This window comes from Aquimarina sp. AU474 (assembly GCF_900312815.1).
Lineage (GTDB): Bacteria > Bacteroidota > Bacteroidia > Flavobacteriales > Flavobacteriaceae > Aquimarina.
Genome location: NZ_OMPE01000005.1, coordinates 173014 through 401983, shown reverse-complemented (window position 1 = coordinate 401983; position 228970 = coordinate 173014). Strand labels below are relative to the sequence as shown.

Annotated in this window: 230 protein-coding genes, 1 tRNA gene, 1 rRNA gene and 1 pseudogene (1 of these 233 cut by a window edge); 127 read left to right on the top strand and 106 right to left on the bottom strand. The window is 33.0% G+C overall.

All coding sequences use genetic code 11. The features are described 5' to 3' along the window. Both rrf and DK508_RS04700 read left to right on the top strand, forming a co-directional pair. Nucleotides 1-85, top strand: a 5S ribosomal RNA gene (gene rrf / locus DK508_RS04705); the annotation flags it as partial. A 178-nt stretch (nt 86-263) separates the two neighbouring features. Further along, nucleotides 264-635, top strand: coding sequence for a TlpA disulfide reductase family protein (locus DK508_RS04700; RefSeq protein WP_109299578.1), 372 nt, complete (start codon nt 264-266; stop codon nt 633-635). Between the two features lie 629 nt (nt 636-1264). Here DK508_RS04700 and DK508_RS04695 read toward each other — a convergent pair. Beyond that, nucleotides 1265-1465: a hypothetical protein gene (locus tag DK508_RS04695; RefSeq protein ID WP_109299577.1), complete on the bottom strand. Its 201-nt coding sequence runs from the start codon at nt 1463-1465 to the stop codon at nt 1265-1267. Nucleotides 1466-1895: 430 nt separating this feature from the next. On the opposite strand from DK508_RS04695, the gene DK508_RS04690 reads away from it, so the two are divergent. Both DK508_RS04690 and DK508_RS04685 read left to right on the top strand, forming a co-directional pair. Further along, a complete protein-coding gene (locus DK508_RS04690; RefSeq protein ID WP_109299576.1) occupies nt 1896-3611 on the top strand; it encodes a helix-turn-helix domain-containing protein in 1716 nt (571 codons plus the stop codon). Between the two features lie 126 nt (nt 3612-3737). Then, nucleotides 3738-3932, top strand: a complete 195-nt coding sequence (locus DK508_RS04685; RefSeq protein ID WP_109299575.1) for a hypothetical protein — start codon at nt 3738-3740, stop codon at nt 3930-3932. Nucleotides 3933-4135: 203 nt separating this feature from the next. Here DK508_RS04685 and DK508_RS04680 read toward each other — a convergent pair whose 3' ends face one another. Further along, nucleotides 4136-5278: an acyl-CoA dehydrogenase gene (locus DK508_RS04680; protein ID WP_109299574.1), complete on the bottom strand. Its 1143-nt coding sequence runs from the start codon at nt 5276-5278 to the stop codon at nt 4136-4138. A 444-nt stretch (nt 5279-5722) separates the two neighbouring features. On the opposite strand from DK508_RS04680, the gene DK508_RS04675 reads away from it, so the two are divergent. From DK508_RS04675 to DK508_RS04610, 15 genes are all read left to right on the top strand, one after another. After that, nucleotides 5723-6949 carry a Glu/Leu/Phe/Val dehydrogenase dimerization domain-containing protein gene (locus DK508_RS04675; RefSeq protein WP_109299573.1) on the top strand — a complete coding sequence of 409 codons (1227 nt, stop codon included), beginning with the start codon at nt 5723-5725 and terminating at the stop codon, nt 6947-6949. 26 nt (nt 6950-6975) lie between these two features. After that, the gene (gene nhaB / locus DK508_RS04670) at nt 6976-8502 is read left to right on the top strand and encodes a sodium/proton antiporter NhaB (protein ID WP_109299572.1); all 1527 of its coding nucleotides are present in this window, start codon (nt 6976-6978) and stop codon (nt 8500-8502) included. A gap of 83 nt (nt 8503-8585) precedes the next feature. Then, on the top strand, nt 8586-9272 hold the full coding sequence (locus DK508_RS04665) for a MotA/TolQ/ExbB proton channel family protein (protein ID WP_235016288.1): 687 nt from the start codon (nt 8586-8588) through the stop codon (nt 9270-9272). A gap of 1 nt (nt 9273) precedes the next feature. Then, on the top strand, nt 9274-9666 hold the full coding sequence (locus DK508_RS04660) for a biopolymer transporter ExbD (RefSeq protein ID WP_109299570.1): 393 nt from the start codon (nt 9274-9276) through the stop codon (nt 9664-9666). Nucleotides 9667-9669: 3 nt separating this feature from the next. After that, the gene (locus DK508_RS04655; protein WP_109299569.1) at nt 9670-10566 is read left to right on the top strand and encodes a cell envelope integrity protein TolA; all 897 of its coding nucleotides are present in this window, start codon (nt 9670-9672) and stop codon (nt 10564-10566) included. 8 nt (nt 10567-10574) lie between these two features. After that, nucleotides 10575-11792: a folylpolyglutamate synthase/dihydrofolate synthase family protein gene (locus tag DK508_RS04650; protein WP_109299568.1), complete on the top strand. Its 1218-nt coding sequence runs from the start codon at nt 10575-10577 to the stop codon at nt 11790-11792. Nucleotides 11793-11861: 69 nt separating this feature from the next. Beyond that, nucleotides 11862-11936, top strand: a tRNA-Val gene (locus DK508_RS04645). 660 nt (nt 11937-12596) lie between these two features. Continuing rightward, nucleotides 12597-13121 (top strand): UpxY family transcription antiterminator, encoded by a 525-nt coding sequence (locus DK508_RS04640; RefSeq protein ID WP_109299567.1) that lies wholly within the window; start codon nt 12597-12599, stop codon nt 13119-13121. A 199-nt stretch (nt 13122-13320) separates the two neighbouring features. Beyond that, nucleotides 13321-13509, top strand: coding sequence for a hypothetical protein (locus tag DK508_RS04635; RefSeq protein WP_109299566.1), 189 nt, complete (start codon nt 13321-13323; stop codon nt 13507-13509). 163 nt (nt 13510-13672) lie between these two features. Continuing rightward, nucleotides 13673-13840 (top strand): hypothetical protein, encoded by a 168-nt coding sequence (locus tag DK508_RS21040; protein WP_160114563.1) that lies wholly within the window; start codon nt 13673-13675, stop codon nt 13838-13840. 374 nt (nt 13841-14214) lie between these two features. After that, complete coding sequence (gene modA, locus DK508_RS04630) at nt 14215-14985, top strand: molybdate ABC transporter substrate-binding protein (protein WP_109299565.1); 771 nt, start codon at nt 14215-14217, stop codon at nt 14983-14985. A gap of 3 nt (nt 14986-14988) precedes the next feature. Next, nucleotides 14989-15387 carry a molybdopterin-binding protein gene (locus DK508_RS04625; RefSeq protein WP_109299564.1) on the top strand — a complete coding sequence of 133 codons (399 nt, stop codon included), beginning with the start codon at nt 14989-14991 and terminating at the stop codon, nt 15385-15387. After that, nucleotides 15387-16058 (top strand): molybdate ABC transporter permease subunit, encoded by a 672-nt coding sequence (modB, locus tag DK508_RS04620; RefSeq protein WP_109299563.1) that lies wholly within the window; start codon nt 15387-15389, stop codon nt 16056-16058. Before DK508_RS04625 ends, modB begins: the two co-directional genes overlap by 1 nt. Next, a complete protein-coding gene (locus DK508_RS04615) occupies nt 16055-16930 on the top strand; it encodes an ATP-binding cassette domain-containing protein (RefSeq protein ID WP_109299562.1) in 876 nt (291 codons plus the stop codon). The genes modB and DK508_RS04615 overlap by 4 nt, the downstream gene beginning before the upstream one ends. 261 nt (nt 16931-17191) lie before the next feature. After that, a complete protein-coding gene (locus tag DK508_RS04610; RefSeq protein ID WP_109299561.1) occupies nt 17192-18271 on the top strand; it encodes a DUF2652 domain-containing protein in 1080 nt (359 codons plus the stop codon). A 2-nt stretch (nt 18272-18273) separates the two neighbouring features. Here the strand turns inward: DK508_RS04610 and murF are convergent, their stop codons facing one another. Then, nucleotides 18274-19551, bottom strand: coding sequence for a UDP-N-acetylmuramoyl-tripeptide--D-alanyl-D-alanine ligase (gene murF / locus DK508_RS04605; protein WP_109299560.1), 1278 nt, complete (start codon nt 19549-19551; stop codon nt 18274-18276). 80 nt (nt 19552-19631) lie between these two features. Further along, nucleotides 19632-21308 carry a gliding motility lipoprotein GldJ gene (gene gldJ / locus DK508_RS04600; protein ID WP_109299559.1) on the bottom strand — a complete coding sequence of 559 codons (1677 nt, stop codon included), beginning with the start codon at nt 21306-21308 and terminating at the stop codon, nt 19632-19634. Between the two features lie 615 nt (nt 21309-21923). On the opposite strand from gldJ, the gene porV reads away from it, so the two are divergent. The 6 genes from porV to DK508_RS04570 all read left to right on the top strand — a co-directional run bounded on the left by porV (nt 21924) and on the right by DK508_RS04570 (nt 28173). Continuing rightward, nucleotides 21924-23075: a type IX secretion system outer membrane channel protein PorV gene (gene porV, locus DK508_RS04595; RefSeq protein ID WP_109299558.1), complete on the top strand. Its 1152-nt coding sequence runs from the start codon at nt 21924-21926 to the stop codon at nt 23073-23075. 114 nt (nt 23076-23189) lie between these two features. Further along, on the top strand, nt 23190-23672 hold the full coding sequence (locus tag DK508_RS04590; protein WP_109299557.1) for a cytidine deaminase: 483 nt from the start codon (nt 23190-23192) through the stop codon (nt 23670-23672). Nucleotides 23673-23821: 149 nt separating this feature from the next. Further along, the gene (gene pdhA / locus DK508_RS04585; RefSeq protein WP_109299556.1) at nt 23822-24823 is read left to right on the top strand and encodes a pyruvate dehydrogenase (acetyl-transferring) E1 component subunit alpha; all 1002 of its coding nucleotides are present in this window, start codon (nt 23822-23824) and stop codon (nt 24821-24823) included. Between the two features lie 3 nt (nt 24824-24826). Then, nucleotides 24827-26434: a pyruvate dehydrogenase complex dihydrolipoamide acetyltransferase gene (locus DK508_RS04580; protein WP_109299555.1), complete on the top strand. Its 1608-nt coding sequence runs from the start codon at nt 24827-24829 to the stop codon at nt 26432-26434. Nucleotides 26435-26518: 84 nt separating this feature from the next. Beyond that, nucleotides 26519-27472: a M20/M25/M40 family metallo-hydrolase gene (locus DK508_RS04575; RefSeq protein ID WP_109299554.1), complete on the top strand. Its 954-nt coding sequence runs from the start codon at nt 26519-26521 to the stop codon at nt 27470-27472. A gap of 20 nt (nt 27473-27492) precedes the next feature. Beyond that, a complete protein-coding gene (locus DK508_RS04570) occupies nt 27493-28173 on the top strand; it encodes an SDR family oxidoreductase (protein ID WP_109299553.1) in 681 nt (226 codons plus the stop codon). Between the two features lie 6 nt (nt 28174-28179). On the opposite strand, the gene DK508_RS04565 is transcribed toward DK508_RS04570, so the two are convergent. Together DK508_RS04565 and DK508_RS04560 are read right to left on the bottom strand one after the other, a co-directional pair. Further along, complete coding sequence (locus DK508_RS04565; RefSeq protein ID WP_109299552.1) at nt 28180-29079, bottom strand: hypothetical protein; 900 nt, start codon at nt 29077-29079, stop codon at nt 28180-28182. After that, nucleotides 29076-29891 carry a hypothetical protein gene (locus DK508_RS04560; protein WP_109299551.1) on the bottom strand — a complete coding sequence of 272 codons (816 nt, stop codon included), beginning with the start codon at nt 29889-29891 and terminating at the stop codon, nt 29076-29078. Before DK508_RS04560 ends, DK508_RS04565 begins: the two co-directional genes overlap by 4 nt. Nucleotides 29892-30109: 218 nt before the next feature. On the opposite strand from DK508_RS04560, the gene DK508_RS04555 reads away from it, so the two are divergent. The 6 genes from DK508_RS04555 (at nt 30110) to DK508_RS04530 (ending at nt 35975) form a co-directional block, all read left to right on the top strand. After that, a complete protein-coding gene (locus tag DK508_RS04555; RefSeq protein ID WP_109299550.1) occupies nt 30110-30997 on the top strand; it encodes a DUF4349 domain-containing protein in 888 nt (295 codons plus the stop codon). Nucleotides 30998-31111: 114 nt separating this feature from the next. After that, nucleotides 31112-31708 (top strand): SprT-like domain-containing protein, encoded by a 597-nt coding sequence (locus tag DK508_RS04550; protein ID WP_109299549.1) that lies wholly within the window; start codon nt 31112-31114, stop codon nt 31706-31708. Between the two features lie 2 nt (nt 31709-31710). Continuing rightward, entirely contained in the window at nt 31711-32787 is a 1077-nt protein-coding gene (locus DK508_RS04545) for a mannose-1-phosphate guanylyltransferase (RefSeq protein WP_109299548.1), read from the top strand. A 5-nt stretch (nt 32788-32792) separates the two neighbouring features. Then, nucleotides 32793-34253: a DUF389 domain-containing protein gene (locus DK508_RS04540; protein WP_109299547.1), complete on the top strand. Its 1461-nt coding sequence runs from the start codon at nt 32793-32795 to the stop codon at nt 34251-34253. 50 nt (nt 34254-34303) lie between these two features. Further along, complete coding sequence (locus DK508_RS04535; protein ID WP_109299546.1) at nt 34304-34786, top strand: VOC family protein; 483 nt, start codon at nt 34304-34306, stop codon at nt 34784-34786. Between the two features lie 154 nt (nt 34787-34940). Then, a complete protein-coding gene (locus DK508_RS04530; protein ID WP_109299545.1) occupies nt 34941-35975 on the top strand; it encodes a hypothetical protein in 1035 nt (344 codons plus the stop codon). On the opposite strand, the gene DK508_RS04525 is transcribed toward DK508_RS04530, so the two are convergent. After that, entirely contained in the window at nt 35976-36740 is a 765-nt protein-coding gene (locus tag DK508_RS04525) for an ABC transporter ATP-binding protein (protein ID WP_109299544.1), read from the bottom strand. Beyond that, nucleotides 36740-37477, bottom strand: coding sequence for an ABC transporter permease (locus tag DK508_RS04520; protein ID WP_109299543.1), 738 nt, complete (start codon nt 37475-37477; stop codon nt 36740-36742). Before DK508_RS04520 ends, DK508_RS04525 begins: the two co-directional genes overlap by 1 nt. 114 nt (nt 37478-37591) lie before the next feature. On the opposite strand from DK508_RS04520, the gene pafA reads away from it, so the two are divergent. After that, entirely contained in the window at nt 37592-39232 is a 1641-nt protein-coding gene (gene pafA / locus DK508_RS04515) for an alkaline phosphatase PafA (protein WP_109299542.1), read from the top strand. A gap of 1 nt (nt 39233) precedes the next feature. Here the strand turns inward: pafA and DK508_RS04510 are convergent, their stop codons facing one another. The 9 genes from DK508_RS04510 to gcvP form a co-directional block, all read right to left on the bottom strand. After that, the gene (locus DK508_RS04510; protein ID WP_109299541.1) at nt 39234-40289 is read right to left on the bottom strand and encodes an FAD-dependent oxidoreductase; all 1056 of its coding nucleotides are present in this window, start codon (nt 40287-40289) and stop codon (nt 39234-39236) included. A 74-nt stretch (nt 40290-40363) separates the two neighbouring features. Further along, nucleotides 40364-40660, bottom strand: coding sequence for a carboxymuconolactone decarboxylase family protein (locus DK508_RS04505; protein WP_235016284.1), 297 nt, complete (start codon nt 40658-40660; stop codon nt 40364-40366). 28 nt (nt 40661-40688) lie between these two features. After that, on the bottom strand, nt 40689-41435 hold the full coding sequence (locus DK508_RS04500) for an SDR family NAD(P)-dependent oxidoreductase (RefSeq protein WP_109299539.1): 747 nt from the start codon (nt 41433-41435) through the stop codon (nt 40689-40691). 63 nt (nt 41436-41498) lie between these two features. After that, entirely contained in the window at nt 41499-42062 is a 564-nt protein-coding gene (locus tag DK508_RS04495) for a TetR/AcrR family transcriptional regulator (protein ID WP_109299538.1), read from the bottom strand. An 86-nt stretch (nt 42063-42148) separates the two neighbouring features. Then, the gene (locus tag DK508_RS04490) at nt 42149-42997 is read right to left on the bottom strand and encodes a glycosyltransferase family 2 protein (RefSeq protein ID WP_109299537.1); all 849 of its coding nucleotides are present in this window, start codon (nt 42995-42997) and stop codon (nt 42149-42151) included. Between the two features lie 48 nt (nt 42998-43045). Further along, complete coding sequence (locus DK508_RS04485; protein WP_109299536.1) at nt 43046-43576, bottom strand: methyltransferase; 531 nt, start codon at nt 43574-43576, stop codon at nt 43046-43048. A gap of 85 nt (nt 43577-43661) precedes the next feature. Beyond that, complete coding sequence (locus DK508_RS04480; RefSeq protein WP_109299535.1) at nt 43662-44720, bottom strand: 3-oxoacyl-ACP synthase III family protein; 1059 nt, start codon at nt 44718-44720, stop codon at nt 43662-43664. 128 nt (nt 44721-44848) lie between these two features. Beyond that, complete coding sequence (locus tag DK508_RS04475; RefSeq protein ID WP_109299534.1) at nt 44849-45214, bottom strand: group III truncated hemoglobin; 366 nt, start codon at nt 45212-45214, stop codon at nt 44849-44851. A gap of 67 nt (nt 45215-45281) precedes the next feature. After that, nucleotides 45282-48137, bottom strand: coding sequence for an aminomethyl-transferring glycine dehydrogenase (gene gcvP, locus DK508_RS04470; protein ID WP_109299533.1), 2856 nt, complete (start codon nt 48135-48137; stop codon nt 45282-45284). A gap of 135 nt (nt 48138-48272) precedes the next feature. Here gcvP and DK508_RS04465 point away from each other — a divergent pair, with 135 nt between their 5' ends. Next, nucleotides 48273-49100 carry a hypothetical protein gene (locus DK508_RS04465; RefSeq protein ID WP_109299532.1) on the top strand — a complete coding sequence of 276 codons (828 nt, stop codon included), beginning with the start codon at nt 48273-48275 and terminating at the stop codon, nt 49098-49100. Here the strand turns inward: DK508_RS04465 and DK508_RS04460 are convergent. The 7 genes from DK508_RS04460 to DK508_RS04430 all read right to left on the bottom strand — a co-directional run bounded on the left by DK508_RS04460 (nt 49089) and on the right by DK508_RS04430 (nt 52733). Beyond that, on the bottom strand, nt 49089-49343 hold the full coding sequence (locus DK508_RS04460) for a hypothetical protein (protein WP_109299531.1): 255 nt from the start codon (nt 49341-49343) through the stop codon (nt 49089-49091). The two genes, DK508_RS04465 and DK508_RS04460, sit on opposite strands and share 12 nt — an antisense overlap. Nucleotides 49344-49406: 63 nt before the next feature. After that, on the bottom strand, nt 49407-49661 hold the full coding sequence (locus DK508_RS04455; protein ID WP_109299597.1) for a hypothetical protein: 255 nt from the start codon (nt 49659-49661) through the stop codon (nt 49407-49409). Nucleotides 49662-49666: 5 nt separating this feature from the next. Then, nucleotides 49667-50221, bottom strand: coding sequence for a sigma-70 family RNA polymerase sigma factor (locus DK508_RS04450; protein WP_109299530.1), 555 nt, complete (start codon nt 50219-50221; stop codon nt 49667-49669). Nucleotides 50222-50340: 119 nt separating this feature from the next. After that, entirely contained in the window at nt 50341-50796 is a 456-nt protein-coding gene (locus DK508_RS04445; protein ID WP_109299529.1) for an SRPBCC family protein, read from the bottom strand. A 3-nt stretch (nt 50797-50799) separates the two neighbouring features. After that, complete coding sequence (locus DK508_RS04440) at nt 50800-51681, bottom strand: cyclopropane-fatty-acyl-phospholipid synthase family protein (protein ID WP_109299528.1); 882 nt, start codon at nt 51679-51681, stop codon at nt 50800-50802. 11 nt (nt 51682-51692) lie between these two features. Beyond that, nucleotides 51693-52136 (bottom strand): hypothetical protein, encoded by a 444-nt coding sequence (locus DK508_RS04435; protein WP_109299527.1) that lies wholly within the window; start codon nt 52134-52136, stop codon nt 51693-51695. Between the two features lie 93 nt (nt 52137-52229). Next, nucleotides 52230-52733, bottom strand: a complete 504-nt coding sequence (locus DK508_RS04430) for a GbsR/MarR family transcriptional regulator (RefSeq protein ID WP_109299526.1) — start codon at nt 52731-52733, stop codon at nt 52230-52232. Between the two features lie 164 nt (nt 52734-52897). Here DK508_RS04430 and DK508_RS04425 point away from each other — a divergent pair, with 164 nt between their 5' ends. Then, a complete protein-coding gene (locus DK508_RS04425) occupies nt 52898-55420 on the top strand; it encodes a M20/M25/M40 family metallo-hydrolase (protein WP_109299525.1) in 2523 nt (840 codons plus the stop codon). Between the two features lie 63 nt (nt 55421-55483). On the opposite strand, the gene DK508_RS04420 is transcribed toward DK508_RS04425, so the two are convergent. From DK508_RS04420 to DK508_RS04410, 3 genes are all read right to left on the bottom strand, one after another. After that, nucleotides 55484-57505 carry a M3 family metallopeptidase gene (locus DK508_RS04420; RefSeq protein ID WP_109299524.1) on the bottom strand — a complete coding sequence of 674 codons (2022 nt, stop codon included), beginning with the start codon at nt 57503-57505 and terminating at the stop codon, nt 55484-55486. A gap of 605 nt (nt 57506-58110) precedes the next feature. Next, complete coding sequence (gene purE / locus DK508_RS04415) at nt 58111-58596, bottom strand: 5-(carboxyamino)imidazole ribonucleotide mutase (protein ID WP_109299523.1); 486 nt, start codon at nt 58594-58596, stop codon at nt 58111-58113. A gap of 3 nt (nt 58597-58599) precedes the next feature. Then, a complete protein-coding gene (locus DK508_RS04410; RefSeq protein ID WP_109299522.1) occupies nt 58600-59760 on the bottom strand; it encodes a 5-(carboxyamino)imidazole ribonucleotide synthase in 1161 nt (386 codons plus the stop codon). A gap of 155 nt (nt 59761-59915) precedes the next feature. Here DK508_RS04410 and DK508_RS04405 point away from each other — a divergent pair, with 155 nt between their 5' ends. Then, nucleotides 59916-61022 (top strand): adenylate kinase, encoded by a 1107-nt coding sequence (locus tag DK508_RS04405; protein WP_109299521.1) that lies wholly within the window; start codon nt 59916-59918, stop codon nt 61020-61022. A 41-nt stretch (nt 61023-61063) separates the two neighbouring features. Then, nucleotides 61064-62062, top strand: coding sequence for a GTPase ObgE (gene obgE / locus DK508_RS04400; protein WP_109299520.1), 999 nt, complete (start codon nt 61064-61066; stop codon nt 62060-62062). Nucleotides 62063-62072: 10 nt separating this feature from the next. Here the strand turns inward: obgE and DK508_RS21570 are convergent. From DK508_RS21570 to DK508_RS04370, 6 genes and pseudogenes are all read right to left on the bottom strand, one after another. Beyond that, nucleotides 62073-62335 (bottom strand): annotated as a pseudogene (locus DK508_RS21570) (GNAT family N-acetyltransferase). A 150-nt stretch (nt 62336-62485) separates the two neighbouring features. Beyond that, nucleotides 62486-62902 carry a DoxX family protein gene (locus DK508_RS04390; protein WP_109299519.1) on the bottom strand — a complete coding sequence of 139 codons (417 nt, stop codon included), beginning with the start codon at nt 62900-62902 and terminating at the stop codon, nt 62486-62488. An 11-nt stretch (nt 62903-62913) separates the two neighbouring features. Further along, a complete protein-coding gene (locus tag DK508_RS04385) occupies nt 62914-63366 on the bottom strand; it encodes a carboxymuconolactone decarboxylase family protein (RefSeq protein WP_109299518.1) in 453 nt (150 codons plus the stop codon). A gap of 75 nt (nt 63367-63441) precedes the next feature. After that, nucleotides 63442-64017 (bottom strand): Crp/Fnr family transcriptional regulator, encoded by a 576-nt coding sequence (locus tag DK508_RS04380; RefSeq protein WP_109299517.1) that lies wholly within the window; start codon nt 64015-64017, stop codon nt 63442-63444. A 130-nt stretch (nt 64018-64147) separates the two neighbouring features. After that, complete coding sequence (locus tag DK508_RS04375) at nt 64148-65194, bottom strand: SMP-30/gluconolactonase/LRE family protein (protein WP_109299516.1); 1047 nt, start codon at nt 65192-65194, stop codon at nt 64148-64150. Nucleotides 65195-65224: 30 nt separating this feature from the next. Next, nucleotides 65225-65719 carry a nuclear transport factor 2 family protein gene (locus tag DK508_RS04370; protein ID WP_160114561.1) on the bottom strand — a complete coding sequence of 165 codons (495 nt, stop codon included), beginning with the start codon at nt 65717-65719 and terminating at the stop codon, nt 65225-65227. A 305-nt stretch (nt 65720-66024) separates the two neighbouring features. On the opposite strand from DK508_RS04370, the gene DK508_RS04365 reads away from it, so the two are divergent. Together DK508_RS04365 and DK508_RS04360 are read left to right on the top strand one after the other, a co-directional pair. After that, nucleotides 66025-66612 (top strand): fasciclin domain-containing protein, encoded by a 588-nt coding sequence (locus DK508_RS04365; RefSeq protein WP_109299514.1) that lies wholly within the window; start codon nt 66025-66027, stop codon nt 66610-66612. A gap of 143 nt (nt 66613-66755) precedes the next feature. Further along, nucleotides 66756-67466: a hypothetical protein gene (locus DK508_RS04360; RefSeq protein ID WP_109299513.1), complete on the top strand. Its 711-nt coding sequence runs from the start codon at nt 66756-66758 to the stop codon at nt 67464-67466. Between the two features lie 3 nt (nt 67467-67469). Here DK508_RS04360 and DK508_RS04355 read toward each other — a convergent pair whose 3' ends face one another. After that, entirely contained in the window at nt 67470-68120 is a 651-nt protein-coding gene (locus DK508_RS04355; protein ID WP_160114560.1) for a DUF2459 domain-containing protein, read from the bottom strand. A 120-nt stretch (nt 68121-68240) separates the two neighbouring features. Further along, complete coding sequence (locus DK508_RS04350) at nt 68241-74333, bottom strand: alpha-2-macroglobulin (protein WP_235016280.1); 6093 nt, start codon at nt 74331-74333, stop codon at nt 68241-68243. A 369-nt stretch (nt 74334-74702) separates the two neighbouring features. On the opposite strand from DK508_RS04350, the gene murC reads away from it, so the two are divergent. Then, nucleotides 74703-76055 carry a UDP-N-acetylmuramate--L-alanine ligase gene (gene murC / locus DK508_RS04345; protein WP_109299510.1) on the top strand — a complete coding sequence of 451 codons (1353 nt, stop codon included), beginning with the start codon at nt 74703-74705 and terminating at the stop codon, nt 76053-76055. 24 nt (nt 76056-76079) lie between these two features. On the opposite strand, the gene DK508_RS04340 is transcribed toward murC, so the two are convergent. The 3 genes from DK508_RS04340 to DK508_RS04330 all read right to left on the bottom strand — a co-directional run bounded on the left by DK508_RS04340 (nt 76080) and on the right by DK508_RS04330 (nt 77676). Continuing rightward, on the bottom strand, nt 76080-76679 hold the full coding sequence (locus DK508_RS04340) for an FMN-binding negative transcriptional regulator (protein WP_109299509.1): 600 nt from the start codon (nt 76677-76679) through the stop codon (nt 76080-76082). Nucleotides 76680-76684: 5 nt separating this feature from the next. Beyond that, on the bottom strand, nt 76685-77128 hold the full coding sequence (locus tag DK508_RS04335) for a DUF1569 domain-containing protein (protein WP_109299508.1): 444 nt from the start codon (nt 77126-77128) through the stop codon (nt 76685-76687). 104 nt (nt 77129-77232) lie between these two features. Further along, nucleotides 77233-77676: a hypothetical protein gene (locus DK508_RS04330; protein WP_109299507.1), complete on the bottom strand. Its 444-nt coding sequence runs from the start codon at nt 77674-77676 to the stop codon at nt 77233-77235. Nucleotides 77677-77905: 229 nt separating this feature from the next. Here DK508_RS04330 and radC point away from each other — a divergent pair, with 229 nt between their 5' ends. The 6 genes from radC to DK508_RS04300 are packed head-to-tail and all read left to right on the top strand — an operon-like array spanning nt 77906 to nt 83501. Beyond that, nucleotides 77906-78601 (top strand): DNA repair protein RadC, encoded by a 696-nt coding sequence (gene radC / locus DK508_RS04325; RefSeq protein ID WP_109299506.1) that lies wholly within the window; start codon nt 77906-77908, stop codon nt 78599-78601. 51 nt (nt 78602-78652) lie between these two features. Further along, nucleotides 78653-79957, top strand: a complete 1305-nt coding sequence (locus DK508_RS04320) for a polysaccharide deacetylase family protein (RefSeq protein ID WP_109299505.1) — start codon at nt 78653-78655, stop codon at nt 79955-79957. Beyond that, entirely contained in the window at nt 79950-80636 is a 687-nt protein-coding gene (locus DK508_RS04315; protein ID WP_109299504.1) for a YjjG family noncanonical pyrimidine nucleotidase, read from the top strand. Before DK508_RS04320 ends, DK508_RS04315 begins: the two co-directional genes overlap by 8 nt. 44 nt (nt 80637-80680) lie before the next feature. Further along, complete coding sequence (locus tag DK508_RS04310) at nt 80681-81259, top strand: hypothetical protein (RefSeq protein ID WP_160114559.1); 579 nt, start codon at nt 80681-80683, stop codon at nt 81257-81259. Continuing rightward, a complete protein-coding gene (locus DK508_RS04305; protein WP_109299502.1) occupies nt 81256-82662 on the top strand; it encodes a DUF5723 family protein in 1407 nt (468 codons plus the stop codon). Before DK508_RS04310 ends, DK508_RS04305 begins: the two co-directional genes overlap by 4 nt. 5 nt (nt 82663-82667) lie before the next feature. Further along, nucleotides 82668-83501, top strand: coding sequence for a hypothetical protein (locus DK508_RS04300; RefSeq protein WP_160114558.1), 834 nt, complete (start codon nt 82668-82670; stop codon nt 83499-83501). Between the two features lie 32 nt (nt 83502-83533). Here DK508_RS04300 and DK508_RS04295 read toward each other — a convergent pair whose 3' ends face one another. Beyond that, the gene (locus DK508_RS04295) at nt 83534-84817 is read right to left on the bottom strand and encodes a replication-associated recombination protein A (protein ID WP_109299500.1); all 1284 of its coding nucleotides are present in this window, start codon (nt 84815-84817) and stop codon (nt 83534-83536) included. A 145-nt stretch (nt 84818-84962) separates the two neighbouring features. Here DK508_RS04295 and DK508_RS04290 point away from each other — a divergent pair, with 145 nt between their 5' ends. Continuing rightward, nucleotides 84963-85691, top strand: coding sequence for a rhomboid family intramembrane serine protease (locus tag DK508_RS04290; RefSeq protein ID WP_109299499.1), 729 nt, complete (start codon nt 84963-84965; stop codon nt 85689-85691). A gap of 30 nt (nt 85692-85721) precedes the next feature. On the opposite strand, the gene rlmB is transcribed toward DK508_RS04290, so the two are convergent. The 12 genes from rlmB to DK508_RS21515 form a co-directional block, all read right to left on the bottom strand. Beyond that, nucleotides 85722-86456, bottom strand: a complete 735-nt coding sequence (gene rlmB / locus DK508_RS04285; RefSeq protein WP_109299498.1) for a 23S rRNA (guanosine(2251)-2'-O)-methyltransferase RlmB — start codon at nt 86454-86456, stop codon at nt 85722-85724. Nucleotides 86457-86630: 174 nt separating this feature from the next. Next, on the bottom strand, nt 86631-88088 hold the full coding sequence (locus tag DK508_RS04280) for a SusD/RagB family nutrient-binding outer membrane lipoprotein (RefSeq protein WP_160114557.1): 1458 nt from the start codon (nt 88086-88088) through the stop codon (nt 86631-86633). 10 nt (nt 88089-88098) lie between these two features. After that, the gene (locus DK508_RS04275; protein ID WP_109299496.1) at nt 88099-91275 is read right to left on the bottom strand and encodes a SusC/RagA family TonB-linked outer membrane protein; all 3177 of its coding nucleotides are present in this window, start codon (nt 91273-91275) and stop codon (nt 88099-88101) included. A gap of 270 nt (nt 91276-91545) precedes the next feature. After that, nucleotides 91546-94827: a VCBS repeat-containing protein gene (locus tag DK508_RS04270; RefSeq protein ID WP_109299495.1), complete on the bottom strand. Its 3282-nt coding sequence runs from the start codon at nt 94825-94827 to the stop codon at nt 91546-91548. A 66-nt stretch (nt 94828-94893) separates the two neighbouring features. Beyond that, nucleotides 94894-96468: a RagB/SusD family nutrient uptake outer membrane protein gene (locus DK508_RS04265; protein WP_109299494.1), complete on the bottom strand. Its 1575-nt coding sequence runs from the start codon at nt 96466-96468 to the stop codon at nt 94894-94896. 12 nt (nt 96469-96480) lie between these two features. After that, a complete protein-coding gene (locus DK508_RS04260) occupies nt 96481-99660 on the bottom strand; it encodes a SusC/RagA family TonB-linked outer membrane protein (protein WP_109299493.1) in 3180 nt (1059 codons plus the stop codon). A gap of 371 nt (nt 99661-100031) precedes the next feature. Then, a complete protein-coding gene (locus DK508_RS04255) occupies nt 100032-100778 on the bottom strand; it encodes a hypothetical protein (protein WP_109299492.1) in 747 nt (248 codons plus the stop codon). 92 nt (nt 100779-100870) lie between these two features. After that, nucleotides 100871-104230, bottom strand: a complete 3360-nt coding sequence (locus DK508_RS04250) for a VCBS repeat-containing protein (protein ID WP_109299491.1) — start codon at nt 104228-104230, stop codon at nt 100871-100873. 189 nt (nt 104231-104419) lie between these two features. Beyond that, complete coding sequence (locus tag DK508_RS04245; RefSeq protein WP_160114556.1) at nt 104420-105304, bottom strand: hypothetical protein; 885 nt, start codon at nt 105302-105304, stop codon at nt 104420-104422. A 19-nt stretch (nt 105305-105323) separates the two neighbouring features. Beyond that, entirely contained in the window at nt 105324-107051 is a 1728-nt protein-coding gene (locus DK508_RS04240; RefSeq protein WP_109299489.1) for a SusD/RagB family nutrient-binding outer membrane lipoprotein, read from the bottom strand. 17 nt (nt 107052-107068) lie between these two features. Continuing rightward, on the bottom strand, nt 107069-110305 hold the full coding sequence (locus tag DK508_RS04235; RefSeq protein WP_109299488.1) for a SusC/RagA family TonB-linked outer membrane protein: 3237 nt from the start codon (nt 110303-110305) through the stop codon (nt 107069-107071). Nucleotides 110306-110618: 313 nt separating this feature from the next. Then, on the bottom strand, nt 110619-110747 hold the full coding sequence (locus tag DK508_RS21515) for a hypothetical protein (protein WP_255411293.1): 129 nt from the start codon (nt 110745-110747) through the stop codon (nt 110619-110621). Nucleotides 110748-110869: 122 nt separating this feature from the next. Between DK508_RS21515 and rpsL the strand changes: the two genes are divergently transcribed. The 38 genes from rpsL (at nt 110870) to DK508_RS04045 (ending at nt 134859) form a co-directional block, all read left to right on the top strand. Beyond that, entirely contained in the window at nt 110870-111244 is a 375-nt protein-coding gene (gene rpsL / locus DK508_RS04230) for a 30S ribosomal protein S12 (protein ID WP_024770883.1), read from the top strand. A gap of 22 nt (nt 111245-111266) precedes the next feature. Then, entirely contained in the window at nt 111267-111743 is a 477-nt protein-coding gene (gene rpsG, locus DK508_RS04225) for a 30S ribosomal protein S7 (protein WP_109299487.1), read from the top strand. Between the two features lie 10 nt (nt 111744-111753). Beyond that, the gene (gene fusA / locus DK508_RS04220) at nt 111754-113880 is read left to right on the top strand and encodes an elongation factor G (RefSeq protein ID WP_109299486.1); all 2127 of its coding nucleotides are present in this window, start codon (nt 111754-111756) and stop codon (nt 113878-113880) included. A gap of 11 nt (nt 113881-113891) precedes the next feature. After that, a complete protein-coding gene (gene rpsJ / locus DK508_RS04215; RefSeq protein ID WP_010181931.1) occupies nt 113892-114197 on the top strand; it encodes a 30S ribosomal protein S10 in 306 nt (101 codons plus the stop codon). Nucleotides 114198-114382: 185 nt separating this feature from the next. After that, entirely contained in the window at nt 114383-115000 is a 618-nt protein-coding gene (rplC, locus tag DK508_RS04210) for a 50S ribosomal protein L3 (RefSeq protein WP_109299485.1), read from the top strand. Continuing rightward, the gene (rplD, locus tag DK508_RS04205; RefSeq protein WP_109299484.1) at nt 115000-115629 is read left to right on the top strand and encodes a 50S ribosomal protein L4; all 630 of its coding nucleotides are present in this window, start codon (nt 115000-115002) and stop codon (nt 115627-115629) included. The genes rplC and rplD overlap by 1 nt, the downstream gene beginning before the upstream one ends. Before the next feature lie 5 nt (nt 115630-115634). Next, on the top strand, nt 115635-115925 hold the full coding sequence (gene rplW / locus DK508_RS04200) for a 50S ribosomal protein L23 (protein WP_109299483.1): 291 nt from the start codon (nt 115635-115637) through the stop codon (nt 115923-115925). Nucleotides 115926-115934: 9 nt separating this feature from the next. Then, nucleotides 115935-116759, top strand: a complete 825-nt coding sequence (rplB, locus tag DK508_RS04195; protein WP_109299482.1) for a 50S ribosomal protein L2 — start codon at nt 115935-115937, stop codon at nt 116757-116759. A gap of 6 nt (nt 116760-116765) precedes the next feature. Continuing rightward, a complete protein-coding gene (gene rpsS / locus DK508_RS04190; RefSeq protein ID WP_019386271.1) occupies nt 116766-117044 on the top strand; it encodes a 30S ribosomal protein S19 in 279 nt (92 codons plus the stop codon). Between the two features lie 8 nt (nt 117045-117052). Beyond that, nucleotides 117053-117460, top strand: coding sequence for a 50S ribosomal protein L22 (gene rplV / locus DK508_RS04185; protein ID WP_109299481.1), 408 nt, complete (start codon nt 117053-117055; stop codon nt 117458-117460). A gap of 8 nt (nt 117461-117468) precedes the next feature. Continuing rightward, nucleotides 117469-118194 (top strand): 30S ribosomal protein S3, encoded by a 726-nt coding sequence (gene rpsC / locus DK508_RS04180; RefSeq protein ID WP_109299480.1) that lies wholly within the window; start codon nt 117469-117471, stop codon nt 118192-118194. 20 nt (nt 118195-118214) lie between these two features. Then, complete coding sequence (gene rplP, locus DK508_RS04175) at nt 118215-118634, top strand: 50S ribosomal protein L16 (protein WP_025666451.1); 420 nt, start codon at nt 118215-118217, stop codon at nt 118632-118634. Nucleotides 118635-118645: 11 nt separating this feature from the next. Next, the gene (gene rpmC, locus DK508_RS04170) at nt 118646-118840 is read left to right on the top strand and encodes a 50S ribosomal protein L29 (RefSeq protein WP_024770872.1); all 195 of its coding nucleotides are present in this window, start codon (nt 118646-118648) and stop codon (nt 118838-118840) included. A gap of 12 nt (nt 118841-118852) precedes the next feature. Then, the gene (gene rpsQ, locus DK508_RS04165; RefSeq protein ID WP_109299479.1) at nt 118853-119110 is read left to right on the top strand and encodes a 30S ribosomal protein S17; all 258 of its coding nucleotides are present in this window, start codon (nt 118853-118855) and stop codon (nt 119108-119110) included. Nucleotides 119111-119112: 2 nt separating this feature from the next. Continuing rightward, complete coding sequence (gene rplN / locus DK508_RS04160; RefSeq protein WP_027411971.1) at nt 119113-119481, top strand: 50S ribosomal protein L14; 369 nt, start codon at nt 119113-119115, stop codon at nt 119479-119481. Between the two features lie 12 nt (nt 119482-119493). Next, a complete protein-coding gene (gene rplX, locus DK508_RS04155; protein WP_109299478.1) occupies nt 119494-119820 on the top strand; it encodes a 50S ribosomal protein L24 in 327 nt (108 codons plus the stop codon). A 2-nt stretch (nt 119821-119822) separates the two neighbouring features. Next, nucleotides 119823-120374, top strand: coding sequence for a 50S ribosomal protein L5 (gene rplE, locus DK508_RS04150; protein WP_109299477.1), 552 nt, complete (start codon nt 119823-119825; stop codon nt 120372-120374). Between the two features lie 2 nt (nt 120375-120376). After that, the gene (rpsN, locus tag DK508_RS04145; RefSeq protein ID WP_025666456.1) at nt 120377-120646 is read left to right on the top strand and encodes a 30S ribosomal protein S14; all 270 of its coding nucleotides are present in this window, start codon (nt 120377-120379) and stop codon (nt 120644-120646) included. Nucleotides 120647-120714: 68 nt separating this feature from the next. Continuing rightward, nucleotides 120715-121113, top strand: coding sequence for a 30S ribosomal protein S8 (gene rpsH, locus DK508_RS04140; protein ID WP_109299476.1), 399 nt, complete (start codon nt 120715-120717; stop codon nt 121111-121113). A gap of 20 nt (nt 121114-121133) precedes the next feature. Further along, a complete protein-coding gene (rplF, locus tag DK508_RS04135; protein WP_109299475.1) occupies nt 121134-121676 on the top strand; it encodes a 50S ribosomal protein L6 in 543 nt (180 codons plus the stop codon). Nucleotides 121677-121687: 11 nt separating this feature from the next. Continuing rightward, nucleotides 121688-122044: a 50S ribosomal protein L18 gene (gene rplR, locus DK508_RS04130; protein ID WP_109299474.1), complete on the top strand. Its 357-nt coding sequence runs from the start codon at nt 121688-121690 to the stop codon at nt 122042-122044. Nucleotides 122045-122050: 6 nt separating this feature from the next. Next, nucleotides 122051-122575, top strand: coding sequence for a 30S ribosomal protein S5 (gene rpsE, locus DK508_RS04125; protein ID WP_109299473.1), 525 nt, complete (start codon nt 122051-122053; stop codon nt 122573-122575). An 11-nt stretch (nt 122576-122586) separates the two neighbouring features. Continuing rightward, complete coding sequence (gene rpmD / locus DK508_RS04120; RefSeq protein WP_109299472.1) at nt 122587-122766, top strand: 50S ribosomal protein L30; 180 nt, start codon at nt 122587-122589, stop codon at nt 122764-122766. 9 nt (nt 122767-122775) lie between these two features. Then, nucleotides 122776-123228 carry a 50S ribosomal protein L15 gene (rplO, locus tag DK508_RS04115; RefSeq protein WP_109299471.1) on the top strand — a complete coding sequence of 151 codons (453 nt, stop codon included), beginning with the start codon at nt 122776-122778 and terminating at the stop codon, nt 123226-123228. Between the two features lie 10 nt (nt 123229-123238). Then, nucleotides 123239-124579, top strand: a complete 1341-nt coding sequence (secY, locus tag DK508_RS04110; protein WP_109299470.1) for a preprotein translocase subunit SecY — start codon at nt 123239-123241, stop codon at nt 124577-124579. Next, complete coding sequence (gene infA, locus DK508_RS04105; protein ID WP_010181908.1) at nt 124579-124794, top strand: translation initiation factor IF-1; 216 nt, start codon at nt 124579-124581, stop codon at nt 124792-124794. Before secY ends, infA begins: the two co-directional genes overlap by 1 nt. 115 nt (nt 124795-124909) lie before the next feature. Next, nucleotides 124910-125026, top strand: a complete 117-nt coding sequence (gene ykgO / locus DK508_RS04100; protein ID WP_013621733.1) for a type B 50S ribosomal protein L36 — start codon at nt 124910-124912, stop codon at nt 125024-125026. Between the two features lie 2 nt (nt 125027-125028). Beyond that, nucleotides 125029-125403: a 30S ribosomal protein S13 gene (gene rpsM, locus DK508_RS04095; RefSeq protein WP_109299469.1), complete on the top strand. Its 375-nt coding sequence runs from the start codon at nt 125029-125031 to the stop codon at nt 125401-125403. A gap of 8 nt (nt 125404-125411) precedes the next feature. Continuing rightward, on the top strand, nt 125412-125795 hold the full coding sequence (gene rpsK, locus DK508_RS04090) for a 30S ribosomal protein S11 (RefSeq protein WP_027392532.1): 384 nt from the start codon (nt 125412-125414) through the stop codon (nt 125793-125795). A gap of 130 nt (nt 125796-125925) precedes the next feature. Beyond that, the gene (rpsD, locus tag DK508_RS04085; RefSeq protein WP_109299468.1) at nt 125926-126531 is read left to right on the top strand and encodes a 30S ribosomal protein S4; all 606 of its coding nucleotides are present in this window, start codon (nt 125926-125928) and stop codon (nt 126529-126531) included. Nucleotides 126532-126554: 23 nt separating this feature from the next. Continuing rightward, nucleotides 126555-127547: a DNA-directed RNA polymerase subunit alpha gene (locus DK508_RS04080; protein WP_024770856.1), complete on the top strand. Its 993-nt coding sequence runs from the start codon at nt 126555-126557 to the stop codon at nt 127545-127547. Between the two features lie 60 nt (nt 127548-127607). Further along, entirely contained in the window at nt 127608-128081 is a 474-nt protein-coding gene (rplQ, locus tag DK508_RS04075; protein ID WP_109299467.1) for a 50S ribosomal protein L17, read from the top strand. 211 nt (nt 128082-128292) lie between these two features. Beyond that, nucleotides 128293-129408, top strand: a complete 1116-nt coding sequence (gene carA / locus DK508_RS04070; protein WP_109299466.1) for a glutamine-hydrolyzing carbamoyl-phosphate synthase small subunit — start codon at nt 128293-128295, stop codon at nt 129406-129408. A gap of 184 nt (nt 129409-129592) precedes the next feature. Further along, nucleotides 129593-130882, top strand: a complete 1290-nt coding sequence (gene eno, locus DK508_RS04065) for a phosphopyruvate hydratase (protein ID WP_109299465.1) — start codon at nt 129593-129595, stop codon at nt 130880-130882. A gap of 174 nt (nt 130883-131056) precedes the next feature. Next, nucleotides 131057-132343: a citrate synthase gene (locus DK508_RS04060; protein WP_109299464.1), complete on the top strand. Its 1287-nt coding sequence runs from the start codon at nt 131057-131059 to the stop codon at nt 132341-132343. Nucleotides 132344-132561: 218 nt separating this feature from the next. Beyond that, nucleotides 132562-133476: a dimethylarginine dimethylaminohydrolase family protein gene (locus DK508_RS04055; protein WP_109299463.1), complete on the top strand. Its 915-nt coding sequence runs from the start codon at nt 132562-132564 to the stop codon at nt 133474-133476. A gap of 32 nt (nt 133477-133508) precedes the next feature. Next, nucleotides 133509-134441, top strand: coding sequence for a citrulline utilization hydrolase CtlX (ctlX, locus tag DK508_RS04050; RefSeq protein WP_109299462.1), 933 nt, complete (start codon nt 133509-133511; stop codon nt 134439-134441). 7 nt (nt 134442-134448) lie between these two features. Next, the gene (locus DK508_RS04045) at nt 134449-134859 is read left to right on the top strand and encodes an Rrf2 family transcriptional regulator (protein ID WP_109299461.1); all 411 of its coding nucleotides are present in this window, start codon (nt 134449-134451) and stop codon (nt 134857-134859) included. A 7-nt stretch (nt 134860-134866) separates the two neighbouring features. On the opposite strand, the gene DK508_RS04040 is transcribed toward DK508_RS04045, so the two are convergent. Together DK508_RS04040 and DK508_RS04035 are read right to left on the bottom strand one after the other, a co-directional pair. Next, nucleotides 134867-135490: a chromophore lyase CpcT/CpeT gene (locus DK508_RS04040; protein ID WP_109299460.1), complete on the bottom strand. Its 624-nt coding sequence runs from the start codon at nt 135488-135490 to the stop codon at nt 134867-134869. Nucleotides 135491-135569: 79 nt separating this feature from the next. Then, on the bottom strand, nt 135570-136997 hold the full coding sequence (locus DK508_RS04035) for an SDR family oxidoreductase (RefSeq protein WP_109299459.1): 1428 nt from the start codon (nt 136995-136997) through the stop codon (nt 135570-135572). Nucleotides 136998-137226: 229 nt separating this feature from the next. On the opposite strand from DK508_RS04035, the gene argS reads away from it, so the two are divergent. The 4 genes from argS to DK508_RS04015 all read left to right on the top strand — a co-directional run bounded on the left by argS (nt 137227) and on the right by DK508_RS04015 (nt 142033). Beyond that, entirely contained in the window at nt 137227-139005 is a 1779-nt protein-coding gene (argS, locus tag DK508_RS04030) for an arginine--tRNA ligase (protein WP_109299458.1), read from the top strand. A 137-nt stretch (nt 139006-139142) separates the two neighbouring features. Then, on the top strand, nt 139143-139610 hold the full coding sequence (locus DK508_RS04025) for a GNAT family N-acetyltransferase (RefSeq protein ID WP_109299457.1): 468 nt from the start codon (nt 139143-139145) through the stop codon (nt 139608-139610). 165 nt (nt 139611-139775) lie between these two features. Further along, nucleotides 139776-141104, top strand: a complete 1329-nt coding sequence (gene ffh / locus DK508_RS04020; protein WP_109299456.1) for a signal recognition particle protein — start codon at nt 139776-139778, stop codon at nt 141102-141104. A gap of 41 nt (nt 141105-141145) precedes the next feature. Beyond that, the gene (locus DK508_RS04015; RefSeq protein WP_109299455.1) at nt 141146-142033 is read left to right on the top strand and encodes a bifunctional 5,10-methylenetetrahydrofolate dehydrogenase/5,10-methenyltetrahydrofolate cyclohydrolase; all 888 of its coding nucleotides are present in this window, start codon (nt 141146-141148) and stop codon (nt 142031-142033) included. Nucleotides 142034-142271: 238 nt separating this feature from the next. On the opposite strand, the gene DK508_RS04010 is transcribed toward DK508_RS04015, so the two are convergent. The 3 genes from DK508_RS04010 to rho form a co-directional block, all read right to left on the bottom strand. Beyond that, nucleotides 142272-143429 (bottom strand): SH3 domain-containing protein, encoded by a 1158-nt coding sequence (locus DK508_RS04010; protein ID WP_160114555.1) that lies wholly within the window; start codon nt 143427-143429, stop codon nt 142272-142274. A gap of 573 nt (nt 143430-144002) precedes the next feature. Beyond that, nucleotides 144003-144674 carry a peptide-methionine (S)-S-oxide reductase MsrA gene (gene msrA, locus DK508_RS04005; RefSeq protein ID WP_109299453.1) on the bottom strand — a complete coding sequence of 224 codons (672 nt, stop codon included), beginning with the start codon at nt 144672-144674 and terminating at the stop codon, nt 144003-144005. Between the two features lie 167 nt (nt 144675-144841). Further along, on the bottom strand, nt 144842-146500 hold the full coding sequence (rho, locus tag DK508_RS04000) for a transcription termination factor Rho (RefSeq protein ID WP_109299452.1): 1659 nt from the start codon (nt 146498-146500) through the stop codon (nt 144842-144844). 198 nt (nt 146501-146698) lie between these two features. Here rho and DK508_RS03995 point away from each other — a divergent pair, with 198 nt between their 5' ends. Continuing rightward, the gene (locus DK508_RS03995; protein WP_109299451.1) at nt 146699-147106 is read left to right on the top strand and encodes a DUF4293 domain-containing protein; all 408 of its coding nucleotides are present in this window, start codon (nt 146699-146701) and stop codon (nt 147104-147106) included. 57 nt (nt 147107-147163) lie between these two features. Here the strand turns inward: DK508_RS03995 and DK508_RS03990 are convergent, their stop codons facing one another. Then, nucleotides 147164-147658 (bottom strand): metallophosphoesterase, encoded by a 495-nt coding sequence (locus DK508_RS03990; RefSeq protein WP_109299596.1) that lies wholly within the window; start codon nt 147656-147658, stop codon nt 147164-147166. Between the two features lie 115 nt (nt 147659-147773). On the opposite strand from DK508_RS03990, the gene truA reads away from it, so the two are divergent. Together truA and DK508_RS03980 are read left to right on the top strand one after the other, a co-directional pair. Further along, a complete protein-coding gene (gene truA / locus DK508_RS03985; RefSeq protein ID WP_109299450.1) occupies nt 147774-148520 on the top strand; it encodes a tRNA pseudouridine(38-40) synthase TruA in 747 nt (248 codons plus the stop codon). Beyond that, a complete protein-coding gene (locus tag DK508_RS03980; protein ID WP_109299449.1) occupies nt 148521-150287 on the top strand; it encodes an ABC transporter ATP-binding protein in 1767 nt (588 codons plus the stop codon). On the opposite strand, the gene DK508_RS03975 is transcribed toward DK508_RS03980, so the two are convergent. From DK508_RS03975 to folP, 4 genes are all read right to left on the bottom strand, one after another. Beyond that, nucleotides 150284-151060 carry a DUF3667 domain-containing protein gene (locus DK508_RS03975; protein WP_109299448.1) on the bottom strand — a complete coding sequence of 259 codons (777 nt, stop codon included), beginning with the start codon at nt 151058-151060 and terminating at the stop codon, nt 150284-150286. The two genes, DK508_RS03980 and DK508_RS03975, sit on opposite strands and share 4 nt — an antisense overlap. Before the next feature lie 60 nt (nt 151061-151120). Beyond that, a complete protein-coding gene (locus tag DK508_RS03970; RefSeq protein WP_109299447.1) occupies nt 151121-151930 on the bottom strand; it encodes a DUF3667 domain-containing protein in 810 nt (269 codons plus the stop codon). Continuing rightward, nucleotides 151930-152706: a diadenylate cyclase gene (locus DK508_RS03965; protein WP_109299446.1), complete on the bottom strand. Its 777-nt coding sequence runs from the start codon at nt 152704-152706 to the stop codon at nt 151930-151932. The genes DK508_RS03970 and DK508_RS03965 overlap by 1 nt, the downstream gene beginning before the upstream one ends. 117 nt (nt 152707-152823) lie before the next feature. Then, nucleotides 152824-153660, bottom strand: coding sequence for a dihydropteroate synthase (gene folP, locus DK508_RS03960; protein WP_109299445.1), 837 nt, complete (start codon nt 153658-153660; stop codon nt 152824-152826). 93 nt (nt 153661-153753) lie between these two features. Here folP and DK508_RS03955 point away from each other — a divergent pair, with 93 nt between their 5' ends. From DK508_RS03955 to DK508_RS03925, 7 genes are all read left to right on the top strand, one after another. Further along, the gene (locus DK508_RS03955) at nt 153754-154302 is read left to right on the top strand and encodes a DUF1599 domain-containing protein (RefSeq protein WP_109299444.1); all 549 of its coding nucleotides are present in this window, start codon (nt 153754-153756) and stop codon (nt 154300-154302) included. A gap of 86 nt (nt 154303-154388) precedes the next feature. Further along, the gene (locus DK508_RS03950) at nt 154389-155483 is read left to right on the top strand and encodes a BT_3928 family protein (protein ID WP_109299443.1); all 1095 of its coding nucleotides are present in this window, start codon (nt 154389-154391) and stop codon (nt 155481-155483) included. Nucleotides 155484-155504: 21 nt separating this feature from the next. Beyond that, nucleotides 155505-156578, top strand: a complete 1074-nt coding sequence (locus DK508_RS03945; RefSeq protein WP_109299442.1) for an ABC transporter permease — start codon at nt 155505-155507, stop codon at nt 156576-156578. A 63-nt stretch (nt 156579-156641) separates the two neighbouring features. Continuing rightward, complete coding sequence (gene tpiA, locus DK508_RS03940) at nt 156642-157394, top strand: triose-phosphate isomerase (protein WP_109299441.1); 753 nt, start codon at nt 156642-156644, stop codon at nt 157392-157394. Between the two features lie 95 nt (nt 157395-157489). Further along, nucleotides 157490-158329, top strand: a complete 840-nt coding sequence (gene prmA, locus DK508_RS03935) for a 50S ribosomal protein L11 methyltransferase (protein WP_109299440.1) — start codon at nt 157490-157492, stop codon at nt 158327-158329. 60 nt (nt 158330-158389) lie between these two features. After that, nucleotides 158390-158665: an ATP-dependent Clp protease adaptor ClpS gene (locus tag DK508_RS03930; RefSeq protein WP_109299439.1), complete on the top strand. Its 276-nt coding sequence runs from the start codon at nt 158390-158392 to the stop codon at nt 158663-158665. Between the two features lie 562 nt (nt 158666-159227). Next, nucleotides 159228-160094, top strand: a complete 867-nt coding sequence (locus tag DK508_RS03925) for a M57 family metalloprotease (protein ID WP_109299438.1) — start codon at nt 159228-159230, stop codon at nt 160092-160094. Nucleotides 160095-160190: 96 nt separating this feature from the next. Here DK508_RS03925 and DK508_RS03920 read toward each other — a convergent pair whose 3' ends face one another. After that, nucleotides 160191-160547 carry a hypothetical protein gene (locus tag DK508_RS03920; RefSeq protein WP_109299437.1) on the bottom strand — a complete coding sequence of 119 codons (357 nt, stop codon included), beginning with the start codon at nt 160545-160547 and terminating at the stop codon, nt 160191-160193. Between the two features lie 153 nt (nt 160548-160700). Here DK508_RS03920 and DK508_RS03915 point away from each other — a divergent pair, with 153 nt between their 5' ends. From DK508_RS03915 to DK508_RS03900, 4 genes are read left to right on the top strand one after another with little or no spacing between them, the layout of a single operon-like run. Further along, nucleotides 160701-161372 (top strand): TetR/AcrR family transcriptional regulator, encoded by a 672-nt coding sequence (locus DK508_RS03915; RefSeq protein WP_109299436.1) that lies wholly within the window; start codon nt 160701-160703, stop codon nt 161370-161372. A gap of 9 nt (nt 161373-161381) precedes the next feature. Continuing rightward, nucleotides 161382-163049, top strand: coding sequence for a peptidase domain-containing ABC transporter (locus DK508_RS03910; protein WP_109299435.1), 1668 nt, complete (start codon nt 161382-161384; stop codon nt 163047-163049). A gap of 6 nt (nt 163050-163055) precedes the next feature. Then, complete coding sequence (locus tag DK508_RS03905; RefSeq protein WP_109299434.1) at nt 163056-164408, top strand: HlyD family secretion protein; 1353 nt, start codon at nt 163056-163058, stop codon at nt 164406-164408. A 1-nt stretch (nt 164409) separates the two neighbouring features. Next, nucleotides 164410-165813 (top strand): TolC family protein, encoded by a 1404-nt coding sequence (locus DK508_RS03900; RefSeq protein WP_109299595.1) that lies wholly within the window; start codon nt 164410-164412, stop codon nt 165811-165813. 15 nt (nt 165814-165828) lie between these two features. Here the strand turns inward: DK508_RS03900 and DK508_RS03895 are convergent, their stop codons facing one another. The 10 genes from DK508_RS03895 to DK508_RS03850 form a co-directional block, all read right to left on the bottom strand. After that, a complete protein-coding gene (locus DK508_RS03895) occupies nt 165829-167034 on the bottom strand; it encodes a hypothetical protein (protein WP_109299433.1) in 1206 nt (401 codons plus the stop codon). Nucleotides 167035-167430: 396 nt separating this feature from the next. Further along, entirely contained in the window at nt 167431-168204 is a 774-nt protein-coding gene (locus DK508_RS03890; protein ID WP_200831837.1) for an outer membrane lipoprotein-sorting protein, read from the bottom strand. Between the two features lie 139 nt (nt 168205-168343). After that, nucleotides 168344-170719 carry an RND family transporter gene (locus DK508_RS03885; RefSeq protein WP_109299431.1) on the bottom strand — a complete coding sequence of 792 codons (2376 nt, stop codon included), beginning with the start codon at nt 170717-170719 and terminating at the stop codon, nt 168344-168346. Between the two features lie 281 nt (nt 170720-171000). Then, a complete protein-coding gene (locus DK508_RS03880) occupies nt 171001-171597 on the bottom strand; it encodes a TetR/AcrR family transcriptional regulator (protein ID WP_109299430.1) in 597 nt (198 codons plus the stop codon). A gap of 220 nt (nt 171598-171817) precedes the next feature. After that, nucleotides 171818-172288: a DinB family protein gene (locus DK508_RS03875; RefSeq protein WP_109299429.1), complete on the bottom strand. Its 471-nt coding sequence runs from the start codon at nt 172286-172288 to the stop codon at nt 171818-171820. A gap of 98 nt (nt 172289-172386) precedes the next feature. Continuing rightward, nucleotides 172387-172956, bottom strand: coding sequence for a helix-turn-helix domain-containing protein (locus DK508_RS03870; protein WP_109299428.1), 570 nt, complete (start codon nt 172954-172956; stop codon nt 172387-172389). Between the two features lie 19 nt (nt 172957-172975). Continuing rightward, nucleotides 172976-173596 (bottom strand): hypothetical protein, encoded by a 621-nt coding sequence (locus tag DK508_RS03865; protein WP_160114554.1) that lies wholly within the window; start codon nt 173594-173596, stop codon nt 172976-172978. A 1-nt stretch (nt 173597) separates the two neighbouring features. Beyond that, a complete protein-coding gene (locus tag DK508_RS03860; RefSeq protein WP_109299426.1) occupies nt 173598-173861 on the bottom strand; it encodes a DUF2024 family protein in 264 nt (87 codons plus the stop codon). Between the two features lie 24 nt (nt 173862-173885). After that, nucleotides 173886-174611: a hypothetical protein gene (locus tag DK508_RS03855; protein ID WP_235016278.1), complete on the bottom strand. Its 726-nt coding sequence runs from the start codon at nt 174609-174611 to the stop codon at nt 173886-173888. Between the two features lie 78 nt (nt 174612-174689). Further along, nucleotides 174690-174923 (bottom strand): thioredoxin family protein, encoded by a 234-nt coding sequence (locus tag DK508_RS03850; protein ID WP_109299425.1) that lies wholly within the window; start codon nt 174921-174923, stop codon nt 174690-174692. Between the two features lie 431 nt (nt 174924-175354). Between DK508_RS03850 and DK508_RS03845 the strand changes: the two genes are divergently transcribed. After that, nucleotides 175355-176518 (top strand): response regulator, encoded by a 1164-nt coding sequence (locus tag DK508_RS03845; protein ID WP_109299424.1) that lies wholly within the window; start codon nt 175355-175357, stop codon nt 176516-176518. Between the two features lie 20 nt (nt 176519-176538). Here DK508_RS03845 and DK508_RS03840 read toward each other — a convergent pair whose 3' ends face one another. Next, a complete protein-coding gene (locus tag DK508_RS03840; RefSeq protein WP_109299423.1) occupies nt 176539-176856 on the bottom strand; it encodes an Hpt domain-containing protein in 318 nt (105 codons plus the stop codon). A 510-nt stretch (nt 176857-177366) separates the two neighbouring features. Between DK508_RS03840 and hpf the strand changes: the two genes are divergently transcribed. Both hpf and DK508_RS03830 read left to right on the top strand, forming a co-directional pair. Continuing rightward, nucleotides 177367-177666, top strand: coding sequence for a ribosome hibernation-promoting factor, HPF/YfiA family (hpf, locus tag DK508_RS03835; RefSeq protein WP_109299422.1), 300 nt, complete (start codon nt 177367-177369; stop codon nt 177664-177666). 54 nt (nt 177667-177720) lie between these two features. Then, on the top strand, nt 177721-178557 hold the full coding sequence (locus DK508_RS03830) for a universal stress protein (RefSeq protein WP_109299421.1): 837 nt from the start codon (nt 177721-177723) through the stop codon (nt 178555-178557). A 57-nt stretch (nt 178558-178614) separates the two neighbouring features. Here DK508_RS03830 and deoC read toward each other — a convergent pair whose 3' ends face one another. The 5 genes from deoC to DK508_RS03805 all read right to left on the bottom strand — a co-directional run bounded on the left by deoC (nt 178615) and on the right by DK508_RS03805 (nt 181421). Beyond that, the gene (gene deoC, locus DK508_RS03825) at nt 178615-179256 is read right to left on the bottom strand and encodes a deoxyribose-phosphate aldolase (protein ID WP_109299420.1); all 642 of its coding nucleotides are present in this window, start codon (nt 179254-179256) and stop codon (nt 178615-178617) included. A 1-nt stretch (nt 179257) separates the two neighbouring features. After that, nucleotides 179258-179557 carry a thioredoxin gene (trxA, locus tag DK508_RS03820; protein ID WP_109299419.1) on the bottom strand — a complete coding sequence of 100 codons (300 nt, stop codon included), beginning with the start codon at nt 179555-179557 and terminating at the stop codon, nt 179258-179260. Between the two features lie 53 nt (nt 179558-179610). Next, nucleotides 179611-180495, bottom strand: coding sequence for an RsiV family protein (locus DK508_RS03815; RefSeq protein ID WP_109299418.1), 885 nt, complete (start codon nt 180493-180495; stop codon nt 179611-179613). Between the two features lie 141 nt (nt 180496-180636). Continuing rightward, nucleotides 180637-180921 carry a hypothetical protein gene (locus DK508_RS03810; RefSeq protein WP_109299417.1) on the bottom strand — a complete coding sequence of 95 codons (285 nt, stop codon included), beginning with the start codon at nt 180919-180921 and terminating at the stop codon, nt 180637-180639. Nucleotides 180922-181016: 95 nt separating this feature from the next. Then, nucleotides 181017-181421, bottom strand: coding sequence for a hypothetical protein (locus DK508_RS03805; protein WP_109299416.1), 405 nt, complete (start codon nt 181419-181421; stop codon nt 181017-181019). A gap of 105 nt (nt 181422-181526) precedes the next feature. On the opposite strand from DK508_RS03805, the gene DK508_RS03800 reads away from it, so the two are divergent. From DK508_RS03800 to hemN, 4 genes are all read left to right on the top strand, one after another. Beyond that, nucleotides 181527-182762: a PAS domain-containing sensor histidine kinase gene (locus tag DK508_RS03800; RefSeq protein WP_109299415.1), complete on the top strand. Its 1236-nt coding sequence runs from the start codon at nt 181527-181529 to the stop codon at nt 182760-182762. After that, nucleotides 182762-183817: a response regulator gene (locus DK508_RS03795; protein ID WP_109299414.1), complete on the top strand. Its 1056-nt coding sequence runs from the start codon at nt 182762-182764 to the stop codon at nt 183815-183817. Before DK508_RS03800 ends, DK508_RS03795 begins: the two co-directional genes overlap by 1 nt. A gap of 84 nt (nt 183818-183901) precedes the next feature. Further along, on the top strand, nt 183902-184741 hold the full coding sequence (locus DK508_RS03790; RefSeq protein ID WP_109299413.1) for a universal stress protein: 840 nt from the start codon (nt 183902-183904) through the stop codon (nt 184739-184741). A gap of 22 nt (nt 184742-184763) precedes the next feature. Further along, nucleotides 184764-186128: an oxygen-independent coproporphyrinogen III oxidase gene (gene hemN, locus DK508_RS03785; protein WP_109299412.1), complete on the top strand. Its 1365-nt coding sequence runs from the start codon at nt 184764-184766 to the stop codon at nt 186126-186128. Between the two features lie 11 nt (nt 186129-186139). Here the strand turns inward: hemN and DK508_RS03780 are convergent, their stop codons facing one another. The 7 genes from DK508_RS03780 to ccoS are packed head-to-tail and all read right to left on the bottom strand — an operon-like array spanning nt 186140 to nt 192330. Further along, nucleotides 186140-186844, bottom strand: a complete 705-nt coding sequence (locus tag DK508_RS03780) for a sulfite exporter TauE/SafE family protein (protein WP_109299411.1) — start codon at nt 186842-186844, stop codon at nt 186140-186142. Continuing rightward, nucleotides 186845-187291, bottom strand: a complete 447-nt coding sequence (locus tag DK508_RS03775; RefSeq protein WP_109299410.1) for a FixH family protein — start codon at nt 187289-187291, stop codon at nt 186845-186847. It lies immediately after the preceding gene. 53 nt (nt 187292-187344) lie between these two features. Beyond that, nucleotides 187345-188766, bottom strand: a complete 1422-nt coding sequence (gene ccoG / locus DK508_RS03770) for a cytochrome c oxidase accessory protein CcoG (RefSeq protein ID WP_109299409.1) — start codon at nt 188764-188766, stop codon at nt 187345-187347. A gap of 23 nt (nt 188767-188789) precedes the next feature. After that, nucleotides 188790-189746, bottom strand: coding sequence for a cbb3-type cytochrome c oxidase N-terminal domain-containing protein (locus DK508_RS03765; RefSeq protein ID WP_109299408.1), 957 nt, complete (start codon nt 189744-189746; stop codon nt 188790-188792). After that, nucleotides 189743-189928: a CcoQ/FixQ family Cbb3-type cytochrome c oxidase assembly chaperone gene (locus DK508_RS03760; RefSeq protein ID WP_109299407.1), complete on the bottom strand. Its 186-nt coding sequence runs from the start codon at nt 189926-189928 to the stop codon at nt 189743-189745. The genes DK508_RS03765 and DK508_RS03760 overlap by 4 nt, the downstream gene beginning before the upstream one ends. A gap of 10 nt (nt 189929-189938) precedes the next feature. Then, a complete protein-coding gene (ccoN, locus tag DK508_RS03755; protein WP_109299406.1) occupies nt 189939-192134 on the bottom strand; it encodes a cytochrome-c oxidase, cbb3-type subunit I in 2196 nt (731 codons plus the stop codon). A 1-nt stretch (nt 192135) separates the two neighbouring features. After that, a complete protein-coding gene (gene ccoS / locus DK508_RS03750; protein ID WP_109299405.1) occupies nt 192136-192330 on the bottom strand; it encodes a cbb3-type cytochrome oxidase assembly protein CcoS in 195 nt (64 codons plus the stop codon). A 129-nt stretch (nt 192331-192459) separates the two neighbouring features. Between ccoS and DK508_RS03745 the strand changes: the two genes are divergently transcribed. Then, nucleotides 192460-192684, top strand: a complete 225-nt coding sequence (locus DK508_RS03745) for a DUF2892 domain-containing protein (RefSeq protein WP_109299404.1) — start codon at nt 192460-192462, stop codon at nt 192682-192684. On the opposite strand, the gene pdxH is transcribed toward DK508_RS03745, so the two are convergent. Both pdxH and DK508_RS03735 read right to left on the bottom strand, forming a co-directional pair. Further along, nucleotides 192681-193295, bottom strand: coding sequence for a pyridoxamine 5'-phosphate oxidase (gene pdxH / locus DK508_RS03740; protein ID WP_109299403.1), 615 nt, complete (start codon nt 193293-193295; stop codon nt 192681-192683). The two genes, DK508_RS03745 and pdxH, sit on opposite strands and share 4 nt — an antisense overlap. A 9-nt stretch (nt 193296-193304) precedes the next feature. Beyond that, a complete protein-coding gene (locus tag DK508_RS03735) occupies nt 193305-195692 on the bottom strand; it encodes a heavy metal translocating P-type ATPase metal-binding domain-containing protein (RefSeq protein ID WP_235016276.1) in 2388 nt (795 codons plus the stop codon). 115 nt (nt 195693-195807) lie between these two features. Here DK508_RS03735 and DK508_RS03730 point away from each other — a divergent pair, with 115 nt between their 5' ends. From DK508_RS03730 to DK508_RS03685, 10 genes are all read left to right on the top strand, one after another. Next, the gene (locus DK508_RS03730; RefSeq protein WP_109299402.1) at nt 195808-196653 is read left to right on the top strand and encodes a universal stress protein; all 846 of its coding nucleotides are present in this window, start codon (nt 195808-195810) and stop codon (nt 196651-196653) included. A 17-nt stretch (nt 196654-196670) separates the two neighbouring features. Continuing rightward, nucleotides 196671-197525: a universal stress protein gene (locus DK508_RS03725; protein WP_109299401.1), complete on the top strand. Its 855-nt coding sequence runs from the start codon at nt 196671-196673 to the stop codon at nt 197523-197525. Nucleotides 197526-197542: 17 nt separating this feature from the next. Further along, on the top strand, nt 197543-198391 hold the full coding sequence (locus tag DK508_RS03720) for a universal stress protein (protein ID WP_109299400.1): 849 nt from the start codon (nt 197543-197545) through the stop codon (nt 198389-198391). A 66-nt stretch (nt 198392-198457) separates the two neighbouring features. Beyond that, the gene (locus DK508_RS03715; protein ID WP_160114553.1) at nt 198458-199306 is read left to right on the top strand and encodes a universal stress protein; all 849 of its coding nucleotides are present in this window, start codon (nt 198458-198460) and stop codon (nt 199304-199306) included. A 67-nt stretch (nt 199307-199373) separates the two neighbouring features. Then, complete coding sequence (locus tag DK508_RS03710; protein WP_109299398.1) at nt 199374-200225, top strand: universal stress protein; 852 nt, start codon at nt 199374-199376, stop codon at nt 200223-200225. A gap of 12 nt (nt 200226-200237) precedes the next feature. Continuing rightward, complete coding sequence (locus DK508_RS03705) at nt 200238-200660, top strand: hypothetical protein (protein ID WP_109299397.1); 423 nt, start codon at nt 200238-200240, stop codon at nt 200658-200660. 82 nt (nt 200661-200742) lie between these two features. Continuing rightward, nucleotides 200743-201159 (top strand): hypothetical protein, encoded by a 417-nt coding sequence (locus DK508_RS03700; protein ID WP_109299396.1) that lies wholly within the window; start codon nt 200743-200745, stop codon nt 201157-201159. Between the two features lie 101 nt (nt 201160-201260). After that, complete coding sequence (locus tag DK508_RS03695) at nt 201261-201704, top strand: Hsp20/alpha crystallin family protein (protein ID WP_109299395.1); 444 nt, start codon at nt 201261-201263, stop codon at nt 201702-201704. Nucleotides 201705-201847: 143 nt separating this feature from the next. Further along, complete coding sequence (locus tag DK508_RS03690) at nt 201848-202354, top strand: hypothetical protein (RefSeq protein ID WP_160114552.1); 507 nt, start codon at nt 201848-201850, stop codon at nt 202352-202354. After that, nucleotides 202351-203028 (top strand): hypothetical protein, encoded by a 678-nt coding sequence (locus DK508_RS03685; RefSeq protein ID WP_109299393.1) that lies wholly within the window; start codon nt 202351-202353, stop codon nt 203026-203028. The genes DK508_RS03690 and DK508_RS03685 overlap by 4 nt, the downstream gene beginning before the upstream one ends. 22 nt (nt 203029-203050) lie before the next feature. Here DK508_RS03685 and cls read toward each other — a convergent pair whose 3' ends face one another. Together cls and DK508_RS03675 are read right to left on the bottom strand one after the other, a co-directional pair. Beyond that, nucleotides 203051-204472, bottom strand: a complete 1422-nt coding sequence (gene cls, locus DK508_RS03680) for a cardiolipin synthase (RefSeq protein WP_109299392.1) — start codon at nt 204470-204472, stop codon at nt 203051-203053. 15 nt (nt 204473-204487) lie between these two features. Next, nucleotides 204488-205327 (bottom strand): universal stress protein, encoded by an 840-nt coding sequence (locus tag DK508_RS03675; protein ID WP_109299391.1) that lies wholly within the window; start codon nt 205325-205327, stop codon nt 204488-204490. Nucleotides 205328-205656: 329 nt separating this feature from the next. On the opposite strand from DK508_RS03675, the gene DK508_RS03670 reads away from it, so the two are divergent. After that, on the top strand, nt 205657-206652 hold the full coding sequence (locus DK508_RS03670) for a succinylglutamate desuccinylase/aspartoacylase family protein (protein WP_160114551.1): 996 nt from the start codon (nt 205657-205659) through the stop codon (nt 206650-206652). 19 nt (nt 206653-206671) lie between these two features. Here the strand turns inward: DK508_RS03670 and DK508_RS03665 are convergent, their stop codons facing one another. The 7 genes from DK508_RS03665 to DK508_RS03635 all read right to left on the bottom strand — a co-directional run bounded on the left by DK508_RS03665 (nt 206672) and on the right by DK508_RS03635 (nt 214464). Further along, nucleotides 206672-208018: a DUF3526 domain-containing protein gene (locus tag DK508_RS03665; protein ID WP_109299592.1), complete on the bottom strand. Its 1347-nt coding sequence runs from the start codon at nt 208016-208018 to the stop codon at nt 206672-206674. Continuing rightward, nucleotides 208015-209466 carry a DUF3526 domain-containing protein gene (locus DK508_RS03660; RefSeq protein WP_200831836.1) on the bottom strand — a complete coding sequence of 484 codons (1452 nt, stop codon included), beginning with the start codon at nt 209464-209466 and terminating at the stop codon, nt 208015-208017. The genes DK508_RS03665 and DK508_RS03660 overlap by 4 nt, the downstream gene beginning before the upstream one ends. 16 nt (nt 209467-209482) lie before the next feature. Continuing rightward, a complete protein-coding gene (locus tag DK508_RS03655) occupies nt 209483-211981 on the bottom strand; it encodes a TonB-dependent receptor (protein ID WP_109299388.1) in 2499 nt (832 codons plus the stop codon). Between the two features lie 21 nt (nt 211982-212002). Then, nucleotides 212003-212698 (bottom strand): ABC transporter ATP-binding protein, encoded by a 696-nt coding sequence (locus DK508_RS03650; protein WP_109299387.1) that lies wholly within the window; start codon nt 212696-212698, stop codon nt 212003-212005. 241 nt (nt 212699-212939) lie between these two features. Next, entirely contained in the window at nt 212940-213245 is a 306-nt protein-coding gene (locus DK508_RS03645; protein WP_235016274.1) for a hypothetical protein, read from the bottom strand. A 144-nt stretch (nt 213246-213389) separates the two neighbouring features. Continuing rightward, entirely contained in the window at nt 213390-214052 is a 663-nt protein-coding gene (gene folE, locus DK508_RS03640; RefSeq protein ID WP_109299386.1) for a GTP cyclohydrolase I FolE, read from the bottom strand. 7 nt (nt 214053-214059) lie between these two features. Continuing rightward, a complete protein-coding gene (locus tag DK508_RS03635; RefSeq protein ID WP_235016273.1) occupies nt 214060-214464 on the bottom strand; it encodes a MerC domain-containing protein in 405 nt (134 codons plus the stop codon). Between the two features lie 99 nt (nt 214465-214563). Here DK508_RS03635 and DK508_RS03630 point away from each other — a divergent pair, with 99 nt between their 5' ends. From DK508_RS03630 to DK508_RS03610, 5 genes are all read left to right on the top strand, one after another. After that, the gene (locus DK508_RS03630) at nt 214564-215196 is read left to right on the top strand and encodes an ABC transporter ATP-binding protein (RefSeq protein WP_109299385.1); all 633 of its coding nucleotides are present in this window, start codon (nt 214564-214566) and stop codon (nt 215194-215196) included. Nucleotides 215197-215238: 42 nt separating this feature from the next. Continuing rightward, nucleotides 215239-216399: an FtsX-like permease family protein gene (locus DK508_RS03625; RefSeq protein ID WP_160114550.1), complete on the top strand. Its 1161-nt coding sequence runs from the start codon at nt 215239-215241 to the stop codon at nt 216397-216399. Then, the gene (locus DK508_RS03620) at nt 216392-216835 is read left to right on the top strand and encodes a hypothetical protein (protein WP_109299383.1); all 444 of its coding nucleotides are present in this window, start codon (nt 216392-216394) and stop codon (nt 216833-216835) included. The genes DK508_RS03625 and DK508_RS03620 overlap by 8 nt, the downstream gene beginning before the upstream one ends. Nucleotides 216836-217019: 184 nt before the next feature. Then, nucleotides 217020-217688, top strand: coding sequence for a 5'-nucleotidase C-terminal domain-containing protein (locus DK508_RS03615; RefSeq protein WP_235016270.1), 669 nt, complete (start codon nt 217020-217022; stop codon nt 217686-217688). Between the two features lie 12 nt (nt 217689-217700). Then, complete coding sequence (locus DK508_RS03610; RefSeq protein ID WP_109299381.1) at nt 217701-218615, top strand: bifunctional UDP-sugar hydrolase/5'-nucleotidase; 915 nt, start codon at nt 217701-217703, stop codon at nt 218613-218615. Between the two features lie 283 nt (nt 218616-218898). On the opposite strand, the gene DK508_RS03605 is transcribed toward DK508_RS03610, so the two are convergent. The 10 genes from DK508_RS03605 to DK508_RS03560 all read right to left on the bottom strand — a co-directional run bounded on the left by DK508_RS03605 (nt 218899) and on the right by DK508_RS03560 (nt 227386). Next, complete coding sequence (locus DK508_RS03605) at nt 218899-220116, bottom strand: GTP-binding protein (protein WP_109299589.1); 1218 nt, start codon at nt 220114-220116, stop codon at nt 218899-218901. A gap of 26 nt (nt 220117-220142) precedes the next feature. Continuing rightward, nucleotides 220143-220970, bottom strand: a complete 828-nt coding sequence (locus DK508_RS03600; protein WP_109299380.1) for a hypothetical protein — start codon at nt 220968-220970, stop codon at nt 220143-220145. 32 nt (nt 220971-221002) lie between these two features. Further along, nucleotides 221003-221959: a DUF5829 family protein gene (locus tag DK508_RS03595; protein WP_109299379.1), complete on the bottom strand. Its 957-nt coding sequence runs from the start codon at nt 221957-221959 to the stop codon at nt 221003-221005. An 89-nt stretch (nt 221960-222048) separates the two neighbouring features. Continuing rightward, the gene (locus DK508_RS03590) at nt 222049-222633 is read right to left on the bottom strand and encodes a HupE/UreJ family protein (RefSeq protein WP_109299378.1); all 585 of its coding nucleotides are present in this window, start codon (nt 222631-222633) and stop codon (nt 222049-222051) included. Between the two features lie 13 nt (nt 222634-222646). Further along, entirely contained in the window at nt 222647-223165 is a 519-nt protein-coding gene (locus tag DK508_RS03585) for a DUF6702 family protein (protein WP_109299377.1), read from the bottom strand. A gap of 16 nt (nt 223166-223181) precedes the next feature. Further along, nucleotides 223182-223487: a cation transporter gene (locus tag DK508_RS03580; protein WP_109299376.1), complete on the bottom strand. Its 306-nt coding sequence runs from the start codon at nt 223485-223487 to the stop codon at nt 223182-223184. A 109-nt stretch (nt 223488-223596) separates the two neighbouring features. After that, entirely contained in the window at nt 223597-225804 is a 2208-nt protein-coding gene (locus DK508_RS03575; RefSeq protein ID WP_109299375.1) for a DUF5916 domain-containing protein, read from the bottom strand. A gap of 25 nt (nt 225805-225829) precedes the next feature. After that, complete coding sequence (locus DK508_RS03570; RefSeq protein ID WP_160114549.1) at nt 225830-226207, bottom strand: hypothetical protein; 378 nt, start codon at nt 226205-226207, stop codon at nt 225830-225832. Nucleotides 226208-226362: 155 nt separating this feature from the next. Beyond that, nucleotides 226363-226836: a hypothetical protein gene (locus tag DK508_RS03565; RefSeq protein ID WP_109299373.1), complete on the bottom strand. Its 474-nt coding sequence runs from the start codon at nt 226834-226836 to the stop codon at nt 226363-226365. A 229-nt stretch (nt 226837-227065) separates the two neighbouring features. After that, entirely contained in the window at nt 227066-227386 is a 321-nt protein-coding gene (locus tag DK508_RS03560; RefSeq protein WP_109299372.1) for a hypothetical protein, read from the bottom strand. A gap of 423 nt (nt 227387-227809) precedes the next feature. Here DK508_RS03560 and DK508_RS03555 point away from each other — a divergent pair, with 423 nt between their 5' ends. Then, nucleotides 227810-228970 carry the 5' portion of a S8 family serine peptidase gene (locus DK508_RS03555; RefSeq protein ID WP_160114548.1) on the top strand. 108 nt of this gene lie beyond the right edge of the window, so 1161 of the gene's 1269 nt are visible here — the first part of the coding sequence; it begins with the start codon at nt 227810-227812; its stop codon lies off the right edge, out of view.

Genomic DNA, 228970 nt, shown 5'->3' with positions numbered 1-228970 from the left:
TCACCTCTTACCATTCCGAACAGAGTAGTTAAGCCCGTTAGCGCCAATGGTACTACAATCGTGGGAGAGTAGGTCGCCGCCTTCTTTGAAAACCCTTCATTACTATAATGAAGGGTTTTTTTTATGCTCAAAAACTAAGTCTATAAGTAATGATGCTTTTTAAAACTTAGAATTACTGTTTCGGTGATCAACTGTTGCATAATCATTGTAAATAAAATCTTAAAGTAGCATCCTTGGGCTAATTTTGATTATTAGCCTATCTTGTGTATATAAAATATGCTACAGCAGAAGAAGGAGAACCAACTCCTGACTTCGAGGCAATACTAATTGATGGCACACCATTCAAATTATCTGATTTGAGAGGTGATTATGTGTTGTTTGATTTTTTGGGATCCTGGTGTGTACCCTGCTTGAAGGGTTATCCAAAATTGGTTGCGTTTCATGAGAAACATTCTGATAAAATTATAGTGGTAACCGTAGCGTTAGAGAAACATGCTAAATCGTGGGAGAAGGCTATTAAGAAATATGGTTTCTTATGGAAACATCAGATAGTAGACGAGAATTGTTTTGTGATGATGTCTTCAATTGCAAGAATAGAATGTACGGTGTTTCAGAAATACCGGCTAAATTTTTAATCTAACCAGAGGGGAGTTATTAGGAGAGTATTCTTTAGGACAAATAGACAGTTTGTTTGTAAGATGATGAGGGGGGTATGTTTTGGATAATTTTACTGTTTATTTGAGTTTCATTATACTAATGGAGTTTTTCTACAATGTCTTTCATATACCTTTAAAAAAATCTTCAGAAATCAGTTTTTCTTTGAGTATGGTAGACATTCCAGATTTGTTATAGACTTTTAAGATTTTTCGAGTATCTATTAAACTATGCTAGCGCATATCTAGTATTTTTATATCCCGTCTATCAGAAGGAATATAGCTTCGTACATTTCTACCCATGCATGCCTATACTTCATGTTTTCATTCATCTGGAGTTGCTTGAGTTTTACATGCAGACAATATCAATCTAGAATTAACTGGCAGATTAACTGTGATAATTCGGAACTGTAACGAATGTGCGAAGAATAGAAATTTGTAAACTGAGGTTAGTCAATTCTGTAGACGAGGTATTAGTAAATTGAATGTTTTATTGGTTGCTAAACGCTACAATTAGAAAGAAAAATGTTTAGAAACACGATTCATTAGGAGCTTGCAATTAACACCAAGCCCTACTTTATCTTTTCGTAGCGTTTAGCAAAAGTCTATTGTTATTGAAGATATACAGTAGCAGACACACCACCTTTATCTCGACACCAGCGGCCACCGCCTCGTTCTACTGAACTTTCTGATTCCGCAGATGCGCTAAATGATTCTCCATTACCACAAATTACTAAACCATGCCCACCTGCATTGATTTTTGATAATAATTTTTGGTCAATTCTATACTTAGAAAATTTTTTTAAATACATAAAATGTAATTTTAAAGTGTTATTGAATAGTTATCTAATTATAAGGGATTAACATAGAACTTTTTTTGCGATAATTTATATTAACTGTTTGTTTCCGGAATTTATAAGTTAATATAATTACTTTACTTATTTAAAGTTAAGAAATGCTAACGCCTAATGACTTTATAAATTAATTTGATTTAGTTTTTAGCGAATATACGATTAGGATTCGCTAATTATAAAAGTGTTTTAGTACGCATTTATGAATCTTACCCTGTTTATTTATAAATATTACCTTAGAGTATTTTAAAAGAAATGAAATATTTTTATTTAAATAAAAGTCATTTTTATTGTTTTCATTTTTTTAACGGTTATTTTTTTTATATACTTCAATAAAAATATTGAACGCAAGGGGTTTTGTACTTGGTTCATCCTTTATTTGCAGATATAGATGAAGAATATTTATAGGGTTTTTGTTTGGTGTGTTTGTTTGACTTTTTTTAATATACTATATGTAAATGCACAAGCTCAAAAGAAAATTAAACCACCAATACTGGATTCATTAGAAGACAAATCCTTTGGTGAACTATATATACTTTATCAGAAACATAATCAAGATTCAATAATTGTTCATGAAATATCTAATGCATACCTCTTTAAAGGGATGAAGCAGAAGGATACGATAGAAATGGCAAAAGCGTATCGATTAAAAAGCAAAATACATCAACAAAAAAATGCAGAGATAGCATTAAAATATACAGATTCTATCTTGTTTATTACAAAGAATATACGGCATGATACTTATCCAGCTGCAGGTTACCTCTTAAGAGGATATCTACTGTATAATATGGAACGGTATGATGAAGCTTTACAGTCTTATTTGTTAACTAAAAAGTATGCCGAATTAAATGAAAATGAAGAACAAGTTGTTGCTGTAAAACATAATATGGCCCTATTGAAAGCTACCCTAGGAAAGCATGATGAGGCTTTACAAGTATTTAAGGAAAACTATAATTTTTTGATACACCAAGATACTATAAAGCTTTACCCTAAAACGTATACGGCTACGTTATATAAACTAGCTGATACGTATAATCGTTTTCGCCAATATGATTCTGCATATTATTACATAAAGAAAGGAATTCGATTTAGTTTATCTCATACGAATCAATATTACTATAGAGGTTTTTTAGTTATTAATGGTGTTAATAGTTATTACAGACAAGAATATCAAAAAGCATTTGATAGTTTGCAAAAAATGCTCACTATATCCAAAGGAAACTTGTTAAGTTCTAATTCTAATGTTAGAATTAGTAGATTATTTATGGCAAAAACCTTGTATAAATTGGGGAAAGATGAAGAAGCATTACAGTATCTTCAAAAAATAGATTCGACCACGAATAAGGCAAATTACGTTTCGGAGTTACGCAATACTTTTACTTTACTAATAGAACATTACAAGAAAAACGAAGATTTAAAAAATCAATTACAAACAACCAATAAGTTACTGTCCTACGAAAGAGAATATAATCGAAAATATGCAACGCTTAATAATAACATCGTAAAAAAGTACGATATAGCAGAATTGATTAACGACAAAAATCAATTAATATATACCATTGATCATAATAATAAATTATCAAAATATAAATTATGGTTTTTGACTCTTGTGTTAATGATATTGATTGGATTCTTATATTTTTATTATAAAAAAGGAAAGCTAAAATATAAGGAAGTGTCCAATAAATATATGCAGCTTACCAAAACGATAGAGCAAAAAAAAGAAAAAAGAATAAATAGCGTAGAGGTGCCGATAGAGATTAAAAAGGAAATTTTAAAAAAATTGGAAGATTTTCAACATAATCATAAGTATTTAAAAAATGACTTATCTCTTAATAGCGTTTCGAAAACATTAAAAACCAATTCTTCGTATTTATCTAAAGTAATTAATATCGACAAACAAAAAAGTTTTAATAATTATATTAACGATTTACGAATTGAGTATTGTGTAGATCAAATCAAAAACAATAAACAATTTAAGCAATATTCTGTACGATCAATGGCCGGTGAAGTAGGATTTAATAACATACAATCATTTGCTAAGGCTTTTTATAAGAAAATGGGTTGTAAACCGGCAGAATACATTAAAAATGCTTGTAGTCAATAGTTTAAGTGTGTTTTTTTGTATCGATGTATTGGTGAATATTTATAAATATTCACCAATTTGAAAGTGATTTCAAGTATTTCTTAACTACTTTTGAGACAGATATTAATTGTAATTTTTGGAAAAATCATGAAAGAGCAAAATAGAAAAAAAATTTCTTTAAATAAGATACAGGTCGCTCAATTGGACAGGTTATCGAAAAACCAAATTAAAGGAGGGACTCATCTAATGAGAGAATCTGGAGAACCGGATGATCCTCTGTGTGGTAATGGAACCGGTCAAACTAGTGTAGATTCAAATCAAGCATGCGATTGTACAGCATAGACAACAAATAGGTTAAGTGACAGATATTTTTTAATATTATTCACAAAATAACATGTTAAACGCATAATTTAAGTTAGTGTCAAATATTGATTGAATGTTTAATTCTAATGGATAGTCATAATTTGTTTATACTAACAAAAAATAAAAGCCCAAATTATAAGAATTTATAATTTGGGCTTTTTGATTAGAGCATTTTTAACTAATTAATCTCTAAGAATGCTTCTTGATATTACGATTTTTTGGATTTCGCTAGTTCCTTCATATATCTGTGTGATTTTGGCGTCACGCATTAATCGCTCTACATGATATTCTTTTACAAAACCATTACCACCATGTATTTGTACGGCTTCTACACTTACCTCCATGGCTGCTTGAGAAGCTGCTAATTTTGCCATTGCACCCGATAAGTCATAGTTTTCATGGTTATCTTTGTCCATTGCTGCTTTGTAGACCAACATTCTTGCCGCTTCAATCTGCACATGCATATCTGCTAGCTTAAAAGCAATAGCTTGATGATTCATAATTTCGGTGCCAAATGCTTTACGTACCTTAGAATACTCTTTTGCTAATTCATACGCTCCTGCAGCAATACCCAAGGCTTGTGCAGCAATACCTATACGACCACCTGCCAAAGTCTTCATAGCAAACTTAAAACCGAAACCATCTTCGCCAATTCTATTTTCTTTAGGTACTTTTACATCATTAAAAATAAGAGAGTGCGTATCACTACCTCTAATTCCTAATTTATCTTCTTTTGGACCTACTTCAAAACCTTCCGATCCTTTTTCTACTATAAAGGCATTGATTCCACGATGTTTTTTTTCTTTATCCGTTTGTGCGATAACCAAGTAATAATCTGCAGTACCACCATTAGTAATCCAGTTTTTGGTACCATTTAAAATATAATGATCACCTTTATCAATAGCTGTCGTTTTTTGAGAAGTGGCGTCACTTCCAGCCTCTGGTTCTGACAAACAGAAAGCTCCTATAGATTCTCCAGTTGTTAGTTTTGATAAATATTTTTCTTTTTGTTCTGGGCTACCATAGGTATCAAGACCCCAACATACCAAAGAATTGTTTACAGATACTATAACAGAACATGAAGCATCTATTTTAGAGAGCTCTTCCATTACAAGAACATAAGAAAGAGTATCCATACCTCCTCCTCCGTATTCTGGAGAAGCCATCATTCCTAAAAATCCAAGGTTCCCCATTTTTTTTACCTCTTCGGCAGGAAATTCTTGTTTGTTATCTCGCTCTATTACACCAGGCAATAATTCTGCTTTGGCAAAATCACGAGCGGCATCGCGTATCATTAACTGTTCTTCGGATAATTTAAAGTCCATAATTGTATTATTATTTACTGTGCGCGCATAACACGCAATTCTTACTTTTTGATGAAAATAAATCGAGATAAACTCGATATTTTTAATAATTCTACAAATATAGTTGATAATATGATAGTTTTAATGTTTTTTTTGTTTTTTGATGTGCTACATTCTTGATTAAAAAGTCTAGAAGATTCCTTTTAATTTTTGCATAATCTTCACTAAAAAAAAAGACTTTTAAACTTGTATAATTTTACTTTTATTTATCCTTTATGGATATTTAGTTTTTTATATTTGCGAGGTAACTTTTTTAGATAGGTTCAATTTATTCTAATACATAGAAAATATGACTCAACGCTGACCTCCATTGGGAGGAGTTTTATTAAGATTAAGAATAACACCTTAAGTAGGTGTTATGTTTTGTCAAAAAGAGTTGAATACAGAATAAATTGAAAATAAACAATGAAAGAATTATTAAAAAAATACGAGAATAAAACGCCGGAGATCGTTTTTAATTGGAAAGATTCTGAAACAGAAGCCGAAGGGTGGACTGTTATAAATTCCTTAAGAGGTGGAGCAGCTGGTGGTGGTACCCGAATGAGAGATGGATTAGATATGAATGAAGTACTTTCATTAGCAAAAACCATGGAAGTAAAGTTTACGGTATCGGGACCTAATATTGGAGGTGCAAAATCAGGGATTAATTTTGATCCAAATGATCCAAGAAAAAAAGGAGTATTGCAGCGATGGTATAAAGCGGTATCACCTTTATTAAAAAGTTATTATGGTACAGGAGGAGATCTTAATGTAGATGAAATACATGAAGTGATACCAATTACAGAAGAATGTGGAGTTTGGCATCCTCAAGAAGGTGTGTTTAATGGTCATTTTCAGCCTACAGAAGCCGATAAGATTAATAGAATTGGCCAACTTAGACAAGGTGTAATTAAAGTATTAGAGAACACCACTTTTTCTCCTGATGTATATAAAAAATATACTGTTGCAGATATGATCACTGGATATGGTGTTGCTGAAGCAGTAAGACATTACTATACTATTTATGGAGGCGAAGTTGCAGGTAAAAGAGCAGTAGTCCAAGGGTTTGGTAATGTAGGGTCTGCAGCGGCTTATTATCTTTCAGAAATGGGAGCTAAGGTTGTTGGGATTATTGATCATGCAGGTGGTCTTATCAATGAAGATGGTTTTTCTTTTGAAGAAATAAAGGAATTATACCTAAACAAGAAAGGGAATAAATTGTACAGCGATGTATTAATTCCTTTTGATGAGTTAAATGAAAAAATATGGTCTCTAGAAACTGAAATTTTTGCCCCTTGTGCAGCTTCTCGATTAATAACCAAAGACCAAATTACTCAAATGATTAATTCGGGCTTAGAAGTAATATCCTGTGGTGCCAATGTTCCTTTTGCGGATCAGGAAATATTTTTTGGGCCTATAATGGAATACACAGATGAAAGAGTAAGCTTGATTCCAGATTTTGTTTCTAATTGCGGAATGGCTAGAGTTTTTGCGTATTTCATGGAACGTAAGGTGCAAATGACAGATGAGGCAATTTTTATGGATACATCGGAGACCATAAAGAAAGCAATTCAAAACACTTATAATAATAATCAAACAAAAATTAATATTAGTAAAACAGCTTTTGAGATAGCTCTTAAAGAGTTGCTTTAGTATTAATCGTATAACCCAATACAACTATGTTTAAATATTTTCTAGGTAATAGTCCGAAATGGTTTAAAGCCATCATGATCGGGTTTTTAGTATTTAATGTATTTTCTTACTTCGTTTTAGGACCCATGATTACAGCTTGGCTGTTTATTGCAGAGTTTATTTTTACGCTGGCAATGGCACTAAAGTGTTATCCTTTACAGTCCGGAGGAATATTAGCTATCGAAGCTTTGGCCTTAGGATTGACACACCCAATGTATAAATTAGATCACGGTAAAATTGTACGTGATGAATTAGGAAAGGGGATTAAAGGAGGAGTACTTTTTGAAGTCGAACAAAATTTAGAAGTGATTCTATTATTGGTATTCATGGTTGCGGGGATTTATTTTATGAAACCGTTATTGATGTACATTTTTAGTAAAGTGTTTACTAAGATTAAATCCAAAATGATATTGTCATTATTGTTTGTTTTTCTTTCGGCAGTACTTTCGGCATTTTTGGATGCTTTAACTGTAACAGCGGTTTTAATTAGTGTAGCTGTTGGATTTTATGGGGTGTATCATAAAATACATTCGGGTTCTGGTGATTATGATGATAGCGGCGTTTTGGATAGAAAAGAACTAAGTGGAGAGACATTAGAACAGTTTAGAAGTTTTTTAAGAAGTTTGGTGATGCACGGTGTTGTTGGTACTGCTCTTGGAGGTGTTTGTACTTTGGTTGGAGAACCACAAAACTTACTAATCGGAGAACGAATGGGGTGGGATTTTATACAATTCTTCCTTAAAATGGCACCAATTTCTCTACCAGTATTTGGTGCAGGGTTATTAACTACAATCCTCTTAGAATATACAGGATGGTTTGGTTTTGGGGCTAAACTACCCAGTGTTGCTAGGCATATTATCCAAAGTTATACCGACGAAGAAGACGCGAACAGATCTGATAAATCGAAATACGGATTAATCATTCAGGCCGTATCTGCAATCTTATTAATTGTTGGGTTGGCATTGCACATAGCACCTGTTGGGTTCATAGGATTGGCACTAATAATTGTACAAACTGCGTTTATGGGAATTACTGAAGAACACCAATTAGGTAAAGCTTTTGAAGAAGCGTTACCTTTTACAGGTTTATTGGTAGTTTTCTTTGTGATCGTAGCTATGATACATGATCAACATCTTTTTACTCCGATAATTGATTGGGCTTTACAATTAAAACCAGAAGACCAGCCAGCAATGTTTTATGCCGCTAATGGAATCTTATCTATGATAAGTGATAATGTATTTGTTGCGACTGTTTATATCGGTGAGGTTAGGCAAGCTTTTGATAATGGCGCCATATCAAGAGAGCAGTTTGAAAAATTGGCAGTAGCAATTAATACAGGAACTAATTTACCAAGTGTTGCAACACCTAATGGTCAAGCAGCGTTTTTATTTTTACTAACCTCTTCTTTAGCACCACTAATTGGATTGTCATATTCCAAAATGGTGAAAATGGCTTTTCCTTATACAATAGTACTTGGATTGGTAGGTTTATTAGGAATTATATATATATTATAGTAGAAAAGAGATATACTTAACCTACAGAAATAACGTTAGTATACTAACACTAAATTAACAAAATCGAAATGACGAATTTATTTATGCTCGGTGCTATAGCCCAAAACACCACACAAATTGACCCGGTAGTAGAAGAGAAGACTTTATCCATTATGGATCTACTTTTAAGTGGGGGAACAGGAGCAATTGTAATTATCGGAATTTTGTTCGTATTACTTTTTGTCGCGGTATACATATATTTTGAGAGACTTTTTGCTATTAAAGCGGCTTCGAAATATGACGAAAGTTTTATGAGTAAGATTAGAGATAATGTTGCCAGCGGAAAAATTGAAGCGGCCAAAATTCTTTGTGCTCAAACTGATAATCCTGTTGCTCGATTAACTGAAAAAGGAATTTCTAGAATAGGACATTCTTTAGAGGATATTAATAAAGCCATTGAAAATGCTGGTAGATTAGAAGTATATAAACTTGAAAAAAATGTAAGTATCCTGGCTACTGTAGCCGGAGCAGCACCAATGATAGGTTTCTTAGGAACAGTTATTGGTATGATTTTGGCATTCCATAATTTAGCATCAAGTTCTGGAACGGCAGATATGGGGGTTTTGGCAGAAGGGATATATACTGCTATGACAACAACTGTAGGAGGATTAGTTGTCGGGATTGTAGCGTATATTGGATATAATCATCTTGTAGTTCGTACAGATAAAGTAATTCATAGTATGGAAGCCAATGCAGTAGATTTTCTAGACTTGTTAAACGAACCTGCTTAATATGAATCTAAGAGGAAGAAATAAAGTAAGTCCTGAGTTTAGCATGTCATCCATGACAGATATTGTTTTTTTGTTATTGGTTTTCTTTTTGTTGACATCTCCAGCAATTACTCCAGAAGCATTGGATTTGATATTGCCAAAGGCTAAAGGTAAAAGTTCCAATGCACAAAATATATCAGTGAGTATTACAAACAAATTACAATACTATATTGATAATGAGCGTATAAGTCAAAGTAGTTTAGAATCGACTTTACTTGCTAAATTAAAAGGACAAAACGAGCCTACTATTATTTTAAGAGCTGAAGAAGGAGTACCGATAGAAAGAGCCGTAAGTGTAATGGATATCGCTAATAGGAATAAATTTAAAGTGATATTAGCAGTGAAACCTGATTAATAAATGATAAAATTAGATACAAAACATAAAAAGAAATCTTTTGTGCTCACTATACTGTTGCACTTAGGGATCATTTTTTTATTGTTTTATCTAAGTCTAAATTATATTGTTCCTGAAGAGGAAAGTGGAATAGCTGTAAATTTCGGAACAACCGCTACAGGGTCTGGAAAAATTCAACCTAATAAACCTATAAGGACTTCTCCAAAAAACACTACTCCAGAGGCTTCCTCTACCACTCCAGAACCTCAAGAAGAATCTCCAGAGATTCAAGAAAAAGTCGCAACTCAGGATATAACAGATGCTCCCCTTATAGATAAGAAACCAAAGAAGAAACCTGAAAAAAAGGTAGATAAACCTAAAGAAAAACCGAAAAAGATAACAGAGCAAAAACCTGTTAAAACTGCCGTAAAGGAAAAACCGGTTAAAAAGGTAGAGGAAAAGAAACCTGATCCTAAGCCAGATAAATCTACTTTAGATATTTTAAATAGCTTTTCTAATGGCCCAAAAAATGATGGGGCTGCAAAAGGTGGAGAAGGGAATGATAGATCTCCTGGTGATAAAGGAAGTCCAAATGGAGATCCTAATGCTAAATCTTATTACGGTACAGGAAAAGGATTAGATGGAGATGGGAATTATAGATTAGGAGGACGTAAGGCCCTTAATAAAGAAAAATTCGTTCAAGACTGTAATGAATCAGGTATTGTAGTAGTAAAAATTGAAGTTAATCAGAGTGGTAAAGTAATCCGGGCAACACCAGGAATGAAAGGAACCACCAATAGCGCTTCGTGTTTAATGGAACCAGCGAGAAGAGCTGCTTTAGCTACAAAATTCAATAGTGATTCTAAAGCCCCAGTTAAACAAGTGGGGACAATCGTTTATCAATTTAAACTTTCCGAATAATAGAAAAAATGGATTATAGGGAGACTCTGGATTGGATGTTTGCCCAATTACCGATGTATCAACGTCAGGGAGCTAGTGCCTATAAGGTGGATTTGCATAATACCATTGAGTTAGCCGCGTACCTGGGGAACCCTCATAACACTTTTAAAAGTATTCATGTTGCAGGAACCAATGGTAAAGGTTCTACAAGCCATATGTTAGCCTCTGTTTTGCAAGAAGTGGGTTATAAGGTTGGATTGTATACATCTCCTCATTTAAAAGATTTTAGAGAGCGTATTCGCGTTAATGGAGAAGTTGTGCCAAAACAATATGTTATTGATTTTATGCATGAGCATAAATGGTATTTTGAAAAACATCATTTATCCTTTTTTGAAATGACAGTTGGTATGGCATTTCAATATTTTTCTGAATCTGATATTGATATAGCAATAATCGAAGTAGGTTTGGGAGGTAGATTGGATTCTACTAATATTATCACTCCAGAAGTTTCAGTTATTACAAATATAGGTATAGACCATATTCAATTTTTAGGAGATACTTTAACAGAAATTGCATCAGAAAAAGCTGGGATTATTAAAGATAATATACCTGTTGTAGTAGGAGAGACTGTTCCAGAGACGAAAGATGTATTTAAGCAAAAAGCCAAATCTTGTGGTAGTGATTTGTATTGGGCAAATGATTATGAAGGAAAACAATACGTTTCTGATTTAAAAGGTCATTATCAAGAGAAAAATATCTTAACGGTATTAAAAACTATTGCTGTGCTACAAAAATTAGGATGGGATATAGGTACTAGTGCTGTAGAGATAGGGCTAAATAATGTAGTTCGCAATACAGGGTTATTGGGTAGATGGCAAATTCTACAAGAATCACCTAAAGTGATTTGTGATACGGCTCATAATGAAGATGGTCTTGGCGCCGTAATGAAACAATTAATAAAAGAGAATTATAAAAAATTACATATCGTTTTAGGAATGGTACGTGATAAAGATTTAGAAATGATATTGCCATTATTTCCAACAGTTGCTAAGTATTATTTTACAAAACCTGACATTTCTCGAGGATTAGGTGGAAAAGAATTAAAAGAAAAAGCATTAAAATATAATTTAATTGGAGAAAATTATGATTCGGTTTTGGAGGCATATAATGCTGCATTACAATGCGCTACAGATAAGGATGTAATATATGTTGGTGGAAGTACATTTGTAGTATCAGAAATAATTTAATTTTTCTTTGAAATTCTTTTGGTAGACTGTAAAACTGTCTTATATTTGCATCCGCAATCGCAAGATAGCGGGCGCGTAGCTCAGTTGGTTCAGAGCACTTGGTTTACACCCAAGGGGTCAGGGGTTCGAATCCCTTCGCGCCCACAACATATAAAAATCCATCCGTGAAAACGGATGGATTTTTTCGTTTTAAAGAAGTAAAAGAAGCGATGTCGATATGTCGAATGTTAAGCATCATTTTATAATAGCTATAAAAGCGAAGTACTATAGGATTTTTTAGTTTTTAAAATTGAATTTTTCTTATCCTTGATTCCATAATTTTCTCTTTAAGAATGTTACCAAATTCTTAAAGTACCGCCTTGTATTTACTCTAAATATTTATCTCATTAAGTATATACGATTATTTTTTAAAAATGGTTATAAATGATTGATAATCAATATTTTAAATAGATATTTAAATACTTAAAATTTATAAATTTTTCAGGTATAATTTATAAATCCTTACCGATGTGCCTTTATTTTTATCTCATTTACATTTAAATTTATGTTTGTATAGCGATACGGAAATGTTGAAGAAGTAGTTAAAATTCAACAGGCCTTCTTCTGTGTGTGTACAAGTTCTCTTATCAACTTATAGGCCTGATAAGAATTTTATCTAGAAAACATAAGCAAATAATGCTGTATTGGGCTTTTACAGTATGGTTGAAACTTGATTGTTAGATATATCTATTCCGAAATGGATATCTCACAAGTCAGGTAAGCGGAGCTATGGTTTCTATTCACCCGTCAAAATAATTACTCGCAATGAATCTTAAATTAAATAAATGGTATGTTCTTTATGTTAGATCACGACATGAAAAAAAAGTACATGACCTATTGGTCGAGAATGAAATCGAAGTATTTGTTCCCATGATAAAAACTATTAAGCAATGGAGTGATCGAAAAAAAAAGGTTGAGGAACCGCTATTTAAATCCTACGTTTTTGTTAAAATTAAATCAGCTAAAGATTTGCATCAATCTTTATCAATTGATGGTGCATCGGCTTTTATTCGTTTCGGACATGAATATGCAATAGTTAAAGAAAGTGAAATTAAAGCGATAAAATTTATCGTGAAAGATGAAGATTTGTCCGATTTAGAATTGCATAACAAACCTTATAAAATAGGAGAGATTTGTAAAATATTTTATGGCCCATTAAGAGGTTTGGAATGTGAAATTCTCAAGGTAAATAATCAAAGTAAAATATTAGTTCGGATTGATTCGATGATGCAAAGTATTGTAGCGACTATGCCTACTTGTTATTTACAAGAAACACTAGAGTCGGCCTAGAAAGCATTGAAAATAACTGAAGTGATTTTTTGCTTTAGCGCTTACAAAAGATTAATTAGATATCGAAGAGGGGGATTCTTTTTATGTCAATGATGTAAATAAGAATGGATGTACGATATTTTTATTTTAAAACATAGACTTTATTATACAATTGAAGTCTTAATAAACTTAGAAACTATTAATTATTAAACTTTTTAGAATGCAAAAAAAACAATTGAAGACTCTTAATTTTAAAAGAGAGGTAATTAGCAAATTAGGTCAGAATCAAATTAAAGCTGGCTATTTAGCATTTCAGAAAACTACCACTGATCAGGATACCGAAAAATATTGCACACAAGGTTGTTCCGTAGGAGGTACTTGTGGTGGTGGTTCTGCGGTAAATTGCTAATTTTTTAAACTTAGGAGAAGCTGTTTTATTAAGTTCTTATTTCCTGAAAATTATCAGAAATCTTAAAAGTTATTTTCAGTCAGAAAAGAAGCACTCTTATAAGTATTGTAAACTCATAAGACGTGAGGGTATCAAATATTAATTAACTCATATATGTAGTACCATGAAAAAAGTAAACAAAAACAAATTCGACATTAGAAAGCTAACAATTGCTAATTTGAATTATGCCAGAATCAAAGGAGGACATATTAAAGCTTTCGCAACTCAAAGTGATCAACAATTAACGGGCTGTAATACAAATTGTAGATCCGAGAATTGTGATGCCTATTAAATTTGAAAAGATTTAGAGATGATTAACCTTAGAGTTTCTTTGATAACTGGAGTTGCAGAAGTTAATAAGAGTCAAAAAATATCTAAAGTTTAGGGCAAAACATCAAGATTTAAAATAGATAATGTTAAAGAAAGTTTTATAAAGACCAACTTTTGTGTATCTAAAATTTACAATGGCGAGAATCATTGTGTGTCAATAGGTAATCAAAATTAGAGTAGAGTATTTTTTTGGATTTATTGACAAGGGGGGACTTAATTTTTTTAAGTCCCCTATTTTTTTTGCTACATTTAATATAATCAAAAGTATAAAAACAAAGTAAACGGGTTTGATAAAGTTATTTGTATAAAGAATAGCTTAGCTTTGAAATGTAGTTGATGACAAAAAATATATACGTAGTTTTTTTAGGCTTAGTACTTTTCTGTTCTTGTCAAAGAGAGGGAAAAGAAATTTTGCATATTGCTGTAGCGGCTAATATGCAATTTGCTATGAAAGATGTGTCCGAAGCATTTACCTTAAAAACGGGGATTAAATGTGAGTTAATTATAGGTTCATCAGGCAAACTTACTGCTCAAATTAAGGAAGGAGCACCTTATGATATATTTATTTCTGCAAATATGAAATATCCCCAAGAACTTTTTAAAAACGGTAATATTCTTGAGGAACCTAAAGTCTTTGTTTATGGAAAGTTAGTGCTATGGTCGGCGATAAAAAATATAAAACCATCTATAAAAATGCTAAAAAACCCTAGTATAAAACATATCGCATTGGCAAACCCAAAGATAGCGCCGTATGGAGCGGCTAGTGTTGAAGTGCTTGAAAATCGTAAGATTTACAAAGATGTAGAAGAGAAATTGGTGTATGGAGAGAGTATATTACAAACTAATCAATTTATTATTTCTGAATCTGCTCAAATAGGTTTTACATCAAAATCGGTAGTTTTATCTGGTAGAATGAAAAATAAAGGAAATTGGATTGATATAAGCGACGAAGATTATTCTCCTATTGCTCAAGGTGTTGTTGTTATCAAACAGAATAGCAGTAGTAATATTAAAAAGAAGAATGTAGAAAAATATTACCAGTTTTTATGGTCTAAAGAGGTAAGGGGAATTCTTCAAAATTATGGATATACAACAATTAAGAATTGAGCTATGAATACTTTAGAAGGTAAAATTGCATCCATAAAAACAAACGGTAGTTTATCTCTGGTCACAATAAATGTCAACGACATTTTGTTTCAGGCGATGATTATTGAAACACCTGATACCGTTTCTTACTTAAAAAAAACAAATCCAGTAAAAGTTGTTTTTAAAGAAACAGAAGTTATTATAAGCAAAGGTGATGGATGTGAACTTAGTATTCCGAACAAAGTAACGGGTAATATTTCTACGATAGAAAAAGGAGTACTTTTAAGCAAAATTATTATAAGTACGGCAGTGGGAGATATCTCAGCAATCATTACGTCTGATGCAATGAACGAAATGATATTACAAATCGAAGAAGAAGTAACGATATTGATAAAAACTACCGAAATAATGTTATCACAATGATGGATTGGCAACCTTTATTATTGACTTTTAAATTGGCTTTGATTACTACATTTTTGTTATTAATCATTTCTATTCCCTTGTCATACTGGTTGGCCTATACCAAATCTCGATTAAAACCTATTCTTGAAACTTTAGTGAGTATGCCTCTTGTTTTACCTCCCACGGTTTTGGGGTTTTATTTATTAGTAACCTTGAGTCCTTCTAGTTCATTAGGAGGATGGTTAAATGACCATCTTGGACTACAGTTTATTTTTTCTTTTCAAGGGTTGGTTCTAGCTTCAGTTATTTATAGTTTACCATTTATGGTTCATCCTATACAGGCTGGTTTTTCTAATCTTAATATTACAATAATGGAAGCTTCGTATGTATTGGGTAAATCCAAAATTGTTACACTTTTTAAAATACTTATTCCCAATATAAAGCCATCATTATTAACTGGGATTGTATTGGCTTTTGCGCATACAATTGGTGAGTTTGGCGTAGTATTAATGATAGGTGGTAATATACCGGGAGAAACAAAGGTGGCTTCTATTGCCATTTATGATGAAGTAGAGGCGCTAAATTATGATACAGCTAATATGTACTCACTGATCTTATTTGCAATTACATTTAGCATATTGTTAGTTGTTTACATTGTGAATGGAGGGTACTTAAAAAGATTTTGGAAATGATACATATAGCATTACAAAAGCAATTGATAGCTACCAATGGAGTTATGTTGTTGGATATTGATATAGAGATTAAAGAAGGCGATTTTGTTACTCTTTATGGAGATTCTGGAGCAGGTAAAACATCAATTCTAAGAATGATTGCTGGATTAATGACTGCAGATAAAGGCTATGTAAAAGTGAATGATAGAATTTGGCTTGATACCAAAAACAAAATTTATGTAAAACCACAACAGAGAAGAATTGGTTACGTATTCCAAGAATATGCTTTATTTCCTAACATGACTGTGAAAGAAAACCTTCTTTTCGCATTAGAAAAAGGACAGGATAAACAAATTGTAAATGAGCTCATTGAACTCGTAGAGCTTGGCGAACTAAAAAATCGAAAACCGGATAAGTTATCAGGAGGCCAAAAACAAAGGGTGGCTTTAGCTAGAGCTTTGGTGAGAAAACCAGAAATTTTAATGTTAGATGAACCGCTTTCGGCTTTAGATCATAGTATGAGATCAAGATTACAAGATTATATTCTTAAAATGCATAAACAATTCAATTTAACCACTATACTAATTAGTCATGAGATAGGGGAGGTTATAAAAATGTGTGATAACATTTTTGTAATCGAAAATGGCAGAATAATTAAACAAGGTAATCCAATTGATGTTTTTACAAGTAAACAAGTTAGTGGTAAATTTCAGTTCTCAGGAGAAATAGTAGAGGTAAAAAGAGAAGGTATTATTTATGTAGTTACCGTTCTGATAGGTGCAAATTTTGTCAAAATAGTAGCAGATAAATCTGATGTTAAAACAATGACGGTGGGAGATAAAATAATAGTAGCCTCTAAGGCATTTAATCCATTACTGCAAAAGATAAATTAATATTTTTCTTTCATGTTATATTATCAATACCATAAAACAAAATAATTAGATTCTTATAGCAATATACGAAACCCTAAAGACGAAATTGATCATAAAAGAGGTCATTTTGTAACTTTTATATCCTATTGATCGTTAAGGTTAAATAAAACTTAAGAGAGAATAATGATGATCAGGGATTTGTATATTGTTACACGATTAATGGTGTTTTGAACAGAATCCTAATATATTAGGATGATGAAACGCACATTACCTTTTTTATAAATGGCAATTTCATTACTTTTTATACCAGACATTTCGGGATTTACAAAATTTGTTCGAAATACCGAGGTTGAGCATAGTCAACATGTGATTTCCGAGTTGTTAGAAGTACTAATAAATGCAAACACCCAGGATCTTAAATTGGCAGAAGTAGAAGGTGATGCTTTGTTTTTTTATAAAGTAAATGAAATACCTTCTCAAGAAAAACTTCTGGCTCAGATAGAGACTATGTTCACTGCGTTTTATAGTCACCTTAAGCGTTTAGAAAAAAATCGAATTTGTCCTTGTAACGCTTGCGCAACAGCTCCCGATTTACAACTTAAGATTATTGTTCATTGTGGGGATGTGCAGTTTATTACTGTGCAAGAAAAACGTAAGCCTTTTGGTCAATTTGTAATTGAAGCCCATAGATTACTTAAAAATTCTATTGATAGTGACACGTATGCCCTTATAAGTAACGCAGTGTCAAACCGTATTGGTCTTCCAGATAATTATAATAGCTTACTCTATACTTTTGGTGTTGGTAGAGATGTATATGATGAGGTAGAAATAGGATATTTATTTTCTGAAATAGATAAAAATTTATTAAAATTAAATCCATTTGAAACCTCCGAAGTATATGATTTTAAATACCCGCCTGGTGTTGTTCATCATCAAGATTTCAAGATTCCTGCAGCAGAGTTATTAGAATATATTACTAATTACAGTTATAGACATTACTGGGTAAAGGGAGTAGAGAAATTTGAATATAACCCTGACGAGGTAACACGTTTAGGAACTGAACATGTATGTGTTATTGACGGAAAGAGGTTAAATTTTACTACGATTACTAAAAAGACATACGCCGATGAGATTGTGTATGGAGAACTTACACATGATATACCGATACATGCGATGTATCAATTTTTTATAATAAAACCTACATCAGATAATACATGTAAATTGACTTTGGAAATATATTTTGAGGCAAAATCACTATTCAAAAAACTTCTTTTATTTTTAATTATAAAACGATCTATTAGCAAAGGATCGAAAACATCTATTGATAACCTTGAAATGTTTGTTAGAGATAATAATGATTAGAACTAAAGAATATCTAAAATTCGTTCAAGTTTCATTCCTCTAGATCCTTTAATAAGAATTGCACCTTCTTTATTTTTTAGATTTAGGTGATCTTCAAAATCTTTATAGGATTCATATTGATGTATACGGTGGTCATTGGCTTTACAGTCAAAAAAAATATTTCCAATAAGATGAATCTCGTTTACTGCAGTACTGGATATGAGGTCTAAGATTCTTTGATGTTCTACAGAAGCTTCATCTCCCAATTCAAACATATCTCCTAAAAAAGCAATCTTAGTAGTGTGGTTTAATTGGTCAAAATTGTGAATTGCAGCCTCCATACTTGTTGGGTTGGCATTGTAGGCATCCAAAATAATCGTGTAATTTTCTTTTTTAATAATCTCAGATCTATTGTTAGAAGGAGTGTAGGATTGTATAGCCGTTTTGATTTGATTTGCAGAAAGATTGAAATATGAACCAATGGTAATTGCTGCAGCGATATTTGTAAAATTATATACGCCAATCAAATTACTTTGTATAGTTTGTTGGTCATAATTAACAATTACATTTGGATCTGCTTTAGATAACAAAACAGTGATATCGCTTTTATCGGATTGAGAAAAACTATAACTATTTAGGCCTGATGATGCGTTAAGAAGTTTTTCATCTTCGATATTTAAAAAGACTAGTTTGTTGCGTTTTTTTAGGTACGAATACAATTCGGTTTTTCCTTTTAAAACTCCTTCTAGACTGCCAAAACCTTCTAAATGTGCTTTGCCAATATTTGTAATGTATCCGTAATCCGGTTTAGCAATTGAGCATAAAGCATCAATTTCTCCGATATGATTAGCTCCCATTTCCACTATTCCGATTTGAGTAGCTTTGGTCATCGATAAAAGAGTTAATGGCACTCCTATGTGATTATTTAAATTGCCAACTGTCGCAGTAGTTTTATAACCAGAAGAAAGGACACTGTTTATTAACTCTTTGGTAGTAGTTTTTCCATTACTACCGGTAAGCCCTATAATAGGTATACCTAGATACTCTCGATGATATGATGCTAATTCCTGAAGAGTTTTTAGTACATCTTCAACGAGAATATGTTTTTCTGATACTTTAAATTCAATTTCATCAATAATGGCATATGAAGCTCCAAGCTCTAACGCTTTTTTAGCATAGGTGTTTCCATTAAAATTGTCACCCTTAAGTGCAAAGAAAATAGTGTTGTCTTTGATCTTTCGGGTATCTGTACAAACACCAGCACTATTAATGAATAATTGATGTAATTGAGAGGTAGTCATATAATATTATGATGTTAAAAAGCCCTGACAATACTGTACAGGGCTTTTTATTTATAACGAACTTTAATATATTTTCTAAATTATCCTCTTGGCTTTTGATGTCTAGGAGTCTTTTTCTTTTTGGCTTTAGTACCAACTCGAGACATTGCATTTCTGAAACCAATATAGTCTGTTGCCATATCCTGTGGCATAAACCTTCTTTGAGCAGGGTCTAACCAATATGCTCTATCTTTCCAAGAACCACCCTTGTATACACGAACTTTATCATCTACGATAGTAGTTCTTTTACTAGACTCATCATATCTCCTGTCTAATTTCGTGCTATCTTCAGCGCCAGGCCCTACATAATGTATTGGAGCATTATACATTCTTCTGTTAGGAGTAGTTTCATCTTGATATCCTTCATAATATCTAGAAGAACTTTTATCACCATCTCTGTAGTTTCTGTTATCACTATCTGTAAAGTTAGTTCTCATGTACGTCTCGTTTTCATCGATAGGTACCTGCAAAATTCCACCTGGTAATACTCTAGCAATAATTTTTCCATTACTAAGCGTATCATATACAATAGAATCCGTCATTACTATTTTTACTGTTCCATCCGGGTTAATTGCATTTTTAGTATATACATTACCTCTGTAGTAGTTAAAATCATTGTACTCATCATCTACAATAGGTCTGTATACATCAGCTACCCACTCGGCAACGTTTCCTGCCATGTCATATAATCCATAATCATTTGGATCGTAAGATTTTACAGGGGCAGTAATATCTGCACCATCATCACTCCATCCAGCGATACCACCATAATCACCATCTCCTTGCTTAAAGTTAGCTAATTGATCTCCTCTAGTTCTTCTTTTTCCTGAACGAGTATATTTCCCGCTCCATGGATATTTTTTTCTACCTCTATATATGTTGTAACTTCTAATCTCTACAAGACCTAGAGCGGCATATTCCCACTCCGCTTCTGTCGGAAGTCTATACTTTGGAAGTAATAATCCATCTTTACGTTGTATATATAAACCAGTAGAATCATTGGTTTTTTCATATTTTTCTGAAGCTCTTCCTCCTCGAATAGCTTCGTCGTTACCCCCATATGTTTGCGAAGGAGCATTAAGATAAGTTTCTGTATCAAATGTACTTTCTGCAGAAACATCTTCAAAAGGAGCATTTTCTTTAATTACATTTTCTTCTTCAAGAATTCTTTCATTAACGCGATTTGTTCTCCAATTACTAAATTCTACAGCTTGTATCCAGTTTACACCAACTACAGGATAATCTGCATAAGCGGGATGACGTAAATAGTTATTGGTCATCATTTCATTAAACCCTAAACGATTTCTCCATACTAATGTATCAGGAAGAGCACCGTAATAGATGTTTCTATATTTTGGTTCTGTAGGAGGATAAACACCTTTTAACCAATCTAAATATTCTAGATACATTACATTGGTTACTTCTGTTTCATCCATATAGAATGATTGTACATGTTGCTGGGTAGGGGTATTGTTCCAGTCATGCATTACATCATCTTGAACACGACCCATTGTAAAGGTACCACCTTCAATAAAAACTAAACCAGGACCGGTTTCTTGTTCTTTGTAATTTGTATTTACTTGAAATCCGCCGTCTTTGGAATTGTATTTCCAACCTGTGGCTCTTGAACTGCTCCCATAATCGTTCTTAGAACAACTAAAAAGTAGAACACTAATGGAGAGTGCCATTAGCGACTTAAAAATAAACGCGTTTTTCATAATCTTAAGTTCGTTAAAGTAGAAATTAGGGCTTGCAATATAACAATAAACGTTAAAAATAGCCTAAATTTTTTAAAATATTATCAATTCATGATTTTTTATGAATTTCCAACGACTTTGGTTTAACGCAATATTTTGTAGTTTATTATTTAATTTTAAATAAAAACCATAAAATTTTATCGGCCTTTGAAAAACGGTTTTTCTGTATTTAAGAACGCAATCATTCATATATAAGAGTTGATTTTTTTAGAATTTAAATTTTTTTTCACCATTTGTTTTAAATAATAAGTGCAGTATTTAAAATATTTATAATTAAATGTGTCGCTCTACATCACAATATACATTTTCATACTTGTATAGAGGTGATAGCAATGTAGTACTAATGATAGTAAGGGCAGGGCTTGATTATAGTTTTTAAAATGCTTCTGTACACATTTGTGTTTTTTTTAATATTTTGTGAAGAAACGTGCATTTCTTTAAATTACTATTAAGGTCGAATATAAGATATCAGCAAATTTTACGTTAAGAAAAGAGTGAGTTTGAAAAAAATTAAATGACTCACTATTTTTTAATCACTAAATAACTATATATTTGTCAAACTCAATTTTTGCAGGTATGAAAAAAACAATTATTCTTGGTCTTGTCTCTTTAATGTTTTGTAACGTCCATGTCAAAGCACAGGAAAATAGAGCAATCACAACAGCTACACCATTTTTATTAATCGCTGCTGATGCAAGAGCAGCAGGTCTAGCAGACCAGGGAGTCGCTACGTCACCGGATGTATTCTCACAACAGTGGAATCCAGCCAAATATGCATTTATCAAAAGCAAACAAGGAGTTGGTGTAAATTATACACCATATCTTAGTAATCTTGTAAATGATATATTTTTAGGTAATTTAAATTATTATAACCGTATTAATGAGCGAAGTGCTGTTGCAGCTAGTTTCAGATATTTCAGTCTTGGAGATATCGAATTTAGGCAAACTGCAGATGGGGCTGCAAATACACAGCGTCCTAATGAGTTTACATTAGATGTTTCTTATGCATTAAAGCTTAATGAGCGTTTTTCTATGGCAGTTGCAGGTAGATACTTAAGATCTGATCTTAGGTTGCAAACTGAAAATGCTGATGATGCTAGTGCGGCAGGAAGTTTTGGTGTTGATATTGCTGGTTTTTATCGAAGTGATGAGATAGCCTTTAATTCTTTTAATGGTAGATGGAGAGCTGGAGCAACAATTTCTAATATAGGTCCAAAAATCAAATATGATGATGCTGGTCAGGAAAATTTTATTCCTACTAACTTTAGATTAGGAGGTTCTTTTGATTTTATCTTTAATGAGGATAATAGAATTACACCAACTTTGGAAATTAGCAAATTACTGGTGCCTACACCTCAGGATTTTGACGGTGATGGGGACATAGATGCCGATGATAATAGAGAATATCAGGATATTAGCGAATTTGGCGCTATTTTCTCTTCATGGGGAGATGCCGATGGAGGATTTAGCGAAGAATTAAAAGAAATTACTTGGGCACTTGGTGCAGAGTATATGTATAAAGAAGTTTTTGCTTTTAGATCTGGATTCTTTCACGAAAGTGATGAAAAAGGAGCGCGTCAATTTCTTTCCATGGGAGCTGGTTTTAAATATAACATCGTTAATTTAGATGTTTCTTACCTGTTTTCTACGTCATCTGTGAGAAGTCCACTTGAAGGAACGCTTCGTTTTGGTCTTACATTTAACTTTGGAGATGAATACAATGATTAATACATAAGGTATTAATACTAGATATATAGAAAAAGTATCAAGCTTTAGGGTTTGATACTTTTTTTGTTTGTAGTACATTGTGCCCCCATTATTTATAATGAAAATTAAATAGTAATGAAGGAAATCAAAATAACATCTGTCTTGCAGGTATATGATTCATTAGATGAGTTGCCTCAAGATATTCAAGAATTGATGCATCAATCTATGGAGATTAGGGACAAGGCATATGCTCCTTATTCAGAATTTTGGGTGGGTGCAGCTTTACTAATGGAAAATGGAGAGGTCGTTTTGGGTAATAATCAGGAAAATGCTTGCTATCCTTCAGGATTATGTGCAGAACGTACGGCTATCTATTATGCAGGAGCCAATTTTCCGGGTATTCCAATTTTGAAAATGGCACTTTGTGCTAAATCATTGAAATATCAATTGGTCACTCCCACACCTCCTTGTGGAGCATGTAGACAGGCTATTGCAGAATATGAAGTAAAACAAGAAGCTCCTATTGAGATTTATTTTATGGGAGAAACAGGAAAAGTGGTGAAATCTTCGTCTTTATCTAATTTATTGCCACTTATTTTTGATAATTCATATTTATAACGTTTTCGTTGATTTTATGAGCAAACTGCTTTCCCCTTAATCTCGAATATGTTATTTTTGTTTTTCGTTCTTCCAAAACATTAATAGGAAGGTTAAGCGATTACTAGTTTCAGAACTAGTTTTTTATACATATCTCAGCACAATTGTAAATGAAAAAAATAACCAAAGAAGTTTACCTAAATTGGTACGAAGAAATGCTCTTCTGGCGAAAGTTCGAAGATAAATTAGCACAAGTATATATTCAGCAAAAAGTTAGAGGGTTTTTACATCTCTATAATGGCCAAGAGGCAATCCTTGCTGGAGCTTTGCATGCAATGGATCTTACAAAAGATAAAATGATCACGGCTTACCGTAATCATGTACAACCCATTGGTATGGGTGTTGATCCAAAACGTGTAATGGCAGAATTATTTGGAAAAGGTACAGGTACTTCTCAAGGTTTAGGAGGTTCTATGCATATTTTCTCTAAAGAACATCGCTTTTATGGAGGTCACGGTATTGTAGGGGGGCAGATTCCTTTAGGAGCGGGACTAGCTTTTGCAGATAAATATCACAAAAGAGATGCTGTAACACTTACCTTTATGGGAGACGGCGCTACGCGTCAAGGTTCATTACATGAAACATTCAATCTGGCGATGTTATGGAATTTGCCAGTCGTTTTTTGTGTAGAGAATAATGGATACGCAATGGGAACTTCTGTAGAAAGAACAGCAAACCATACGGATATATGGAAATTGGGATTAGGCTATGAAATGCCATGTGGTCCTGTAGATGCTATGAATCCGGTAAAAGTTGCTGAAGCAATGGATGAAGCTATTACTAGAGCTAGAACTGGCGGAGGACCAACTTTTCTTGAATTAAAAACATATAGATATAGAGGGCATTCTATGAGTGATGCACAAAAATATCGAACTAAGGCAGAAGTTGCCGAATACCAAAAGATAGATCCAATTACTCAAGTGTTGGATATTATAAAGGAAAAAAAGCATGCTACAGATGATGAGATTGCTGCTATTGATAAACGAGTAAAAGAACGCGTTGCAGAATGTCAAAAATTTGCCGAGGATTCACCATTCCCTGAAAAGAATGTGATGTATGATGTAGTATACGATCAAGATGATTATCCGTTTTTATCACACAAACCACAATAGATTATGGCTACAGTAATAAATATGCCGCGATTGAGCGACACTATGGAAGAAGGAGTTGTTGCAAAGTGGCTCGTCAAGAAAGGAGATAAAATCAGTGAAGGAGATATTCTTGCCGAAATCGAAACTGATAAGGCTACGATGGAATTCGAATCCTTTTATGATGGGATATTACTTCATATAGGTATCGAAGAAGGAGAAACTGCACCAGTAGATCAGCTGTTGGCAATTATTGGTGACGAGGGTGAAGATATTTCTAGTTTGTTAAATGGAGGAGGAGCTGCGCCTAAAATGGAGGAACCTAAAACAGAAAACGTTGAAGAGTCTACGTCAAATTCTTCTCAATCCGCAGAAATCCCCGAGGGAGTAGAGGTTATTACAATGCCTCGCCTTAGTGATACTATGGAAGAAGGAACAGTTGCTTCTTGGTTAAAAAAAGTTGGAGATACTGTTGAAGAAGGAGATATTCTTGCCGAAATCGAAACAGATAAGGCAACGATGGAATTCGAATCCTTTTACAACGGAACCTTGTTGCATATTGGTATCGAAGAAGGGCAAACGGCACCTGTAGATGTATTATTAGCTATTATTGGACCGGCAGGAACTGATGTTTCAGGTTTAAAAGATGGTGTTACTAATACTGCAACTACATCAAAACCGGATGCCACACCTGTAGCAGAAACAAAAACCGAATCAAAGGCAACTCCAGTTGCTAATGCAAATGGAGGAAGAATATTAGCATCTCCATTAGCAAAAAAAATAGCAAGTGATAAGGGGATAGATCTATCTCTAGTAAAAGGTACTGGAGAGAATGGGCGTATCGTAAAGAAAGATATAGAATCATACACACCAACTGCTGCTGCTGTTGCCACTCCTAAAGCTGAAAAAGAAACAGTTTCTACACCGGTACAGGCTTTTGTTCCTGCCGGGGAAGTAAGTTTCGAAGAAGTGAAAAACTCGCAAATGCGTAAAGCAATTGCAAGAAGTTTATCTGCTTCTAAGTTTAATGCACCACATTACTATCTTACGATAGAGGTAGATATGGACAATGCTATAACTTCTCGAAAAACAATCAACGCATTACCAGATACTAAGGTGTCTTTTAATGATATGGTTGTTAAAGCTTGTGCGATGGCTCTTAGAAGGCACCCTAAGGTAAATACTACCTGGAAAGACGATGTTACAGTCTATAATAAGCATATCAGTATTGGTGTTGCAGTAGCTGTTCCTGATGGATTAGTAGTACCTGTCTTACCATTTACGGATCATATGAATATTATGGATATAGATATAAAAGTACGTGATTTGGCTACTAGAGCGAGAGATAGAAAACTAACTCCTCAGGAGATGAGTGGTAGTACCTTTACAGTATCTAATTTAGGTATGTTTGGTATTCAGGAGTTTACTTCTATTATCAATCAACCTAACTCAGCTATTTTATCGGTAGGTGCGATTATTGAAAAACCTGTAGTTAAGGATGGTCAAATAGTGGTTGGTAATACCATGAAAGTTACTTTGGCCTGTGATCATAGAACTGTAGATGGAGCAACTGGAGCGCAGTTTTTACAAACATTGAGACAATATCTTGAAAACCCAGTTACCATGCTGGCTTAAATGATATAAACAAAATAGTATTTATTACTTATCCCACTTCGCTAGAAGTGGGATTTTTTTACCTTTATCAAAAAAGATAATTTTATGAAACGTTATATAGGTGTACTCTTGATTTCAATTATGTTTGTTAATTGTAAAGAGACAACTTCTGCTCAGCAACAAATTAAAATTAAAGAGACTCAAGCTTCAGAGATAAGAGATATTATGAGTTTGCTCGCTAGTGATGAATTAGAAGGTAGAGATACAGGAAGTGAAGGGTTAGAAAAAGCAGCATTATTTGTTGAAAAAGAATTTAAGAACTCTGGAATTAAGCCTTATTTTGAAACGTATAGAGACGTGTTTGATGCTAAAGGAACAGAGACTTTTAATGTGGTTGGCTATCTTAAAGGCACAGATGAGAAATTAGCTAATGAGTTTATAATTTTAGGCGCTCATCTTGATCATATAGGTACAGGAAAAGAGGTTGATGGCGATACTATTGCTAATGGAGCTAATGATAATGCTGCAGGAAGTACTGCGGTAATAACATTGGCCAAACAACTATCAGCGCTTAAGAGTAACAAAAGGAGTATACTTTTTGTTCTTTTTGGAGCCGAAGAGAAAGGTTTATTAGGCTCGAAGCATTTGGCAGGGATTTTAAAAGAAAAAAATATTGATTTGTATACTATGGTCAATTTTGAAATGATTGGGGTGCCCTTAAATAATAAATCGTATAAGGCATATATTACTGGGTATGAAAAGTCAAATATGGCTGCCAAAATCAATGAGTATTCTGGTAGTGAACTTATAGGTTTTTTGCCTAAAGCAAAAGAGTTTCAGTTATTTCAAAGAAGCGATAATTACCCATTTTACAAACAATTTAATGTTCCATGTCAAACCATTTCTACTTTTGATTTTACAAATTATCAATATTATCATCACGTAGATGATGAAGTGTCTGAGATGAATTTTGAGTTTATGGCTTCATTAATAGATGCATGCGTACCTTCGATATTAAAAATAAGTAATACAGCAACAAAAGAAATTAAACTAAATTAGTCCATAGTTTGAACTGTAATATGAAAAATGTAATCATTACTGGAGCGAGTAGAGGAATTGGATATGAATTGGCAAAAATTTTGGCTGATCAGGGGCATCAGGTTCTGGCTTTGTCAAGAAACGAGAAACCTATACAAGAGCTAAGTCATAAAAATATTAATACATTTTCTTTTGATATTTGTAAGGCGGTTGATCTAAAAAAAATGATTGATTATGTTTCTAAAGAATGGAAACAAGTTGATGTATTAATCAATAATGCTGGTAAATTATTGAATAAACCGTTTGGAGAAATTTCTTCGCAAGAATTTGAAGAAGTGTATAAGGTTAATGTTTTTGGAGTAGCCGAAATTACAAGAGTATTAATGCCTTTTATGAAATCAGGAAGTCATGTAGTTACGATAAGCAGTATGGGCGGGATTCAAGGGAGTATGAAATTCCCGGGACTCGCAGCATATAGTTCAAGTAAAGGAGCTGTGATTACATTAACCGAGCTGTTAGCCGAAGAATATAAAGAAAGTGGGATCGCATTCAACGTTTTGGCGCTAGGTGCAGTACAAACAGAAATGTTAGAAGAGGCTTTTCCTGGATATCAAGCACCACTTACGGCCATAGAAATGGCAACATATATTAAGAATTTCTCATTAACAGGTAATAAGTTCTATAACGGAAAAGTGCTTCAAGTATCAAGTAGTACACCATAAGTGATGTCAGGATTTACAGTTTGCTAGTATTTCTTTTTGGATTACTGTATTTGAGGTAGCATCTATAAAAGAGAAACCAATGTAGTAGGTGTATTTTCCTTTCACTTTGTTTTTGGTAGGTCTTGCGGTTATTCTTACTGTGTATTGATCATTTTGATATGTCTCACTCCACGAAGTGCCATTTTTTCTATGACTAGACCTAGATTTTGATATAGGGATTAAATATTTTTTGGTGTTTTTTCCTAACTGGATAATTGCAGCGGTATTATCTTTAAAGCGACCAAAATATAATTTTTTAAAAGAGGTGTTTTTAGCAGGTGTCATAAATAAGCAATCACAGGCATTGATTTCTTCCCAAGTAAAACTTAAATCACGAATAGAAAATCTTTCTACATGCAATGGTTCTGTAGTATTGGTTGGTTTGGGAGGAGCTACTTTAGGTAATTGCGGAACAAAAAATATCTTTGTAGTTTTCAGTTTTTCTCCATCGACTGTAATTTGAGATGTTTTTATATACGTGGTTATAGTATCAGTTTTGGATTCATAAATGACCTTTGTTTTTGCCAGTTTTACAGAGTCAGAAATAATTTCAAAAGGAGCAATAAGAAGAACTTCTTTTACTACTGTATCGGTTATTGTCGAAGAAATAATCTCTGTATCCAAATCAATATTAAAATTTGGATGGGAGTCTGCTAATGCCTTTTTATCGATTATTTCTTTTAATTTTTGTAAAATTAAACTCGAATACGCCTCTTCTTCAGAAATTAAAACAGTTTCAGAAATTAAAACAGTTTCTTCTGCGGTTTCAGAAACTTTAATGTTGTCCATCTCCATTTCTTTAGAGTTGTTTTTGGCGCATCCCAAAAACAGTAAAAACCAGGCGATATATAAAAATTGACTCCTCATGATTTTACTCTAAATTTTAGTTTAACAATTTTCCCACTAACTCTTTTAGATTCTATGATTTCAATATTTTTTAAACTTCGGGTAGGTGTTGTTAGCGTATTTATGAATTTGTTTTTATTGTATATTTCTATACCTAGTCCATGTGGTAATACCTGAAAAATGATAGCATCATTAGCGATCATATCGGATAATTCTTTTCTTCTGTTTTTCCAGTCTTCTATTTTGCCATTGGCATAATAATGAAGCATTAATGCATAATCATCTGTTTGTATCTGTAAACGTTCTTGATTCGAGGAAGAGGCAATTCTATAAATAGTATCGGTTTTGTGATAGGGAGACTGTATTACAAAATGAATAAAATCGTCTTTTGTTTTCCATACAAAGCATCCTGTACTATCACTTTTTGTATAAAAAGGAGATTGCTTATCGTTCAAAACAATAATATCAACGGGTATTTTTATTACAGGCTCATTCCTATCCTGATCAATAAAACAAAAACTAAACGTATTTTGTATTGGGATGACAAAGTAAACACATCCTAATACTCCAATCCCTACAACGGTAAAAAGTAGTTTTTTAAAAATATTAGAACCTTTTTTTCTTTTTGGTGCATGTTTAGCTTTAAAATCATACCAATTTTGATACTTGCAGTATTGGGATAGTATATTTAGAATATCTATTCTAGGTAGTTTTTCTGTATTGTTTTTAAAATGACTATAAAAAGACTTTTCACTAATTGATGCATTAACTTCATTTTGTAAATCCTCCTGAAACGAAACAATATCTTGTCCCTTCCATTTAGAAATATCCAAATTTGAGGCATTGTTTTTCTTTAAAAACTGTTGTGTTACAGCTTTTTTGAGAAGATCGAACAGTATTTTGTCTTCAAAGATGATAAACGTATAATTTTGATAATAAGGTTTTTATGATTTGTAAAATGATTTACAATTGGTTTGCAACGATTCTACAATACATAAACGAGTACTCCTAATAAGTTTGTTTTCAGTATAACAAGATAAAAAATATAAAAATGAATACGTTAAAATTGATTAAAGTATTAGGAGGAGTATTATTAATAACATTGATTAGCTTATCCTGCTCAAATAATGCAAGTAAATACGATGCCACGTCAGAGAGTATTTTACTACAGGAAACAGGAGAAACGGCAGATTTAAATTCATATGAACTAGAGAAACCAGGAGTTCAAAGTAATGAAAGATATACACAGACAAAGGATGTGGTAGATTTGCATACTAAGATCATTAAAAACGCTAATTGTAAAATTAAAGTACATCGTGTCGAAGAAGTTACGAAGAAAGCAAAGCAATTAGCTGTAAAATACAAGGGTTATGTTTCTGATGAGCGTTTTACAAATACCAATTACTCAAAAGAAAACAGGTTTACAATTAGGGTACCACAACATAAATTTGACGTTGTTTTGGATGAGATATGTGAGCTGGCAGAGTTTGTAGATTACAAAAATATTACAACTATAGACGTTAGTGAAGAGTACGTAGATGTTACATCTAGATTAAAAACAAAATTAGAAGTTAAAGAACGGTACGAAACGATACTAAGGAATAAAGCAAAAACAGTAGAGGATGTGTTAAAAACTGAAGATAAACTTAAGCAAATTCAGGAAGAGATAGAGTCGGCCAAAGGGAGGTTAAATTATTTGTCAAATAGAGTGGCGTATAGTACAATCCAATTGGATATATATGAAACTGTGGTGCCAGAATCGGAACCGTCTGAGTATAAACCAGGGTTCATTAATAGGGCCAAAAAGGGATTTTTGTTTGGTTGGTCTATTATAGAGAGTTTTATCTTATTGCTTTTTTATATATGGCCTTTTATCGTGTTGATAGCTTTTGTTTTTATGTATTTTAAATGGGGTAGGAAGATCAATTTAAAAAAATAGCAGATGTACTTAACTTGTTGAGGCAATTTGACGAAAAATAAGTAAAATATTTTTTTCGATTAAGACGGGTTAAATAATCTTTTAAGAACCCGTCTTATTTTGTATTTTACCCTCGTGAAAGAAATCCTTGCAAGATATATTCCAGAACGCGCATTAATACCTGCATTTGATTTGATTGTAAAATGCAATGTGCACCTTAAGATAGTTAATGAACGGGTAACGCGCCATGGCGATTATCGTAAAATGGCAGATGGAAGACATCAAATTACAGTAAATGCTTCACTTAATAAATATCGGTTTTTAATTACGTTAATACATGAGATAGCCCATTTAGTTGCTTTTGAAAAGTATGGGCGCTATATAAAGCCACATGGTATTGAATGGAAACAGGTTTTTCAGCAACTTATGTTACCTTATATACACCCCGAAGTTTTTCCTTCAAAATTATTACCCGTAATAGCACATCATTTCAAAAACCCTAGGGCAAGTAGTGATACTGATGAAAAACTATCATTAGCATTAAAACAATTTGACCCTGCAAATGATAAAAGTTATATATTTGAGTTACCTTTCGGTAGTACCTTTAGATTATACAACGGAAAAATCTTTAAAAAAGGAAATAAGAAAGTCAAACGTTATGAGTGCGTCGAAATTGCAACGGGTAGAATCTACCTATTTAACCCCAACGCTGAAGTAGAACTATTACATTAACTATGAACAAAAATTATTATGCCGTATTAATGGCAGGTGGAGTGGGATCGCGATTTTGGCCAGTAAGTACTACTGACTTCCCCAAGCAATTTCATGATATGTTAGGAACTGGAGAAACGTTGATCCAAAGAACATTTTCGCGTTTATCAAAAATAATTCCAACTCAAAATATCTACATATTAACCAATGAACGTTATAACGATTTGGTTCTAGAACAATTGCCAGAAGTGCAATCTAATCAAGTGGTTACAGAGCCTGCAATGCGTAATACAGCGCCTTGTATACTCTATGCATCTATGAAGATTCAAAAAGAAAATCCAGAAGCGGTAATGGTGGTGGCTCCTAGTGATCATTGGATTGAAGATGAGGGTGCTTTTATTTCAAACTTAGAGAGTTGTTTTGAAGCTTGCTCTAAGCAAGATATATTAATGACTTTAGGAATACAACCATCATTTCCGAATACGGGATATGGGTATATAAAATATCAAAAAGTAGAGGATCCAGTAAAGAAAGTAGATCAGTTTACAGAAAAACCGGATTACGAAACGGCTAAAAAGTTTCTGAATGACGGAAACTATTTGTGGAATGCAGGGATCTTTATCTGGAGTGCTCAAAGTATCATAAGTGCTTTTGCTACTTTTCAAAAAAAGATGACCACTTTGTTCGAAAAAGGATCACTTGTCTATAATACCAAGCAAGAGAACGATTTTATTAGTTTAAATTACCCTCTTGCAGAGAATATTTCTATAGATTATGCTATTTTGGAAAAAGCAGAAAATGTATACGTATTACCTGCAAATTTTGATTGGAATGATCTGGGTACTTGGGGATCACTTTATGATAAATTGGATAAAACTGATGATAAAAATGCTGTAGTTAATGCACGTGTATTATCTCAAGATTCGTCTGGTAATATGATTAGAACAGCCGTTGATAAAATTGTTGTGGTTGATGGGCTCGAAGATTACATTATTGTAGATAAGAAGGAAGTGTTGCTAATATATCCTAAGAAAAAAGAACAGGATATTAAAAAAGTACTCAAGAAGGTAAAAGATACATACGGAGAACAATACGGATAATTATAATGGAAGAAAATAAAGGAGAATTTGGCAATCAAACTCAAGATGAAAAAGTAGAGCAGCAAAAAGAAGCTGTAAAGAAAGATGCTAAAGGTTTATTTAGAAGTTTTACAACTTTCTTAAAAGAATTGCTTGATTTCCGTAATGATACCGATAGAGAAAGTACTATCGAATTAATAAAAGCAGACATCCCTTTTAAAGGGGCTACAGCTTGGATTTTGATTTGTTCGATATTTATCGCATCAATCGGTCTTAATGCTAACTCTATTCCAGTAGTGATTGGAGCCATGTTAATATCACCACTTATGGGACCAATACTGGGAATGGGTATGTCTATTGCCGTAAATGATATTGATACCCTACGAAAATCCTTAATAAACTTTGCTGTAATGGTAGTACTTAGTGTCATTACCGCATGGTTATTTTTCTGGCTATTTCCGCTTAAAGAAGAATCTTCAGAATTATTAGCAAGAACAAAACCAGATATAAGGGATGTGTTAATTGCCTTCTTTGGGGGTATGGCCCTGATTATTGCCCGTACAAAAAAAGGAACTATCGCAAGTGTGATTTTTGGTGTAGCTATTGCAACAGCTTTGATGCCACCTTTATGTACCGTTGGTTTTGGTTTAGCAATACAAAATTATGATTATGCTATAGGGGCGATGTACCTTTTTACTATTAATACTATTTTTATTGGATTGGCAACTTTTTTAGTGCTAAAACTATTAAGGTTTCCAATGATTCGGTACGCAAATTCTGCTAAAAGAAAGCTAACTGCTAGAATTGCATCTATTCTTGCTCTGGTGGTTATGATACCAGCAATGTATACTTTTTGGGTAACTCTTAATGAAAGTAAAGCTTTTGGTGATTATGAAAGTTATATAGCTAATGAGGTAGATGCTAATGAAAATTTGTATCTAAGAAAACCTATTTATGATTATAATAATAAAACATTAAAATTGTTTTTTGACGGCGAAATATCCGAGGCTACTGCAAGTGATCTGCATAATGAAATCTTGAAATATGAAAACATTAAGGATTTTACATTAACTGTTAGAGGTAATAAGGCAAGGGGGATTGATCAAGTTTCTAAAGCATATGATAGGTCTATCGAACAGATAAATCGCTTAGAGAAAGAGAATGGTAAATTGTTGGATGAGATAGAAGATCTAAAAATCCAAATTGCCGGATTAGAAACCAATTTAAGAGAAGCAAATAAGGTTATTCCGGTTAAAGTGTTGCCCTATGCTAGTATAGCCAAAGATGCCAAAATTAGGTTCCCTGATCTTCAAACTTTGGGATATGGAGAAGTATTACGCTCTAATTTCTTAAAAGTTGATACCGTTCAAGTGATTTTCCCGAAATGGAAGTTTCAAATATCGGATAGCCTAAATGCGATTAGAACAAACTCTCTACATAGGTGGATTACTAAAGAGATGAAAGCTGATACTTTGTATATCGAATAGAGCATTTTTTGATATTTGCAATTTCACTTCTTTTTTGATAGATTCATAAGATGAAAAATGTAACATTCATTCTTATATTCTTGTTATTACTTTCTTTTGTAGGGAATGCTCAGAAAGATCCAGTGCCACCAGAGCTCGAACCTTATTTTTCTGCATTATTGGTTAAGGATATAGATAGTTCTGTGTCATGGTATTCTAAAAACTTAGGGTTTACTATTGCAAATAAAAACGAAGTAAAATCTATAGGATTAAGACAGGCTAATCTAAAAAGAGGAAATATTTTGATCGAATTAATTCAATTAAGTTCGGCAGTTTCTCTAGAAGATGTAATTCCTGATTTTAATAATAAAACTAGAACGATTGGTTTTTTTAAAATTGGATTCATGGTTCCTGATTTTCAAAAATGGATGGATCACTTAAAAAAATCTAAAGTTACTTTTTACGGGGAAGAGGTTGTCGATCCTGTTTCTAGAAAGAAAATGATTATTATTCTTGATCCTGATGGAAACCGTATTCAGATTTTTGAAAAATAGTATGACAAAAACATTTTGTTCGAAAAAATATAATTGTGATCTTATATAAAAAATCTAATCTATATAGTATAAAATTACAATCAGTAATAGTGTATGCACTCTATTGTCGATTATGTGGTTATTCTAATTATAAACCATTACTCAATTTTAGTTCATGAGAATAAGTATTTTAAGAGAAAATCTAGTAAATAGGTATAAATCTAAATTTACCCCAAACCCAAAAGGACAGGGGTATATATACTATGCTTCAGAAACTGCTAATGGATATCTATGTACTGAACAAAAAGCTAAAGAATATATTGATAAATACGCTAAGGTTTTAAAAAAGTACTCCAGACTAATGATCTTATGGATTGTGTTGATGGCGATTGGCATGGGAGTGATTCAGGGTTTTGAAATTTATGTGTTTCGTAAATTTGAAATGGTCATGTATTTTATCCTTCCATTACCCATAGTGATTACTAAAGTTATGCAGGTTTATAATGCTCCTAAAGCGTTGCAGAGAGGAAAGCAAATATCAGGTGTTAGAGATCGAAAGGAGATTATGAATGCACGAATACAGTCTATAAATCCAAGTATGATCTACATGGGATTGGGTGTTTCTATTCTTGGGGTTTATTTTATTATTACAGGAGATGAGTTTGCCAACAAAATAGTTTACACTGTGGTTTTTTCCTTGCTCATATTATTTTTTCTGTATATTCTTTGGCGAAAAAATAAAATATCGAATGAAGAATTGAAAATTCTAAATGAACAGAAAAATCAAAACCTGATGAGTGGAATACAATATGTCTCTCTACAGGAGTTTAAGCAAGATGAAGAGTTGTTCTTTAGTAAGGCCACTAAATATATGCCCCGAAAAACAAGAATTGATTTTTGGAATAAGATTGAAAAACTTGATGAAAGTGATTTTAGGATTTTTGAAGTGCTACATTGTAATACTATAAATAAAGGCCACACCGCTTATCATGTAGATTGGAAAGATGCTGATACAATGTTTTATACAATTAATGAGATCAATAAAGTCTTGAAATTAGGAGAATATGAGCCTAGTCACTTACACATTAGAAACGACCTTATTCTTGAAAATTATAATGATTGGCTTTTAGAAAAAGAACATTGTCTATGGCAAATAGATCATGGTGGTGATTTCTTTATCGGTTTTGTGACTCATTCTAAGGATATTTAGTTATAACCCTTTAATTTGTGCGTCACGTACTTTTTTGAATAGATTAGATGAGTAAACAAAATCGGTAACTGCTTTGTTGTCGGTTTTAAATATTTGAGTTTTATCGCCTTCCCATTCTAAAAAACCATTTTTTAGAAAGACAATTTTCTCACCTATCTCCATCACCGAATTCATATCATGTGTATTGATTACTGTCGTAATATCATATTCCTCAGTAATTTCTTTAATAAGATTATCAATAACAATAGCGGTTCTTGGATCTAACCCCGAGTTTGGTTCATCACAAAAAAGATATTTTGGTCGAGTAACAATAGCGCGGGCTATAGCAACTCGTTTTTGCATACCACCACTAATCTCTGAAGGAAGTTTTTTTTCTGCATTTTCAAGATTTACCCTTTTTAATACTTCATGTACTCTTTCGAGCATTTCTTCTTTCTTTTGCTTGGTAAACATCATTAAAGGAAACATTACATTTTCTTCTACGGTCATAGAATCAAATAAAGCACTGCCTTGAAAAACCATTCCCATCCGTTCTCTAAGATCCCTTTGTTGTTGTTCATTAAGTTCAGAATAGGTAGCTCCATCGTAACAGATAGCACCTGTTTCAGGAGTAAAAAGTCCTAATAAACATTTTAAAAATACCGTTTTTCCACTACCACTGGTACCAATAATAAGATTGGTCATGCCACGATCAAAAGTTGTAGTGATTCCTTTCAGGATCTCTTCTCCATTAAAACCTTTATGTAAATTAGTAACTTCTATCATTAGCTTAGTAATAATTGAGTGAGTACATAATTTGATATAATAATCACTACTGTGGTCCAAACAAAGGCAGATGTACTAGCTTTACCTACCTCGAGGGCTCCACCTTTCATATAATAACCATGAAATGAAGGAATGGTTGCTAATAAAAACGCGAATAAAAAGGTTTTCATAAAAGCATATGTAAGATGATAAGGGATAAATTCTTCTCGTAAGCCAGTTAAAAAATCTGCACTCGATACAAAACCACCATACACACCGGCAGCATATGCTCCAAAAATACCTACAAACATAGCAATTGCTATTACGAATGGATACATGAACATTGCAATAACTTTAGGGAACACGAGGTAGTTTAATGAATTAATACCCATTACTTCTAAAGCATCAATTTGCTCTGTCACTCTCATGGTTCCAATACTGGAAGTGATAAATGATCCTACTTTACCTGCCATGATTACAGATAAAAATGTAGGAGCAAATTCTAATATAACAGACTGTCGAGAAGCAAAAGCGATTAACTTTTTAGGAATTAAAGGATTAGTAAGGTTAAGTGCCGTTTGGATGGCAACAACCGCTCCGATAAAGAACGCCAAAAATACAGTAATTCCTAATGAACCAATAATCAGGTCATCAATCTCCTTAAAAATTAAATTTCGTAATACCGAGCCTTTAGTCATTCTACTAAAAACCCCTTTTAACATTAAAAAGTAACGACCGATATCGTCGAGATAAAACATACGTTCTTTATTAGATAGGCTAAAATAGAAAAAAAAATATCTACAGCATTTAACCTTGTATTAAAGTTTTACATTTGTACAAATAGTACATTTGCTGTCTAAATTTAAAGAGTAATGATAAAAAGAATATTTCTGATAACCTTTTTAGTAATGTTATCGAATATAGGTACATCACAGACTAAAACCAAGATTAATACTTCTCCTAAACTTGTTGTTGGAATTGTAGTTGATCAAATGCGATATGATTATCTAACTCGATTTTATGATCGTTTTGGAGAAGGAGGGTTTAAAAGAATGATTAATGAAGGGTATAATTGTAAGAACAATCATTTTAATTATGTGCCAACGTATACAGGCCCCGGTCATGCATCGGTGTATACAGGAACCACACCCGAAAATCACGGAGTGATTTCTAATTATTGGTATGATAAATTTAGTAAGAAAACAGTGTATTGTGCTAGTGATCCTAGTGTAAAAGCTGTAGGCTCGGATAGTGAGCTCGAAAGAATGTCTCCGCATCGTATGAAAACTACTTCAGTTGCGGATCAAAATAGATTGCATACTCAGTTGCGAGGTAAAACAATAGGTATTGCTATTAAAGATCGTGGGGCTATTTTACCAGCAGGTCATACAGCTAATGGCGCGTATTGGTTTAGAGGAAAAGATGAAGGAAAATGGATTACCAGTACCTATTATCGAAATGAATTACCTGACTGGGTTAAAAAATTTAATGCATCAGGAAAAGCAACGTCGTATTTTAAAGAGTGGAATACATTACACGATATTAGTACATATACAGAAAGTGGAGCTGATAAAAACCAATTTGAAGGAGGGTATAAAGGAAAAGAAACCGCTACTTTTCCGTACGATTTGGCGAAACTAAAAGATCAAAATGAAGGATTTGATATTATAAAATCATCAGCTTACGGAAATAGTTTGACTGCAGATTTTGCAATTGAAGCTATAAAAGGAGAGAATTTGGGAGTAGATGATATTACAGATTTTCTGACTGTTAGTTTTTCTAGTACTGATTATGTGGGGCATAATTTTGGAGTAAACTCTAAAGAGATAGAGGATACTTATTTGAGATTAGATCAAGATTTAGAACGTGTTTTTAAGGTACTAGATACTAAAGTAGGGAAAGGACAATATACTGTTTTTCTTACTGCTGATCATGGAGCAGTACAAGTACCATCTTATTTAAAATCAGTTAAGATTCCTGCAGGTTATTTTGATACAGATGCGTTCAAAACCAAAGTAGAAGTTTTTGTGAAAGAAAAATTTAAGATCGATGGTTTGATAGAAAATATTTCTAATAATCAAGTGTTTTTTAATTACGATACCTTAAATAAAAGTAATGTGAAACATGAGGATCTCCAAAATGCTCTTTCACATTTTATTTTGCAAGAAAATCAGATTGACAAGGTGTATACAAGAAATCAACTGGTAGGAAGTAATTATACGGAGGGTATCGCAGCATTGTTACAAAAGGGATTCAATCAAAGAAGAAGCGGAGATTTGGTTATGGTATTAGATCCAGCGACTATAATGTATTCTAGAACAGGTTCTACTCACGGTAGTGGCCGAAATTATGATACGCATGCTCCTTTATTGTTTTTTGGACAAGGAATACAAAAAGGCAGTACAACCAAAGAAACCCATATTACTGATATAGCACCTACAATCTCGGCCTTATTAGGGATTACTTTTCCAAATGGAGCTACGGGTGATGTGTTGTCGTTTATTCTAGAATAATCTATTTTTTAAATTCTTGATATATGGATTGAGCGCTTTTTACTGCTCCTTCCATATATCCACCAAATTGAAGCGCTGTTTCAGCTCCCCCAATAAATAGGTTTTTATCATATATCGACGTTTGGTATATGGAGTGCCCATTATTTTGATGTGGCAACACAAAATGATCGGTGGGGACGAATGTTTCAGATTCCTCTCTCCATATAGATTCTTCATACTTTAAATATGCTGAAGCCCCTGTGCCAAATAATTTTTGAAGCTGATTAGTAACCTTAGATATTCTATTTTCTTTGGTTTCTAGATACATACCACTTTGTAAAAAACCTTTAAGCGCATATCGATCGTTTTCATAATTAGAATGATCATATAATTCGGTAATGGGTCCAACATTACTAAAAATCGTTCCAGAGTAGTTTTTTTCTTTCCAAAATGGGGTAGGATACGAAAGCCCGAATTTAATAGAATCTCCCATCCAGGTATGTGTTTTGTTGGCAATATTGATTAGTTCTTCTGGTAATGCAGGAGAGAATTGTATTGAGTTTACAAAAAGCATAGGAGGTAATGTTGATATTACTTTTTCTGAATGGTATTGCTTTTGTCTTGAATTAAGTGTAAAACCAACTTTTGTAGTATAGTGGATATCGGTTATTTTTTCATTTAAGATTAGTTCATCAGTCTCCAAATGTTTTGCGAGTGCATTTATAATTGCATGTGTACCACCTTTTATTCTATAACTTGGTTGCTGATTTCTTGGTAATTCAATTTGTTGAGGTGGAGCCGTAGATAAAGATTCGAAAAGAGCAATCCCATCCATGAATTGTTCGAATATTGGTAGTTTTAGCTCTTCGAGCAAAGCAAGTAATTCACAATGTTGTGTGCTTAACCATGTGGCCCCCATTTCTATTGGAGTTTCTTTCTCTGAGTATACGGTGTGTATTCTTCCACCAATGCGATTTCTAGCTTCAATAATTTTAAAAGAAATACCTTCTTTTTTTAGTCTATAGGCAAGTAATAACCCAGTTAAACCTGCGCCAATGATAAGTACTTTGGTTTTCATGATAATCTAAATATAAAGAGTAAAGCTCCAATTAATCGAAGCTTTACTAATTACTTTTTATAAATGCATAAATTTTATTTTTCCATTAAGTGAGTACCATGAACAACGGCTGCTCCTGCACGTAAAGCAGCTGCAATAAATGTTGTTTCGGCTAACTCCTCTTGGGTAGCTCCTGCCGTGATAGCATTTTTTTTGTGTATTTCGAGACAATAAGGGCATTGTGTGGTCAATGCCACAGCAACCGCCATCAGTTCTTTATACTTTACGGGAATTGCTCCTTCTTCTAAAGCAATACTATCAAATGCCTGAAACGCTTTCATCGCCTTTTCTGCATTTTTACCGAGTGCACCTAACTGTTTTAGGTTATTCATGTCATACATAATCAGTATCTTTTTTTGATTAGTTTCTACCAGCAGTTACTCCACCGTCGGTATCCCATATAGCTCCTGTTACCCAAGAAGCTTTGTCAGAAAGTAAAAAAGTAATACTATCTGCTATATCTGTTGGAGTCCCGTTTCTTCCTATTGGGTGAAAGTTGTTAAATCCAACTAATGCTTTCTTTGCTTCTTCAGCACTACCAAAAACGCTGTCATACACAGGCGTTTCTACTACTGCAGGAGATACTGCGTTTACTCTAATACCGTGATCAGCTAATTCCATTGCCAAATGCTGTGTAAGAGAATGTAAACCTGCTTTTTGCATAGAATAGGCAGAAGAGGGAGTTGCTTTTACGGCTTGTTTTGCCCACATAGAACCTACGTTTACAATAGATCCACTATTATTTTCTTTCATTTTTTTGGCGGCAGCCTGAGTAATAAAAAAGAATCCTCTGTTAAGATCTTGATAAGAATCATAATCTTCTACAGTATGGTCTAAGAATGCTTTGGGACCAAAAATACCAGAAGCATTTACCAAATAATCTAAACGATCTAAATTTGAAATTTCGTTTATAAGATTGTTTACACTACCAGTATTGGTAATATCCACTTGGTGTTTAACGACCTGGCTTGCATCAGAAATTTTGGAGACATTTCTACCAACTACATGAACTGTAGCTCCTCCTTCAATTAATGTTTCTACGGTTGCTCTACCGATTCCGCTTGTTCCGCCAATTACTAAGGCTGTTTTGTTTTTAAATTGAGTCATTTTGAATATATTTAAATGTTAATAAAATGAACAGACAAGTCTGTCTATTAATTGATAAAAAAATTAATGTATTATTGTTTTACACAGAGATAATCCGGCTTCAATAGGCCATGAGTTTTCGTGTAACTTGCTTTCAGAAATAGAACTTTCATATAATAAATAGATCTGTCTTGCAAGAATATCATTTTTTTGATCAGATTGCTGATCATAGTTTTTTTCGATTAACCCCTTAATGAAACGAATAAATTCTTCTTTTTGCTTTTGAATTTCTTTTTTGATTTTTTCGTTGTCATGAGGGAGTTCCGCAACAGTGTTTAGGCACCAGCAACCATTAAAATCTTTTTGACTAAAGAATTCTTTAAGAAAATCGAACAAAGCATATAATTGCTTTTTTCCTTCTTTGGCCTGGTTAACAAAATCATGTATATCTTTTGTGAATACACTATTTCGGTGTTGAAGATACGCTAAACAAATATCCTCTTTGGAGGCAAAGTGATTATATAAAGTGGCTTTTGCAATTGCTGCCTCTTTTATAATTTCATTAATCCCTGTAAGATTATATCCTTGTCGATAGAATAAATCCGAAGCCGTTTCGATAATATGTTGCCTTACTTGAGAGCGTTTCATAATGCAAATATAGATAAAATATTTAAAAGTAGACAGACTTGTCTATTTTTAAATGGCAATGTATAGTTAAATATTTGATAATCAATCTATAGTATTTTGTTTTTTATGTTCTTTATTCGAAGTTTTCTTATGAATTCACCTTCCGATTTAGAAACAAGAAAGGGTGTCCTCTCTCTTTTGGCTTTAAAAAAACCTTTTAAATAATCCATAATAAGCATTGGGCGTTTTTTAAGAAGCGCCAATTTAAATGATGCTATAAGTGTAATGAAAAAACCATACCTCATTCTATAAAAAGCTTCTCCTTGCTTATATCTTGCCTTTACATTATATTTTTGGCCAGTGGGTTTAAGATGTTTTACATGCAGTGAAGTATCTGTTTTTATCTCCCAATTATGATATTGGGCCAATAGCTCATCTACTGTATCCCATCCCATTGCTGGTTTTAGACCATTAATATCCAAAAAACAAGCTTTTCGATATGCTTTTAATGCACCTCGAATATGATCTTTATTGGTTAAGTTCTCTAGGATCCAGTCTTGATTTTTTTCGATATAACAAAACCCTCCGGTCATTCCTACATTTGGATTTTCATTAAAATGGTAAACAATTTTTTCTAAATAATTTGAAGGAAAGATAAGATCAGCATCAAATTTGCATATAATATCAAATTCACTATCGAGAACCGATAACCCTTTGGAGAAGGCACGTATTACCTTACTACCCGGCATATGGTCTTTTGAAGAATTTGTTTTTACTTGTGATATGAAATCAAATTCACTACAAAATTTAGTTACGATATTTTCTGTGTCATCTGTAGAATTGTCATTTACAACAATGATTTTTTTTGGAAGTAAGGTTTGAGAGGCTAAAGACGTTAGAGTTTTAGCGATAAAACGTTCTTCGTTATGAGCGGCTATGACTATATATATATTCAAAAGTTAAATTCAAAGTTATAGTTTCTAGGATAAAGTTAAAAAAACAAATTAGACGCTTTTAACTCGCTCGGCATATACTATATAATATCTTGGAGTGAAAAGTCGAAGTAATGGCCTTAATCCTATTTTTTTTACTGGATGAGTCCATTTATCTCTTGCTTTTATCTTCCAGCCCGCTTTTTCTAGTAGCCAATCAAATTGCCAATCTTCAAATTCGTGATAGTGCCGATCCCAAGGATCTGTTTTACTACGATATGCAGGAGAGAACCACAGTTTTAGTGGTATCGAAGCTACTAACTTATTAGCTTTAACATCTTTTAAAACATTAAAAGGAGCTATTAGATGTTCGAAAATTTCAAAAGCAGTTACAACATCTATATCTTCGGTCTTTACTGCTTCGGTATTGATATCAAGATCTTCTCCGGTAGTATTAGATACAGTATGGCCATCTTTTTCCATGAATTCTACGAAAGGGTTTCTCACTCCTAAATCAAGAATATTGGAAGGGGTAGGAATGCTGTTTCTAAGAAATTCTAAAGTTTTTTGATAGCGCTTATGAGGAAAAGTTCCTTCGTACATAATGATGATAGGTTATTGTAAATGGTAAAAATAGACAATTACAGAGACTACCGTAGCTTGAGTTTAGAGATTTTTTATTTAGTAATTAATGTTGATATAGAAAAGCATTGATATTCATACCCGCGCCAACACTTGCAAACAACAATATATCTCCTTTATGGATAGATTGATCCTCGATTTCTCCATTGAGAATAAGATCATATAGCGTTGGGATAGTCGCAACACTGCTATTACCTAATTTTTGAATACTCATAGGCATGATGTTTTCTGGGACTTGATGTTCAAATAGGTGATAGAAGCGTTTTACAATAGCTTCGTCCATTTTTTCATTAGCTTGATGTATCAGAATCTTTTTTACATCTTTGATATCGATGTTGGTTTTGTCTAAACACGCTTTCATAGCAAGTGGTACATGGTTAAGAGCAAATTCATATATTTTCCTGCCATGCATCTTAATGTATTTATGATTATTCTTAAGTGCATTGTTATAGGTTTTTCCGAAAAATAAGAAATTACTTTCCTCTAGAGTGTATGAAGCGCTTATACTTGAAATAATCCCACCAGGATCTTCTGTCGTTTCCAAAATTGTAGCACCAGCTCCATCAGAGTATATCATAGAATCTCTATCATGTTGATCAATAACCCGTGATAATGTTTCTGCTCCTATAATCAGACATTTTTTGGCCATATCACTTTTAATGAACGAATGTGCTTGGATAACTCCTTCTATCCAACCAGGACAACCAAACAATACATCATATGCTACACAATATGGATTTTGTATTTTTAATTTGTGTTTTACCCTCGCAGCAAGACTAGGTACCGTATCAGCCTGACAGGAGTTTTTGTCTACATCTCCAAAGTTATGAGCAATAATAATGTAATCAAGCGTTTCAGGATCAATTTTAGCATTTTTGATGGCTTTTTTTGCTGCAAGAAAAGCTAAGTCCGAAGCGTTTTGTTGGTTAGTGGCATATCTACGCTCTTCAATACCCGTAATTTTTTTGAATTTGTCAATAATAATGGTAGAGGGATGTTCTATTTGTGTTCCATTTCCATTAAAAAATTGATGATGAACAAAATCCTCATTTTTCTCAATCTCAGTTGGGATATAGCTTCCCGTGCCAGTTATCTTGATATTCATCGTATTTGATTATGGGTTATTAGGGTAAGATATACCTTCATGCATATCTATATTATGCATGCATAATATAATTACAATGCCTACCCATACTTTTTGCGAGTAATTTCATGCAAAAATAGCTTAGAAAACTAATTGATTTTAATCCTCATTACTGTAGCTATAGATAATGCTCTAGTTTTGATGAGATCTGCCTTTTGCCCTTTAAAATTTTGATCAACGGTAGTATTAAAAAGAGATAACCATGTTTCAAAATGAATATTTTCTAACCCTTTTTGATGGCTTAAATTTTCATGGATTTTAAGGACATTCTTTTGATAATTTCCTTTTCTAAATAATTGTTGTTCCCAAAAATCTATAATGTGTGGGAGATGTTCTTCAAGATTTATCTTAGCAATTTTTGTAAAAAAATCACCAATAATAGGGTTAGAAAATGCATCACTATAAAAAGATCTCATTAAAAATTCTATATCTTTTCTAGAAGTGATGTCTTTCATTTGATATTTGTTTTAAAAAAAGAGGCGATTTTGTAGTCGCCTCTTTTTTATTTTTAATTCAATATGATTATGCTTCAGCTTCCATATATTCTTCAATAGGAGCACAGGTGCAAATCAAGTTTCTATCTCCATATGCATCATCAACCCTACGAACTGAAGGCCAAAATTTATTTTCTGCAATATAAGATAAAGGATATGCTGCTTGTTCTCTAGAGTAAGGAAAGTCCCAACTATCTCCTGTAAGCATGGCTAAAGTGTGAGGAGCATTTTTCATTACATTGTTAGGGTTGTCAATATTAGCTTCGGCAATTTCTTGGCGTATAGATAATAATGCATCGCAAAAACGATCTAATTCTGCTTTACTTTCACTTTCTGTAGGTTCTATCATTATAGTCCCAGCCACAGGAAAAGAAACTGTTGGAGCATGAAAACCATAATCCATTAATCTTTTTGCAATATCTGTAACCTCTATACCATTAGCTTTAAAAGGTCTACAGTCTATAATCATTTCATGAGCTGCTCTTCCTCTTTCTCCAGTGTATAATACACTGTAATGACCATCTAGTCGTTCTTTAATATAATTGGCATTAAGAATCGCACTTTCTGTGGATTCTTTTAAACCATCTGCACCGAGCATAGAAATATATCCGTAGGATATTAAACACGCCAATGAAGATCCCCAAGGAGCTGCAGAAATTGCGGTAATAGCATGATCTCCTCCGGTCTGGATTATTGGATTTCCTGGTAAAAAAGGAACCAATTGTTTTGCTACGCATATAGGTCCCACTCCAGGGCCACCACCACCATGAGGTATAGCAAATGTTTTATGTAAATTAAGGTGGCAAACATCGGCACCAATTACCCCTGGGTTAGTCAAGCCAACTTGAGCATTCATATTGGCCCCATCCATATATACTTGACCGCCATTGTCATGAATAATCTTTGTGATTTCCTTAATGGCTGATTCGTATACCCCATGAGTAGAAGGATACGTAACCATTAGTGCTGCTAGATTATCTTTATATTTAAGTGCTTTTTCTCGTAAATCATCGACATCGATATTGCCTTCTTCGGTAGATTTAGTTACAACTACTTTCATCCCAGCCATAACAGCAGATGCAGGGTTAGTACCATGCGCCGATGATGGAATCAAACAAATATTTCTATGTTGATCTCCTCTAGATTCATGATACGCTCTTATTACCATAAGACCTGCAAATTCTCCTTGTGCTCCAGAGTTTGGTTGCAAAGATGTTGCTGCAAAACCAGTGATTTCTGTAAGCTGATCTTCTAGTTTTTTAAGTGCTTCTTGATATCCTTGAGCTTGTTCTATAGGCACAAAAGGATGGATATTACCCCATTGAGGATCACTAAGAGGCAACATTTCTGAAGCTGCATTGAGTTTCATAGTACAAGATCCAAGCGGAATCATAGAATGATTTAAAGAAAGATCTTTACGTTCTAATTTTTTAATATAACGCATTAACTCAGTTTCTGAGTGATACGTATTGAATACTTCGTTTGTTAAAAACTCTGTAGTACGCTTTACTTTTTGATCAATACTATTTGTATTATCAATAGTATCAAGTTTGATAGTATCTTTTCCTGCTACTTTGGCAAAAATTGAAAGTATGGCATTAAGATCTTCAAGTGTTGTAGCCTCATTTAAAGAAATTGAAATCGTTTCATTATCTAGATAATAGAAATTAACTTCTTGATTTTCAGCAACGATTTTTACTTCTTGAGCATTGGCATTAATACGAATAGTATCAAAAAACGAAGTGTTAAGTTGTTTGTAACCTAGTTTTTCTAGTGTCGTGCTTAGGGTTACTGCCGAACTATTTACTTTTTGAGCTATATATTGCAGCCCTTCTGGTCCATGATATACAGCATACATTCCGGCCATTACTGCTAGAAGCACTTGAGCCGTACAAATATTTGAAGTGGCTTTGTCACGTTTAATATGTTGTTCTCTGGTTTGTAATGCCATACGCAGAGCTCGATTACCATCTGTATCTTGCGTAACACCAATAATTCTACCAGGAATATTTCTTTTAAACTCTTCTCTTGTTGCAAAATATGCAGCGTGAGGACCACCATATCCTAAAGGAATCCCAAATCGTTGGGTAGTACCAACTACTACATCTGCTCCAAAACTTCCGGGTGATTTTAGAGAGACTAAGCTTAGAATATCAGCAGCTACTGCCACTTTAATATCGGCGTGATGTGCTTTTTCTACAAAGGTTGCATAATCATAAACTTGGCCAGATTTCCCAGGATATTGTAAAATTGCCCCATAAAAATCAGTAGAGAATTCAAATTGCTGATGATCTCCGATTACTAATTCTATCTCAAGAGGTATTGCACGTGTTTTAAGTAATGAAAGTGTCTGTGGTAAGATTTCTTCCGAAACGAAAAATTTACGTACTCCATTCTTCTTTTGATCTCTAGAACGTACGGCAAATAACATAGTCATAGACTCAGCAACCGCAGTACTTTCATCTAATAAAGAAGCATTTGCGAGTTCCATACCGGTAAGATCACAAACCATTGTTTGATAATTCAATAATGCTTCTAATCTTCCTTGAGCAATTTCTGCCTGATATGGAGTATAGGCGGTATACCAACCTGGGTTTTCCAGAATGTTACGTTGTATAACAGCTGGTAAGCAGGCCTCATGATATCCTAAACCTATATAAGATTTAAAAACTTTATTTTTTGAAGATAGCTTCTGCATATGACCAGAATATTCTTGTTCACTCATTGCTGGTGCCAAGTTTAATGGTTTTTTTAGAAGAATATCATCTGGTACGGTCTCATAGATTAGTTGATCTATAGAATCCGATTTAATAGTGCTTAACATGCTGTTTAAGTCCTTTGTCGAAGGACCAATATGACGCAATTTAAAAGAGTCAGTTTTCATTTTTGAAAAACAGTTGAGATTTAGACGGCAAAAGTACATATTTAATTGGTAAAAATTTCACAATTAATTAACCCTACTATAGTAAGTTTTTAACCAATTTCGGGTGTTATTAACAGATAACCCTAAATTAGTAGTGTGGAAACTTTAAAAAGTATATTTAAATTTTATATTAATAGTAGCATTCATGTGGCTTTGGCAATCTGCGCATTAGTACAAGTGACATTTATTAAGTTCGGAGTTAACGAAAAATATACTTTCCTTGCTTTTTGTTTTTTGGGTTCTATAGCTGCCTATAACTTTGTTAAATACTCTAAAGTTTCTAAGTTATATCATAGGCGATTAACACGCTCTATGAAGGGTATACAGGTGTTAACGGGGATTTCACTTATACTGTTCTTGTATTTTGCTTATTTAATGCCTTATGATACATTACTTTATATGGCTCCATTTATTGCATTAACTGTACTTTATGCAGTACCTGTTTTTCCTAAAAAAAGGAATTTAAGAAGCATAGCGGGGATTAAAATTTTTATTATTGGATTAGTTTGGGCAGGTATTACTGTTTTGGTTCCTGTAATATATATAGAAGGTGATCTTAATTTTGATTTTTTAATAGAGATGATTCAGCGATTTTTATTTATAGTGGTGATCATGTTACCTTTTGAAATAAGAGACCTTGAATATGATAATGAAGAACTGGAAACAGTACCTCAAATGATTGGAGTTACGCGAACAAAAGTTTTTGGAAGTGCTCTACTTGTTTTGTTTTTGTTGTTAACCGCGATTAAAGATGATTTATCGTCTGTTGAGATTTTAAGTACAATTTTGATTACAACACTTAGTCTTTTGTTTCTATGGGGTACCGATCGAAGACAATCTGAGTATTACTGTTCTTTTTGGGTAGAGAGCGTGCCATTTATGTGGCTCGCCATATTAATTATATTACAACAGTTATTTAGTTAATTCTTCTTGAAGTTGCCTTTTCATTTGTTCCTTTATAGAAGGGTTAATGGTTTGGACATCAGAATTTTTTATTGCCTTAGTAAGTTTGCCATTTCTTTTCGAATAGGCTCGAGTCACCTTACAATACAATAAACGAATGTTTAATTTTAAAATCTCTGCAATCGAAGCTTCTCCATACTGATTTTTATCACAGATATGTTTTGCTTCATCACAGGATACCAATAAGTTATTCCTAGTTTTCATTACAATTATAGCGTACTCTTTTTTAATGTTTTTGGGGTATAATCTTAATCTTTTTAAGATTGTCTATTCATTCATTTTTTGTTTTAGTCGTTCTTTCATAGCATTCTTTTCATATTCATTAATACTAATAACTTTAGGGTTCTTAACCAGTTTAGTTAGTTTATTGTTATTAGCCGAATATTTTCTACAAGCCTTACAATATATAAGATGAATATTCAACTTCACTTTTTCCCAAAATGAAGCTTCTTTATACTGATTCTTATCACAAAAGTGATTAGCATCAGAACAACTAACAAATATTTTATTTTCCTTACTCATTTTTCTTAAAACCAATTTTTTTCTAAACACTCAGCCATAGCTGTTCGTGCTCTATGGATAATAACCCATAGGTTAGACGCAGTAATATCAAATTCATTACAAATGGCTTCAGTATCGAAACCTTGTATAGTTTTCATTTTAAAAATCAACGCTTGTTTTTCGGGTAGTTTACCCATGCAATTATGTATTGCTAATCCAAGCTCTGTGTTTTCAATGTCACTCTCTGCTGTACGATCAAAAGGGTCAGCAACTCTTTCTTCTAACCAGTCACCTTCCGTTTCAGAATCACTCGAATAATTTATTCTAACTTCAGCTTTACCTTTATTACTATTAATTTTTCGATAGTGATCAATGATTTTTCTTTTCAGAATAGAAATTAACCAGGTACGCTCACTGGCTTCACCTTTAAAATTTTTCATTGATTTGAGACCTGCAAAGAAAGTTTCTTGCACAAGATCCTGTGCGATTTCTTTATTATCAACTCTTACAATAGTATAATTAAAAAGGTAATCACTGTATTTATCAACCCATGAAGTGGGGTCTATGGTGTTTGTTGACATTATCGTTTCTATTGTTGTATTCACCAAAAATAGGATAAAAAGTTGAATCTTGCATATCCTTTTATAGATGCTTTAACGATTGTGTAACAAGTTGTTGCTCTTATCTACTACTTAACTCCTTATTTTTTGGTTTCTAAATGTGATTTTATAGCCCTATTTCTTGTTATAAGAAATAAGGTTAAATGCTTTTTTAGAAATACATAATTAAAAACCTTACCAAATATTCCAAAGGGAACATCATATTCAAGGATATCAATCATTTGTGTTCCTGATATGGTATCTTGAAATAGATGTTGATGTTTAAACGATTTAAAATGCCCTTGTATCATTTCGTCTGTAAAATTGTGTGGGTATTTTAATGCTGTAATTGCACTTTGATGAGTAAGATATACACCAAAGTGCTTTCCTCTCCATGTTACTGTTTCATGAAGCTCAATTAACCCAGAAGCTTTTCCTGCAATAACGTTTTCATTCGTTTTTTTTGCAGAATGTGTATGGAAATCAATGTTTCTGGATAAATCAAAAACATCTTTAATAGGTGATTTTATATTTGTTTTAAGTTGAATAGTTGTCATTGTCTATTTTTCTGCTGTGATTATATAATACCCAAAGCTTTTCATGTGTAACCCTGATAGCAAAGCAAACAATGATCCTTTTAGATTTTTCCAACTTTGTGATTTTATCCCTTCTTTTTTAAATATTTTTTTTAACATAAAACCTGTAATAGCCCAGGGTACATGAAGAACAGAAGGAGCTACTTTATAAGAAACATCCTCTATAGTGATATTCTTGAAACCTATTTTTGTCAAATCCTCTTTTACTTTGTTAATGTTTCCGAGACCTTCAAGACTCCACCCTGTACACAATTGATCGTAACAATATTTACTCCCCTTGCATAATTGTTCTTGATCTTTTTTAAGAAAAGCATCGGCAATGACTAATCTCGATGACGGTTTTAATATTCTATATGCCTCTCGGAGTGCTTGCATACTGTGTCCCGAATGACAAAAACTTTCAATAGCGTATGCTCCATCTATAGTATCGTTTTGAAATGAAGTATTTGTATAATTTTCTTCTAAAATTAAACCATTTGTTTGCTGTAATCGTTTATTTCCTTCACGAACTTGAAATGAGGATAATGTAACGCCAATGATATGGAGTAAGGGATATTTTCTTAGACCATATCGTATTGTACCGCCAATACCGCAGCCTAAATCAGCAACTAATGAGTTTTGTTTAGGTATTTTTAATCTATTAAATATTTGTTGATTCATTTGATTGAGCATCGTATCTCTTTTAAAAAGACTGGTCTTAAAAGGAATGTAGTACCCAAAATGCATATTAAAATCTGTACTCCAGAATTCATAGTCTTCTGTAGCTTCGTCGTAAAATTGAATGATGTTACGTTTTGTAGCAGATTTTTTTAGTTTTAGTTTATGTAATATAGAAAGTGTGCTCATGTTTATAGATTTTAAATAGCATTTTGATAACCAAAGCAGTTGTGAATTAGTAATAAAGTATTAACTATCGCAAAAAGTATAAATAACCCATTCATAAAATAACTTCCAATTTTGAAAATTGTCTTTTTCGGGATTTCATACATCGGATAATATGCAATCTGAGTTGCAACTTTTCCTACCCAATATGCAGCAATAAGCCCTGTTATTGCTATAGCCAAAGGAGTTTGTGATTTTAACTCTGAAGCTAATAGAATTGCGATTAACCCGAATGAGAAATTAAGTCCTTGTATATATCTACCATAGGTTTTTGCTATTTCCTGATTAAGAGGCTTTAACTGTTTAACATCATTATACCAATCAAAAACTTGATGCCGTATGTAAGGGTATATTAGAGCAGTGAATATTTGACCAATTCCTCCTATAATAATTAACCAATTAGGGATGTTTAATTTCATGTTTCGTTTGTTTTAAAGTTTCAGAAAAAATTGAAATATAATTCAAAAATAAAAAGGAATATCATGTCCCTTCTCATTTTGCAGTATTTAAATTTATTTAACCAGCTTGACTAATGCTTTGGTTATCCAGTTGTTTCCTTGACCAACAACTTTATTCATCATTATGTCCAAGGTCTCTGCCATTTCATGTAAAGCTTTGGTCTGTTTGATTAATTCTTTTGTCTTATCACTTCCATCTTCATTAATATTAGAAACATCATTTAAAATTTTAATAGTGGGTTGCAATTCTCTTCTGCTTCTTTCTTTGGCAATTTGTTTTGCTAACTCTTGCACATCTTTTTCTGAAGTGAAATATTCTTTACGTTCACCTATTTTATTCTCTTTAAATACAATACCCCAATCCATTAATTGGCGTAAATTCATACTGGCATTACCTCTAGAAATATGTAATTCTTCCATTATATCTTCCATAGAGAGTGGTTCTGGTGATATTAATAATAAAGCATGTATTTGAGCCATAGCTTTGTTAATACCCCATAAACTACCTAAAGATCCCCAAGTAGAAATAAATTTGTTTTTTGCTTCTTCGTAATTCATAATACAAATATATGAAATTTTTTAAACTTTCAAAAAACATTGAAAGTTTAAAAAACAAGAAACATATAATTTTAAGTGTTCACAGTTATTATTTTGTGGGGAAGCCATTTTTGTTATGTATTGAATTTGTGTAAGTTATATGTTTAACACAAACTCACATAAAAATGAAAAAATTAAATTTAATTATTTCAGTAGTACTGTTATGCCTGTTATGTAGGTATAGCTACGCGCAACAACCGGATGATTCTATGTTTTTTGCCACGATGCAAACCAACGATGCTCAAGGGCTCAAGTTGAATCATCCAAATGATATCAAAATTTTAAAATCCGTAAATGGATACAGTGCAGTAATGCTCAGTGACAAAGCAGCCGAAGAATTACACCATAAAGTTTTGGTACATGGCCCTGGATTCGTTTATGAAAGTTCTCAAAAAAATGCAATTTCTGCGTTGCAAAATATTAATAAGAGCTCTCAAAAGAATCAGAAAGCCACTTTTTCAATTACTCAAGATGCTTTGGTAAGGCAAAGTCTTGATTTGGTAAATAATAACAATATTGCAAACCAAATTCAGGAGTTAGAAAACTATGGTACACGATATCATACCACGAATGCGGCTAGACAGTCGGTTTTGGATTTAAAAACCAAATGGGAAAGTATTGCCGGAAATCGGAGTGATGTTTCTGTTCGAATAGTCGAGCATACCAGTACTGCAATGCCGTCTGTAATTATGACTATTACAGGAACTGAAAAACCTGATGAATATGTGGTTCTTGGAGGACATATGGATTCGACTGCAGGAGGAAATAACTCAAATGCTCCAGGAGCCGATGATAATGCATCGGGTATTGCTACTATAACCGAAGCAGCAAGAGTATTATTTTCTATGAATTTCAAACCCAAAAGAACTGTTGAATTTATGGGATTTGCAGCGGAAGAAGTGGGGCTTAGAGGCTCAAAAGAGATTGCTCAAGATTATCGAAGTCGTAACGTAAATGTAGTAAGTTATATGCAATTGGATATGACTAATTACAAAGGATCTACTAATGATGTTTTTATTTCTACGGATTCGTATAATGATGATACTTTAAATGATTTTATGATTTCTCTATTGAATTATTATAATGCCTCGGGGACACATAGAATTACATATGGTACGTCACAATGTAACTACGGTTGTTCTGATCACTATAGTTGGGCGCAAGAAGGTTATGATGTTACTTTTCCGTTTGAAGCCAAATTTGGGGAACATAATCCTAACATCCATACTACAAGAGATACCTTTGATCGGTCACCAACGCCCAACGCTACACATGCAGCGAAATTTGCAAAATTGGCTTTGGAATATCTAATTGAAATTTCGAATGGGGTAACTGGAGGACCAACTCCTAATGAGTGTACAGGAAATGTGTCTACTTTTCCATATAACCAAAGTTTTGAAGGAAATCTAGGGGCGTGGGCACAGGCAACAAATGATGATGTAAATTGGACCATTGATGCTAATGGTACACCTTCAAATGGTACGGGCCCAAGTAGTGCTTCAGATGGATCTTCGTATATTTATGTTGAAGCTTCTGGCAATGGTACTGGGTATCCTAATAAAAGAGCAATACTTACTTCTCCTTGTTTTGATCTTAGTGGGGTGTCTACACCTAGTTTGGCATTTAAATATCATATGGAAGGAAGTGCAATTGGTACCTTATCTGTCGAGGCTAGTTTAGATAATGGTAGTACTTGGACAAGTATCTTTACGAAATCGGGAGCTCAAGGAAGCAATTGGAATACCGCTAATATTGATCTTTCTTCGTATACAGCATCTCCTGTGCTACTTCGATTTAATGCTATTACCGGAAATAGCTGGCAAGGAGACATCGCTATAGATGAGGTAAGTGTTGGGGGGTCAATAGTAGATCCAGGACCAGATAATTGTGATACTTTGGACTTTGATACTCTTGCAATTACTTCTTTCTCTAATCAAGATTCTGCAGGGGATTCATCTGTTGTAAATGGGGGCGCAGGATTGTCTTTACAAAATAACACATGGAAATATGTATTGTTAAATTATACAGTAACGTCTTCAACCGTTTTAGAGTTTGATTTTAGTAGTACTTCTCAAGGAGAGATTCACGCCATTGGTTTTGAAAATGATAATACATTAACTTCTAATAGGTATTTTAAAGTTCATGGAACTCAAAACTATGGTGTTACTAATTATGATAATTATGCAAGTGGTACTACTCGATATGTGATACCCGTAGGAGATTTTTATACAGGTACCATGGATCGATTAATATTTGCTAATGATAACGATGCTGGAAGCGGAAACAACTCTATTTTTTCTAATATTAAAATATATGAAGGCTCTTGTGGTAATTCGTTAAAAGGTAATGTTGATTTTGGATTTATTACCCCAACATTAGGTGATGAAAAAGAAGGAGTGTTATCGTCGATAGAGATTACTCCCAATCCAGCAAAAGAAAGTTTTGTTATTCAATTAGGAAGTAAAGGAACTACTGATGTAATGGTTACTTTTTATACCATTCAAGGAAGAAGAATATCACAGCTTGAGCTAGAGAGCGGAGTGAATAGAATTTCTACCAAACAACTATCTTTAAAATCAGGAATGTATTTGATCAAGATAGAAACTGACGGTGAAGAATCGATATCACAAAAAATTGTTATTCAATAGATTTACTATATGATCAATAAAAAAGGTGCTTCAGCTGAAGCACCTTTTCTTGTCTATAAATAATTATTTTATCAATCCAGCACGTTTTAATAAAGCTTCAGGTTTTGGTTCCTGGCCACGAAAACGTTTATACAGTATCATTGGATTTTCAGTTCCTCCTTTGGATAAGACATTTTCTTTAAACTTATCAGCAATATCCTTATTAAAGATCCCATTTTCTTTAAAATACTCAAAAGCGTCTGCATCTAGTACTTCTGCCCATTTGTAAGAGTAATACCCAGCAGAATAACCTCCTTGAAAAATATGTGAAAAAGCAGTACTCATACAGTTTTGCGCTACATCTGGAAATAAGGATGTTTCAGCAAATACTTTTTTCTCATGTTCTTTTACGTTATTAATAGTACTTGGATCTTGTGAGTGCCATGACATATCCAACAGTCCAAAACTTAGTTGGCGCATCGTAGACATCCCTTCCATAAAAGTTGCCGATTCTTTAATTTTTTTTACCAACTCCATCGGGATAACTTCTCCTGTTTCATAGTGCTTAGCAAAAAGCTCTAAAGCTTCTTTCTCATAACACCAGTTTTCTAATACCTGGCTTGGTAATTCTACAAAATCCCAATATACACTTGTTCCTGATAATCCAGAATAGGTTGTGTTGGCTAGCATACCATGTAATGCATGACCAAATTCATGAAATAGAGTAGTAACTTCGTTAAAAGTGAGTAAAGATGGTTTACTTGGTGTTGGTTTGGTGAAATTGCAAACTATAGAAACATGAGGTCTTATATTTTTATCGCTTTTTTTCATTTGCGATTTGTATGAAGTCATCCAAGCTCCATTACGTTTGCCCGGTCTAGGGTGAAAATCTGCATAAAATATAGCTACAAAATTATCGTCTAGATCTGAAACCTCATAGGTTTTAACTTCTTCGTGATATTTATCTACCTTATTAGTTTCCTTAAATTGAAGCCCAAATAATTTAGAAGCAACAGTAAATACTCCACCAATAACATTCTCAAGTTTGAAATATGGTTTTAGTTTTTCATCATCTAGATCAAAAAGTTTTTGTTTTAATTTTTCAGAGTAATAGGCGGCATCCCATTTTTGAAGTTGGTCAATACCATCTAATTCTTTGGCAAAAGATTCTAATTGAGTAAATTCTCTTTTGGCAGCGGGTTTTGCCTTTTTTAAAATTTCATTTAAGAAAGAAAATACTTTATCTGGAGTTTCTGCCATCCTTTCTTCTAAAACGTAATGTGCGTGGGAGGTATATCCTAATAAGTTAGCGCGTTGATGCCTTAGGTTGGCTATTTTTAGAACAATACTTTGGTTGTCATAATCATTATTATGAAAACCTTTTGATCCAAATGACATTGCCAGTTTTTTGCGAAGTTCCCTATTTTTTGCATAAGTAATAAAAGGTACATAACTAGGATAGTCTAAAGTGATTAACCATCCTTTTTTCTGTTTAGCTTCTGCCATTGCTTTAGCAGCTTCTTTTGCTCCATCAGGAAGTCCATCTAAATCTGATTCATTTGTGAGTAACATTTCGAAGGAGTTAGTCTCTGCTAGTATGTTCTCTCCAAAATTTAATCCTAACTTAGAAAGTTCTTTATCAATCTCTCGTAATTCTTTTTTTTGATTTTCGGCAAGGTTTGCACCATTTCTTGAGAATGATTTGTACTTTTTATCAAGTAAAGTATTTTGTTCGGCATTTAAGTTTAACTCTTCTTTTTGAAGGTAAACGGTTTCGATTCTTTTAAATAACTCTTGATTAAGAGCAATGTCATTACTAAACTCTGAAAGTAAAGGTGATGCTTCTTGGGCTATTTTTTGTATTTCTTCATTTGTTTCTGCACTATTTAAATTAAAAAATGCACTGGTTACTCTATCTAGTAACTCTCCTGTATAATCCAGAGCTTCAACCGTATTAGAAAATGTAGCCTTTTCAGAATTTGATACAATATTATCTATTTCTTTTTTTGCCAGTGATATTCCATTTTTAATTGCGGGAAGGAAATGTTCAGGTTTTATTTCTGAAAATGGAGCAGTATCAAATGTTTGTAATAATGGGTTATTCATTATGTTAAATATAATTTCTGTTTTAGTAATAAACTCCTTTATGTCGATAAAAGTAGCCTTTTATCGAAAAAAGAGCTTTTAATTAACCTGTTTTTTATCACACCAATCCTTAATCTAATAGATTTGATAAGGTTTATTAGTGAAGGTCTTGCTATGAAAACTACCACATTATTGTATCAGGGGTATGGATGTTAATAATTGTTTTCTAAGCGTAGACCAAATATATTGAAAGAGCTGCAATTATTGTGGCTCTTTTGATTTTTGTTCAAAATAAAAAGGTTTTAGACATACAGAACTTCTTCAATTTGTATGTCTTTTCGATCAAAAACGGGTTTTAAAAAATAGTTAACGCGTATTTTGGCGGCTAAAAATGCGTTTTATCGAAAATTGTTAATAAGTTTTTGCTACTTTTATTGTGTAATCGAAGTAAGGTTTTACCTTTGTTGTAGGTTTTAAGAGTATGGTCTTACGATGAATTTTTTGTGTAATATATTTAAGTTGGTTAATAAATATTGTTATATTCTTTTGTAAGACCTAATATTTAAAGAGTCACTGAAAAGTGACTCTTTTTTGTTTAAGGAAATATTCGAATGTTTTCTTGAAAATTATTTCTTTACTTTTTTAGCACCTTCAATTACTTTTTGCTTTAATCCTTCTTTATAGATCAATATTTTATCCAACACACATGTATCATTGGCTCCAATGATTTGGGCTGCTAATATTCCGGCATTTAATGCTCCATCTAAAGCTACGGTTGCTACGGGAACACCACCTGGCATTTGCAGAATAGATAATACAGAGTCCCATCCATCAATAGAATTTCTTGATTTGACCGGAACACCAATAACCGGTAAAGGAGATAAAGAGGCTACCATACCTGGTAAATGGGCAGCACCACCTGCGCCAGCAATAATAACACTTATACCTCGAGTATGGGCATTTTTGGCATAATCGAATAACTTTTCTGGAGTACGATGTGCAGATACTATATCTACTTCGATTTCAATATCAAAACCTTGTAAAACTTCTACAGCTTTTTCCATGACGGGCATATCACTTGTACTACCCATTATTATTCCCACCTTGCTCATAACTTAATCTTTGCTTATTACTTTTATAGTATTTTTTACCTTTTCGGCTATTTTTCTTGCTTCATCGATATCTTCATTAATGATGGTAACATGTCCCATTTTTCTAAAAGGTCGTGTTTGTTTTTTACCATAAATATGAGGTGTTACTCCTCTCATTTTCATGATTTCGTCTATATTTTTATAAACTACATCACCGGTATGTCCTTCTGCCCCTACTAGATTTACCATAATCCCAGCTACAATACTGGTAGTTTCACCTAATGGGAGGTCTAAAATGGCTCTTATGTGCTGCTCAAATTGGTTAGTGTAACTTGCCTCTATGCTGTAATGTCCACTATTATGAGGTCTTGGTGCTACTTCGTTTACCAAAATTTGATCATTTTGCGTTTGAAACATCTCTACGGCTAGTACCCCAACGTGTTCAAAAGCTTCTGATACTTTTTCTGCTACATTAATAGCTTTTTGGGCTATTTTATTATCAATTCGAGCAGGGCAGATTACATATTCTACTTGGTTAGCCTCTGGATGAAACTCCATTTCTACAACAGGATATGTTTTAATTTCTCCACTTGGATTACGGACAACTATAACGGCAAGCTCGTTTTTAAAATTAATCATTTCCTCTGCAATACACTCAACATCAGGTAATTTTGCGACATCTGCACCGGTTTTTACAACGGAAACTCCTTTTCCATCATATCCGCCTTGTGTACTTTTCCATACAAAGGGAAGTTTAATCTTATTACTAGTGATCCCTTCGGTAAGGTGTGCTTTGTTTGAAAATCGTAAAAATACAGCAGTAGGTATTTTATGTTCCTGATAAAATAATTTTTGCTGACCTTTATTTTGTATATTCTTTAATGTTTTAGAGCTTGGAAATACTTTTTTTCCTTCTTGCTCTAATTTGGCAATAGCCGCAATGTTAATGGTTTCTATTTCAAAAGTCAATACATCGACTTTTTTTCCAAAATTATAAACGGTATCATAATCCATTAAATTTCCTTGCTGGAAATAATCACAAGCTATTTTGCATGGAGCATCAGGATTTGGGTCTAGAACATGCGTTTGTATGTCATACTTTCTTGTTTCGTATAACATCATCTTGCCTAATTGTCCTCCGCCTAGTATTCCTAACTTAAATTTTGACGAGAAAAAATTTGTCATTATCGGGGTTTCAAATTTATCTTAGAAGGCAAAAATAATTTTTTCAAAAGGAATAACCGCAATAATACGCAGTAAATGCTACAGCCAAACTTTATTTATCACTATCTTTGCCGCTTTAATTTAAAAATCATAAAAGAATAAAGGATAAGAACAGTATGATTAAATTACATGATTTACATTTTGTTCCGTTTATTGCTGAGTCTAAGATTACAGCAGCAATAGATGACCTCGCCAAACAATTAAACCAAGATCTTAAGGATGAAAACCCCTTATTTATTGGAGTATTAAATGGTGCCTTTATGTTTTTTTCTGAGGTATTAAAACGTTTTAATCACGATTGTGAGGTAAGTTTTATAAAGCTATCTTCTTATCAGGGTACGCAATCAACACATCAGGTAAATGAATTAATAGGTCTGAATGAAGATGTGTCGGGACGAACAATTGTTGTTCTTGAAGATATTATAGATACTGGTAATACTATAGAAGTGTTATATGAAACCTTAAAAAATAAAGAATGTTCTGATATTAAAATAGCTACGTTATTCTTTAAATCAGAGGTATATAATAAACAAATCCATATAGACTATTTTGGGATAGAAATCCCAAATCGATTTATTGTAGGATATGGTCTGGATTACAATGGTCTAGGTCGAAATCTTACAGAAGTTTATCAACTAAAAAGAAGCAACATGACAAATTTGGTGTTATTCGGCCCTCCAGGAGCAGGGAAAGGAACACAAGCAGAAGTTTTAAAACAAAAATATAATCTAATACATATTTCTACAGGAGATGTGTTTAGATATAACATAAAGAATGCAACTGAATTAGGCACATTGGCGAAGTCTTATATAGATAAAGGACAATTGGTTCCTGATGAGGTAACAATTAATATGCTAAATGCAGAAGTTGATAAAAATCCAGAAGCGAAAGGGTTTATTTTTGATGGATTTCCTAGAACCGAAGCTCAAGCAGATTCATTAGGAGATTTATTAGCTTCAAAAGGATCAGAAGTTAGCGCTATGGTAGCTTTGGAGGTAGATGATGAGGTATTAGTCGAAAGATTATTAGAGAGAGGAAAAACATCTGGGCGTCCTGATGATGCTGATGAAGGGGTTATTCGTAATCGTATTAAAGTGTATTATGATGAAACAGCTATTTTAAAGAATTACTACCAAAAGGAAGAAAAATATTTTGGAGTAGATGGTGTTGGTGCTATCGGTGAAATTACAGATAGATTAAGTCAAGTTATTGACAAGTTTTAATAATTCATTGCGTTTAACGCAAGAAGAATGATTGAAGAGTTATGACAGAAGGGAATTTTGTAGATTATGTAAAGTTGCACGTAACCTCCGGAAATGGAGGGAAAGGATCTGTACACTTACATCGAGAGAAGTATATAACCAAAGGAGGACCTGATGGAGGAGATGGCGGTAGAGGAGGTCATATTATTTTGCGTGGAAACTCTAATATGTGGACACTTCACCATCTTAAGTTTAAAAGGCACTTAAGAGCTGAGCATGGTGGACATGGTAGTAAGAGTAGGAGCACAGGTGCAGATGGAACGGATATATACGTAGATGTACCCTTGGGAACTGTAATACGTGATACAGAATCACAAAATATCATTTTTGAAATTACCGAAACCGGACAAGAGTATATTGCCGCCGAAGGTGGAATGGGAGGTAGAGGTAATTGGCATTTTAAAAGCCCAACAAATCAAACTCCTCGCTATGCTCAACCAGGAGTTGAAGGGCAAGAGCATGATATTACTCTAGAACTTAAAATTTTGGCCGATGTTGGATTGGTAGGATTTCCTAATGCCGGAAAATCTACTTTATTGTCGGTGATTACATCGGCAAAACCAAAGATTGCAGATTACGAGTTTACTACATTAAAACCAAATTTGGGGATTGTAGAGTATCGGGATTTTCAAACGTTTGTGATGGCCGATATACCAGGTATTATTGAAGGAGCAGCAGAGGGCAAAGGTATAGGGCATCGTTTTTTACGTCATATAGAACGTAATTCGACACTTTTATTTTTAGTTCCTGCAGATGCACCCGATATTGCCGAACAATATGAAATCTTATTAGATGAGTTACGTCGTTATAACCCAGATTTACTAGATAAAGAACGACTGATTGCCATTTCTAAAAGTGATATGCTAGATGATGAATTAAAACAAGAGCTACAAGTTGAATTAGATGAACAATTGAACGTTTCGTATTTATTTATTTCCTCGGTAGCGCAACAAGGGCTTCAAGAGTTAAAGGATAAACTTTGGCAAATGCTAAATGCATAAGTTTTTTAAATCATTTTAAAATTCCTTTTCTTTCGAGTGGATGTCTTTTAAGGTAGGCAGCAACAAAAGGGCAAAGAGGAACCAGGAGATATTGTTTTTCTCGAATATAATCTAAAGTTTTTTAATAATAGCGCTTCCTAACCCTTTTCTTTCTAATGATTTTGGAACTTCGGTATGCGTTAAGTAGATTGAGTTTTCTTTTGCCAAAATATATTCGATAAATGCTATTGCATTTTCTACATGAAATTCAAACCTCTTTTTTGAGTGATCCATATTATTGGTTAATGGTAATAGTGACCAATCCTTCTTTGCCATAAGAATATTAATTAGAATATTTTCAAATTTAAAATTTTGGATCCAAATAAAGATATAAGATAAGGTTAAACCCAAGAGGGTGTATGACTTATTTTTATGATTTGATCGTTAAATTAGTTGATCTATTTCTAGATATTTTTCTTTAATAGTACTTAATCCAAATGCTCCTGCCGAAGCTATGAAAACCGAGTAATCTAGGGGAGCTTTAATTCCTATTGAAAAAGACATTGCTAATCCAAAAATTAAAAGCAAAAAACCGCTAAATTTTGCAACCAAAGAAGTTTTAAAACCAATACATAAAAGGATAGCAAAAATTATTTCTGTTATGGTAACAGTTATACCTATGGGGTTAATAAGACTTTTTGGAACAATAGGATTAAGTAGTTGGGTGTATTCTAAAAAACTACCCCAATTACCCCAAGCAGAGCTCTCTTCTGGCCAAAATCCAAATCTATCTGCTACAGCCGATAAGAAACCTAAAGAGATACTTATTCTAAGAAACAATTTAATATATATGATTTTCATAGTCTATGCGTTTAACTTTGTGATGGAGTAGGAGTTAATAATGTTGCACGCCCTATTCTATTCCAGATATTAATACTACCTATTGCCATTATGATATCTGCTACTTTTTGTTCGCCAAAAGCAGAAATGGATTTTTGATAAAGTTCTTCTTGTAAACCTAGATTAGAAATATGAGTAATTTCTTCTGTCATTTGTAATATTAACTTTTCTTCTTTACTAAAAAATGGTGATTCTTCCCAAAATGGTAAGGCATGTATACGATATTGCTTTTCTCCTTTTTCAATTGCTTCCTTAATATGCATTTGTACGCAATACGCGCACCCATTGATTTGTGATGCACGAATTTGTATTAATAAAAACTCTGTTGAGGATAAAGTGCTGTTTTTGATATTATTATGAAGATCGAATAAAGGTTTGTAGGCATTTGGATTAATTGCATTAATATTGATTCTTTCCGTTTTCATGTCTTTGCTTTTAAAATTTAAAACAAAATTCGGGAGATCGAATGATGAAAAAATTAATCTAGATTAAGAAATATATCAAACCTTTTTGTTAGCTCTAATTTTGCTTAAAAACTCGGGTGTAAAACCTAGGTAAGAGGCGAGCATGTATTGGGGTACACGTTGTACAAAATGAGGGTTATATTCTCGGAAAGTAGTATATAATTCTTCGCCAGAAAGACTGTACATATATTGTATTCTCTTTTGGTCAGCGATTCTAACTCTTTCGTGAATCATTCGAAAGTATTGATTTAACTCTAGAGAATTTGCTAGTATAGCGCTTAAGTCTTGCTTGTTGATTTTAAATACTACAGCGTCTTCAACGGCCTGTATGTTGTATTCTGATGGGCTTTTATTAATAAAGCTATCAAAATTACTAATCCACCAATCTTCGATGCCAAAATTGATGATCTTTTCGATTCCTTTTTGGTTTATAAAATAGAACCTGAAACAGCCTTTGGAAATAAAATATTGATGCGTGCAATATTGTTGCTCTTTTAAAAGATACTCTTTGTTGTTATATCTTTTTAACTGCATCTTATTTAAGAATTCTTGAAGTTCGCTTTTAGGAGGAGAAACAAATTTTAGAATATGATTTTTAAGAGTGTCTATCATAGTATGAGTTATGAACCAAAATACATAATTAAAATAGTATTTTTATATTATTTTGATTGCTTTCTTTTGCTTTTATAAAAATGATTTTTGAATAATTCAACGATCTTTTCTTACATAGAAACAAGCGACATTACTCTTTTTTTAAGATCAAAAACTTTTTATCCATTACATTTCCTGTTATAATGAAATTTTTAAAGGGTGAGGCTACTGATGAACCTGACATTTTGTTTCCATCGTCTATGAAGATTTTTTCAACAAAATAATCCTTTTTACCATTATAGATAACTTTTACAATTTCTGAAGGTGCGGCATCTTTTTTTCCTTTTGCATAAGCTTTAAATCTAAGTAAATTAGGATGCCCCGCTGCCCATAAATTTCCTTCGTTATCAATTTCGATATTATCTACCCCTGTACCGCAAGGAATGTCTTCGATAAAATCTAAAGAACCATCAGTATTTCTGGAATATACTTTGATTAGAAAACCACGAGGTGAAGCTACATAAAGTAAATTTCGTTTTGGATCAAAATTTATTCCATTAGCATAGGCAATACCGCTAGCAACTTCAATAAATTTAGTGCCGTCAAAATACATAACATTAGATACAGAAAGGCCTAGGTATTCTTCAGAGAATTTTCCAATTCCTTCGGTATATCCATGGTCATTGGTAAAGTAAAAACGATTTTCATCAATTAAAACAATATCATTAGGGCTTATTAATGAAGAGTCGGTAATAGTTTTTTTATGAAACAGGCTATCACCTTTTAGATCAAACGCTTCTATAGAGTGCCCTTTTAAAGTGTGATTAATGGCCATGATTTTATAATGACCATTTTTCTTATACATAGATATGCCATGAGGAGCAAATACCTTAGAAAAAGATTTGGAGAGGTGTATGAGACTAAAATCCTCATTGTTAAGATCCATTTTATACAAACCTCCTTGTTCTTCTTTAATGGGAGGATATACCATTCTACGAGTTGATGAGATCAATGCAAACTGATCGATGTGACTGATAGTGATGTCTTCTGCTCCTTGGATAGGTATTTCTTTAACGACTGTTCCTTCAAAGTGATTTTCTACGGTTCTAAAAAAGCCTGTAGAAATAAGTGTATAAAGCACAAAACTGATAATAAGTATTAAAATTGCTAAAGATATTCTTTTGATGAGTCGACGCATATATGGTTCGCTTTTATGAGTACTACAATGTTATTTGATTTTTCCGTCATGAAACCCAGCTCTTTTCCAAGAGTTTCCTTCTCTTACCCATATATTGGTAACCCTAAATGCGTTATCCTGTTGGATTCTGTTTTTAGTAGATGACACAAGTATTTTTGCAGTTACTATTGCGGTATTGTCATAAAACTGAACTTCCGTTTCAGTCATCTCATAGGTATGTACTTTAAGTGTTCCGGCTTCAATTTCCTTTTTACGCTTTGTTGCATATTCGAGCCAGGTATTTTTATGGATGGCTTTTGAATTACTATTCGTATGCCTGTAATTAGAAGTTAACATTGATTCAAGTTTTTGGATATCTCCAGTATGAAATGCTTGGTTAAATTCATCAATTCGAGCCATAAGCTCTGCTTCATATATAGAAGAATTTTCTTTTGCGTTATCTTGGTTCGTACATGCGGTAAAAATAAACTGAATACCTATTAAAAATAGCAGACAGCATTTTGAGATTTTTTTTATCAAAATCATTTTGCACATAGATAAACAGCTTGGTTTAATGTAATCTTCTAATTCGTTTAAATATAACAAAATAAATTCTCTCGAATATGATTTTTATTATACTAGTTCGAAAATCAATATACCAATAACAAGAAGATGTTATGTAATTAATGATTTGTATAAATTTAATACGTTTACTAATTCGAATCTTACGAATACTTGTTCATTAACAAACCTTAACTTTTGTTGAAATATATTTAACACATCAAATTATACTACAAGAGGTAGTAAATCAGTTGTTATTTTATTGTGTAATTTTTCACTAATTAAATTTTATGATGAATTTTAAAAACCCCGTTCACATTTTAATCATTTTTAGTTTTTTACTTTGTATTTCATGTGCAGAAACCAAAAAAGAAAACACAAATGATAAATTACTTGCGCAAGCAGATGTTTTATCTAAAGAAGAAAAAACTCCAACAATTATTGAGTTAATATCTACGGATATTGGGTTTGAGAAATTAAATGAATTGATACAAACTACTGATTTCACCACAAAATTCGAAAAAGAAGGTCCTTATACCATATTTGCACCTTTAAACGGAGCTATCAATAAATTATCTCCAAAAATGTTAGACGATTTAAAAAAACCTGAAAATGCAGCAGAATTAACCAAAATCATAAATTGCCACATTATTCCAGGATTGATTAACAAGCAAGATATTATCACGGCGATTAATGAAAATGGTGGAAGTGTGAAATTAAAAACTTTGGGAGGCACCAAGTTAATAGCCTCTATGAAAAGTGGAAGGATATATCTTATCGATAAAACGGGAAATGCTGGAAGATTAATGGTTAATGATATAGAAGCTACTAATGGTATTATTCATACTATAGAATCTGTAATGATGCCTAAAAACTAATAGTTTATTATATAGTTTTAATACATATAATGCAAAGAGGAAGCTACTGTAGCTTCCTCTTTTGTTTTTATTAATTTTCAATATACATCTGGTAGCATTTAATATTAATCCCTAATTTTATCCTTTCGAAGATTAAATAGGGGATGAAAATAATACGTTTTATAAAAAGAGGAATTCGATCTATATTAACTTTTGGTTTTAATATCGAGTGGAAATCAAAAATTATTGATTTATTGATAGTTATAATTGGAATTACACTGGCGTTTCGGTTAAATAGCTGGAGTGAATCGAAAAAACAAGATAGTTTATTAAAAAATTATGTAACAAGTTTTAGCCTTGAAAATGAAGCTAATATAGAAAGCTTGATAAATACGTTGAATTATTCAGAGTTGCAGCTGTCAAAAATCGATACGCTTCAAGAAATAATGCGTAATGAGGCATATAACGATATGCGACTTAGAAAGTTGTCTCCAAGTTTATTGAATACTGTTAATTATAAGTCTTCTACTATTACCTTAGAAAATATAAAAGAATCTGGAGATTTTGAATTGATTAAAAATTATAAACTCAGAAAAAAAATTATTACAGTATATGAATCCTTAAGTGAATTAAAAGAAAAAGAAAAAGTTTTAAATGATTATGTGAAAACGATCACCAGACCTTATTTTTTCGAAAAAATTAGATACAGAGATTTTTACCCTGTAGATGATGAGGGTATGGTAAAGGATCATAGATATGAGAATATGATCATTGGATATGGTATTATATTAACTCGACAAATACAGACGTACCATACGACAAGGGCCGAATTAGAAGATTTAAAAGAAGAACTTGCCTTGTCTCTTAACAATTAATCGCTAACCTTTATGTAAAGATAGTAGTCTAAAATCAAAAGGAGTCCATAAACAAGCTTTTGCTTTACTTTGTTTTAGAGCGGTATTTACCCAAGTATTGCAGGTGTTAAAACAATTATAGTTACCAGTAGCCTCATAGAAATCATCATTTTTATAATATCCTAATCCTGGCAAAATGATCTTTTGGTTATTAGCATCTAGACGAAATGTGTCATGAATATAAGAGTTCATTTTTTTGATCTGGGTCGAACTCATTTTTATCTCAACCCAATCGTTTTTTATACTAGGGTATCGTATGACATGTAATAACGCAGGTGTGTTTATAAATGCTGCTTTACACTTATTTATAACAGTGAAGTTTCCCCAAGTAGAAGTTTTTATATAAAAAGCTTTATCTCCCCATCCAAATGAGAAAAATTTTTCTTGTTCAGTATAGGTTATTCCTTTTAAAATAGAAGAATTCAACTCAGTTTTTGGAATGATGATTTCTAAATGAATCCCATTAGAAGCTATATAAATACTATGTTTTTTCTCAGAAAGATCATCGTTTTTATTAACAGTGATATAAGAAAACCCTAAGGAAACGATAAGATACGCAATTGGAATTATTAAGACGACCCCAATCGATTTTAAAATTTTCTTTGTTAATCTCATGGCGCTAATTACAAACATTTGCCTATAAATAGCAAACAAATAGAAATGATCTTTTTGTTGATTTTTTAAGAAAATAACCCTGCTGATCTTTTATATCAGGCAGGGTACTATTAGTTTTTATTATTTGATGAGTACTCGTATTCCTTCAGAATGACTTGAAAACTCAGGAGCATACATACTTTGTATTGTAGTGATCCCGTTAGAAAAGTCTCCTTTATTATTAACTCTTAGGTCATATTCAAACACAAATACTCCCTTGGGTAAATAGTCGAAGAAAAAGTTTGTAGCGGCATCTTTGGTACTTTCATAGTACCCTAATCCATCTTGCCATTTGTATTGTGAAATTACATTTATGGGCTCAAGTCCTGAAGCCCGCATATCTTTCATATGTACAAACTCCATAGCACGATCAGATCGTAACTCTATACGTACACGTACCAAATCTCCTAATTGTAAATTGGTGGTGTTAGTAATCTCGGTAATCTCTTCTCCTGTATCTGTATTTTTTTTCAAAAACAATTTTTTCTTAAGTGATAAAGGAGTTTTTGCTGGTGTTATTTTATCTAAATTCTCGAAATATTGCCAGTATAGAGCTCCCCAGGCAATACCTTTTCCTTTTTTAGAGATTGTAGCAGTTCCCATATTAGGTTTTATTTCATTCCCCATCCATGAGGTTTTAAAATATCCTGTTCCAGCTTCTACTTTCACATCTTCCATAGTATTAGGGTCAATTTTTTGATCACCCAAAACGATATCTACCATATCTGTAACAGATAGCCAATCACTACCTTGTAGCAGTAAGGCATATATAGCATCAGAGGTGGCCTTTGTTGTTTTCCAACGATTGGTTTGTTTGTTTTTGAGTAACCAAACCTTAAGGTTATCTACAATCTCTGTTCGTTTTGGTTCTTGTTCAATTTCAGAAAATACTTCGATCATTAATGATTGAGTTTCGATTGGTGCTTGGTACCAATACCAGCTAGCTCTATTTGATTTCCAATACATCCCTAATTCTTCACTAGTTATACTTTTTTCATCTAATGATCGGATTATTTTATTGGCAGTACTATTGTCATTATTACGATTTAATATTAGGGCTAGCATACCTTGGGCATATAAACTTTGACTTAGCCAATATTTTTTTGATTGCCCTAAATAATAGTTCCAAGCTTCATTTGTTTTTTTAGGGCGCTTAATATCAGTATAAAAACTACGCATATACATATAATGAATCTGTGTATAACTCAGGTGGTTTTTATTGATATCAATGTTGTTTTTATCACAGTATCTTTTTAAGTCATTATATTCCTTTAAAAAGGCTTGATCAAGAAAACGAATAGCATTTTGAAGCATATTAGTTGTACTGCTATCAAATGTAGTTACGCCAAGTTTTTTAAGGTGTCCAAATCCAGTCGCAATGTGTTGAGTAATAAAACGATTTTCTCTACCACCATGAAACCACGGGAACCCTCCTGAACCAGATTGCATTTTTTTCAATTTGTTTATAGCGGATTGCAACTCATTGTTCATTTTATTGAGATCAAAAAGTAAAGCAATGCGTTTCTTTTGTTCTGTTTCACTTTGTGCATCTCTTAACCATGGTGTTTCTTGAATGATTAACGATTTTAATTCCTGATTTTTTTCGAGGTTACTTAATAATGCATCCGTAGATTTCCATTGATTAAATACTTCTTGTATCCTTGGATTAGAATTTGCTATATTACTTGCTAGTGCATTGGCATAATATCTTGAAAATGTTTGCTCAGAACATTCGTAAGGATACTCCATAAGATAAGGTAGTGCTTGTACAGCATACCAGGCCGGATTAGAGGTCATCTCTAATGTTAGTTTGTGATGCTTTAATGTAGTAGAATTATGATCTTTTAATTTATCAAGTGTAAATGTTTTGGTTTGATTAGATCGGATCCACATCGGTAATGTTTCGGTTACTAACATTCGATTGCTTAATACTGGTAATGCATTTTGTTCTCCATCAGAGTAATCTCCTGCTTTGGCTATGATTTTATATAATACCGTTTGTATATTATCAGGAATTTGTAACTCCCAAGAAACATTTGTGTTTCCTTTGGTTTTTACTGTAAAATTCTGTTGTGCATTAGTATTTTTTAAATCTGTGTTAATCACTGTATTGGTCAAAGCATCAAATAATTGTAATTCGATAATACCACTAAGGTCTTTATCAGCAAGGTTTGATACTTTAGAGCTTAATACTATTTTGTCACCCTCTCTTAAAAACCTAGGTGGATTAGGGAGAATCATTAATTCTTTTTGAGTAACTGTTTCTAATGTTTGCACACCAGATTGCATTTCTTTTGTATGCGCCAATAACTGAAGTTTCCATCTAGTTAATGCTTCTGGTGCCGTAAAATTAAAGCTAACATTACCATTTGTATCTGTAGTTAACTGTGGATAGAAAAATGCAGTTTCTTGCAGGTTTTTTCTAATTTTCACCCCATCCAAAGAAGTCTCTTTCTTAGTTTCATCAGATTTTGATTCGGCTTGATCCAAATCTTTTGCTTTTTCTTCTTTTTTTAAACCAGCATTTCCTTCTACAACTATCTCACTTAATTCTGCATCTTCTTCTTCGGGCGCACTTCGTGACATAGATTTTTGCATCATCGGTGAGGCTGCCGTTTCCATTACATCATACATTCGGTTTCTGCCACCAAAGTATTGCTGTCTAAAATATAAACCAAACCAATTTAATTGATCATATCTTTGATTTGAGTATCCAGAATACCCGGGGCTGTTTTCAAGTTTGAATGCATTAGTACCAAAACTTTGAGGAGCTTTTCTTCTGTTTTGAGAGTAATAAATGGGTCGGTTAATAGGGTTGAAATACCATTGATGAGGCTTAAATTGATCCAGTGATGCATCATACATACTAGCCAAAAGCTCAGCACTTACTTTATCTCCTTTAGGCCCTTTTATAGTAAAACTCCAATTTTCTTGTTGTCCTGGTTGTAATTTGTCTCTAAAAGTGTTGGTTTCTATACTAAGTTCGGTTGGTTCATAAGGAACAGAAAGTAAAATGGTTCCGTTTTGATAGCCATTATAGTTTACAAAACTATAACTCACAGAGAACCCGCCTAGATCTTCTTTTGTTATTGGGATTTTAATAATGTTACTATTATTTGAAAGCTTAATCAACTTCGTTTCAATGATTTTGTAATTTTTTTCAATATCTACGGTTACTACAATATCTTTTGAGGCTGAACTTAGTTTTATAATCGCTTCATCACCAATTTTATAAGAAGGTTTATTGCCTGTGATCTCAAATAATTGTTGATCGCTAATTAGCTTGTCAGATTGATTATAAGCTGTTGTATATTGTATGTCTTTTACTTTTTGTCCGAATCTATCTTTGGTGTTTAGCTCTATTACATATTTACCCGATTCCCAATTTTTTATACTTCCTAATTTAATTTCTTGATGGCCAGTATTATCTTTTTTTGAAGTGTCATAAGTGGTGTTAAATACCAATTCCCCTTTTTCCCATGTGCGATAATCATGTTCATTCTTAAATGCATCATGCGGGAATAGTTTATTGAAGTTATCTTTGGTGAACCCTTCATAATCGGGAGCCTTCCATGGGCGAATACGTATTGGTTTGTTAGGAGCTTTTAATTTAAAAATTTGTATGGTTCCTTGAGATGTTACTGGTTCATTATTGAGATTTAAAGTTTTTATAGTTAATGAGTTATCTTTTGCGGTTTTATCTATTTTGTTTTGTACTCCTACAGTAGCAGTTAATGCATGGTATCCTACCGCAACAAACGTCTGGGTGCTTCTTGTTTCACCATTAATATCAATAACATCTGCGGTGATCTCATAATTAAAAATGGGTAAATTTTCTTTGGCTACGGTTGGATCAGGAAGAGCAGCAAAATTGATGATATATTCTCCGTTCTCATCGGTTTTGGTCTCACCATGTGTAATTTCTTGCGATTCTGAGGTGTGCCTTGGATACCAGTAGCACCATCTAGGGTATTGTACTTTTCGATGTACTCTATATACCACTTTTGCATCTGTAATATTGCTACCTGCATAAGCAGTAGCTACTCCTGTAAGTTTTACAGTGTCATTTACGCGATATGTTTGAGTAACAGGATTAAACTTGGTTTCAAATTTAGGGCGTTTGTATTCTTCTACAGATATAGAGGTACTTTGGTAATTATTAGTTTGTATTGTATATATGCCAGTCAATCCCGAGGAAGGAAGTATAAACTCGCCTTTAAAAGACCCATATTCATTGGTCTTTAAATTTAAAGTTTTTACTTCTTGACCATTAACATCTCTAAGTGTAGCAAAAGCAGAATATTCTGGTAGTACTTTAAAATCTTCTTTAAGTTTAGAAGACATCATTATACCTTTAAAATAAACCGTCTGACCGGGTCTATATATACTACGATCTGTAAAAATGAACGTGTTATAGCGAGTGTTGTCATCATTTGCATTAGGAGAATGGGATTGGTTTAAATAAAACCCCTCGAAATATGCCTTGTCTTCTAGATGAGTAATAGTGATATTAACATCATAGTAATACTTATTCAAGGCCAAATGAACTTGTCCATTTTTGTCTGTAATTAAGGTTTTGTCTAATTTGTTGCCATATTGTCTATCAGAGCTTGTTTTAAAATTTACTTTAGCATTTTCTACTGGACTTCCATTATTACGATCTAATACTTGAAAAATAGATTTTTCAGAGGTTCTATTTTCGATCAAAGCTAAATCACTGATCTGTACTTTCCCGTAAGAAAACATGTTTTTTTGCGAGAGATCTGGTTCTACAGTGGCTAATACTAAGTAATATCCTTGATCTAACTCGGGTAATAAGACCTCTGTTGAGTGCTTTTGATAATCACTTTCGTTTTGTATTTCTGTTTCCCAGGTTTTACTTACTCGTAAAGCATTTAGAAATGTAATTTGCTCATCAAGTTTATATAATCTATCTAAAGTTTTTAATTGTTTAGGTGTAATTTTTAAAGCTTTAAAATAGAGTTTATTTAGATTTTTGTAGGTGACTAATAACCGTCCCGGAGTTTGTATAGGAGCATATTTTTCGATACTAATATTTAACTCTGGATGATGAATCTGACTCTTTAAGGATAAGCAGTTGTCTCCACCACGTGAATCGGGAAATTTCTCTACAGTGGTGTTGCATAAGTCTAATGCATCTTTAAGTTTCCATCTATGAGTTTCATTTTCTTGAGGAATATATGACGAAGCTTGTTCTTTATATAAATTTGCTATTTCAAAATCATACAATGCAGATGATGGTTGTGTTTTAATTTGATTTTTTTCAAGACGTAACGTTTTTAGAAGTATATCTTGTTTGTTGGTAAATACTGCATTTTGATATACAAATTTGATTCGCTCTATATTTACTTCGGTAAATGCTTCAATATTGTTATTTCTCGTATGAAATTTTATAAGGTTTTGATATAGTTTTAGAGCAGTACCTTGTAATGATAATGAATCTTTAGGTTCAATTTTTAGTGTAGAAAACACATCGTGATCTGCTAAAAAATCATGGTTGTCGATTGTAAAAGCATATGAGGGTTTTGTGATATTTGTTTCAGAAGTTTTATAAAACTCTAAGGCGTTATGTGTTAAGAAATCATATAACGTAGGGCGATATTTTTTAGAATCATGACGGGTATGTAAAATCTCATTAAATTGGGATAGTTCTGTTTGCTGAGCGAGAACCCCGTTTTTGATTGATTTCTGGTAATAGATATGAATTTCGTTAAATAAAGTTTCGAGATCCCATGTTCTAAAATCCTCGGAATCTACTTTTTCTGATGTTTGAGTTCTGTTATAGAATTTCCATCTATTTTCTTTAAAATATTGCCAATACAAATTAGCAAGAATACTTTCTAAAATATTTCTTTTGGGAAATTTACCTTGATCAATCTCGTTTTTAAACTCTTTGATAATATTAAGTTGAGCATCTTCTTCTAGAGTAAGTAGATATTTTGCTTTATGAAGTAACGCTTTAATTGCTTGATTGTCGTTATTTTCTTTTTTTGCAGTGTCATATATAGTTTGTACTACTTCAACTGCAGATTTTGGTAACCCCTTTTGTTCAAAAGCTTTGACTTTTTTCCAATCGGTCTGATAATCATTTTGACCATTCATATAGTTTAGGTTAGATATACAGAGTATAATAAGTATGATATACTTTTTCATCATAAAGATTTTAGGTTGTTAAACAAACTCAAACAATACGTATACCAAAATTTATTTAGTAAACATTTTCAGTCTGAAAATAACATCATAAAGCTACGTATTTGAAACGAGTCTTAACAATTTTGTTATTATAAATTAAAACGTATAATTAATCGAATCTAATACCAAGAAAGTGATAAGAAGCGATGTGTAAAACCATAAATGAGGGAAAGATACGTTTCGCTTAGTGGACTATGTAGATCGGTGAGGGAGCAATTTTATTCTTTTACACTTAGGTTTCGATGCTTACTTTTTGTTTTTTTTTCATTACCTGTGTCTTTTATTATTAGTTGTAGGTCGTATATTTACCAAGAGATTTAAAAAACTACTATGCGGGTACATTTTATAGCTATAGGAGGGAGTGCAATGCATAACCTGGCTATTGCTTTACACCAAAAAGGATATCAGGTATCAGGAAGTGATGATGCCATTTTTGAACCTTCAAAATCAAGATTAGAACGACATGGGCTATTGCCTAATGAGCTTGGTTGGTTTGCAGAAAGAATAACTTCTGATCTTGATGCTATTATTTTGGGAATGCATGCTAAACAGGATAATGTAGAATTACTTAAAGCCCAAGAGTTAGGTTTGACTATTTATTCTTATCCTGAGTTTTTATATGAGCAGTCTAAAAACAAAACTCGTGTTGTTATTGGTGGTTCTCATGGTAAAACTACGATTACATCTATGATTTTGCATGTATTGCATTATCATGAAAAAGAAGTAGATTATATGGTAGGCGCGCAATTAGATGGTTTTGATACTATGGTACATCTCACAGAAGAAAATGACTTCATGGTATTAGAAGGAGATGAATATCTTTCGTCTCCAATTGATCGCAGGCCAAAATTTCATCTTTATCAACCAAATATTGCTTTGGTGAGTGGTATAGCTTGGGATCATATTAATGTATTCCCGACATATGAGAACTATGTAAAGCAATTTGAAGTTTTTATGAGTTCTATAGTAAATGGAGGAGCCTTAGTGTACAATGAGGAGGACAATGAAGTGAAAAATCTGGCCGAACAAACTGAAAACCCGATTCGAAAATTTGCGTATACGACTCCAAAATATAGAATAGAAAACGGGAAAACAATGCTAGATACCCCGGAAGGTGAAATGCCAATAGAAATATTTGGAGGACACAATCTAAGTAATTTGGCAGGAGCAAAGTGGATTTGTCAACATATGGGCATTGACGAGGATGATTTTTATGAGGCCATTGCTTCTTTTAAAGGAGCGTCTAAACGATTAGAAAAAATTGCGGAAAATCAGACTACAGTGGCTTATAAAGACTTTGCGCATAGTCCATCCAAAGTTAAGGCAACAACAACGGCTGTAAAAGAACAGTACAAGGATAGAAATGTAATTGCTTGTCTAGAATTACATACATATAGTAGTCTTAATGCTGAATTTTTAAAAGAATATGAGGGTGCATTAAATGCCGCAGATAAAGCTGTGGTTTTTTATTCACCAGACGCGGTTAAAATAAAACAATTAGAAGAGGTTTCTGCAGATCAAATTGAAAAGGCTTTTAATCGTAAAGATCTTTTGATTTATACCAACCCAGAGGAGTTTCAGCACTATTTAAAACAAGAGAATTTTTCGAATGCTGTTTTGTTATTAATGAGTAGTGGTAACTATGGAGGTTTAAATTTTGATGAGGTAAAAAGTTGGTTTTAACCTATATTTCTATCAAAGTATACATTAGAGATGCCTCTTAAAAATATCATTTACAAAATCAGCAACACTTTTCTGATTATTTAAAATGAGTTCTTGCTTTGCGTTTTCGATATCTGTAGGTACTTTGTCTTGGCTTAGTTTAAATTTTCCTTCCCATTGTTCGACCTCAATTTCAAAACAATGAATGTAAGGAAGTAAACGATCCATTCTTTGATCGTTTATATCTAGGGTAAACTTATGATCTGGATTTTCTAGAAATTCGGTCATTGTAACCATAGATTGTTTTATAGTAATCGGGTCTTTTATTTGATTTACCTTTCCGATCGCATGTGTAATAATATAATTCCATGTGGGCAGCTGCTTTGTAGAGTAAATAGAAGGAGAAATATAGGTTTGAGGTCCCTGGAAAACACTAGTGATAGAATGGTTGTCTTTTAAAAACTGAGTGTGCGGGTTATTCGCATCAATATGTCCAACAAGTTTTTTTCCATGAAAAATTAACGGAGCATGAGTAATAAAAGGAATGCTATTATTCGCAGATATTAATGTAGCAAAAGGATATGCCTTAGCTACTTCTTTAATATTATCAATGTTGTAATCTTGATGGTGTTTTGGTGGATACACTAATATTATGCTTTAAATTGTTGAAGATGATGGTCAAGGTGTTTGTATTGCATTTTTCCCCATTGATCTTGGGAAAATTTTCCAAACATGGGATGAGGAGCCCATTCTTTTTGATCTCGTTTATTAGAGAACTCTGATACCAAATCTAATAATTCTTGTTTTTCTTTTTCAAATTCTTTTTGATCAACTACTCTTAGTTTGGAATGAGTAGGTAAGTTTTTTCTCCAAGGTTTGTCATTATACATAGATTTCTTGAAAAAGAGTTTAGCCAAAAAATTAGGTTTAAGTTCTGGGTGCTCTTTTTGCATAGCTATCTTTAAAGGAAATTGACAATGATAAAACATCTGAGACGCATTCATCTTTCCCCAAGAAGGATTACTGGAGTCTGAAACTTTGTTAATTCTATCCGCTATTTCCTGTAAGGTTGATTCTTCGAATAAGGATTTCATGAAAAGAGGTTTTTGGATGGATAATATCAAAAATAAGATATTATTTTATATAAAATAAAAAAGGCAGCCCATAAGAGCTGCCTTTACATATATATTGTATATAATTAACCTACTTCATCAAAGAATAGACTTAAAAACCCATCTAAATCATCATTACTAGCGATATCTTTAGGTGTTCCTAAATTTATCATTAATGGTTGATCTTTTATTGTACCTCTTAAGAAGTACTGATAGGTTGTACCCATTTTAAATTTATATCCTTTTAACTGAGAGCCAAAAGAAGTAAAAGTTACTTCTGTTTTAGAAGAATTACTTTCTGCAAAAGCACTAATTGTAGCTTCAAAAACAGCAGATAACATATCATCAGTATAGTAATCCCATTTTATTGATGTTCCATTACAAGCCTGTAATTCATACTCAGATTGAGCTTCACATCCACGAGGCACTTGTATGTTATTTCCTACTAAATTCAAAAAGGAAACCTTCTTATCCTGTCCGTAAAAACTTAAAGTTGATAGAAGTAAAACGATAGTAAAAATATTCTTCATAAATAGGTTAATTTGAAGGTGTTAAATTATTCATTTTTAGATTAAGGGTGCCCAAATATAGTAAAACTTTCATTTTCAAACAAATATATACTGGATTTCTTGAAGGATAATTAAAAACAAGATGCTTCTTTTATTAGATTAATAATGCAATAATCTGTTGTATTTGAGATAAATAGTTTATACTTACTAATAGAAATATTTTTTTCGATTTAATCATAAAAGTTAATAAATGAACGAGCAAAACTCTTCTTTTTCTATCAAGGAATGGAATGAAAATGATCGTCCAAGGGAGAAATTAATCGTCAAAGGGAAAAATTCTTTAAGTGATGCAGAATTAATAGCTGTACTTGTAGGGTCGGGTAATCGAAATGAGAGTGCAGTAGCATTAAGTAAAAGAATTTTGGCAAGTGTTGATCATGACATTAATAAACTAGGGAGACTATCAGTAAAACAACTAATGACTTTTAAAGGTATTGGAGAGGCAAAAGCTGTATCTATAGTTGCGGGCTTAGAATTAGGACGAAGAAGAAAAGAAGATATAACACCAATACCTAAAATAAATAGTAGTAAAGATGCGTACCAATTATTCGATCTTGTTATTGGGGATTTAGAACATGAAGAGTTTTGGGTTTTGTATCTTAACAATGCTAACAAAGTGCTTCAACAAAAACAAATAAGCGTTGGCGGAAAGACAGGAACATTGGTTGATGTTAGAGTGGTTTTTCGAAATGCTTTAGAGTATGGGGCTACCAGTATGATTATTGCTCATAATCATCCAAGCGGTTCTGTGCAACCCAGTACATCCGATAAAGAGTTAACACAAAAACTGAAACAAGCAGGGGTAAGTTTAGATATTAAAGTATTGGATCACCTTATTATTGGAGAAAAAAGCTATTTTAGCTTTGCAGACGAATCGATATTATAAATAAAAAAGGGCATCTTATTATTGTTATAAATCTAATCTGTAATTAGAAATATGTTATTAATACATACACAAAAAGTAACACCAAGAGTATCCTATACTTTTAAGCAGATTTGTAAACGTATTTTGGGTTTGGATGTTGATTTAACGTCTAAAATAGAAACATTTATTGCTCATGACGGACCCAAATTTTCTTATGGAAAGCAACCATTGGGAAAGGAATTGTATTTTCAGAGTGTTGATTTACTTTTTGAACATGGATTAAATGATGTTGATGTGCAAGTATCTTCTTGGGAAGATACCAAATGTTTTTTTGAAGTAAAACAAGAAGTTTCGGCATTACCTTTTGATATTTTCGCTGCTTCGTTTTACCTGCTTACTAGGTACGAGGAATATATGCCGCATGTTAAAGATGTCATGGGTAGATTTCCGGCTATAGAAAGCGTTGCTTATAAGCATGATTTCTTGCAATTCCCTGTTATTGATGTATGGGCTTCCAAATTCATGAAAATTCTTTTAGAAAAATATCCAAATCTTCAGTTTGGAGAAAGAAAATTTTCGATAATGCCTGTTGTGTCTGTTAGTGAGACCTTTGCGTATAAAAACAAAGGAATATTACGTTCTATTGGAGGAGGTGTACGTGATTTGTGGAGTTTGAAATTGGATGAGTTTACAGATAGATTTAAAACCTTACTGGGATTGAAAAGGGATCCTTATGATGTTTTTGATTTTATCATTGAACTTCAGAAAAAAAAGAAAAGAAAAGCTAAAGTTTTATTCGGGATTGGGGATTATTCTAATTACGAAAAAAATATAGGATACAACAAACCCCAGCACCGCACCGTTATAAAACATATAGGAGATTATGTTGATGTAGGTTTGAAAGCATCTTATGAGGCAGTATGTGAGTTGCCCATCTTAAAAAAGGAAAAGGAAAGAATTGAAGGCATTTTGAATAGAAGATTGAAATATTCAATGTGTTCTTTTTTTAAAATAAAACTACCAGAGGCTTATCGTAATTTTGTTGAACTTGAGATAGGAGAGGATTACTCTATGGGATATTCAAAGTATTCTGGTTTTAGGGCGGGTACTTGCACTCCCTTTATGTTTTATGATTTGGATTATGAAGTACAAACGCCTTTGATGGTATATCCTTTTTGCTTTGCTAATTTGGGTCAAAGAGAAGATATGGATACAGAAAGAGAGGTTAGAAATGAGCTTATTGCATATATGGATAGGGTTAAAGAGGTTAAAGGAACTTTTATCCCTGTGTTTAGTAATACTGTATTTAGCGATATTCACCATCAGTCATTTTGGAAATCAATTTTTAACTTTATTTGGAATATAGATAATGAATAATGTAATAAAGCATATTTTTTTTGATCTAGATCATACACTTTGGGATTTTGATAAAAACTCTTCATTAGCGTTTGAGATGGTTTTTAATAAGTTTCAGATAAATCGTGAAATAGATTCTTTTCTAGAAGTTTATCAACCTATCAATATGAAATATTGGAAACTTTACAGAGAAGAAAAAGTAAGTAAAAAAGAACTCAGAAGAGGTCGACTAATAGATGCTTTTACAGCTCTTGATACTCAATTCTCTTTAGAAATCATAGATCAAATGTCTGAGGATTATATTTCTTTTTTACCTCTTAACAATTATTTGATTGAGGGAGCGAAAGATTTATTAGAGTATCTAAAACCAAAATATGAAATGCATATTATTACCAATGGTTTTAGAGAAGTACAGCAAAATAAATTGTCTAATTCTGAGATAAAAGAATATTTTAAGACGATCACTAATAGTGAAGAAGTAGGAGTAAAAAAACCAAACCCTATTATTTTTGAACATGCTATGAAGGTTTCAGGGGCTGAAACGGGTAATAGTATAATGATAGGAGATAATTATGAGGCGGATATTTTGGGAGCAGAGGCATTAGGTCTAAGAACTATTTGTTTTAATTATCATAATGAAAAGTTACCGTTACGAAATGTTCAAGTTTCACAACTAAAAAATATTAAAAAACATTTGTAGAAATAAATATTTGTATTTTAGTCTACTATAAATCATTTGCCCCTATGATGAAAACAAAAAAGTTTTATGTAATGCTATACATTTTTTGTGTAGCATTGATATCGGGTTCTTGCGTAAAAGATGTGGATTTTGATCAGGTCGAAGATGTAGTACTTACACCTGTTTTTGAAGTTGATTTCATTTTTTCAAGGTTTGATACTAGTCAGTTTATTGATCCTGATTTGGATCCTTCTATCATAATTCCAGAAGTTGTAGTGAACGACACGTTAAACTATGATCTTTTAGGAACGGACTTTGTTGTAGATAACTTAGATCGCGTTGAGTTAACTTTTGAATTTCGTAACACCATCCAAAGAAGTTTTGATTTTGATTTTGGCTTCCTGAATTCGGGAGGTCAGCGTATTGGTCCTTCGTTTAGCATTACTGCCGAATCGGGGAACGGCCCGGGAACAGAACCTGTAGTGACTACAGAGATTATCGTTTTGGATAATGCTACTATTAATGTGTTGGGAGATGCGAATAGATTAGTGTCATCTATTAGAGTTCAAAATGTAAATAGTGGTTTACTAGGAGTTTTAGAATTAAGATCTAAAGGAACCTATTTTATTAATTACGAATTATGAGAGCAGTTATATATTTGAGTATATTCTTATGGGGCTCTTGTGTGTATTCGCAAAATAAAGAAACGCTATACGACTTCACCGACCTACCGCAATCATTGATGAGTAACCCTGGAGCAGATATTAAGTTTAAACGTCATTTGGGAGTGCCGTTTTTATCACAGTTTCATACAAATGTTGGGCTACGAGGTGCTACGCTTTTTGATGTTTTTGCTGATGATGGAAGGAGTATTAATGAAAAAATAGAAACTACATTAAATAAACTTACTAGTAATGATTATTTAACTCTTACTCAGCAACTAGAAGTGGTTAATTTTGGTTGGAAGAGTAAAAAACATCGGGATGTATATTTTTCGGGTGGAGTATATCAAGAATTAGATCTCATAGGATATTTTCCTAAAGATTTTGCTGTTCTGGCATATCAAGGTAATCGTGATTTTATTAATCAACCTTTTCGATTTTCGAACATTAGTGCATCAGGAGAATTGTTGATGGTGTATCATTTTGGATATAATAAAAAAGTAAATAAAAAATTAACTTTTGGAGCAAGAGCAAAACTATACTCTAGTTTGTTTCATGCTAGAACTGCTCGTAATAGCGGTACTTTTACAACTGTAGAAACCCCACAAGGAAATAATATTTACCAGCATATTGTGAGTAATGCCAATGTAACTTTAAGAACGGCTGGTTATGCATCTCTTAGAGATATTGCAGATAATACTGATGCTCAACAGGGTAAAGAGATTGTAAATAAATTAATAGGAAGAGCGCTCCTTGGTGGTAACTTAGGAGTTGGAGTTGATATAGGTGTTACTCATAAGATTAATGAACAGTTAAATTTAACAGGTAGTGTTAATGACCTCGGAGTTATTTTTTATACAAATGATGTAGAAACCTATCGAGCACGAGGGAATTATGTTTTTGAGGGTTTCGAAACTCCAATTCAGTTTTCTGGAGCAGAATCTCAAGATTTTCTGGATGAATTAGAAGAAGCCATTCCGTTGGATACATTAAGTACAAGTTATATTACAATGAGGCCCTTAAAGTTAAATGGTTCACTTAGATACTCTTTTAACCAATACGACGATGGCACATGCTATAATTGTATAGAAGGAGAGGACCCTCCTTATTTAGATGCACTGGGAGTCCAGGTATTTATGCAGTTTAGGCCTAAAAGGCCACAATATGCAGCCTCACTTTTTTACTACAAACGGTTATCTAAGTTTTTGAGAACAAAAGTAACGTATACTGTAGATGATTATTCTTATTATAATGTAGGGTTTTTGTTATCTACCCATATTGATAAAATAAATTTTTATATTTCGGCTAATAATCTATTTGATTATACTAACCTTGCAAAGGCTAATGGGGCTACAGTTCAACTAGGTTTTAATATTATAATGTGATGAATATGTTACGCAATTTATTTTTAGGGATTATTTTGTTTTCAATAGGTAGTATCAATGCTCAAAAGAGTATACATGATTATAAGTATGTTATTGTGCCTAAAAGCTATGAGTTTCTTAAAGGTAATGATGCATATCAATTAAATTCACTTACTAAGTTTTTGTTTAATAAATATGGTTTTAGGGCCGTAATGCAAGGAGAAAACCTGCCTGAAGATCTTGCGGCAAATGGTTGTATGGGTTTGCAAGCTGATGTGAAAAAAGATTCAGGACTTTTTATAACAAGACTTTTTGTGAGTTTGACAGATTGTAATGGGAATGAGGTTTTTATATCTGAAAAAGGACAAAGTAAAGAAAAGGAATATAAGTTAGCGTATCACGAAGCTTTAAGAAATGCCTTTAAAAGTATTGAAGGGTTGAAATATAAGTATAACGAAAAGCAACTAAATACCGAGCCTTCTATAGAGAAAACATCGGTAGCAAGTCAAAAGGAAATTGCCGAACCATCAAAGAAAGTTGTTACGACAAAGGGTAATGAGCAGGTATCATCTAGTGGTAGTAGTACTACTACAGGGTCAGCAACATCAATATCGTATACATTAAATAGTAATAGGTATACGTTTAAGAAAACAGTATACGGGTTTGAAGTTTTTCAGAAAAAATCAAATCAAGACACTTCCTTAGGAAAAATCTACAAGATGGAAAGAGATAATAACTACCTGGTAACAGCTGGAGATTTAAGTGGAGGGGGTCATTTTGATGGATATGGAAATTTTGTGTTAGAAAGAGTAAATCCAGCAACAAATAAATTAATTAAAGACGTTTTGGCTAGACAATAATAAGAGGGCAACATAATTTATGTTCTCAATATCTAATATCCGTATTTATCTCCCCATCTAGATTTAAGAAAGTTTCTAAATGAATTCTCTCGTTGATTATCACCTGGTTCATATAATTTTGTATTTTTAATTTCATCTGGAAGAAACTCTTGATCTACAAAATTATTCTTGTGATTGTGGGAGTATTTGTAATCTTCGCCATACCCCAAGTCTTTCATTAGTTTAGTAGGAGCGTTTCTAATATGTAATGGAATTGATAAATCACCGGTTTGTTTTACTAGTTGTTGCGCTTTGTTTATGGCCATATAAGATGCATTACTTTTTTGAGAAGTAGCTAAATATACAGCACATTGACTTAATATAATTCGTGCTTCGGGGTATCCAATAGTGTTTACTGCCTGAAATGTATTATTTGCTAAGATTAGCGCCGTTGGATTTGCATTACCTATATCTTCAGAGGCCAATATGATCATTCTTCTGGCGATAAATTTTAAATCTTCTCCACCTTCAATCATTCTAGCTAACCAATATACGGCCGCATTAGGGTCACTACCTCTTACCGATTTTATAAAAGCAGAGATAATATCATAATGTTGTTCTCCAGTTTTGTCATAGCGAACAGTGTTTTGTTGCACTAGTTTCGAAACAAGATCATTAGTAATTACAATGGGGTCTTGATCTTGACCAGATACTATGAGTTCAAAAATGTTCAATAATTTACGAGCATCTCCACCGCTAAACCTTAATAGTGTTTCGGTTTCTTTTAAAACTATATTTTTGGACTTAAGTTCATCGTCTTCTTTCATAGCGCGATCCAATAGAGCCTCCAATTCCTCTTTGCCAAATGCATTTAAGACATATACTTGACAACGCGACAAAAGAGCAGGAATCACCTCAAAACTTGGGTTTTCTGTTGTAGCACCTATTAATGTTATCCAGCCTTTTTCAACAGCTCCTAATAAAGAATCTTGTTGAGATTTACTAAATCGATGAATTTCGTCAATAAATAATATTGGGTTTTTTGAGGTAAAAAGTCCACCACTTTGTTTTGCTTTTTCGATAACATCTCTTACCTCTTTTACACCGCTATTAATAGCGCTTAGCGTATAAAAGGGCCTTCCCGATTCTTTAGCAATAATATTTGCTAAGGTTGTCTTGCCTACTCCAGGAGGTCCCCAAAGAATTAATGAAGGAATGATTCCTTTTTTAATTTGTTGGGTTAGAGAACCGTCATTTCCAATCAAATGTTCCTGACTAAGATAAGCAGATAATGATTCTGGGCGAATCCTTTCTGCCAAAGGCCGATTTGTATTCATAGTTGCAAAGTTACGAAGCTTAAGATAATCATTGGTAAAAAAAAGAGTTTATCAAAAGAGTAATTATGTTCATAATTATTGATAGGACCTGCCATTTTAGCTGAATTTCAGGTTTTGGACTTTTTTTTGATATATTATTAAACCAATGAACGAAGAAAAAGATCTTTTTAAATTTAGTACAGGTGTTGTTGGATATCCACTGTTATTCATATTGTTAATCTGGATAGTATTTTGGTTTGAAGTACGTTTTGGATTTGATTTTAATAATTATGGAGTGTATCCTAGAACAATTATTGGGCTAAGAGGTGTATTGTTTTCTCCTTTTATACATGCCGATATTACTCATTTGTGGCATAATACATTACCATTGTTAATATTATCGATAGCCCTTTTTTATTTTTATAGACAAAATGCATGGAAAATATTGCTTGTAGGGGTTCTCTTAACGGGTTTGTCAACTTGGTTTTTTGGTCGTCCTGCAAATCATATTGGAGCAAGTGGGGTAGTATACCTTCTTTTTGGGTTCCTGTTTTTTAAAGGAATTATAGCTAGACATTTCAGATTAACGGCCTTATCTTTTGTAGTTGTGTTTATTTACGGGAGTATGGTTTTGTATGTGTTGCCTATTGATCCAAAAATATCTTGGGAAGGACATTTGTCTGGACTTGTTGTTGGTGCCTTATTGGCATTGATTATTAAAAAAGGGGTAGTTAAGCCAAAAAAATATCGATGGGAATCCCCTGATTATAACCCTGAAGATGATGAGTTTTTAAAACACTTTGATGAAAATGGTAATTTCATTGAAAATCTACCAGAAGAAGATATAGAGGTTATTTACGAGTATAAAGATGATAAAAAAGAAGAAGAAAACTAATTTATCCTTTTTACCATCACATAATCTATTTTATAGTCGTTGTCGAATAACTTCATATAATAAAGCGCCACAGGCTACAGAAACGTTTAAAGAGCCAATTTCGCCAAGCATAGGTAGTTTAGCTTGCTGATCAACTAACTTTAAAACAGAATTCGATATTCCTTTTCCTTCACTACCCATAATAATGGCAGAGGGAATAGTGGTGTCTACATTGTATATAGTATCTGATGCTTTTTCTGTAGCAGCGATAACTTGTATGCCAGAACCTTGTAGGTAAAACATAGCATCTTTAATGTGATCTACTTTACAAATAGGGATGTTAAATACGGCACCAGCAGAGGTTTTTATAGTATCGGCATTGACTGGAGCGCCTCCTTTTTTCTGAATTATAATACCATGAACCCCTGTGCATTCTGCAGTGCGTATGATGGCACCAAAATTGCGGACATCCGATAGTTGATCTAAAATTAAGAATAAAGGAACTTGACCTGATTCTATTACGTTAAGTACTAAATCCTCTAAATCATGAAATTCAATGGGGGATATGTAGGCTACAACACCTTGATGGTTTTTTCTGGTTAGTCTGTTTAGTTTTTCTACAGGCACATAAGAGAAAGAGATACTATTAGTTTTTAATAGACCCATAAGTTCTTTGGATAGATCTCCGTGTAACCCTTTTTGAATAAAAAGTTTATCGATGTTTTTACCAGAATTAATAGCTTCTATTACGGCTCTAATACCGAAAACTTGAGATTCGTTTTTCATTCTTAAATGTAATTTATATGTGTTTAATTGAATATGCTAGATCACGTTTGTAAACAATTGCAACCCTAGAATCCATGTAATAGCCGACAAATATAGGTATAAAAAAACATCCCTCTGAAATTTTCAGAGGGATGTCTATATTTATATAAAATGTTTATTACAACAACTCTAATCTTAGTTCTGGAAGAACATAGGAGTAGTTAATGCTTCAACAGCTGGAGCATTAGGGTTAGAAGTAACTTCACTTAATGGTATAGCATATCTGTTTATGTTACCTGTAAGAACAGTTCCTGTAATAGCTTCGTAAGCAGGGACTTGGTTTCTTCTAATAGTAGTCCAAGATTCTTGATGTCTCATGAAATCAGCAACATAATGCTCTTCATGAATTTTTGTTAATGCATCAGCTTGGCTATCTGCAGCAATAGAACCTCTAGCAGAAGCTAAATAAGTAGCTTTGTCAGCAGCAGGCACTTCATTTGCAAGACCATCATAACGACCTAAAGAAGTTGTGATACCAGCTTGATAGAAAGTGTCAGCAGCAGCTTGACCACCAGGGATCAATCCTAATAATGCAGCTTCAGCTAAATAGAAGTTAGTCTCAGGAGCAGTAGCATATCTGTCTGGTAACTCAGGACGGATAACGTCTAGAGATATCTGAGAGAACTGATCAGGATCTAAAATTAAAGAACCTTGAGGTTGACCTGCAAAACCACCAGCTGTGATTTCATCAAAATAAGCAGTTCTTCTAGGATCATTGTTATTGTTCATTAAAGTAACAAGAGTTGATCCACCAGAATAGAAGTCTTGGTCACCACCAGCAAACTGTACAATTAATGTATAGATTGGATTTTGGTTACCAGCAGCATCTAAATAATCAAGTTTAGCTTCATGCGAGTTTTCAGTAATCATTGGTTGTCCAACTAAAGCTTGTAATTGAGCTGTAACTGATGCAGGATCAACATTAGCAATTAACATAAGAGCTTTTAATTTGATAGAGTTTGCAAAACGTATCCAGCTTTGTCTGTCACCACCATAAATTAAATCACCACCATCTACGATATCAGTATCTGTAGTTAATTCAACAAGAGCTTCATCAATCAATGTAGCAACACCTCTTAACACATCTTCTTGGCTATCAAAATTCGGATTAGGGAATTCATCTACCTGAATTGCTTCACTAAATGGCATATCACCAAAAATAGTAGTACAATGTAAGAATGTAAAAGCTTCAAGAACTTTTGCTTGACCAATAATATTTCTAGCTGCTGGATTATTACGCTCAGTAAGAATTCTCATTTGCGCTAAGTTTCTTAAAGCAGTAGTATAACAACCAATCCAAATGTTATTAGTCGTGTTTGGACTAATCGTACCTCTTTCAGGGTTACGGAATACTCCAAAGTTAGCAGAGAAAGACCACTGTTGAGAGTGAGTACTCATTTGAAAAGACTCAACAGTTCTCGGTGCTGTAATACCACCTAATAAAATCTCTGGCATTAATAATGCTGGGTCTATTTCTAGAGCAGCAAGGGGATCAGAGTTGATACCTTCAATCGAATCCTCACATCCTGTAAAAAGGATCGCGGACATAACAACGAAAAGTACACTGATCTTATTTATAAGAATATTTTTCATTTTTTTCATTTTAAAAATTTGCTTGTATGTTAAATCCGAAACTTCTTGTAGTCGGTACACCACCTCTTTCAATTCCTTGTAGGTTACTTGCAGAACCTCCTAAACCAGCTTCTGGATCAATATGAGGTACATCAGTATTAAAAATTGCAAGGTTTCTACCTTCTAATGCAATTTGTAAAGATTTAATAGGTGTACTTTTAAGAATTTGTGCAGGGAATGTATATGCTAAACTAACTTCTCTCCATTTGATAAAAGTAGCATCAAAAACATTTCCTTCTACAACACTTGCATTTGAAAAACCACCCCAGTAGTCTTGAACACTACTAATAGGAGTTGTGTTTGGTGCAACAATTGTAGAACCATCAGGATTAACACCAGTTGAAACAAATGTATTTGGATCAACAAAAACTTCTCTGTTGTTAGCTCCAGTTTCTTCAGCTAAACCAGATCTTCTTAACTGTCCAACAGTGTTTGAAAATACCTTTCCACCTTCTCTGTAATCAAAAGTGGTAGATAATCTCCAATTTTTATATCTAAAAGTAGAAGTAAGACCCATAGTATAGTCAGGGAATATATCTCCTAATTCTGCAGATTGTCCAACTTGACGGATACCATTAGCATCAACCAATATTTGATCTTCAATATCATTTCCTTGCGCATCCACTGCTCTTAACCAACGTGGACCAAATAATTGAAGACTTTCTCCTTCAACTGCTCTAACAGCAATACCGTTAAATCCAGTAGCTAGGTTTAAAGCTCCTCCTGGTAAAGATCCAAGATCGTCTACTAAAAATTCGTTACTAGTAAAGTTGTAATCTACATCCCAGCTAAAGTCATCAGTTTGTATAACTTTTGCGTTTAATTGTAGTTCAACCCCTTTATTACTAATCTTACCTACATTAGTAAGGAATCCTGCAAAACCTGATGTTTGAGGTGTAGGAACCGTTACAATTTGATCTTCAGTAAAGTTTTCGTAATACGTAGCGTCGATAAATAGTCTATTGTTGAATAAACCTAATTCGATACCTACTTCAAAGTTTTCTTGATTTTCTGGCTTAAGATTTTGATCTGCCAAGTTTCCATCAGAGTTAAATGCTAACTGACCGTCAAATGGGAAAGTACCACCTTGACCAAATTGCTGGAAGAATTGAGTATCAGGATTAAACGTAAAATCTAAAAGGAAAGATGCTGTATCTACACCAACATTTGCCCAAGATCCTCTTAATTTACCATAACTTAAGAAATCACTCTGGATGTCTAAAGCATCAGAGAATACCCAACTTAAAGATACAGAAGGATAGAAGAAACTATTATTATCTAATGGTAATGTTGAAGACCAATCGTTACGACCAGTAACATTCAAGATTAACCAGTTTTTGTAGTCTAAAGTAATGTCTCCAAATGCACCAAAGATTCTTTGTAATCTAAAATCTTTGAAAACTGAATTTGTTTCAGCATTACCTGGATCAAATAATTCAGGAACTGTTAAGTTAGTAGCAGCATTTTGTAAACGATCGATAACTCTTTCATTCCATTGCATACCACCTCTTACTGTAAGATTAAATGCGTCAGAAAGAGATTTGTCATAAGTTGCAATAAGATCTAATGTTAATTCACGTCTTTTGATGAAATCATCTGTAAAACTACCACGTAAAGCACCAATCGTACCAATACTGTTCTGAATCAAACGTTGATCAGTAAATGTATCATAACCAGCTCTACCTAAAATATTGAAATTTTCTGTTGGGCTATATTGTAATGAAGCATTACCAAAGAAACGCTCTACTTGAGTTTCAGTTGCATTTTGACGTGCAATAAACAATGGGTTGTTTGATTGTCCACCTGGATCATTAATTTGATTTCCGAACTCATCTACATCTTGCTCAAATAAAGAGAAATCAGTAATTCTTGATAAACCATTAACGATATTAGTTAATACGTTAGGGTCATTCGCTCCTTGTGCAGCTGTACCTACTGTATTTGTTCTAACATAGTTTACGGTAAATCTTGAACTTAACTTATCATTAAATTCTTTACCAGAATTTAATCCAATATTTGTTCTATTTAAAGAAGAATTAGGGATGATACCTTGTACATCTGTATAGGCAACACTTAATCTGTAGTCATCTCCATTTTGACCTGCACCCGCAACAGTTAAACTGTTAATAGATGTAATACCAGTATCATAAAAATCTTCAACTCCATCTTCGAAAATTCTGAAAGGAGTATTGTTGTCCTGAAGGTTAACAAAAGTTTGACCTGCTAAAGATGGATCATCAATAGCTGGACCCCAACCTACAGTAGTTTGATCTCTTTCATTTTGAGTGAAATCGTATACTCCTTGATCACCAGAAACAAATCTATTCTGGAAATCAGGTAATCTTAAAGGAGAGTCAAAACGTAAGCTTGAATTAAAGCTAATGCTTGCTGCTTGTCCTTGTTTACCTTTTTTGGTAGTAATGATAATAACCCCTGAAGATGCTCTAGATCCGTATAATGCGGCAGCAGATGCTCCCTTAAGTACAGATATAGATTCTATATCATCTGGGTTGATATCTTGCGCTCTGTTTCCAAAGTCAAATCCACCAGTAATTCTTGATCCTGTTGCAATATTCGAGTTAGAAATTGGTACACCATCTACCACGAATAACGGCTGTTGGTTTCCTGTTAATGAGGAGACACCACGAATAAGGATTCTTGTAGAACCACCTACGTTACCACTCTGATTCTGGATAACAACACCTGAAGTTTTTCCTTGTAGAGCACCAAGTAAATTAGTTTCTCTAACTTCATTAAGGTCTTCAGATTTAATAGTAGATACTGCATAACCAAGAGATCTTGCTGAACGCTCGATACCTAATGCTGTTACTACTACTTCTTCAAGTTCTGAAGCCGACGCTGCTAGTTGAACACTAACATTGTCGCTATCACCTACTACAACTTCTTTTGTTGTGAAACCAACATAACTGAAACTTAATACAGCACCTTTGTTTGCAGCAATACTATAATTACCATCAAAATCGGTTTGTGTTCCTCCAGCTGTGTTTTTCACAACGATATTAACCCCTGGTAGCGGTAACCCTCTGTCGTCGGTTACATTACCTGAGATTGTTTTTTCTTGCGCAAAAGTAATTTGCACAACAAACGCCAAAAGTAGCGTTAAAATTCCACTAAACTTTGTTCTCATTTTACAATTTATTTGAATTAGCCAGCTCCAAAAATGATAATAATATCTTTATAAAACAACTTTTTACTATTAAAATTTGAATTATTGCTTTAACTGGATTAATTAATTGTAAACTCTTGCTAAAACGTTATAGTAGCGGGTTTTTGAAAAAAAGAATGTTTTTATTTTGCCAAATTAATAGTGTTTTTTTCTATCTCTGGGCGTGCATTTTGGTGAGCCTATAGGTGTGATTATTTCACTTAATTTTATGAATATCTGAAAATTAGATGCTTATTCAGGTTTTGTTTCATTGATTTGATACGACACAATACTGTCATTATTGCTTACTGCTATTAAAAATGTACTTGTATTATGTTTTAGAGTTTTAATACTTCGAAGTTCTTTCATTTGAATTGATAGCCCCTGATTAAAGGTTTTTATATAAGAAGGCGCATTATAAAGACTATCTTTTTTAACCATAAAACCATCGTTAGAACTAAAAACGCCGTGATAAGTGTTAAGACCATGAAAATTACCTCCTAGTAATAGTTGGTCATATTCTTGGGTTAAAAAATCATATTTCAGGAAACAAGTTATAGGTGATAGTTGCAAAGCATCCGGAAATAATCTAAATGTGTTGTAAGTTCCATTAATATTTTCGAGGTAACCACTGGCCAAAGTGTGTACTTCATATTTAATGATGTTTTTGCTATCTAAGATTTTTAAAATATCATCTATAGATTGATTAGCATAACTGTTATAGCTTTGATAACGTTTATTAATAATGTTTACTTGAGAAGATAATTCATCTTTTGAATGAACCGGGAAGTAATTACCATCTAAAGTATAGGTCAATATGGTTTCCTTTTTGTTGTTGTTATCGAAGTCTGCATAATGTAAGACTAGAGGAGAAGTTGGGGAGGCTTTAAATTTTGTATTCAATCCCCAGTTCCCCAGAACAATATCTTTATCTCCATCATAATCAATATCGTAATATGTAATAGATTGCCATAAACCTTTAATATTAGGTTTAATTAATGATTCCTTTAAGATTCCTCTATTATTTATGAAAATTCTTGGTTTATCCCATTCGGTTGCGATTAATAGATCTTTTATATTATCATTATTAATATCACTCCAAATGGCGTCGGTTACCATGGATTGAAGTAAAAAGTTATCATCTTTCTCAAATTTCCCTGAGCCATCATTGTTTAAAACATAAGAATTTACTCTTCGACCAAAAGTAATCGAATCTGATCTATTACCTATAAAGAGGTCAATATCTCCGTCTTGATCATAATCATAGGGTTTAATAATAGCAGTGTTGTTTTTGTTATTTGGGATAGCATTTTTAAGTTTTTTGAAATTCCCCTTGCCATCATTAATATATAGGCGATCATTTTGATATTCTTTGTTAATATTTGAAATGATTCCTGAAGCTACAAACAAATCTAAGTCATTATCATTATCGATATCCAGAAAAGTTGCATCCACATCTTCACTAATAGAGTCGTTCTTGAAAGCTGGAATATGTTTTTCTTTAAAAGTATGGTTATGCGATAAAAACAATTTTGACTTTTGTAATGAGGCACCTCCTATAAATATATCTTCTTTCCCATCATTATTTACATCTCCGATTGCAATAGCGGGACCCTGGGTAGAAACTTTATAAGGAATAAGTTTATCTACATCAAAATCATTATAGGAATCTTCATGATGTTTATAGGTTATTAAGTTCTTTTCTTCAAAAAGGAGTTGCTTTTTTGGAAGGTTATAACGGAAAGCTTTTGTTTTAGTCGAGTCGTAGTTAACGTGTACTTTTTTGATTTCATTTTTTGGCACAATGGTTTGTGCAAAGTTGTCCGGCCAAATAACTTTAATAGAATCTATAACTTTAATTTGCCCTATACCAAAATGCAATATAGGTTCTGTTGCAGAGATGAACCCTCTGGATGTAAACAATTGTTTAGATTGAATTTTTCCATCCGAATAAACATGTACTTTTGATCCTATTCCGTGTACATTCGATTTTTTATAATTCAACTTCACTGAAAGATTAGAGTTATTGGTAGATATATTCGATTTGTTTTCGAAAATTGAACTGTAATCATTTAGGTTATTAATAATTAGATCTAGATCTCCGTCTAGATCCAAGTCGGCATAGGTTGCTCCATTAGAAAGAGTAGGAGAGTCTTCGATCCAATCACCAGTTTTATTGGTGAAGGTTTTAGAATTTCCTTCAAAAATATGATTAGGAACTTTGCCGGAAGGCATTACTCCTAGAGAATTAATTAGCCAGTCATCCTTGGTTTTGTTTTGAGATTTATTTTTAAATGAGTTGGACATGTATCTCATAAAATCAAGGTTATTAGGCCTTTTGTATATTCCATTAGTAATAAAAACATCCTGGTTGCCATCCATATTGTAATCGGCAATTAAGGGGGCCCAACTCCAATCAGTAGCTGCAATATTGTTGAATAAACCAGTTTCGGTAAAATATTCACCACGATTATTTACCTGAAACATGTTTCGTGCATATTGTTTTTGATATCCCTGACTAATAAGAAAATCTTGAGTTTTGTATGATACATCCCCGTCAGATTCCTTTAATACTTTCTCACTATAAGGTAACATGTCTAATGTGATAAGATCTTGATATCCATCACCATTTATGTCGGCAGCGTCACTTCCCATAGAGAAGCGACTGGTATAAGCAAAACTTTTAGACAATTGTTCTTTAAATGTGCCATCTTGATTATTGATATAGTAATAATCATCTTCATGAAAATCATTACAAACATAAATGTCGTCCCACCCATCGTTATTAAAGTCGGCAATAGAAGCACTTAATCCATATCCATTTGCTCCACCATGTATTTTAGCTTCAAGACTAACATCTGTGTATTTAGAATTCTCATTTTTCAAAAGGACATCTCCAACAAAATTTGTTCTTTTCTTTCTTATATATGAAGGACCATGAGAGGTTTTAGTGTGTAACGCATGATTAACCAAATAAACATCTAAATCGTCGTCTTTGTCATAATCAAAAAAATATGCTTGTGTTGCATAGCCCCTATAATCTAATCCGTACTTTGCTGATTCTTCACTAAAAGTCCCATCACCATTATTTATGAATAATTCATTATGTCCTTCAAACCCTAATATGTTTATTACGGCACACACATATATGTCTAGATATCCATCATTATTGATATCGACCATTGTTACTCCAGTATTCCAGTCAGAATTACCGCCAGTTTTTGAGGTGTTGGTAATATCTTTAAATTTTAGATTGCCTTGATTTAAGTATAATTTGTTTTCACCTCTATTAGAAACAAAATAAATATCAGGTAGCTCATCATTATTGATATCCCCTACGGCAACACCTCCACCATTATAGTAGTATAAATAATTAACTATATTATATTCTTTGTCTTCTTGGATAAGATTTTTAAAATTAATTCCTGTAGATTCTGGATTTAATTTTGAAAACAGATATGAATCAGATTGTGTTTCTTCTTTTGAGCATGCTACTAAAGCAAGAACAAAAAGAACTTTAAAGATATTATTCATTGGATAAATGTAAAAAAGAGGTTACTAATTAGCAACCTCTTTTTTGTTTTGATATTATTTTAAATATTAATTAGGAGTTGGAGAAACAGGATTGAAATCTGTTTCGAATGCTGGCACTGGCCAATATTCTAAATATCCATAATTAATAGTAGCATTAGTGTTTAAGTTTCCGTCTTGATCAAGTACCCAAGCACCTGTTCTAGATCCAGCAGCAACTCCATAACGACGGGCGTCATAGAAAGCAACGGCTCTAAAAAGTAGAGCTAAACGACGCTCTTTTCTGATTTCTTCTAGTGCATCAGCTTGTGATAATCCAGTTCCTACTGTTGCAGCAAGACCCGATCCTTGAAAAGTTCTAACAGCATCCAAGTGTGCTAAACCACCTTCGATATCGTTAGTTCTTACTTTAGCTTCAGCTAGTATTAATTGATTTTCTTCAAAAGTTCCAGCGTAATACATAGTTGTTGCTAAAGCGGTTGAAGAAACAATTGGTGTATTGTCATTCCAGAATCTAGAAGCTCCATATTGTATTCCTCTACCTCTTGGATTTGGGAAGTCAAAATCAGGTTCAAAATATAAATCTAATCTTACATCTCCAGGGTTAATGTCTTGAATCAAACGCTCACTAGGGAAATACCAGAAACCTGTTACTTGTCCAGGTAACCAGTTGTTGTCTATGAATGAAGATTCTGATTGCATGGTAAATGCATTAGAATTAGCAGAAACTCCATCATTTGCAAGTGTGATTATCTGATTCCAATCTCCTGCGGTCATATCGGCAACTTTAGTATTGTATACTAAATTACGAACTCGTAAAGAATTGATGTTTTCTAATAATCCAGCTAGGTTAACCTTAGCGGTAAGATAAGCAAGTTGTAAACTAGTAAATCTACTATTAAACGCAGTAGCATCTCCTACACTATTTAAAAGAGTTTCTAACTCAGTCAATAATGCATTAGATTTGTTGATTAATTCTGTTCTAGAAACAAAATCAGTACTTGGTTCTGATGTTGGATTAGTTAATAATCCCTTGTCATTAATCAAACCTTGTTCATACATAGAGCCTAATCTATTATATCCATATGCTCTCCACCATAATGACCATGCTCTAAATGCATCTTTAGTATTGTCATCTGCTTCAAGATCGGCTAAAGCTTCTGATATAGTATTACATTGTACAATAACACTATACATATCTCTCCACTCATATTGCGTTGGATTGTCACTACCAGCTGCTCTTGTATTTCTAATAGCAATTTCTCCTGGTTGTGGTCCACCTGCAGGCGGATTAACAACTGTACCATCATCCAAAATCACAGATTCTGTTTGATTTATCCATCTGTTTGCAAAATTACCCCAAGGTGTTGCTAAGGCATCTCCCATTGATTCATGATAGCCATAAGTAAAGAAAAGCATAGGGCTTTCAAGCTCTGGTCCTACAGATTCAAAAACATCATCTGATGCTATAAAATCGTATATTCCTTTAGAGAAGGTGGTCAATCCGTCTACATTACCTAAAGAGGCAACAGAAGGAAGGTTATTATCTACAGGGTCTATGTCGGTATCTAAAATGTTATCTTGACAAGAGACCACAAACGATAGCATTATAAGAAATGCTGCTTTGTTAAATAAACTTTTCATAGTCTTGTTTTTTTAAAATGAAATATTTAATCCAAAATTATAGCTCTTCGTGTTTGGATGTGTAAATTCATCAAAACCTCTTTGGAAAGTATTTCCAAAACCTCTTGCTGCTTCAGGATCTAGACCTTTATAGTCTGTTATAGTAATTAAGTTTCTCCCTGAGATTCTTAAGTTAATGTTGTCGATAGCTTCTAGCTTAATAAGTTTATTAAGTTTGAAGTTTAAGCTAATATCTCTAAATCTTAAGAAAGAACCATCTTCAACGAATTCAGAGGTTGGTACATTCGTATTATATAAAGAAGTATAGTAGCTTACAAAAGCTCCAGTTTGAACTGCTCCCGTTGGATCTTCTATAGAAACTGGTACTGCAGTATCTGAATGAAGACCGTTGTTGTATAACCATTGTCTAGCACGGTTATATACATCTAATCCTTGGAACCAATCCAATTGGAATGATACGTTTAAAAAGTCATCAAATAAAGAGAAATCATTAAGGAATGTCATAACAAAATCTGGTTGTGTACTACCGGCAACAGTTTTGTCTGGTCCGATAACAACTCTACCTGTATTTTTATTTACAACATAACCAGAACTAGCAATTGTAAAGTCATTTACATCGGCTGCAGGGATTATTCTATTTCCACTATTATCAACCGCATCTAAACTTGTAATTACTGGGAAAACTGAGAATGTTCCAATTTCTTCTCCCTCATCCAATACAAAATTGTCATTAACTACTACTGGTAATCCATTTGCAATTCTGTCAAGTATTGCGGTTGATTTTGTGAAACGTATTCCGAAATTCCATTTAAATTTTTCTGAAGTATACATTGAAGCATCTAAAGAAGCTTCAATACCATCACTGGTAATATCATATGCATTAGAAAAAATAGCACTTGTTCCCGTACTCGTAGGTAGACCTAATCTAAAAATTGCCCCGTCAGTTTTTCTATCGAAGTAGTTCATAGAACCATCTAATCGGGTAAACCAACTACCAGAACCTGGAGTAAATGTATAATCAATACCTAATTCAAGTTCCTTTGATGTTTCCACCTCTAGATTAGGATTCGCTACAGATGAAGGAATACCCGAAATTACTTCACTTCCTACTGTAGTAGTAGCTAAAGTAAAGATGTTTTGGCTAAACAATGGCTGGATACCAGCTTCTCCATAAGCAGCTCTTAACTTAAAAGTATTTACAATATCTGATTCGAATAACTCGGCAATATTAAAATAAGCATCTGCTCTTGGGAAGGTAAAGTCTAAGTTATTACCAAACCTGTTAGAGAAATCTCTTCTGAAACCAGCAGAAAAACCAAATGTGCTTCCAAAATCAAATTTTTGATTCAATAAGAATCCGTACGTTCTAAACGGTTCATCATTAAATTCGTTGAAGGTTTTTACAACCGCTTGATTGATGTTAAATGATCCAAATGGGCCAGTTGGTAAATTTGTTCCCGAAACATCAGTGGTTCTTGAACCTAAATCTCTCCAGTCAAAATTGAAAGTAGTATTAGATGTAACCGGGATGTTGATTTTAAGATCTTCTTTAAAATCTAACGTTAGGTTAGTAGAAATTAATAAGTTTTGAAAAAACTCTTGAGTGTCTACTTGATTTATAATACCAGTAACATTGGTACCAATAGAAGATTGTTGTTGGTGGTTACTTTGATTCTCTTGGAAAAATGTAAAGTTTTGAGAAAAAGTATCATACCCGTATTTCATGTTAACAGACAAAACCTCAAATGGTTCATAAGTTAAATCAAAGTTTGCGATATATCTAGTTACATCATCTTGCCTTGTTTGTATTTCTTGATAAAAGAAAGGATTGGCAGAGTTTGGATCTGTCGCATCTGGTGAAACTGTTAGATCTCCATCAGAGTTTCTATTAAAGAAATCTACATGAGGAAGGTTTTGGAATACATTGTTAATAAGATTGTTGGCATTTGCATTATCTGTATCCGTACCAGTTGTGTTCGAGCTGTTGATTACATCAAATCTTGTGTTTATTTTGATTCTTTTACCTAGGTCAAAACCAAGATTTAAACGTGCATCATATTTAGTGTATTTTCCTTCTACTAATACACTTTCTTGTTCTGTTCTGTTACCAGAAACTAAATATCTGATTCCTTCTGATCCACCAGATATAGTAACTCCATTAGTTGAGTTGATAGCATCTTTAAATAGTACATCTGTAGCTACAAAAGTTTGCTCTCTAAATGGAGTGTCATTAATACCTTCAGCTCCCAATGCAGTTCCATTTACATTTCTTTGATTAGGATCTACAGCAAGGTATTGTGCATTGTTGTTTAATTGAGTAACGGGAGTTCCGTTAAGATCAATTAAAAATCCTTGTGCATTAGTGGAGTAGTGATGCAGAGTAGCTCTAAGCGGATCGTCACCTGTTATGGCTTGTGCCACACTTACAGATGAACGAATGTTTACTACAGGAGCACCAGCTTTACCTTTTTTGGTAATGATGTTAATTACCCCATTAGCACCTTGAGCACCATAAATAGTACCTGCAGCTGCACCAGAAATTGTTTCTACTCTTTCAACATTCGCAAAGTCAATATCCGAAAGACGTGAACTTTGGTTAGAAGCTCCACCAACACTAGATTGAGATGTAGAAACTTGAACACCATCTATTAAGATCATTGGTTGGGATGAGTTCAAACTGTTAATAGCCCTAAGAACTATATTTTGTTGTTGACCTGGTTGCCCCGTCGTTGATTGAATAATAGTACCGGCAATCTTACCTTGTAAGGCTTGATCAATTGCTTGAGCTCCTTGAACCTGTAAATCTTCTGCTTTTACAGAGTTTACAGAAACCCCTAGCTTACGTTTACTTGTTCCAGAAGCCACCCCTGTTACTACTACTTCTTCAAGTACCGCAGCATCTTCTGCCAATGATACATTGATCTGGTTGTTATCCCCAACAACCATTTCTTTTGTAGTAAAACCAAGGTAACTAAATGTTAGAGTTGCTCCTTTACTGGCATTGATAGAATATTTTCCATCAAAATCAGTTTGAGTTCCATTGTTTGTTCCTTTTACAATAATGTTTACTCCTGGTAGCGGTGATCCGCCATTATCTGTTACGGTACCCGTAACAGTTTTGTCTTGTGCAAAAGAAGTTTGCACGACCAATGCTAGGAATAGCATCAGAATTCCCTTCAATAAAGATTTCATTGTGTTTTGTAATTTTAGAATTAGCCAGGCTAAAATTCATAATAATATCTTAATAATACAACTTTTTAGTGTGAAATTTACTAGTGCTTTTCACTTTTGGATGAAGGTTTTTAGGGGTATTATGCTGTGAATAAAGAAGTTAAGGTTTGTTTGGTTTTTTAAGTTAAAATTTGATTTTGTTTGTTTGAATAACTTATTTCTTTGAAGAAATCATAAATAAAGGCCTTTTTTATTAAATAAAGATCTTTCGATTTAAGAGAATAGATCTTTTTCTTAAGGATTTTCTAATCAAGAGGGGGGGGTGAAATCGTAATTGTTAAGAAAAAGATAAATGAATGAGTGTAAATTATCTTACTGCCTAGAAATATGTGTTAATTAGGTTGCTTTGTGCTATAGCTATAATCAAAGATTTTTTTTAAATCATTTTCGTTTTTATAAGAAAGCTTATTTGATTTAACATAATCATCTAACGATGCAACTTTGGTATTTTCTTTAATTAAGTCCGTTATAAATTTCTTTTTTAATTTAAAAGTAGTAAAGTCAGTACCATTCATTATGAAGTAGCTTTCGCTTTTTACTATTTTGCTTTTACTACGATTTAGCATAGGATCTGGTGAGCTTTCAATAATTTTTATAGAATATTTTTTTAAAATTGAAAATTCAGTGTTCTCATAAATAACCTGAAATACTTTTTCTTCTCCTTCAGAAGGATTGTAAAGGGACTTGAACTCTTTTCCGTTTACAATAACTTTATCAATATTTTCAAAATTAAAAATATATAAAGAGTCTCCTTCAATTTGTGACATGAATTCTTCTTTATTAATATTAAAATTAAAGTTAGAGAAAGCGTAGCTTTTTTTATTTTTTAGTTTTATGATAGTTTTGTTTTTCCATGTATCAAACAAATACTCAGAGCCATCTACTTCTGCTGCTGTAGCAGATGAATCGTTGAAAGAAGCAAAACTCCCACTTATAATTGCCGCTTGCGTTCTGAAGGTGTTAAACTGTATGGGTTGCCCTGCCGAATTAAGATTGAAATCTGTTGACGTTAAGTTTTGACTATGGATGCAACTAATTCCGAAAAAGAATACTACTGCAATAACGAGTTGGTTTTTCATAACAAAATGATTTAGCCTTAAATTAAAGAAAGATTGTTGTTCAACATTAAAATTACAAAACTTTATTCAGGGTATTAAGAAATTATAGTATTTTATTCTATATCAGTTCGATAAGTGGTTAAATCGAAGGTTTCAATATCCCCATTGTTAACCCCAATCAGCAAAAGTTCCTTGTTGTTTTGCGATATGGATTCAACGGATTTTACATTGCCATTAATATAAAAACCTGTTTTGTCTGGCCCAAGTACAGTATATCCTTCATTTTTATTAGAAAGTAATACTAACCCGTATGCATTATCCAGGCGTGGGGTTTCTACTTCGGTATTATAAATGGTTCCTACAATAACTATATCTTCATAGCCATCTGCATTGAAATCAAAAGATTTGCCGTCTAGAATTGGTATGGTCTGAGCCATTTTGGGAAGGACTATTTTTTCAAAGCCATCATTACCCTTGTTTAAGAGGAGAATAGAATTAAACTCGCTCGCTTCACTTTGGTGTGCTGTATTTATTTTGTCTCCGTATATTTTTTCTAAATCGGCGTTTGCAAATTCTTGATATGTAGGGATTTTTTTTGCGATAAATGGCATTTGTTGCGATGAACATTCACGCCCTCGTGCAGGAACATAATTTCCATTGTATTTATAACTCAGTACAACATCATGAGTTCCGTTTGAATCAAAATCATCTGCATAAATTCGTAAAGGCTTTTGTTTGGTTGCTTTGAATTTGAAATTTAAACCTACATTTCCTATTACATAATCCTTATTGCCATCATTGTTAATGTCGGTTTCAGTAATAGAAAACCACCATCCCTTTTCATTATCCAAATTGCTGTTTTGAGAAATATCTTTAAATACCCCTTGCTCATTTTTAAATAACCCTATCGAGGTCCATTCGCCAACTGCAATAAAATCTTGCCATCCATCATTATTAAAGTCGGTGGCAATCACTTTATTTACGATACCAAAGTTTTCAAAAGACGGCGCAACTTTTTTGGTTACATTTTTAAAATTTCCATCGATGTTTTCATAAATTATAGATGATGCTGAGATTGGGTATTTTTGTGATATAATTCTATTTCCTAGGATTAGATCAAAATCACCATCTTTATCAAAGTCAATTTTGGAAATAGTTTTTCCGCTAAAACTGGGATTTTCGTTAGAGAAAGGGTGCTTTTTAAAATTTCCATTACCATCATTTATATATAATCGATCTTTTAAGTATTTCGAATTTTCTTTAAATTCATTTCCTCCACTCACTACATAGATGTCAGTATCGCCATCAGAATCAAAATCAAAAAACAAGCTTTCCATATCTTCAAATTTGGCATCCTTAGTAAATAGATTGGTATTACTGTTTTTAAATCCTTTCGTAGTTTGGATGAATAATTGTCCCGCTTGTCCCGAGGCGCCTCCGATGTATATATCCTCCTTTTTATCTCCATTTATGTCTCCTTTTGTAATATATGGGCCTAATGTAGATTGTTTATAAGGCAATAATATTTCATTTTCAAAATCGTCATAGTTATTTTCTATATGCTTAAAATTTATCAGACTCTTTGTTTTTTCAAATAGAGTTGATTGTTCTCGTTTTTTTAATTCTTTTTTGAGAATGGCGTTTTTTTCATAAACATTGATAGTGGTATTTGCTTTTACCTTATATAATGTTTCTTGTTTACCAGATAACCACATGATTTTTACCGAGTCTATAGCGGTTATTTTATCTAAACCAAAATGTATGGTTTTATCAACTGAAGATAGGTAACCTCGTACTCTTTTTGATTCCTTGGTTTTTATAGTGCTATCATGATATAGTGTTACTTTTGCAAAATCCTCTGACGTTCTTCCTTTGGTATTGATTTTTAAAAAGTTTCCACTGTTATTTTCTATACTCATGTTTTTGTATAAAAAAGCGATGTCATCGATATTGTTTACTACAATTTCTAAGTCACCATCATTATCTAAATCTGAATATGCTGCACCATTAGAAAATGAAGGTTCATTGAGTTGGGTGGTAGATGTAATATTTTCAAAATTTAAACCCCCATTGTTTTTGAAAAGAATGTTGGATAGTTTTTCTGAAGGTAAGCGATCGTAAATCTCTTTTTTTACATCCAAAGGAACATTTCCTTTAAAATACTTTCTGGCTTTATAGATTAATGTTCTGATATCATTATCAAGAGCGTATTTTCTATATCCATTAGTTACATAGATGTCATCGTTTTGATCGTTGTTAAAATCAAAAACGAGACCAGCCCAACTCCAATCCGTTTTGGAAAGCCCTGTGTGTTGAGCAATATTATGAAAATTGTTGTTGCCGATATTTAGCTGTAACGAATTAAACATATATTGATCATGTAAATCGAGTTTGTTAATCAATAAATCAAACTTTTCTACATTCATAGATGCCATTAAAGTTTTGGACCGTACATGATCGCTTGATGCCATGTCTAAAACAAAAATATCTTTTAAATTGTCATTGTTTATATCGGCGATATCGACACCCATTCCGTAGAACGATACGTGATTAGTATATTCTTTAATTTGATCGGTGAAAGTGCCATTTTTATTATTTATATATAAGGCATCTGGAACATAATAATCATTAGCTATGTAGATATCTGTCCATCCATCATTATTGACGTCGCTGAGACATAATCCTAAACCAAAACTAGGTTGAAGAAGTCCTGATTTTTTTGTGACATCTATAAATTTACCGCCAACGTTTTGATATAAGTGACTGGAACTTTTAGTTCGTTTTGAATCTTCTTTTAGGATATTGTAGAAAGTAGTTGGGTCTAGGCCATAATAATCGTTTTCGTTCATAACGATACAATCTAAATCACCATCTTTATCAAAATCAAAAAAAGCGGATTGGGTACTTATGCCAGAATCATCTAATCCATATGTCGAGGCTTCTTCTTTAAAAGTTAAATCTTTTTGGTTGATAAGTAGTAAGTTTTTTCGAGAATTCTCCTCTTTTGGGCCGCCCTGTGATATATAGATGTCCATCCATCCATCATTATTTACATCTGCAAAAGTAACTCCATTAGACCAGGCTTTATTGGTGTTGATATTTGCGGTTGCAGATATATCTTCAAAAACAAGATCTCCTTTGTTTAGATAGAGTTTGTTAGATACCTGGTTACCACAGAAAAATATGTCTTTTAGGCCATCATTATTGAGGTCCTCAATGCCGACTCCTGCACCGTTATAGAAGAAATCAAAATCAAATAAATTGGATTTTGTAGAAATGGTATCTACAATAGTATTTTTAAAATGTAAATTACTGCTAGTTGCCGGAATTTTTGTGAAATGTTGTATGGGGGAAGTTTGTTTGTTTACTTTTTCTACAGTTGTTTTTTTTAGTGTGTTATTCGTGCTTGGGTTCTCTTTGCAAGAATAGAATATAAAAAATGTAGTTAGGGATATAAAAAATAACTTATTCATGTAGTTAAATGATTCAATAACTGGTTAAAGATATAAGACTGTTATTCTTTAGGAAATAAAACAGAAACTTTTTCATGTTTAACTCAGTAGTACTCTATAAGTAAACCAAAGTATTTTTTGTGAGTAAGAGAAAGTATAAATAAAAAAGGGTTTCTACATGTAGAAACCCTTTTTGTTACAATTTATAGCTTATAGACAAATATTTAAAAATATTTCACCAGGTGCAGGAGCAGGTCCATCTGCTGCTGCCTCTAATGGATCAGATCCATCTAAAGCATCATAATCAATAGTATATGTGTGTTCTGATTCAAAACTACCAGGAGTATATGTGAATACTAAATCGGTAGTTCCTGCTGGAACAGTTACTACATGTGTGGTCCCTTCATCTTCTGCTGTATAGTCAGTGCTAACACCATCTACAGTTACAGTAATGAAAGCTCCATCCCAACCATCTCCAAAGTCATCAACAAGGTCTAGAGTATATTCTCCTGCAAAAGGAGTAATAGGAATACATTTTAGTCCAACGTTGTATATAAAAGGAGAAGAGAAAAAAGAACCTCCAGAAACCGTTCCTCCTAGGTTGGTATTGGTATAAATTGCTCCATTGGTTAATTCCAATTCAAAACGGAAGCTAAATACATCTCCTCCATTAAATTCACCAGTACTCAAGCCATTAACAGCTAAGGCTTCAGCAAGTGTTGATGAGAAATCTAATCTAGGAAGGTTGAAATCTGAAACTGATAACCCAGCTCCTGTTTCCGTCAATATAAGTACTTCAGGCTTGCTGTTATCGGTACCATCATCCAAATTATCCGTAAAACTTTGGTATAATCTAATTTCAGATATCAGACCTCCATTTTCTGCATCTTGTTCCTCAACAGATACATCAAATACAAATCGAGAATCGTTTGGGTCAAAAAAGTTAAACGTATTGGTAGCACTGATTGTTCTTAAAACAGCTCCATTGGTAATACCGGCTAAAACATCATCAACGGTTTTATCATCTGTACTACAAGATTGCATTATAGAAAATGCAAAAAGGAGAACAAAGAATTTATTTATATATTTTTTCATGAATAATATTTTTTAATTATTAATTGGCTACAGGAGCACTAGCATTAGTATCCCAAAATACAGGTTGTGTCTGATCTGCTTTTTGGCTGATATTAGCGTTAGTGTTTACCTCATTTGCAGGGTAAAATAAAGATCTTATAAATACACCAGGACTAGGATTTAAACTTGCCTGTAATGTAGTTGGATATCCTGTTCTTCTATAAAAATTATAAGACTCAATCCCATTACCAAACACAGCAATAAAATATTGCTCTCCTAAGATATCCCATTTTCCGGCCATATCTGCAGCATCAAAAGCAGTTTCAACACTTGTTATGAAAGTGGTAACATCTGCAGCAGAAGGTTCGAAAGAAGTATCTGCAGAAGTATCAAGACTAACAAAACCTTGTACTTTTGCAATAGATTTGGTTAAGCCAGCAGACATAAAAGTTCTAGCAGCCATAGTGTTTCCATTCACCATCGCAATTTCTGCTTGCATAAAATCTACCCAAGCGGCTGTTAAAATAGGAGTAATACCTGCACCTGCACCTCCTGAACCTAATGCAACACCAGCATTATCTGGATCAGTGTCAAATCTATCATCATCAAATTTTCCTCCTACAGGGTAAACACCAAAAGTAGTTCGTAAAAAACCATCTGGCGGAATACCGGCAGGATCTCCATGATCTCTTCCCCAATAACCATTGTCTAGATTACAAAATGTAAATCCTCCAGCTACATAATGCGCAGGCGCGGTTTGTAAAGAACATTGTAAAGTTTCTTCATTAGGAGGTATTCCAGTTGCTCCAGGTACAGCATCGGTTTGTCTGTAAAAGTAGTAACGAATCCTTGGGTCAGAAGAAGTGTCCATTTGATTCATTAACCAATTCGACATATAATCACCAGCTCCAGTAGCGGTATAATTTAAACCATATCTTGGATGTCTCGTATCTGGTTGAGAAGCACTAGTTGCAGGCCAGCTAAATTGAAAATCATCTGCTGTATCAGTAATATAATCTCCCGTATTTAGTATTGCTGTAATGCTAGCTAAAGCAGTAGGATCTACTAAGCGTCTTTGGTTGTATAAACGCATTTTTAGTGTATTCGCAGCGTTAACCCACTTGTCATAGTCATCTCCATAAAAGAAAATTATTGAAGGTTCTACAGTTACGTCATTTTGGAAATTGACAATTGCATTGTCCAAAAGAACTAATGCAGCATCGTATACAGATGAACCACTATCTAAAGATGGGTTTAGATTATCAGATCCTCCTATCGCTTCAGTATATGGGATGTCTCCGTAAAAATCTACCATAGCTGTGATTACATACGCTTCTATAAATTGTGCAATAGCAATATGTCTGGTCTGCCCATTGGCTTCAGCAAGAGGAACCATAGATCTAATATCTGCTAAAATACCTTGATAGGCATTCACCCACTCATCATCAGAATCACTACCCAAATAGGCTGTATTGTATTGATTGCTGGATGTTAATGCAAAAAGTCTGGTTAATTGAGATCCGAATAGAGATAGTCCGTCTCCATTGGTATTTCCTCCAGATTGCCAGTTGTCGTTGGCATCAAAATCTGCATCACCTTCTATTTGTCTAACAAAATCTTCTTGTATAGAAGTTAAAAATAAATCTACACCTGCTTGATCCGGGGTCAAAAAATTTGGATCCTCAGTAAGATCTAGCTCTGTTGTTTCACATGAAAAAACAAGAAAGAGGCTTGTTACTATTAATATATATTTATTTATATTTTTCATTTTTTTAAATTATAAAATTAAAAAGTTGCCTTTACACTAAATCCATATCTTCTAGCACTAGGACCATTAATGAAATCAAAACCAAATCCATTTCCTACTCCTGTTCCAGAAGTGTTCGGGTCAAAATTAGCGCCATCTGGAGTATTTACGGCATCATACCAAAGGTTGTTACCAGATGCTGTTAGTGTTACAGAGCCAAAAGGCGTTTTTTCCAAGTATTTTTTCGGAAAGTTATAGGCAAGTGAAACTTCTTGCAATCTTATTAATGTTGCGTCGTATACTTGATTTTCGTTAGGTCCAAATAATACATTACTAAAATAAAAATCAGAATTATTTATTTGTACAGAATTTGGATTTCCACTAGCGTCAACTCCTGGTAAAATAAAAGTATTTTCTCTATCTAGTGTTTCTACAATTAAGCCTCTACCTAATAAAGTAGAAATGGTACTCGAGTATATATCACCACCTTTAGTGTAGTTAACTTGTACTCCTAAAGAGAAGTTTTTGTAAGAAAAAGTATTCTTAATATTCATTGTATAATCTGGGTTAGGGTCCCCTATAATACCATCTTCTGGATCTTGAACATAAAACCCATCTGTACCTACTACTAAATTACCATTATCATCTCTTAGTATTCTTGAGCCAAAAAGAACACCGAGCGGCTCTCCTTTTATGGCTGCGTTACCAAGATTTGAAAAACCTGAGTATACCACTAAGTCAGTATCTAGTCCTAAATCTGTAACTTCAGACTTATACGTTGTGAAATTCAAATTAGCATCCCAATTAAATCCATCATCTGTACTACTTTCTATCAAAGTAACTCCTAAATCTAATTCAAGTCCTTTGTTTTCAATCTCACCAATATTTGTTCTTGTTGTGGTGTTACCTGTTGTAGGCCCTAATGGTCTATTGATAATTAGATCCTCGGTAATTCTGTAATAAAAAGATAAGTCAACTGAAACTCGGCTTTTCCATAGTCTAGCTTCAACACCAACCTCATACTCAGTTAGTAATTCTGGTTTTAAATCCGGGTTTCCTAACACATTACTTGTAGTGTTAGATACGACATTAGAACCTCCATCTTGAAAATCTTGAGTATCTAGAGATAATGTGTTAGCAACAGGGAATCCAGGATCTCCAAAACTTGCAGAAGTTCCATATCCTGCTCTTAGTTTTAGGTAACTAACCATGTCTGATTTTAGACCAGCGAAAGCAGATGTTGGTAAAAAGGAAACACTTGCACTAGGATAAAAAATAGATCTGTTGTCACTTTCAAAATTGGATACCCAATCATTTCTTCCTGCTAATGTTAAGAATAAAAAATTCTCGTAATCAAATTGAGCTTGTCCGTATAAACCAACAATATTTCTTTCAAAAAATGATTGTATTTCATTTTGTCTTAAAAAGTTAAAGTGCCTCAAAACTCCAAATGATTGTTGGCCATCACTGGCAGTACCATTTTGGTCAAAAATTACATTTCTAGAAGTGGCACCTGCACTAAAACTAACACCAATCCTATCATTAATTTGAGAATTTCCGGTTAAAGCTATATTATGGTCATAAATAGAGTTTAAGTTGTTCCATGTTTCATAAAAACCACTAGCTAGTCGTACATCACCACTATTACTATTTACTCCACCTTTATTTTGATAGTTTACATTACTCTCATTATAAACATCAATACCTGCACGATAAAAAATACTTAAATTATCATTAAAGTTATATTGTATAGTAGCATTACCGAAAACACGATTTGTTAATTGTGTAGTCTGAGCATTGTTTAATGTCCATAATGGATGTTGTATACTATTGTTTTGTCTGTAATATACACTACCACCTGTTACAGGATCCTGAAAAGGTAGTCCTTGTATGTCGATACTTCTAGGTGTAAACCATAAATCTCCAAAAATAGAGGAGCCTGTACCTGTTGCTCCATTACCCTGGCTTAAGGCAACTGGAGGGGAAACAAAATTCGTTCTGGCAAAATTTAAAGTTCCACTTATTGTAAACTTATTACTTAGTTTTGCGCTACCTCCAATACCTAATGTATTACGGCCTAATTTATTTCCTGGAGTAAAACCTTCATCATCCAGATGTCCATAATTCACATTGTATGAAATGTTTCCATTATCCGAAACTCCTCTTAGGTTAACAGATGCCGAAGCAGCTCCTCCTATTCTGAAAAAATCTTTTACACTATCATATGGTCTCCAATCATAACGTGCTCCTTGAAATTCAGGAAAAGCCGCTTGAATTGCTGGAGTCGAAGTAGAATATGGATGTGGCAGTGTAGCATTTGCGTCAATAGCAGAACTGTTTCCGTAACCAGAAACTCCACCTTCTCTAAAACTAGGTCCCCAGTTACTAAAGAACCATCCAAAAGATTGATCAAAACCATTACCATATTCATCTTGATAATCTGGTAGTGATGCTATTTCAGTGAAAAAATAAGAAGAAGAAACTGTTACTTCCATTTTCTTTTGGGCTTTCCCAGAAGCTCCTGCTTTGGTAGTAATCAATACAACACCATTACGTCCATCACTTCCGTATAAAGTAGAAGCAGCTAGACCTTTTAATACACTTACGCTTTCAATACTGTTAGGATCCAAATCCAAAAACCTACTAGATCCATTGTTACCATTTACAAAGTCATTTCGACTTCCTTGTCGACCTGAAGCATTTGTATCTGTACTAAATGGTACTCCATCTACTATAAATAAAGCTTGGTTACTTGAACTGAATGAGTTTTGTCCTCTAATAACGATATTGGTACCAGATCCAGTAAGACCACTTTGTTGTGTGATCTGTACACCGGCAGATTTTCCAAGTAATACCCTGGCAATATCTCCTTCGGAACGTTGTGCAATTTCTTCACTTTTAATTTCACTTACAGCGTACCCCAGAGATTTCTTCTCTCGTTTGATACCTTGAGCAGTTACAATTACTTCTTCCAATTCTGAAGCCGAAGCCCCTAATTGAATAGTTATTGTATTGCTGTCTCCAACAACTACTTCTTTAGTGGTAAAACCAAGGTAGCTATAAGTTAAAGTGTCTCCGGTATTAGCAGTGATAGAATATTTCCCATCAAAATCAGTTTGAGCTCCATTGTTTGTTCCTTTTACAATAATGTTTACTCCCGGGAGCGGAGATCCGCTGTTGTCTGTTACAGTACCTGTAACGGTTTTTTCTTGTGCATACGAAAAATGCACAACTAGTGCTAGGAATAGCACCAGTAGATTTCTTGGTGATTTCATTTATTTTAATTATTAGAATTAGCCTAATTCAAAATTGATAATAAATTATCATTAAAAATGCATTTTTGCATTTTTTTAACATTTTCTATTACGGTAAATCTGTTAAATTATAATAATTTATTAATTTTTATTCATTGTTAATTTAAGGTTATACCATTCTTTTATTACGGGATATCTTTATTTCTTGTTTAGTTTTTTTCTTTCAAAAAGAAAAGATTTGTTGGATAGTAATAGGTAAATTAAAGATGTTAACCTTTATGTAATATGTGTATTTCGTTGTTTACCTTGTTTAGTGTAGTGCGAATAATCTGATTTAAGTGTTTTGTTTTTCTTCAGGAGTGTTTTTTAATGTACAAATTAGTTTTCTTGGTGATGAGTGTAATAATAATTTCACTACGGTTACACCTTTTCTTTTAGGTGGAGAATTTCTATCGGTATCCATGAGAATTTTAAATATTTAAAAATTAATGTAGTAGGATTTGATTTGCTCAAAAAAAATTCTACCTTTGCAGCCCTTTAAAAAGGGATATTTAAAATTATTTAATATATAGTGTAAAGCAAATTATGCCAACAATTTCACAATTAGTAAGAAAAGGTAGAGCCAAAATAACTAAGAAGAGTAAATCGGCTGCTTTGGATTCGTGCCCGCAACGTCGCGGTGTTTGTACGCGTGTATATACGACTACGCCAAAAAAACCAAACTCGGCTATGAGAAAAGTAGCACGTGTTAGGTTGACAAATGGTAAGGAAGTAAATGCGTACATCGGCGGTGAAGGTCACAATCTCCAAGAGCACTCGATAGTATTAGTTAGAGGTGGAAGGGTAAAAGATTTACCAGGAGTTAGGTATCACATTGTTCGTGGAGCCTTAGACACCGCTGGTGTTGAAGGAAGAACGCAACGTAGATCTAAGTATGGTGCTAAACGCCCTAAGAAGTAATTAAAAACTTTAAGAAGAAGACATGAGAAAAAGAAAGGCTAAAAAAAGACCTATTTTACCAGATCCTCGTTTTAACGATCAATTAGTGACTCGTTTTGTAAATATGATGATGTGGGATGGTAAAAAGTCAACTGCTTTTAAAATTTTCTACGACGCGATGGATATCGTTGAAGAGAAGAAACAAAATGAAGAAAAAACTGCATTAGAAATGTGGAAAGACGCATTATCTAATGTGATGCCTCACGTAGAAGTACGAAGCCGTAGAGTTGGTGGAGCTACTTTTCAGATTCCTAATCCAATCAGGCCAGACCGTAAGATATCGACTGCTATGAAGTGGTTGATTCAATTTTCGCGTAAAAGAAATGAGAAATCTATGGCTCAGAAACTTGCTGCAGAAGTTATAGCTGCAGAAAAGGAAGAAGGAGCTGCTGTTAAGAAAAGAGTAGATACTCATAAGATGGCTGAAGCAAATAAAGCATTCTCACACTTTAGATTTTAATCATTAAGAAATGGCTAGAGATTTAAAATATACTAGAAATATAGGAATTGCTGCGCATATTGACGCAGGAAAAACTACAACTACTGAGCGTATACTTTATTATACGGGAGTAAGTCATAAAATAGGTGAGGTGCACGATGGTGCAGCTACTATGGACTGGATGGAACAAGAGCAAGAGCGAGGTATTACAATTACTTCTGCTGCAACTACTTGTGAATGGAAGTTTCCAACTGAAAATGGCCAGCCAGTAGATGATACCAAAGGATATCACTTTAATATTATTGATACACCAGGTCACGTAGATTTTACGGTTGAAGTAAATCGTTCACTTCGTGTTCTTGATGGGTTAGTTTTCTTATTTAGTGCAGTTGATGGTGTTGAACCACAATCTGAAACTAACTGGAGGCTTGCTGATAATTATAAAGTACCACGTATTGGTTTTGTGAATAAAATGGACCGTCAAGGATCTAACTTTATGGCAGTTTGCCAACAGGTTAAGGATATGCTAGGGTCTAATGCTGTACCAATTGTTATGAATATTGGTGATGAGGCAGATTTTAAAGGTATAGTTGATTTGGTGAAGAACCGTGCTATTGTATGGCATGATGAAACTCAGGGTTCTACCTTTGATGTTATAGATATTCCTGAAGAATTAAAAGCAGAAGCAGCTGAGTTGAGAGGTAAGCTAATTGAAGAGGTTGCTGCTTATGACGAAAATCTTTTGGAGAAATTCATGGAAGATGAGGATTCTATTACTGAAGAAGAAGTGCATGCTGCTCTTCGTGCTGCAGTAATGGATATGTCTATTATTCCTATGATTTGTGGATCTGCATTCAAAAACAAAGGAGTTCAATTCCTTTTAGATGCAGTTTGTCGTTACTTACCTTCTCCAACAGATAAAGAAGGTATTGTTGGAATTAATCCTGATACAGATCAAGAAGAATTACGTAAGCCAGATGTAAAGGAGCCATTTGCTGCTTTAGCATTTAAAATTGCTACAGATCCATTCGTAGGTCGTTTAGCATTCTTTAGAGCATATTCTGGTCGTTTAGATGCAGGTTCTTATATATTAAATAATCGTTCAGGTAAAAAAGAACGTATTTCGCGTATATATCAAATGCACTCTAATAAACAAAACGCTATCGATTATATCGAAGCAGGTGATATCGGAGCTGCAGTAGGATTTAAGGATATAAAGACTGGTGATACTATGTCTAATGAGAAAAATCCTATTGTTTTAGAATCTATGGACTTCCCTGATCCGGTAATTGGTATCGCGGTAGAGCCTAAGACTAAGGCAGATGTTGATAAGTTAGGAATGTCTTTGGCTAAATTGGCTGAAGAAGATCCAACATTTACTGTAAGAACAGATGAGGCTTCAGGACAGACTATTATTTCTGGTATGGGTGAGCTTCACTTAGATATTATTGTAGATCGTCTAAGACGTGAATTTAAAGTTGAAGTGAATCAAGGTCAACCTCAGGTTGAGTACAAAGAAGCTATTACAGCTGCTGCTGATCATAGAGAGGTTTATAAGAAGCAATCTGGTGGTCGTGGTAAATTCGCGGATATTGTATTTACAATTGAACCAGCTGACGAAGGTGTTGTTGGTTTACAGTTTGAATCTACGATAAAAGGAGGTAATGTACCTAAAGAATTTATTCCTTCGATAGAAAAAGGTTTCAAAACAGCTATGGTAAATGGTCCATTGGCTGGGTATGAAGTAGATTCTATGAAGGTGACTTTAAAAGATGGTTCTTATCACGATGTGGATTCTGATCAGTTATCGTTTGAGTTAGCTGCTAAGTTAGGATTTAAAAATTCTGCTAAAGCTGCAAAAGCGGTAATTATGGAGCCAATTATGAAGCTAGAAGTTATTACTCCAGAAGAAAATATGGGTGATATCGTAGGTGATCTTAACCGTCGTAGAGGACAAGTGAGTGACATGGGTGATAGAGCTGGTGCAAAAACAGTAAAAGCTACTGTTCCACTTTCTGAAATGTTTGGATATGTAACAACATTAAGAACATTGTCATCTGGTAGAGCAACATCTACAATGGAATTTTCTCACTATGCAGAAACTCCTTCTAATATTTCAGAAGCAGTAATTGCAGAAGCAAAAGGAGTTAACGCTTAATTATTACAGAAATGAGTCAAAAAATTAGAATAAAACTAAAATCTTACGATCACAATTTGGTAGATAAGTCTGCTGAGAAAATCGTAAAGACGGTAAAGAGTACTGGTGCTGTAGTAACTGGGCCAATTCCATTACCAACACATAAAAAGATTTTTACAGTGCTTCGTTCTCCGCACGTAAATAAGAAATCCAGAGAGCAGTTTCAATTAAGTTCTTATAAAAGACTTTTGGATATATACAGCTCTTCTTCAAAAACGATTGACGCGTTGATGAAGTTGGAATTACCTAGCGGAGTAGAAGTTGAAATTAAAGTGTGATAATAATACGCTTTAGTTAAAGCTTTACAAGAGATAAATGTCCCAAGCTGCGTGCAAGGGAAAGACGGCAAAAAAATACATTCAGGGTTGAAGTATTTTGACCCTGTTTTTTTGCAAAAGGTTATAATGATATATTGAAAGTAATTTCAATACGTAAATAAAATTAATTAATAAATAAATTAAATATGTCTGGGTTAATAGGAAAAAAGATCGGTATGACCAGCATCTTCGACGAGAATGGAAAAAATATTCCATGTACCGTTATTGAGGCTGGACCATGCGTGGTTACCCAAGTCAGAACTGAAGAGGTTGATGGTTATGAAGCTATTCAGCTAGGTTTCGATGACAAAGCAGACAAAAATGCTACTAAAGCGGCTTTAGGTCACTTTAAAAAAGCAGGAACTGTTGCTAAACGTAAAGTTGTCGAATTTCAAGGTTTTGATGAGGAGTACAAATTAGGTGAAACGATAACAGTAGAGCATTTTGTCGAAGGAGAATTTGTTGATATTTCTGGAACTTCCAAAGGAAAAGGTTTTCAGGGTGTTGTAAAAAGACACGGCTTTGCTGGTGTTGGACAAGCAACTCACGGTCAGCATAACAGATTAAGAGCTCCAGGTTCGATTGGTGCTGCATCCTATCCTGCAAGAGTTTTCAAAGGAATGAAAATGGCAGGAAGAATGGGTGGAGATAGAGTAAAAGTTCAAAACTTAAAAGTGTTAAAGGTAGTTGCTGAAAAGAACTTACTTGTTGTTAAAGGATGTGTTCCTGGACATAAAAACGCTTATGTAACTATTCAGAAGTAATGAAAGTAGCGGTAATTGATATAAACGGAAAAGAAACAGGAAGAAAGGCAGACCTTTCTGATGCTGTTTTTGGTATTGAGCCAAACGATCATGCTGTGTACTTAGATGTGAAACAGTATTTGGCAAATCAACGTCAAGGTACACACAAGGCTAAGGAGCGTGCAGAGATAACTGGTAGTACCAGAAAGATCAAGAAGCAAAAAGGAACTGGTACAGCTAGAGCAGGTAGTATCAAGTCTCCTATTTTTAAAGGAGGAGGTAGAATTTTTGGTCCTAGACCACGTAGCTACTCTTTTAAATTGAATAAAAATTTAAAGAAATTAGCGCGTAAATCTGCGCTAAGTATCAAAGCAAATGATAAGGCAATAACTGTTATTGAAGACTTTAATTTTGATGCGCCAAAAACGAAGAATTTTACTGCTATTTTGAAGTCTTTAGGGCTCGAGAGCAAAAAATCTTTGTTTGTGTTGGCTGAGTCAAATAATAATGTATATTTGTCGTCACGCAATTTGAAAGGTTCAGAAGTTATAACTACCTCAGAATTAAGTACTTACAAAATACTTAATGCTAATAAAGTAGTACTTTTGGAAGGTTCTTTGAAAGGAATTGAAACGAATTTAAGTAAATAGAAGCCATGAGTATCTTAATAAAACCTATTATTACGGAAAAGGCTACTGCAGATAGCGAGGTGAATAACCGCTATGGTTTTGTAGTAGATAAAAAAGCGAATAAGGTAGAGATCAAAAAAGCAGTTGAAGCTGCTTATGGAGTATCTGTAACTAAAGTTCGTACATTAAACGTCCGTCCAGACCGTAAAACTCGTTATACAAAAACGGGGATGGTCACTGGTAAAACAAGTGCGATTAAAAAAGCAATTGTACAGGTGGCGGAAGGTGAAGTAATTGATTTATATAGTAATCTTTAAGACTAAAAAATGTCAGTAAGAAAATTAAAACCAATTACCCCAGGTCAGCGTTTTAGAGTAGTTAATGGGTATGACGCCATTACTACTGATAAGCCGGAAAAAAGCCTATTGGCTCCGAAAAAAAGATCTGGAGGTAGAAACAGTCAAGGAAAAATGACTATGCGCTACAAGGGTGGTGGTCATAAAAGAAGGTATCGTATTATAGATTTTAAGCGTGACAAGCAAGGAGTTCCTGCTACAGTTGCAACAATAGAATACGATCCAAACAGAACTGCATTTATAGCGCTTGTAAACTATCAAGATGGTGAGAAGCGTTATGTAATTGCTCAAAATGGTCTTCAGGTAGGTCAAAATATTGTTTCTGGAAACGATGTAGCTCCTGAAATTGGTAATGCAATGCCGTTGAGTGATATTCCATTAGGTACAATTATTTCTTGTATAGAGTTAAGACCGGGTCAAGGTGCTGTTATGGCACGTAGTGCTGGTTCTTTTGCTCAGCTTATGGCTAGAGATGGTAAGTTTGCTACGGTAAAGTTGCCTTCTGGTGAGGTTAGAATGGTACTAGTTAATTGTATGGCTACTATAGGTGCAATATCGAACAGTGATCATCAATTGGTTGTTGGCGGTAAAGCTGGTAGAACAAGATGGTTAGGCCGTCGTCCACGTACGAGACCAGTTGCAATGAACCCTGTCGATCACCCAATGGGTGGTGGTGAAGGACGTTCTTCTGGAGGTCACCCACGTTCTAGAAAAGGTCTTCCTGCTAAAGGATTTAGAACCCGTTCTAAGACGAAAGCGAGTAATAAATATATTGTAGAACGTAGAAAGAAATAATAAGATATGGCACGTTCATTAAAAAAAGGACCTTACGTTCACTATAAGTTAGAGAAAAAAGTAGCTGCGAATGTAGAAGCTAATAAAAAGTCGGTTATAAAGACTTGGTCAAGAGCATCTATGATTACTCCTGACTTTGTAGGGCAAACAATTGCAGTTCACAATGGTCGCCAATTTGTACCAGTATATGTTACAGAAAATATGGTAGGTCATAAATTAGGAGAATTTTCGCCAACACGTTCCTTTAGAGGGCACGCTGGTGCTAAAAATAAAGGTAAAAAATAATTTAAGTCATGGGAGTTCGTAAAAGAGAAATGGCAGATAGAATTAAGGAAGAGAAAAAGCAAATTGCTTTTGCTAAGCTTAATAACTGTCCTACGTCACCACGTAAAATGCGTTTAGTCGCTGATTTAGTTCGTGGTGAGAAAGTTGAAAAGGCGCTTCAGATTCTTAGATTTAGTCCTAAAGAAGCATCACGTCGTTTAGAAAAGTTATTGCTTTCTGCAATTGCTAACTGGCAGGCGAAAAATGAAGACGCTAGCATCGAAGATGCTGATCTTTTTGTAAAAGAGATCCGTGTAGATGGAGGAAGTATGTTGAAAAGACTTCGTCCAGCTCCACAAGGTCGTGCACACAGAATAAGAAAACGCTCTAATCATGTTACTATCGTGGTTGCAGCAAAAAATAATACACAAAGCTAATATAAACTATGGGACAGAAGACAAATCCAATCGGAAATCGCCTTGGTATCATCAGAGGATGGGAGTCCAACTGGTATGGAGGTAATGACTACGGTGATAAACTTGCCGAAGACGATAAGATTAGAAAGTATGTACACGCACGTTTATCTAAAGCTAGTGTATCTAGAGTGATTATTGAGCGTACGCTTAAACTTGTAACCGTTACTATCACTACTGCTAGACCTGGTATTATTATCGGAAAAGGTGGTCAAGAGGTAGACAAGTTAAAAGAAGAGCTTAAGAAGATTACTGATAAAGAAGTTCAGATCAATATCTTTGAAATCAAAAGACCAGAACTTGATGCATTTTTAGTTGGATCTAGTGTAGCAAGACAGATTGAAAGTCGTATTTCATATCGTCGTGCTATCAAGATGGCTATTGCAGCTGCAATTAGAATGAATGCAGAAGGTATTAAGATTCAGATTTCAGGACGTTTGAATGGTGCAGAGATGGCACGTTCAGAGTCTTATAAAGAAGGTCGTATTCCTTTATCAACATTTAGAGCTGACATAGATTATGCTTTGGTAGAAGCTCACACTACTTATGGTAGATTGGGTGTGAAAGTATGGATCATGAAAGGCGAAGTATATGGTAAGAGAGAACTTTCTCCTTTGGTTGGTTTATCCAAAAAACAAGGAAAAGGTGACAGGGGTGGACGAAGTGGTGGAAATAATAAATCACGTCGTAGAAAGTAATTTTTTAAAGTAAATTAACAATGTTACAGCCTAAAAGAACAAAATTCCGTAAGCAACAAAAAGGACGTATGAAAGGTTTGTCTCAAAGAGGACATACACTTTCTAACGGGACTTTCGGAATCAAATCATTAGATTCAAGTTTTGTTACTGCTAGACAAATAGAAGCAGCTCGTATTTCTGCTACTCGTTATATGAAAAGAGAAGGTTCTCTGTGGATTAAAATTTTCCCAGACAAGCCTATTACAAAGAAACCTCTTGAAGTACGTATGGGTAAAGGAAAAGGTGCTGTTGAGTATTGGGCAGCAGTAGTGAAACCAGGAAGAATATTATTCGAAATAAGTGGTGTGCCTTATGATGTGGCTAAAGAAGCTTTACGTCTGGCAGCTCAAAAGCTTCCTGTTAAAACTAAGTTTATCGTAGCTAGAGATTATCAAGCTTAAAATTGAGAATTATGAAGCAATCAGAAGTTAAAGAATTGTCTACAGCTGAATTACAAGAGGAACTTGGTAAAACGCAAAAAGCGTATTCAGATTTAAGAATGGCTCACGCTATGTCTCCTTTAGAAAACCCTTTACAATTACGTAAAGTGAGAAGATCTATTGCAAGAATGGCTACAGAGCTAACAAAAAGAGAATTAAACGGTTAATTCTGCTGAAAGATGGAAAAAAGAAACTTAAGAAAAGAGCGTATAGGAGTTGTTACAAGTAACAAAATGCAGAAATCAATTGTGGTTTCTGAAGTGAAAAAAGTAAAACACCCTATGTACGGAAAGTTCGTGTTGAAAACGAAAAAATACGTTGCACACGACGAAAAAAATGACTGCAATATTGGTGATACAGTAAAGATCATGGAAACAAGACCTTTAAGTAAAACCAAGTGCTGGAGATTAGTAGAAGTAATTGAAAGAGCGAAGTAATTATGGTACAACAAGAGTCTAGATTAAAAGTAGCCGATAACACAGGTGGTAAAGAAGTTTTAGTTATTCGTGTTTTAGGTGGTACAGGAAGAAGATACGCCTCTGTAGGAGACAAGATAGTTGTCAGTGTAAAAGAAGCAACTCCTAATGGAAACATTAAAAAAGGAGCCGTTTCTACTGCAGTTGTAGTTCGTACTAAGAAAGAAGTGCGCAGACCAGATGGTTCTTATATTCGTTTCGATGATAATGCATGTGTTCTTTTGAACCCTGCTGGCGAAATGAGAGGAACACGTGTATTTGGCCCTGTGGCAAGAGAACTTCGTGATAAGCAATTCATGAAGATTGTTTCACTAGCGCCAGAAGTGCTTTAATATTTAATGAAAATGACAAAGTTAAAGATTAAAACAGGAGACGTAGTTAAAGTTATTGCTGGTGCTCACAAGAGTACTCCAAATAATGATGTTACTGGTAAAGTAATTAAAGTGCTACGTGAAGAAAATAAAGCAATCGTTGAGGGTGTAAATGTGGTTAAGAAACATGCTAAGCCAAGTGCACAAAACCCTCAAGGAGGTATTGTTGAAAAAGAAGCTCCTATTCATATTTCAAACCTTGCTCTAATGACCTCTAAAGGGGAAGCTACAAGAGTTGGGTATAGAGTAGAAGGAGATAAGAAAGTGAGATTTTCTAAAAAATCTAATGAAGTAATATAGTTATGGCTTATATCCCGAGATTAAAACAAGAGTATAAAGACAGAGTAGTGTCAACTCTTACAGAAGAATTTAGCTATGATAATGTAATGCAGGTGCCTAAACTTAAAAAAATAGTTTTAAGTAGAGGTGTTGGTGCGGCAGTAGCAGATAAAAAGTTAATAGACTACGCAGTAGACGAATTAACTACAATCACTGGTCAAAAAGCAGTAGCGACAATATCTAAAAAAGATGTTGCTTCTTTCAAATTACGTAAAGGAATGCCAATTGGAGCAAAGGTTACGTTAAGAGGAGAAAGAATGTATGAATTTTTAGATCGTTTGATTACTTCAGCGTTACCACGTGTTAGAGATTTTGGTGGAATCAAAGCGACTGGTTTTGATGGTAGAGGTAATTATTCTTTAGGAATTTTAGAACAGATTATCTTTCCAGAAATTGATATCGATAAGGTAAATAAGATTTCAGGAATGAATATCACATTCGAAACTTCAGCTAAGACTGATAAAGAAGCAAAATCATTGTTAACAGAACTAGGATTACCTTTTAAAAAGAATTAATTATGGCTAAAGAATCAATGAAAGCCCGCGAGGTGAAGAGAGCTAAAACTGTTGCTAAGTATGCTGAAAAGCGTAAGGCTTTAAAAGAAGCTGGAGATTACGAAGCGTTACAGAAGTTACCAAAAAATGCTTCTCCAATCCGTAAGCATAATCGTTGTAAACTAACAGGAAGACCAAAAGGATATATGCGTCAGTTCGGAATTTCTCGTGTAACGTTTAGAGAAATGGCTAACAAAGGATTAATTCCTGGAGTAACAAAAGCTAGTTGGTAATAATAAAAAATTAATTGGTTTAAGGTTCGGCTAAAGAAGTTGAAAACCAAGACCATAAATTATATATAATGAATACAGATCCTATAGCAGATTATTTAACCAGAATTCGTAATGCAAATAGTGCTCAACATAGAGTAGTTGAGATTCCTGCATCGAAGGTTAAAAAAGAGATCACAAAAATATTATTCGATCAAGGATATATTTTAAGTTATAAGTTTGATGATAGTACCACGCAAGGTGCGATCAAAATAGCGCTTAAGTACGATAAACTCACAAAAGAACCTGTAATTAAAGAATTACAAAGAATCAGTAAACCTGGTTTGCGTAAATATGCAGGATCTAGTGATATTCCTAGAATTCTTAATGGATTAGGAATTGCGATAATATCAACATCTCATGGTGTAATGACTGGTAAACAGGCAAGACATGAGAATGTGGGTGGTGAAGTACTTTGTTACGTATATTAACAGTATAAAAGACAAAAGAAATGTCAAGAATAGGAAAAAATCCAGTAACTATCCCGTCTGGTGTCACTATTGAAGTGACAGGTAATGTTGTTACTGTTAAAGGAAAATTAGGAGAGCTTTCTCAAGAAATTGATAGTATTGATGTTAAGGTTGAGGAAGGCCAGGTAACTTTAGAAAGACCTAGTGATGCAAAGGATCATAAAGCAAAGCACGGATTATATAGAGCTTTGATTAATAATATGGTTCAAGGTGTGTCAGAAGGATTTACTAAAGAGTTAGAATTAGTAGGGGTTGGTTATAGAGCCTCTAATCAAGGTCAGAAATTAGATTTAGCACTTGGATTTTCTCACAACATTGTTTTGGATGTTGCGCCAGAAATTAAAGTAGAAACTATTTCTGAAAAAGGTAAAAACCCTATCGTAAAATTAACTTCTCATGATAAGCAGTTGGTTGGACAGGTAGCAGCTAAAATTAGAGGCTTCCGTAAACCAGAACCTTACAAAGGGAAAGGAATTAAATTCGTAGGAGAACAATTAAGAAGAAAAGCAGGTAAATCTGCATAATAACTAACGTTATGGCATTCTCAAAAGACTTAAGAAGATTAAAGATAAGAAAGCGAATCCGTGGAAATGTAAGCGGAACAGAGCAACGTCCTAGATTATCTGTTTATAGAAGTAATAAAGAAATCTATGCTCAAATCATAGATGATGTTACTGGTAAAACTATCAGTGCAGCTTCTTCTAGAGATAAAGATATTGTTAAAGCATCAGGAAACAAAATAGAAAAAGCAAACTTGGTTGGTAAGACTCTTGCTGAAAAAGCTAAGAAAGCTGGTATAGAAACTGTATCCTTTGATAGAGGTGGGTATTTGTACCACGGTAGAGTAAAATCATTAGCAGATGGTGCTAGAGAAGCAGGACTTAAATTCTAAGAAATTATGTATCAGAAATATAAAAACGCAGAATTAGTAAAACCAAGTGGACTTGAACTTAAAGATCGTTTAGTTGGTGTACAACGTGTAACCAAAGTAACAAAAGGTGGTAGAGCATTTGGATTCTCTGCAATCGTTGTTGTTGGTGATGAAAATGGTGTTGTAGGTCATGGCCTTGGTAAGTCCAAAGAGGTAGCTGAAGCTATCGCTAAGGCAGTAGAAGATGCAAAAAAGAATTTGGTTCGTATACCACTACATAAAGGTACATTACCTCATGAACAAAAAGGTAAGTATGGTGGAGCAAGAGTATTATTATTGCCTGCAGCAACCGGTACAGGAGTAATTGCCGGTGGTGCAATTCGTGCAGTATTAGAAGCTGTTGGAGTACATGATGTACTTTCTAAGAATCAAGGATCGTCTAACCCACACAATGTGGTGAAAGCAACGTTTGATGCTTTGTTGCAAATGCGTAGTGCGCAGCAAGTAGCAAAACAGCGTGGTGTTTCACTTGAGAAAGTGTTTAAAGGATAAATAATAGAACGATGGCAAAGATTAAAATTACTAAAGTAAAGAGCGCGATTAATCGTACTCAGAGACAAAAGAGAACTCTAGAGGCTTTAGGTCTTAGAAAGATCGGCCAGGTTGTGGAGCATGATGATACTCCTAATATCCTTGGGATGGTAAATAAAGTTAAACATTTAGTTTCTGTTGAAACAAAATAATTATAGCACATGGATTTAAGTAACTTAAAACCTGCTGCAGGTTCGGTAAAAAATAACAATAAGCGATTGGGTCGTGGACAAGGTTCTGGAAAGGGAGGAACTGCGGCTCGTGGACATAAAGGAGCAAAATCTCGTTCTGGATATTCTAAAAAGATCGGTTTTGAAGGAGGTCAAATGCCACTTCAGAGACGTGTACCAAAATTTGGTTTTAAGAATATCAATAGAAAAGAATATCAAGGAATTAATCTTGACACGCTACAAAAATTAGTAGATGAAGGTAAGATTAAGGATACAGTTGATATTGATGTGATTTTAGCTACTCGTCTTGCTGGGAAAAATGATTTGGTAAAGATACTGGGAAGAGGTGAATTGAAGGCGAAATTGAAAGTCTCAGCTCACAAATTTACAGCCACAGCAAAAGCAGCTATAGAAGCTGCGGGTGGTGAAGCAGTAACCTTATAATAAACAATTCATGAAATTTATTGATACAATAAAAAACATTTGGAAAATTGAAGAACTAAAGAATAGAATCTTAGTTACACTAGGGTTACTTTTAGTTTATCGTTTTGGAGCGCAAGTTGTACTCCCTGGTGTGGATGCATCAGAATTAGCAAATCTAGGAACCCAGACGCAGGATGGTTTGTTAGGATTGCTTAATGCATTTACTGGTGGGGCATTTGCAAATGCTTCAGTATTTGCTCTTGGTATTATGCCATATATATCGGCTTCGATTGTTGTGCAGTTGATGGGTATTGCAATACCTTATCTTCAAAAACTACAAAAAGAAGGAGAAAGTGGTAGGAAAAAAATCAACCAAATTACGCGTTGGTTAACAATTGCTATTACTTTGGTTCAAGGACCAGGATATATTTATAACCTGTTTGCGACACTTCCTCCAGAGGCGTTTGTTCTTCAAAATCAGACCGTTTTTGTTGTATCTTCTGTAATCATACTTACCACAGGTTGTATTTTTGCAATGTGGTTAGGTGAAAAAATTACGGATAAAGGTATTGGTAATGGTATTTCCTTACTAATAATGGTTGGTATTATAGCTACTTTACCTCAGTCTTTTGTTCAGAATTTCTCGTCGAGAGTTTCTGGTGATGGAGGAGGAATGATTATGGTATTAATCGAATTAGTAATCTGGTTTGTTATTATTCTAGCTTCGGTATTACTGGTCATGGCCGTGCGTCAAATACCAGTGCAGTATGCTAGAAGAACAGCTAGTGGTGGCTATGAAAAGAACGTTTTTGGATCACGTCAGTATATTCCTTTAAAGTTAAATGCTTCAGGAGTAATGCCAATTATCTTTGCTCAGGCAATTATGTTTGTTCCTGGTTTAATCGCTGGTAATATTTCAGAATCTGAAACTGCTCAAGGTATAACAGCGGCATTTAGTGATATTTTTGGGATGTGGTATAATATTGTGTTTGCATTATTAATTATTGTATTCACATATTTTTATACGGCAATTACAGTTCCAACAAATAAAATGGCAGATGATCTAAAACGAAGCGGTGGTTTTATTCCGGGGATACGTCCAGGAAGCGAAACAGCAGAGTATTTGGATAAAATTATGTCTCAAATAACCTTACCAGGTTCAATATTCTTGGCATTAATAGCAATCTTTCCAGCTATAGCGGTGAAATTGTTAAATGTGCAACAAGGATGGGCATTGTTTTTTGGAGGAACATCTCTACTTATTATGGTAGGTGTTGCTATAGATACAATGCAGCAGGTTAATTCATATTTGTTAAACAGACATTATGATGGATTAATGAAATCTGGTAAAAACCGTAAAGCAGTAGCATAATGGCAAAACAACCAGCAATAGAACAAGACGGGAGTATCATTGAAGCATTGTCTAATGCAATGTTTCGTGTAGAGCTTGAAAATGGTCACGTAGTGACAGCTCATATCTCTGGTAAAATGCGTATGCATTACATAAAATTATTACCAGGTGATAAGGTGAAGTTAGAAATGAGTCCTTATGATTTATCAAAGGCTCGTATAACATATAGATACTAAATAATTTAATAATATTGTTATTTAAGATTTTTTCTGTAGTTTTGCAGGCTGAAAAAATCTTGTTAATGATACCATCTGAAAACAAGAAATGTTTTTAGGTATTAAATAAAAAGAGATGAAAGTAAGAGCATCAATAAAAAAGAGAAGTGCCGAGTGCAAGATTGTGCGTAGAAAAGGCCGACTTTACGTGATTAATAAAAAGAATCCTAGATTTAAACAAAGACAAGGGTAATTATGGCAAGAATTGCAGGGGTAGATATACCTAAACAAAAGCGAGGAGTTATAGCATTAACCTATATCTTCGGAATTGGTAGAAGTAGAGCTAAAGAAATTTTAGACGCTGCCAAAGTAGATGAGAGCATTAAAGTTTCTGACTGGGATGATGATCAAATTGGTCGAATTCGTGAAGCTGTTGGAGCCTATACCATTGAGGGAGAATTGCGTTCTGAAGTTCAGTTGAATATTAAACGTCTTATGGATATAGGATGTTATAGAGGTATACGTCACAGAGCTGGTTTACCACTTAGAGGACAACGTACTAAGAATAATTCTAGAACACGTAAAGGAAGAAGAAAAACAGTTGCAAACAAGAAAAAAGCAACTAAATAATAAGTAGTATGGCAAAGTCAACTTCAAAAAAACGTAAAGTAATAGTAGAATCAGTTGGAGAAGCGCATGTAACTGCCTCTTTTAACAATATTATTGTTTCGTTAACCAATAAAAAAGGAGACGTAATTTCTTGGTCTTCTGCTGGTAAAATGGGATTTAGAGGATCCAAAAAGAACACTCCTTACGCTGCTCAGTTAGCAGCAGAGGATGCAGCAAAAGTAGCTATCGAAGCTGGACTTAAAAAAGTAAAAGTTTACGTAAAAGGTCCAGGTAATGGTAGAGAATCTGCAATACGTTCTATCCATAATTCAGGTATCGAGGTGTCAGAAATCATTGATGTAACACCAATGCCGCATAATGGATGTCGTCCTCCAAAAAGACGTAGAGTATAATTTTTATCCCGAACATTGTTCGGGATCTCTTTATATTATAACTGTAATAAGTAAATCGAAATGAGGAAAACTGGTTGTCGAAGGAAAGAGACCTTAATTCATAACCACCTCAATAACTAAATTATTAATAATGGCAAGATATACTGGTCCAAAAACTAAAATCGCTCGTAAATTTGGTGAAGCGATCTTCGGAGATGATAAATCATTCGAAAGAAGAAATTACCCTCCTGGGCAACATGGAAACAACAGACGTAGAGGTAAGAAAAGTGAATATGCTATCCAATTAATGGAAAAGCAAAAAGCTAAATATACTTACGGAGTATTAGAACGTCAGTTTCGTAATATGTTTGAGAAAGCAACGCGTGCTCAAGGTATTACTGGTGAGGTTTTACTTCAACTTTGTGAGTCTCGTTTAGATAATGTTGTTTTTAGAATGGGATTGTCAAATTCTCGAAGAGGAGCTAGACAATTAGTTTCTCATAGACACATTACTGTAAATGGTCAACAAGTAAACATTCCTTCTTACCAATTAAGAGCTGGAGATGTTGTGGGAGTAAGAGAAAAATCAAAATCTTTAGAAGTAGTTCAAAATTCATTAAGTAACAATAGTAAGGTTTACGAATGGATTACTTTTAATAACGACACTAAAGAAGGTACTTTTGTGTCTGTTCCGGCTAGGATTCAAATTCCGGAAAACATTAACGAACAATTCATTGTCGAATTATATTCTAAGTAATAACTCAAAGAAGAAACAATAACATGGCAATATTAAATTTTCAGAAGCCCGATAAAGTTATCATGATCGACTCTACTGAGTTCGATGGTAAATTTGAATTTAGACCATTAGAGCCAGGGTATGGGTTAACAGTTGGTAACGCTTTACGAAGAGTTTTGCTGTCTTCTTTAGAGGGATTCGCGATCACTTCTCTTAGAATAGAAGGTGTAGATCACGAATTCTCAACTATTTCTGGAGTAGTAGAAGATGTTACAGAAATTATCCTAAATCTTAAGCAAGTACGTTTTAAACGTCAGATTGAAGATATAGATAATGAATCTGTTACTATTTCTATTTCAGGTCAGGAGCAATTAACGGCAGGTGATTTTCAGAAATTTATTTCTGGATTTCAAGTGCTAAACCCTGATTTAGTGATCTGTAATATGGATAAGAAAGTAGCACTTAATCTTGAAATTACCATTGAAAAAGGTAGAGGTTATGTTCCTGCTGAAGAAAATAAGAAAGCTAACGCTCCTATTGGAACTATATTTACAGATTCTATCTACACACCTATTAAAAATGTAAAGTATAGTATCGAGAACTATCGTGTAGAGCAAAAGACTGATTACGAAAAGCTAGTATTCGAAATTGTAACTGATGGATCTATTCATCCAAAAGATGCATTAACTGAAGCTGCAAAAATATTAATCCATCACTTTATGTTATTCTCTGATGAGCGTATTACATTAGAAGCTGATGAGATTGCACAAACAGAAACTTATGATGAAGAATCTCTTCACATGAGACAGTTGCTGAAAACAAAATTGATCGATATGGATCTTTCTGTTAGAGCATTAAACTGTTTGAAAGCAGCAGAAGTTGATACTTTAGGAGACTTAGTATCGTATAACAAAAATGATTTAATGAAGTTCCGTAACTTCGGTAAGAAATCTTTAACAGAACTTGAAGAATTGGTAAATGTTAAAGGACTTAACTTCGGTATGGATCTTTCTAAATATAAATTAGATAAAGACTAATCCATCATATTTTGCTCCTCAAAATGGGTTGCAGCAAGATGATGATTAAAATTAAATGTCATGAGACACGGAAAGAAAGTAAATCACTTAGGAAGAAAGACAGCGCATCGTAAAGCAATGCTTGCGAATATGGCTTGTTCATTGATCGAACACAAAAGAATCAATACTACAGTTGCAAAAGCGAAAGCTCTTAAGCAATTTGTAGAGCCGTTAGTAACTAAGTCTAAAGAAGATACCACGCACAATCGTCGTATTGTATTTAGTAAGCTACGTAATAAGTATGCAGTTACTGAATTATTTAGAGATGTGGCTCCTAAGATAGGAGATAGACCAGGTGGATATACAAGAATTATTAAACTTGGTAATCGACTAGGAGATAATGCTGATATGGCAATGATTGAATTGGTAGATTATAACGAGCTATATAATGCTGGTAAACCTGCTAAGAAGAAATCTACTAGAAGAGGTAGAACAAAGAAAGCTAGTGCACCAGTTGCACCGGCACCAGAAACTACTAATTCTGAAGAAGAATAAATGAAGAGTGTGAATAACACATAATAATAAAAGGATAAACGTTTGGCGTTTATCCTTTTTTTTTGAATAATTTTGACAAAATTTATTTCTTTTATAGAGAAGTTTAAATGTCATTTTAAAATATAAAAATAAAGAGATCATGATGTTATGCATTGATTAAATGTGTTATCAATGGGACTTTATAAAAAACTGAAAATTATATTATAGATAAATGAAATATCAAGCGCGAAAAAAAGCAATTCTTTTGTTGGCAGATGGTACAATCTTTCACGGTAAAGCTGTAGGAAGAGAAGGTAATGCATTTGGTGAAGTATGTTTTAATACGGGTATGACCGGGTATCAAGAGATTTTTACAGATCCTTCATATTATGGGCAATTGATGGTTGCTACTAATGCACACATCGGTAATTATGGAACCAATGATGAAGAAATAGAATCAGATTCTATTAAAATTTCTGGTCTTATCGTAAAAAATTTCAGTTATGAATACTCTAGGGTTAAAGCCGATGGTTCACTACAAGACTTCTTAGAAAAGCATAATCTTTTAGCTATTTCTGATGTAGATACCAGAGCTTTGGTGAGTTATATTAGAGATAATGGAGCGATGAATGCTGTAATCTCTACAGAAATAGATGATATCGATAAGCTCAAAAAACAGTTATCTGATGTGCCAGATATGAATGGTTTAGAATTGGCGTCAAAAGTATCTACTAAAGAACCTTACTTTTTTGGCGATCCTAATGCAACGTATAAGATATCTGCATTGGATATTGGTATAAAGAAAAATATCCTTCGCAACTTTGCTAAAAGAGATGCATATATTAAAGTGTTCCCTTATGATACAACATTTGCAGAAATGAGTGAATGGGGACCAGATGGGTATTTCTTATCTAATGGACCTGGTGATCCAGAACCTTTAACGCAGGCTATTGCAACAGCTAAGGAGATAATAGCTCAGGATTTACCATTATTTGGTATTTGTTTGGGGCATCAGGTTATAGCTTTGGCAAATGGTATTAGTACATATAAAATGCATAATGGGCATAGAGGAATTAACCATCCGGTAAAGAACATGATTACTGGTAGTGGTGAAATTACTTCTCAAAACCATGGTTTTGCAATTCATAAAGAAGAGACTGAAAAACATCCGGATATTGAGATCACTCATTTACATTTAAATGACGATACGGTAGCCGGAATAAAATTGAAAAACAAAAATTGCTTTTCGGTTCAATATCATCCCGAAGCGAGTCCTGGTCCAAACGATTCTACATATCTATTTGATCAGTTTATTGCAAATATCAAGGATGCAAAACAACCGGCATAAAATTTTTAATACGTAGAGTTAGAAATCACATTTTTATAATCTATTAATCTATAACGTTATAGTTGATAACTTAGTAGATATATTGCGGTTTTCACGATAAATTAGGACTTTTTGAGAGGTATTAAAGTTTACTGGTTTTGTATATTGCGAAAAATTAAAATTATCCAACAAAATAAATAAAAAAATGAGTGTAATTATTAATATTCACGCTAGACAGATCTTAGATTCGCGAGGTAACCCAACCGTAGAAGTAGATGTCATTACAGAAAATGGAGTTTTAGGAAGAGCAGCTGTTCCTTCGGGAGCATCAACAGGAGAACATGAGGCAGTTGAGCTCAGAGATGGAGGTAATGATTATATGGGAAAAGGGGTGCTTAAAGCTGTTGAAAATGTAAATACTATAATTGCTGAAGAATTGTTAGGGTATTCTGTATTTGATCAGAATTTATTGGATCAAACCATGATAGAAATCGATGGTACTCCAAATAAATCGAAATTAGGAGCTAATGCTATTCTAGGTGTTTCTTTGGCTGCTGCCAAGGCTGCTGCCAATGAATTAAATATGCCATTGTATCGTTATGTTGGAGGAGTAAGTGCCAATACACTGCCAGTTCCGATGATGAATATAATTAATGGAGGTTCACATAGTGATGCGCCAATTGCGTTTCAAGAATTTATGGTAATGCCGGTTAAAGCAAAAAACTTTACTCATGCCATGCAAATGGGAACAGAAATTTTTCATAACCTTAAAAAGGTATTACATGATCGTGGGTTGAGCACAGCTGTTGGTGATGAAGGAGGTTTTGCTCCTACGTTGGATGGTACAGAAGATGCTTTAGATTCTATTGCAATTGCTGTAGAAAAAGCAGGATATAAATTAGGAGATGAAATAATGGTAGCGTTAGATTGTGCTGCGGCAGAATTTTATGTAGATGGAAAATACGATTACACTAAATTTGAAGGTGATACAGGAGTTGTTCGTACAAGTGAAGAACAGGCTGATTATCTTGCCGAATTAGCTGCCAAATATCCAATTATTTCTATTGAAGATGGTATGGATGAAAATGACTGGGATGGGTGGAAATATCTTACTGATAAAATAGGAGATAAAGTGCAGTTAGTTGGTGATGATTTATTTGTAACTAATGTAGAAAGACTTTCTAGAGGAATTGAAAATGACACTGCAAATTCTATACTTATTAAAGTTAATCAAATAGGTACTCTTACTGAAACTATTGCAGCGGTGAATATGGCTCATAATGCAGGGTATACTTCAGTAATGTCGCATCGTTCGGGAGAAACAGAAGATAATACAATTGCAGATTTGGCAGTTGCCTTAAATACTGGACAAATCAAAACTGGTTCTGCTTCGCGTAGTGATAGAATGGCAAAATATAACCAATTGTTACGTATTGAAGAAGAATTAGGTAGCGTAGCATATTATCCAAAAGAAAAAGCTTTTAAAGTGAAATAAAAGCAAAATAAATTACATTAAAAGAGGCTATTTGGAAAGATAGCCTCTTTTTTTTATGAATAATTTATAAAATGCTTTGTAAGGCTAAAAATGATGCAACGATTAATAACATATTAACGCTATATTTCGTAATTTAGCGTCCCTTACATTAACAGCAAAATTGTAAATAATCATATGTCAAAAATAGCTACGTTAGAAATCGACGGTAATAAATATGAGTTTCCTATTATAGAAGGAACAGAGAATGAATTTGGAATTGATATTAAAGCGCTTAGAGGAAGTACTGGTGGTGTTACCACTATAGATCCGGGGTATAAAAATACCGGAAGTTGTGAGAGTGCTATCACTTTTTTAGATGGAGAGAAAGGAATTTTAAGATACCGAGGATATTCAATCGAAGAACTCGCTGAGAAGGCAGACTTTTTAGAGGTTTGTTATTTGTTGATTTTTGGAGAATTACCAACGGCTGAGCAGCTTGAAAAATTTGATAAAGATATTAAGGAAGAATCTCATGTAGATGAGGACATGAAGAAAATTCTTGATGGCTTTCCTAAAAGCGCGCACCCAATGGGAGTATTATCGTCCTTAACAAGTGCCTTGATTGCTTTTAACCCTGGATCTGTTGATGTAGATTCTGAAGAAGAAATGTACGGTGCTATTGTAAAAATATTAGCAAAGTTTCCTGTGCTTGCTGCTTGGACCATGAGGAAAAGAAAAAGTCTTCCTTTAGATTATGGAGATAACTCTTTAGGTTATGTAGAGAATTTACATAAAATGATGTTTGCAAGACCAAATCAATCATATGTGGCAGACAAAATAGTGAACGATGCTTTAGATAAATTATTAATACTTCATGCAGATCACGAGCAAAATTGTTCTACTTCAACAGTAAGAATCGTTGGTTCTTCTCATGCAGGATTATTTGCTTCTCTATCTGCTGGGATATCGGCGTTATGGGGTCCTCTTCATGGTGGAGCAAATCAAGCAGTTATAGAAATGCTTGAAGCAATTAAAGCCGATGGAGGAGATACCGCAAAATATATTGCTAAAGCCAAAGATAAAAATGACCCTTTCCGTTTAATGGGATTTGGACATAGAGTATATAAGAATTTTGACCCAAGAGCAAAGATTATAAAGAAATCTGCCGAAGAAGTATTAGGAAGTTTAGGTATAGAAGACCCTGTTCTTGATATAGCAAAAGGATTGGCAGAGGTGGCCCTTAAGGATGAATATTTTGTAAAAAGAAAATTATATCCTAATGTTGACTTTTACTCAGGTATTATATACAGAGCATTAGGGATACCTACCGAGATGTTTACAGTTATGTTTGCTTTAGGAAGATTACCAGGATGGATTGCTCAATGGAGAGAAATGCGTCTTCGTAAAGAACCTATCGGTAGACCAAGACAAATTTATATTGGTGAAAATTATAGAGCCTTTAAATCTATCTCCGAGAGATAATAGGACTCAAAATATAAAAGATGAAAAGGGCGAAGAATTAATTCTTCGCCCTTTTTTATAAATGATTTAAAATAAAAGACCTAAAAATCCATTTATTGATGAATTTTGCAATTTGAGTATCTTTTTTTTCGATAAAATGGTTATCATATATTGTCTCTTCATATATTTGCGTAACTACTCAAACTAACAATATAGATTACACTTAAAAACTCTTTTTTTTGAATTTAAACATACAGAACGAAACATCAAGGCTTAGAGCTGTGGTTTTGGGAACATCGGTTAGTAATGGCCCGGTTCCGCAAATAGAAGATGCATATGACCCTAAATCGATTGAACATATCAAAGCGGGTACTTATCCCAAAGAAAAAGATATGACTGCCGAAATGGAGATGGTAGCGAAAGTTTTTAAAAAATATGATGTAAAAGTATATAGACCGCAAATTATTGAAAATTATAATCAAATTTTTGCTAGAGATATTGCTTTGGTTATAGAAGATAAGTTTATAAAATCGAACATACTTCCTGATCGAGAAAAAGAAATAAAGGCAATTCAATATGTAATTGATGAGATAGATCCAAAACAAGTATACAAAGCTCCTTCTGAAGATATTCATTTCGAAGGAGGAGATATCATGATACATAACGATCATATTTTTATTGGTACATATAAGGGGGATGACTATTCAGATTGTATAGTGGCTCGAACTAATATGAAAGGAGTAAATTATATTAAATCCCTCTTTCCTAATAAAAAAGTTAAGGAATTTGATTTAAATAAATCCATGAAGGATCCTAGAGATAATGCTTTGCATTTGGATTGTTGTTTCCAACCAGTAGGGAAAAATAAGGCTATTATTCATAAAGATGGGTTTAGAGACCCTTTGGATTACGAGTATCTAGTTGATTTTTTTGGTCATGATAACCTTTTTCATATTGATAAAAATGAAATGTATAATATGAACTCTAATATCTTTTCGATAGCAGAGGATATTGTTATTTCTGAAAGAAATTTTACTAGATTAAATACATGGCTTCAGAAAGGTAATATAACGGTAGAAGAGGTTCCTTATGCAGAAATTGCGAAGCAAGAAGGTTTATTAAGGTGTTCTACTATGCCATTAATAAGAGATTAATTGTTAAGTATACAAAGAAGACAGCAAAACACATGAAACAAATAACAAATACTATTGTAATGATTCGTCCTGTTCAGTTTAGGATGAATGAACAAACCGCTGTAAATAATTATTATCAGGATGATGCAGGAATAGATGCGCAGAAAGCAAATATAAAAGCACAGCAAGAATTTGATGGCTTCGTTCAAGCCTTAAAAGATGTTGGTGTACATGTGATTGTTATTAATGATGATCCCAATAATGATACTCCGGATTCTATTTTTCCAAACAATTGGGTTTCTTTTCATGAAAATGGAGATGTAGGATTATACCCAATGTTTGCAGTTAATAGAAGAAGAGAACGAAGACCTGAAGTGTTGGACACAATAGAAGCATCTGGTTTTGAAATAAAAAACATCATAGATTATACTGAAGCTGAAGATGAAGAGGTTTTTCTTGAAGGTACAGGAAGCTTAGTGCTCGATAGAATAAACCGAAAGGCATATTGTGCTCTTTCTCCTAGAGCCGAAGAAACATTGTTAATCGAGTTTTGCGAAGATTTTGAATATTCGCCAGTTGTATTTACCGCGTATCAAACAGTAGAAGGTAAAAGACTTCCTATATATCATACAAACGTAATGATGGGTGTAGGAGAAACATTTGCTGTAGTTTGCTTAGATTGTATTGATGATAAAAAAGAACGTAAAAGTTTAGTGAATCATTTAAGGAATGACGGTAAAGAAGTTATATACATAACCGAAGATCAGGTGAATAGTTTTGCTGGTAATATGTTACAAGTTGCAGGTTCGGGAGATAAGCGTTATCTTGTAATGTCATCGGCAGCTTATAAAAGTTTGACTAAAGCCCAAATACAGAAAATCGAAAATCATTGCGCAATTCTCCATAGTGATCTCAATACTATTGAAACATTAGGAGGAGGAAGTGCTAGATGTATGATGGCCGAAGTTTTTCTTCCTGCCAAATAAGTTAATTATGCTTTCAAAGAAAACCAAGTATGGATTAAAGGCTCTTACCTATATTGCTAGAAAGAAATGTGATCATCCTGTTCAAATCTCTGAGATTGCAACCCATGAAAATATTTCTCAAAAATTCCTGGAAAGTATATTGTTGACTTTGCGAAAAAATGGCTTCTTAGGATCTAAAAAAGGAAAAGGAGGAGGGTATTATCTTATTAGAGAACCTAAAGATATTATTATGGCTTCTATAATAAGAGTTTTAGAGGGGCCCATTGCAATGTTACCCTGCGTAAGTCTTAATTTTTACGAAAAATGTGATGATTGCCCGCATGAAGATACCTGTGCAGTACATAGTTTAATGATCGAGGTTCGAGATAATACACTTAAAGTTTTGGAGAATAAAACTCTTGCTGATTATACAAACTAGATTATAATTACTTTTTTGATGTTCTTTTGTATTTATGAGGACCTTTGATTTTTCCCCATACTTGTTTCCCTTTTGCACTATATCCTCTGTTCCAAAGGGATATTTTATCTCTACTAATTACAAAATCTGAGATAATATATTCGACATAATCAATACTGCTTGAGCATGATCCTTTGCGAGTTTTTCCAGAATATATAGTTGATGTGCTTTTTGTAAAATATACTTGACAACCATCACGTACTGTTAAACTATCGATGGTTAATTTGTCAAAAATACGCTTGTTTTTCCACCCCATTCGATAATCTTTGGCATTAGAAATTATATATGCCGTACTTGTAAAAGTTGAAGAATCTACTCTTTCATAATTTAAAATTCGCTGCCCATAAATAGCATCATTGTTTTTTGCATTAAATAATTCAGAATACACCCAATATCCGGGTTTGTCTTTCCATATTCTTGTATTCACCATTTTAAGGTGATTAAAACTGGAATCCTTTTCTGATTGCTCAATATTAGAAAACTCTCCAACAAGCAACGTTACCAAATTATGTAATTCGGCATCTTGTATAGTTTCTGAATTGCAACCAAAAAAGAATAATAATGCAAAACTAAAAAGTAGAGTTTGCTTCATGCAGTTTTCTTTAAATATATGAAAAAAACCGAAAACAATGCTATTTATCGATAAAAGTTAGCGTTTTATCCTAGTAAATTTAATTTGGGCGTCCAATTTTGCGAATCATACCACCAAAAATAAAGTAGTGAAAAGGAATCATTGTATACCAATATAGTCTACCCCATATACCTTTTGGTCTAAATGTAGCTGTTTGATGTAAAATGTTATTTTCATCAATATCAAACTCTAACCAAGCTTCGCCAGGAACTCGCATTTCGGCATAAAGTAACAAACGTTTATTTTCTTTATCGGCGACAAGAACTCGCCAGAAATCTAAGGCATCCCCAGAGAATATTTTATCAGTATGTGTTCTTCCTCTTCTTAATCCCACACCACCAAAAAATTTATCTATATACCCTCGTATTTTCCACATCCAATTACCATAATACCAACCAGCATCACCTCCTATACCCCAAATTAGATCTAAGGTTTTTTCGGGGTTAATTACTTTAATCATTTTTCGATCTTTAAAACACCCTCTTTTAGGAATTGTTATATATTTTTGAATATTTTGATTGAAACGACCACTAACCATAGAGTCTTTCCAGCTAGAGACTACTTGATTTTGTTCAATTTTTATAAAAGCTAATTCTAACGCTTTTTTATAACTCATCGGATGTAGTTGTAATATTTCATGAAGTCGTTTATCATTGGCTATAACAGGTATTTTCATGCTATCCACAAGATTGAGAGCTAATTTATATGATGTTGATGTAACAAAATATAACCAATATGAAGATAAGCGAGGAGTCATAACGGGAAGTGTAAATATGAATAATTTAATACCTCTTATTCGCGCATATTGGTATAGCATTTCTTTGTAAGTTAAAACATTTGGCCCGCTTATATCAAAGGATTGATTATAGCAATGTTTATTTTTTAATACCCCAATCATGAAATTAAGTACGTCTCTGATTGCAATGGGTTGTGTTTTGGTATTAACCCATTTTGGAGTAATCATTATAGGCAGTTTTTCACAAAGATCACGGATAATTTCAAAAGAGGAACTTCCTGATCCTACTATAATACCAGATCGTAATACAGTAAGGTTATAATTTCCTTGGTATAATATTTCTTCAACATTTTTTCTTGACCACAAGTGCTTCGATAAGTTTTTTTCGTTGGCAATACCACTTAAATAAATGACTTGTTGGATACCTGCATTTTCTAGGTATGTATTAAAGTTTTTGGCAGATATTTCTTCTTTAACATCAAAATCACTTGTCGAAGAACTCATAGAGTGAATAAGATAATAGGCAACGTCAATGTTTTTGGGAAGTTGTGAAGGATCTGGCGTTTTTAGAAAATCAATCTCTAAAATAGAAACTTTATTTCTAGTTTCTTCATCGATAGAAAGTCTATTCTGATCTCTTACACAGCAAATAATATCGTGACCAGCAGCTAATAATAATGGTAAAATTCGCATTCCAATATAACCATTAGTACCAGTAAGAAGAATTCGCATTTTTCTTTATAAGTTACAAATAATTTGGCTAGTGTAAAATTATTTGTTTAAACACTTCTATTACAAATAAGAAAATTTAGGATGTGTTACTTGAGATATTATTTTTTCAAAGTATATTTAATTTTAGATGATTAATAGGTGAAATTTCTATTTTATTGCATGATAAGAAACGAATGCAGATGGTGTCAATCTATAATTTCTCTTATCTTTGCAGCTTAATTTTTAGAAGATGAGTTTACAGCAAATCATTTCAGAAAAAGTAAAGGTAGCAGTTAAAGAACTGTATGATGCCGATCTGGAATCCATAGAACTGCAGGCAACCCGAAAAGAGTTTGAGGGCGATGTTACCGTGGTCGTATTCCCTATGCTTAGAGTAATTAAAGGGAATCCAGTGCAAATTGGGGAGGCTATTGGTACTTATTTAGTAGAAAATGTATCAGAAATTCTTGGTTTTAATGTGGTAAAGGGATTTTTAAACCTTGTCATTTCAGATTCGTATTATCTTAACTTTTTTAATACGATTAAGAATAACGCTAAATATGGTTTTGTTGTTCCTTCTGATCAGAATAATTCGGTAATGGTCGAATATTCTTCACCCAATACCAATAAGCCATTGCATTTAGGTCATATTAGAAACATTCTTTTAGGGTTTTCTGTGGCAAAAATTATTAAAGCCAGTGGTAAAAAAGTATACAAAACTCAAATCATCAATGATAGAGGGATACATATTTGTAAATCAATGCTCGCTTGGAAAAAGTATGGTAATGGAGAAACTCCCGCGTCCACAGGGTTAAAAGGAGACAAGCTAGTTGGTAACTATTATGTGAAGTTTGACCAAATTTATAAAAAAGAAGTTGCTGAACTTATTTCAAAAGGGAAGACTGAAGAAGAAGCAAAGAAAGAAGCGCCTTTTTTAATAGAAGCTCAAGAAATGTTGCGTAAATGGGAATCTGGTGATGCCGAAGTTGTAAAACTTTGGGAAACCATGAACGGTTGGGTTTATAATGGTTTTGAAGAGACTTATAAAGTTATTGGAGTTGATTTTGATAGTTATTATTATGAAAGTAATACCTATTTACTAGGTAAGGACAATATTGAAGAAGGATTGAATAACGGTGTATTTTTTAAAAAAGAAGATGGATCCGTTTGGTGTGATCTTACTGATGAAGGACTTGATGAAAAATTAGTTTTGCGAAGTGACGGAACCGCTGTGTATATGACTCAGGATATAGGAACTGCTATCCAAAGGTCAAAAGATATGCCCGATGTTGGCGGAATGATTTATACAGTTGGTAATGAACAAGATTACCATTTCAAAGTACTATTCTTAATCCTTAAGAAATTGGGATATGAATGGGCTACAAATCTTCATCACCTTAGTTATGGTATGGTAGATTTGCCAAGTGGAAAAATGAAAAGTAGAGAAGGAACTGTTGTAGATGCCGATGATTTAATTAACGAAATGGCTAAAACGGCTTCAGAGATATCTGAAGATCTGGGTAAATTAGATGGATATACGGAAAAAGAAAAATCTGCAGTTTATAATATGATAGGTTTAGGAGCACTAAAATATTATATTTTAAAAGTTGATCCTAAGAAAAGAATTCTTTTTAATCCTGAAGAATCGGTAGATTTTCAAGGAAATACAGGGCCTTTTATTCAATACACCTATGCTAGAATTCAGGCAATTATGCGTAAAGCTAGTTTTAGCTTAGATACGTTAGTAACAGATATAGTACTACACCAAAAAGAAAAAGAACTGATAAAACAATTAGAATTATATCCCGAAATAATTCAAAATGCGGCTAATGAATTAAGTCCTGCCATTCTGGCAAATTACACTTATGATTTGGTGAAAAGCTATAATTCATTTTTCCAAAATGTTTCCATATTTGGAGCAGATTCTAAAACTGAAAAAATATTTAGAGTGCAATTATCGGGAATGGTAGGTAATACCATTAAATCTGCTTTTGGATTGTTAGGGATACAAGTGCCTGAAAGGATGTAATCGATCTATACTGTATAGATTGATATGTAGTATACGTTAATAGAATTAACAACAAATTTTATGTGCTTTAGCGAGAATTGTACGTAAAAATTGGAGCTACTTCTTGCATAAATGATTGATTTTTTTATTTTAGTAGTATGAAGTATCAAATATCAAGAGCAATTGATAACGATTTACCGTTAATGCAACGTTTGTTTTATCAAACAGTAACCTCATATGGTTCTATGATATTTACTAAGGCCGAAATCAAAATTTACTCCAGATTAGCAACTAATAAGATTTATTGGCAAAAGAAATTTAAAGAAGACTTTATTTATAATGCCAAATTGAACGGAGAAATTGTCGGTTCTTTCTCTTTGGATAAAAATGGAACTATTGAGTACATTTTTGTTCATATGAATTACCAGGGGCAAGGTATTGCTAATGCATTGTATGCAACGATGGAAGAAGTTGCTCGCGAAGCAAGTATATCGACACTTACCACCCGTATTAACTTGATGACAAAAGATTTTTTTGAAAAAAATGGCTTTAATATCGTTAAAAATGCTGTCAAAGTAGTTGGTGGCGAAGAGGTTGTAAGTTACGGAGGAGTCAAAAAACTTTAAAAATTAATTCTAATCCAGGTTCTTGAATTTCTTCTATATCTTTTTTTAAATTAATTCATAATACTAGAGTAATTCTATAATTCCATCCTTTATTTATAAGCTTCAAATTCTTAAATTTGCACCTGTCTATCGATTAAGGTAGAGTTTGCAAAAACAGAAATATATATGTTTGATAATTTAAGCGATAAATTAGATAAGGCCTTACATATTCTTAAGGGTCATGGTCAAATTACAGAAATAAATGTTGCTGAAACTCTTAAAGAAGTACGAAGAGCTTTGGTTGATGCCGATGTTAATTATAAAATTGCCAAAGAATTTACTGCTCGAGTAAAAGAAAAAGCTTTAGGACAGGATGTGCTAAAAAGCTTGAAACCTGGGCAACTTATGGTAAAGTTGGTAAAGGATGAGCTTACTGAATTAATGGGAGGTGATGTTGCCGGAGTTAATTTGTCTAGTACTCCATCCGTAATTTTGATGTCTGGATTACAAGGGTCTGGTAAAACAACTTTTTCTGGTAAACTCGCTAATTTTCTTAAAACCAAAAAAACGAAAAAGCCTCTTTTAGTGGCTTGTGATGTATATAGGCCAGCCGCAATTGATCAATTGCATGTAGTAGGAGAGCAAATTAATATAGAAGTTTTTAGTGATCGTGGTAATAATGATCCAGTTGCTATTGCCAAAGCCGGTGTTGCGCATGCAAAAGAAAACGGTTTTAATGTAGTGATTATTGATACAGCAGGACGTCTAGCTGTAGACGAAGTGATGATGACTGAGATTGCTAATATTCATAAAGCAATTACTCCAGATGAAACTTTATTTGTGGTGGATTCTATGACAGGACAAGATGCAGTAAATACGGCGAAATCATTTAATGATGTGCTTAATTTTGATGGAGTTATTCTTACCAAGCTCGATGGTGATACCAGGGGTGGTGCTGCTATATCTATAAAATCGGTAGTTAATAAGCCTATAAAATTTATTGGTACAGGAGAAAAAATGGAGGCAATTGATGTTTTCTACCCTTCTCGTATGGCTGATCGTATTTTGGGAATGGGGGATGTGGTGTCCTTAGTTGAAAGAGCTCAAGAACAATTTGATGAAGAAGAAGCAAGAAAACTTCAAAAGAAAATTGCCAAAAATCAATTTGGATTTGATGATTTCTTAAAGCAAATTCAACAAATCAAAAAGATGGGTAATATGAAAGATCTTGTAGGGATGATACCTGGTGCGGGGAAAATGATGAAGAATATGGATATTGATGATGATGCTTTTAAACATATTGAAGCCATTATACATTCTATGACACTGGAAGAGCGAACCAAACCACAAATAATTAATGCTAGTAGAAAAAAGCGTATCGGTAAAGGATCAGGTACATCTATTCAGCAAGTAAATCAATTGCTTAAACAATTTGATCAGATGAGTAAAATGATGAAAATGATGCAAGGTGGTGGCGGTAAAAGAATGATGCAGATGATGGGTAAAATGAAGTAATTAAACATAATTTTTTTGAAAGACACAACAACACTAGGGGAATGGAAATATTAAATGGAAAAAAAGTAAGTAACGACATAAAAGATGAAATTGCTGTCGAAGTTGAGAAAATGAAGGAACGTGGTGAAAAAGTACCACATTTGGCAGCAGTATTGGTAGGTAATGATGGAGCTAGTTTAACCTATGTAGGTAGTAAAGTGAGAGCATGTGAGCGAATTGGATTTGAATCTACTTTGGTTAAAATGCCTAGTACCACTAGCGAAATAGAATTATTGGCAAAAATTAATGAGCTTAATGAAAATGATGATATTGATGGGTTTATAGTTCAATTACCGCTACCACCTCAAATAGATACACAAAAAGTACTATTAGCAGTGGATCCAGATAAGGATGTTGATGGTTTTCATCCAATGAATTTTGGTAAAATGGCATTAGATATGTCTACTTTTATTCCTGCAACACCATTTGGAATTCTAGAATTATTAGAACGCTATGATGTTGATACCAAAGGAAAACATACTGTTGTTATAGGTAGAAGCCATATTGTCGGTCGGCCAATGAGTATTTTGATGGGAAGAAAAGGATGGCCCGGTAATTCTACAGTTACTCTAACGCATAGTCATACAAAAAATATCACTCAAATTATTTCTCAAGCGGATATTGTGATATCTGCATTGGGTGTTCCTAATTTTTTGAAGGCTGAGATGGTAAAAGATGATGCAGTAATCATTGATGTTGGAATAACAAGAGTCACTGATGAGTCTACTCCAAAAGGATATAGAATTGTTGGAGATGTTGATTTTGAAAACGTAAGTAAGAAGGCATCATATATTACTCCGGTACCTGGTGGGGTTGGCCCTATGACAATTGCAATGTTGTTAAAAAATACCTTATTAGCTAGAGAAAGACATCGTAAAGGGAATAAATAAACTGATTTTCCCTCTCTCTCAGAGGTAATAGGAATAATACATTAAAGAGATAAAAAATAAATCCCGTAGTTGATAAACTACGGGATTTATTTTTTACTATCTACTATTATATTCTACTAAAGTTTTAAAGTTGAATTGTGTGATAATAGTGAAATGCATCTAACAAAAATGTTAGGATCATTATGATCCTAACATTTTGTTACATTTATATTTTGGTGATTAAAATGTATGCAATTTTTTAGTTATCGTTAAATGCTTTCTCAGAAATATCATCTTGTCCGCTTGTGCTATATCCACCTCCTGAAGGAAGAAGATCTAATGATAAGTTATAAGATGGTACATTGATACCTTTAGATGTCTTAACTGTGTTAAAGTTTAAGATTTGCTCACTTTTTTCATATAAAGCGTTCTTTGTAAAGGTTCCGTATTTTTTACCGTCAACAATATTTTCTCTCCAGTCTTTACCGTAAGCTATCTTTAAGAAATATTCTCCTTCGGGTACGTTTCTGATAAATTGAGTTGTATTAGAGTTGATATACGTAACACGAACTAATTGATCGTCTTTTGGAGTATTACCCATTTTGTACATCTTTACTACAACTTCAGTATTTTTACCTACTTTAATTTTTAAATAGTTGTCTAATTTATAATCAAACTTCCCTTTAAAGCTGAATGATTTTGGAGTAGCACCAGACTTATATGTCTTTTTCTCCCAATTAGAATACTTGTCCTCTCTAGTAACAGAGATACTAGCAGCTTTAGGTGTGTTAGTAGTAGAACTAGATCCGTATGATGGAGTCGTAGATTCTATTGGAGTAGAATCAGCAACATCATCTAATCCTTTTGAAGCTCTAAGCTTAGCTGCTGCCAATGCTTTTCTTGTTTCTTCAGTATCTGCTAATGCTTTTCTTGCTGCAGCATCTTTAGATCTTTTTGCTGCTTCTGCATCTGCAATAGCTTTTGCTTGATTAGCTTCAGCTTCTCTTGTTAAGCGTTCTGCTTCTGCAATAGCTCTTCTTGCCGCTTCTTCAGCTGCTCTTTTAGCTGCCTGTGCTTGTGCAATGGCTGCCGCTGCCGCTCTTTTAGCTGCTTCTCTTTTCTCAGCCGCTTGTCTTGCTGCTGCTTCCGCATCTGCAATTCGACTGTCTTCTGTTAAGTGTTTCGTTACTACGAAACCGTTCATACTCTTGTACTGGATTGCACTCCAGTCTCCATAGTTAGAACTCATAACATATAATTGAGTTCCTTGAGGAATTTCTCCAATAGTATTGAAGTTTAAACCGGGACCACTTCGAACTTCTAATTTACGAGAAGACATCAAATACTGCTCAGATTGAGCATAACCAGACGAGAAAGTAATCACCAAAAGTAGAATAAATGTAAAAATAGATTTCATATCTCTTGTTTTTAAGTAGATTGGGTTTTTATTTAACTTTAATTTAATATTTCATCATTTTTTCTAAACATAAATGCTAGAATTGCCGTCAAAAATTGCTCTTCAAAAAAGATGCCAAAACTATTTAACATCATTTTTTTCTTGTAACACACATACAACGTGCGCTTAGAATTGATTATTTTATTAAAGAACTTTTTTGTGATTAACAGCTTGCTTGTCAGTGTTTTACAGAAACTTCTCTCTAGTAAAACTTCAATGTTTTCAATTAAATTACTGAACAGAAAACTATTAAATCAGAATCAAAAGTAATGTTTTAATATGAAAAACACAACATGTTTTCACTTTATTTGCATAAAAATACTAAATTTTTATCCCTAATTTGTGTTATTCAACGATTTTTTCGTGTATTACAGCGGATTTAAGAATCGTTTCGAGTGTGTTTTGTCGGTATCGAAGTTTGTTGCTTGTAGGGTAGTGAAAATGAACTATTTATGGTTATTTATACGCTACAGTGCAAAGAATATATATTTAACAAACTTTAACAAATAAATACAAGAAAATTGACATCTACTTTTAGTGGTTTTCTTTAATGAGCTCAGGGAATTTAGCTTGAAATTTTCTCAACCTTGGGATGGATACATTACGGATATATCCATTATTTGGGTTTCTTTTTTCATAATCCTGATGATACCCTTCACCTTTCCAGAATTTTTGAAACGGAAGTACCTCTGCTGCGATTCTTCTATTCAGTTGTTTGCCTAGAGTGGATTTCTTTTCTTCAATTATTTTTCGTTGTTCATCATTTTGGTAAAAAATAATGGATCTGTATTGAGAACCATGATCAGGACCTTGACCATTCACTTGGGTGGGATTTTGAGAACCAAAATATACATCAACCAAAGTGCTAAAGGATACTATTTTTGGATCATAAAATATCTCAACAGCTTCTGCATGTCCTGTACGACCTGTATTGCTAGAAGCATAGGTTGGACTGCTAGTGTGGCCGCCCGAATAACCAGAGATAGACTCTTTTACGCCTTTTACGCTTTCATAAACAGCTTCAACACACCAAAAACAACCGCTAGCAAAATATGCTCTTTCATATCCGTCGACTGCTTGTACTTGTACGGGAGCTATTATTTCCTTTTTAGTGGTGGTGGTTTTTTCTTGCGAAGATTGACCGCTACTTTGACAGCTAGCAAATAACAAACCTACACTCCATAATATATATAATCCTTTTTTCATAATTATTTGTATTTGATGTTTGGTCAGTTTGTTTACAAAAAACTTTCATTGCATGATTAATAAAATCAAATAGATAAAATTTGATTTGTTTTAAAAATAATAATAAAATAAAAATGACCACCTGAAGAGATGGTCATTTTTTAATAAAATGTATGTTGTTTTTTTAATTATCCATTCATAGATATAAGAAATTCATCATTATTACGAGTCTGTTTAAAACGATCGTTAATAAATTCCATAGCTTCAACAGGATTCATATCAGCAAGATACTTTCTCATTACCCACATTCTTTGAATGGTGGTTTCGTCAAGTAATATATCATCACGACGTGTACTTGATGAGGTAAGATCGATTGCAGGGAAAATACGACGATTAGAAATTTTACGATCTAATTGAAGCTCCATGTTACCAGTACCTTTGAATTCTTCAAAGATTACTTCGTCCATTTTGGATCCAGTCTCTGTTAATGCTGTAGCTATAATTGTAAGAGATCCTCCGTTTTCGATATTACGGGCAGCTCCAAAGAAACGTTTTGGTTTATGCAGTGCATTTGCATCTACACCACCACTTAATATTTTACCTGATGCTGGTTGCACCGTATTGTATGCTCTTGCAAGTCGAGTGATAGAATCAAGAAGTATTACTACATCATGCCCACATTCAACAAGTCTTTTTGCTTTTTCTAAAACGATATTAGCAACCTTTACATGTTCGTTTGCTTCTTTATCAAAAGTAGAAGCAATAACTTCTCCTTTTACATTACGCTGCATATCGGTAACTTCTTCAGGTCGTTCATCGATCAAAAGAATCATTTGATATACTTCGGGGTGATTTGCTGCAATTGCATTAGCTACATCTTTTAGTAGCATGGTTTTACCTGTTTTAGGTTGCGATACAATCATCCCACGTTGTCCTTTACCTATAGGAGAAAATAAATCCATTATTCTTGTTGATATGGTACTTTGTCTCTCAGCTATATTAAATTTTTCTTGTGGAAATAGAGGGGTAAGGTGTTCAAAAGAAACTCTATCTCGAACTACTTGAGGATCTAGACCATTAATTTTATTTACCTTAATAAGTGGGAAATATTTTTCTCCTTCTTTAGGAGGTCGAACTTGTCCTAAAACAGTATCTCCAGTTTTAAGACCAAAAAGTCTAATCTGCGATTGAGAAACATAAATATCATCGGGAGAAGAAAGGTAATTGTAATCACTTGAGCGCAAGAAACCATAACCGTCTTGCATAATATCAAGAACCCCTTCACTTTCTATAATAGCATCAAATTCGAAATCTGGCTCTTTATAGCGATTTCTGTTATCTCTATTCCCGTTTTCTTTTTTGGAGTTGTGGTTGTTTCTATTTTTGTTTTGTTGAGGTTTGTTATCGTTACCCCTGTTGTTTCTGTTGTCCTTTTTATCGTCCTTATTTTGATGAGGTTTGTTACTTTCTTTATGTTCCTCTTTTTTAGGAGTGTTTTCTGTGTTTTTTGAAGACACCTCTTCTTTTTTAGTAAACAAAGTAGCTTCTTTGTTTGCTTCTTGAGAAGTATTGGTTTCTTTAGAAACTGGTTTTTTTGTGTTTTCAGGTTTTCTCGCACGAGGTCTTCGTTGGCGAGGATTTGTGTTCTTTTTTTCAGCGTCTGCTTTCGCTGGCGAGTTGTCTTTAGCGCCCCCGGCAACTGCACCAGGATTTGCAGCTTGATGATCTAATATTTGGTATACTAAATCTAATTTTTTTAGTGTGCGGTATTTAGGCACATTAAGGGCTTTTGCAATCTCCTGCAATTCAGGAAGCTTTTTCGCTTTTAATTCAGAAATCTCTAACATTTAATTTGTTATATAATTTACGTTTTTGGTATAAATTTTCTAAAGAAGAATTCTAGGAAAATTTTATTTTGAAGGTAAGTAACCTTAATTGAATGGGTTACAGATTTTGTGCTGCAAGTATACGACTTTATTTTTGATTTTTAAGCTTATTTATGAAAAGAAACTCTTATTTTTGCTTTTCTGTAAGAAAAAATTGTAATGATACAAAGAATACAATCTGTTTACCTATTACTGGCTGCTGGAGTATCCGCTGGACTTAGTATGATATTGCCGTATGGTTTAAGTGATCAGGGTGTAGAATTGTTTGCGCAAGACCATTTTTTTCTTTTAGGAATGTTTATTGGATCAGCGGTTTTATCACTGATTTCCATTTTTTTATTTAAAAATAGACAGCTTCAATTTGTGTTGGGGCGTATCAATATCTTATTAAACTTTATTTTACTAGGAGTATTTGTTTATTGGTCACTAAAGTTACCTGGAGGATCCGATCCTATGAAAGGTATTGGGAAGTTCATTCCTGTTATTTCTATCGTTTTATTAGTGATAGCCAATAAGGCTATCAAAAAGGATGAAAATCTCGTAAAATCTGTAGATCGATTACGATAAACCTAACATCTTAGTAGTATTAGTGCGTTAAAACCCGGAGTGTGCCAACTTCGGGTTTTATTTTTTTCCTAATTCTATTACTTCGAGGTTTTCAATTTTACCGGCATCTACAGTAAACCTTAACATTGTTCTTGTTTTATGAAACCCATGTGTTCCTGCAGCTCCGGGGTTCATGTGTAGTAAGCCGTTTTTGTGGTCTGGGATAACTTTTAAAATGTGAGAATGCCCACAAATAAACAATTTTGGCGGATTTGATTTAATCTCATCCCTTGTGTTAATATTGTATTTTGGAGGGTATCCACCTATATGAGTTATCCAAACCGAAACACCTTCGCATATAAATCTTTGGTGTAATGGAAAAGTAGCTCTTATTTTGTCATTGTCAATGTTTCCGTAGACGGCTCTAAGAGGCGACATTGCCTCGATAGCATCTGTGACTTCGAGGTCTCCAATATCTCCGGCATGCCATACCTCGTCGGCTTCTTTTGAATAATGCAAAATGCGATCATCAATATAACTATGAGTATCACTAAGTAATAGAATTTTTTTCACAACAAGTGTATAAAGATCATTTATATTATAATAAGAAAACAGAAATGTTGATGTAATGTTTTTCTTTATTTTTAAGACTATATTTGCCTGCAAATTTGTGCAAAAATAGGATACTTTGAGATACTTTTTAGAACTTTCTTATAATGGAACACCATATCACGGATGGCAAAGGCAACCTAATGCGATAACGGTTCAGGAGGTTATAGAAAATTCGTTGTCTACTTTGTTGAGAGATAAAATTGATATTATGGGTGCCGGTAGAACAGATACCGGGGTGCATGCACGACAAATTATGGCACATTTTGATTATGATAGTACGTTAGAATTAACAACACTTTTGTATAAACTTAATTCAATTTTACCGCCAGAAATTGCAATTCAGAACATTACTTTGGTTAATGATCAAGCACATGCTCGTTTTGATGCAAACAGTAGGTCTTATGAGTATCGTATTACTCTTGTAAAAGATCCTTTTGTATTGGATAAAGCATATTATATAAAGAAAACATTAGATGTTGATTTGATGAATGAAGCTGCTAAATTACTGTTAAACTACACTAATTTTAAATGCTTTAGTAAGTCTAAAACCGATGTAAAAACGTATAATTGCACCATAACCGAAGCGGTTTGGGAGGTTAGAAACAATCAACTGGTTTTTAAGATTTCGGCAAATCGTTTTTTACGAAATATGGTTCGAGCTATAGTAGGTACTCTTATAGAAATAGGAGAACACAAGCTTAACATTAAAGATCTAATCGAGATTGTTAAAAGTGAAGATCGCAGTAGAGCTGGATATTCTGTTCCCGCTCATGGATTATATTTAACAAAGGTAGAATATCCTAAAACTATATATATTAAATAGATGGCAGAAAAGAGTGGAAAGGCTTTTGATTTTGGATTATTTAGACGACTGATTACGTATACTAATCCTTATCGTCTTACCTTTTACTTTGTTGGATTTTCGGCAATATTATTGTCAATATTTGCGGTTTTAAGACCATTTCTATTACAACAGGTTATTGATAAAACCATTATTCCAAAAGATAATGAACTCTTAGTGTTTTTTATTAGCTTAATGGTTGGAACGCTGTTTTTAGAGGTTATTTCACAGTTTCTGTTTATTTATTTTGCAAACTGGTTGGGTCAACAAGTGATTCTTGATATTAGAGTGAAGCTTTTTAATCATATGTTGGGTTTCAAAAAGCAATACTATGATAAATCCGCAGTTGGTCGTTTGGTTACAAGAGCTGTTAGCGATATAGAAACTATCGCCAGTATTTTTAGCCAAGGACTTTTTATGATTATTAGTGATCTTTTAAAGATGTTGGTCATTCTGGGATATATGTTATATCAAAGTTGGCAGCTTACATTATTAGTACTTGTTGTTTTACCAATAATCTTATATGCTACTCGAATTTTTCAGCAGAAAATGAAAACTGCTTTTGAAGAAGTAAGAACCCAAGTTTCGAATTTAAATTCTTTTGTTCAAGAGCGTATTACGGGTATGAAAATAGTACAGCTTTTTACACGAGAAGAAACCGAGTATGCTAATTTTAAAGAAATTAATGAAAAGCATAAAAAAGGCTGGATAAAGACAGTTTGGTATAATTCTATATTCTTTCCTATTGCAGAAATGTCTAGTTCTGTAACTATTGGTTTAATAGTTTGGTTTGGTGGTTTAAAAGCAGCTCAAGGTGATGTGATTACGCTTGGAGTAGTCATCGCGTTTATTGAACTCGCCCAAATGCTTTTTAGACCACTGCGGCAGATAGCAGATAAATTTAATACACTACAAATGGGAATGGTAGCTGCTAATCGTGTGTTTGCAATATTAGATACTGATTCTAAGATCAATGATACGGGAGTGTCTGAACTAAAGGAAGTTACTGGAAAAATTACTTTTGATAATGTAAAATTCAGTTATGTAGAAGGAGAAGAGGTGTTAAAAGGGATTTCTTTTAATGTTAATGCAGGAGAAACTGTAGCTATTGTTGGAGCAACTGGAGCAGGAAAATCTACGATTATTAACTTATTGAGTAGATTTTATGAAATTAATAGTGGTACGATTTCTATAGATGATAAAAGTATTAATACAGTCACCTTAGCTTCTTTAAGGGGGCATATTGCAGTTGTGCTGCAAGACGTATTTTTGTTTGCCGATACTATTTTAAATAATATAACTCTAAAAAATCCTGAAATTACTGCAGATCAGGTATACAAAGCAGCAAAAGAAATTGGGATTCATGATTTTATAATGAGTCTTCCTGATGGGTATGGTTATAATGTAAAAGAACGTGGAGCTATGTTGTCATCTGGGCAACGACAGTTAATCTCTTTTTTACGAGCTTACGTAACAAATCCAGAGATATTGGTGTTGGACGAAGCTACATCTTCTATTGATTCACATAGCGAACAATTAATCCAAGACGCTACTAATAAAATAACAAAAGATAGAACGTCGATTGTTATTGCACATCGACTTGCAACCATAAAAAAAGCGGACAAAATTATTGTTATGGATCAAGGTGAAATTGTAGAGGAGGGTAACCATAATGAACTCCTTGAGATTTCTGGAGGGTATTACCGTAACCTTTATGAAGTGCAGTTTAGCGAGATGAAAGAAGTTTAGTTTGTTAATCCTTTTTCTTTTGAAATTGCTAAAATAATTCCTCCAATAAATGCGATAGCTAGAAATAGAAAAATAGAAGCTAATAAAACCAAAAATACTCTTTTTAATACCTTTTTATATGTGATGTCGTAAAGGTTCTTGAACATGTATGTTGCAAAAATAAATTGAAGCAAAAAACTAAATAAACTTACTTCATCTATGTTTAAACCTAAGCCGTAAATTATAACAGCAGGTAATATTGTTAATATTGTAGTATGTGAAATAAAATAGGTGTTAATTACAACGTGCTCTGTAAAATTGTATTTTTTATATTTTCTAAATAAAAATTTAGAAATTAATGCATAAAACGGAATTAAAATAAAGTATCCGAAAATTGGAATTTCTTCTGATAATTCTGCTAGAATACGTATTACTTCAGGAAACTTTTCTTTCTCTTGCTCAGATATTTCAGAATTGAAAAATTTCTTTCGAATAAAATCAAAAATAGCCGAAAACATTACAGCGATAAGAAGGTAAGATATGGCGTTAAGATGCCTTTTTCTTACTCCGTTAATATAACCGTCGATAACCCTTCGAGGTTGTGTAGTAAGATCTTTTACAGTTCTAAAAAAAGTATTGTCGATATTGAGGTATACTTCGCTAAACTCTGATACGATATTTCTAAAAGTTATCCTCTTGGTAATTTTTTTGGCTCCGCAGTTAGAACAAAAATTGTTATGATCAGTGTTGTAGCCGCAATTTTTGCAATTATCAATAACTATAAGTTTATTCATTGTAATTCTTAATCTCTTTTTGTTTTTCTATGAAGTTTTTTTGGTTTGCAATATGAGTTATTAGTTAATTCCTGCCGCTGCTTCGGTAGGAACACCTGAAGGACCAAGAATTACTGCAAATATTACTCCTACAAACATTATTAAAAATACAATTCCTAGTAATAGAGCAAAAAACAGCAACGTTTTTAAGATTATCTTTTTTAAGTTAAGAGCATATAACCTTTTTAATACATACCCTATATAAATAAAGTAGAAGATGAAAGGAACAAAAGCAATAACAAAATAGTTGTTTGTAAAAAAAATAGCAGGTATTAATAAAATTGATGTTACTCCAACAATATGGGAATAGGCATATAAATAAATGACTAGATGTTCTGTAAAATTATATTTTTTATAGTTTAGAAATACAATTCTAGATATGATTGCCAGTAAAGGAATAAATAAGAAACTAAATATAGATTGATATTGATATGCAGTATCGAGACCTTGTAGTTGTGCATCAATTTGTTCTTTGGGTAAAAGAGCACTTGTACTGTTGGATAATATCTCATACATTCTACCTTTGGTTAAAAAACCATAGATACCTGTAATGGTCACAGATAGTGCAAAATACCCAAATGCATTTACATAACGTTTTCTTAATCCATGGATATATCCATCTATTACTACTTCGGGCTTTGTAAATAGATCTGTGAAGGTTCTTGTAAAAGAGTTGTCGACATTAAGAAAACGATCTACAAATTCTGAAATTAGATTGTTAAAAGTTATTCGTTTTGTGATTTTTTTAGCACCACAATCGGGACAAAAATTATAACTTTCAATTTGTTGACCACAATTTTTGCAATTAGAAATATTAATTAAACCACTCATTAAGACAAATCTCTTTTAATTTTTTCTATCAACTCTTCTTCGGTTTTAAAAATAACAAACTCACTATTTTTGATATAAGAAAGCTTACCAGTTTCTTCGCTAACTACTAGTGCCAAGGCATCAGTTTTTTCGGTAATTCCTACCGCAGCTCTATGCCTAAGCCCAAAACGTAACGGTATATTACTGTCATTACTTACAGGTAGAATAACTCGTGTGGCTAGAATATGGTTATCTTCTATAATCATTGCGCCATCATGAAGCGGACTGTTTTTATAAAAAATGCTTTCGATAATAGGGGTGTTTACCATAACATCCATGGCATCACCAGATGTTTTTACAAAATCTAAAGGTGTATTTCTTTTGATAATAATTAGAGCTCCCGTATGTGTATTCCCCATGTTTTTACAAGCTTCAATAACAGCTTTCACATTGGTAACACTATCTTCTGGCGTGTCACGAATAAATTTAAGTTGGCGTAAGAATTTTCTCCTTCTTCCAAAATTGGTAGAACCAATCATAAGTAAAAACTTACGTATTTCTTGCTGGAAAACTACAATAAGAGCAAACATTCCTACACCAATAAACTCGCCAAGCACACTACTTAGCATTTCCATAGCTAAGAACTGTGTAAGTTTCCAAACTAAATAAATGATAACAATACCAATAAAAATATTAATGGCGGCGGTACCTTTAACCAACTTATAAATATAGTACAACAAAAGTGCTACAAGTACAATATCCAGTATATCGAGTATTCTGAGGTTGATTAAATCCAAATGTCAGGAGTTTTTGTAAAAATAGAAAAATTAGGCAAACTTAGATTTGAAAAGATTAAAAAGCATATGTAAATCTATTAGTTAAGCGTATTATCGATACAAAATAAGTTCTAATAATTAGTTTGCTTCACTTTTTTTAATAGAATTTACCAGGGTTATACATTCTACAGCTTCTTTTACATCATGCACTCTAAGAATAGATGCTCCGTTTAGTAAGGCTATGGTATTTAAAGATGTTGTGCCGTTTAGAGCTTCAGAAGGGTCGATATGCAGTGTTTTGTAAATCATTGATTTTCTAGATAATCCTGCTAACATAGGTGATTCGTGTATCGATAAGAGATCTAAATTTTGTAGTAATTCAAAGTTTTGGCTTGTGTTTTTAGCAAAACCAAATCCGGGATCGATAATAATATCGTGTATTCCTTTTTTTCTAGCATCCCTAATCTTTTCGGCAAAATAGAAATTTAGTTCATGCATTAAATTATCGTAACGATCTAATGATTTCATTGTTTGGGGAGTTCCTTTCATATGCATCATGATGTACGGTACTTTTAATTTACCAACAATCTCGATCATGTTTGCATCCATATTTCCTGCAGATATGTCGTTTACGAGTGCAGCTCCATATTCTATACAGGTTTTGGCTATAGAGCTTCTAAATGTATCTATAGACAATAAAACTTCAGGGAAATTTGCGATTAGTATTTCGACAATGGGTAGTATTCTTGATTTTTCTTCTTCTACAGGAATGTCCTTTGCTCCAGGTCGAGAAGAATATGCTCCAATATCGATAAACGTAGCTCCTTCGGTGAGCATTTTTTCTACTTGTTTAACAATGTCACTCTCGTTTTTATATTTACCACCGTCATAAAAAGAATCAGGAGTTATATTTAAAATCCCCATTACTTTGGGGGTGGATAGGTCAATCAAAGAACCTTTGCAATTTATTGTCATTATAGAGATTTCGAGTTTTTTGTTTCTAAACTTAAGCTATGATTTTTTTAATTCCCATATTAAAGCGAAATTTACGCAAAATTCAACAGTTATATGCAAGATACGTCTGTACAATATGATACGATTATTAGTAATTGCCGCGATCTTTTTGGTAGAAAAATGAAAGATTATGGTAGTGCATGGAGAATCTTAAGACTTCCTTCATTAACCGATCAAATTTTTATTAAGGCACAAAGAATCAGAAGTCTTCAAGAAAATGAAGTTCGAAAAGTGGACGAGGGTGAAGTTTCAGAATTTATTGGTATTGTAAATTATTGTTTGATGGCCTTAATTCAATTAGAGAAGGGCATTGCAGAGCAACCCGATTTGACTACAGAAGAATCTCTAATGTTATATGATAAGCATATTAATATTACCAAGGAGCTTATGATGAATAAAAATCATGATTATGGAGAGGCCTGGAGAGATATGAGAGTAAGTTCTTTAACCGATCTGATTATTCAAAAATTACTTCGTGTAAAGCAAATTGAAGATAATAAAGGGAAAACAATTGTAAGTGAAGGGATAGATGCAAATTATCAGGATATGATTAATTACGCTGTGTTTGCCATGATTCATTTAGGCGAAGCAAATAAGGCGTAGAGATATAAAATACTGTTAAACTAAAAATAACAATATATAATCTACACTATATTGTACGAGATATACCAAAATAACATCACAAAAAAATGAAGATACTAGTTACTTTTTCTAGAATATTTGTAGCAGCACTTTTCTTGTTTTCGGGCTTTATAAAATTGAACGATCCCCTGGGGTTTTCATATAAACTTCAAGAATATTTTGGAGAGGGAGTGCTTAATTTAGAATTTCTAATCCCTTATGCACTGCTGATTGCAGTTTTTTTGGTGATTTTTGAAATTATACTTGGTATTACTTTGATTTTAGGATATCTGCCAAAATTTACGGTATGGTCATTATTAATAATGATTATATTCTTTACGTTTCTCACGTTTTATTCGGCTTATTTTAATAAAGTGACTGATTGTGGTTGTTTTGGGGATGCATTACCACTAACACCATGGGAATCCTTTACCAAAGATATTATTTTGTTAGCTCTTATATTGGTGTTGTTTTTTGGGAAGCGTTTTATAACACCTATTCATCCGGTAACTACTCATAAATGGGTGGTTTTTGCTGGATTTACAGCATGTTTAGGGTTTGCTTATTATGTATTGATGCATTTACCAGCTTTTGATTTTAGAGCATATAAAATAGGAACAAATATCGAAGAAGGTATGCAGGTTCCAGATGATGCCCCTAAAGCCGAGTTTGCTTACCATTGGAAATTTGATGTAAATGGAGAAGAAAAAATAGTGACGACAAGTGGGGATTACCCCTCGGTTGAAGGGAAATTTATTACTGTAGAAACAGAAACGGTTGTAGAAGGGTATGAACCACCGATCCATGATTTTGCTATAGAAAAAGATGGAGGAGATCATACAGCAGAATTTCTTCAAAAAGAGAAACTCATACTTATTGTTAGTTACAATATCTCAAAAAGTGAAGCAGAAGGATGGAATGCCGTAAAAGGTATTACTGATAAGGCTAGAGCTCAAGGGTATGATGTTATAGGTCTTACCGCTTCGACGCCAAAAGATATTTCGGAGGTGAAGGTAAAGCACGATCTTAATTTTGATTTTTATACTACAGATGAGACTGCTTTAAAAACAATTTTGCGTTCTAATCCGGGAATTGTAAAACTTAATAAAGGAACCATTGTAGAGAAATTGCATTGGAATGATGCAGATAAGTTATCACTATAACTACAAAAATATATATAATTCATGTTTAGTTATCTTCTTAATAAAATAGGCTATGCTTTACTTACTTTATTAGGAGTGGTAACTGTAATATTTTTACTTTTCACATTGCTTCCGGGAGATCCTGCGCAAATGATGCTGGGGCAAAATGAAACCGAAGAACAATTACAAACAGTTCGGAAAAAATACGGTTTTGACAAACCCATCTCGAAACAGTATTTATATTATATAAATGATCTTTCACCAATTTCTTTTCATAGTATGAATGAAGGAGATTTTTCATATTTAAAAGGTAATAAATATTCACATACTCAATTGTTTACAATAGGTAATACAGCTACTGTAGTAAAATTTCCATATTTAAGAACTTCTTTTCAAAAGAATGATAAAAATGTAAGCGATGTGATTAAAGAAACTTTACCCAATACTGCACTCTTGGCTGTTTCTGCCATATGCATTGCTATAATTCTTGGGATTTTATTGGGAATTATTAGTGCAATGACTAAAGATACATGGGTAGATAAAATGATACAGTTATTAAGTACCCTTGGGATGAGTGTGCCTTCTTTTTTTAGCGCTATTATTTTTGCTTGGTTATTTGGTTATGTATTACATGAATATACACATCTCAATATGACAGGAAGTTTGTATGAAGTAGATGATTTTGGAGAAGGCAGTTATATACAATGGAAGAATCTTATTTTACCTGCAATAGTTTTAGGAATACGACCATTAGCTGTAGTTACACAATTAATGCGTAACTCATTACTTGAGGTAATGAGTCAAGATTATATTAGAACCGCAAAAGCCAAAGGTTTATCTATGATTCAAATCATCAGAAGACATGCGTTAAAAAACTCGTTAAATCCTGTGATAACAGCAATTTCGGGTTGGTTTGCTTCGATGCTTGCAGGAGCTGTGTTTGTCGAGTATATTTTTGGCTGGAACGGCCTAGGAAAAGAAATAGTAAATGCACTCAATACATTAGATCTTCCCGTAATTATGGGATCTGTATTGGTAATAGCAACTATGTTTATACTAATCAATATATTTGTCGATATTATTTATGGATGGCTTGATCCAAGAATACGGATGTAGTTGTAATCTATGCATAATATGTAACCACACTTTTAACCAAAAAACTTAAAAAAAATCAAATTAATGAGAAAAAAAATTGTAGCCGGAAACTGGAAAATGAATAAAAATCTGGCAGAAACCGAGGCGTTACTTTCTGATTTAAAGAGCAAATTAGGAAATATCTCTGGAACACAAATTATTGTGGCACCAACCTTTGTTAATTTACAAAAGGCAAATGAAGAGTTAACACAAGTTAATATTGATGTTGCAGCACAGAATATGCACCAATCAGAAAATGGTGCATTTACAGGCGAAATCTCTGCAGATATGCTTAATAATATAGGAGTTGATACAGTGATTCTTGGGCATAGCGAACGTAGAGCATATTTTGGAGAAACAGATGCATTATTAGCTCAAAAAGTTGATACCGCACTTACACATAATATGACCATAATTTTTTGTTTCGGAGAAGAATTACAAGACCGAAAAAGCGAGAATCATTTTGCTGTAGTAGAAAACCAGTTAAAAAATGGTTTATTTCATATAGATACAAATGCTTGGAAAAATATAGTATTGGCTTATGAACCTGTATGGGCTATAGGTACAGGAGAAACTGCTTCGCCAGAGCAAGCCCAAGAGATGCATGCGTTTATTCGTAGTGCAATTGCAAAAGCATATGATCAAACAATAGCAGATGAGGTTTCCATTTTGTATGGTGGTAGTGTAAAGCCTAATAATGCTGAAGAAATTTTTGCTAAACAAGATGTTGATGGGGGATTAATAGGTGGTGCAGCTTTGGATGCAGAAAGCTTTACAGCAATTGCGAACGCATTGTAAATACATATAGTTTAGAAAAATAAAAAAGCATCTCATTGTAAAATGAGGTGCTTTTTTATGTAAAAGAGTACCTTTGCATTTTATAAAAAGAAATTATGTCAAATCCAGTATACTTAGGCTTTTATTTTAAAGTTTCACCACTTCAACCAACTACCGAAATATTAATTGCAGAATTAGGTTATGTAGGCTTTGAAAGTTTTGTCGAAACTGAAGATGGAGTGAATGCTTTTGTGCAAAAAGAAGACTGGAAAGAAGGTTTACTTGATGATATACATATTCTGAGATCTAACGAATTCAAAATTGAATATACTTCTGAGGAAATAGAGCAAGTAAATTGGAATATAGAATGGGAGAAGAATTTTAAGCCTATTATTGTTGATGATATTTGTAGTGTTCGAGCTCCATTTCACGAAAAACCTGATACCAAGTATGATATTGTTATAGAACCAAAAATGTCTTTTGGTACTGGGCATCACGAAACCACCCATATGATGATTCAGCATATACTAAAAATGGATTTGAAGGGTAAAAAAGTATTAGATATGGGCTGTGGTACTGGTGTTTTGGCTATTCTTACAGAGATTAGAGGAGCATCACAAATTGAGGCTATAGATATTGATAATTGGTGTTATCTAAATACAATAGAAAATGTTGAACGCAACAATTGTAGTCATATTAGTGCGTTTGAAGGTGATGTAACTTTGATACAAGGAAGAAACTATGATGTTGTTATTGCTAATATCAATAGAAACATATTACTTCATGATATTCAATATTATGCAAAATCCTTAAAGGCTAATGGTAAATTGTTTTTAAGTGGGTTTTATAGCGATGATTTGGATATGATCACAGCAGAGTGTTTAAAACATAATTTGCATTTCATAGATCACAGTAGTCGAAATAATTGGATAGCAGCATCTTATGAGTTAAAATAATCTATTTGTTAGTTTATTTAATTGCTTAAGTTATTATATTTGTATAAAATTATTACCCCCATGAGTACTCAAGAGAAAGTTTTAGAGGAAGTTGAGAAGAAATCTGTAGATCAAGGTAGCAATGAGATTGTGTTGTATAATGATGATGTGAATACTTTTGATCATGTGATAGACACTTTAATTTATACATGTGAGCATAGTCCTGTACAAGCAGAACAATGCGCCTTATTAGTGCATTATAAAGGTAAATGTATTGTTAAAACAGGAACCTATGAAGACTTAATGCCTAGGTGTTCAAAATTACTTCAAGCCGGACTTAGCGCAGAAATCGTATAATAGGATTAGAATTTACTCCTGATATAAAAAATAGAAGCCCTTTTTTAGGGTTTTTTTTATGTGCTAATGTGTCATGTATTCTAAATACTCGAATATAATTTTGTGTTATGTGAGAGTATGTTTTTTGTAAAATTGTTAAATATTTAAATTTTTTATTTTTTTTAACATTTGTAGGTTCAGTTTTATAATTTGTAGGAGAATACTTTCTTTTGTCGATTTTTTAAGTTCTTTCTAATATTTATTTTAGAATCCTTTAACAACTGTAAGAATACAATGGTTTTTAGAAGATCACTACCAGAATTTCCTTGTAAAATAACTATGCATTTAATCGATTTTTATATTGATTAAATCGAAACGATTTCTAGTTTTCGTTACAATAATCTTATGGTTTGGTGGTATTTTCAATAAATAGTTTAAAATATTAACCGATATATCAAAAAAAATATCATATCTTCAACCCGCAAAATTTTTAAAGTTCAAAGCTTTTTAAATATTTACATTTAAGGTAGTATGTAAAAATTCTATCTTGAATTAGTAACTACACAAACTCAACTTATTAAAAATGAAAAAAATCAAATTATTAGCGCTTTGCGCTATCGTAGCTGGTTTTGCTACTTCTTGTCAAAAAGATGAAATCGCGAGCGAAACAGCACCAGAAGTATCTGTAGAACTTTCAGAAGAACACAAAGCAGGATTAAGCGCTGCCGGTGTTGATTTCCATGGAGCGAAGTATGGATCACTTCAGCATTTTGACGGGCCTGTTAGAAAGGGTATTTTTGCAAATGATGGAGAAATTTTTATCGCATTAGAAAATCTTGCCGAACAAGCTTTAGGTGCTGATGGAGATAGTAAGCAGTACAGAACGAATAACTTAATAAGCAGTAGTAACAGAACTATTGATATATTAGGATTTACTGGTTCTGGTAATGCGCTTACTACAAGTATGCGTACTGGGTTACAGTGGGCTGTTAATAACTACAACAGAATTAATACTACACTTAACTTTAGATTAACTTTTGGAACTAATTTCCAAGCGGCTGATATGGTTGTGTATAACAACAACCAATCTGGTGCAGGTGGACAGGCTGAATTCCCTAGTGGAGGACGTCCTGGTAAATTTATCCAAATTAATGCCGGAACAGGAACTTTCGGTGGAAGTAATGTAAATAACGTAAATGAGCACGTAATCGGACACGAAATAGGTCACGCTGTTGGTTTCAGACACACAGACTACGCAAGAAGAAGATGTGGTGGAGCTAACGAAGGTGCTTCTAGTGTTGGAGCTATCAATGTTCCTGGTACTCCTTCTGAAAACCGTTGGGGAGCTAGTGGTCTTGATAGTGGTTCTCTAATGATCTCTTGTTTTGACGGGAGTGAAGATGGAGAGTTCAGTAACTTTGACGTTGTTGCCTTAGAATTCTTGTACTAAGAATTAAACAAATCATATAATTAACTATAAGAAAGCTTTGAACTTTTTAAAGAACCATCCCGATGTATCGGGATGGTTTTTTTTATAATTCTATTCCTAAAACTTTACTTCGCCAGCGGCAAGAGCTTGTTCTAAGTTAGCCCTTACTTTGGGGATACTGTTAAAAAACTTCAGACCGTCTTTTCTTTTAAGTGTGATAACCTTACCATTATTAATCTCTTCAACTTTGGTAACGATTACTTTTTTTCCTTGTAGATTTTTATAGTTAGGAACTCCGCCTTTTTTAATGATAAAATTTGTTTTAGGAAAATGTACATATTCAAATATCTGTGCAGATGGGTTGCCCAAAGTAAGTACATCTCCTACGTGTATTGTGTTTGGTACACTTGTGCTAGTTTCTTGTCCATAAGTTGTTAAAACTGATAAAAATGCAATTATAAGTACGTTTTTCATGATGTTATTAATGTATTATTAATATTGAGTTAGTCTGATCATAAAATTAATAATAATTATGATACGATAGGATATAGGGATGTGGTTAAATAAAAGTTAAACTATTATTAATTAATAGTAATACTATTATATTTGCGCTATAAATTATCAATAATGAAATATTTACTTCAAGATTTAAAAGTTAGAATTAATGATAAAGTATACATTAAAGATCCAGAGTCTTCGGCTTTAGGGAAACGAATTATTGAGCATAGTATCTTAATGATCGATGAGATGGGGTTTGAGAGTTTTACATTTAAAAAATTGGGAGTAAAAATTGGTTCAAATGAGAGTTCTGTATATCGATATTTTGAAAACAAACATAAACTATTATTATACCTTACCTCTTGGTATTGGGGTTGGATAGAGTATCAATTAGTATTTGCCACTAATAGTATCCCAAAGCCCGAACAAAAGTTAAAAAAATCAATTGAAATAATAACGCAATCTATAAAGCAAGATTCTTCATTTTCTCATATTAATGAGGTGCTTTTAAATAAGATTGTTATTAACGAATATTCCAAATCATACCTGACCAAAGAAGTTGATAAAGAAAACAAAGAAGGGTATTTTTCTATTTATAAGCGATTAGTTACTCGACTTAAAGATATGATTCATGAAGTAAATGATACATATGCTTATCCCTCGAGTTTGGCAAGTACCATTATTGAAGGAGCATTGCATCAACATTTTCTTAAAGAACACTTTCCGTCATTAACAGATTGTAATAATAAAATTACACCATCAACGTATTATACTGATTTGGTTTTTAATTCTTTAAAGTAACCTTCTTATATGGCTAAACATGTTTTGACTCCCTGGCAAAGACTAATAGGGCTTTTGCAACTGGATAAAAAAGATATTTTACAAACATTTTATTATGCAATATTTGCGGGCTTGGTTAATCTTTCTCTTCCTCTAGGTATTCAGGCTATTATCAATTTATTACAAGGTGCACAAATAAGTACTTCATGGATAGTATTAGTAATTCTGGTCACTATAGGAGTTGTATTTGCAGGAATGCTACAATTAATGCAAATTAGAATAATTGAAAACGTTCAACAAAAAATATTTACAAGAGCTTCGTTTGAGTTTTCGTATCGTTTTCCAAAAATAAAAATGGGTGAATTACGCAATTTTTACCCGCCAGAACTGGCAAATCGGTTTTTCGATACGCTTACAACTCAAAAAGGACTAGCAAAAATTTTGGTAGATTTTCCTGCTGCCTTATTGCAGATTATATTCGGTTTAATGTTGCTTTCTTTCTACCATCCTTTTTTTATTATTTATGGTTTATTATTATTACTGTTGGTTTATATAGTATTTAGGTATACAGCTAGACGAGGGTTAGAAACAAGTTTGAAAGAGTCAAAGAACAAGTATAAAGTAGCGCACTGGATTCAAGAAATAGCACGTTCTCTAGTCAGTTTTAAACTTTCTGGAAAAACAAGTTTGGCATTACAAAAAAATGATACTCTCGTTTCTGAGTATTTGGCCGCCAGAGAGAGTCATTTTAAAGTATTGGTGATACAATTTATCCAGATGATTGGTTTTAAAGTATTGGTTACGGCCGGTTTATTACTTATTGGAGGGATTTTAGTGCTCAATCAAGAAATGAATATCGGTCAATTTGTAGCTGCCGAGATTATAATAGTCCTAGTTATTGGTTCTGTAGAGAAATTAATCTTTGGTTTAGAATCTTTTTACGATGTGCTGACTTCGATAGAGAAACTGGGTCAAGTCGTGGATAAAGAATTAGAACCTCAAGATGGAGAAAAACCATTTAAGGAAGGTAATGGTTTTACTGTCGAGTTAAATCATGTTTCGTATACGGTTCCCGAGGGAAAAAAGAAAATACTGGATGATATATCGCTTAATATTTCTGAGAATTGTACCATTTTGGTACAAGGACCCAATGGATCAGGTAAATCTACTCTTTTGCGTATGATAGCGGGCTTATTACCGCCAGATAGTGGTAATGTATATATTAATAATGTTGCGCTAGGAGGGATCAATTTAAACTACTACAGAGCGCATTTAGGTCAATCTTTGACAGAAGAATCTCCTTTCGAGGGAACCATATTAGAAAATATCACTTTTGGGGATACTTCGATTCCATTAGAAAACGTGTATTGGGCATTAGAAAAAGTGGGATTGACTCAGTTCGTAAAAGAACAGGAAAAAGGTTTGAAGACTATTATTTACCCAGAGGGAAAACAAATATCGTATACCGTATCCAAAAAAATAGTATTGGCAAGGAGTATAGTTCGAAAACCAAAATTATTGATTTTAAAAGATCCTTTGGATCAATTTGATGAGAAAGAAGTGATTCGTATTATGGATTTTCTTACAGAACCATCAAATCCATGGGCTTTGGTAGTGGTAAGCCAGAATCCAAAATGGATTAAGAGATGTGGTAGAATAATCAATATCGAAAATGGTAAAGTAGTAAGAGAAAAATAGTAAATAATGCTCAATATAACACACAATAAACTAAACGAAAAAGTAGATCTGTCTGAGTATTCGGCGATTCAAAAAGTGTTTCATAAAAGGCATTATAAATACTTTAATCGGTTTCTAAAAATATTTACTGTAATAGTGGTCATAATATTGTTTATACCCTGGACACAGAATATATCGGGCAATGGTTTTTTAACAACCCTAAAACCTGATCAACGACCCCAAACTATTCAGTCTCCCATACCTGGGCGAATCGAAAAGTGGTATGTTAAAGAAGGAGATTTTGTGAAAGCAGGGGATACTATTTTATTTATTTCTGAAGTTAAGAATGCATATTTTGATCCTAATCTAGTAGAACGAACTGGGCAGCAAATTAAGGCAAAATCTTTGTCTGTTAGTGCTTACGAAGGAAAAGTAAAAGCCCTCGAGAGTCAATTATTAGCAATTACAAACGAGCGGGATTTAAAGTTACAACAAGCGCGAAATAAGCTTATACAATCAAAGCTCAAAGTACAAAGCGATAGTATAGATTTCGAAGCTGCAAAAACCAATATAAGCATTGCCCAACGACAATACGATCGTATTGTACAATTAGAAAAGGAAGGTTTAAAAGCACTGACCGATGTTGAAGAAAAACGACTCAAACTTCAAGAAACACAAGCGAAACTTATTTCTCAAGAAAATAAACTTCTGGCAAGTAAAAATGGAATCATTAATGCGCAGGTGGAAATCAATCGAGTTCGAGCAGAGTATACCGATAAAATCTCAAAATCACAGAGTGATAGATATACAGCTCGATCAAACCAATTTGATGCTCAAGCTCAAGTCACAAAATTAGAAAATCAATATACCAATTATGAAATGCGAACCAATATGCATTATATAAAAGCTCCACAAAGTGGTTTTATAAATAGGGCATTACGGTCGGGTGTAGGAGAAACTTTTAAGGAGGGAGATCGATTGGTAAATATTATGCCTTCTATTTATGATTTGGCAGTAGAAACGTATGTAAAACCTATTGATCTTCCGTTAATTCATATTGGCGAAAAAGTAAGAATACAATTTGATGGGTGGCCAGCTATAGTGTTTAGTGGGTGGCCTAACGCGTCTTACGGAACTTATGGAGGTAAAATAGTAGCGATAGAAACATTTATTAGTGATAATGGTAAATACAGAGTTCTCATAGCACCAGATCCATCTGATCATGAATGGCCAAAAATACAAGTTGGTTCTGGTGCAAATACTCTAGCATTACTAGAAGATGTGCCTATTTGGTTTGAACTATGGAGGCAATTAAACGGTTTTCCGCCTAATTATTATCAGCCTAATGGCAAAGAAACCCAAAAATCGAAAAAAAAGTAAAATGAAGAAATGCATATTGTATTCATTATATTTTTTAGTTACATCGTTATTTTCTCAACAGGAGAATAATACTATTCTTAATTTTAAAGAATATTTGGGGTATGTTAAAAAATATCATCCTGTTGCAAAACAAGCAGAGTTAAATATTAGTATCGGGCAAGCAAATTTGATGAAAGCGCGTGGGGGATTTGATCCAAAGTTAGAAATGGATTATGATCGAAAAAAATTTAAAGGATTAGAGTATTATGATCTTTTAAATGCAACTTTTAAAATACCTACTTGGTATGGTGTAGAGTTTAAAGCGGGTTTTGAGCAAAACGATGGAGAGTTTTTAAACCCTCAAAACTCTGTGCCCAAAGATGGACTTTTTAATGCGGGAATTACTGTTTCTGTAGCTCAAGGATTATTTATTAATAATCGAATGGCCACTTTACGTAAAGCCAAGTTTTTTAGAGAACAAAAGAAGGCGGATCGAGATCTTCAGGTTAATGAGGTTTTGTATAAAGCTGCGCTGGCCTATTTTGATTGGTTAAAGGCATATAACGAAAAAGAGATATACCATAGTTTTTTGGATAACGCAAAAACACGCTTTATAGGAATTAAAAAAAGCGCTTTGGCAGGTGATAAAGCTGCCATTGATACTGTAGAAGCTAAAATTGCATTACAAAATAGAATGCTCAGTTTTGAACAAGCTAAAGTAAAATTAATAAAAGAATCATTAGAGCTATCAAATTTTTTATGGTTAGAAGGAGATATCCCTGTAGAGTTGAGGCCTAATGTAATACCAGATGGAGATATAGAAGAAGATATAGATAATACATTGGATATAATGAACAAACAATTGGATGGGTTTACATTAAAAGAGCATCCAAAACTTAGAGCATTATATTATAAGATTGAAGGGCTTGAGGTTGACAGAAAATTAAAAGCTAATAAATTATTGCCCACAATAGATATTGAATATAATTTTTTGACAGAAACTCCCGAGTTATCTCAATCTTTTAATACTTCTGAATATAAAGGAGGTGTAACATTTCGTTTTCCTTTATTTTTAAGAAAAGAACGAGGAGCACTTAAGCTGGCAAAATACAAAGTGCAAGATGCCAAATTTAATAGAGAAACTACAGCGCTAAGAATCAAGAATAAAGTCAAGACGATATTTGCAGAGTTAGAATCTTTTGAAACACAAAATCAACTCATAAAAGATATAGTAAAAAACTATAGTTCGTTACTGGTCGCCGAAGAACGTAAATTTAGTTTTGGAGAAAGCTCTTTGTTTCTGATAAACTCCCGAGAACGAAGTTTGATTGATACTAGACTTAAAGCAAATAAATTGCAAAATGATTATTTTAAAACAAAAGCTAGACTATTTAATAGCCTAGCTTTGAATCCAGAAATATTATAATTGGATTAAGATTTGTTAAAAGTATTTAGAAATAGATAGCCTAAAAAAACTATCATCTTTAAAGTTGGATAAGATCAATTCGTTTTCTTCAATATCACTAAAGATACGTGCTTCTATCTCTGCTGTCCAACTGCTTCCAAATCTTCTAGAAGCTTCTAAACTAAAAATCGTACTACTAGATTCTAAATCTGTAATACCTCCGATCAGGAACGAAGTATCTTGAGTATCGTTAAATGCAATTCGACTACCAAAAAAAACATCATTTTGTAATGCATTTAAGGCCAGTTCATCACGTTCATCATATAAATATTCTCCCAAAAGACCAATATCTAATCCATTACCGTCAATATTAGAAAAGGTATATTCTAATCCAGCTACGAGAGCAAAAAAATCTTGAGCATCTGCATTACGATAAATAGATTCTAGTTTCCATAAAAAAGCATCATGTGTAATTTGTAATTCTAACCCTGTTTGATGTATAACCGGATAAAAGGCATTAATGTTGCCTTGGGTATCAAAAGAGAAAAGAGGCTCTCTTCCTGTTCCATAAAAGTGAGATAGACCAATATCAACGATATCAAAATAGTGCTTCCATCTAAAAGCAAAATCTTGATGCCATTCTTGGGCACTGCTTTCATAGTTTAAATCGTCTTTATCAATAACTACTGGGAAGCGTAATCGACCTTTTTCTCCTGCAAATGTACGTTTACGATGATAGGGGAGGTAAAAGAAATCGAAGGTTCCAAATTTATCGGTGATCCAGGTAAACTGAGCCATAGGTTGCCCCAGTTTTTCTTCTCCATCAAAAGTTTCTACAGCATCAGTCTGATTGATAATATCTGTCAAATGATTACTCTCAGCGACTCCCCAGTAAACTTTTTTTAATCCCAGACTGAGTTCCCAATTGTTTTTGGCTTTCTGATAATATAATTCTCTAATGTCCCAATGTGTACGTTCATCATCAACATCAACTCTAAGAAATCCTTTAAAATTAATACTCTCATAACCTTTGTTCCAGGTTACAGAGTATTCGGGACGAATAGCCAAAGAAGGAAAATGATCTTCTTGTTCTTCAAAAAGAGCATCATCATAAAAATATCTGTACTCGCCTTCAAGTTCTAATTCGAACTCATGAGTTGTAGTTTTTTTCTCATCATTTTGAGAATAGGTAAATAAACCTGTAAGCAATGATAACACTGCTAAAATATGTTTAATCTTCATGTATAATAGTTTTAATGCTTTGATCTTTTACGATCCCCAAAACGGTAAGCATTACGCCAATAAGGATTATGAATAATAATAGTATAAAGAGTGGGTTTTGATACACCAAATACAGAACCAGGGTACAAATGCTAAAAAACAAGCGTATGGGGATGGTTCATCTATACATTTTTTTAATATGGTACTTAAAAATAAGCGCAATCAAAAACCCAAGCCCAACGAACATCATGCCGAGTAAGTTTGCAATTTCGGGACGATAGTTGGTGTTACTTTTAAGAATAGAAAACACAAGGCTAGGTTTTGATAATAATAATACCCCACTAATGAAAAGAACTGTTATTGGGTATAATAAACTAAGCCTTGTGTATCGCATTACTCTACGGATAACTAATTATATTATTGTCCAGCTCTTTTTAGCGCAACCTGAGTGAAATCTTCATCGGTAAGGTTTACCTTAAAATTATAATCGCTAAATGCTAATGTGGTTTCTTTATTACTTTGATGATTTACCATAGTAAAGATTCCTGCTCTCCAAAATTTGTTTTTATACTGTTTATAATTACTGTAGCTAAGTGTTTTTAGTAACGCATTTTTGCGATCGTAAAACTCTACTTTTTCAATACGATATCCTTTACCTTTGTTATAGGTCACAATTCTTCGTGTATATCCTGATTTTGGATCTACAGGATCTTGTTCTACAATGAGCAGGTCTCCTTTTTCTTCTAGAAACTTATAGGTATATTTTTCTACCTCTTGTGAAGAAAGATCTTCATAAGCAAATTCACTTCCTACAAAGGGTCCGGATTTATTATTTGATGAGATTCTTTTAACTCTTTTTATAGAGGGCAGAAATAACCATTGATCATCAGAGCCTATTTTATGAGTAAAAGTAAGTGTCGAGGTTCCTTTTACATCTTTTGGACTATTAAAAACAATTAATGACTTGTCGCCATCTTCGGTAAGTTCTAGTGTTCGAGTTTCTAAGAATCGCTCACTCGTTTGACCGTTTTTGTTTTTTAGGGTCATTTTTAATTGAACTGTAGAGCTTCCAAAACCCAAATCAGCTTCTTCGGCTGCTTTGGCAATTTGTAGTCCTTTTTCTTCAGGACTTTGAGCCGATAAAGTGGTCATCCCGAATAGTGCTATAGTTGCAAAAATTAATTTTTTCATGGGTAACATATTTTATTGTTTTTTTTTAAGTTTAAATTTTTAGGTTTTAAAAAGGACAAACCCAATAACAGTAAGATTTAAGCGATTCGTCTCGGGCCAATCAACCTAAACCCTACCGTTATATAGTTTGTTATATTTATTATTTATCAAATTGTATTTGAGGTGTTGTTGTTTTTATTGACTCCTTTGCTTCACTTTTTTTGCTGGTAAGGATTAGAAGTGAAGGGAGTAAAATAAAATCTATAATTAAAGCAGATGAGATAATGATTAACGTTATTCTGGCCATGTAACTATTTAAAGCAAAAGAAGAGGTTGATAATACAGCAAATCCTGCTAAAAGAACAATTGTTGTGGTAACAAGAGCTTTACCTACAGTTTCAAATGCGTAGATCACGGCTTGTTTGGCATCATAACCCAATTCTCTACGAGCTCTTAGAAACTTACTCATAAAATGTACCGTGTCATCCACGATAATTCCTAAGGTCATCCCAAAGACAATTACCATACCTGTATTGATTTGAGCTTTATACATTGCCCAGAAACCAAATCCAACCAATACTGGAGTAACATTAGGAATGATACTTAAAAGACCAAGTTTAAAGTTTCGTAATGCAAACATTAATACTAATGAGATTAGGATTAATGCGATGATGTTACCTTTAAACATGCTGTCGGCTTGTCTAAATCCAAGTTTTGAAAACATTAGAGTTGGACTAACACCGATCGCGTGCATAGGTGTTGGTGTATTGTTTCGTAGCCATTGTTCTGCTCTCTTTGAAAAAGAAATCATTTCTGCGCTCGAAATATTCTTAATGGTTACGGTAACTCTAGTTTCTGATTTATCAACATTGATTTGGTTATTAAGATCCAACCCAAAAGGAAGAGAAAGCTCATATAGTAAAAGATATTGTGCAGCTTCTTCACGGCTATTGGGTACATTGTAGTATGATTGGTTATCACCGTGCATGGAGCGGTTTACTCTTCTGGCAACCTCACTAAATGCGTTAACATGAACTACTTCAGGTTGTTCGTTTAACCAATCTTCAAAATCATTTAGACTATTAAGATATTGAGGGTTATTAATTCCTCCGCTTTCTCCACTACCTACAGAAAATTCTACATTATAAATTCCAGTTAGGTTCTCGCTTATGTAATCGGTATCACTCCTAAATTGTACCGTTTCGTCAAAATAATTAATAAACTCATCGTTAAATTGATTTTTTGTTGCCAAGTATGTAAGTCCACTAATAACTACTAAGGAAATCACAGTTAATCTAACGGGCTGCTTGGCTACAAATAAGCCAAGATTTGAATACCATCCCAGTTTCTCTTTCTTTTCAGATACTTTTACTTTTACAGGCAGTATTGCCATAAGAGCTGGCAAAGCTGTAGTAGAAAATAAAAATGCCATGGTCATCCCAAACGCAGTAATATTACCAAGATCCCAGAACGGAGGAACATCACCAAAGTTCATGGTTAAGAAACCAATTACAGTTGTTAAACTAGTAATAAATACTGGCATAAAGTTAAGACGCAATGACTCTACAAGTGCATCTTTTTTTGTGTACCCGTCTTTACGCATTTTTTGTAGCATAGTGATCAAAATATGAATACTATCGGCAACGGCTAAGGTTAATATCATTGTTGGAAAAACCGAAGAAGGAGGTGTGAGTTTTATACCCATAATACCCACAAAACCAACTGCACTCATGATCGAAAGTAATACTACAACCAGAGTGGCTAATGTGCTAAAGAAATTTCTGGTAAGCACTAGAGTGGTGATGATCACTATAATGAGCATAATCATGGTAAGCATTAAATCTCGCATAGAAGATTCGAAAAATGCCGTATTAAGAGGTACTAAACCAGATGAATGTACTTCGAAATTTGGATGTTTTTCTTGAAATTCGGCAATTGCTCCTCGTATAAAAGCTGTAACCTCGGGGATTTCTTTGGCACTATCCTCTCCAGGAAGTCTTACGGTCACATTAATAGCGGTTACACTCCCTGTTTCATTAATTAATCGATTTACTAATAAAGGTTCTTTTAAGGCAATTTCTTTAATTTTCTGAACCTCTAGACTTGTTTTGTTTGCAGATTCATAAGATAAATCATCTACATAGAGATCATCTTCTTGCGCACTTGTATGTTGAAAATTAGTAAGTGCATCTACACGAGAAGAGTAGGGGGTATTCCATGCTTCTGCAGTAAGCTCTTCGATGGCAATTAAATTATCTTTGGTGAAAACATCTCCGTTAGACGGAGAAAGAACAATAACGACGTTATCATCCTTGGTATATTTATCTTGTAAAGCATCAAATGCTTCAAGTTCGGGATTAGATTCGCTAAAAAACACATGATAATCTCCATCAAATTCCATAGCTCCTTTAGACCCTAATCCCATAGCTATAATTATGGCTACAATTAATACAGGCCATTTGAATTTGATTACAAATTCAGCCCATTTTTTAGAAAACGCATTGGTAGCGTTACTGGCTTTTTTTAGTGCATTCATTTTTTTTAATTGTTAGTTGACCAGTCGACTTGTAATTTGAAAGAAACTGATACAATAGTTATTGTTATACGTTTTAATAGTTGTTATATGTAAGACGATTTTAATTTTGGTATTAGGACAAATTCATAACTTTATGTGAGTTTTAAATTTAAAATTGACCAGTCGTCTATTTGAATTGTAAATTTTTTTTTTAAACGCTGCCAAGGTATCGTATATCTATCATAAAAATGTTATCTAAAAGTTAATAATTGACCAGTCGTCTTGTGATTGTCAAAAAAAAATTATTTCGACAATAAAATTTTGATCATATTCTTAAAATTATCTATAGGATACGAACTATCCATTTCTTTCATAGAAACCATAGCTCCCCTTCCTGCATCTTCCATAAAGGCTACTAAATCTTCAGCTTTTACGGTTTTATTTATCTCCCCAAGGTCTTGTGCTTCTAATACTATCTCTGTGATATATCCTTTTATTATATCTGTCTTGGTTTGAACGGCAATTCGAATAGCCTCGCTATGTTCTGCCATCTCATTAGCCAAATTACAACCCATACATCCCATCTTATAATCAAACTCTTCTTTTAAAATTGTAGAGTGATATTCATAAAAATCTAGTATACGCTGTTTGGGTGAAACAGATTCATTTTGTAATATTTCTAAAGCAGGAGGAAAGCGCATATTAAAATATTTTTCAATTGCCTTTACAGCAAAATCCTCCTTACTATCAAAATAAAAATAAAAAGAACCTTTAGGTACCTCCGCAGCTTTCACAATATCATTTACGCTAGTAGCATTATACCCTTTTGACCATAGCAACATCATACCTTTTTCTATAAGGTAATCCGATTTGATCTCATGCTTTAGCGTTTTCGACATTGTTTTTACTTTGGGATACAAAAATATGACCACTCGTCTAGTAAAACAAAATTTTAAATGTTAAAGTTTTCTATATACTAGTATAACTACTTTAAAACTGGATAAAAGAGTCTATCCGAAATGAAAATTAGTAGTAAAAGTATATGGCCTTAAAAGAAAAATTCACATTTTTTATAATGGTTTACTTTAGTTTCGGGAGTTTTTTGCAACATTTAATTTGTTAATCCCAAATTATTGGCCTGTCAATATTGGCACTTCTTAAATAATCCAGTAATTGGCCGGTATGTACAGATTCATGATAAGCTGTTCGCATTAGGTAATCCCCCAACTGCTTTTTTTGATTAACTTCTGTTCTATTTATGACAATATTTTCTATATTCTCTTCAGTAAACGATAAGATCATATCGATGAAAGATGTTCTATATGTTTCAGAAAATTCTAGTTCGTGCTGTAGATCTTTATATTCCAAATCTTCCCATGGGGATTGATATGCCCCTAGATTTCCTCTTCGTTGAATAATTACATGGTATAGGTGTTCGGTTTCCAAAACATGGCGAATCATCTCTATAATAGACATCGCATTTTTATCGGGGCGCCATTGATAATGTTCTTTAGGGATACTTTTCCAAAGTTTGATACTACGTCTTCTTATTTCAGAGAAATTGAGCACGATAATTTTAGTCGAATTCATCTTTGTTTTTTGAGCGTGAGAGATAATTTTGTTTTAGAGTAATAGATGATACACAAGATAATAAAAAGAACTACTTTTTAAAGAGAAAAGCATAGTATTCACAGTTTTTCTGCATATTCTGGACAGTCTATTCTAATGTCTGAATCTAGTAACGGAATTTGCAAAAGATTACAGTGATGATTTTTGCCATTTTTGCTGTAATGTTTGCATCCAAAACAGGTGCGTTGAACAGTTAAGATACCGTCGCGATTTAATTGATAAATTAATGTGCTTAGGGTACCATATAAGGATGTTAAATCGTTTTCTGAGAAAGATAGTAAACGTTTACCCACTGGTTCTGCGAAACGTTCGGTCTCTTTTACGATATCTTTACCTTTTTTGGACAATAACAATGAGTAACTTCTACTATCCGAAGAAGAGAAATCTTTAATCAACAATTCTTTATTGACCAAAACTCGTATTGCATCACTTACAGTAGGTTTGGTAACATTAAATTCTTTGGCCAAATGACTTACATTACACAAATCAATATCATGATATGCAATAAAGTTAAGTATTTGTATTTGTATTGGGCTTAGCTTTAATTTCTTGGCGTGTTCCCAAAGTAGTACTTTATAGACTTCAGAAATTCTTCCTAAAGCTTCGACAATCTTTGAATTTAAATCCATGACTACAAAGTTAGCATTCCTAATTAGATGTTTCTATATGCGACAACAATTTTGTTCTTAGGGCTGTATAATGCACATGGCCGAATTGATGTAATAATATCTCATAAGAATCATTAAATAAAATCATGGTTGGTGTTCCTTTTAATTGATTTAATGTAAAAGTTTTTGAAATTGTTTTCTGATTTTTGAGATAACTTATGACATTATGATAAACAGAAGCCTGAACCTCTTTAGACCAGGAAACATATGCATCATGGGTTGCGCAAATGTGCTTAGCGGCAAAGTCAATATCAAAATCTTTAGAAGCTTTTTCATCCATTGCTACCGGAAAATCAATAGGTATTGGTTTATCTAGTAAACCATGCTGCAATAATGCTTTTTTTGTTTCACCAACTACTATGTTATTGGTTAATAAAAGATTGGTGTTTTTTATATTGTTGTATTCAAAATCCTCAAAAGCTGTGGATATGCCTAAAAAAGATATCTGGTCCTTAAACTCTTGAAAAAGTTTATTAACCACCGGGATACCATATAAAAAACAACCAGGACAATTAACCTGAAATACAAAAAGGAAATTTAGCTTGCTAAGGCTAAACTTTCCTTTAAGTTCTTGGGTATATTGTAAAGTTAATTTTTGCATTTTAGTAACAATTTTCCATTTCAATTATCGAAAACCCTTTTTCGGCAATGGCATTTACCACTTCTTGAGGCGCTACAGATATATGACAAAAATTGCATTCTTTGGAGGTTAACTCTCCGGTTTTGAATTTTTTTTCTGACAAATACGATTTCCCGAAATTGAAAATTTTAGTTGTATCGGTCAAGTTATCTGGTACCAAAATGTCAAAATGCATAGTTTTACCATCTTCTCTTTGTACATAGGTGTCCCAAACTGATATTTTCATTGTTTTATACTATTTTTAATGTTGTTATTTGTTTACAGAGTAGGGTAGAGATAAATCGCCACTAGCTACACTAAATACGTCATAGACACCCAACATAGGTTTATCTTCTTTACTAGTATTTACAATCATATATGCTGCTACACCATCATATTTAAATGATGTTTGATTATTCATTCTATAATCGGGTATTACTACTTTAATAGAATTCCCTTTTGTGGTCACAGGAAACCCTGGAGAATCCATATACATGGGCATACCTGGATTTGTAGGAGGTAACGTTACATTATCTGCTTTTGTAAATTGTTTTACAGCAAGTCCACCAGGAACACGTTTGTCTTCATGCAACACCACCCAATGGGGATGCCATATAATCCCATCATTTGCAAAATCTGCATCATTGTTTTCATCCCAAATCGGGGTGTCGTCAAAATCAGGGTGAGAGGTAAGCGCCATGGCAACAATACCATCTGTAGCACTGAAACCTACATCGGTTGGTTTTAATGAAGTAGGGAAAACATATCCTAATACAGGAGCTCCATCTAATGCTCCGTTGGGTATTGGAGTTGTTTTTCCGGCAGTTCCTTTTACTTCGATGGTCCATGTAGAAATACCTAGATCCGGAAGATGGGTTACCGCTACCTTGGTTATTTGATGATCATCATTATTATAAAGTCTTTCTTCTTGAGCACAGGATTCTATAGTCATACCTAGAAGAGCGATTATGGTCAATGTTAATGTACTTAATTTCATTTTATTTGTTTTTAATGGTTGCTAATAAAAAGTTAGGAATCACATAATAAGGATTCCTAACTTATAGAGATAAAAAAATTACCCTTTAACATCGGCCATAGATGCGCCAAAATTTAGGTGTAAGACGTTTCCTTGAGGAGTAACTAAAGCAGGAACAGATTTAACACCTGCCGTTTCGGCTTCAGAGATACGATCTCTTGTAGTACCAATGTTTACAATCTCTACTTGATCTCTACCGACCAATTCGATAATGTCATGTTCGGCGCTAATACAAACAGAACATCCTGCGTGATAAAAAGTTGATTTACTCATTTTTAATTTTTTTTAGTTATAAATACAATGCAAATATAGTAAGGAATCCTAATTAAAAAAAACATTTTAAGATTTTTTTAATTATTATAAGGTTTGTTTATGTGATTTAAACATCATATTCAACTCTTTAAAATTATGCATAATGTCTGCTTAACTCTATATAGTTTTATAACGTAATAGCATGTTGTATGTGAAAAAATAAGTACCAGACAAAGGTCATTTACTAATAATTCCCTATTTTAGAATATTGTTGGACTTCTTTTTTAAATAAATAAGGAGTTCAATTTTTAGTAAAATGTAATCGAATACGGCATCTTGTTATACGTATTCGTAGCAACAAATCGTCTTTTCTTAATTGCCCCTGTTTATTTTTTTAGTACACATATGTGTATCTAAATCATGAATACTTATATCGTAAAACCTACAATTACATGAAAAAAATTTTAGCAATAGATGACCAACAACTTGTTTTATTATCATTAGAAAAACATCTCTTAGATTTGGGATATGACATAAAATGTGCAAGCGATGGCCACACGGGATTAGAATTGTTTGATACTTTTAAACCCGATATTCTTATTGTTGATATTAATATGGACGGGATGTCTGGCCTGGAAGTCATAAAAAATATTAGAGAGGAAAGAAAATCTGATGTTAAGATTTTAGTAATGTCTGGTAATACTAATGAGGATACTATTATTGATGGTTTCGATTTGGGCATAGATGATTATATGAAGAAGCCTTTGTCTCTTAATGAAATATCAGCCCGGATAGCTAGAATTTTTGGTATAAAATTAAAAAGAGTTTCAGAAAACGGCTCCAAGGGGCAAATGTTACAACGTCATTGTGTAGGGGTTGTAATACCATGTTATAACGAAGAAACAAGAATTTTAAGTAAAGAATTTACGGATTTTACCCATAGTAATTTAGGATATCACTTATGTTTTGTTAATGATGGGAGTACAGATAATACTTTGGAGGTATTACAAAAATTAGCACAAGGTAGAGAGGATAATATTAGTGTTTATGATTGTGCAAAAAATGGAGGTAAAGGAGAAGCAGTGAGACAAGGCGTACTTCATTTGGCAAAAGATCCGCAATTAGATTATATAGGATATTTAGATGCCGATTTATCAACAGATTTTAAGGATTTTGATGATTTGGTTAAAACGATAGAATCTTCAAAATTTAAAATTGTAAGTGGCTCTAGAATGAGCAGAATGGGAGCAAATATTACCAAAGAATCTGCACGTAAAATAATAAGTAAAACGATCAATCTAATTATTCGAAATATTTTGGGAATGTCTTTTAACGATACCCAGTGTGGTGCAAAAGTTATGGATAGAGATATAGCCAACGAAATGTTTCACGAAAAATTTATAACCAAATGGTTATTTGATGTAGAGATTTTTATGAAGATGCGAAAATTTTATGGAAAAGAAAAAGCCATTTCCTACATATGTGAACAACCTCTTAAACGATGGATACATGCTGATGGTTCTAAACTATCTATGAAAGATTCTGTAAAAATTGTAGGTCAACTTGCTCAAATCGCATACCATTATAAATTTAAGGTGAAATCAAGAGTTAACTAGAGTAAAAAACTCTTTAAGGTCTATAATGTGGTTATATACTGCGTGATGGTTTGTAGGATTTTCTCAAAATCTTCTTTAAGACCAAATGTTCCTTGTTTTAGGTTTTTTTCATAATCGGTGGCAATTTCATAACTTTTTTCAAGTCCCAAAATACTAATCTTATGTTTTAACTTATGAACATCTTCGGCCGCTTTAGTAAGGTTTTCGTTTTTTAAATTATCGAAATACTGATCTTTTTCTTCTGGAAATTCTCTTTTTATAACATTAAAAATTTTTTCTTCAAAAGTTTTGTCTCCACCCGATAAAGTGTTTATTACTGATAAATTTGGTTCCTCCATTTAGTTTTTTTTAATTTAACTATACACCAAAAAGGAATTACTTAAAAGACATTCCTTCGTTATATAATACATTTTTTTAGGGGTAATAGTTTTTTAATTCGTTTCAAGAGTAGCGAAATTCATTGCTATAAACGACTTAGGATAAAAATAAGGACATAATTATAGATTACCATGAAAAAAGAATCTTATTTATCGTTACTATATAGGATGTTCTTTTTTGCACCCATTCTATTCTCAGCATTCGTCTAATAGTTTAGGCATGCAATGCTATTTTTTTAGTATATACACCAGCTATTAGCCTCGTTTTTTTTTCAAACTAATACATGCATAGTTTGGATATTTTTATTAATCAAGTCCTGGATTTTGTGAAGAAACTAATGTTTTAATTATTGTAAGTTTTAGAGATTATAAAAAAGGATTTAGATATAATGGTCAACTATGATATTTATCATTTCTAGGACTATTATCTATGCCTAATTTTGATGAATAATTAATATTAAAACCCAAATTATGATTATTAATATTCAATATGTAAAAATATCTCCTAGCGAGACTTTATCCCAATATGTATTAGATAAATTAGGAAAGCTGGGAAAGAAAAATCAAGAAATTATTGATAGTAATGTCTTTTTAAAACGTGAAAATGATCCTAAGGGTAAAGGAAAAATTTGTGAGATAAAACTTAATCTGCCAGGTTCACAAGTTTTTGCAATTTCTAATGAAGAGAACTTTGAATTAGCAGTGAAAGAAACCCTGTCGGATATCGAAAAACAAATTGAGAAACGTAAAAAGTTGTTCAAAACGAAATAATGAACATTATCAAAATAAAAATGTTCAAATTTTAAACTTAAAAGATAATTTATCATGAAAAAGATCCTTGTACCTATTGATTTTTCGAAGTATTCAGAATATGCATTAAAAGTTGCAGCAGATATAGCAAAACAACAAGAAGCAGAAATACTAGTACTGCATATGTTGGGATTGTCTGAAGCGATTTTAACCAAAGATGAGAGTCAAGAAACAGCAGAAGCTATTTATTACATGAAATTAGCCGAAAGAGGTTTTATAAGTTTCCTAGATAAAGAATATCTAAAAGGTATTAAAATAGCCGAAACTGTTAGGAATTATAAAATTTTTAGCGAAATAAATGATGTAGCAAAGGAAAATCAAGTAGACCTTATCGTAATGGGATCTCATGGGAGTAGTGGGTTAAGCGAAATTTTTGTTGGGTCTAATACAGAAAAAGTTGTACGTACATCTGATGTACCTGTTTTAGTGATTAAGGATCATATCGATGAGTTTATTATTAAAGAGGCCATTTTTGCATGTGATTTTAAAATGGATAATATAAGACCCTATCTCAATGCTCTTAGATTATTTGAATTTTTCAATGCTAATGTAAATTTGTTGTACGTTAACCTTCCAGGAGAGCGATTTAAAAGTTCTAATCAAATAGAAGATCGAATTATGGAGTTTATTTTCAAAGCAGATTCCGGTAATCTTGAAAATTTTGATAAGGTGAAGATTAGAAGTGATTTTTCGGTAGAGAGTGGAGTTTTTAACTATAGCCAAAAAATAAACGCAGATGTTATTGCATTATCTACTCACGGACGAAGAGGTTTATCTCATTTCTTTAATGGCAGTATCGGAGAAGATATAGCTAATCATGCAAATAAACCTGTAATTACGTTCAAAATCTAGATTCAAAACTTTTTATTGGTCAATGACCTGTTAAATCACAATAATTTAGCAGGTTTTTTAGTGACTAACGATATGAATGCCTGATGAAGTACCGATTCTAGAAACACCTAAATCTATAAATTTTTTGGCTGTTTCAATATTGCGAATACCTCCAGACGCTTTTATCTTTAAACTATTTCCAACCTCTTTTTTCATTAGGATAACATCTTCAACAGTTGCACCGGTACTACCAAAACCTGTTGAGGTTTTTATATAGTCTGCTCCTGCATTAATTGATAATTTACAAGCTATTTTCTTTTCTTCATCTGTAAGATAACAGTTCTCAAATATTACCTTTAATATCTTATTTTCAATTGTCTTTTTTACAGATTTTATTTCATCTTCTACAATGTTATGATATCCCGATTTAAGTAAACCAATGTTTAATACCATATCTATTTCATCAGCACCTTGATTCACGCATTCATTAGCTTCAAATACCTTGATAGCAGATGATGTAGAACCTAAAGGAAACCCAATTACCGAGGCTACTTGAACATCACGATTTCTAAGCTCTGTTTTGGCCAAGGTAACATAATAACTACTTACACAAACTGCATAAAAGTTATATTTTTTGGCTTCAGAGCAAAGTTTTTTAATATCACCTACAGTTGTATTTGCTTTTAGTAAAGTATGATCTATATATCTGTTCAGTTGCATTTTATCTGTACGAATTGATAATGTTTACGAGATCTATTTTTTGTAACACTCCAGATTGCCTCCAAAGTTGTTTTCCTTCTTTAAACAATAACATAGTAGGTACCCCTCTAACTTGATATTTTGAAGCCAAATTTTGATTCTTGTCAACATCTATTTTTACAATTTTTATTTGTTCTCCTAATTCATCTTTGACTTCCTTGAGTATAGGAGCAAGCATTTTGCACGGACCACACCAATCTGCATAAAAATCGACAAGTACAGGAATGTTAGAGTCTATAATATTACTAAAACTACTTTTCATAATTGTTTATTTTTTAATGTAAAATTAAGACAAACAATTAAAAGTTGATCCAATTAACTTACCTCTTTGGGCTCATTATATTTTTTTATGAGGTGCATAATTTTTTTAATTGGAATCTCTACCGAGTAAGTCCCTGTATATGATGGACAGATTACACAATCATCAAAGTAAAATTCTATAATGCTATCATTTACGACAAAATTATTTTTATACGCTTTAAAGTCCCCTCTAGAGAGTTCCCAGCAATCAAGATAAAACTCTCCTGATGTAATATTTTCACTAATGATTGAATTTATAGTTTGATATATTTCCTCTTCGGCGTTACTCACAAAAAAATCATTAAAATAAACAAAAGAGTGTTTTTCTAAGTCGAAATTTACGCAATCAAAAAGATAAGTAGAATATCGCATCCCCGAGTAATAATTTTCTTTATAAAGAAGGGTACTTAACATTTTAGTGCTTGTGTTGTAGACTTTGTAGTCAATGATTCTTTTATCTCTAAACCTATGGATTTTTAAAGTATCGCAAAGCAATTCTTTATCTTCAAGTATTTCGTTTTCTGTTTTTTTGATATCAAGATAGTTTTCTTGAATAAAATTATTGAAGACTTGATATCCAGGATCTATTTTTTCATTAAGATAAGGGTATCTATAATCTAGAAGATATTGATCTTCTTCTTTAAAAAAACTTTTTGTGACCACTAGCTCTTGTAAATTTGGTTTATCGTCTTTGGCTTTGATTAGACGTTCTCTTTTTAATTCTTTAGTTTTTTCATGATCAAGATTGTCTTCAGAGAATACTGTAATAGAATCAAAGCTATTTTTATCAAGATTAGAATTGTTTTCTGTTTCTTTTATTGGTGTATTTTTTTGAATTGAAATATCATTTTTACAAGCTATACAGCTTAAAAAAATGAGACCAATGGTTATTTTTTTCATAATATATATTTTAGGATGTTATTCATAAAAGTAAAGCAGTAGCCATTCATAAAAAATGACATCAATCAGTTCATTCTCTAATAAAAAAGAGTAAGCCTTAGATAAGAACTCACCCTTTTAAAGACATAATATATGTAGTGATTAAAACAACCCGTTGCCAATAATTATTAAGGTGTTTATGAGTAAACTTAAGACCAAAAGATCTAGAACTAATTTAGGTTTCTGAACGGTTAATATAGCGGCATTATGAGCACTACAGACAACAACAGTTAAAAAGACCAAAAACATTTGTATTGGAGCATTTCCATTTAGAAGAGTTGTCATAATTGCTATTGAACCCAAACAGGTTGATGCAATGATCGCCAAGGCAGAATATCCTATATAATTTTCTGAGAAATCCGCATTTATTTTTGCATATAGTGTCATAATAATGTGTTTTTATGTTGAAGTAAAATTAGCAACACAGTAGGTATTAAAATATGATATAAATCAGTTAAATACGATATACCTCTGTAAGAGTTTTAATCTTCAAAAATTAATTGAAGTTTCCCTAACATGATTAATTCGGATTTGTTTTTACCAGAAAAAGCGTTGGCTATGCTATTGGCAGTATCTCCAATTAATTGTTTTATTTTGGTTGTAAAAAGTGATTTGTTATCACTGTAAAAAGATTTAAATTCACCAAAGCAAGTCTCTGCGTTAAGTGCAGTATAATCCAACCAATCAAAAACAATCTCGATTTGGAAAGCAGCATCTGCGCCAAACTCATCTTCTAGATCATCTACGGCTAGCCATTGTGATTTTACAATTTTTCTTAGTGAATTATATTCAGATTTGCGAACTACCTTATCCGACGCGGCAATGGCATAAAACAATTTGCCTAGATTTTGATAAAAAACGATTCCTATATTTTGTGTTGTATTCATAATGCTAATGTTTATTATTGTTAGCGCTAAGATAATTCGACACAGTCTTTTTTTTTATGACATTGGTCAGGTCTAGTAACGGTCCAAAATTATTACATTTGACATATGAAAGTTTTTGCAAAAAACAACAACATTTTTAATCTGTTAACTGAGGCAGTTTCAGAAGGTATCATTATCGTTAATGAAGAGCAAGTTATCGTAGCAACTAATGGCTCTGCTAATGATATTTTTGGATATAAGGAACAAGAGTTAGTGGGGCAAAAACTAAATATATTAATACCTCAGAAATATCATCATAACCATAAAAATCATTTTGAAGACTTTGGAAAACACTCAGAAAAAAGAAAAATGGGTAAAGGAAGAGATCTTTATGGTATAAGAAAAGATGGTACAGAATTCCCAGTAGAAGCTGGTTTAAATCCTTTTACTATATACGGTCATAATTATATTATGGCTTTAGTTATTGATATTACTGAGAGAAAAGAAAAGGAAAATCAGATAAAAGAGCTCAACATAGCATTAGAAAAGAAGATAGAAAAAAGAACTGAGGAACTAAGACAAACAATTGAAGAGCTTAAAGAAGAAGTAAAACTTAGAATGGAGGCCGAGGCTAAGATCAAAGAGTCTTTGAAAAAAGAGCAAGATTTAAACGAATTAAAAACCAAATTCCTTTCTTTGGTATCTCATGAATTTAAAACACCACTAAGTGGTATTCTTACTTCTACAACTTTAATAGGCAAGTATACCAAAACTGAACAACAAGAAAAAAGAGATAAACACCTTTCTACAATCAAGAACAAAGTGAAATTTCTGGATAATATTCTTAATGATTTTTTATCTGTAGAGCGCTTAGAAAGCGGCAAAGTAAAATATAAATTCACTAAATTTCCTTTAAGTAAGGTAGTTAATGAGGTAGTCTATGATGCCAATATGTTGCTAAAAGATGGGCAAAGAATTAAATACCCAAAAGATATTGATGATCATATTATTGATTTTGATGAGAAAATATTAGAACTTATATTAACGAATCTAATACGTAATGCTGTAAAATATTCTGGAGAGAATACAACAATCGACCTGCAAGCGATTTTTGAAAATGACCTACTTACTTTTCATATTGTAGACCAAGGTATAGGGATACCCAAAAAGGAACAAATATATATATTTAAACGATATTTTAGAGCAGAGAATGCACTCTTGGATCAAGGAACGGGTATTGGACTTAACATTGTTAAAAGTCATGTAGAAAACCTTGGAGGAACTGTCACTTTTAAGAGTAAAGAAAATTATGGGTCCACGTTCACAGTACAAATACCTATTACTAATAATCATAACCAATAATGAAAACCATACTATTAATCGAGGATGATACTGCATTAAGAGAAAATACTGCAGAACTTCTAGAACTGTCAAATTATAAGGTGATTACTTCTCCAAATGGAAAAGTAGGTATTGCCAAAGCACAAGAAGAAAAACCAGATATTATTGTGTGTGATATAATGATGCCAGAGGTTGATGGCTATGGAGTATTGGAAGCATTATCAGATAATACTAATACGAATCAAATACCATTTATTTTTTTATCTGCGAAAACGGAACATAAAGAAATTCGTAAGGGAATGGATATGGGAGCTGATGATTATCTAACCAAACCTTTTGAAGAAGATGAGTTATTAAGTGCCATAGAAAGTCGCCTGGCAAAAGCAGAGATTATTTCTAAAATATTGAAAGATCAATTTCATACACCAAAAGAGGAATCTAAGGATAGCCTTAGAAACCTACATGAACTTAAGAATTTTTTTGATGATCATGGTGATATCTCCAAGTATAAAAAAGGAGTTTCTATTTTTAAAGAAGGAGATCATTCTAACAATATTTTTTTAATTATAAAAGGTGTGATTAAAACCCACAAAATGGATGAAAGTGGTAAAGAACTTATTACTGCTTTGTTTAAAGCCGATGATTTTCTAGGTTTTACTTCATTCGTTGATAATACCCCGTATCAAGAATCTGCAACTGCCGTTGAAGACACAGAATTGGCCGGAATATCAAAAAATAATTTAAAAGAAATATTAGAAAAAAGTAAAAATATTTCATTAGAACTCATGGAGTTGCTTAGTGATAATCTATCCGAGATAAAAGAGCAATTATTACAAATGGCTTATAGTTCTGTTCGAAAAAAGACGGCACAAACGATCTTACAATTTGTAGAGGTACTAAACAAAAAACCTGATGAGAGTATCAAGATATCTAGAAATGATCTAGCCAGTGTTGCTGGTATTGCCACAGAGAGTTTAATACGCACACTATCCAGTTTTAAAAAAGATGGACTTATAGAAATCGAAGGAAGAACCATTAAAATTTTGGATTTACCCGCACTTCAATTAATAGAATAATATAGTAAAAACCTATAAACTGATATTTGTCATTCTTTTCATTAATGCATCCTAATACATTTGTTTTATTAGAAAGTATTAATAATGAAGAACATTCTTATTCCAACAGATTTTTCTGAAAATTCATGGAATGCCATTTCATATGCGCTATCGTTTTTTAAAAAAGTGAGATGTAATTTTTATTTTTTACACGTCTCTCCCCATCAAAAAGTGTTAGGTAATGGCTCTTTCTATGATTCTAAGAACCAAGTTCTGGATAAAGTTGTAGATAGGGATAAAAAGCAAATGGAACGCCTACTTAAAAGAATCCAGAAACTACCTTTAAACGAAAAACATAGTTTTTTTACTAGTATCGAATATATCTTCTTTGTGGATACGATAAGAAAACAAATCCAAGAAAAAAATATTGATTTTATAGTTATGGGAACCAAAGGTGCTTCTGGACTAAAAGAGAAAACAATAGGTAGTAATACAGGTGATGTTATCACCAAAGTGAAATGTCCAGTTCTTGTTATTCCCGAAGAAGCGAAATATTCAAAGCTTAAGGAAGTGGCATTTCCAACCGATTATAATATTTACTATAAAAGTAAAGTACTTAGTACTATTTACAATATACTTTCTATAAATCATGCTGCATTACGAGTTATACATGTAGCCAAAAAAGAACAAGAACTTACCAACCTGCAAAAAAAGAATAAAGATTTTCTACAGAACTATTTTGAAGGCAATATTAAAAACAGTTTCCATTTTTTGTCCAACCCCAAAATAGAAGAAGCCATACAATGTTTTGTTGAAAGTAGAGATATAGATATGATAACCATGGTTGCCAAAAACCTTAATTTTTTTCAAAGAATTCTATTTCATCCAACTGTAGAAAAAATAAGTTATCATATCAATGTTCCTTTTTTAGTATTACACGAATAAGAATCCAATAAAAATCAAATAAATGAACTCGAGCTTAATTAATAAATATAATGTGCCAGGACCAAGATATACCAGTTATCCTACTGTTCCGTATTGGGATGATAATACATTTTCATTAAAAAGTTGGACAAGGTCATTGCAGAAATCATTCGAAGAGAGTAATGAAAAAGAGGGAATAAGCTTGTATATTCATTTGCCTTTTTGTGAAAGCATGTGCACGTTTTGCGGCTGTAATAAACGTATCACAAAAAGACATGATGTCGAGGAGCCTTATTTGGATACAGTTTTGACCGAATGGAAAATGTATTGTAATATTTTTAAAACGAAACCAAAGATCAAGGAACTACATCTTGGAGGTGGTACTCCTACTTTTTTTTCGGCAGTAAATCTGAAATATCTTATTAATGGGATTATGAAATATGCGGAGCTCGCAGATAATTATGAGTTTAGTGTTGAAGGACATCCTAATAACACTACCAAAGAGCATTTACAAGTGCTGTATGATATGGGGTTTAGAAGAGTGAGTTTTGGAGTACAGGATTATAATGAATCTGTTCAAAAAGCAATTCATCGAGTACAACCGTTTAAAAATGTAAAATATGTTACAGAAGTAGCTAAGGATATAGGCTATACATCCGTAGGTCATGATATCATTTTTGGATTACCGTTTCAAACACAAGAAGCTATTATTGATACGATCTTAAAAACAAAAGAATTATTACCAGATCGATTGGCATTTTATAGCTATGCTCATGTTCCTTGGCAGAAAGGTAATGGGCAGCGTGGATTTAATGAATCTGATTTGCCAACAGGTAGTCAGAAGCGTAAGCAATATGAAATTGGTAAAAAATTATTATTCGATATTGGATATACTGAAATTGGAATGGATCATTTTGCATTACCAAATGATACGTTATATCAATCCATGAAAAATAAAACGTTACACCGTAATTTTATGGGATATACGGCATCAAAAACTAAAATGATGATAGGATTAGGAGTATCATCCATTAGCGACAGTTGGTATGGTTTTGCTCAAAATGTAAAAGGAATTGAAGAATATCAGCATTTGGTTAAAGAAGGAATTATTCCTGTATTTAGAGGACATTTGTTAACAGATGAGGATGAAGTTATACGGCAACATATCCTTAATCTGATGTGTAATTTTGAAACAGATTGGGGCGTAAGTTTTCTTCAGTTTGATGAGTTGACAGAGGTATCTATTAGGTTACAGGAAATGGAAAAAGATGGTTTAGTAAAAATTGAAAATCATCGTATTAAAATTACCGAAAAAGGACAGCCATTTGTTCGTAATATCTGTATGGCTTTTGATCTTCGTTTACAGCGTAATAGACCCGAAACACAATTGTTCTCTATGACAGTTTGATTTTTATAGATTTAGTGACAATTATAATTAGTAGAAACAATCTCTATTATAGGTTTTGGTGAGATATAGGGAATACCCAATCCCATTCCGCGAAGAATGAATAGTAAGCCAATAATTATAATACAAACGGGAATAATTTTTTGGATGTGCGGTCGTATGTTATTCCTGGAAAGGAAATTACTCGTATATACAACTGTGGTCATTAAAGGAATGGTTCCTATTCCAAAAAAGAGCATATAAATACTACTTTCTATGGAGTTACCTAGGGCAAGTGCTCCAAAAATTGCCATATACACCAAACCACAGGGGAGAAAACCATTTAAAAAACCAATAGTTAAAAAAGTATCAGATGTTTTTTTTCTTAGTTCTTTACCCAAAGCATTTTTGATATTAGATATTACCTTATAAATCGGCTTTGAAAAATTATATGTATTTAAAATTTGTTTAGGAACTAGGACCATCATAATCATAAAGATGCCGATTATTATAGATAGTATTTGTTGCATTCCAAAAAGGTATAAGCTTTTACCAATTAGACCAAAGAACACCCCCAAAATGCTGTAGGCTAATAAACGACCTGTGTGATATAAAGAAACCTGAAACAGTTTTTTTAGTTTGTTTTTATGATCGAGCGGTAGCATAAATGCAATAGGACCACACATTCCTATACAGTGAAAACTCCCTAATAACCCTAATATAAATGCAGAAATTACCATTTAATATGTTATTGATTCTTTAAATAAGTAAGTAGTGTTTTTAAAGTTCCAACGTACTGTTATAGCCCAACGACCCTCAATTAAACGATCTTTTGGAATTAGAATTTCTGAATTAGAAAGTACTATGGGAATTTCGAAATCTAAATTTTTGTTAGAGGGGCGATATAAGGAAATTGTTCCAGACACTGTAGTATAGTTTTGATCAACCGGAAAAATTACTACTATTCCGTTAGTAGTTTTTTTAATTGAAACATTATTCTTTAGGGCATTTGCATTCTTTTCTGCATTGATCTCTTCTTGAAAAGCAAGTTCTTTTTTGTAATAATCTTCAGTAACTAAATCATGTTCATACTTTTTGTTAGTATTCATTTTCACTACAAAAAATAATATGAAACTTATAAATCCTATGAATACGAATACAATGGCTGTGCCCCAGTTTATTTTCATGATTTCTATTTTTTAAGATTCTGAATATGGTTTTAACTATTAAAAACAATTTGTTAGCGATAACTCCTTGGCCCTAAAAATGCAGTGGTGGTTGTTTCAATTAATTTGTCCTTGCTGTATAATCCTATTTTTAATCGATTTTTATCCCCTGTTAAGGCGGCGTTATTGATTTCAATAAATAGGGTTCCTTCTGCAAGTCCTTGCCCAGGTACACTAAAATTTTTGTGTGTTACAATTTCAATTTTTCCGGTATGAGATAATAATTCAAAATGAATATTTTCTATATCCAGGGTAGTTTTGTTTACTAATTTATATGTGTATACATTACTTATGATATTATCTCCTTTGTGCTCATACAACTGGCCAGGTAACCTTAAAATAGTAGCTTCGACGTCATTTCTTAAAAAAGACATTCCTAAGAAAATACCTGTTAAAATTAATAATACGGCACTGTATCCTTTTAGCCTAGGAGTAAACGTAAATTTTGCTTTTTTAGCGATGTTTTCCTCACTGGCATATCGAATAAGTCCTTTGGGCAGATTCACACTTTCCATCATATGATCGCAAGCATCAATACATGCTGTGCAGTTTACACATTCTAGTTGGGTTCCATTTCTGATATCTATCCCCGTTGGACATACATGAACACATTGAAAACAATCGATGCAATCTCCTTTACCACTAGTGGATCTATTCTCATTTTTTTTAAATTTCGCTCTTCCAATCTCTTTTTCACCTCGTTTATAATCATATGCTACTACGATAGATTTTGAATCTAACAAAACACCTTGTAAACGACCATAAGGACATGCGATAATACATACCTGCTCTCTAAACCAGGCAAATACAAAGTAGAAAACGGCAGTAAAAATAAGAAGAGAGATTAAAGTGCTTACATGTATAAGAGGCCCATCTGTAATATATTTTATGAGTTGATCACTACCGATTAAATATGCTAGAAATACATTGGCTATCAAGAAAGAAATGATAAAAAAGAGTATCCATTTAGTGAGCCTCTTTCTAATTTTATTGATATTCCATGGTTGCTTATCCAGTCGTATTTGTTTTCCGCGATCGCCTTCAATCCAATATTCGATTCTTCTAAAAACTAGTTCCATGAATATAGTTTGTGGACATATCCATCCACAAAATATTCTACCAAAAGCTACTGTGAATAGTATAATAAATACTATTCCTATGATCATTGAAATAACGAATAAATGAAAATCTTGTGGCCAGAACGGAGCTCCAAAAATATTGAAACGTCGTTCTAGCACATTAAACAATAGAAATTGATTACCATTGATTTTAATAAATGGTGCAGAAAATAGAAATATTAATAAACTATAACTTACCCATTTACGATATTTATAAAATCGACCGCTCGGTTTTTTAGGATACACCCAAGCACGTTTCCCCTCTTCATTTATGGTTCCGATAGAATCTCTGAATGTTTCTTTTCCTGTTGTTTCCAATGGATCTCTTTTTCTGTGATGGGTTATTCGTTTACTACAACTGATGTTGAATCAGAAGCTGTTTCTGGGGTTTCTTCAGAGGGAGTTTCTTTTATAGAAGTATCAGGATCGCTCCAAACTTCTCCTTGAGGTTCTTTAGGTTCTACTGGGGTTGTACCTCCAAGAGTCATTACATAACTCGCTACTTGAGCCATTTCGGCTGGTTTTAAAGTTTGTTTCCATGCAACCATTCCTTTGCCATCTCGACCTCCTTCAGAAATTGTTTGGAAAACGTTTTTAATTCCTCCACCCAAAATCCAATAAGGATCCGTTAAGTTAGGCCCAATTCCTCCTCCGCCATCAGCTTTATGGCATGCTACGCAGTTCGCTGTAAATATGGTTTTTCCTGCACTGATATCAGAGACATCAGTGAGTATGGTTACGGTATTTGCATCAACCAAATCCTTAGCATTTTTTTTGTATTCTTCTATAGCAATTAGTGCTGCAGCTACTTCAGACTCATATTCTTCGGTTTGATTGTAATCATTAAATACATGAAAACGAGCTAAATAAATTACTCCAAATAAAATAGTAGCATAAAAACCATATACCCACCAAGGAGGGAGGTTATTATCCAATTCTTTGATTCCGTCATAATTATGATCTAATATGATTTCTTCTTCTTCTTCAACCGGTTTACTGTCCAGAAGTTTTAGATATATATTTTTAACTCCTCTAAATTGTTGTTCTTTTCGGTGTTGCTCAGCTATAAGGTATCGTTCTTGAGCTTTAGGTTTTAAAGACTTAAACAATACAACTTTAAGTGCTTCTAAGCATATTTCAATGGCAATAGCAAATAATAAAACTATACCCATAGCCAACCATGCAATGGGTTGTGTCATAAATACTGATTCTTCACCCGACTCTATAATCGACTCTATTAGTACATATGATATGAGTAGAAAAACAATTACTCTTATGTAGGATGCTGTACTTCTCATAGTATTAACTCTTTTTCGTTTTCTAATGGAATATTACTTACTTCTTTAATGTGTTCTTTTTTTGCAGTGATTACCCACCAGAATAATGCAGCAAAGAAGATGAAGAATATTAAAAGAGATATCATCGGATATATCTCAATTCCGTCAATGCTTTCCATATGTCCTTTTATAAATTTTAGCATAGTTTTATTTTTAATTTTGCCCTAAATCTTCTTTAGTTTTAACCTTTATATCTGTTCCTAATCGTTGAATGTATGCTATGAGGGCTATGACTTCACGATTACGCATTTCTATAAAATCTTCTTTGTTTTCTTGGGCATATTTTTTATCTGCTTCATACGTCTTGGCAAAATCAGGATCACTGTACAGGTTTTTCTCAATCTGGGTAGCCTGTTCATCCATCCACTGTTGTGCTCTTGCAATTTCTTCAGTGGTATAGGGTACTCCAAGTGTAACCATCGCTTTCATCTTAGTTTCAGTATTGGATCGGTCTAATTTATTTTTGATTAACCATTTATAACTTGGCATAATGGATCCAGACGAAGTAGTTTGCGGATCGTAGAAATGATTAAGGTGCCAGTTGTCTGAATATTTACCGCCTATCCTCATTAAATCTGGTCCTGTTCGTTTACTACCCCATAAAAAAGGATGATCATAAACATATTCTCCTGCTTTTGAATATTCACCATATCTTTCTACTTCACTACGAAATGGACGAATCATTTGAGAATGACAAGAGACACAACTTTCTCTGATATATAAATCTCTTCCTTCTAATTCTAGAGGTGTATATGGTTTTACACTGGTAATTGTTGGGATATTAGATTCTACCATTAATGTGGGTACAATCTGTACTGCTCCTCCAATAAGAATAGCGATGGTAGCAAAAATGGTCAATTTAACAGGTCTTCTTTCTAACCAGGTATGATACCCTTCTTTGGATGTTTTATGTTTTGATACTTTAATCAAAGGAGCAGCTTCAGCTAACTCATCGGTTGCTTTACTGCCAGATTTAATAGTTTTAATGATATTGTAGAGCATTATAAACATCCCAATAATGAACATGCTTCCTCCTATAGCTCTCATCCAGTACATAGGGATAATTTCATTTACAGTCTCTAAGAAATTTCCGTAAACTAAACTACCATCTGGATTAAATTGTTTCCACATAGAGGCTTGCACAAATCCAGCTACGTACATGGGTAGTGCGTATAGAATTATACCTAAAGTACCTATCCAAAAATGTACGTTGGCGAGTGCGATAGACCATAGTTTGGTTTTAAATAATCTGGGAACCAACCAATATGCCATACCGAAGGTCATAAAACCATTCCAGGCCAATGCGCCAACATGAACATGAGCAATTACCCAATCGCTAAAGTGAGCGATTGCATTCACATTTTTTAGAGAAAGCATAGGACCTTCAAAAGTCGCCATACCATATCCTGTAATGGCTACTACCATAAATTTTAAAACAGGATCAGTACGTACTTTATCCCAAGCGCCTCGTAGTGTTAATAACCCATTAATCATGCCTCCCCAGGATGGTGCGATCAACATTATAGAAAAGGCTACTCCAAGATTTTGTGCCCAATCCGGTAATGAAGAGTAGAGAAGGTGATGAGGCCCTGCCCAGATATAGATAAATATAAGAGACCAAAAATGCACAATAGATAATCGATATGAATAAACAGGTCTGTTGGCCGCTTTTGGAATAAAATAATACATCAATCCAAGAAAGGGTGTGGTAAGAAAAAAAGCTACTGCATTATGGCCATACCACCATTGTACTAATGCATCTTGTACTCCAGCATAAACTGAATAACTTTTTAAAGCACTTACCGGAAGTTCTAAACTATTAAAAATATGAAGTACTGCCACGGTAACCACAGTTGCTATATAAAACCAGATCGCGACATACATATGTCTCTGCCTACGTTTAAGAATGGTACCTATAAGATTCCACCCAAAGGTTACCCAAATTATTGCGATCGCTATATCAAATGGCCATTCTAATTCTGCATATTCTTTAGATGTAGTATATCCTAAGGGCAGTGATATGGCAGCACCAACTATGATTAATTGCCATCCCCAAAAATTTATTTTGCTTAATGAATCACTAAACATTCGGGTTTTTAGTAATCGTTGCGTAGAATAATATACTCCGGCAAAAATGGCATTACCTACAAAAGCAAAAATTACTGCGTTGGTATGTAATGGTCTTAAACGACCAAAACTTAACCAAGAAATTCCATCTGTGAGGTTAGGGAATAAAAATAAAAATGCCAATAATAACCCAACTGACATTCCGATAATACCCCAAAACATAGTGGCATATAAGAAATTTTTTACGATTTTATTATCGTAATAGAATTGTTCCATTTCCATATTAAGATTGTTTAGTTTTTGCAGATGTAGAAGGATCTTTTTTAGTTTTTTTTACTATTTCATCATCAAAAAGCATTCGTACAGAAGGAGTATAGATATCGTCGTATTGACCATTCTTAACTGAAACAATAAAAGCCACAAAGAAAATAATGGCTACAATAATACTTATCGTTAAGAGTATATAAATAACACCCATACTTATTTTGATTATAGGTCAAAAGTAGTAGGGCATGTTTTCTTAAAAAATGACATTTGTCAGGTTTTATTTTCTATTTGTTTAAGAGCTTTGTAATAAGTTGATTATTAACTCTTAATCTATTTCAATATGAAAAAGAACTTAGGCAAATTAGATAGTATTATAAGAATCTTAATTGGGGTTGTTTTGGCATATTTGTTTTACAACAATTATATATCGAATACTTTAGGAATCGTTTTGTTATCACTCTCTGGTGTATTGGTAATTACTGGGTTTATGGGTTGGTGTCCTTTGTATCGGTTATTTGGGTTAAGAACATGCCAAACTAATCATGGATTTACAGAAGATCGTTAATTATTAATGCGGGTATAAGAAATCTTCTTAGACCAATTATAATCAGATTGGAGCTTATAGTTGATCACCGTTTTATAACCTTGCAGTTCATGAGTTTCAATAAATTCTATTTGAGATGGTTTGATGATATAACCACCCCAATATTTGGGTTTAGGAATTGCTTTGTTTTTAAATTTGATTTCATACTTTTTTAATCGATTTTCTAGTATTGTACGAGAAGAAATTATGTCACTTTGATGAGAAACCCAAGCGCTTAGCTTACTTGCTTCTGGTCGAGAATCAAAATAACCTTCAGATAAGTTCTTAGCGATTTTTTTTACTTTTCCTAAAATGAGTACTTCTCGCCCGGATATATTCCAATTAAAATTGATGCAAACATTATTATTATTTTCAATTGCTTTACCTTTTTCGCTATTGTAGTTAGTGAAAAATATAAAACCTTCCCAAGTAAAGCGTTTGAGTAAAACTATTCTACTTTTCGGAAAACCATCTAAGCCAATGGTAGAAAGTAACATGGCATTAGTCTCTTCCTCTGGATGATTTTTATCAATCTCATAAAACCATTTTTGAAAGTGTTCAATAGGATTATTATTGTCATTCATGGTTATCATAAACTCTATTTAAGCTAGTTTTCTTCCTTCCCAATTCGTTAATAATGTTACATATATAACTATAGAAATTGAACTTAAGGGCATTAAAATTGCAGCAATAACTGGTGAAAGTTGACCTGTAACCGCAAAATAAAGTCCAATTAGGTTGTATAAAAAAGAGAGAATAAAACTCGATCTAATAATTTTCATGGTACTTTTTGATGCGTTTAAATATTTATGAAGCCACTCAAATTTAGTAGCATCTAAAATTCCATCACAAGCGGGTGAGAACACGTTAACATTTTCGGAAATAGCAATTCCCACATCACTTTGTGCCAAAGCCCCTGCATCGTTTAGGCCATCACCGATCATAAGTACATTTTTGTGGTTTTCTTGTAGGTATTTAATATGCCTTAATTTATTTTCTGGCTTTTGATCAAAAAACAGAGAGGTATGTTTTGGGAGTAATTGTTTTAAATATTTTTTTTCGCCAGTATTATCTCCCGAAAGTATAGAAAGATCATACGTTTTGTCAAGCGTATCGAATAATTTTTTAACACCTTTACGATATCGATTGTGAAAAGTAAAATACCCTTTATAGGTATTATTTGTACTAATGTGTACCGTTGTGTTTTGCTCTTTTTTAATACTGCTGGAGCCTATAAAATTTGCTGACCCTACTTTAATAGAATGATCTTTAAGCCTCGCTTCAATTCCTTTTCCTAAGTGTTCTTGATATTCATCAAGCGTAATTATTTCTTGTTCTGCAAGCATATTATATAAAGCTCTGCTTAGTGGATGATTTGAGGAACGAAGTGTATTTTTTAATAGTAGTTTTTCATCAACTGTTAATTGTAGTCCACAATAGTCAATATCACTTTTTTTATTAATTGTTATGGTTCCTGTCTTATCAAAAATCACGGTATCAATATTGGCTAATCGTTCAATAACATCAATGTTTTTTAAGTAAAATTTATTTCTTCCAAAAATTCGAAGCATATTTCCTAGCGCAAACGGCCTTGTGAGTGCTAGAGCGCAAGGACAAGCGATAATAAGTACAGCTGTAAATACGTGTATAGCTTTTGATGAATCTATAAATAACCAAAAAGTAGTTGAAAATATGGCTATGCATAAGATCACAATTGTAAAATATTTACTTATACTATCTGTAAGATTATTAAAGACTAATGATCTATTGTTGTTAAAAATATCATTACTCCATAACTGAGTGAGATAACTTTGCTTGACTGATTTTGTAGCTTCGATTTCTATAGCACCATATAGCTGTTTCCCGCCAGCAAAAATTTGATCCCCAGATTTTTTGGAAACAGACTCACTTTCACCGGTCACAAAGCTATAATCAACCTGAGCATTACCATTAATGAGTATGGCATCAACAGGTATTAGTTCTTCATGTCTAATAAGAAGTCGATCTCCTTTTTTAATATCATATACCTGGATGTTTTCTTCTGTTTTTTTGTTTTTGTGAAATGCTATTCGGGTTACAGCTATAGGGAAATAAGATTTGTAATCTCTTTCAAATGACAAAAAAGAATAGGTTTTTTGTTGAAAGAATTTTCCGAGTAATAAGAAGAATATTAATCCAGTAAGACTATCAAAAAAACCAGTTCCCCAATTAAATATGATTTCCAAGGTGCTTCGAAAAAATAAAACTAAAATTCCTAAAACTATAGGCACATCAATATTTAATATTCTTGATCGTAACCCTTTATATGCAGAGATAAAGTAATCTTTTGCTGCATAAAGGACTACGGGTAATGAAAATACAAACATTAACCATCGGAATAAGTATTTATATTTTTCTAACCAATACTCAGATATTTCGAAGTATTCGGGAAAAGATAAAAACATAATATTGCCAAATGCGAAACTCGCAATACCAAGTTTGTAGATAAGGCTTCTATCCATCTTCTTTTTACCTTCAGAAAAATCATCCAAACTTATATAAGGTTCATAACCTATTCTTGTTAATAAATTGGCAATTTCTTTAAGTGAAACATGAGCAGAATTAAATGTAATACGAACATTTTTTTTCGGGAAATCAACTTGAGATACTACTATGTTGGATTGGAGTTTGTTTAGGTTTTCTAATATCCAGATGCAAGAACTACAATGTATATGAGGTATGTACAGTGTGATAATTTGAATATCATTATTACTAAACTCAATTAATTTTTGAGCAATAGCTTTATTATCGAGGTAATCAAATTTTCCTTCGATTTCTTTAGGGATGGAACCAGGAGTAGATTGTAAGTCATAATAACAGGATAGATCATGACTTGAAAAAATTTCATATACAGTTTTACACCCATTGCAGCAGAATTCTTTTTGATCAAAAGCGACAACAAATTTATCACAATTGCTACCGCAATGATAACATGTTGACTCTATTATCATATAGATATTGTTTGTTGCAAAAATGATAAAGACCGATATGATATCATATGATAAAAATCATAGTTTGGGTTACTTTGATAAATTAGTTTTGAGAGTATATCACAACTTCTATGTTATGAGAAAAATATTAATACCTACGGACTTTTCAGAGAATGCGATGAATGCAATTCGATATGCCTTAGAACTTTTTAAATATGAAGAGAGCGAGTTCTTTATTATACATGCTTTTGCCGATGAGGTCTATGACCAGAGCACATCTCTTACACGAGAACTTTTTGATGAGGTAAAAAAAATAATGCAAGAAAAATCAAATGAAGGATTACAAAAGATTTTTGAAAATGTAAAAGCAATTTCCCCAAACCCAAGACATACGTATAAGATGATATCGGTATTTGGGACTCTGATAGATAAGGCAAATGATTTTGTAGATGAAGAGAATATTGATATTGTAGTTATGGGAACAAAAGGAAAAACTGATGATCGTAAACTTACCTTTGGAAGTAATACTTTACAGGTGCTTAAATATGTGAAATGTCCTGTATTAGCAATTCCTGAAGGGTGTTTTTATAGTTCGCCAAAGAATATTCTTTTTCCTACGGATTATATGTTACCGTACAAAAGGAGAGAGTTAAAACTAATACGTACAATGAGTAAAAGTTTTAGATCTACTATTAATTTTTTGTATATCACAACTTTCAAAAAACTTTCAATACGCCAAGAAGACAATAAAGCATTTTTAAAAGATTGTTTGCCGGATATAGAATTATCGTTTCATGTTAAAGAGGCAGATAATATTACCACTGCCATTAATAGTTTTTTGGTAAAGAATAGAATAGATCTTTTAGTAATGATAAATTCTAGGCATACATATCTAGAGAATATCTTATATCAATCTACAATAGATAGGATAGGCTTATATATCAAAATACCTTTTTTAACGATACAAAATCTACAGCGATAAATTAATAAAAAAGTAAAATGAAACGTATCCTGTTGCCAACCGATTTTTCTGATAATGCATTTAATGCAATTTGTTATGCGCTACATTTTTTTGAAAATGAAGAATGTACTTTTTATATACTCAACACCTTTACTCCTGCATCTTATCATGTAGGATATTTTGTAGAAAATCCAATACCATATGGCCTAGAAGACATCGCGATGATGAATTCAAAAAAGGAAATGGATCGTATAGAAGAAAAGATAAAAGAGGAGTTTAATAATCCCAAACATCGTTTCAAGAAGATTTCTATATTTAATTTACTTATTGATCAGATCAATGCTACTGTACAAAAGTATGATATAGACCTTATTGTCATGGGCACCAAGGGAGCTACAGGAGCAAAGGAAATCTTTATAGGTACGAACACTATGTATACCCTTAAAAAAGTTAAGTGTCCAGTAATAGCGGTTCCTTCTAATTTTGAATACGAAAAACCAAAAGAAATTTTATTTCCAACAGATTATCAGCTTAGTACAACAAATAAATTTTTGCCTTTACTTAAAGATATTTGTAATAGTCATGATTCTAGACTTAATATTCTTAATGCATATTATGGAGTTGCATTAAACCAAGATAAAGAAGAAACAAAGGTTTTTTTGGATAATTATTTTCAAGAAAACGCTCATGTTTTTCATGTAGTAGATTGTATGGATGTACTTCAGGCGATTGAAGATTTTCAGGAAATGCACATCGTTAATTTATTAGTGATGGTACATAATCGACATTCATTTTTTGAAAACCTCTTATTTAAACCGGTAGTTAATCAGATTGCCTATCGTACTAATATTCCCTTTTTAGTCATTCCTTCTGAAAAGAGAATACAGAGATAATTATAAATAATAAACAGATGAAACGAATATTGGTGACAACAGATTTTTCTGATAAAGCTTGGAACGCACTGATCTATGCCATAGAATTATATAAAAACGTTCCATGTTTGTTTACCATCCTTAATACGTATGAGCTTAATAGTACTCAATTATTAACTACTGTAAGTTCACAGCGCGTTGGGTATTTTTATGATTCGATAAAATTAGGATCAGAAGAAGGGTTAGAAATGACTTTAGAAGATATTAATAATTCTAACCCAGCATCACATCATGTTTTTAAAACAATTTCGAAACTGGGATCTTTAACAGAGGTTTTGATGCAAATGACAGTAGCGGATTCTTTTGATTTAATTTTAATGAGTACCAAGGGTATGACTGGTGCCAAAGAGGTATTTATAGGTAGTAATGCGATAAGAGTATTACAAAGTAAATTTAATACACCAGTTCTTATTGTGCCTGAAGATGCTTATTTTGAAAGAATCACCAATATCGCATTCGCCACAGATTTCGAACGTATCTACTATAGATCAGAAATTAAACCAATTATTGATTTGGCAAAAATCAATAATGCCGCTATACGAATGATACATGTTCACGATCAACCAAAACTAAGTTTGACTCAAAATTATAATTCTAAAAGATTAGAAGAATTTTTTAGACATATTAAAAATGATTTTCACGTAATACCCGAATTCACTTCAATAAAAAAAAGTATTCAAGTGTATATAGAAGAGTTAGAAATCAATATGTTGATTATGATAAACTACGAGCATAGTTTTATTGAACGACTAACAAGAGAAGCAGTTATAAAAAAGATAACATTTCATACCAAAATTCCTTTCTTAGTCATTCCGGCTGATTACTGAGAATTGTCATAGTATTCCATAAAAAATGGAAATAGTTTTATGATGTAATTTATAAAACAAACCATGATGAAAAGAATACTTGTTCCTACGGATTTTTCGAATAATGCTTATAGTGCTCTTTGTTATGCTACTAGATTGTTTCAAAATCAAGTATGTCAATTCTATATATTAAATACATTTGAAGTACATACACCTGTGTTAACAGGCAGGATAGACACAAAAAAAGGAGATCTTTTATATCAAAAATTGAGTGTAGAGTCTCAAGAAGGGCTAGACAAAGTTTTTCATTCGATTGTGAGAGATACAGATGATCTTGCACATACTTTCGAAACTATTTCTGTTTCGAAAGGTCTAACCCAGACTATTCTAAAAACTATAGATAGTAAGAATATTGATCTAGTGGTTATGGGAACTAAAGGAGCTACAGGGGCTTCTGCTCTTTTTATGGGTAGTAATGCCGTTAAAGTCATTCAAAAAGTTAAAAATTGTCCAGTATTACTCATACCTAATGAGTTTGATTTTAAAACACCAACGGAGATAGCTTTTCCGACAGATTTCAATAGGTTTTATATTCCAGAAGATTTGAAACCATTAATGTACATAGCTTCTTTATTTGATGCTAACATAAGGGTTTTTCATATTCATGAAGAAGAAAAATTAGATGAGATACAGGAGTATAATTACCATACACTTAAAAAGTATTTAGAAGATTTTACTTATAGTATTCATTGGATATCAAAATTGAATCAAAAAGCATTTCTTATTAATGATTTTATAGATCAATTAGACATTGATTTATTGGCTATGATCAATTATCGACATAGTCTCATCGAAACCATAGCTCATGAACCGGTTATCAAAAAATTGGGATTTCGTTCATCAGTACCTTTTTTAATAATACCAGATGTAAACTGATAATTATCATAGTTTACCTGCTATAATGATAATACATTTATATCATTAATTTATAAAAACCTATCTCATGAAAAAGAAGATATTATTACCAACTGATTTTTCTAAAAATTCTTGGAATGCTATCAGTTATGCTATAGAACTCTATAAAAATTTTGCATGTGATTTTTATGTGCTTAATACATTTAATGTTACTGGATACGGATTAGAAAGTATGATGGTTCCAGAACCTGGTGAACGAATTTATGAAGATGTGAAAGAAAAATCTGAAAAAGGTCTATCCAAAATTTTAGATCGACTTGCCTTTAGGGATAACTATCCGGATCATAAATTTTTTATGGTTTCACAATTTAATAGTCTACTTGAAGGGATAAAAGATATGGTAGATAAGCAAGATATAGAAATGGTTGTAATGGGTACCAAAGGATCTACTGATGCTAATAATATTATTTATGGCAGTAATACCATATTAGTTATGGAAAAAATAAGAAACTGCCCTGTAATGGCAATTCCAGGTGAGGTAATATATACAGAACCTAAGGAAATTGTCTTTCCTACCGATTATAAAACACGTTTTAAGCGAAGAGAGTTACAATATTTAGGTGAAATCGCAAAAATCAGTGATGCTACGATCCGAGTATTGTATGTCACCAATGACGAAACATTAAATGCCGAACAAGAGAACAATAAAAGATTGTTACAAGAAAGTTTTGAAGGAATACCTCACGAATTTCACACTTTGCATAATGTAGATGTAAAGGGAGGGCTTAGTGCATTTGTAGAAAGTCGCAGTAGCGATATGATCACTTTTATAAATAGAAAGCATAGCTTCTTTGGAAGTATATTTTCTAGGCCTATGGTCAAAGATTTAGGATACCATTCTAAAGTACCGGTATTGGCTTTACATGATTTTAAAAACTAATAAAAAAAGAATATGAAAAATATAGGAATTTGGATGGATCGAGAAAAAGCTCACATCATTGATATACAAGAAAATAAAGAAATTTTTTTAACCATAAACTCGAAAGTTGAAAATTATCGTATTCATGGAGGGTCGGGAACTAAATTAAAAGGGGGACCACAAGATGTAGTTCAAGACAGTAAATATTTAGAACGCGAAAAACATCAGTTTAAAGCTTATTTTAAAGAAATAATTCCTCACGTTCAAAATGCAGATAGGATAGTTATTTATGGCCCAGCAGAGGCTGGAGAAAAATTCAATAAAGAATTGAAAGAAAATTATAAAACGATTAGCGAAAAAGTAAAAGAAGTGCTCAAGGTGGGACATATGACAAAAAATCAGACAATAGCTTTGATTCGAGATTACTATAAAAAATATAAATCGCAAGCCGTCTAGATATTATATCTGCATTTAGCTGGTTTTTTACTGGTGAATTCGGATATGACTGTTATCCCTACTTATTCTAAAATCTAATAAAATGGTTATATCATCAAATAGTAAAGAAAAGGATTTAAAAGAAATGCATTTTGATGCATTAGAGTGGAAATCAACCCTCCAATTTATAGAAGAGGAGATGTTGTTTATTAATCAACTACTACATTCCTATGTGTTTGAACCAACTACTCCAAATCTTTTTGAGCGATTGCAAGAATTTAAGTTAGAAATTAAAAATATAGAAAAACAAAAAGAAAAGCTTCATGAAGAAATACAAAAACATGAAAATCAATTGAGTGGTGTTTTTGAATGTGATACAATTTCTTGTGATCATTATTATTACAAAGAGCATGAAATATTAAAGAAACATTTTAGTAATTTCTATAAACGCTTTCGTATGCTAAAATCTGAAGTGTTTGGGTATACTGGGGGAATTCTAAAGAACAATAAGATGAAGTAGTAAAATTTAAGGAAACTGATGAAAGTCATTTTTCTTTTTCCATGAAGAAAGTACATTTAAAGTGTTTAAAAGAAAATTTTAATAATTAAAACCTAAACATTATGTCATTAATTAAATTTAATAGAAACAGATTTCCTTGGTTCAATGATACCATTGCAAATTATCTCGATACGGATAACTTTTTTGTAGATGATTTTTTTCTAAAAGAAAGAGGATTACCAGCGATGAATGTAAAAGAACACAAGGATGATTTTGAAATAGAACTTGCTGTTCCTGGATTTTCAAAAGAAGACATAGAAGTAACTATAGAAGAGGACGTATTGCATATTTGTGCCGAAAAGGATACGGAAGAATCAAAAGAAGAGAGTGGATATACGCGCAAAGAATTTAGCTATAATTCGTTTGATAGAAAGATACAATTACCAGGAAGTGTAGATCAGAATGAAGAGGTTAAAGCTGCATACAAAAATGGGATCTTGACTCTTAATGTCCTGAAAAAAGAAGAGGTAAAGGAACAACCCAAAAAAGTAATAGAAATTGATTAATCTCGATTCAAGAAGGCAAAATAGCTTTGGGGAGTATATTTTACCTTCTTTATTTTCTTTAAAACTAGTAAAGTATTAGGGCAGTGTATAGGAATACGGATAACTTAATCAATGAACGTAATTAAAAATAATAATAAGATATTTTGATTAAAGTAATAAAAAAAATAACGTTCATAATTGTACTTCTTTTTGTTGGGTTTTGGATTTGGTACGAGTATACGTATTCCATGGATACTGTAATTCCTTTCGAATTAAATAACCCCAGATTGAATACGAAAGTTTTGATAGCTTCTCAAGGTAGTAAGTTTAAAGATTCTTTGGTTAAAGAAATTCTAAGGACTTATGAAAAGGACACAATTTATTTTAAGGTAGTAGATGTATATACATTATTTACCATAAATCTTGATAAATGGGATGCAATGATATTCATTAATTCTTGGGAGTACGGAAGCCCACCAAGAAACATAAAAAATTTCATTAAAAATTATCCGGATCAATTGGAGAAAATTATTGTTCTATCCACTGTTGGGAGTAGTCATATTACTTTAAAAGATATCGATGTGATTTCTGGAGAATCGATTATCGAAAAAGTACCAGATTACACAAAAATAGTAGTAAATCAACTTAATCAAATAATAAATAAAAAATGAATAAGCCTTATTTATATATCCTTGTGTTAATCGTTTTATGTACAAGTTGTACATCTAGCGAGTTGGTTGAAAATTGGAAAAATCCGGATATTGAAACATTCGAAGCAAATAAAGTTTTGGTAATAGGTATGACTGCAGATACAGAAGGAAGAAAGGTATTTGAAAGAAAACTTGTTTCGGTCTTAAAAAAGAATGGAGTATCAGGAGAAAGGAGTCTTGATTTTTTTGAAAAGTCTTTCACAGATTCTCCAAAAACAGAAGAAGATCTTAAGGCAATAGAAGATAGACTTATCCAAGCTGGTTTTGATGCTATATTACTTTCCAAAGTACTCGCTGTAGAAGATAGAGTTACTATGGCACAGGCGTACAGAAACTTTGATGACAATTCTAGAACGTTTAGAGATGATTATTATCAATCTCAGGAGATCTATCAGTATGATGAGTATTACGAAGAATATGAAGTATATCACGCAGAAACATCATTATATTGCATTTGCCCGGATAAAGAAAGAGAGTTAATTTGGAAAGCTGCTATTGATGTTACAGAACCTGATAATATAAGAAAAGCCGTTGGGGATTACATAAAAATACTTGTTTGGGCGCTCAAAGAACAAAAACTTCTAATTACTAAAATTGCTAAAGACGAATTCTATTATGAAGGTATTGATTTATAATACCCAACAATCTTGAAGTTTTTTATAAGACAGGGCTAAAGATTTTTGCGATTCCTTCTTTTAATTTTTCCTTCAAAGGTCTATTGATAAATTTTTGGTAGTTGAGTTGATATCCTTTTTTAAGGTCAGATATAAAATCGTTTTTAAGCGCTATAGAAAAGTCATCATCATAAATGGCCACATTTACTTCATAGTTTTGTTCAAAACTCCTAATATCAAGATTAGTTGTACCAATCGAACAAATTGTGTCATCTACTACTATGGTTTTACTGTGTACAAAACCATCTAAAAATAAATAAATTTTTACGCCAGCTTGGAGTAAACTCTCAAAATATGACCTTACGCACCAACGTACAATAAAATTGTCTGATTTGTCCGAGAGTAATAATCGCACATCAACACCACTTAAAGCGGCCACTTTTAGAGCTTCTAATATAGCTTCGCCAGGAATGATATAAGGATTTGTAATATATACATAGTCTTTGGCTTCATTTATAAGTGAAAAATACAGTTGTTGAGTTGCCGAAAAATCTTCATCGGGACCACTATGAACAATTTGAGCAGCAATATCTCCCATTTCAATAACTGGAGAAAAATATTCTGAAGCGAGGAGGGGAGTGGTACTATTTATAAGATTCCAATCCATAATGAAGATAGCTTGTAAACTATGAATAATAGGGCCTTCGAGTTGCAAATGCATGTCGTTCCATATTCCTAAATAGGAATCTCCTGTTACATACTTATCAGAAACATTAATCCCACCTGTAAATGCAATTTTATTGTCTATAACAATGATTTTGCGATGATTTCTGTAGTTTAATGAAGACAAAAATTTCCCAAATCTAATGGGTAAAAAACTACAAACTTCTACTCCTATATTTTTTAATTTTTGGATATATTGATTGCTAAGATGCCTGCTACCAATACCATCATATAAAATACGAATCTCAACACCTTCTTTTACTTTTATCTCAAAGAGTTGAAAAAGATTATCTGCTAATCTGCCTTCTTCAAAGATGTAATATTCTAGATGAATAAATTTTTCAGCCTTTTTAAGACTCTCAAATATTGCTGTAAAAGTAGCATTGCCATTTTTAAGAATTTTAAGACGATTTCCTGAAGATGAAATAAAACCAGAGTTTTGAACAATAAGCTTAATTACCTTAATGTGTTCTTTGTAATCTTTCTGTTTAATGGGAGAAGCTAATAGTTTTTCATTATTCAGAGATGAAATGATTTCATCAGTTTGCTGTAGTTTGAATAATTTGTTTTTTCTACGATTCCTACCCAATAATAGATATAGTAATATGCCTCCAACTGGGATTGTAAAAATGACGAGTAGCCACCCTAAGGTTTTGGTAGGTCGCATACCATATAATAACAATCTTCCTACAATGATTATTCCTATGATGATGTAAATACTAAGAATAATTGCTGAGGTCATGTTTTTTTATTACGTTTAAGACTTATGCATAATGAGTAGAGGTATTCTGGTTCCATAATTTATTTTTGAAGTCTTCGAGCCGTAAAAAAAACGTTCAAGAAATGTCTCCCTTTTAACAAACATTGTATTAATATCGATATTCATAATCTGTACAAAACTCTCTATCGCAAGCGTAGTAGGGACATTTGTAATAGTATGAAACGTATGATTTATTTCTTTAAAAAAAACGTTCATATTTTTTTTATCATCAAATTCTGAAATAGTAATAGTCTCATCTTCCTTGATTTTTAAAATTTTCAATGAAGCTTTGTGCTTAATTAATAGATCTGTTAAAGGTGTTATGCCCGACGTAGTAAAGTTATCATTATAATCGATTGTATACAGAATTTTTTTTGGAGTTTTATATGCATAATTTTCGGGAATGATAAAAACAGGACAATCAATTTTACGAATTACATGCAAAGTGTTGCTGCCAAAAATAACTTCTTTAGACCCTGTAGCACCATTAGTTCCCATAACAATAAGATCAATGTTTTGGGATTTTACGATTTGTTTAATAGCATCGGTAAAAACATCATAATCTACATGTGTATCGAAACTGTAGTTTTCTTGATCAAATTTTTTCTGTAATTCTTGATTTAAAACGGTAAGTTTTTCTTTTACTTCATGAATTACCGATTGATGAACGGAAGTATTGGCAGGAGCTGCCATTAGATCGTCAGAGGTGTAATTTGATACTTTTTGTACATGAAGAATATGAAACGTACACAATTCCTTTTTGAAGAATTCCATTGCATAATTAATAGCGTTTCTTGAATTTGGAGAAAAGTCAGTTGGTAATAGAATATTTTTCATGGAATTGATTTTAATATTCCAAAAGTAACCATGAAATTATCTGTAAACTATGATATTTGTCAGTACTATTGCCCTAGAAATATGTGGATTACATAGAGGGTTTTGTATTACGGCACTGTGCAGCATACATTTATTTTGTTTGTTTTAAAAAACAAATATTTCTCGGTAATGCTTTTTTAATTGATGAATTATGATTGAATATTTAGAATACTAAATGTAATGTCAAAAATCCAAATACAGACTACCATATGTAGTAAAGTATAGTTACCTTTATTCATATGATAAAACCCATATTTTTTTTATGTACAATTATATTTACTTGTAATTTTGTGCTAGCTCAACAGCCTTTTGTTTTCTTAAATACATCTATTAAACCAGGAACCAAAAATCATTTTGAGATACCTGTTATCAGTGAAAAGGATAGTACTTTTATTCCTGTAACCGTATTTCATGGTTCAAAATCAGGACCAGTATTAGGAATAACTGCAGGAATCCATGGCTACGAGTATCCACCAATATTGGCTGCTCAACAATTGAATCAAAAAATTGACCCTAAACAATTATCTGGTACTATTATTCTAGTACAAATAGCCAATGTGCCTGCATTTTTAGGTAGGAGCCCATTTTTAAATCCTTTAGATGGTAAAAACCTAAATCGATCTTTTCCTGGAAAACCAAACGGATCTATAACGGAGCGACTTGCGCACAGTATTACTTCCAAAATAATAGCAAGATCTGATTTCTTTGTGGATATGCACGCAGGTGATGCTCCAGAAGATTTACGACCTTATAATGCATGGTATCATAGTGATGCATTTCCAGAAGTTTCTCAAAAAGGACGAGATATGGCGTTGGCAATGGGGTATGATTATTCGATCATTTTTAATATCCCCAAAGAAAGATTTAAAAAGCCTAGTTTGTATTGTTCGCAAGAAGCTTTTCATCGTAAGATACCATCAGTAGATATTGAATGTGGGAGAATGGGTATTCCTGATAAAACTGAAACTGATCGAATCGTAAATGGAATGTTATCACTATTGGTTCACTTACAGATGATGGATTCTAAGAAACAATCTACTTCAATAAAACCAATAATCATAGCTAAACGATTTACCATAAAAAGTAAATCAACCGGACTTTTCTATACTGAAAAAAAAGCCGGTGATTTAGTTAAAAAAGGAGAGTTGGTCGGTTACATTACTAATTTTTTTGGTAAAAAATTAGAAGATATTAAAGCAGAACAAAACGGAATGATTCTTTATATGATAGGTACTCCACCTATCAATAAGGGTGAAACTATAATGAATATTGGTCGTATTCCTTAGGTTTTTGAATGATTCCGTGTCATAATCGTCTTATCATTGGTATAGAAATCAAAATCATAAATATTGACGCAATTACGATTGGTATCATGCTTTGTACAGGAGATACATCAGACGTGGTTTCGTGATATTCTGGAGTAAATTGGTTCCAATCGATAATATCCGCATGTTGTTTTTCAAATATTTTTGGATAAAAAAACAATCTTAGTTTTTCATGAAATGCATCAGTTGCATCTAGATAATCCATTTGTTGACTCATACTTGTTCCAGATAATCGATTAAAAACAAGTTGTAAATGCATATTTGGAATTAGGGATGCGATCTGTCTACTGGTCTCTTCACGTAATTTTATCTTTTCATTTAGAGCTTCCTGTTGGTTTTTTGAGTCATCATCTCCCATCTGCTGCATGGCGTAATACCATAACCAGTTGAATCCATCCGTAGGGTATCCATATTTTTTAAATTGAGGATAGTGCTTATAAAACTTCTCTATGGTTGCTAATTTATCGGTATCCCATTTAGTATGATATCCATCTCGTTGTGCTATTGCTGTGCTTAAGGCTTCTGGTACTGGGTGTTTGGAGGATACATATGCATTGATTCCAGCTGGTAAAAGAATAATTAATATCAACCAAACCGACAAAAGTAATAAGGCATTAAAACCAGAAGATTTCTTAAATATAATGATGAAAAAAGTAAGTGTAAACCAAAATAGGGTATAAAGCATAGATAATCCCAACATCCAAAAAAAGTTACTATTGAAAGTTAAGTTGAGAACTAGTTTTGCTATGAAAAAAAGAAACATTAGTATGACATACAATAGGACTAATCGGATTAAAAGCTTGGAAATAATAAACCTTAATTTGGATCTCGCTTGGATAGTTACCAATCGCCAAGTACCGGTTTCTGTTTCTTCAGAAAGTACATTAAAAGATAATACAATGACTAATAAGGGAAATAGATAAATGATTACAAAAGATAGATCCAGATTACCGGATTGCAAATTCATTGGGTTCACTAAATCGGTATCATATTTTTGTGCTTCAAAAGTCTTAATAGTAATTCGTTTTACTGTAGGATTTACATCTGCTTGACCAATGGATAATCCAGCTAATGGATTTAAGGTGTTTATGTAGGCAAATTTTGCATAATACAGTAACAATCCTAGGTCTTCATTATGAAGTGCTACTTGTCGATCAAAATGTTGTGCTTGATATGTATTCACTTCGGCAATTGCATCTTGCTGTCTTTTAAGGTGTTTGTTGCCAATAATAATACTTGTTATACCTAAAAGAGTAATGAGCAATAAACTTATCCAGACCTCTTTGGATCTTATACACTGTTGTAAAAATAACTTAAATGTTGTCATATTGCCTTTGCTTTTTTTGATGTGAATAACAATAACCAGAAGGTAAATAGTATCCATAATACTATAGAAATCAATGCAAGAAAAGCTTCTTTTATTGATTTAGAAAAAGCCATAGGTTGATGGTTAAAATCTTTAAATTCTTCCCAATGTTCATGATTTACTACATGGGTTTTTCCTTCAGAACCACTCTTTTTTTTGGGGCTTATATATTCCATTTGTAATTCATTCATAGTTTGGGCTAGTTGATAGCGATAATTATCGGCTTGGTTCTGAAAATCTATATAGGAGGAAAAATCTGTTCCAGACATTGTCATTGATAACTGTTTGATAGCTATAAAAGGGTTGATAAATGATGAAAACTGAGTGATATCATTTTGGCTTTTATAGATATTGATCAACTTCTTATGATGTTTTCTATATAAGGAAGATGTAATTTTTTCTCCTTCTCGCATTACAAAACCCGAATAATTAAAGGGTAAATCTGTTACCTTATTAACATTATGAACACTTAATACAGAATCTTTTAGATTGTTGTAGTGAGGGTCATTTGGGTTATGGCTATCTCCTTTCTTAATTACTTCTTTCTCAATAGCGGATTGAAAAGCTAATTTACTAGGCGTAGGAAACCAATAATTTCCCATGGCTTGGGCAGATTTTGGTAATAATACGACCAATAGTAACCAGATACCCAATAGTCGAAGTAAGGCATTTTTTGAAGTACCGGTACTTGCAGAAACTATAATGGTTATGGAAGATATGATAAATAAAAAAGATAAATATCCACAGCTTATTAATAGCAACCGTAACCAAAGAAAATCATTAGCTGCTTGTTGCCCAAATATCAAAAGAGCAATGATTACTGCTAAAAAAATTGGAATAAAAAATAGCATAGAAATTGTAAAAAGCCCTATGGATTTTCCGAATAGAATCTCTTTCCAGGTAGCACCTTGTGACAATAACATTTTAAGCGTTCCATTTTGTCGATCTTTTGCAACACTAGAAAATCCTAAAAAAAATAGGATTAATGGAAGTACTAATTGTAATAATAACGATAAGCTTAATTCTCCGAATCGTAACATACCTGTTGAAAAAGTAGCTTCAGAAAAGTTTACACTGTTTTGTCGATGGGCTTCTAAAAAAACGGTATTTCCTGTAAAGCTTTCTAATCCATAATCAAAGATTCCTAAGGCAGCATTTATTCTAAAAGCAAAAGTTCCAAAATGAGCCATTCGATGCGGATGTTTATCAGGGTTTGCTTCCCAACTTTGTCTGGCTTTGGTTTGATGTTCTTCTCGGATATCATTTTGAGTGATATGATTTTGAATACCACTAACAGCCGCAAAAGCTGTTAGTAGTATAAAAATTAGATATAAGAAATAAAAAGTTTTTAGTGTAGTCGCATTGTGCCAAAAGTTCATTGCGAATAACCGAACGTTAGTCCATTTCATTTGTTACTACTTAGTGTTAAAATATATACGTTGCATTTAACAAAATATTTCTTGGTGCACCCGGTCCTAACCTAGAAGGACTTAGACCACCTAACCAATACGTGTCATTAAATAAGTTGTTTATTTTTAGTGTTAACTGCATATTTGTATTATTTGGCTTGTAATATACAGCCCCATCAAATACCGTGTATTCGGGCAATAATACTCTAGCAGTATTATATGAGGGATTGTACCAAGTATATCTCTCGTCTATATATTGAGCACCAAAACCAATTCCAATACCTTTTAAGGTTTTATTCATAAAATCATAACGTCCCCAAAAGTTTGCGTTATGCTCTGGAGCTCCACCAATTCGTTCTCCAACAAAATCTTCTATAAAATCTTCTACAATTTCAGCATCATTATAACCGTAAGACGCTATAAGTTGAAAATTAGGTAAAATATACCCAGAAATATCCATTTCAAAACCTCTACTGCGTTGTTCACCTCTTGTTGTTAAGTTATCTGGATCAAATATGTCTCCAAGGATAATATTTTTTTGAGTGACTTCGAAAAAAGCAATGTTTGCAAATATTTTACCATTTAAAAATTCTCCTTTAGCACCGACTTCTATTAAGCTACTTTCTAATGGGTCAAATCTACTTGGCGAAGCAGCCCAAAAGAAACCTTCAGCAGTTGGAGATAATGAAACCGTATTTGTATGTGGCTGAAAACCTTCTAGATAAGTAGCGTACGCACTAATATCCTTAGTAACTTCATAAGTTAAACCTAGTCTAGGTACAATAGCATTGGTTTTAAACTCTTCTTCATTTCTACCATCATAATCAAAAATATCTGTGAACCACTCATATCTTAAGTTTAGTAAAGCTGAGAATTTCCCAATCTTAAATTGATTTTGAATATAGATACCATCTGAGGTTGTTAGGTTTGCGGGAATTTCAAATTGTGAAAGCACATAATTGTTAGTATTTCTAATTCCGTTAAAAGGATTGGTTAAATCTAAATGTGGTACAGCAGGAACTAATAGTCCATCTGCTGTTTGCTGAAAATCATTTGGATCACTTGTTCCAGGTCTAAATCTTGCAGTAGAACCATCATTTAACAAATAATTTCTTGAACTATTTGCTCCACCTATATTTCTTTTCCAACGTGTTGCATCATATCCAACTAGTATTTTATTAGTAATGTTATTTGTCTTGATATCATAATTAAAATAGCCGCTAAAATTATCAGTATTCCAATTTTGTTGTCTTTCTGCATATCTCATTGCTATAAGATTAGGAACGACATTTCCATCGATATCATAAGCTTGACGAAATGCGTCTGCTCTATGTTCTTGTAAATCTTCATCCCAGGTTTGTTTCATATACTGAGCGTTGAATCCAAAGTTTTCAGTAAACTTTTTACTAAAACTTGTCATAAATATAATTTCTTTGGTCTTGTAAAAGTCATTAATTGCTCCTGGATTCAAAGTAAGTGCTGTACTGTTTGGATTATAATTATCATCAACAGCATCAAAAATTGGTTGCCCTCTATCCAAATTACCATCAGCATTATTATAAATCATTTCTACATTAAGTGATGTATTATCGTTAGGGATATAACTTAAAGATGGAGAAATTAAAATAGCATTGTTGTTTACAATATCTCTAAAAGAACCGGCTTCTTGAATTGCTGCATTGAAACGATATAACAAAGTCTCAGAATCGTTTAATGGTCCTGTAAAATCTGCGGTAGCTCTTAATGTTCCAAAACTACCTGCAGAGACTGAAACTTCATTACGCTTTTCAGTTAATGGCTTTTTAGTTACCATATTTACAGTTCCACCAGGATCAGCGCTAGAAAATGTTACTGATGAAGGGCCTTTAATAACTTCTACACGCTCAAGGTGAGAGGTAATAGGTTGTAAAAAGTAGTACTGGCGTGTACGCATACCGTTAAGTATTTGTCCATCATCAGCTTGAGTAATACCACGTATGTTATAATGGTTGTACAAACCTGTAATCGCAACATTACTTACTGTTTTTACAGCATCTGGCAACTGAAACGCTTGTCGATCTGCAATAAGCTCTTTGGTTACTGTAGCTACTGCTTGCGGTAATTCTTTATTTTTAATAGCTACTTTAGTGGCAGAGAATGAATAATCACTATTATAATCTTTTCTTACACGACCGACAATTTCGACAGTTTGTAATTGTTCGGTACCTTCTTCTAATTGAATAGTTCCTACATCAAATGTTGAATTATCGCTAATTTCAATACTTTTCTTATACGATTGAAATCCTAAATATCGTACTTCTAGGTTGTAATTTCCAGAAGGAGCATCTATTTCAAATTGTCCAGATTTATCAGTTAATTTTCCAAAATCATTTTCGGTATTCTTTAATAAAATTGTAGCTCCAATTATTGGAGTGTTTTCGGTATCGACGATGGTTCCTGTTACTTTTACTTGTGCGAATGTGGCACAACCAAATAGTATAAATAAAAGTGTGGGTAATAATTTAAAAAGTTTCATTGTGTGTTAATTGATTTGTTTTTAGATAGTTTTTAAGTATAAATCTTGTAATTGAGTTGCATTGATAGTATCGGTGTTTGAAGTATGAACTAGTTGTCCTTCTTTCATAATGCCAATTTTGGTTCCTACGCTTACTGCATTAAAAATGTCATGAGTAGCCATGAAAATAGCTTTACCATCGTTGCTTAATTCTTTGCAGATTTTGGTAAATTCAAGTGTGGCTTTGGGGTCCAAACCTGAGATGGGTTCATCCATAAAAATGTAATCTGCATTTTTTGAGAGCGCGATAGCAATACCGACTTTCTGTCTCATTCCTTTCGAGTAAGAGGATAGCTTATTTTGATGTGCGTTTTCTTGTAGTCCAGCTTTTGATAAAAAGTCAGAAAGCTCTTTGTTGGTGTATTTAAAACCCGCTAATCTACTGAAGAAATTTAGGTTTTCAATACCAGATAGGTTCCCATATAATTGTACAATTTCAGGGATATAAGCAATCATTTTAGTGGTTTTACTACTATTTGGCGTAACAGTGATTCCGTTAACCAATGCTTCACCACTCGTAGGTTTTATTAATCCTAAAAAGAGGTTAATTGTTGTCGTTTTACCTGCACCATTTTGACCTAGTAAGCAAAAAATTTCGCCTTTATCGACGGATAAATTTAACTGACTAAGTGCTTGATGCTTACCATATGTTTTGGTAAGATTTATTGCTTTAAGCATAAAAATAAGATTGAAGATTAGTTGTAATTCGATTAAAACCGAAAATTGATTAGATATAAAGGAATACCTTGGTCAACTAAATAATACTCCGTTCCAGATTATAAGTCTTTTATTACCAGTTGATTTGCAATAAGTAATTCAACAAATATGTATGTACAGATACTATATTGGTATATATAAAAGTGCCACGCGAATATAAATTCAGATTATGGAAGGTTTCTTGAAATAGAAGATGTATTCCTTATAAAAGAGGCGGAGGTTTATTATAAATTGAAGTTGGAGAAACAATCTTTTCTTGTGGAGCATTATATTGAACTAATACAACAAATGAACTCGGTATATTTTGTAGTTCATATTCCAAATTAAAGATGTCCTCTTCAATGAAATCAAGTTGATGAGAATGCACCAAAATATCGCAAAGTTCACAAGAAATGGATATATCATCATCGGATAAGTGACTTAAAGCGTGCAGGTTTACAACCCTGGGAACAAGGAATGCAGCCGTAACTAATAAAGTAATGATATGTGCGAGTACTCGTTGGTACATTGTAGAAAGATCAGAAATATTAAAATAAGATTTTTTGTTTTAACAAAACTTTAGGTAGTAATACAGGTTCATCTAAAAAAAACCTTAAAACTTTATTTTCAGATTTATATGAGAAGTATGACGTTTTGTTATCCAATAAAAAAACTAGTTACCATTGTTTTTAATAATGCCAAGAAACTCATTTCTTAGAGAGGGTTCTGTAAATTTACCTCCATACTCAATTGTAGTAGTAAAACTACTTTTATCCTTAATTCCTCGCGCAGAAACACATAAGTGTTTAGCATGTACTACAATAATTACATCTTCTGTTTCTAAAGTTTGTTGTAGGTCTTTTAGAATTTGAAGACAAAGTCTTTCTTGCACTTGAGGGCGATGTGAATAATAGTCTACCAATCTATTAATTTTTGACAATCCTATTACCTTGTCTTTAGGAATATATGCCACATGAGCGGTTCCGACTATAGGTAAGAAATGATGCTCGCATGATGAATCAATCGTTATGTCTTGCTCAACTAGTATCTTTTGATACTTATACTTATTTTCAAAAGTTGAAAGTTTAGGGCGGTTTTTTGGGTTCAAACCATAAAAAAGTTCTTTTACATACATTTTGGCAACTCTGTAGGGAGTTCCCGAAAGACTATCATCTGTTAAATCAAGCCCTAATTCTTTCATTATCTCCGAAAAATGATATTGGATGTTCTTGATTTTATCAGAATCTGATTTCTCGAAAGCATCATGTCGTAAAGGAGTTTCTGTGGTATTAGAAATATGTGCGTCTCCTATCAATTCTATTTCCTTACTTTTCATAATACTATTAATTAGGTTTACAACATTTTTGTTCACATTGGCAGAATATTAGATTGTAGAAATGTAACGCTACCAATGACAAAGAGGTTATATAAATTGCTTCTTCCGGCAAAGGGACTATGCCAAGCTTTTCATTTACAACAATAATAAACAAGAGTAGCCAACTTATCCAAAATGCATATTTCATTTCTGGTTTAGAACTGGTTTTGGTCGATCTACGGATCGCCATAAAAGAAAGCCCTAGAAAAATAAAGTCTAATGATCTCCACCAAAAAGGATGTAAATCTTTAAGAATTATTGATCCTGTATGAGCTATAAAAAAGAATGGGGTAACCAAGCAATGTATTACGCACAAGCTGCTTGCTATAATTCCTAAAGTGTCTGAGTTACGACGTATGTGTGATATATTCAAAAGAAAAAGTATTTGTCTAGTCAGGCAAAGATAGTATTATTTTATAAATGCAACTTTGTTGCTTTAGTAATATTTATATATTTTTGACAAAATCATGTTATGATACGAACCGATTCGCTTCAGTTTACATATCGAGATACAGAAAATCACAATTTTCGTTTTCCAGATATTAATTTGCCCTCAAAGGAAGATATATTGATTTTGGGTCCCTCAGGTGTAGGTAAAACGACATTGTTGCATCTTTTGGCAGGACTTTTACCTCCAAAAGAAGGAAGTATTTCTATTTCTAATACGTATTTGAATAAACTTACGAGAAAGCAATTGGATGATTTCAGGGGGCGACATATAGGACTGATTTTTCAACGAACTTGTTTTATTAAATCTCTAACATTACTAGAGAATTTAACCATACGTGAACGACTTTCTGGAAAGAAAAATGATCGGTATCGAAAAGAGGAATTAATTATACATTTAGGACTCTCAGATCTTCAAGATAAAAGAGTTTATCAATTAAGTGAAGGGCAACAACAACGCCTGTCTATTGCCTTAGGAGTAATACATAAGCCTAAGGTTATATTGGCAGATGAACCTACATCAAATTTGGACGATACTAATTGTGAAAAGGTTATTTCTCTGCTGAAAAAAGAAGCTCAAATCTGTAAAAGTAATTTAGTGATTATAACCCATGATCAAAGGGTTAAATCTCATTTTGATAATCATATAATTTTATAAAAGTTGTTATATCTAGCCTACAAAAATCTGATTTCTAAACCATTGAATGCTTTTTTAAGTGTTTCGTTATTGCTGCTAAGTATTTCGTTAGCAATTTTTGTATTGCAAGTAAGAGATCAGCTTAACGAACATTTAGAAAATAATTGTAAGCCATTTGATATGGTTGTCGGTGCAAAAGGAAGTCCGTTGCAACTTGTGCTATCTTCTCTTTTACATATTGATAATCCTACCGGAAACATATCACTAGAGGAAGCCCTGAAAATTGGTAAAAACCCTATGGTTAAAGAAATGATACCCGTTTCTTATGGTGATAATTATAAAGGAAATAGAATTTTAGGCACATCAAATGAATATTTAACTAAATATAATGCGGTCCTGCAAGAGGGGGAGTTGCATAAAAAATCATTTGAAGTAGTCTTGGGAAATGCTGTAGCAAAAAAAACTAATCTACTAATAGGAGATACTTTTGCTAGTGCTCATGGCCTAGCCGAAAATGAATTAGAAACCCATGATGAGCAACCTTTTACTGTTACCGGAATATTAAAACCAACAGGCACTATTATTGATCACCTTATTATTACTAATCTAGAAAGTATTTGGGAGGTGCATGAGCATAAAGATACGCACGATCATCATGAAGAAGAAGAGGAAGAAGAACTACGAGAAATTACTTCTATGTTAATCAAATTTAGAAACCCCCTAGGCGCTTTGCAGATGTCTAGATTTATTAATGAAAAAACTACAATGCAAGCAGCACTCCCCAAATTTGAAATCGAGCGGTTAATGAGATTTTTAGGAATTGGTTTTCGTACCATTAATGGTATTGCCATGGCAATACTTTTGGTAGGAGGACTAAGTATATTCATAAACTTGATAAAAACGGTTAAAGAAAGGAAACAAGAATTAGCTTTATTACGAACCTATGGGGCTAATACTTTTCAATTAATAAAATTGGTATTTCTTGAGGCACTTTTTTTATCGTTGTTGGGTGCTGTATTAGGGTGGTTTTTAGGAAGAATAAGTATCTGGTTTTTCTCTAGTATCACAAATAATATATATGGATATTTTTTTGCATTTAACTTCCCTAATAATAAGGAGTTAATTATACTTGTGTTAGTAATTCTAATAACTTTGCTAGCTGCAATTTTAGCCTCATTGTCGTTATTTAAATTAAACGTTTCTAAAACAATTTCTGATGCATAAAATAGCTTTCTTAGTTCTATTTTTTGTATTGACTAAATTCAATCTGTTTTCTCAGGAAAAACTGACATGGAATGATTTAGCCGATGTAAAATTTTATAATGTTTATAGTGCAAAATATGACGATATTTTTCTAAAGCCAAGATTCGGCTCAGCTATTAAGTCATATCAAGGCGCTCAAATTCGTATTAAAGGTTACTTTTTAGATTTTTCCATAGAAGAAGATGAATTCTATCTGATTTCTAAAAACCCAAGAGCTTCTTGTTTTTTTTGTGGAGGAGCGGGCCCAGAAAGTGTTGTTGAAGTTGTTTTTAAACAAAAACCAAGGTTTAAAACAGATCAAGTTGTAGAGATTACAGGTGTTCTTGAACTGAATATAGACGATGTGGATCACTGCAATTATATACTAAAAAATGCTATTGGTAAATTAGTTGAGTAAAATGAATTAAAACTGGTCATTAACTTTTAAAATGAGGCCGTACTAAATTTTGTAACAAATGGATAATCCAACCTATTATAATTACCTAATAAAAAACATACTTTACAAAGGTTTCTTTTTACTTATGTTGATAATGCATTTTTCATCATGCAAAAAAAAGAAGCATTCCATAAAGGCAGAAGGTGTGAGAATCGAAATAAATGAAACCATACCCGATAACGCAGATATAGACGCTTTTATTAAACCATACAGAGTACACGTAAATAACACTCTTGATAGTGTTCTGGCTTATGCGCCACATACGTACAACAAAAAAGATGGAATTTTGAATACTGCTATAGGTAACTTAATGGCCGATATCGTATTAGAACAAGCTAATCCATTTTTTAAATCAAAGACTAAAAATGAGATTGATATGGTACTATTAAACCATGGAGGAATACGAGCGCCTATTTTAAAAGGTAATATCACAACGCGAACTGCCTATCAGGTTATGCCATTTGAAAATAGCATTGTGGTTGTTGAAATGAAGGGTATTCACATTAAGGAATTGATCAAATATTTACAGAAATCTCGAATAGCCCACCCCATTTCGGGATTAAAATTGATTGTCGATACCAATTTTGATGCAGTAGAAGCTTTAATCAATGAGAGAAAGATTCGTGATGAGGAGACTTATTTTGTAGGTACGAACGATTATTTATATAACGGAGGTAGTGAGATGTATTTTTTTGAGCAAGCTGAAAAAGCCCATAAACTAAATTATAAAATTCGAAATGCAATGATTGACTATTTTAAAAAAGTAGATACAATTACACCGATCATAGATGATAGATTTTTACAAGTGAACTAATTAAATAAAGAAATGAAAAGAAGAGAATTTGTAAAACAAACAGCGGTAACGGCAGGTTTATTAACGATAGGAGGAGCTGGTTTATCATCTTTTTCTGAGAACAAAACGAAGAAGATAACAATTTTACATACAAACGATGTACATAGCCATATAGATCCTTTTGGTCCTGAGGACGGTAGAAATTCTAATAAGGGAGGTGTAGCAAGAAGAGCAACAATTATCGAAAATATAAGAAAAGAGAATCCAAACACATTGCTGTTGGATGCTGGCGATATTTTTCAAGGAACTCCATATTTTAATTTTTATGGAGGTGAACTAGAATTCAAGCTGATGAGTATGCTTAAGTATGATGTCGTAACCATCGGTAATCATGATTTTGATAATGGTATTGGAGGGTTGCATGCTCAAATGCCATACGCCGAATTTAAATTTGTTTCCGCAAATTATGATTTTACTAATACAGTTATGGATACTCTAGTAAAACCCTATGAAATAATAATCAAAGACAATATTAAAATTGGAATATTTGGTCTAGGAATCGCGCTAGAAGGACTTGTAATGAAAGATTTATATAAAGAAACCAAATATCTCGATCCTATAGAGATTGCTCAAGATATGAGCGCGATATTAAAAAATACAGAAAAATGTGATTTGGTAATATGTTTATCACACTTAGGATATGATTATAAAAATGAACCCGATAAAGTTTGTGATTTGAGTCTTGCGAAAGCCACTGAAAATATTGATCTTATCATTGGAGGACATACACATACCTTTCTTAAAGAACCGACAATAGTAAAAAACAGAAAAGATAGAGCTGTACTTGTAAATCAGGTTGGATGTTACGGCTTATATTTAGGAAGAATAGATTTCTATTTTGATGGTCAAAAAAATAAAACTTCAGAGGGTAGGGCGATTATTATTTAAAATTCTGAGAAGATTATTCGTATTGTTAAACTGATATCTTTAGAAGAAAAAGATACAGATGCTATAAACAATTACTGAGTTTTACCAAAAATTAAGAGGCAAATTCAAAAGGTAAAGTGGCTTTTAAAACAGTATCTTCATGTCGTTGAAATACAGTCTAATTTTTCTAATTACGTCGAACAATTAAAAATTTTATTTTGAAAAACCTCAACATAGTTAGAGTACTAAATTAGGTCTCGATATGTTGTTTATAGCGTCTGTGTTCTTATATTTTACATATGTATTACATTGATGATTCTTGATAACTAGGAATGGGCCAATGATCATTTTTAGAAAATTGTCCTTTTTTCCAAACAACAAGTTCTGATTCTGTAAGTAAGCAGGCATCTAGTTGCTGGGTTACCAAATTCACGTTGATGTTTTGACCAATAAATACCAATTCAATTTTACGATCTCCAAAATTAACGTCCCATTCTGCTTCGATCATCTTTTGATTATCTATAAATGAGGCATAACTGATTCTTTCATTAAAAGGCATTGAAGCCCACCAAACTCCGGCAGAGTCAGTTTTTATCGAACCTCCAGCGGAGCCCCAAATAAGGGCTTGGTTAGGTCGAGATGCAAGCCAGAATAATCCTTTACTACGAATAATATTTGAGGGAAAGTGCTGTGTTGCAAAATCTAAAAATCGTTGTGGATGCAGGGGGTTGCGGTTTCTATATACAAAAGAACCAATTCCATATTCTTCGGTTTCGGGGATGTGTTCATTTTCAAGTTCTTGAATCCACCCCGCTGATGCTTCAGCTTCCTCAAAATCAAACAAACCTGTGTCAATCACTTCGCGCAAAGAGACTTGGGAATTTTTGGTAGCGATTATTTGAGCACTTGGATTTAATTTATGAATAATATCATATAAATTTCTCAATTCGGATTCTGTTACCAAATCAACCTTGTTCAACAAAATCACGTTTGCAAACTCCACTTGATCTGTTAATAAGTTTACAATCGTACGATTATCTCCCTCAATATTAGTTAGGTTCCTATCTGTTAGATATTGTGGACTTGAAAAATCCTTTAAAAAATGATAAGCATCTACAACAGTAACCATTGTATCTATGTAACTAAACTGACTTAAATCCAGTTGTCCATCCTCACTGGCAAAACTAAACGTTTGAGCTACAGGAATAGGTTCAGAGATACCAGTACTTTCGATAATCAAGTAATCAAATCGTTGTTCTTTGGCTAGTTTTTCTACTTCAATCATAAGATCTTCTCGCAAGGTACAACAGATACAACCATTAGACATTTCTACTAGTTTTTCTTCGGTACGAGAGAGAGTGTTTTCATTTTCAACAAGTTGTGCATCAATATTAATTTCACTCATATCATTGACGATGACAGCAACTTTTAGCCCTTCTTTGTTATGTAAAATATGATTTAAGAGTGTTGTTTTTCCTGCACCAAGAAAACCACTCAATACAGTCACAGGTAGTTTTTTCATTGATTTTGAATTTTTTGTTTTAAACATTAGTGTGTTAGTGTGATTTTACGCGTAACTTTATTAAAAGGACCAGGGATTAATACTCCGGTTTCATCCAACAATTCCAATTGAATAGTAACTTCACCCATTGGAAGTCCTTTGATTACTTTTGGAGTCCATTCAGTAATTATAAATTCTTGATCATTAATAGTAGCACGAACTTTATGACCGTCTTTTGAAAGTGTAGTGTTCAATACAAAGAAATCTAACAAAATTTGTTCTGCATCTGTTCCCTTGTATTCTCCTTTTGGTCTACTGTAAATGAGGGTTGGTGCTTTCATATCGAGTTCAAAAGTATCCTCTGGATTATCTCCTACAAAAAGCTTACGAACAACAACCGAGTTGTCATTTTTTACCGATTCATGAAAAGAACGACTCAAAAAAGCAACCAAATGGTGTACACCTTCCGGAATTTCTTTTTTAAAACTTGGTTCATAATGAGCAGAATAGGGCTGGTTGTTTAAAATGAAATGTATGTGTTGTCCTTTACCTGAATTTGCTAAATCTTGTGCATTTGATCCCTTAGTTTGAGCACCAAGTTCATAATTTTCAACCTTGAAAGAATATGCCATCTCCCCAGGTTCGGTTACTTTTATATCCTCTGGAGTGTCCAATATAAGAGATGCATCAGCATAAGTTGGAGAACCTTCTAAATTCTCTAACGTAATATTTGGTTTGGTTGTTTCTACTTGGATTTCGACATCTTTATTTTTGATATCTTCTTCATTAGGATTTTTTTCCTGTTTCTTGCAGGAAGTAAAAGTAAAAAATAGTAGTACTACGGTAATAACTAGATAATGGGTGTTTTTATTCATTTTATTTTAGTTTTAAGTGTTATTAAATTTTGTTAAAGGTTGTTTTCGTGTAGTTCATCAAAGGTCCAAACAGACTCCATATCTTGATTGCTGATAGTAAGATTACCTAATTGAGTGCTACTATTGTCTCGGTTATTTAATCGACATATTATTTTGGTAATTCTACTGTATTCTATCGTTTTCGATTGTTTTATATGTACAGTAACATCATCTCCTTTGATAGTAAGTGTTGTATTGTTTTTTTTCAAAAGTTTACATCTCAAATATCCTAACTCTTGAGCAATACGTATGTAATCCTGGGGTATACAGGTTAAATAAATTTCATTAATTCCATTAAAAAGTTTTTTCTTTTTATAACTAGGTTCAAGAAACGCCTCTCGAGAATACGAAGCATGATGCTTTTTATAAAGAGTGTCTAAAAAAACGGGATTGTAAAAGGCATACCAGGTATGTAAGGCTGTTCCGGGGCTTGGCGTATAGAAAGCTTTAAACCAGATATGTTTACGATTCCCCAATGCCATTTTTACAGTTTCTGTAGCATATAGTAGTGAATCTTTTGCCAGTTTCATTTTAGGTTCTACGTCCAAATGAAAATGTTCATTGTTATTCTGGAGAGAAAAACCAATACCACTTTTTCCTATCGGTTCATTGTATTTGTTTTTTGGGCCTAAAATTTCAATGTAATGTTGGTGTCCTCGTAAATAGCATGTGGATGAGTAATTGTTTACCGGGGCAAAATCGGGGAGCCCGAGATCCAAAGAGGCATATGTGCTTATCCATTGATTATTCTTTGTTAAAGTACTATAGGTAATGCTATCAACAACTACATATAAGTGATTTAATAAGACTTTAGATACATCTTTGTTAAAAACTGCATCAATTTTTTTTCGATCAATTATGGATGATGGTTCATATTTTTTTTGTTTTTGGTATTGGCAAGAAATTAAAAATATCAAAAGAAAAGTATAAAAAGCAATTCGATTATACATGCTTGAAACTGGTTTAAAAAGTTATCTTACTTGTAATTTGTTTCTTCTTGCAAGAAAAAACTATGAGAATAATTTCTTTGTTTTTTGCATTAACTACCATTAATAGCGTTTAATAGAATAGTACCTGCAATCCCGAAACCTGCGCCTGAAACAAATAAATTCCATTTAAAATGCTCTCCTCTAATGAATTTTGTATAAAGCCATAGGGAAATCATAAAAAGCACTACGATAAACAATTGCCCGACCTCTATACCTACATTAAATGCAAGTAAAGGCATAAGAATACTATCACTAAATAGCATAAATTTGAAATTACTAGCAAAGGCTAATCCATGAATCAATCCAAATGCAAGAGCGATTCCGTATTTTATTTTAGTATCCGAAAATTTACCATGTTTATTATAATTAATGATGTTTGCTAAGGCCGTTATCATTATCGTAAATGGAATTAGCATGTCTATTAGTTTGGAGTTAGCAGGAATTATATCTAATGCACTTAATATAAGAGTCCCGCTATGTCCTATAGTAAATGCCGTAACAATGACCAATATCTGTTTCCATTGCTCTAGTTTAAAAGCTGCGCATAAGGTCATTACAAATAATAAATGATCATATGCATGTATATCTACTATATGAGTCCATCCGTTAACAAAAAAAGAACTTAAATTATCCATTGATATGTGTGTATTATAAATTTAGAGGTATTGGTTCGTCTAGTGTGGTGACTTCAAAGTAATTTTCGGTTATAAAGGGAGGAACTCTGACAGTAATTTTATTTGATTGTAGAAACCCAAATTCTTCAAAAAATAGGGTGTTTTCAATGCAAATCTGATCTCCCTGTTTAATAACAGGAACATTTTTCGAAAATTTGAAAGAAACGACATTATGTTTTTCCATAACGTCTGATGATGTATATTTAAGAGGATATAACTTATCATTTATGGATATTTTATAATATCTTTCAAAATAGTTTTCAACCCCTTTCTTATCTTCTGGTGATAGGTTTTTTAGATTAATGTTTTTGGTAAATGTATCATTTATACTAAACACAAAATCATCAATGAAGACCCTACATTCCATTGTTAAATTACTTGTTTTAAGATTGTATTCGATTAATGATGATGTTAATTTAATTGGATGTGGATTTACAAAAGATGTAGAAAAAAATAGTACACCTAATAGTAGCGATATCTTATATAATTTCATTGTTAAATGTTTTGGGTTATTTACAAGGGATTTGCTTTGCTAATTTTTCTATAGTTGCTTTCAGTATTTCTGGTGTTGTTTTTTCTGGAGTGTAAACGACGGACAAGTTTTTCGAATTCAAATCTAAAATAGATTGTCTAATCCCATTTTCATTTTGTAGTCCTGCTTCTATTATTTTTTGACACTTTTTACATGCTGCCTTAGGAATATTAATCACTAATGAAGCATCTCCGTTTTCTCGGACTAAAACTCTTTCTTCTTGCTCTATGTGATTACATGAGACGATTGCTAATATGATTGCGAGTAGGATTACTTTTTTCATTTTATGTCATTTAATTATTTTTCCGATAATTGTGTTGAAAAACGATTCTTTTGAAAAAACGGAATTCTTGCAAAAGAAAAAGTGTAAAGAGAGATTAGATTAAACATTTTTAAAATTGTTTTAAAAAAGTAATTTTACTAATGAATTGTGTACTTTGTTCTACAGGGTCAAACACATCAGTTTGAGTGTCGTTAAACACTAAGTAGATAAATGATAATGGCATGTATTCCCAACTAAACCGTACATTCCAACGTCCCTGCTCATTAAAACTATTATATTGATAAAAAGTTGATAACTGTATTTTGGGATTAAGAGCTAATCTGAGATTTGCCGTGTAAAGATTAGTTTCTAAATCTTCTCGTAAGAGACCAACACCATTAATGTCATTATATTCATAATTTAAAGAAAGTGTTGTTTGAGGAATAGGAGAAAAACGAGCCGCAGCGTTAATCGTAGATCTAGTTCCGTTATAAAAATCTCCAAAATTCACACCAATATCTCCTGACCATTTTTTGGATAAATCGGTATTGTACTGTATTAAGAATCGGGTATAGAAATATTTATCCTGTTCGATTTCTAACCCTAAAGGAGAAAAATCAAAATTGATATTTTGCCAAGTTGGGGTACTGGAAACTTCTAAAAAACTATTGTCCTTAAACCAGGTAAATACAGGGAAAATATATAGACTGGCCTGTTGAAATTTACTAGGATCTGTGGCATCATGATTGTAATTCACAAACATTCCTGGATCCCATCTTCTAATCCAATCAATTTTTTTAGGCCTCCAAATATAATACCCTCCGGGATTATGTCTAATCACATTTTTTTGCCTAACAAATCCCATTTTTGGACTGTAGTTGGCATCAGTATATTCTGTAACCCATCCATAATAATATTTGTTAGTATCATTCCCTATAAAAACTCGACCAGCAAAACCAGTTTCTCCAGTTAATTCATCTAATGATGTTGATAAAAGATATTGTATGTCCCATTGACTGGTAGGACGAATTTGTCCATCTAGAGTTATAGTCGTATTATTCGTACTATCTAATCCTAATTCGTCATAGCTGTCATCTAACCTATGAGTAAGCATAATCCCAATATTATTTTCTCTCCCATAGTTTTTTAAATATCTGAATACTCCAAAATTAGCACTGGCAGAATTTTCTGTTTCTCGTTGACGAACTAAAAGGGCTGCCAATGCATTTTTTTCTGTTCGTTGCGTGAATCGAATACCTGCATCAATAGGAGCAGGTATAGCATTAAACTCACCCTGAAGTCCAACTTGTCTACTAAAAAAGGGACGTATAGACCGCTGTGATCCGCCAGCCCATATACCAGAATTTTCTAAAAAAAATTGTCTTCGCTCTGGAAAAAAAATATTAAACCGTTCTAGATTGTTTACTGCACGGTCTACATCTGCTTGGGCAAAATCTGTATTTACGGTTAGATCTAAAATTGTTTTTGGATTTAAAGCCCATTTGGCGTCAAAACCAATTTTTGGTTCATTTGATTTATCAGTTAATACATCCCCTTCTTTGGTTTCATCATATTGATATAAGGCGTATGGTTCAATTCTAATATTGGTAGATGGTGGAGGTGCTTCAATCCCAATTAACTTGGCGGCATAGGTCATTCTGTATGGGGTGAAAGATTGAGGAATGGCCGGAAAAGTAGAAACTTCTATATCCCTTCTTGCGTAGCGCACCAAGGTAAACCCGAGTTCGATAAAATTACCCTCTTCAGGAAGATTGTAACGTAGAGATTTAAAAGGAATAGCCATTTCTACCGAATATCCATTTTCGGTTCTCTGGGTTCTTACTCGCCATAATGTATTCCAACCATTGTCAAAATTATTTCCATTGAAATTTTGAAAATCTCGCTGGTTACCATAGGGGGTAGTTTGAAAACCTTGAGCATATTGTTTCAGGTTTTGTGGGTCAAGAGCAATTCCAAAAATATCATTTTCACCCCAATTAAAGTCACGACGAAGGTCCTGTATGCGAATGCCCTTTATTCCTACAGAATCATTACAAAAAGCACCTATATAAAGGTTTTTGTCATCATAAAGAAATCGAACCTGCGTTTTATATCTGACATTGCCTCCTTGTCTAGGTTCTCTCCTAAAAAAATCATCTACAATGGGCGCATGAACCCAATCGGATTCATTTAATTTTCCGTCTAATTTAATCTCCCCTTTAACTTTCGATACTTTAACCTCTAGGGGTTTATCAGCCGGAGGGAAATTTTGTTTTTCCTCTTGAGACCATCCATTAAGATAGTTTATCAAGCAAAATAAAACTGTTATTCGTAACATATATCATACATTTTAAAACTCTAAATTAGTTCGGTGATAAATCTCCGTACAGTAACACTTTTTGTTCTATTTTTTCTGGAGTATAAAAAATTTCGCTCTTTGGATAATAAACAAAACTTTTTGGGGTGATATTATTTTGTTTAAGAGTCTTGCCAAGAATAGAAGTTCTTAGAATATGATTACGTTGCCTTTGTAAATGTCGAGATGCCAGCAACATTATTCTTAAAATCGGATGACTTTGCTTCAAGAAGTCGTTTGGTAATGTTTTATCCAATTTCAACAAAGTTTCATTAACCTGATAAAAAGGTTCGCTATTTGGGTCAAGTGCTTCCTTATAGAAAAGATTAGTGTATTTTGTAACAAAAATGACCTGTGTGATTTTTTGATTTTTGATTAATGTCATAAGATTTTGTTGAGTAGTAATATCCCAATTGAAACTGGCCCCAAGGGCCGTATAAAAAAATGCTTTTGTATAACAAGTTTGACTCAAAACACTTTCTATATGGTCCGTTGGGCAGATCAGAAACAAACAGTTGCCAGGTTTTAGTTTGTTAAAACTCATACACTTTCTCCTACATTAAACGGCAAAGACGAATGATGTACATCTATTTTTAATTTTCCATTAGGTTTTTTATGATATCCAAAAGTGTATTCTACTTTTGTCTCTACATTATTTGTATCCGTAAAAAAATAATTTCCCATGGCTAGTGCGCGATTTTCTTCCAAAATAATAGCTGCATTCTCAAATCTAACATGGATCCATGGTTGAAGAGCAAATCCTTGATCCTCATCATATTTAGAATTACTACCAATAAAATAGGAAATAGCCCCTTCTTTATTAATTCTAAATTGCTGTACGCCGGCTTTGGTTGGTTTGAACAATACCTCTTTAGTGTCAAAATCATATTGCTCATCTACAAAATTTTGAGTAAATGTTTTACATTGTTCCTTATCAGATTGCAAAGTTCCTATACGAACTACACCTTGACCCCATGCTTTTTGAGCATTTTCTACTTCTTGTTTGGTAATCATAATAATTGTTTGATTTAATAGGTTATAAAATGATGTACTTAATAGCTATCTGAAAATATCAGAAAGCTGTTTTTTTTAATAATTAATAGTGAATGTCTTAGAAATGTTTAAAGAAAACTTTCTAAACTACAGAGAGAGAAGTCATACTATTTTAAAATCCAAAATAACCCTATGATTAAACCATACCAATGATGATTAATCAAAACAGTAAATTGAAAAATATAAATAATTAAAGTACAACTCTAGATGAGAAATGTGGAGGTGGTTTGTTATAAACACTTTCGGGAAGTGTAATACTGTATTGTGATGTTTCGTAGCAAAAATTGGTTTTGTATTCAGGAAAACCTAGGATAGTTTTTTGAACTACTTCAATAGATGCGTTACCTATGTAAGGTGTAAGTTTATTGGATACTGTAATGATTTCACATAACTCACAATCGACTTGATCATTGTCATCTGAAAAGTGGGAAAGAACATGAACATCAACAATTCTAAGAAATAGAAAAGTTGAGATAAAAAAGATAGAGATAATATTTTTATAAAAATTCATCCGCACCCGATAAAGATAGGAATTAATTGGATTCTTAAACCTTAAGATATTTATAAGATTTCTTTTTTTGTAAAAATTTAGGTAAAACTATCTATTTGTTTAACGTAGATTAAAGCGTAGTTGGGCGGTACAAGTAATTATTAAATATGTTTTTGGTTAAATTATAGTTAATTTACGTTAAAATGAGTTAAAAAAGGAATTAAAGTAGAAGAGAATTTTACTAGGAATAAATCAAAAATTTTAATGCCTTAAATAAGCTTTAAAACGCCATGATCACTAAAGCAACAATGTTGCAACAAGTGTATTTTTATTTCAGTTTTTTAACATAAACTACTGTAAATTAATGGTTTGAAGTGTGGTTTTTCCATAATGAATTTTTTATTTGAATTTATACTTTTGGGGACTAACACAAATTTAACTCAAATGAAAAATTTTAGCAAACTTGCCCTGGGTACTCTACTTATGGGTCTAGTAATCACTTCTTGTCAGGATGAAAACGTTTCTGATGGAGTTGTAGAATCAGTTGTCAAACCAACCAGTACAGAGGGAAAAATTATTCCTGGGCAATATATTGTTGTTTTCAAAAATTCAAAAATTCAACCTGCCACAAAAATTCTTGAGAAATCATCATTTTCTAGTAGAAGCGCAAAAGCTAAATCAGTAAGAGAAATTTCTGAAGTTTCTATTAAAAAGATGAATTCTATTTTATTAGAAAATAATTTAGATCAATCTAAAGTCTTAGATTATTATACTACTAAGATTTCTGGAATGGCTATTAAATTAGGAGATGATGAGTTTCAAAAACTATCAAAAGATCCTAATGTAGTGGCCATCGAATACGATAGAGTTGTAGAGCTACCAAAATTTAAAATAGAAGAAGTTATTTCTGGTGATGCATCACAAAAAATGGCGCAACAAACTCCATGTGGTATCTCTAGAGCAGGAGGTGCTGCTAATGGTACAGGTAAAGACGAGTGGATTTGGGTAATTGATAGCGGGATCGACTTGGATCACCCAGACCTTAATGTAGTTACTGATTCTAGATATGCAAAATCTTTTGTAGGCGGATCTCCTAATGATTGTAATGGGCACGGAACCCATGTTGCAGGAACTGCCGCGGCTGTTAATAATAACATTGGTGTTGTAGGAGTTTCTTCAGGTGCCAATGTAGTGCCAGTACGAGTTTTCGGATGTAGTGGAGGAAGTAGTACATCTACGATACTTTCTGGGATAAATCATGTAGGTCAATTTGATCTTCCAGGTGATGTAGCTAATTTAAGTTTAGGAGGTTTTTTTGGTTCTAATTGTTCTAATAATTCATCGTACCGTAATGCGCTTTTAGCATTAGGAAACGCGGGGACTTTAGTAGCTATTGCTGCGGGTAATAGTAGTGCTAACGCGGCCAATTATCAGCCAGCCTGTGTAAACGGTAGTAACATTTATACTGTTGCTTCTATGACATGTAATCGTGGGTTTTCATCATTTTCCAATTTTAATATGAATCCAATTGATGTTATTGCCACGGGAAGTAGTGTAAGAAGTACATATTTGAACGGAGGTTACGCAACGTTAAGTGGTACTTCA

What these genes read in the sequence shown, in the direction of transcription:
- DK508_RS04695 (WP_109299577.1), bottom strand. Translation starts at nt 1,465, where the DNA reads ATGTATTTAAAAAAATTTTCTAAGTATAGAATTGACCAAAAATTATTA.
- DK508_RS04690 (WP_109299576.1), top strand. Translation starts at nt 1,896, where the DNA reads ATGAAGAATATTTATAGGGTTTTTGTTTGGTGTGTTTGTTTGACTTTT.
- DK508_RS04685 (WP_109299575.1), top strand. Translation starts at nt 3,738, where the DNA reads ATGAAAGAGCAAAATAGAAAAAAAATTTCTTTAAATAAGATACAGGTC.
- DK508_RS04680 (WP_109299574.1), bottom strand. Translation starts at nt 5,278, where the DNA reads ATGGACTTTAAATTATCCGAAGAACAGTTAATGATACGCGATGCCGCT.
- DK508_RS04675 (WP_109299573.1), top strand. Translation starts at nt 5,723, where the DNA reads ATGAAAGAATTATTAAAAAAATACGAGAATAAAACGCCGGAGATCGTT.
- nhaB (WP_109299572.1), top strand. Translation starts at nt 6,976, where the DNA reads ATGTTTAAATATTTTCTAGGTAATAGTCCGAAATGGTTTAAAGCCATC.
- DK508_RS04665 (WP_235016288.1), top strand. Translation starts at nt 8,586, where the DNA reads ATGCTCGGTGCTATAGCCCAAAACACCACACAAATTGACCCGGTAGTA.
- DK508_RS04660 (WP_109299570.1), top strand. Translation starts at nt 9,274, where the DNA reads ATGAATCTAAGAGGAAGAAATAAAGTAAGTCCTGAGTTTAGCATGTCA.
- DK508_RS04655 (WP_109299569.1), top strand. Translation starts at nt 9,670, where the DNA reads ATGATAAAATTAGATACAAAACATAAAAAGAAATCTTTTGTGCTCACT.
- DK508_RS04650 (WP_109299568.1), top strand. Translation starts at nt 10,575, where the DNA reads ATGGATTATAGGGAGACTCTGGATTGGATGTTTGCCCAATTACCGATG.
- DK508_RS04640 (WP_109299567.1), top strand. Translation starts at nt 12,597, where the DNA reads ATGAATCTTAAATTAAATAAATGGTATGTTCTTTATGTTAGATCACGA.
- DK508_RS04635 (WP_109299566.1), top strand. Translation starts at nt 13,321, where the DNA reads ATGCAAAAAAAACAATTGAAGACTCTTAATTTTAAAAGAGAGGTAATT.
- DK508_RS21040 (WP_160114563.1), top strand. Translation starts at nt 13,673, where the DNA reads ATGAAAAAAGTAAACAAAAACAAATTCGACATTAGAAAGCTAACAATT.
- modA (WP_109299565.1), top strand. Translation starts at nt 14,215, where the DNA reads ATGACAAAAAATATATACGTAGTTTTTTTAGGCTTAGTACTTTTCTGT.
- DK508_RS04625 (WP_109299564.1), top strand. Translation starts at nt 14,989, where the DNA reads ATGAATACTTTAGAAGGTAAAATTGCATCCATAAAAACAAACGGTAGT.
- modB (WP_109299563.1), top strand. Translation starts at nt 15,387, where the DNA reads ATGGATTGGCAACCTTTATTATTGACTTTTAAATTGGCTTTGATTACT.
- DK508_RS04615 (WP_109299562.1), top strand. Translation starts at nt 16,055, where the DNA reads ATGATACATATAGCATTACAAAAGCAATTGATAGCTACCAATGGAGTT.
- DK508_RS04610 (WP_109299561.1), top strand. Translation starts at nt 17,192, where the DNA reads ATGGCAATTTCATTACTTTTTATACCAGACATTTCGGGATTTACAAAA.
- murF (WP_109299560.1), bottom strand. Translation starts at nt 19,551, where the DNA reads ATGACTACCTCTCAATTACATCAATTATTCATTAATAGTGCTGGTGTT.
- gldJ (WP_109299559.1), bottom strand. Translation starts at nt 21,308, where the DNA reads ATGAAAAACGCGTTTATTTTTAAGTCGCTAATGGCACTCTCCATTAGT.
- porV (WP_109299558.1), top strand. Translation starts at nt 21,924, where the DNA reads ATGAAAAAAACAATTATTCTTGGTCTTGTCTCTTTAATGTTTTGTAAC.
- DK508_RS04590 (WP_109299557.1), top strand. Translation starts at nt 23,190, where the DNA reads ATGAAGGAAATCAAAATAACATCTGTCTTGCAGGTATATGATTCATTA.
- pdhA (WP_109299556.1), top strand. Translation starts at nt 23,822, where the DNA reads ATGAAAAAAATAACCAAAGAAGTTTACCTAAATTGGTACGAAGAAATG.
- DK508_RS04580 (WP_109299555.1), top strand. Translation starts at nt 24,827, where the DNA reads ATGGCTACAGTAATAAATATGCCGCGATTGAGCGACACTATGGAAGAA.
- DK508_RS04575 (WP_109299554.1), top strand. Translation starts at nt 26,519, where the DNA reads ATGAAACGTTATATAGGTGTACTCTTGATTTCAATTATGTTTGTTAAT.
- DK508_RS04570 (WP_109299553.1), top strand. Translation starts at nt 27,493, where the DNA reads ATGAAAAATGTAATCATTACTGGAGCGAGTAGAGGAATTGGATATGAA.
- DK508_RS04565 (WP_109299552.1), bottom strand. Translation starts at nt 29,079, where the DNA reads ATGAGGAGTCAATTTTTATATATCGCCTGGTTTTTACTGTTTTTGGGA.
- DK508_RS04555 (WP_109299550.1), top strand. Translation starts at nt 30,110, where the DNA reads ATGAATACGTTAAAATTGATTAAAGTATTAGGAGGAGTATTATTAATA.
- DK508_RS04545 (WP_109299548.1), top strand. Translation starts at nt 31,711, where the DNA reads ATGAACAAAAATTATTATGCCGTATTAATGGCAGGTGGAGTGGGATCG.
- DK508_RS04540 (WP_109299547.1), top strand. Translation starts at nt 32,793, where the DNA reads ATGGAAGAAAATAAAGGAGAATTTGGCAATCAAACTCAAGATGAAAAA.
- DK508_RS04535 (WP_109299546.1), top strand. Translation starts at nt 34,304, where the DNA reads ATGAAAAATGTAACATTCATTCTTATATTCTTGTTATTACTTTCTTTT.
- DK508_RS04530 (WP_109299545.1), top strand. Translation starts at nt 34,941, where the DNA reads ATGAGAATAAGTATTTTAAGAGAAAATCTAGTAAATAGGTATAAATCT.
- DK508_RS04525 (WP_109299544.1), bottom strand. Translation starts at nt 36,740, where the DNA reads ATGATAGAAGTTACTAATTTACATAAAGGTTTTAATGGAGAAGAGATC.
- DK508_RS04520 (WP_109299543.1), bottom strand. Translation starts at nt 37,477, where the DNA reads ATGTTTTATCTCGACGATATCGGTCGTTACTTTTTAATGTTAAAAGGG.
- pafA (WP_109299542.1), top strand. Translation starts at nt 37,592, where the DNA reads ATGATAAAAAGAATATTTCTGATAACCTTTTTAGTAATGTTATCGAAT.
- DK508_RS04510 (WP_109299541.1), bottom strand. Translation starts at nt 40,289, where the DNA reads ATGAAAACCAAAGTACTTATCATTGGCGCAGGTTTAACTGGGTTATTA.
- DK508_RS04505 (WP_235016284.1), bottom strand. Translation starts at nt 40,660, where the DNA reads ATGAATAACCTAAAACAGTTAGGTGCACTCGGTAAAAATGCAGAAAAG.
- DK508_RS04500 (WP_109299539.1), bottom strand. Translation starts at nt 41,435, where the DNA reads ATGACTCAATTTAAAAACAAAACAGCCTTAGTAATTGGCGGAACAAGC.
- DK508_RS04495 (WP_109299538.1), bottom strand. Translation starts at nt 42,062, where the DNA reads ATGAAACGCTCTCAAGTAAGGCAACATATTATCGAAACGGCTTCGGAT.
- DK508_RS04485 (WP_109299536.1), bottom strand. Translation starts at nt 43,576, where the DNA reads ATGTACGAAGGAACTTTTCCTCATAAGCGCTATCAAAAAACTTTAGAA.
- DK508_RS04480 (WP_109299535.1), bottom strand. Translation starts at nt 44,720, where the DNA reads ATGAATATCAAGATAACTGGCACGGGAAGCTATATCCCAACTGAGATT.
- DK508_RS04475 (WP_109299534.1), bottom strand. Translation starts at nt 45,214, where the DNA reads ATGAAAGACATCACTTCTAGAAAAGATATAGAATTTTTAATGAGATCT.
- gcvP (WP_109299533.1), bottom strand. Translation starts at nt 48,137, where the DNA reads ATGAAAACTGACTCTTTTAAATTGCGTCATATTGGTCCTTCGACAAAG.
- DK508_RS04460 (WP_109299531.1), bottom strand. Translation starts at nt 49,343, where the DNA reads ATGAAAACTAGGAATAACTTATTGGTATCCTGTGATGAAGCAAAACAT.
- DK508_RS04455 (WP_109299597.1), bottom strand. Translation starts at nt 49,661, where the DNA reads ATGAGTAAGGAAAATAAAATATTTGTTAGTTGTTCTGATGCTAATCAC.
- DK508_RS04450 (WP_109299530.1), bottom strand. Translation starts at nt 50,221, where the DNA reads ATGTCAACAAACACCATAGACCCCACTTCATGGGTTGATAAATACAGT.
- DK508_RS04445 (WP_109299529.1), bottom strand. Translation starts at nt 50,796, where the DNA reads ATGACAACTATTCAACTTAAAACAAATATAAAATCACCTATTAAAGAT.
- DK508_RS04440 (WP_109299528.1), bottom strand. Translation starts at nt 51,681, where the DNA reads ATGAGCACACTTTCTATATTACATAAACTAAAACTAAAAAAATCTGCT.
- DK508_RS04435 (WP_109299527.1), bottom strand. Translation starts at nt 52,136, where the DNA reads ATGAAATTAAACATCCCTAATTGGTTAATTATTATAGGAGGAATTGGT.
- DK508_RS04430 (WP_109299526.1), bottom strand. Translation starts at nt 52,733, where the DNA reads ATGAATTACGAAGAAGCAAAAAACAAATTTATTTCTACTTGGGGATCT.
- DK508_RS04425 (WP_109299525.1), top strand. Translation starts at nt 52,898, where the DNA reads ATGAAAAAATTAAATTTAATTATTTCAGTAGTACTGTTATGCCTGTTA.
- DK508_RS04420 (WP_109299524.1), bottom strand. Translation starts at nt 57,505, where the DNA reads ATGAATAACCCATTATTACAAACATTTGATACTGCTCCATTTTCAGAA.
- purE (WP_109299523.1), bottom strand. Translation starts at nt 58,596, where the DNA reads ATGAGCAAGGTGGGAATAATAATGGGTAGTACAAGTGATATGCCCGTC.
- DK508_RS04410 (WP_109299522.1), bottom strand. Translation starts at nt 59,760, where the DNA reads ATGACAAATTTTTTCTCGTCAAAATTTAAGTTAGGAATACTAGGCGGA.
- DK508_RS04405 (WP_109299521.1), top strand. Translation starts at nt 59,916, where the DNA reads ATGATTAAATTACATGATTTACATTTTGTTCCGTTTATTGCTGAGTCT.
- obgE (WP_109299520.1), top strand. Translation starts at nt 61,064, where the DNA reads ATGACAGAAGGGAATTTTGTAGATTATGTAAAGTTGCACGTAACCTCC.
- DK508_RS04390 (WP_109299519.1), bottom strand. Translation starts at nt 62,902, where the DNA reads ATGAAAATCATATATATTAAATTGTTTCTTAGAATAAGTATCTCTTTA.
- DK508_RS04385 (WP_109299518.1), bottom strand. Translation starts at nt 63,366, where the DNA reads ATGAAAACGGAAAGAATCAATATTAATGCAATTAATCCAAATGCCTAC.
- DK508_RS04380 (WP_109299517.1), bottom strand. Translation starts at nt 64,017, where the DNA reads ATGATAGACACTCTTAAAAATCATATTCTAAAATTTGTTTCTCCTCCT.
- DK508_RS04375 (WP_109299516.1), bottom strand. Translation starts at nt 65,194, where the DNA reads ATGCGTCGACTCATCAAAAGAATATCTTTAGCAATTTTAATACTTATT.
- DK508_RS04370 (WP_160114561.1), bottom strand. Translation starts at nt 65,719, where the DNA reads ATGATTTTGATAAAAAAAATCTCAAAATGCTGTCTGCTATTTTTAATA.
- DK508_RS04365 (WP_109299514.1), top strand. Translation starts at nt 66,025, where the DNA reads ATGATGAATTTTAAAAACCCCGTTCACATTTTAATCATTTTTAGTTTT.
- DK508_RS04360 (WP_109299513.1), top strand. Translation starts at nt 66,756, where the DNA reads ATGAAAATAATACGTTTTATAAAAAGAGGAATTCGATCTATATTAACT.
- DK508_RS04355 (WP_160114560.1), bottom strand. Translation starts at nt 68,120, where the DNA reads ATGAGATTAACAAAGAAAATTTTAAAATCGATTGGGGTCGTCTTAATA.
- DK508_RS04350 (WP_235016280.1), bottom strand. Translation starts at nt 74,333, where the DNA reads ATGAAAAAGTATATCATACTTATTATACTCTGTATATCTAACCTAAAC.
- murC (WP_109299510.1), top strand. Translation starts at nt 74,703, where the DNA reads ATGCGGGTACATTTTATAGCTATAGGAGGGAGTGCAATGCATAACCTG.
- DK508_RS04335 (WP_109299508.1), bottom strand. Translation starts at nt 77,128, where the DNA reads ATGAAATCCTTATTCGAAGAATCAACCTTACAGGAAATAGCGGATAGA.
- DK508_RS04330 (WP_109299507.1), bottom strand. Translation starts at nt 77,676, where the DNA reads ATGAAGAATATTTTTACTATCGTTTTACTTCTATCAACTTTAAGTTTT.
- radC (WP_109299506.1), top strand. Translation starts at nt 77,906, where the DNA reads ATGAACGAGCAAAACTCTTCTTTTTCTATCAAGGAATGGAATGAAAAT.
- DK508_RS04320 (WP_109299505.1), top strand. Translation starts at nt 78,653, where the DNA reads ATGTTATTAATACATACACAAAAAGTAACACCAAGAGTATCCTATACT.
- DK508_RS04315 (WP_109299504.1), top strand. Translation starts at nt 79,950, where the DNA reads ATGAATAATGTAATAAAGCATATTTTTTTTGATCTAGATCATACACTT.
- DK508_RS04310 (WP_160114559.1), top strand. Translation starts at nt 80,681, where the DNA reads ATGATGAAAACAAAAAAGTTTTATGTAATGCTATACATTTTTTGTGTA.
- DK508_RS04305 (WP_109299502.1), top strand. Translation starts at nt 81,256, where the DNA reads ATGAGAGCAGTTATATATTTGAGTATATTCTTATGGGGCTCTTGTGTG.
- DK508_RS04300 (WP_160114558.1), top strand. Translation starts at nt 82,668, where the DNA reads ATGTTACGCAATTTATTTTTAGGGATTATTTTGTTTTCAATAGGTAGT.
- DK508_RS04295 (WP_109299500.1), bottom strand. Translation starts at nt 84,817, where the DNA reads ATGAATACAAATCGGCCTTTGGCAGAAAGGATTCGCCCAGAATCATTA.
- DK508_RS04290 (WP_109299499.1), top strand. Translation starts at nt 84,963, where the DNA reads ATGAACGAAGAAAAAGATCTTTTTAAATTTAGTACAGGTGTTGTTGGA.
- rlmB (WP_109299498.1), bottom strand. Translation starts at nt 86,456, where the DNA reads ATGAAAAACGAATCTCAAGTTTTCGGTATTAGAGCCGTAATAGAAGCT.
- DK508_RS04280 (WP_160114557.1), bottom strand. Translation starts at nt 88,088, where the DNA reads ATGAAAAATATTCTTATAAATAAGATCAGTGTACTTTTCGTTGTTATG.
- DK508_RS04275 (WP_109299496.1), bottom strand. Translation starts at nt 91,275, where the DNA reads ATGAGAACAAAGTTTAGTGGAATTTTAACGCTACTTTTGGCGTTTGTT.
- DK508_RS04270 (WP_109299495.1), bottom strand. Translation starts at nt 94,827, where the DNA reads ATGAATAATATCTTTAAAGTTCTTTTTGTTCTTGCTTTAGTAGCATGC.
- DK508_RS04265 (WP_109299494.1), bottom strand. Translation starts at nt 96,468, where the DNA reads ATGAAAAGTTTATTTAACAAAGCAGCATTTCTTATAATGCTATCGTTT.
- DK508_RS04260 (WP_109299493.1), bottom strand. Translation starts at nt 99,660, where the DNA reads ATGAAATCTTTATTGAAGGGAATTCTGATGCTATTCCTAGCATTGGTC.
- DK508_RS04255 (WP_109299492.1), bottom strand. Translation starts at nt 100,778, where the DNA reads ATGAAAAACCAACTCGTTATTGCAGTAGTATTCTTTTTCGGAATTAGT.
- DK508_RS04250 (WP_109299491.1), bottom strand. Translation starts at nt 104,230, where the DNA reads ATGAATAAGTTATTTTTTATATCCCTAACTACATTTTTTATATTCTAT.
- DK508_RS04245 (WP_160114556.1), bottom strand. Translation starts at nt 105,304, where the DNA reads ATGAAAAAATATATAAATAAATTCTTTGTTCTCCTTTTTGCATTTTCT.
- DK508_RS04240 (WP_109299489.1), bottom strand. Translation starts at nt 107,051, where the DNA reads ATGAAAAATATAAATAAATATATATTAATAGTAACAAGCCTCTTTCTT.
- DK508_RS04235 (WP_109299488.1), bottom strand. Translation starts at nt 110,305, where the DNA reads ATGAAATCACCAAGAAATCTACTGGTGCTATTCCTAGCACTAGTTGTG.
- DK508_RS21515 (WP_255411293.1), bottom strand. Translation starts at nt 110,747, where the DNA reads ATGGATACCGATAGAAATTCTCCACCTAAAAGAAAAGGTGTAACCGTA.
- rpsL (WP_024770883.1), top strand. Translation starts at nt 110,870, where the DNA reads ATGCCAACAATTTCACAATTAGTAAGAAAAGGTAGAGCCAAAATAACT.
- rpsG (WP_109299487.1), top strand. Translation starts at nt 111,267, where the DNA reads ATGAGAAAAAGAAAGGCTAAAAAAAGACCTATTTTACCAGATCCTCGT.
- fusA (WP_109299486.1), top strand. Translation starts at nt 111,754, where the DNA reads ATGGCTAGAGATTTAAAATATACTAGAAATATAGGAATTGCTGCGCAT.
- rpsJ (WP_010181931.1), top strand. Translation starts at nt 113,892, where the DNA reads ATGAGTCAAAAAATTAGAATAAAACTAAAATCTTACGATCACAATTTG.
- rplC (WP_109299485.1), top strand. Translation starts at nt 114,383, where the DNA reads ATGTCTGGGTTAATAGGAAAAAAGATCGGTATGACCAGCATCTTCGAC.
- rplD (WP_109299484.1), top strand. Translation starts at nt 115,000, where the DNA reads ATGAAAGTAGCGGTAATTGATATAAACGGAAAAGAAACAGGAAGAAAG.
- rplW (WP_109299483.1), top strand. Translation starts at nt 115,635, where the DNA reads ATGAGTATCTTAATAAAACCTATTATTACGGAAAAGGCTACTGCAGAT.
- rplB (WP_109299482.1), top strand. Translation starts at nt 115,935, where the DNA reads ATGTCAGTAAGAAAATTAAAACCAATTACCCCAGGTCAGCGTTTTAGA.
- rpsS (WP_019386271.1), top strand. Translation starts at nt 116,766, where the DNA reads ATGGCACGTTCATTAAAAAAAGGACCTTACGTTCACTATAAGTTAGAG.
- rplV (WP_109299481.1), top strand. Translation starts at nt 117,053, where the DNA reads ATGGGAGTTCGTAAAAGAGAAATGGCAGATAGAATTAAGGAAGAGAAA.
- rpsC (WP_109299480.1), top strand. Translation starts at nt 117,469, where the DNA reads ATGGGACAGAAGACAAATCCAATCGGAAATCGCCTTGGTATCATCAGA.
- rplP (WP_025666451.1), top strand. Translation starts at nt 118,215, where the DNA reads ATGTTACAGCCTAAAAGAACAAAATTCCGTAAGCAACAAAAAGGACGT.
- rpmC (WP_024770872.1), top strand. Translation starts at nt 118,646, where the DNA reads ATGAAGCAATCAGAAGTTAAAGAATTGTCTACAGCTGAATTACAAGAG.
- rpsQ (WP_109299479.1), top strand. Translation starts at nt 118,853, where the DNA reads ATGGAAAAAAGAAACTTAAGAAAAGAGCGTATAGGAGTTGTTACAAGT.
- rplN (WP_027411971.1), top strand. Translation starts at nt 119,113, where the DNA reads ATGGTACAACAAGAGTCTAGATTAAAAGTAGCCGATAACACAGGTGGT.
- rplX (WP_109299478.1), top strand. Translation starts at nt 119,494, where the DNA reads ATGACAAAGTTAAAGATTAAAACAGGAGACGTAGTTAAAGTTATTGCT.
- rplE (WP_109299477.1), top strand. Translation starts at nt 119,823, where the DNA reads ATGGCTTATATCCCGAGATTAAAACAAGAGTATAAAGACAGAGTAGTG.
- rpsN (WP_025666456.1), top strand. Translation starts at nt 120,377, where the DNA reads ATGGCTAAAGAATCAATGAAAGCCCGCGAGGTGAAGAGAGCTAAAACT.
- rpsH (WP_109299476.1), top strand. Translation starts at nt 120,715, where the DNA reads ATGAATACAGATCCTATAGCAGATTATTTAACCAGAATTCGTAATGCA.
- rplF (WP_109299475.1), top strand. Translation starts at nt 121,134, where the DNA reads ATGTCAAGAATAGGAAAAAATCCAGTAACTATCCCGTCTGGTGTCACT.
- rplR (WP_109299474.1), top strand. Translation starts at nt 121,688, where the DNA reads ATGGCATTCTCAAAAGACTTAAGAAGATTAAAGATAAGAAAGCGAATC.
- rpsE (WP_109299473.1), top strand. Translation starts at nt 122,051, where the DNA reads ATGTATCAGAAATATAAAAACGCAGAATTAGTAAAACCAAGTGGACTT.
- rpmD (WP_109299472.1), top strand. Translation starts at nt 122,587, where the DNA reads ATGGCAAAGATTAAAATTACTAAAGTAAAGAGCGCGATTAATCGTACT.
- rplO (WP_109299471.1), top strand. Translation starts at nt 122,776, where the DNA reads ATGGATTTAAGTAACTTAAAACCTGCTGCAGGTTCGGTAAAAAATAAC.
- secY (WP_109299470.1), top strand. Translation starts at nt 123,239, where the DNA reads ATGAAATTTATTGATACAATAAAAAACATTTGGAAAATTGAAGAACTA.
- infA (WP_010181908.1), top strand. Translation starts at nt 124,579, where the DNA reads ATGGCAAAACAACCAGCAATAGAACAAGACGGGAGTATCATTGAAGCA.
- ykgO (WP_013621733.1), top strand. Translation starts at nt 124,910, where the DNA reads ATGAAAGTAAGAGCATCAATAAAAAAGAGAAGTGCCGAGTGCAAGATT.
- rpsM (WP_109299469.1), top strand. Translation starts at nt 125,029, where the DNA reads ATGGCAAGAATTGCAGGGGTAGATATACCTAAACAAAAGCGAGGAGTT.
- rpsK (WP_027392532.1), top strand. Translation starts at nt 125,412, where the DNA reads ATGGCAAAGTCAACTTCAAAAAAACGTAAAGTAATAGTAGAATCAGTT.
- rpsD (WP_109299468.1), top strand. Translation starts at nt 125,926, where the DNA reads ATGGCAAGATATACTGGTCCAAAAACTAAAATCGCTCGTAAATTTGGT.
- DK508_RS04080 (WP_024770856.1), top strand. Translation starts at nt 126,555, where the DNA reads ATGGCAATATTAAATTTTCAGAAGCCCGATAAAGTTATCATGATCGAC.
- rplQ (WP_109299467.1), top strand. Translation starts at nt 127,608, where the DNA reads ATGAGACACGGAAAGAAAGTAAATCACTTAGGAAGAAAGACAGCGCAT.
- carA (WP_109299466.1), top strand. Translation starts at nt 128,293, where the DNA reads ATGAAATATCAAGCGCGAAAAAAAGCAATTCTTTTGTTGGCAGATGGT.
- eno (WP_109299465.1), top strand. Translation starts at nt 129,593, where the DNA reads ATGAGTGTAATTATTAATATTCACGCTAGACAGATCTTAGATTCGCGA.
- DK508_RS04060 (WP_109299464.1), top strand. Translation starts at nt 131,057, where the DNA reads ATGTCAAAAATAGCTACGTTAGAAATCGACGGTAATAAATATGAGTTT.
- ctlX (WP_109299462.1), top strand. Translation starts at nt 133,509, where the DNA reads ATGAAACAAATAACAAATACTATTGTAATGATTCGTCCTGTTCAGTTT.
- DK508_RS04045 (WP_109299461.1), top strand. Translation starts at nt 134,449, where the DNA reads ATGCTTTCAAAGAAAACCAAGTATGGATTAAAGGCTCTTACCTATATT.
- DK508_RS04040 (WP_109299460.1), bottom strand. Translation starts at nt 135,490, where the DNA reads ATGAAGCAAACTCTACTTTTTAGTTTTGCATTATTATTCTTTTTTGGT.
- DK508_RS04035 (WP_109299459.1), bottom strand. Translation starts at nt 136,997, where the DNA reads ATGCGAATTCTTCTTACTGGTACTAATGGTTATATTGGAATGCGAATT.
- argS (WP_109299458.1), top strand. Translation starts at nt 137,227, where the DNA reads ATGAGTTTACAGCAAATCATTTCAGAAAAAGTAAAGGTAGCAGTTAAA.
- DK508_RS04025 (WP_109299457.1), top strand. Translation starts at nt 139,143, where the DNA reads ATGAAGTATCAAATATCAAGAGCAATTGATAACGATTTACCGTTAATG.
- ffh (WP_109299456.1), top strand. Translation starts at nt 139,776, where the DNA reads ATGTTTGATAATTTAAGCGATAAATTAGATAAGGCCTTACATATTCTT.
- DK508_RS04015 (WP_109299455.1), top strand. Translation starts at nt 141,146, where the DNA reads ATGGAAATATTAAATGGAAAAAAAGTAAGTAACGACATAAAAGATGAA.
- DK508_RS04010 (WP_160114555.1), bottom strand. Translation starts at nt 143,429, where the DNA reads ATGAAATCTATTTTTACATTTATTCTACTTTTGGTGATTACTTTCTCG.
- msrA (WP_109299453.1), bottom strand. Translation starts at nt 144,674, where the DNA reads ATGAAAAAAGGATTATATATATTATGGAGTGTAGGTTTGTTATTTGCT.
- rho (WP_109299452.1), bottom strand. Translation starts at nt 146,500, where the DNA reads ATGTTAGAGATTTCTGAATTAAAAGCGAAAAAGCTTCCTGAATTGCAG.
- DK508_RS03995 (WP_109299451.1), top strand. Translation starts at nt 146,699, where the DNA reads ATGATACAAAGAATACAATCTGTTTACCTATTACTGGCTGCTGGAGTA.
- DK508_RS03980 (WP_109299449.1), top strand. Translation starts at nt 148,521, where the DNA reads ATGGCAGAAAAGAGTGGAAAGGCTTTTGATTTTGGATTATTTAGACGA.
- DK508_RS03975 (WP_109299448.1), bottom strand. Translation starts at nt 151,060, where the DNA reads ATGAATAAACTTATAGTTATTGATAATTGCAAAAATTGCGGCTACAAC.
- DK508_RS03970 (WP_109299447.1), bottom strand. Translation starts at nt 151,930, where the DNA reads ATGAGTGGTTTAATTAATATTTCTAATTGCAAAAATTGTGGTCAACAA.
- folP (WP_109299445.1), bottom strand. Translation starts at nt 153,660, where the DNA reads ATGACAATAAATTGCAAAGGTTCTTTGATTGACCTATCCACCCCCAAA.
- DK508_RS03955 (WP_109299444.1), top strand. Translation starts at nt 153,754, where the DNA reads ATGCAAGATACGTCTGTACAATATGATACGATTATTAGTAATTGCCGC.
- DK508_RS03950 (WP_109299443.1), top strand. Translation starts at nt 154,389, where the DNA reads ATGAAGATACTAGTTACTTTTTCTAGAATATTTGTAGCAGCACTTTTC.
- DK508_RS03945 (WP_109299442.1), top strand. Translation starts at nt 155,505, where the DNA reads ATGTTTAGTTATCTTCTTAATAAAATAGGCTATGCTTTACTTACTTTA.
- tpiA (WP_109299441.1), top strand. Translation starts at nt 156,642, where the DNA reads ATGAGAAAAAAAATTGTAGCCGGAAACTGGAAAATGAATAAAAATCTG.
- prmA (WP_109299440.1), top strand. Translation starts at nt 157,490, where the DNA reads ATGTCAAATCCAGTATACTTAGGCTTTTATTTTAAAGTTTCACCACTT.
- DK508_RS03930 (WP_109299439.1), top strand. Translation starts at nt 158,390, where the DNA reads ATGAGTACTCAAGAGAAAGTTTTAGAGGAAGTTGAGAAGAAATCTGTA.
- DK508_RS03925 (WP_109299438.1), top strand. Translation starts at nt 159,228, where the DNA reads ATGAAAAAAATCAAATTATTAGCGCTTTGCGCTATCGTAGCTGGTTTT.
- DK508_RS03920 (WP_109299437.1), bottom strand. Translation starts at nt 160,547, where the DNA reads ATGAAAAACGTACTTATAATTGCATTTTTATCAGTTTTAACAACTTAT.
- DK508_RS03915 (WP_109299436.1), top strand. Translation starts at nt 160,701, where the DNA reads ATGAAATATTTACTTCAAGATTTAAAAGTTAGAATTAATGATAAAGTA.
- DK508_RS03910 (WP_109299435.1), top strand. Translation starts at nt 161,382, where the DNA reads ATGGCTAAACATGTTTTGACTCCCTGGCAAAGACTAATAGGGCTTTTG.
- DK508_RS03905 (WP_109299434.1), top strand. Translation starts at nt 163,056, where the DNA reads ATGCTCAATATAACACACAATAAACTAAACGAAAAAGTAGATCTGTCT.
- DK508_RS03900 (WP_109299595.1), top strand. Translation starts at nt 164,410, where the DNA reads ATGAAGAAATGCATATTGTATTCATTATATTTTTTAGTTACATCGTTA.
- DK508_RS03895 (WP_109299433.1), bottom strand. Translation starts at nt 167,034, where the DNA reads ATGAAGATTAAACATATTTTAGCAGTGTTATCATTGCTTACAGGTTTA.
- DK508_RS03890 (WP_200831837.1), bottom strand. Translation starts at nt 168,204, where the DNA reads ATGAAAAAATTAATTTTTGCAACTATAGCACTATTCGGGATGACCACT.
- DK508_RS03885 (WP_109299431.1), bottom strand. Translation starts at nt 170,719, where the DNA reads ATGAATGCACTAAAAAAAGCCAGTAACGCTACCAATGCGTTTTCTAAA.
- DK508_RS03880 (WP_109299430.1), bottom strand. Translation starts at nt 171,597, where the DNA reads ATGTCGAAAACGCTAAAGCATGAGATCAAATCGGATTACCTTATAGAA.
- DK508_RS03875 (WP_109299429.1), bottom strand. Translation starts at nt 172,288, where the DNA reads ATGAATTCGACTAAAATTATCGTGCTCAATTTCTCTGAAATAAGAAGA.
- DK508_RS03870 (WP_109299428.1), bottom strand. Translation starts at nt 172,956, where the DNA reads ATGGATTTAAATTCAAAGATTGTCGAAGCTTTAGGAAGAATTTCTGAA.
- DK508_RS03865 (WP_160114554.1), bottom strand. Translation starts at nt 173,596, where the DNA reads ATGCAAAAATTAACTTTACAATATACCCAAGAACTTAAAGGAAAGTTT.
- DK508_RS03860 (WP_109299426.1), bottom strand. Translation starts at nt 173,861, where the DNA reads ATGAAAATATCAGTTTGGGACACCTATGTACAAAGAGAAGATGGTAAA.
- DK508_RS03855 (WP_235016278.1), bottom strand. Translation starts at nt 174,611, where the DNA reads ATGAAATTAAGTACATTAACATTGACCATAATCGCTCTTCTAGGTATG.
- DK508_RS03850 (WP_109299425.1), bottom strand. Translation starts at nt 174,923, where the DNA reads ATGAGTAAATCAACTTTTTATCACGCAGGATGTTCTGTTTGTATTAGC.
- DK508_RS03845 (WP_109299424.1), top strand. Translation starts at nt 175,355, where the DNA reads ATGAAAAAAATTTTAGCAATAGATGACCAACAACTTGTTTTATTATCA.
- DK508_RS03840 (WP_109299423.1), bottom strand. Translation starts at nt 176,856, where the DNA reads ATGGAGGAACCAAATTTATCAGTAATAAACACTTTATCGGGTGGAGAC.
- hpf (WP_109299422.1), top strand. Translation starts at nt 177,367, where the DNA reads ATGATTATTAATATTCAATATGTAAAAATATCTCCTAGCGAGACTTTA.
- DK508_RS03830 (WP_109299421.1), top strand. Translation starts at nt 177,721, where the DNA reads ATGAAAAAGATCCTTGTACCTATTGATTTTTCGAAGTATTCAGAATAT.
- deoC (WP_109299420.1), bottom strand. Translation starts at nt 179,256, where the DNA reads ATGCAACTGAACAGATATATAGATCATACTTTACTAAAAGCAAATACA.
- trxA (WP_109299419.1), bottom strand. Translation starts at nt 179,557, where the DNA reads ATGAAAAGTAGTTTTAGTAATATTATAGACTCTAACATTCCTGTACTT.
- DK508_RS03815 (WP_109299418.1), bottom strand. Translation starts at nt 180,495, where the DNA reads ATGAAAAAAATAACCATTGGTCTCATTTTTTTAAGCTGTATAGCTTGT.
- DK508_RS03810 (WP_109299417.1), bottom strand. Translation starts at nt 180,921, where the DNA reads ATGACACTATATGCAAAAATAAATGCGGATTTCTCAGAAAATTATATA.
- DK508_RS03805 (WP_109299416.1), bottom strand. Translation starts at nt 181,421, where the DNA reads ATGAATACAACACAAAATATAGGAATCGTTTTTTATCAAAATCTAGGC.
- DK508_RS03800 (WP_109299415.1), top strand. Translation starts at nt 181,527, where the DNA reads ATGAAAGTTTTTGCAAAAAACAACAACATTTTTAATCTGTTAACTGAG.
- DK508_RS03795 (WP_109299414.1), top strand. Translation starts at nt 182,762, where the DNA reads ATGAAAACCATACTATTAATCGAGGATGATACTGCATTAAGAGAAAAT.
- DK508_RS03790 (WP_109299413.1), top strand. Translation starts at nt 183,902, where the DNA reads ATGAAGAACATTCTTATTCCAACAGATTTTTCTGAAAATTCATGGAAT.
- hemN (WP_109299412.1), top strand. Translation starts at nt 184,764, where the DNA reads ATGAACTCGAGCTTAATTAATAAATATAATGTGCCAGGACCAAGATAT.
- DK508_RS03780 (WP_109299411.1), bottom strand. Translation starts at nt 186,844, where the DNA reads ATGGTAATTTCTGCATTTATATTAGGGTTATTAGGGAGTTTTCACTGT.
- DK508_RS03775 (WP_109299410.1), bottom strand. Translation starts at nt 187,291, where the DNA reads ATGAAAATAAACTGGGGCACAGCCATTGTATTCGTATTCATAGGATTT.
- DK508_RS03765 (WP_109299408.1), bottom strand. Translation starts at nt 189,746, where the DNA reads ATGAGAAGTACAGCATCCTACATAAGAGTAATTGTTTTTCTACTCATA.
- DK508_RS03760 (WP_109299407.1), bottom strand. Translation starts at nt 189,928, where the DNA reads ATGCTAAAATTTATAAAAGGACATATGGAAAGCATTGACGGAATTGAG.
- ccoN (WP_109299406.1), bottom strand. Translation starts at nt 192,134, where the DNA reads ATGGAAATGGAACAATTCTATTACGATAATAAAATCGTAAAAAATTTC.
- ccoS (WP_109299405.1), bottom strand. Translation starts at nt 192,330, where the DNA reads ATGGGTGTTATTTATATACTCTTAACGATAAGTATTATTGTAGCCATT.
- DK508_RS03745 (WP_109299404.1), top strand. Translation starts at nt 192,460, where the DNA reads ATGAAAAAGAACTTAGGCAAATTAGATAGTATTATAAGAATCTTAATT.
- pdxH (WP_109299403.1), bottom strand. Translation starts at nt 193,295, where the DNA reads ATGATAACCATGAATGACAATAATAATCCTATTGAACACTTTCAAAAA.
- DK508_RS03735 (WP_235016276.1), bottom strand. Translation starts at nt 195,692, where the DNA reads ATGATAATAGAGTCAACATGTTATCATTGCGGTAGCAATTGTGATAAA.
- DK508_RS03730 (WP_109299402.1), top strand. Translation starts at nt 195,808, where the DNA reads ATGAGAAAAATATTAATACCTACGGACTTTTCAGAGAATGCGATGAAT.
- DK508_RS03725 (WP_109299401.1), top strand. Translation starts at nt 196,671, where the DNA reads ATGAAACGTATCCTGTTGCCAACCGATTTTTCTGATAATGCATTTAAT.
- DK508_RS03720 (WP_109299400.1), top strand. Translation starts at nt 197,543, where the DNA reads ATGAAACGAATATTGGTGACAACAGATTTTTCTGATAAAGCTTGGAAC.
- DK508_RS03715 (WP_160114553.1), top strand. Translation starts at nt 198,458, where the DNA reads ATGAAAAGAATACTTGTTCCTACGGATTTTTCGAATAATGCTTATAGT.
- DK508_RS03710 (WP_109299398.1), top strand. Translation starts at nt 199,374, where the DNA reads ATGAAAAAGAAGATATTATTACCAACTGATTTTTCTAAAAATTCTTGG.
- DK508_RS03705 (WP_109299397.1), top strand. Translation starts at nt 200,238, where the DNA reads ATGAAAAATATAGGAATTTGGATGGATCGAGAAAAAGCTCACATCATT.
- DK508_RS03700 (WP_109299396.1), top strand. Translation starts at nt 200,743, where the DNA reads ATGGTTATATCATCAAATAGTAAAGAAAAGGATTTAAAAGAAATGCAT.
- DK508_RS03695 (WP_109299395.1), top strand. Translation starts at nt 201,261, where the DNA reads ATGTCATTAATTAAATTTAATAGAAACAGATTTCCTTGGTTCAATGAT.
- DK508_RS03685 (WP_109299393.1), top strand. Translation starts at nt 202,351, where the DNA reads ATGAATAAGCCTTATTTATATATCCTTGTGTTAATCGTTTTATGTACA.
- cls (WP_109299392.1), bottom strand. Translation starts at nt 204,472, where the DNA reads ATGACCTCAGCAATTATTCTTAGTATTTACATCATCATAGGAATAATC.
- DK508_RS03675 (WP_109299391.1), bottom strand. Translation starts at nt 205,327, where the DNA reads ATGAAAAATATTCTATTACCAACTGACTTTTCTCCAAATTCAAGAAAC.
- DK508_RS03665 (WP_109299592.1), bottom strand. Translation starts at nt 208,018, where the DNA reads ATGACAACATTTAAGTTATTTTTACAACAGTGTATAAGATCCAAAGAG.
- DK508_RS03660 (WP_200831836.1), bottom strand. Translation starts at nt 209,466, where the DNA reads ATGAAATGGACTAACGTTCGGTTATTCGCAATGAACTTTTGGCACAAT.
- DK508_RS03655 (WP_109299388.1), bottom strand. Translation starts at nt 211,981, where the DNA reads ATGAAACTTTTTAAATTATTACCCACACTTTTATTTATACTATTTGGT.
- DK508_RS03650 (WP_109299387.1), bottom strand. Translation starts at nt 212,698, where the DNA reads ATGCTTAAAGCAATAAATCTTACCAAAACATATGGTAAGCATCAAGCA.
- DK508_RS03645 (WP_235016274.1), bottom strand. Translation starts at nt 213,245, where the DNA reads ATGTACCAACGAGTACTCGCACATATCATTACTTTATTAGTTACGGCT.
- folE (WP_109299386.1), bottom strand. Translation starts at nt 214,052, where the DNA reads ATGAAAAGTAAGGAAATAGAATTGATAGGAGACGCACATATTTCTAAT.
- DK508_RS03630 (WP_109299385.1), top strand. Translation starts at nt 214,564, where the DNA reads ATGATACGAACCGATTCGCTTCAGTTTACATATCGAGATACAGAAAAT.
- DK508_RS03620 (WP_109299383.1), top strand. Translation starts at nt 216,392, where the DNA reads ATGCATAAAATAGCTTTCTTAGTTCTATTTTTTGTATTGACTAAATTC.
- DK508_RS03610 (WP_109299381.1), top strand. Translation starts at nt 217,701, where the DNA reads ATGAAAAGAAGAGAATTTGTAAAACAAACAGCGGTAACGGCAGGTTTA.
- DK508_RS03605 (WP_109299589.1), bottom strand. Translation starts at nt 220,116, where the DNA reads ATGAAAAAACTACCTGTGACTGTATTGAGTGGTTTTCTTGGTGCAGGA.
- DK508_RS03600 (WP_109299380.1), bottom strand. Translation starts at nt 220,970, where the DNA reads ATGAATAAAAACACCCATTATCTAGTTATTACCGTAGTACTACTATTT.
- DK508_RS03595 (WP_109299379.1), bottom strand. Translation starts at nt 221,959, where the DNA reads ATGTATAATCGAATTGCTTTTTATACTTTTCTTTTGATATTTTTAATT.
- DK508_RS03590 (WP_109299378.1), bottom strand. Translation starts at nt 222,633, where the DNA reads ATGGATAATTTAAGTTCTTTTTTTGTTAACGGATGGACTCATATAGTA.
- DK508_RS03585 (WP_109299377.1), bottom strand. Translation starts at nt 223,165, where the DNA reads ATGAAATTATATAAGATATCGCTACTATTAGGTGTACTATTTTTTTCT.
- DK508_RS03580 (WP_109299376.1), bottom strand. Translation starts at nt 223,487, where the DNA reads ATGAAAAAAGTAATCCTACTCGCAATCATATTAGCAATCGTCTCATGT.
- DK508_RS03575 (WP_109299375.1), bottom strand. Translation starts at nt 225,804, where the DNA reads ATGTTACGAATAACAGTTTTATTTTGCTTGATAAACTATCTTAATGGA.
- DK508_RS03570 (WP_160114549.1), bottom strand. Translation starts at nt 226,207, where the DNA reads ATGACATTAATCAAAAATCAAAAAATCACACAGGTCATTTTTGTTACA.
- DK508_RS03565 (WP_109299373.1), bottom strand. Translation starts at nt 226,836, where the DNA reads ATGATTACCAAACAAGAAGTAGAAAATGCTCAAAAAGCATGGGGTCAA.
- DK508_RS03560 (WP_109299372.1), bottom strand. Translation starts at nt 227,386, where the DNA reads ATGAATTTTTATAAAAATATTATCTCTATCTTTTTTATCTCAACTTTT.